The sequence below is a fragment of the Candidatus Galacturonatibacter soehngenii genome (assembly GCF_008830185.1).
GTDB lineage: Bacteria > Bacillota > Clostridia > Lachnospirales > Lachnospiraceae > Lachnotalea > Lachnotalea soehngenii.
The window spans coordinates 57,672-288,357 of the sequence record NZ_WAGX01000005.1; the positions used below are offsets into that span (position 1 = coordinate 57,672).

Annotated in this window: 235 protein-coding genes, 4 tRNA genes, 1 other RNA gene, 1 pseudogene and 3 other annotated features (2 of these 244 only partly in view); of the genes and pseudogenes, 23 read left to right on the forward strand and 218 right to left on the reverse strand. The window is 34.3% G+C overall.

Features of this window, described 5'->3' with window-relative positions; all coding sequences use genetic code 11:
- From F7O84_RS07625 to F7O84_RS19580, 17 genes and pseudogenes are all read right to left on the reverse strand, one after another.
- A protein-coding gene (locus F7O84_RS07625; RefSeq protein WP_151143866.1) for an IS3 family transposase occupies positions 1 to 639 on the reverse strand; the annotation gives its coding sequence in 2 pieces (ribosomal slippage) (positions 1 to 372 and positions 372 to 639; 1,152 coding nt in all); it reaches 512 nt to the left of the window's first position.
- 67 nt (positions 640 to 706) lie between these two features.
- Entirely contained in the window at positions 707 to 1,801 is a 1,095-nt protein-coding gene (locus tag F7O84_RS07630) for a hypothetical protein (RefSeq protein WP_151143868.1), read from the reverse strand.
- Positions 1,801 to 2,637 (reverse strand): hypothetical protein, encoded by an 837-nt coding sequence (locus F7O84_RS07635; RefSeq protein WP_151143870.1) that lies wholly within the window; start codon positions 2,635 to 2,637, stop codon positions 1,801 to 1,803. Before F7O84_RS07635 ends, F7O84_RS07630 begins: the two co-directional genes overlap by 1 nt.
- A 21-nt stretch (positions 2,638 to 2,658) precedes the next feature.
- Positions 2,659 to 5,064 carry an AAA family ATPase gene (locus tag F7O84_RS07640; protein ID WP_151143872.1) on the reverse strand — a complete coding sequence of 802 codons (2,406 nt, stop codon included), beginning with the start codon at positions 5,062 to 5,064 and terminating at the stop codon, positions 2,659 to 2,661.
- 1 nt (position 5,065) lies between these two features.
- A complete protein-coding gene (locus F7O84_RS07645) occupies positions 5,066 to 5,857 on the reverse strand; it encodes an ABC-three component system middle component 1 (RefSeq protein WP_151143874.1) in 792 nt (263 codons plus the stop codon).
- The gene (locus F7O84_RS07650; protein WP_151143876.1) at positions 5,857 to 7,398 is read right to left on the reverse strand and encodes an ABC-three component system protein; all 1,542 of its coding nucleotides are present in this window, start codon (positions 7,396 to 7,398) and stop codon (positions 5,857 to 5,859) included. The genes F7O84_RS07645 and F7O84_RS07650 overlap by 1 nt, the downstream gene beginning before the upstream one ends.
- Positions 7,399 to 7,836 carry a very short patch repair endonuclease gene (locus F7O84_RS07655; protein WP_151143878.1) on the reverse strand — a complete coding sequence of 146 codons (438 nt, stop codon included), beginning with the start codon at positions 7,834 to 7,836 and terminating at the stop codon, positions 7,399 to 7,401.
- 1 nt (position 7,837) lies between these two features.
- Complete coding sequence (locus F7O84_RS07660; protein ID WP_151143880.1) at positions 7,838 to 10,303, reverse strand: DUF2357 domain-containing protein; 2,466 nt, start codon at positions 10,301 to 10,303, stop codon at positions 7,838 to 7,840.
- A 12-nt stretch (positions 10,304 to 10,315) separates the two neighbouring features.
- Positions 10,316 to 12,433, reverse strand: a complete 2,118-nt coding sequence (locus F7O84_RS07665; RefSeq protein WP_151143882.1) for an McrB family protein — start codon at positions 12,431 to 12,433, stop codon at positions 10,316 to 10,318.
- A 4-nt stretch (positions 12,434 to 12,437) separates the two neighbouring features.
- A complete protein-coding gene (locus tag F7O84_RS07670) occupies positions 12,438 to 13,643 on the reverse strand; it encodes a DNA cytosine methyltransferase (RefSeq protein WP_151143884.1) in 1,206 nt (401 codons plus the stop codon).
- Positions 13,644 to 13,696: 53 nt separating this feature from the next.
- Positions 13,697 to 13,897 (reverse strand): helix-turn-helix domain-containing protein, encoded by a 201-nt coding sequence (locus tag F7O84_RS07675; protein WP_118483821.1) that lies wholly within the window; start codon positions 13,895 to 13,897, stop codon positions 13,697 to 13,699.
- Between the two features lie 530 nt (positions 13,898 to 14,427).
- Positions 14,428 to 15,861, reverse strand: a complete 1,434-nt coding sequence (locus F7O84_RS07680) for a relaxase/mobilization nuclease domain-containing protein (protein WP_151143886.1) — start codon at positions 15,859 to 15,861, stop codon at positions 14,428 to 14,430.
- Positions 15,862 to 15,879: 18 nt separating this feature from the next.
- Complete coding sequence (locus tag F7O84_RS07685; RefSeq protein ID WP_004602770.1) at positions 15,880 to 16,209, reverse strand: plasmid mobilization protein; 330 nt, start codon at positions 16,207 to 16,209, stop codon at positions 15,880 to 15,882.
- Positions 16,210 to 16,211: 2 nt separating this feature from the next.
- Positions 16,212 to 16,586, reverse strand: a complete 375-nt coding sequence (locus F7O84_RS07690; RefSeq protein WP_151143888.1) for a DUF4316 domain-containing protein — start codon at positions 16,584 to 16,586, stop codon at positions 16,212 to 16,214.
- The gene (locus F7O84_RS07695; RefSeq protein WP_151143890.1) at positions 16,574 to 18,460 is read right to left on the reverse strand and encodes a DNA topoisomerase 3; all 1,887 of its coding nucleotides are present in this window, start codon (positions 18,458 to 18,460) and stop codon (positions 16,574 to 16,576) included. The genes F7O84_RS07690 and F7O84_RS07695 overlap by 13 nt, the downstream gene beginning before the upstream one ends.
- Complete coding sequence (locus F7O84_RS19575; protein ID WP_420886643.1) at positions 18,457 to 19,437, reverse strand: ImmA/IrrE family metallo-endopeptidase; 981 nt, start codon at positions 19,435 to 19,437, stop codon at positions 18,457 to 18,459. Before F7O84_RS19575 ends, F7O84_RS07695 begins: the two co-directional genes overlap by 4 nt.
- A 45-nt stretch (positions 19,438 to 19,482) precedes the next feature.
- A pseudogene (locus tag F7O84_RS19580) lies at positions 19,483 to 19,590 on the reverse strand (ArdC-like ssDNA-binding domain-containing protein); the annotation flags it as partial.
- 86 nt (positions 19,591 to 19,676) lie between these two features.
- On the opposite strand from F7O84_RS19580, the gene F7O84_RS07705 reads away from it, so the two are divergent.
- Positions 19,677 to 20,827 (forward strand): IS3 family transposase gene (locus tag F7O84_RS07705; protein WP_151143894.1). Its coding sequence is split into 2 segments (ribosomal slippage): positions 19,677 to 19,944 and positions 19,944 to 20,827, totalling 1,152 coding nucleotides; the frame shifts between segments, so codons are not numbered across the junction.
- Between the two features lie 38 nt (positions 20,828 to 20,865).
- Here F7O84_RS07705 and F7O84_RS07710 read toward each other — a convergent pair.
- From F7O84_RS07710 to F7O84_RS07725, 4 genes are all read right to left on the reverse strand, one after another.
- Positions 20,866 to 21,414 carry a DUF5688 family protein gene (locus F7O84_RS07710; protein WP_192451690.1) on the reverse strand — a complete coding sequence of 183 codons (549 nt, stop codon included), beginning with the start codon at positions 21,412 to 21,414 and terminating at the stop codon, positions 20,866 to 20,868.
- A gap of 330 nt (positions 21,415 to 21,744) precedes the next feature.
- Positions 21,745 to 22,494 carry a DNA/RNA nuclease SfsA gene (locus F7O84_RS07715; RefSeq protein ID WP_151143896.1) on the reverse strand — a complete coding sequence of 250 codons (750 nt, stop codon included), beginning with the start codon at positions 22,492 to 22,494 and terminating at the stop codon, positions 21,745 to 21,747.
- A 3-nt stretch (positions 22,495 to 22,497) separates the two neighbouring features.
- A complete protein-coding gene (locus F7O84_RS07720) occupies positions 22,498 to 22,836 on the reverse strand; it encodes a cupin domain-containing protein (protein ID WP_192451691.1) in 339 nt (112 codons plus the stop codon).
- Positions 22,837 to 23,286 carry a flavin reductase gene (locus tag F7O84_RS07725; RefSeq protein WP_151143898.1) on the reverse strand — a complete coding sequence of 150 codons (450 nt, stop codon included), beginning with the start codon at positions 23,284 to 23,286 and terminating at the stop codon, positions 22,837 to 22,839.
- Between the two features lie 133 nt (positions 23,287 to 23,419).
- On the opposite strand from F7O84_RS07725, the gene F7O84_RS07730 reads away from it, so the two are divergent.
- Positions 23,420 to 23,956, forward strand: a complete 537-nt coding sequence (locus F7O84_RS07730; RefSeq protein ID WP_151143900.1) for a TetR/AcrR family transcriptional regulator — start codon at positions 23,420 to 23,422, stop codon at positions 23,954 to 23,956.
- Between the two features lie 202 nt (positions 23,957 to 24,158).
- Here F7O84_RS07730 and F7O84_RS07735 read toward each other — a convergent pair whose 3' ends face one another.
- The 28 genes from F7O84_RS07735 to F7O84_RS07865 all read right to left on the reverse strand — a co-directional run bounded on the left by F7O84_RS07735 (position 24,159) and on the right by F7O84_RS07865 (position 54,397).
- Entirely contained in the window at positions 24,159 to 24,740 is a 582-nt protein-coding gene (locus F7O84_RS07735; RefSeq protein WP_026505260.1) for an MBL fold metallo-hydrolase, read from the reverse strand.
- Positions 24,741 to 24,823: 83 nt separating this feature from the next.
- The gene (locus tag F7O84_RS07740) at positions 24,824 to 25,114 is read right to left on the reverse strand and encodes a hypothetical protein (protein WP_151143902.1); all 291 of its coding nucleotides are present in this window, start codon (positions 25,112 to 25,114) and stop codon (positions 24,824 to 24,826) included.
- Entirely contained in the window at positions 25,111 to 25,383 is a 273-nt protein-coding gene (locus F7O84_RS07745; RefSeq protein ID WP_151143904.1) for a helix-turn-helix domain-containing protein, read from the reverse strand. Before F7O84_RS07745 ends, F7O84_RS07740 begins: the two co-directional genes overlap by 4 nt.
- Positions 25,384 to 25,520: 137 nt before the next feature.
- Complete coding sequence (locus F7O84_RS07750; RefSeq protein ID WP_051233765.1) at positions 25,521 to 25,856, reverse strand: helix-turn-helix transcriptional regulator; 336 nt, start codon at positions 25,854 to 25,856, stop codon at positions 25,521 to 25,523.
- 322 nt (positions 25,857 to 26,178) lie between these two features.
- A complete protein-coding gene (gene ppdK, locus F7O84_RS07755; protein ID WP_151143906.1) occupies positions 26,179 to 28,806 on the reverse strand; it encodes a pyruvate, phosphate dikinase in 2,628 nt (875 codons plus the stop codon).
- A 428-nt stretch (positions 28,807 to 29,234) separates the two neighbouring features.
- A complete protein-coding gene (locus tag F7O84_RS07760; protein WP_151143908.1) occupies positions 29,235 to 30,626 on the reverse strand; it encodes a glycine--tRNA ligase in 1,392 nt (463 codons plus the stop codon).
- Between the two features lie 76 nt (positions 30,627 to 30,702).
- Complete coding sequence (locus F7O84_RS07765; protein ID WP_151143910.1) at positions 30,703 to 31,284, reverse strand: hypothetical protein; 582 nt, start codon at positions 31,282 to 31,284, stop codon at positions 30,703 to 30,705.
- Positions 31,285 to 31,367: 83 nt separating this feature from the next.
- Positions 31,368 to 32,129, reverse strand: a complete 762-nt coding sequence (gene recO / locus F7O84_RS07770; RefSeq protein WP_151143912.1) for a DNA repair protein RecO — start codon at positions 32,127 to 32,129, stop codon at positions 31,368 to 31,370.
- Positions 32,074 to 32,253 carry a hypothetical protein gene (locus tag F7O84_RS18955; protein WP_192451692.1) on the reverse strand — a complete coding sequence of 60 codons (180 nt, stop codon included), beginning with the start codon at positions 32,251 to 32,253 and terminating at the stop codon, positions 32,074 to 32,076. The genes recO and F7O84_RS18955 overlap by 56 nt, the downstream gene beginning before the upstream one ends.
- Positions 32,254 to 32,421: 168 nt before the next feature.
- The gene (gene era, locus F7O84_RS07775; RefSeq protein ID WP_151143914.1) at positions 32,422 to 33,327 is read right to left on the reverse strand and encodes a GTPase Era; all 906 of its coding nucleotides are present in this window, start codon (positions 33,325 to 33,327) and stop codon (positions 32,422 to 32,424) included.
- 71 nt (positions 33,328 to 33,398) lie between these two features.
- The gene (locus F7O84_RS07780) at positions 33,399 to 36,323 is read right to left on the reverse strand and encodes an insulinase family protein (protein WP_151143916.1); all 2,925 of its coding nucleotides are present in this window, start codon (positions 36,321 to 36,323) and stop codon (positions 33,399 to 33,401) included.
- Positions 36,324 to 36,443: 120 nt separating this feature from the next.
- Positions 36,444 to 37,316: an HAD family hydrolase gene (locus F7O84_RS07785; protein ID WP_151143918.1), complete on the reverse strand. Its 873-nt coding sequence runs from the start codon at positions 37,314 to 37,316 to the stop codon at positions 36,444 to 36,446.
- A 139-nt stretch (positions 37,317 to 37,455) separates the two neighbouring features.
- The gene (locus F7O84_RS07790; protein ID WP_151143920.1) at positions 37,456 to 37,833 is read right to left on the reverse strand and encodes a TIGR04086 family membrane protein; all 378 of its coding nucleotides are present in this window, start codon (positions 37,831 to 37,833) and stop codon (positions 37,456 to 37,458) included.
- A gap of 61 nt (positions 37,834 to 37,894) precedes the next feature.
- Positions 37,895 to 39,562, reverse strand: coding sequence for an ATP-binding protein (locus tag F7O84_RS07795; protein WP_151143922.1), 1,668 nt, complete (start codon positions 39,560 to 39,562; stop codon positions 37,895 to 37,897).
- A gap of 11 nt (positions 39,563 to 39,573) precedes the next feature.
- Complete coding sequence (locus F7O84_RS07800) at positions 39,574 to 40,242, reverse strand: winged helix-turn-helix domain-containing protein (protein WP_151143924.1); 669 nt, start codon at positions 40,240 to 40,242, stop codon at positions 39,574 to 39,576.
- 5 nt (positions 40,243 to 40,247) lie between these two features.
- The gene (gene phoU, locus F7O84_RS07805; RefSeq protein ID WP_151143926.1) at positions 40,248 to 40,889 is read right to left on the reverse strand and encodes a phosphate signaling complex protein PhoU; all 642 of its coding nucleotides are present in this window, start codon (positions 40,887 to 40,889) and stop codon (positions 40,248 to 40,250) included.
- On the reverse strand, positions 40,889 to 41,638 hold the full coding sequence (gene pstB / locus F7O84_RS07810) for a phosphate ABC transporter ATP-binding protein PstB (protein WP_151143928.1): 750 nt from the start codon (positions 41,636 to 41,638) through the stop codon (positions 40,889 to 40,891). Before pstB ends, phoU begins: the two co-directional genes overlap by 1 nt.
- A gap of 4 nt (positions 41,639 to 41,642) precedes the next feature.
- Entirely contained in the window at positions 41,643 to 42,506 is an 864-nt protein-coding gene (gene pstA / locus F7O84_RS07815; RefSeq protein ID WP_151143930.1) for a phosphate ABC transporter permease PstA, read from the reverse strand.
- Positions 42,506 to 43,354, reverse strand: a complete 849-nt coding sequence (gene pstC / locus F7O84_RS07820) for a phosphate ABC transporter permease subunit PstC (protein WP_151143932.1) — start codon at positions 43,352 to 43,354, stop codon at positions 42,506 to 42,508. Before pstC ends, pstA begins: the two co-directional genes overlap by 1 nt.
- 101 nt (positions 43,355 to 43,455) lie before the next feature.
- Entirely contained in the window at positions 43,456 to 44,436 is a 981-nt protein-coding gene (locus F7O84_RS07825) for a substrate-binding domain-containing protein (RefSeq protein WP_243140846.1), read from the reverse strand.
- 274 nt (positions 44,437 to 44,710) lie between these two features.
- Positions 44,711 to 46,810 carry a PTS sugar transporter subunit IIABC gene (locus F7O84_RS07830; RefSeq protein WP_151143934.1) on the reverse strand — a complete coding sequence of 700 codons (2,100 nt, stop codon included), beginning with the start codon at positions 46,808 to 46,810 and terminating at the stop codon, positions 44,711 to 44,713.
- A 198-nt stretch (positions 46,811 to 47,008) separates the two neighbouring features.
- Entirely contained in the window at positions 47,009 to 47,848 is an 840-nt protein-coding gene (gene licT, locus F7O84_RS07835) for a BglG family transcription antiterminator LicT (RefSeq protein ID WP_151143936.1), read from the reverse strand.
- Between the two features lie 207 nt (positions 47,849 to 48,055).
- A complete protein-coding gene (locus tag F7O84_RS07840; protein ID WP_151143939.1) occupies positions 48,056 to 49,051 on the reverse strand; it encodes an SPL family radical SAM protein in 996 nt (331 codons plus the stop codon).
- An 89-nt stretch (positions 49,052 to 49,140) separates the two neighbouring features.
- Entirely contained in the window at positions 49,141 to 49,872 is a 732-nt protein-coding gene (locus tag F7O84_RS07845) for a glycerophosphodiester phosphodiesterase (protein WP_151143941.1), read from the reverse strand.
- A gap of 59 nt (positions 49,873 to 49,931) precedes the next feature.
- Positions 49,932 to 51,359 carry an ABC transporter substrate-binding protein gene (locus F7O84_RS07850; protein ID WP_151143943.1) on the reverse strand — a complete coding sequence of 476 codons (1,428 nt, stop codon included), beginning with the start codon at positions 51,357 to 51,359 and terminating at the stop codon, positions 49,932 to 49,934.
- 113 nt (positions 51,360 to 51,472) lie between these two features.
- Complete coding sequence (locus tag F7O84_RS07855) at positions 51,473 to 52,312, reverse strand: carbohydrate ABC transporter permease (protein ID WP_420886644.1); 840 nt, start codon at positions 52,310 to 52,312, stop codon at positions 51,473 to 51,475.
- Between the two features lie 68 nt (positions 52,313 to 52,380).
- On the reverse strand, positions 52,381 to 53,244 hold the full coding sequence (locus F7O84_RS07860) for a carbohydrate ABC transporter permease (RefSeq protein ID WP_151143948.1): 864 nt from the start codon (positions 53,242 to 53,244) through the stop codon (positions 52,381 to 52,383).
- Positions 53,245 to 53,260: 16 nt separating this feature from the next.
- Positions 53,261 to 54,397, reverse strand: coding sequence for an ABC transporter ATP-binding protein (locus tag F7O84_RS07865; protein ID WP_151143950.1), 1,137 nt, complete (start codon positions 54,395 to 54,397; stop codon positions 53,261 to 53,263).
- 248 nt (positions 54,398 to 54,645) lie between these two features.
- On the opposite strand from F7O84_RS07865, the gene F7O84_RS07870 reads away from it, so the two are divergent.
- A complete protein-coding gene (locus F7O84_RS07870; protein WP_151143952.1) occupies positions 54,646 to 55,122 on the forward strand; it encodes a pyridoxamine 5'-phosphate oxidase family protein in 477 nt (158 codons plus the stop codon).
- Positions 55,123 to 55,271: 149 nt separating this feature from the next.
- Here F7O84_RS07870 and F7O84_RS07875 read toward each other — a convergent pair whose 3' ends face one another.
- From F7O84_RS07875 to trpE, 24 genes are all read right to left on the reverse strand, one after another.
- Positions 55,272 to 55,820, reverse strand: a complete 549-nt coding sequence (locus F7O84_RS07875) for a metallophosphoesterase (protein ID WP_151143954.1) — start codon at positions 55,818 to 55,820, stop codon at positions 55,272 to 55,274.
- A 146-nt stretch (positions 55,821 to 55,966) separates the two neighbouring features.
- Positions 55,967 to 57,841, reverse strand: coding sequence for a DUF4914 family protein (locus F7O84_RS07880; RefSeq protein ID WP_151143956.1), 1,875 nt, complete (start codon positions 57,839 to 57,841; stop codon positions 55,967 to 55,969).
- Between the two features lie 334 nt (positions 57,842 to 58,175).
- Positions 58,176 to 59,600, reverse strand: a complete 1,425-nt coding sequence (locus F7O84_RS07885; RefSeq protein WP_151143958.1) for a rhamnulokinase — start codon at positions 59,598 to 59,600, stop codon at positions 58,176 to 58,178.
- 31 nt (positions 59,601 to 59,631) lie between these two features.
- Entirely contained in the window at positions 59,632 to 60,396 is a 765-nt protein-coding gene (locus F7O84_RS07890) for a DeoR/GlpR family DNA-binding transcription regulator (RefSeq protein WP_151143960.1), read from the reverse strand.
- A 230-nt stretch (positions 60,397 to 60,626) separates the two neighbouring features.
- Entirely contained in the window at positions 60,627 to 61,523 is an 897-nt protein-coding gene (locus tag F7O84_RS07895; protein WP_151143961.1) for an alpha/beta hydrolase, read from the reverse strand.
- 105 nt (positions 61,524 to 61,628) lie between these two features.
- Positions 61,629 to 62,177, reverse strand: a complete 549-nt coding sequence (locus F7O84_RS07900; protein WP_151143963.1) for a BMC domain-containing protein — start codon at positions 62,175 to 62,177, stop codon at positions 61,629 to 61,631.
- A 1-nt stretch (position 62,178) separates the two neighbouring features.
- A complete protein-coding gene (locus F7O84_RS07905) occupies positions 62,179 to 63,513 on the reverse strand; it encodes a 4Fe-4S dicluster domain-containing protein (protein ID WP_151143965.1) in 1,335 nt (444 codons plus the stop codon).
- A 43-nt stretch (positions 63,514 to 63,556) separates the two neighbouring features.
- Positions 63,557 to 63,832 (reverse strand): EutN/CcmL family microcompartment protein, encoded by a 276-nt coding sequence (locus tag F7O84_RS07910; RefSeq protein WP_151143967.1) that lies wholly within the window; start codon positions 63,830 to 63,832, stop codon positions 63,557 to 63,559.
- A 73-nt stretch (positions 63,833 to 63,905) separates the two neighbouring features.
- Positions 63,906 to 64,547: a phosphate propanoyltransferase gene (locus F7O84_RS07915; protein WP_151143969.1), complete on the reverse strand. Its 642-nt coding sequence runs from the start codon at positions 64,545 to 64,547 to the stop codon at positions 63,906 to 63,908.
- Between the two features lie 97 nt (positions 64,548 to 64,644).
- Entirely contained in the window at positions 64,645 to 64,923 is a 279-nt protein-coding gene (locus F7O84_RS07920) for a BMC domain-containing protein (RefSeq protein ID WP_151146587.1), read from the reverse strand.
- A 234-nt stretch (positions 64,924 to 65,157) separates the two neighbouring features.
- Complete coding sequence (locus F7O84_RS07925; protein WP_151143971.1) at positions 65,158 to 65,454, reverse strand: BMC domain-containing protein; 297 nt, start codon at positions 65,452 to 65,454, stop codon at positions 65,158 to 65,160.
- A 9-nt stretch (positions 65,455 to 65,463) separates the two neighbouring features.
- Entirely contained in the window at positions 65,464 to 65,742 is a 279-nt protein-coding gene (gene eutM / locus F7O84_RS07930; protein ID WP_151143974.1) for an ethanolamine utilization microcompartment protein EutM, read from the reverse strand.
- A gap of 77 nt (positions 65,743 to 65,819) precedes the next feature.
- Positions 65,820 to 66,125 carry a BMC domain-containing protein gene (locus tag F7O84_RS07935; RefSeq protein ID WP_151143976.1) on the reverse strand — a complete coding sequence of 102 codons (306 nt, stop codon included), beginning with the start codon at positions 66,123 to 66,125 and terminating at the stop codon, positions 65,820 to 65,822.
- Between the two features lie 11 nt (positions 66,126 to 66,136).
- Positions 66,137 to 67,327: a zinc-dependent alcohol dehydrogenase gene (locus F7O84_RS07940; RefSeq protein ID WP_330578789.1), complete on the reverse strand. Its 1,191-nt coding sequence runs from the start codon at positions 67,325 to 67,327 to the stop codon at positions 66,137 to 66,139.
- A gap of 20 nt (positions 67,328 to 67,347) precedes the next feature.
- Positions 67,348 to 68,772: an aldehyde dehydrogenase family protein gene (locus F7O84_RS07945; protein WP_151143980.1), complete on the reverse strand. Its 1,425-nt coding sequence runs from the start codon at positions 68,770 to 68,772 to the stop codon at positions 67,348 to 67,350.
- A gap of 44 nt (positions 68,773 to 68,816) precedes the next feature.
- Positions 68,817 to 69,620 carry a class II aldolase/adducin family protein gene (locus tag F7O84_RS07950; protein WP_151143982.1) on the reverse strand — a complete coding sequence of 268 codons (804 nt, stop codon included), beginning with the start codon at positions 69,618 to 69,620 and terminating at the stop codon, positions 68,817 to 68,819.
- 352 nt (positions 69,621 to 69,972) lie between these two features.
- Positions 69,973 to 70,611: an RpiB/LacA/LacB family sugar-phosphate isomerase gene (locus F7O84_RS07955; RefSeq protein WP_151143984.1), complete on the reverse strand. Its 639-nt coding sequence runs from the start codon at positions 70,609 to 70,611 to the stop codon at positions 69,973 to 69,975.
- 217 nt (positions 70,612 to 70,828) lie between these two features.
- On the reverse strand, positions 70,829 to 72,454 hold the full coding sequence (locus tag F7O84_RS07960; RefSeq protein WP_151143986.1) for an amidohydrolase: 1,626 nt from the start codon (positions 72,452 to 72,454) through the stop codon (positions 70,829 to 70,831).
- Positions 72,455 to 72,651: 197 nt separating this feature from the next.
- Positions 72,652 to 73,437, reverse strand: coding sequence for a tryptophan synthase subunit alpha (gene trpA, locus F7O84_RS07965; RefSeq protein WP_151143988.1), 786 nt, complete (start codon positions 73,435 to 73,437; stop codon positions 72,652 to 72,654).
- 13 nt (positions 73,438 to 73,450) lie between these two features.
- Positions 73,451 to 74,635, reverse strand: coding sequence for a tryptophan synthase subunit beta (gene trpB / locus F7O84_RS07970; RefSeq protein WP_151143990.1), 1,185 nt, complete (start codon positions 74,633 to 74,635; stop codon positions 73,451 to 73,453).
- 2 nt (positions 74,636 to 74,637) lie between these two features.
- Positions 74,638 to 75,261, reverse strand: coding sequence for a phosphoribosylanthranilate isomerase (locus F7O84_RS07975; RefSeq protein WP_151143992.1), 624 nt, complete (start codon positions 75,259 to 75,261; stop codon positions 74,638 to 74,640).
- A 1-nt stretch (position 75,262) separates the two neighbouring features.
- Positions 75,263 to 76,054 (reverse strand): indole-3-glycerol phosphate synthase TrpC, encoded by a 792-nt coding sequence (gene trpC, locus F7O84_RS07980; RefSeq protein WP_151143994.1) that lies wholly within the window; start codon positions 76,052 to 76,054, stop codon positions 75,263 to 75,265.
- A gap of 10 nt (positions 76,055 to 76,064) precedes the next feature.
- Positions 76,065 to 76,634: an anthranilate synthase component II gene (locus F7O84_RS07985; protein ID WP_151143996.1), complete on the reverse strand. Its 570-nt coding sequence runs from the start codon at positions 76,632 to 76,634 to the stop codon at positions 76,065 to 76,067.
- Positions 76,631 to 78,040, reverse strand: coding sequence for an anthranilate synthase component I (trpE, locus tag F7O84_RS07990; RefSeq protein WP_151143998.1), 1,410 nt, complete (start codon positions 78,038 to 78,040; stop codon positions 76,631 to 76,633). The genes F7O84_RS07985 and trpE overlap by 4 nt, the downstream gene beginning before the upstream one ends.
- Before the next feature lie 93 nt (positions 78,041 to 78,133).
- Positions 78,134 to 78,505 (reverse strand) — a binding site (T-box leader).
- A 259-nt stretch (positions 78,506 to 78,764) separates the two neighbouring features.
- Here trpE and F7O84_RS07995 point away from each other — a divergent pair.
- Positions 78,765 to 79,664 (forward strand): AraC family transcriptional regulator, encoded by a 900-nt coding sequence (locus F7O84_RS07995; protein WP_151144000.1) that lies wholly within the window; start codon positions 78,765 to 78,767, stop codon positions 79,662 to 79,664.
- 220 nt (positions 79,665 to 79,884) lie between these two features.
- On the opposite strand, the gene F7O84_RS08000 is transcribed toward F7O84_RS07995, so the two are convergent.
- From F7O84_RS08000 to F7O84_RS19350, 10 genes are all read right to left on the reverse strand, one after another.
- A complete protein-coding gene (locus tag F7O84_RS08000) occupies positions 79,885 to 80,067 on the reverse strand; it encodes a hypothetical protein (RefSeq protein ID WP_151144002.1) in 183 nt (60 codons plus the stop codon).
- Between the two features lie 84 nt (positions 80,068 to 80,151).
- Positions 80,152 to 80,793: a hypothetical protein gene (locus tag F7O84_RS08005; RefSeq protein ID WP_192451693.1), complete on the reverse strand. Its 642-nt coding sequence runs from the start codon at positions 80,791 to 80,793 to the stop codon at positions 80,152 to 80,154.
- A gap of 458 nt (positions 80,794 to 81,251) precedes the next feature.
- The gene (locus F7O84_RS08010; protein WP_151144004.1) at positions 81,252 to 82,022 is read right to left on the reverse strand and encodes a hypothetical protein; all 771 of its coding nucleotides are present in this window, start codon (positions 82,020 to 82,022) and stop codon (positions 81,252 to 81,254) included.
- Between the two features lie 241 nt (positions 82,023 to 82,263).
- Entirely contained in the window at positions 82,264 to 82,821 is a 558-nt protein-coding gene (locus tag F7O84_RS08015; protein WP_151144006.1) for a GNAT family N-acetyltransferase, read from the reverse strand.
- A gap of 182 nt (positions 82,822 to 83,003) precedes the next feature.
- Positions 83,004 to 83,939, reverse strand: a complete 936-nt coding sequence (locus tag F7O84_RS08020) for a hypothetical protein (protein ID WP_151144008.1) — start codon at positions 83,937 to 83,939, stop codon at positions 83,004 to 83,006.
- Positions 83,940 to 84,449: 510 nt separating this feature from the next.
- Positions 84,450 to 85,670 carry a HEPN domain-containing protein gene (locus tag F7O84_RS08025; RefSeq protein ID WP_151144010.1) on the reverse strand — a complete coding sequence of 407 codons (1,221 nt, stop codon included), beginning with the start codon at positions 85,668 to 85,670 and terminating at the stop codon, positions 84,450 to 84,452.
- A gap of 586 nt (positions 85,671 to 86,256) precedes the next feature.
- Complete coding sequence (locus F7O84_RS08030) at positions 86,257 to 87,186, reverse strand: glycoside hydrolase family protein (protein ID WP_192451694.1); 930 nt, start codon at positions 87,184 to 87,186, stop codon at positions 86,257 to 86,259.
- A gap of 37 nt (positions 87,187 to 87,223) precedes the next feature.
- Positions 87,224 to 87,511 (reverse strand): phage holin family protein, encoded by a 288-nt coding sequence (locus F7O84_RS08035; protein WP_151144014.1) that lies wholly within the window; start codon positions 87,509 to 87,511, stop codon positions 87,224 to 87,226.
- Between the two features lie 3 nt (positions 87,512 to 87,514).
- Entirely contained in the window at positions 87,515 to 87,754 is a 240-nt protein-coding gene (locus F7O84_RS08040; protein WP_151144016.1) for a hypothetical protein, read from the reverse strand.
- A 25-nt stretch (positions 87,755 to 87,779) separates the two neighbouring features.
- Positions 87,780 to 87,905: a hypothetical protein gene (locus F7O84_RS19350; protein ID WP_279237992.1), complete on the reverse strand. Its 126-nt coding sequence runs from the start codon at positions 87,903 to 87,905 to the stop codon at positions 87,780 to 87,782.
- 250 nt (positions 87,906 to 88,155) lie between these two features.
- Here F7O84_RS19350 and F7O84_RS08045 point away from each other — a divergent pair, with 250 nt between their 5' ends.
- Complete coding sequence (locus F7O84_RS08045) at positions 88,156 to 89,331, forward strand: IS110 family RNA-guided transposase (RefSeq protein ID WP_151141897.1); 1,176 nt, start codon at positions 88,156 to 88,158, stop codon at positions 89,329 to 89,331.
- 138 nt (positions 89,332 to 89,469) lie between these two features.
- Here F7O84_RS08045 and F7O84_RS08050 read toward each other — a convergent pair whose 3' ends face one another.
- Complete coding sequence (locus tag F7O84_RS08050) at positions 89,470 to 89,853, reverse strand: hypothetical protein (protein ID WP_151144018.1); 384 nt, start codon at positions 89,851 to 89,853, stop codon at positions 89,470 to 89,472.
- A gap of 147 nt (positions 89,854 to 90,000) precedes the next feature.
- On the opposite strand from F7O84_RS08050, the gene F7O84_RS08055 reads away from it, so the two are divergent.
- On the forward strand, positions 90,001 to 91,284 hold the full coding sequence (locus tag F7O84_RS08055) for a LysM peptidoglycan-binding domain-containing protein (RefSeq protein WP_192451695.1): 1,284 nt from the start codon (positions 90,001 to 90,003) through the stop codon (positions 91,282 to 91,284).
- A 158-nt stretch (positions 91,285 to 91,442) separates the two neighbouring features.
- Here F7O84_RS08055 and F7O84_RS08060 read toward each other — a convergent pair whose 3' ends face one another.
- The 38 genes from F7O84_RS08060 to F7O84_RS08230 form a co-directional block, all read right to left on the reverse strand.
- A complete protein-coding gene (locus F7O84_RS08060) occupies positions 91,443 to 92,264 on the reverse strand; it encodes a discoidin/SUN/FTP domain-containing protein (RefSeq protein WP_151144022.1) in 822 nt (273 codons plus the stop codon).
- A 136-nt stretch (positions 92,265 to 92,400) separates the two neighbouring features.
- The gene (locus F7O84_RS08065) at positions 92,401 to 92,970 is read right to left on the reverse strand and encodes a hypothetical protein (protein WP_151144024.1); all 570 of its coding nucleotides are present in this window, start codon (positions 92,968 to 92,970) and stop codon (positions 92,401 to 92,403) included.
- Between the two features lie 15 nt (positions 92,971 to 92,985).
- Positions 92,986 to 93,648, reverse strand: coding sequence for a phage baseplate protein (locus F7O84_RS08070; RefSeq protein WP_151144026.1), 663 nt, complete (start codon positions 93,646 to 93,648; stop codon positions 92,986 to 92,988).
- 10 nt (positions 93,649 to 93,658) lie between these two features.
- Positions 93,659 to 94,402: a hypothetical protein gene (locus tag F7O84_RS08075; RefSeq protein WP_151144028.1), complete on the reverse strand. Its 744-nt coding sequence runs from the start codon at positions 94,400 to 94,402 to the stop codon at positions 93,659 to 93,661.
- Positions 94,403 to 94,404: 2 nt separating this feature from the next.
- On the reverse strand, positions 94,405 to 94,884 hold the full coding sequence (locus F7O84_RS08080) for a hypothetical protein (protein WP_151144030.1): 480 nt from the start codon (positions 94,882 to 94,884) through the stop codon (positions 94,405 to 94,407).
- Positions 94,885 to 97,125: a hypothetical protein gene (locus F7O84_RS08085; RefSeq protein WP_151144032.1), complete on the reverse strand. Its 2,241-nt coding sequence runs from the start codon at positions 97,123 to 97,125 to the stop codon at positions 94,885 to 94,887. It abuts the gene before it with no gap.
- 8 nt (positions 97,126 to 97,133) lie between these two features.
- Positions 97,134 to 97,490, reverse strand: coding sequence for a DUF6711 family protein (locus F7O84_RS08090; RefSeq protein ID WP_151144034.1), 357 nt, complete (start codon positions 97,488 to 97,490; stop codon positions 97,134 to 97,136).
- Positions 97,491 to 97,503: 13 nt separating this feature from the next.
- On the reverse strand, positions 97,504 to 101,445 hold the full coding sequence (locus F7O84_RS08095; RefSeq protein ID WP_151144036.1) for a hypothetical protein: 3,942 nt from the start codon (positions 101,443 to 101,445) through the stop codon (positions 97,504 to 97,506).
- Positions 101,445 to 101,834, reverse strand: coding sequence for a hypothetical protein (locus F7O84_RS08100; protein ID WP_151144038.1), 390 nt, complete (start codon positions 101,832 to 101,834; stop codon positions 101,445 to 101,447). Before F7O84_RS08100 ends, F7O84_RS08095 begins: the two co-directional genes overlap by 1 nt.
- A 20-nt stretch (positions 101,835 to 101,854) precedes the next feature.
- Positions 101,855 to 102,322, reverse strand: a complete 468-nt coding sequence (locus F7O84_RS08105; protein WP_207708046.1) for a DUF6096 family protein — start codon at positions 102,320 to 102,322, stop codon at positions 101,855 to 101,857.
- 26 nt (positions 102,323 to 102,348) lie between these two features.
- Positions 102,349 to 102,762, reverse strand: coding sequence for a phage tail tube protein (locus F7O84_RS08110; protein WP_151144040.1), 414 nt, complete (start codon positions 102,760 to 102,762; stop codon positions 102,349 to 102,351).
- An 18-nt stretch (positions 102,763 to 102,780) separates the two neighbouring features.
- Positions 102,781 to 103,137: a hypothetical protein gene (locus tag F7O84_RS08115; RefSeq protein WP_151144042.1), complete on the reverse strand. Its 357-nt coding sequence runs from the start codon at positions 103,135 to 103,137 to the stop codon at positions 102,781 to 102,783.
- Positions 103,134 to 103,613, reverse strand: a complete 480-nt coding sequence (locus F7O84_RS08120; protein WP_151144044.1) for an HK97-gp10 family putative phage morphogenesis protein — start codon at positions 103,611 to 103,613, stop codon at positions 103,134 to 103,136. Before F7O84_RS08120 ends, F7O84_RS08115 begins: the two co-directional genes overlap by 4 nt.
- Positions 103,610 to 103,975 carry a hypothetical protein gene (locus tag F7O84_RS08125; RefSeq protein WP_151144046.1) on the reverse strand — a complete coding sequence of 122 codons (366 nt, stop codon included), beginning with the start codon at positions 103,973 to 103,975 and terminating at the stop codon, positions 103,610 to 103,612. The genes F7O84_RS08120 and F7O84_RS08125 overlap by 4 nt, the downstream gene beginning before the upstream one ends.
- On the reverse strand, positions 103,959 to 104,288 hold the full coding sequence (locus F7O84_RS08130; protein ID WP_151144048.1) for a phage head-tail connector protein: 330 nt from the start codon (positions 104,286 to 104,288) through the stop codon (positions 103,959 to 103,961). Before F7O84_RS08130 ends, F7O84_RS08125 begins: the two co-directional genes overlap by 17 nt.
- 29 nt (positions 104,289 to 104,317) lie before the next feature.
- Positions 104,318 to 104,536 carry a hypothetical protein gene (locus tag F7O84_RS08135; RefSeq protein ID WP_151144050.1) on the reverse strand — a complete coding sequence of 73 codons (219 nt, stop codon included), beginning with the start codon at positions 104,534 to 104,536 and terminating at the stop codon, positions 104,318 to 104,320.
- A 10-nt stretch (positions 104,537 to 104,546) separates the two neighbouring features.
- On the reverse strand, positions 104,547 to 105,461 hold the full coding sequence (locus F7O84_RS08140; protein ID WP_151144052.1) for a hypothetical protein: 915 nt from the start codon (positions 105,459 to 105,461) through the stop codon (positions 104,547 to 104,549).
- A gap of 18 nt (positions 105,462 to 105,479) precedes the next feature.
- Complete coding sequence (locus F7O84_RS08145) at positions 105,480 to 106,124, reverse strand: DUF4355 domain-containing protein (protein ID WP_151144054.1); 645 nt, start codon at positions 106,122 to 106,124, stop codon at positions 105,480 to 105,482.
- 157 nt (positions 106,125 to 106,281) lie between these two features.
- Positions 106,282 to 106,485, reverse strand: a complete 204-nt coding sequence (locus F7O84_RS08150) for a hypothetical protein (RefSeq protein ID WP_151144056.1) — start codon at positions 106,483 to 106,485, stop codon at positions 106,282 to 106,284.
- Positions 106,486 to 108,240 (reverse strand): minor capsid protein, encoded by a 1,755-nt coding sequence (locus F7O84_RS08155; protein WP_192451696.1) that lies wholly within the window; start codon positions 108,238 to 108,240, stop codon positions 106,486 to 106,488.
- A complete protein-coding gene (locus F7O84_RS08160; RefSeq protein ID WP_151144058.1) occupies positions 108,227 to 109,609 on the reverse strand; it encodes a phage portal protein in 1,383 nt (460 codons plus the stop codon). The genes F7O84_RS08155 and F7O84_RS08160 overlap by 14 nt, the downstream gene beginning before the upstream one ends.
- A gap of 5 nt (positions 109,610 to 109,614) precedes the next feature.
- Positions 109,615 to 111,048, reverse strand: coding sequence for a phage terminase large subunit (terL, locus tag F7O84_RS08165; protein ID WP_151144060.1), 1,434 nt, complete (start codon positions 111,046 to 111,048; stop codon positions 109,615 to 109,617).
- Positions 111,041 to 111,619, reverse strand: coding sequence for a helix-turn-helix transcriptional regulator (locus F7O84_RS08170; RefSeq protein WP_151144062.1), 579 nt, complete (start codon positions 111,617 to 111,619; stop codon positions 111,041 to 111,043). The genes terL and F7O84_RS08170 overlap by 8 nt, the downstream gene beginning before the upstream one ends.
- A 66-nt stretch (positions 111,620 to 111,685) precedes the next feature.
- The gene (locus F7O84_RS18960) at positions 111,686 to 111,862 is read right to left on the reverse strand and encodes a hypothetical protein (protein WP_192451697.1); all 177 of its coding nucleotides are present in this window, start codon (positions 111,860 to 111,862) and stop codon (positions 111,686 to 111,688) included.
- Between the two features lie 5 nt (positions 111,863 to 111,867).
- Entirely contained in the window at positions 111,868 to 112,176 is a 309-nt protein-coding gene (locus tag F7O84_RS08175) for a hypothetical protein (RefSeq protein ID WP_151144064.1), read from the reverse strand.
- Positions 112,177 to 112,351: 175 nt separating this feature from the next.
- Positions 112,352 to 112,807, reverse strand: a complete 456-nt coding sequence (locus tag F7O84_RS08180; RefSeq protein ID WP_151144066.1) for a hypothetical protein — start codon at positions 112,805 to 112,807, stop codon at positions 112,352 to 112,354.
- A gap of 272 nt (positions 112,808 to 113,079) precedes the next feature.
- On the reverse strand, positions 113,080 to 113,739 hold the full coding sequence (locus tag F7O84_RS08185) for a hypothetical protein (protein ID WP_207708047.1): 660 nt from the start codon (positions 113,737 to 113,739) through the stop codon (positions 113,080 to 113,082).
- Positions 113,740 to 113,889 (reverse strand): hypothetical protein, encoded by a 150-nt coding sequence (locus F7O84_RS18965; RefSeq protein WP_192451698.1) that lies wholly within the window; start codon positions 113,887 to 113,889, stop codon positions 113,740 to 113,742. It abuts the gene before it with no gap.
- Positions 113,890 to 113,989: 100 nt separating this feature from the next.
- Positions 113,990 to 114,730 carry a hypothetical protein gene (locus F7O84_RS08190; protein WP_151144070.1) on the reverse strand — a complete coding sequence of 247 codons (741 nt, stop codon included), beginning with the start codon at positions 114,728 to 114,730 and terminating at the stop codon, positions 113,990 to 113,992.
- Complete coding sequence (locus F7O84_RS08195) at positions 114,687 to 115,562, reverse strand: hypothetical protein (RefSeq protein ID WP_151144072.1); 876 nt, start codon at positions 115,560 to 115,562, stop codon at positions 114,687 to 114,689. Before F7O84_RS08195 ends, F7O84_RS08190 begins: the two co-directional genes overlap by 44 nt.
- Before the next feature lie 27 nt (positions 115,563 to 115,589).
- Complete coding sequence (locus tag F7O84_RS08200) at positions 115,590 to 115,913, reverse strand: hypothetical protein (protein WP_151144074.1); 324 nt, start codon at positions 115,911 to 115,913, stop codon at positions 115,590 to 115,592.
- Positions 115,914 to 115,916: 3 nt separating this feature from the next.
- Positions 115,917 to 116,183, reverse strand: a complete 267-nt coding sequence (locus tag F7O84_RS08205; RefSeq protein ID WP_151144076.1) for a hypothetical protein — start codon at positions 116,181 to 116,183, stop codon at positions 115,917 to 115,919.
- A gap of 66 nt (positions 116,184 to 116,249) precedes the next feature.
- Positions 116,250 to 117,089, reverse strand: coding sequence for a hypothetical protein (locus tag F7O84_RS08210; RefSeq protein ID WP_151144078.1), 840 nt, complete (start codon positions 117,087 to 117,089; stop codon positions 116,250 to 116,252).
- A gap of 49 nt (positions 117,090 to 117,138) precedes the next feature.
- Positions 117,139 to 117,291, reverse strand: coding sequence for a hypothetical protein (locus F7O84_RS18970; protein WP_192451699.1), 153 nt, complete (start codon positions 117,289 to 117,291; stop codon positions 117,139 to 117,141).
- Positions 117,278 to 117,475 carry a hypothetical protein gene (locus F7O84_RS08215; RefSeq protein ID WP_151144080.1) on the reverse strand — a complete coding sequence of 66 codons (198 nt, stop codon included), beginning with the start codon at positions 117,473 to 117,475 and terminating at the stop codon, positions 117,278 to 117,280. Before F7O84_RS08215 ends, F7O84_RS18970 begins: the two co-directional genes overlap by 14 nt.
- A complete protein-coding gene (locus F7O84_RS08220) occupies positions 117,468 to 118,028 on the reverse strand; it encodes a hypothetical protein (RefSeq protein ID WP_151144082.1) in 561 nt (186 codons plus the stop codon). The genes F7O84_RS08215 and F7O84_RS08220 overlap by 8 nt, the downstream gene beginning before the upstream one ends.
- A 135-nt stretch (positions 118,029 to 118,163) precedes the next feature.
- Positions 118,164 to 118,361 (reverse strand): MerR family transcriptional regulator, encoded by a 198-nt coding sequence (locus F7O84_RS08225; protein WP_151144084.1) that lies wholly within the window; start codon positions 118,359 to 118,361, stop codon positions 118,164 to 118,166.
- Between the two features lie 29 nt (positions 118,362 to 118,390).
- Positions 118,391 to 119,146, reverse strand: a complete 756-nt coding sequence (locus F7O84_RS08230; protein WP_151144086.1) for a phage antirepressor KilAC domain-containing protein — start codon at positions 119,144 to 119,146, stop codon at positions 118,391 to 118,393.
- Between the two features lie 703 nt (positions 119,147 to 119,849).
- Between F7O84_RS08230 and F7O84_RS08235 the strand changes: the two genes are divergently transcribed.
- Positions 119,850 to 121,127 carry an IS110 family RNA-guided transposase gene (locus tag F7O84_RS08235; protein ID WP_151144088.1) on the forward strand — a complete coding sequence of 426 codons (1,278 nt, stop codon included), beginning with the start codon at positions 119,850 to 119,852 and terminating at the stop codon, positions 121,125 to 121,127.
- Positions 121,128 to 121,212: 85 nt separating this feature from the next.
- On the opposite strand, the gene F7O84_RS08240 is transcribed toward F7O84_RS08235, so the two are convergent.
- Entirely contained in the window at positions 121,213 to 121,419 is a 207-nt protein-coding gene (locus tag F7O84_RS08240; RefSeq protein ID WP_207708048.1) for a helix-turn-helix domain-containing protein, read from the reverse strand.
- A 199-nt stretch (positions 121,420 to 121,618) separates the two neighbouring features.
- On the opposite strand from F7O84_RS08240, the gene F7O84_RS08245 reads away from it, so the two are divergent.
- The 4 genes from F7O84_RS08245 to F7O84_RS08260 all read left to right on the forward strand — a co-directional run bounded on the left by F7O84_RS08245 (position 121,619) and on the right by F7O84_RS08260 (position 125,232).
- A complete protein-coding gene (locus tag F7O84_RS08245; protein WP_192451700.1) occupies positions 121,619 to 122,368 on the forward strand; it encodes a helix-turn-helix domain-containing protein in 750 nt (249 codons plus the stop codon).
- A gap of 774 nt (positions 122,369 to 123,142) precedes the next feature.
- Complete coding sequence (locus tag F7O84_RS08250; RefSeq protein ID WP_151144092.1) at positions 123,143 to 123,772, forward strand: hypothetical protein; 630 nt, start codon at positions 123,143 to 123,145, stop codon at positions 123,770 to 123,772.
- Positions 123,773 to 123,806: 34 nt separating this feature from the next.
- On the forward strand, positions 123,807 to 124,019 hold the full coding sequence (locus F7O84_RS08255; RefSeq protein ID WP_151144094.1) for an LITAF-like zinc ribbon domain-containing protein: 213 nt from the start codon (positions 123,807 to 123,809) through the stop codon (positions 124,017 to 124,019).
- A 148-nt stretch (positions 124,020 to 124,167) separates the two neighbouring features.
- Positions 124,168 to 125,232 (forward strand): site-specific integrase, encoded by a 1,065-nt coding sequence (locus F7O84_RS08260; protein ID WP_151144096.1) that lies wholly within the window; start codon positions 124,168 to 124,170, stop codon positions 125,230 to 125,232.
- A gap of 55 nt (positions 125,233 to 125,287) precedes the next feature.
- On the opposite strand, the gene F7O84_RS08265 is transcribed toward F7O84_RS08260, so the two are convergent.
- The 8 genes from F7O84_RS08265 to F7O84_RS08300 all read right to left on the reverse strand — a co-directional run bounded on the left by F7O84_RS08265 (position 125,288) and on the right by F7O84_RS08300 (position 133,770).
- Positions 125,288 to 126,061: an ABC transporter ATP-binding protein gene (locus tag F7O84_RS08265; protein WP_151144098.1), complete on the reverse strand. Its 774-nt coding sequence runs from the start codon at positions 126,059 to 126,061 to the stop codon at positions 125,288 to 125,290.
- Entirely contained in the window at positions 126,054 to 126,941 is an 888-nt protein-coding gene (locus tag F7O84_RS08270) for an ABC transporter permease (protein WP_151144100.1), read from the reverse strand. The genes F7O84_RS08265 and F7O84_RS08270 overlap by 8 nt, the downstream gene beginning before the upstream one ends.
- A 28-nt stretch (positions 126,942 to 126,969) precedes the next feature.
- Positions 126,970 to 128,040 (reverse strand): ABC transporter substrate-binding protein, encoded by a 1,071-nt coding sequence (locus F7O84_RS08275; protein WP_151144102.1) that lies wholly within the window; start codon positions 128,038 to 128,040, stop codon positions 126,970 to 126,972.
- A 156-nt stretch (positions 128,041 to 128,196) separates the two neighbouring features.
- Positions 128,197 to 128,425, reverse strand: a binding site (T-box leader).
- Positions 128,426 to 128,484: 59 nt separating this feature from the next.
- Positions 128,485 to 128,796 carry an L-rhamnose mutarotase gene (gene rhaM / locus F7O84_RS08280; RefSeq protein ID WP_151144104.1) on the reverse strand — a complete coding sequence of 104 codons (312 nt, stop codon included), beginning with the start codon at positions 128,794 to 128,796 and terminating at the stop codon, positions 128,485 to 128,487.
- Between the two features lie 176 nt (positions 128,797 to 128,972).
- Entirely contained in the window at positions 128,973 to 130,109 is a 1,137-nt protein-coding gene (locus F7O84_RS08285; RefSeq protein WP_151144106.1) for a rhamnose ABC transporter substrate-binding protein, read from the reverse strand.
- A 97-nt stretch (positions 130,110 to 130,206) separates the two neighbouring features.
- Complete coding sequence (locus F7O84_RS08290) at positions 130,207 to 131,238, reverse strand: ABC transporter permease (protein ID WP_151144108.1); 1,032 nt, start codon at positions 131,236 to 131,238, stop codon at positions 130,207 to 130,209.
- A gap of 2 nt (positions 131,239 to 131,240) precedes the next feature.
- Complete coding sequence (locus tag F7O84_RS08295; protein WP_320411222.1) at positions 131,241 to 132,308, reverse strand: ABC transporter permease; 1,068 nt, start codon at positions 132,306 to 132,308, stop codon at positions 131,241 to 131,243.
- The gene (locus F7O84_RS08300; protein ID WP_151144110.1) at positions 132,259 to 133,770 is read right to left on the reverse strand and encodes a sugar ABC transporter ATP-binding protein; all 1,512 of its coding nucleotides are present in this window, start codon (positions 133,768 to 133,770) and stop codon (positions 132,259 to 132,261) included. The genes F7O84_RS08295 and F7O84_RS08300 overlap by 50 nt, the downstream gene beginning before the upstream one ends.
- A 195-nt stretch (positions 133,771 to 133,965) precedes the next feature.
- Here F7O84_RS08300 and F7O84_RS08305 point away from each other — a divergent pair, with 195 nt between their 5' ends.
- Together F7O84_RS08305 and F7O84_RS08310 are read left to right on the forward strand one after the other, a co-directional pair.
- Positions 133,966 to 135,564, forward strand: coding sequence for a response regulator transcription factor (locus tag F7O84_RS08305; RefSeq protein ID WP_151144112.1), 1,599 nt, complete (start codon positions 133,966 to 133,968; stop codon positions 135,562 to 135,564).
- 60 nt (positions 135,565 to 135,624) lie between these two features.
- Positions 135,625 to 137,469, forward strand: coding sequence for a sensor histidine kinase (locus F7O84_RS08310; RefSeq protein ID WP_151144114.1), 1,845 nt, complete (start codon positions 135,625 to 135,627; stop codon positions 137,467 to 137,469).
- A 20-nt stretch (positions 137,470 to 137,489) separates the two neighbouring features.
- On the opposite strand, the gene F7O84_RS08315 is transcribed toward F7O84_RS08310, so the two are convergent.
- Genes F7O84_RS08315 through F7O84_RS08325 form a run of 3 tightly spaced genes read right to left on the reverse strand, consistent with a single transcriptional unit; the run spans position 137,490 to position 139,337 of the window.
- Positions 137,490 to 138,383 carry a DUF445 domain-containing protein gene (locus tag F7O84_RS08315; protein ID WP_151144116.1) on the reverse strand — a complete coding sequence of 298 codons (894 nt, stop codon included), beginning with the start codon at positions 138,381 to 138,383 and terminating at the stop codon, positions 137,490 to 137,492.
- A 60-nt stretch (positions 138,384 to 138,443) separates the two neighbouring features.
- Positions 138,444 to 138,863 carry a DMT family transporter gene (locus F7O84_RS08320; protein WP_151144118.1) on the reverse strand — a complete coding sequence of 140 codons (420 nt, stop codon included), beginning with the start codon at positions 138,861 to 138,863 and terminating at the stop codon, positions 138,444 to 138,446.
- A gap of 51 nt (positions 138,864 to 138,914) precedes the next feature.
- Positions 138,915 to 139,337: a DMT family transporter gene (locus tag F7O84_RS08325; protein ID WP_151144120.1), complete on the reverse strand. Its 423-nt coding sequence runs from the start codon at positions 139,335 to 139,337 to the stop codon at positions 138,915 to 138,917.
- A gap of 117 nt (positions 139,338 to 139,454) precedes the next feature.
- Here F7O84_RS08325 and F7O84_RS08330 point away from each other — a divergent pair, with 117 nt between their 5' ends.
- Positions 139,455 to 140,135, forward strand: a complete 681-nt coding sequence (locus F7O84_RS08330) for a cyclic nucleotide-binding domain-containing protein (protein ID WP_151144122.1) — start codon at positions 139,455 to 139,457, stop codon at positions 140,133 to 140,135.
- A 59-nt stretch (positions 140,136 to 140,194) separates the two neighbouring features.
- On the opposite strand, the gene F7O84_RS08335 is transcribed toward F7O84_RS08330, so the two are convergent.
- The 3 genes from F7O84_RS08335 to F7O84_RS08345 all read right to left on the reverse strand — a co-directional run bounded on the left by F7O84_RS08335 (position 140,195) and on the right by F7O84_RS08345 (position 142,386).
- On the reverse strand, positions 140,195 to 141,958 hold the full coding sequence (locus F7O84_RS08335; protein ID WP_151144124.1) for a bifunctional homocysteine S-methyltransferase/methylenetetrahydrofolate reductase: 1,764 nt from the start codon (positions 141,956 to 141,958) through the stop codon (positions 140,195 to 140,197).
- A gap of 192 nt (positions 141,959 to 142,150) precedes the next feature.
- Positions 142,151 to 142,234, reverse strand: a tRNA-Leu gene (locus F7O84_RS08340).
- Positions 142,235 to 142,301: 67 nt separating this feature from the next.
- Positions 142,302 to 142,386: transfer RNA gene (locus tag F7O84_RS08345), tRNA-Leu, on the reverse strand.
- 214 nt (positions 142,387 to 142,600) lie between these two features.
- On the opposite strand from F7O84_RS08345, the gene F7O84_RS18975 reads away from it, so the two are divergent.
- Entirely contained in the window at positions 142,601 to 143,218 is a 618-nt protein-coding gene (locus F7O84_RS18975; RefSeq protein WP_207708049.1) for a hypothetical protein, read from the forward strand.
- A gap of 523 nt (positions 143,219 to 143,741) precedes the next feature.
- Here F7O84_RS18975 and F7O84_RS08360 read toward each other — a convergent pair.
- Both F7O84_RS08360 and F7O84_RS08365 read right to left on the reverse strand, forming a co-directional pair.
- Positions 143,742 to 144,911 (reverse strand): AI-2E family transporter, encoded by a 1,170-nt coding sequence (locus F7O84_RS08360; protein ID WP_151144128.1) that lies wholly within the window; start codon positions 144,909 to 144,911, stop codon positions 143,742 to 143,744.
- Between the two features lie 61 nt (positions 144,912 to 144,972).
- Positions 144,973 to 145,044 (reverse strand) — tRNA-Asn (locus F7O84_RS08365).
- Positions 145,045 to 145,591: 547 nt separating this feature from the next.
- On the opposite strand from F7O84_RS08365, the gene F7O84_RS08370 reads away from it, so the two are divergent.
- Positions 145,592 to 145,891: a hypothetical protein gene (locus F7O84_RS08370; protein WP_151144130.1), complete on the forward strand. Its 300-nt coding sequence runs from the start codon at positions 145,592 to 145,594 to the stop codon at positions 145,889 to 145,891.
- A gap of 84 nt (positions 145,892 to 145,975) precedes the next feature.
- On the opposite strand, the gene rplT is transcribed toward F7O84_RS08370, so the two are convergent.
- The 14 genes from rplT to F7O84_RS08440 form a co-directional block, all read right to left on the reverse strand.
- Positions 145,976 to 146,332 carry a 50S ribosomal protein L20 gene (gene rplT, locus F7O84_RS08375; RefSeq protein WP_151144132.1) on the reverse strand — a complete coding sequence of 119 codons (357 nt, stop codon included), beginning with the start codon at positions 146,330 to 146,332 and terminating at the stop codon, positions 145,976 to 145,978.
- Positions 146,333 to 146,363: 31 nt separating this feature from the next.
- A complete protein-coding gene (rpmI, locus tag F7O84_RS08380; RefSeq protein ID WP_151144134.1) occupies positions 146,364 to 146,561 on the reverse strand; it encodes a 50S ribosomal protein L35 in 198 nt (65 codons plus the stop codon).
- A gap of 98 nt (positions 146,562 to 146,659) precedes the next feature.
- The gene (gene infC, locus F7O84_RS08385; protein WP_151144136.1) at positions 146,660 to 147,154 is read right to left on the reverse strand and encodes a translation initiation factor IF-3; all 495 of its coding nucleotides are present in this window, start codon (positions 147,152 to 147,154) and stop codon (positions 146,660 to 146,662) included.
- Between the two features lie 394 nt (positions 147,155 to 147,548).
- A complete protein-coding gene (locus tag F7O84_RS08390) occupies positions 147,549 to 148,214 on the reverse strand; it encodes a PilZ domain-containing protein (protein ID WP_151144138.1) in 666 nt (221 codons plus the stop codon).
- A 65-nt stretch (positions 148,215 to 148,279) separates the two neighbouring features.
- Positions 148,280 to 149,419, reverse strand: coding sequence for a DEAD/DEAH box helicase (locus F7O84_RS08395; protein WP_151144140.1), 1,140 nt, complete (start codon positions 149,417 to 149,419; stop codon positions 148,280 to 148,282).
- Between the two features lie 162 nt (positions 149,420 to 149,581).
- On the reverse strand, positions 149,582 to 150,082 hold the full coding sequence (locus F7O84_RS08400; RefSeq protein ID WP_151144142.1) for an SEC-C metal-binding domain-containing protein: 501 nt from the start codon (positions 150,080 to 150,082) through the stop codon (positions 149,582 to 149,584).
- A 409-nt stretch (positions 150,083 to 150,491) separates the two neighbouring features.
- A complete protein-coding gene (locus F7O84_RS08405; RefSeq protein WP_243140847.1) occupies positions 150,492 to 151,034 on the reverse strand; it encodes a D-glycero-alpha-D-manno-heptose-1,7-bisphosphate 7-phosphatase in 543 nt (180 codons plus the stop codon).
- 6 nt (positions 151,035 to 151,040) lie between these two features.
- Positions 151,041 to 151,859 (reverse strand): DUF3658 domain-containing protein, encoded by an 819-nt coding sequence (locus F7O84_RS08410; RefSeq protein WP_151144144.1) that lies wholly within the window; start codon positions 151,857 to 151,859, stop codon positions 151,041 to 151,043.
- 109 nt (positions 151,860 to 151,968) lie between these two features.
- A complete protein-coding gene (locus F7O84_RS08415) occupies positions 151,969 to 152,727 on the reverse strand; it encodes a class I SAM-dependent methyltransferase (protein ID WP_151144146.1) in 759 nt (252 codons plus the stop codon).
- 73 nt (positions 152,728 to 152,800) lie between these two features.
- Entirely contained in the window at positions 152,801 to 153,304 is a 504-nt protein-coding gene (locus F7O84_RS08420; protein ID WP_151144148.1) for a GNAT family N-acetyltransferase, read from the reverse strand.
- 87 nt (positions 153,305 to 153,391) lie between these two features.
- The gene (locus tag F7O84_RS08425; protein WP_151144150.1) at positions 153,392 to 154,132 is read right to left on the reverse strand and encodes an AAC(3) family N-acetyltransferase; all 741 of its coding nucleotides are present in this window, start codon (positions 154,130 to 154,132) and stop codon (positions 153,392 to 153,394) included.
- Positions 154,133 to 154,375: 243 nt separating this feature from the next.
- Positions 154,376 to 154,801 carry an aspartate carbamoyltransferase regulatory subunit gene (locus F7O84_RS08430; protein ID WP_151144152.1) on the reverse strand — a complete coding sequence of 142 codons (426 nt, stop codon included), beginning with the start codon at positions 154,799 to 154,801 and terminating at the stop codon, positions 154,376 to 154,378.
- A 25-nt stretch (positions 154,802 to 154,826) separates the two neighbouring features.
- Positions 154,827 to 155,753 carry an aspartate carbamoyltransferase gene (gene pyrB / locus F7O84_RS08435; protein WP_151144154.1) on the reverse strand — a complete coding sequence of 309 codons (927 nt, stop codon included), beginning with the start codon at positions 155,751 to 155,753 and terminating at the stop codon, positions 154,827 to 154,829.
- 11 nt (positions 155,754 to 155,764) lie between these two features.
- Positions 155,765 to 156,298, reverse strand: coding sequence for a nitroreductase family protein (locus F7O84_RS08440; protein WP_151144156.1), 534 nt, complete (start codon positions 156,296 to 156,298; stop codon positions 155,765 to 155,767).
- A gap of 291 nt (positions 156,299 to 156,589) precedes the next feature.
- Here F7O84_RS08440 and F7O84_RS08445 point away from each other — a divergent pair, with 291 nt between their 5' ends.
- Positions 156,590 to 156,976 (forward strand): putative ABC transporter permease, encoded by a 387-nt coding sequence (locus F7O84_RS08445; RefSeq protein ID WP_151144157.1) that lies wholly within the window; start codon positions 156,590 to 156,592, stop codon positions 156,974 to 156,976.
- A 57-nt stretch (positions 156,977 to 157,033) separates the two neighbouring features.
- Here F7O84_RS08445 and F7O84_RS08450 read toward each other — a convergent pair whose 3' ends face one another.
- The 16 genes from F7O84_RS08450 to F7O84_RS08525 form a co-directional block, all read right to left on the reverse strand.
- Positions 157,034 to 158,104, reverse strand: coding sequence for a C40 family peptidase (locus tag F7O84_RS08450; protein ID WP_151144158.1), 1,071 nt, complete (start codon positions 158,102 to 158,104; stop codon positions 157,034 to 157,036).
- A gap of 147 nt (positions 158,105 to 158,251) precedes the next feature.
- The gene (locus tag F7O84_RS08455) at positions 158,252 to 159,181 is read right to left on the reverse strand and encodes a bifunctional riboflavin kinase/FAD synthetase (protein WP_151144159.1); all 930 of its coding nucleotides are present in this window, start codon (positions 159,179 to 159,181) and stop codon (positions 158,252 to 158,254) included.
- Positions 159,182 to 159,186: 5 nt separating this feature from the next.
- Entirely contained in the window at positions 159,187 to 160,092 is a 906-nt protein-coding gene (truB, locus tag F7O84_RS08460; RefSeq protein ID WP_151144160.1) for a tRNA pseudouridine(55) synthase TruB, read from the reverse strand.
- Between the two features lie 17 nt (positions 160,093 to 160,109).
- Positions 160,110 to 161,066 (reverse strand): DHH family phosphoesterase, encoded by a 957-nt coding sequence (locus F7O84_RS08465; RefSeq protein WP_151144161.1) that lies wholly within the window; start codon positions 161,064 to 161,066, stop codon positions 160,110 to 160,112.
- 18 nt (positions 161,067 to 161,084) lie between these two features.
- Positions 161,085 to 161,435: a 30S ribosome-binding factor RbfA gene (rbfA, locus tag F7O84_RS08470; protein WP_151144162.1), complete on the reverse strand. Its 351-nt coding sequence runs from the start codon at positions 161,433 to 161,435 to the stop codon at positions 161,085 to 161,087.
- A gap of 101 nt (positions 161,436 to 161,536) precedes the next feature.
- A complete protein-coding gene (gene infB, locus F7O84_RS08475; RefSeq protein ID WP_151144163.1) occupies positions 161,537 to 164,137 on the reverse strand; it encodes a translation initiation factor IF-2 in 2,601 nt (866 codons plus the stop codon).
- A gap of 12 nt (positions 164,138 to 164,149) precedes the next feature.
- Positions 164,150 to 164,467, reverse strand: a complete 318-nt coding sequence (locus tag F7O84_RS08480) for a L7Ae/L30e/S12e/Gadd45 family ribosomal protein (RefSeq protein ID WP_151144164.1) — start codon at positions 164,465 to 164,467, stop codon at positions 164,150 to 164,152.
- A gap of 1 nt (position 164,468) precedes the next feature.
- Positions 164,469 to 164,732 carry an RNase P modulator RnpM gene (gene rnpM, locus F7O84_RS08485; protein ID WP_151144165.1) on the reverse strand — a complete coding sequence of 88 codons (264 nt, stop codon included), beginning with the start codon at positions 164,730 to 164,732 and terminating at the stop codon, positions 164,469 to 164,471.
- A 31-nt stretch (positions 164,733 to 164,763) separates the two neighbouring features.
- Entirely contained in the window at positions 164,764 to 165,837 is a 1,074-nt protein-coding gene (nusA, locus tag F7O84_RS08490) for a transcription termination factor NusA (protein WP_151144166.1), read from the reverse strand.
- A 21-nt stretch (positions 165,838 to 165,858) separates the two neighbouring features.
- Positions 165,859 to 166,326, reverse strand: a complete 468-nt coding sequence (gene rimP, locus F7O84_RS08495; protein ID WP_151144167.1) for a ribosome maturation factor RimP — start codon at positions 166,324 to 166,326, stop codon at positions 165,859 to 165,861.
- A gap of 247 nt (positions 166,327 to 166,573) precedes the next feature.
- Positions 166,574 to 166,645, reverse strand: a tRNA-Glu gene (locus F7O84_RS08500).
- Between the two features lie 100 nt (positions 166,646 to 166,745).
- On the reverse strand, positions 166,746 to 168,524 hold the full coding sequence (locus F7O84_RS08505) for a glycoside hydrolase family 13 protein (RefSeq protein WP_151144168.1): 1,779 nt from the start codon (positions 168,522 to 168,524) through the stop codon (positions 166,746 to 166,748).
- Positions 168,524 to 169,363 (reverse strand): sugar ABC transporter permease, encoded by an 840-nt coding sequence (locus F7O84_RS08510; protein WP_151144169.1) that lies wholly within the window; start codon positions 169,361 to 169,363, stop codon positions 168,524 to 168,526. The genes F7O84_RS08505 and F7O84_RS08510 overlap by 1 nt, the downstream gene beginning before the upstream one ends.
- Positions 169,360 to 170,250 (reverse strand): carbohydrate ABC transporter permease, encoded by an 891-nt coding sequence (locus F7O84_RS08515; RefSeq protein ID WP_151144170.1) that lies wholly within the window; start codon positions 170,248 to 170,250, stop codon positions 169,360 to 169,362. The genes F7O84_RS08510 and F7O84_RS08515 overlap by 4 nt, the downstream gene beginning before the upstream one ends.
- A gap of 109 nt (positions 170,251 to 170,359) precedes the next feature.
- Entirely contained in the window at positions 170,360 to 171,601 is a 1,242-nt protein-coding gene (locus F7O84_RS08520) for an extracellular solute-binding protein (RefSeq protein ID WP_151144171.1), read from the reverse strand.
- Between the two features lie 43 nt (positions 171,602 to 171,644).
- Complete coding sequence (locus F7O84_RS08525; RefSeq protein WP_151144172.1) at positions 171,645 to 173,627, reverse strand: alpha-amylase family glycosyl hydrolase; 1,983 nt, start codon at positions 173,625 to 173,627, stop codon at positions 171,645 to 171,647.
- Between the two features lie 185 nt (positions 173,628 to 173,812).
- On the opposite strand from F7O84_RS08525, the gene F7O84_RS08530 reads away from it, so the two are divergent.
- Entirely contained in the window at positions 173,813 to 174,850 is a 1,038-nt protein-coding gene (locus F7O84_RS08530; RefSeq protein WP_151144173.1) for a LacI family DNA-binding transcriptional regulator, read from the forward strand.
- Positions 174,851 to 174,921: 71 nt separating this feature from the next.
- Here the strand turns inward: F7O84_RS08530 and F7O84_RS08535 are convergent, their stop codons facing one another.
- The 23 genes from F7O84_RS08535 to F7O84_RS08640 all read right to left on the reverse strand — a co-directional run bounded on the left by F7O84_RS08535 (position 174,922) and on the right by F7O84_RS08640 (position 197,947).
- Entirely contained in the window at positions 174,922 to 175,275 is a 354-nt protein-coding gene (locus tag F7O84_RS08535) for a hypothetical protein (protein ID WP_151144174.1), read from the reverse strand.
- A 485-nt stretch (positions 175,276 to 175,760) separates the two neighbouring features.
- Positions 175,761 to 176,105: RNase P RNA component class A (rnpB, locus tag F7O84_RS08540), an RNA gene on the reverse strand.
- Positions 176,106 to 176,167: 62 nt separating this feature from the next.
- Complete coding sequence (locus F7O84_RS08545; RefSeq protein WP_151144175.1) at positions 176,168 to 177,088, reverse strand: ketopantoate reductase family protein; 921 nt, start codon at positions 177,086 to 177,088, stop codon at positions 176,168 to 176,170.
- Between the two features lie 18 nt (positions 177,089 to 177,106).
- On the reverse strand, positions 177,107 to 178,774 hold the full coding sequence (locus tag F7O84_RS08550) for a nucleoside kinase (RefSeq protein WP_151144176.1): 1,668 nt from the start codon (positions 178,772 to 178,774) through the stop codon (positions 177,107 to 177,109).
- A gap of 22 nt (positions 178,775 to 178,796) precedes the next feature.
- Complete coding sequence (locus tag F7O84_RS08555) at positions 178,797 to 179,567, reverse strand: Nif3-like dinuclear metal center hexameric protein (protein ID WP_151144177.1); 771 nt, start codon at positions 179,565 to 179,567, stop codon at positions 178,797 to 178,799.
- A complete protein-coding gene (locus tag F7O84_RS08560) occupies positions 179,536 to 180,255 on the reverse strand; it encodes a tRNA (adenine(22)-N(1))-methyltransferase (RefSeq protein WP_151144178.1) in 720 nt (239 codons plus the stop codon). Before F7O84_RS08560 ends, F7O84_RS08555 begins: the two co-directional genes overlap by 32 nt.
- A 12-nt stretch (positions 180,256 to 180,267) precedes the next feature.
- Complete coding sequence (rpoD, locus tag F7O84_RS08565; RefSeq protein ID WP_151144179.1) at positions 180,268 to 181,371, reverse strand: RNA polymerase sigma factor RpoD; 1,104 nt, start codon at positions 181,369 to 181,371, stop codon at positions 180,268 to 180,270.
- A gap of 36 nt (positions 181,372 to 181,407) precedes the next feature.
- A complete protein-coding gene (dnaG, locus tag F7O84_RS08570; protein WP_151144180.1) occupies positions 181,408 to 183,186 on the reverse strand; it encodes a DNA primase in 1,779 nt (592 codons plus the stop codon).
- A gap of 22 nt (positions 183,187 to 183,208) precedes the next feature.
- Positions 183,209 to 184,219 carry a deoxyguanosinetriphosphate triphosphohydrolase gene (locus F7O84_RS08575; protein ID WP_151144181.1) on the reverse strand — a complete coding sequence of 337 codons (1,011 nt, stop codon included), beginning with the start codon at positions 184,217 to 184,219 and terminating at the stop codon, positions 183,209 to 183,211.
- Positions 184,220 to 184,308: 89 nt separating this feature from the next.
- Positions 184,309 to 184,440, reverse strand: coding sequence for a hypothetical protein (locus tag F7O84_RS19355; protein ID WP_279237993.1), 132 nt, complete (start codon positions 184,438 to 184,440; stop codon positions 184,309 to 184,311).
- Positions 184,441 to 184,655: 215 nt separating this feature from the next.
- Positions 184,656 to 186,098 (reverse strand): glycogen synthase GlgA, encoded by a 1,443-nt coding sequence (gene glgA / locus F7O84_RS08580; protein ID WP_151144182.1) that lies wholly within the window; start codon positions 186,096 to 186,098, stop codon positions 184,656 to 184,658.
- A gap of 187 nt (positions 186,099 to 186,285) precedes the next feature.
- Positions 186,286 to 187,098: a sporulation transcription factor Spo0A gene (spo0A, locus tag F7O84_RS08585; protein WP_151144183.1), complete on the reverse strand. Its 813-nt coding sequence runs from the start codon at positions 187,096 to 187,098 to the stop codon at positions 186,286 to 186,288.
- A gap of 278 nt (positions 187,099 to 187,376) precedes the next feature.
- The gene (gene spoIVB, locus F7O84_RS08590) at positions 187,377 to 188,666 is read right to left on the reverse strand and encodes a SpoIVB peptidase (RefSeq protein WP_151144184.1); all 1,290 of its coding nucleotides are present in this window, start codon (positions 188,664 to 188,666) and stop codon (positions 187,377 to 187,379) included.
- A 184-nt stretch (positions 188,667 to 188,850) separates the two neighbouring features.
- Positions 188,851 to 190,536, reverse strand: coding sequence for a DNA repair protein RecN (recN, locus tag F7O84_RS08595; RefSeq protein ID WP_151144185.1), 1,686 nt, complete (start codon positions 190,534 to 190,536; stop codon positions 188,851 to 188,853).
- Positions 190,537 to 190,632: 96 nt separating this feature from the next.
- Positions 190,633 to 191,085 carry an arginine repressor gene (argR, locus tag F7O84_RS08600; RefSeq protein ID WP_151144186.1) on the reverse strand — a complete coding sequence of 151 codons (453 nt, stop codon included), beginning with the start codon at positions 191,083 to 191,085 and terminating at the stop codon, positions 190,633 to 190,635.
- Between the two features lie 14 nt (positions 191,086 to 191,099).
- On the reverse strand, positions 191,100 to 191,966 hold the full coding sequence (locus F7O84_RS08605) for an NAD(+)/NADH kinase (RefSeq protein WP_151144187.1): 867 nt from the start codon (positions 191,964 to 191,966) through the stop codon (positions 191,100 to 191,102).
- Positions 191,967 to 191,977: 11 nt separating this feature from the next.
- Positions 191,978 to 192,781, reverse strand: a complete 804-nt coding sequence (locus F7O84_RS08610; RefSeq protein WP_151144188.1) for a TlyA family RNA methyltransferase — start codon at positions 192,779 to 192,781, stop codon at positions 191,978 to 191,980.
- 35 nt (positions 192,782 to 192,816) lie between these two features.
- A complete protein-coding gene (gene dxs / locus F7O84_RS08615) occupies positions 192,817 to 194,679 on the reverse strand; it encodes a 1-deoxy-D-xylulose-5-phosphate synthase (RefSeq protein WP_151144189.1) in 1,863 nt (620 codons plus the stop codon).
- A 13-nt stretch (positions 194,680 to 194,692) separates the two neighbouring features.
- On the reverse strand, positions 194,693 to 195,580 hold the full coding sequence (locus F7O84_RS08620; protein WP_151144190.1) for a polyprenyl synthetase family protein: 888 nt from the start codon (positions 195,578 to 195,580) through the stop codon (positions 194,693 to 194,695).
- Positions 195,570 to 195,779 (reverse strand): exodeoxyribonuclease VII small subunit, encoded by a 210-nt coding sequence (xseB, locus tag F7O84_RS08625; protein WP_151144191.1) that lies wholly within the window; start codon positions 195,777 to 195,779, stop codon positions 195,570 to 195,572. The genes F7O84_RS08620 and xseB overlap by 11 nt, the downstream gene beginning before the upstream one ends.
- A gap of 19 nt (positions 195,780 to 195,798) precedes the next feature.
- Positions 195,799 to 196,998: an exodeoxyribonuclease VII large subunit gene (gene xseA / locus F7O84_RS08630; RefSeq protein WP_151144192.1), complete on the reverse strand. Its 1,200-nt coding sequence runs from the start codon at positions 196,996 to 196,998 to the stop codon at positions 195,799 to 195,801.
- A 9-nt stretch (positions 196,999 to 197,007) separates the two neighbouring features.
- Positions 197,008 to 197,409, reverse strand: coding sequence for a transcription antitermination factor NusB (gene nusB / locus F7O84_RS08635; RefSeq protein WP_151144193.1), 402 nt, complete (start codon positions 197,407 to 197,409; stop codon positions 197,008 to 197,010).
- Between the two features lie 154 nt (positions 197,410 to 197,563).
- A complete protein-coding gene (locus tag F7O84_RS08640) occupies positions 197,564 to 197,947 on the reverse strand; it encodes an Asp23/Gls24 family envelope stress response protein (protein ID WP_151144194.1) in 384 nt (127 codons plus the stop codon).
- Positions 197,948 to 198,833: 886 nt separating this feature from the next.
- On the opposite strand from F7O84_RS08640, the gene F7O84_RS18980 reads away from it, so the two are divergent.
- The 4 genes from F7O84_RS18980 (at position 198,834) to F7O84_RS08655 (ending at position 203,634) form a co-directional block, all read left to right on the forward strand.
- Complete coding sequence (locus F7O84_RS18980) at positions 198,834 to 198,998, forward strand: hypothetical protein (protein ID WP_192451701.1); 165 nt, start codon at positions 198,834 to 198,836, stop codon at positions 198,996 to 198,998.
- A gap of 144 nt (positions 198,999 to 199,142) precedes the next feature.
- On the forward strand, positions 199,143 to 200,885 hold the full coding sequence (locus F7O84_RS08645; RefSeq protein WP_151144195.1) for an Rqc2 family fibronectin-binding protein: 1,743 nt from the start codon (positions 199,143 to 199,145) through the stop codon (positions 200,883 to 200,885).
- Positions 200,886 to 200,955: 70 nt separating this feature from the next.
- Positions 200,956 to 201,160 (forward strand) — a binding site (T-box leader).
- A 94-nt stretch (positions 201,161 to 201,254) separates the two neighbouring features.
- On the forward strand, positions 201,255 to 203,216 hold the full coding sequence (thrS, locus tag F7O84_RS08650) for a threonine--tRNA ligase (protein ID WP_151144196.1): 1,962 nt from the start codon (positions 201,255 to 201,257) through the stop codon (positions 203,214 to 203,216).
- Positions 203,217 to 203,319: 103 nt separating this feature from the next.
- Positions 203,320 to 203,634, forward strand: a complete 315-nt coding sequence (locus tag F7O84_RS08655) for a DUF1540 domain-containing protein (protein WP_151144197.1) — start codon at positions 203,320 to 203,322, stop codon at positions 203,632 to 203,634.
- An 82-nt stretch (positions 203,635 to 203,716) separates the two neighbouring features.
- Here F7O84_RS08655 and F7O84_RS08660 read toward each other — a convergent pair whose 3' ends face one another.
- From F7O84_RS08660 to holA, 4 genes are all read right to left on the reverse strand, one after another.
- A complete protein-coding gene (locus F7O84_RS08660) occupies positions 203,717 to 204,919 on the reverse strand; it encodes a CapA family protein (RefSeq protein WP_151144198.1) in 1,203 nt (400 codons plus the stop codon).
- Between the two features lie 182 nt (positions 204,920 to 205,101).
- Positions 205,102 to 205,692, reverse strand: coding sequence for a zinc dependent phospholipase C family protein (locus tag F7O84_RS08665; protein ID WP_151144199.1), 591 nt, complete (start codon positions 205,690 to 205,692; stop codon positions 205,102 to 205,104).
- 180 nt (positions 205,693 to 205,872) lie between these two features.
- Entirely contained in the window at positions 205,873 to 206,982 is a 1,110-nt protein-coding gene (gene rpoD / locus F7O84_RS08670; protein WP_151144200.1) for an RNA polymerase sigma factor RpoD, read from the reverse strand.
- Between the two features lie 156 nt (positions 206,983 to 207,138).
- Positions 207,139 to 208,116 (reverse strand): DNA polymerase III subunit delta, encoded by a 978-nt coding sequence (gene holA, locus F7O84_RS08675; RefSeq protein ID WP_151144201.1) that lies wholly within the window; start codon positions 208,114 to 208,116, stop codon positions 207,139 to 207,141.
- Positions 208,117 to 208,933: 817 nt separating this feature from the next.
- Between holA and F7O84_RS18985 the strand changes: the two genes are divergently transcribed.
- The gene (locus tag F7O84_RS18985) at positions 208,934 to 209,083 is read left to right on the forward strand and encodes a hypothetical protein (protein WP_192451702.1); all 150 of its coding nucleotides are present in this window, start codon (positions 208,934 to 208,936) and stop codon (positions 209,081 to 209,083) included.
- A 103-nt stretch (positions 209,084 to 209,186) separates the two neighbouring features.
- Here the strand turns inward: F7O84_RS18985 and F7O84_RS08680 are convergent, their stop codons facing one another.
- The 22 genes from F7O84_RS08680 to F7O84_RS08785 all read right to left on the reverse strand — a co-directional run.
- On the reverse strand, positions 209,187 to 213,653 hold the full coding sequence (locus F7O84_RS08680) for a PolC-type DNA polymerase III (RefSeq protein WP_151144202.1): 4,467 nt from the start codon (positions 213,651 to 213,653) through the stop codon (positions 209,187 to 209,189).
- Between the two features lie 2 nt (positions 213,654 to 213,655).
- Positions 213,656 to 214,711 carry a flavodoxin-dependent (E)-4-hydroxy-3-methylbut-2-enyl-diphosphate synthase gene (gene ispG, locus F7O84_RS08685; protein ID WP_151144203.1) on the reverse strand — a complete coding sequence of 352 codons (1,056 nt, stop codon included), beginning with the start codon at positions 214,709 to 214,711 and terminating at the stop codon, positions 213,656 to 213,658.
- An 80-nt stretch (positions 214,712 to 214,791) separates the two neighbouring features.
- A complete protein-coding gene (gene rseP, locus F7O84_RS08690) occupies positions 214,792 to 215,823 on the reverse strand; it encodes an RIP metalloprotease RseP (protein WP_151144204.1) in 1,032 nt (343 codons plus the stop codon).
- A 1-nt stretch (position 215,824) separates the two neighbouring features.
- On the reverse strand, positions 215,825 to 216,967 hold the full coding sequence (locus F7O84_RS08695; protein ID WP_151144205.1) for a 1-deoxy-D-xylulose-5-phosphate reductoisomerase: 1,143 nt from the start codon (positions 216,965 to 216,967) through the stop codon (positions 215,825 to 215,827).
- A gap of 16 nt (positions 216,968 to 216,983) precedes the next feature.
- Positions 216,984 to 217,787, reverse strand: a complete 804-nt coding sequence (locus F7O84_RS08700; protein WP_151144206.1) for a phosphatidate cytidylyltransferase — start codon at positions 217,785 to 217,787, stop codon at positions 216,984 to 216,986.
- Positions 217,788 to 217,790: 3 nt separating this feature from the next.
- A complete protein-coding gene (locus F7O84_RS08705; RefSeq protein ID WP_151144207.1) occupies positions 217,791 to 218,498 on the reverse strand; it encodes an isoprenyl transferase in 708 nt (235 codons plus the stop codon).
- A 105-nt stretch (positions 218,499 to 218,603) separates the two neighbouring features.
- Entirely contained in the window at positions 218,604 to 219,158 is a 555-nt protein-coding gene (gene frr, locus F7O84_RS08710; protein WP_151144208.1) for a ribosome recycling factor, read from the reverse strand.
- 13 nt (positions 219,159 to 219,171) lie between these two features.
- The gene (gene pyrH / locus F7O84_RS08715) at positions 219,172 to 219,867 is read right to left on the reverse strand and encodes a UMP kinase (protein WP_151144209.1); all 696 of its coding nucleotides are present in this window, start codon (positions 219,865 to 219,867) and stop codon (positions 219,172 to 219,174) included.
- Between the two features lie 105 nt (positions 219,868 to 219,972).
- Positions 219,973 to 220,764, reverse strand: a complete 792-nt coding sequence (locus F7O84_RS08720) for a polymer-forming cytoskeletal protein (RefSeq protein ID WP_151144210.1) — start codon at positions 220,762 to 220,764, stop codon at positions 219,973 to 219,975.
- Between the two features lie 16 nt (positions 220,765 to 220,780).
- A complete protein-coding gene (locus F7O84_RS08725; protein WP_151144211.1) occupies positions 220,781 to 221,743 on the reverse strand; it encodes a polysaccharide deacetylase family protein in 963 nt (320 codons plus the stop codon).
- A 248-nt stretch (positions 221,744 to 221,991) separates the two neighbouring features.
- Positions 221,992 to 222,915, reverse strand: a complete 924-nt coding sequence (gene tsf / locus F7O84_RS08730; protein ID WP_151144212.1) for a translation elongation factor Ts — start codon at positions 222,913 to 222,915, stop codon at positions 221,992 to 221,994.
- A gap of 119 nt (positions 222,916 to 223,034) precedes the next feature.
- Entirely contained in the window at positions 223,035 to 223,769 is a 735-nt protein-coding gene (gene rpsB, locus F7O84_RS08735; RefSeq protein WP_151144213.1) for a 30S ribosomal protein S2, read from the reverse strand.
- Positions 223,770 to 223,929: 160 nt separating this feature from the next.
- Complete coding sequence (locus tag F7O84_RS08740; RefSeq protein WP_207708050.1) at positions 223,930 to 224,502, reverse strand: MltG/YceG/YrrL family protein; 573 nt, start codon at positions 224,500 to 224,502, stop codon at positions 223,930 to 223,932.
- On the reverse strand, positions 224,499 to 225,443 hold the full coding sequence (locus F7O84_RS08745; protein WP_151144214.1) for a DUF6115 domain-containing protein: 945 nt from the start codon (positions 225,441 to 225,443) through the stop codon (positions 224,499 to 224,501). The genes F7O84_RS08740 and F7O84_RS08745 overlap by 4 nt, the downstream gene beginning before the upstream one ends.
- 18 nt (positions 225,444 to 225,461) lie before the next feature.
- Complete coding sequence (locus F7O84_RS08750; RefSeq protein WP_151144215.1) at positions 225,462 to 225,776, reverse strand: hypothetical protein; 315 nt, start codon at positions 225,774 to 225,776, stop codon at positions 225,462 to 225,464.
- 28 nt (positions 225,777 to 225,804) lie between these two features.
- Positions 225,805 to 227,394 (reverse strand): FapA family protein, encoded by a 1,590-nt coding sequence (locus F7O84_RS08755; protein WP_151144216.1) that lies wholly within the window; start codon positions 227,392 to 227,394, stop codon positions 225,805 to 225,807.
- A gap of 21 nt (positions 227,395 to 227,415) precedes the next feature.
- The gene (locus tag F7O84_RS08760; protein ID WP_151144217.1) at positions 227,416 to 228,183 is read right to left on the reverse strand and encodes a FliA/WhiG family RNA polymerase sigma factor; all 768 of its coding nucleotides are present in this window, start codon (positions 228,181 to 228,183) and stop codon (positions 227,416 to 227,418) included.
- Between the two features lie 40 nt (positions 228,184 to 228,223).
- On the reverse strand, positions 228,224 to 228,481 hold the full coding sequence (locus tag F7O84_RS08765) for a hypothetical protein (protein ID WP_151144218.1): 258 nt from the start codon (positions 228,479 to 228,481) through the stop codon (positions 228,224 to 228,226).
- A 96-nt stretch (positions 228,482 to 228,577) separates the two neighbouring features.
- The gene (locus F7O84_RS08770; protein ID WP_151144219.1) at positions 228,578 to 229,063 is read right to left on the reverse strand and encodes a chemotaxis protein CheD; all 486 of its coding nucleotides are present in this window, start codon (positions 229,061 to 229,063) and stop codon (positions 228,578 to 228,580) included.
- Positions 229,064 to 229,082: 19 nt separating this feature from the next.
- Positions 229,083 to 229,697 (reverse strand): chemotaxis protein CheC, encoded by a 615-nt coding sequence (locus F7O84_RS08775; RefSeq protein ID WP_151144220.1) that lies wholly within the window; start codon positions 229,695 to 229,697, stop codon positions 229,083 to 229,085.
- Between the two features lie 12 nt (positions 229,698 to 229,709).
- The gene (locus F7O84_RS08780; RefSeq protein ID WP_151144221.1) at positions 229,710 to 230,165 is read right to left on the reverse strand and encodes a chemotaxis protein CheW; all 456 of its coding nucleotides are present in this window, start codon (positions 230,163 to 230,165) and stop codon (positions 229,710 to 229,712) included.
- A gap of 13 nt (positions 230,166 to 230,178) precedes the next feature.
- Positions 230,179 to 230,686, reverse strand: partial view of a chemotaxis protein CheA gene (locus tag F7O84_RS08785; RefSeq protein WP_151144222.1) — the final stretch only. 1,613 nt of this gene lie beyond the right edge of the window; only the last 508 of its 2,121 coding nucleotides appear in the window; the start codon falls outside the window, past its right edge — the gene reads right to left on this strand; its stop codon occupies positions 230,179 to 230,181.

Here is a 230,686-nt window from a genome sequence, read left to right on the forward strand (position 1 = left end):
ATAGGTTATCAAATTTTTTATAGCAATCGCCCTTTTTGTACTTTGGTTTTTTGGGTACCACAATTGACCTAAGTCCAAGCTCATTCATATATTTATGAACGGTTGGATTACTTAAGCTTATAGATTTTCTATTAAGAAAGATACGCATCATTCGATATCCTGGTCGCCCCGCATACTCATGATAAATCTCTTCAATGGTTGCTTTGATTTCTTCCTTTTTCTTATAATAGTCAGCTTTTCTATGTTTTTTGTAATTATAATAGGCATTTGGCTTTATATTAAATCTCGATAAGAGCCAACGTACACCATAATTTTCATGGTAGAAATCAATGAAATGGTATTGTTCTAATCTAGTTCCTTTGCGAAGAATGCGGCCGCTTTTTTTAAGAAATCATTTTCCTTTTTGGATTCAGCAAGTTCCTTACGAAGTCTTAAATTTTCTGCCATTAAATCTTTCTCATTATTTAACTCTGGATTTGATTCGCATTCTTCACTGTACTCGCGTATCCACTTGCGCAAGCTACCTTCTCCTAAATTGTATTCCTGATTTACGCTTTTCATTTGGCGTCCTTCTTCAAGGACTAATCTCACTACTTTTTTCTTAAACTCTGGGGTATAAGTTTTTTTGATTCCTGCCATTGTAATAGCCTCACTTTCATATGAATTATTTTATCATAAATATCAGTGTTACTGTTACAACTTTAGTTTAGCATCTCAATCCAGCTGTAGATGAAAAAACATTATTGACGGAATTACATAAAAGGTCATCTGTATCTATCGTCTGTGTCACAAAACACTTATAGAGATCTTTGGCAAAATCTACAGCCACATTCGCAGTTGCCATAACAGGGATAGCTTCCAGTGAATTTGCTGCCACTTCTTTTCCAAGCATCTTGCCAAATAATTGAACAGATCCAGCAATTGCACCTCCACGCACTCCACCTTCGACTGTTCCACACAAAATATGTTCTATACTTTGAACAAACTGATCTTCCGGCAGATCCTTTGCGTTCTTTATTACGCCAACAATTTCTTGAACCGTGGTAAGAATAAGTCCTGTAGCTGCACCAGCTTTAACAGCTCTGCCCAAATTTACCTTATTCAACTCATCAAGTTTTTCTTGTCTTTTCGAGTACTCTGGTGTCGACTGAGCTTTCATCTGTTCAGCCAGTTCAGCAGCCTCTTCTGGCGTTATTGAATCAGAAGTGATAGTTTTTCTTCCAATATCAACTTTCACAGTATCATTTACACCCTGCCCTGCTCCGCCGACAAACTGTACATCCTGATACTGCGGATTTTTCATATCCTTAGCATATGCAGAAGCTTTATTATGAATTTTAGATTGGTAATCAGCCGTTCTCATTGGCTTATCCCACGGATGCTCTCTTGTCCAAATAGAAATATCCGTTTCCATATCTATACCAGAAAGGACAGTACCATCCGGCATCTGTCCTTTTGTGTAAATACCGATTTTAGAATCGGATACCCCCTTTGCAAGAGCATTTATTTTCATAGTATTTTTGAAATATTCTTCTGCTGCAAATCCTTTATATTGTTGCGTTGGTGTTTTTACCGGAAGCCCTGTAGACTTAGCTATAGCAGACTGATTCATTGCTGCGGCATAGTTGTCCATAGCCGATTGAAGACTTCTTGTTTGCAATCCAGCCTGTGTTGAGGTACCCTCAGATGAAGCATCACGAATAACCGAGGAAGCAACTTCATCCTCAGCTGAAAAATCGACAAGATCATCAAAACTAATGTCTTCACCTATTCGTTTTGTTCCATCAAACAAATCTCTCATCAAACCACCCTTTTTTCAAACTCAAATGTATCCTCTTTTTCAATTTTATCTAGAAGAATAATTGCATATAAAAACCTTAACAATTTTACGCAATCCATTTTTGTTTTTCTGCGTTGCGTTCTTCCATGCATTGTCCAATGTCTATTGATATATTGAGGCTCCTTTTCATTACCAAAATCAGATGATGCTGCAAATGTCTTCATGGTTGCATCAACGGTTAAATATAATGAAAAAAGTGAATATTCATCTTCACTCAAAACTTCATCGCCATCTAATTTCCCGAGCAAAGGTTCTAATCTTCGCTTAATATTCGTGCCCGGATTGCCTGTAACCACCGATAATTCACCATCAATGACCACAGTAATCCCTATAGCACATAAATCGTAATTTTTAAACGAAAATGAATCTATTGCTTGAGAAAGAATACGTGCATTATTTCCATCTAAACAATTAATACATTCCTGCGAAAGAGAATAAAATAACCTATACTTATCCTTCTCATACATGAGTCGTAGTTCTTTGTCTACATTTGAGGACTTATAAATAGTATCCACAAATTCCAGCGTCATATATTCCCAAATAACATACTGGTGCTTGCCTAGTTTATCTGCTACTAAAAGTGGTTTAAAAGCAGCAGATGCAACCTCCGATATATTGACAAGTTTTGCTCGAATCTCTCGTCCGAAGTCTTGAAGTGGCTTAAATACTTCGTTGTACCATTCTGCACTCTTTTTAACTAATTCTCCTAAGTAATTTCCAATCTCATACAATGGTCTCAAGCTTTCTGCAAGCGAAGAACCTATATTACTTATTTTTCTAGACTCATTATCATCCATTTACAGTTGTCCCCATTCCAATCAAACCCCATACAATTGATCCTTAACATTAAATGATTGTCCAATTCTATTGTACTTAAAGAACTTATACAAAATGTAGTTTTCCTTATCAGTTTCATGAGTTGATAAAATAATCTGTCTATCTTTAAAATCATTTCGCAGAACTTCTATCATGGACGAAATATTAATATCATCCATTGTCTGTACCGGATCATCTATAAGAATAAAACCAAGATCATCTTCTGATTCTTTTACATATTGCTTATTCATAGAAAATAAGAACGCCAAAACAAAGCCCGATAACTGCCCTGAACTAAACGTGTTAAGGATATCGTGCTTCACATCACCATTTGTTACAAAACGCATTTCATCTTTGCTGATGAAAACCCCTAAACCATTCTGATAATCCTGTAGAATTTTTCCCGTATAGATTAGTAACGGCACTCTCAGTCTCTTCAAAATCTGATTCTTATAGGATTCAATTGCATCAGAGTACACCCTCTGTATATTCTTCAAATCTTCTCTAATTGCCTTTAAAGCTTGCCATTTTCTAATATTTTTCTTAATGCGAGCCTTAATTTCATTAGCTTTTTCATTCCTCTTGGAATTTATCGCTGCTTTAATATAACCTTTCTTGTTTTCTACCATTTTTTCATCCTGTAATAGATTTTGCTCCGTCCACTCTATATCAGGATATTCCTCTAATAAAGAATCATAAGCATACAAAGATAAATTATTCGTGAAATCTTCGCTAGAAAAAACTTTCTTTGCTTCTATAAACATCCTTTGTAGTTCATTTTTCTGTTCTGGTTTGCCCATGTCTTCAAAAGCTTTATCCACTGCGACCAATGGAATAAGCATTTCTACATCTTCTATTCTCTTCTTATCTGAAATAAATGCAGACAATCGTCTTACCTCATCTAATAGAACAGTTACACCAGAATCACTAAGAGAACCGATTTCTTTATTCAAAGCATCTTTTGATTCTTTAACGACTTCCTCCAACTGTTTTAATAGCTCATTATATTTCCTTAATTCCTCACCATTTTCTTTTTCTAAAAGAGCATGAGCCGATTCATATGCCTCCTTCAGTTTTATTGATTCTCCATACTGATGTCCACAGTATGGGCATTTATCTGTGTTTTTATCAAATTCCTCATTTGCTTCATACAATGCAATTCTTGCACTTTCCATCTTCTTTATTACAGCCTGTTTAGAGGAAAGCCTTTTACTCATTTCAATTAAATTTGTGCACATACTTTGAACATCTTCAATATCAAAGAGAACACTTTCTGGAAATAACTGCTTTAATTTTCTCATTCCATCTGCACTATAATCACCTGGAACAATCTCTTTACTCCTTAAAAAAGCACTATTATTAAAAATCGTTATGACTCGATTCTTCGACTCAATGATATGCTTAATGCCATCAATATCTATTTTTTTATCCTTCACATAGCCACGGCTTAATAAACAATCGTCTACCCCGTTAACCATTGCAGCTTCAAGTTTTTTGTTCCACAAATGATTCTTATAGTCATCATAGTCATTGACAAAATGTGAAATTCTATCAATATCCTTTACTCCGCGTTCAAGTTCTGATGCATCGACCTCTTCAAGTTTTTCGGAATCCCAAAGTGGAGCACTATCCATATCTCGAAGATTAATAATGTTGAAAAATTTAAATTCGCAACCTGATTCATCAATAGCACCAAATGCCTTAAGCTGATCAATATCTTCATTTATCTTAACATCCAACGATTTGATTTCTTCATTTATTACAACGTTAGGTGATGATGCGGTTTTACCTATTAATTTTTCCTGAAGAAATTTTACCCAATTATCCACATCTCCCAAGTCAAGTAGCGCATTCATTGCATCCTTTCGTTGACTTATAGACTGTTTCAAAAAATGTACGGATTCAGCTTGAGATACATAATAATAAACAGCAAAATTCTCTTTAGAATACTTTAGTACATCAAATTCAGATATACTTTTTCTCCAGTCTGAATATTCTCTAATACATACATCTAGGTTTTCAGTTGAGACACTCTCATTTATAATTCCATACGTTATAGAATCCGAATAGTTAACCTTGTGCATTCCATGATCTATTCTTGCAATTAATGTCAAACACTCACGATTTTCATTTATTAAAGTGCAAACTATATAACCATCAGAATCTGCTTCATTCAGTAATACATTTTTTTGCAAATCAGTATTTCCTTTTTCAATAGCCTCATTGAACCTAGTTATTTTATTTGAAAAAACCAATTCAATCGCGTCAAAGAATGTTGTTTTCCCAAATCCATTCGGCCCAGTGAGAATGATAGGATTCTTTGTATCATCTAAAACAAATTCATAATATTTTGAACCATCAAAGCACTTAAAATTCTTAAGTCTGACGGACTTTACTCTATACTGCATCTTATCCCCTCTTTTCCATTCTCTTTTTCATCTCAGCCTCAATAGCAGCATCATCGTCAGGCAAATTTGAAGCTTTTATGTACTCGTCTATATCCACGCAGTTATCACAAATCAAAGTATGATATTTAAGCAATTCAGCGTCCATTTCCGATTCAATCCGCTTCTCAACCGACATTGGTTTTTGCTGTGCAACAAAATTATATTGTAAAAAAGGTATTTTAGAGAATAATCTTATCACCAATTCGTAAGCATTATCTAAGTTTCGATGTGCGGCAAGTTCATAATATGCATCTTCCTGATTAGCAATCTCACTCAATAAATTCACGATTTTTTTCTCTGGATAATCAGAGATTATTTTTTTTAATTCATCCACCTGCTTGTCAGTATAGGGTAAAACAAACCTTCTAAAATAGTGAGGTGATTCTTCAACCGAATAGATTAAATTCCTATACTTATCCAAATTGTTTAAGGATTCCAATTTGATTGGAAAAATTGCAGATGTGTTTTTGTCGATTTGAGCAGCTATACTTGCATTATCATTCACAAACAACTCCTGAATTTTTCTTTTTACGCCCTTTCCATTTGTACTCTCATCGATATAATCTTTTTCAAGCCTCTTTAACATCGTTAGCATTTCGAAATCTGTTATGCCTTCGTCCGTTGCTTCGATATAATCAATCAGAAAAAAGCTTGTCTTCTCTTCTGATTCGGCAGAATAAAACTCAATACTGTCATCTTGCCACTTTTCACCAAATCCATATGCTCTAAAAATCTGTTGTATCAACTCTCTCATTACAGTAATTCCTCTTTAGCCTGCTCAGCATCAACCAAGCGTATTATTTTGGGTTTATTACAATCAGCCTTTTCATCTTCTATATTGCAAGAAACAATATCTCTTATTTCTTCCAGCTGATTTTTTTCAAGTATATTCACATTTGAACCGTCTATCTTAAATGTCTCATCATTTAGACGACCAGTAATTAAAGTATCGCACTCGTATAGGAACGATTTATCTGGATTTTCTCTCATTCCTTTTTGTATTTTTTCTCTAAGTTTTTCCTTTTTACGACTATCGTCAAGTGATAACCAATAAAATTCTTTATTCAATGAAGCTGTAATTATGTTTTTCTCATTCAATGTTAAGACAGACAACTCCTTTAACAGTTCAACCAATTGTGTTTCGATTGTTTCATCACTTGGAAGATTATTGATGCTATCGGTTGGTTCCTGCAGAAGAAGATTAAAGACCAAGCTATGCTGTTCTTCAATCTCCCTCCCCGACAGTTCTGTAAGTTGTTTCAACAGATTACAGGTTTCAGCATCTGTACACTGTTCACAATTATTTTGATTACAATTATCTTCTCTAAACTTTATAAACACCTCATCTATTTGTTTCAGTACTAGAAAATACTTAAACTCTTTGCTATCGTCATAATTGCGATAATAATCTTTAACTATTAATCTATAAAAATCACTAAATGAGATAATACATTTATCATTCTTATTCTTTTGAATAAAAAAATCCGTCACATTCTGTTCTATAAGGCCTATCCCCTGTTCATACAAGAAACCACAATATTTATCATCCGCAAATGTCCACTCAGGATGCACCATAGCAACTATGTCTTTAATTAGCTGAATGCCCTGCCTTTTTACTTCATTTATATCATCAAATTTTGTTGGCCATTCTTCAATAAAACACCTGTCTTCAACTCCATCCGGGTTAGCATCTAAATAAATCTGCTTCCTATTATCTATTTCATTCACATGTTGCTGAAGTTCGTTTCTTATATTTTCAATAGCATTCTCAACAGAACTTCGATCCTTTTTTCCTCTTGTGTTATATTTAATTATGCTATATTTCGAAGCCTTCGCATTATTAGCTGTAACAGATTCCAATACAATATAATCGTCCGGATTATCTGCCGAATTCAAATCATCTTTTGAAACAACCGCTTTTTGAAATTCGATATTCAAATTCGAAATAACAGAACACGCTTTTTCTAAAAAATCACTTGGTATATGCTTATTTGAATTGACATGAAAATACCCTAGCTCTGCGCCATTTTGAATAATCTCAGCAATAAAAGCAAATTTATCATTATCATCAAGGTTAACTGCCCCTAGCTTCACCTGATGCAATGACTTGTATTGACCATTCTTTAGTAAAGCAAAATCTTCCTCTCCCTCAATCTGAACATCATAGTCATCTAAGGATTCCTGTTTTGTCAAAATATCTTTTATATAAGAAAGAGTGACATACAGTGCTATATTACCCTGATATTTATAACCTTCCCATGAATTTATCGCACTAATCGGTGCTATCAAGCCCATCTATCTCAAGCTCCCTTCAACATTATGACATTTTATTTCTTGTTCTAACCATTCCATGGTCATAATAAAATTCTTTTTTAACTCACACTCCCAGATAACAATTACCTTCCACCCAAGCTCCCTAAGCTTTTCCTGTTTTATCTGGTCGTTTTTGACATTTTTATCAAACTTCTCAAGCCAAAATTCCGTTTTCGTTTTTGGTGTTGTCGCATCTTTACATCCTTCATGCCGATGCCAAAAGCAGCCATGAACAAATATAGCCACATGATACTTTGGCAGGACAATATCCGGCTTACCGGGATATCTTTTATCATTCTTTCTGAAGCGATATCCTTTTGAAAACAGATATTTTCTAACTTCCACCTCAATTTTTGTATCCTTGCCTTTAATCCGGCTCATATTCCAGCTTCTTTTTTCAGGTGTAAGCTTATCGCTCATATTACTTCACCAGCTTTCGAGATTTCACTAATAACCAATCTTCAGTTACAACCTTAGGTGAATGCGGACTGAATGTATCATTTCCATTCACGCCATTCAAATCACTATTATTACAGCTAATCTTTGGCTCAGTGCAGCTTACTACCTCCACCTTAAGAACATAATAAAAATCTGCGGATCTTTCTTTACCATCGTTAGAGCCATTCTCTGTCAGTAGATCATCAAGCTGCTTTTTTGAAACCAATTCACTTGATTTTATGATTCCTTTAAGCGGCTCTATTTCATATCTACCCGTAGCATTTATATCATTCTGATAAAAGCGAATATACTTTGCTTTTCCTATATCTTCATGATGTGAATACACTGATTCGCCCTTGATAGCATAGTAATAAAAAACAAAAGTCCTGCCTTCAGATAAAAGGTCTTCTCTGCTCAGCAACTCATAATAATCAGGTCTCAAATAACCGATAACACACAAATCATTATGGATATTCTTATTGTCCTTTTCCTTACCTGTAGTTCTTTTATCTAACATACTAATCGCAGGTTCACCAAGTACAAGGTTGCTATAAGACAACATACGGTTAAGTCTGCTGTATTTTCTGCTACGTGCTTCAATGATTTCATATATAAAATCCTTCAATGCATTTTCACTGTCCGTCTGAATACTTGGTTTAATTGCAAAAGCACCTACTCCTGGAAGAACCTCCTCAAAGAGTCTGTAATTCTTTGTCTTTGAATCAAAATCTCCAGGATACAGGACGTAACTTCCTACAGTTCTTCTAATTGCATCATTGTATGTATGCATTTTCAGAAGATCTCCTCGCTTGTATGTATTCGTTACGCTATCCTGTTTATCATTTTCAACTTCTTCCTTTATCTGCTCCTCTGTCATTTCATTTTCATCAGGTCCGATAAAAGATCTTAAATCCATTATCCTGTACTTCGCATCAAAATGAATGTAGCTTACCGCACCTTCTCTGACGGCATCTTCAGGTTTAAGATAATCCGAAGGATACACTTCTAGCGTGTAATCCGGTCTAAACGGCCTTGAATATGATCCTGCATACTTTGTATTGGAAAACTCTTCCCTTGAAAAGGTCCTGTTATAATACAGATTCACCCTTGTACCCAAATCAGGAAGAAGAAATGCCTGACAAGAAGTCTGACCTTCGCTTAATGAAATAGTTAGACCATTGTCAGTATTGATGAACGGCTTTTCAGAAGCCTGTACACATTGGCAATTATCGATTGAACTGATAATTTTTCTAAGTTCAAAAAACAACCAATACTCATACAGTAATGCCGTATTTTTAGATTCTCCGCTATAGGCCTCCTGCTCACCCTCCCAATTCAACTGAAGAGCAAGATCAACCATAGCTGCTGCGTAAAAGACTTGTCTATATCCTTCTCTCTTTTCAAGTACCTGATTATTCTGCGGCATAATCGTAAGTTCTCTTACATCATCAAAGAAATGATCTCTCAAAATGTCATCAGTAATTCTTTGAATCTCTAAAGCCTCCCGATAGCACTCCGTATACATATTCTGTCCTGCATTTTTTCCTTTTGCGGCATCAAGACTTGAACAGAGTTCTCTACATATCAGGTTGAATTTTTTCAAAGCAAACTTCACAAAACGGTTTGCAACTGTATCAAGACTGTCATACTTTCTTGTTACAGCAACTTCTTGAGGCATAGACTTTCCATTTACCATCTGCCAGCCTCTACTATGAGAAAAAGGGCTGGAATAAAAGCTTGCACTTGGAGAACCCTGTCCAATTGGCTTAAGGACTTCATCCTTCATAAGCATTCTATCCGGATTACGCTTTATATGTCCGAAAAGAGCCTGTAGGTTATGTGAGTAACAGAATTCCCTCAAGAAAATAAACTGCTCCAAAAGCGTCTTGGCACTATTGGTATCAGATGTTTCAAATCTGTTCGATGTAACACCTGAATACTCCAGCAAGATTTCTGCGCACTCTTCAGCCAGCTTTTTAGTTAACTCAATATAGTCCTCTTCATAATTCATCTTCTGAGGTACTATTTCAAAATCGACTACAGTTTCATCTGAAGAATTTTTTAAATGTGTTCTTCCAAGGTAGTTAATAAATCTAAAGGATAATGCATCTCTATCTCTGGTTACTTTGAGGAACTTATTATTCTTCTCATTTGGGAAACCGAGATTCTTACAAATCTGATCCGAACCAGTTTGAATATCCTCCTTTAATCTGCATGTATAAGTAGCTGTTTCGCGTAGTCGTAATATTTTCTGTCCATCCACTGAAGTTGCAATATCAAGCTTTGAGAGCACAGCTTTAGACGCAGCTTCTTTTTCTTCATAGGCAATCATATCTGTGCCTTCTTCTTCAGTAGCTACGTTAAAATCAATAGTATCCCACTCGCCCTGCGGATAAATTACTATCTCTATTCCATTTTTATCTTTAAATGAAACTGCTGCTATGCCCATAAAAACACCTTCTTACATAAAGCTTGCGTACTGATATTTATCAAGTCTTTTCTTCATCTGCTCTATCTTCTTCAATGATAAAGTCATTTCTTCTGATGAATCCCCAATTCCGTTTTTACATTTTTCTTCAAGAGTATCCAGTAACTCTCCTATCTGTTTTCTATCACCATATATTTTAGGAAGAATCTTCTGAACAATCTGTTCGTCCATTGTTCTTGTAAGATTAAAGTTACCTTTCTGTAACTCATATGCCGCTGCATAATACTGACGGATCTCTTTAACTGTACGATAAGCAAATTCAAAACCACTTTCCTGAAGTTCCTCGTAAATGCTATCAAGAAATTCTCGAACCTGCTCAAGTTTTATCTGTTCAACATTGCAAACTCCATTTCTTATAACAGACGCAAGATCTATAAATCCTTCAGCTACTCCATTTCCTGCACGAGAAACATTATTCACATCTACTGAACCTGTCATCAAGTTCAATACAGCTTCCTTTTCAGGCTTAAATTCTACAACATTAGAGCGATCTAACACCTTTGGACTAAACATATATGTTGTTTCATCAATATTAACTGTTCCTGTTACAAAAAGATTTTTAGGAAGTCGTATCTTTTCAGGAATCGTTATCTCTTCTCCATCTTTCGCTTTTTTGCCAGATACCTTGTAAAGCGGGATTTCTTCATCCGACTCCATTGCACTCAAAAAATCTGAAAAATATCTTTCCACATGTGAAAGATTCATTTCATCAAGTATAAGGAAATATGGCACTGTCGGATTTTTTATTGCCTGGAGAATAAAATCCAGTGTTGGAGTTGAGACATATTTCTCTTCAAGTGGATTATAAAATCCAAGCATTTTAGTATTATCTGTCCAGTCTGCACCAACAGGAACAATTAACCAATTTCTTTTACCATCTATTGTTCTTTCAAGGTACTGTGAAAACTGTTTCGCTATTCTGGTTTTTCCCGTACCACTATTACCAGTCAAAATAACAAACGGTTTAGTCAGAAGTGATGTGATATATCGCTCAGCAAAAACAGAATCAAATACGTCTGGTAAATCTGATATAAGAAATTCTTTCTTCAATACATGAAGATAATAGGTACCACCCTCGTCCTTTATTTCGAGAACATCAGAATAATATTTATTAACCAGCTTTATAAGCGCCTGTACATAATTATTGCCCTGTGCACCCTCAGTTATATCTGTTCCAACCCATTCAGTAGTCAGTTTACATCTGTACTCTTCACCGTTTGCTTTTATAAGATATTCAGTATCAAACACCCTAGTCTTATCACTTGATGATTCTGGGTCAAACATTCCTGACGATGGACGTGCGAACATATACCGTAACCAGTTTCCTTCTGGCAAAAGCCCATCTGTATTTCCTGTATTTATCTTTATACTCTGATCCATAATTTCGATTCGTTCGATAATACTCTCGAACTCATCTAACTTATATATGTAATCAACAATTGCTTTTGCACAATCTTTCACTACAACTGGCAGCTTGATTGCTGAATCAAGCACTTCAGTCTGGCCAGAAATTTCATTTTCAAGCTCATCATAAAGAGCAGGTCTTTTTGCAAGATAATAGACCAGATTACCTAGATATGCAGATGAGGCATTTGGAACATCCATCTTTCCTAAAACACAAGACCCAAAAATATCCTTACATGATCTGATTTTATCGCCGGCATTAACCAGATTTTTACCTGGTCTAAATTCCTGATCTCCGTTAATGAATTTTTTCATATACTCTCTATCATTTTCAGAGTCAAAAAGATTAACATATGCAGATCCGCTATAATCCTGTGCTTTAACACAATTCATTACATCAGTATCAGTTCTCATATGATTATCAAAAAAATCGCAATACTGATATAAAGCCTGCGCATATTTTTTGCACATTACAGCCAGATACAACCATTGATTTGAAAAGAAAACATAGCTTTTATCAGTTTGAACAACTGATGTTGCTCCCCAAATTTTGCTATATGCTTTCTCCTCCTGTGAAAACATCTCATCCAACTTTATTCTTAAGCCTTCACTTATTGTAATTTCTGGAATAAGTCCTGCCTTGATACTTTCAGGTTGAAGCACAGGATCATTTAAATCTGCAAACATCTATTTACACCTCCAATATTTGTTTCACTATTTGTTCTGATACCTTTTCAACAACCGGAACTGCTACACTATTTCCAAACTGCTGATAGGCCTTTGTATTCGAATCCGGAAGCTTAAACTCTTTTGGAAATCCCTGCAGGTTAGCTGCCTCTCTTGGTGTTAGTTTTCTCGGATTCTTACCCGGTTGCTCAATCAGTATTTCACTCCCGTCCTTGTAATACCTTCTCGATATTGTGCTTGTATATTCAGAATCTCCATTGAATAAACAATATCCAAATCCATTTCCTTTTTCTTCATGTTCCAACTTTCTTCTTTGATGTCCCGCCCACAATTTATCCGAAATTGTAAATGTATCAGGAACATTTTTTTCAAGAATAGATGAAACTTTTGTTTTCGTGTTTTCAGTCTCTGGATATAGAAATTCTTTAATATCCAAATCCTTTTTCCAAAGTACTATATAAATTCTAGGACGATTCTGTGGTACCCCATAATCTTTTGCGCACAAAACCATCTTTGCACATTCCTCTTTTAGTTTTGATACCGGACCATTATCAATAAGTTCCTGTGGAACATTACACGTATATCCCATCCCAGTAATTGTTCGCAGAACAGTTTGAATGGTTTTTCCTTTATCATTACTGATAAGTCCTCTAACATTTTCAAGCAATACTGCCTTGGGTTGATGATCACGGAGTATTTCCGCAATATGATAAAACAATGTTCCTCGCGTATCTTCAATTCCCTTTTTTAATCCAGCATTGCTAAACGGCTGACAAGGAAAGCCCGCACATAAAACATCAAAATTATCAGGGATTAATGCTTTAGTTGCAGGTATCGTAATATCACCAAATGGCACTTCACCATAATTTCTAAAATAAGTTTCCTTGGCAGGCTCATCCCACTCACTAGAGAAAACGCACTGGCCACCCAGATTCTGCATAGCAATTCTGAATCCGCCAATTCCTGCAAATAAATCTATAAATGTAAACTTGTTTCTCTTAGGCACTAATACAATTTTATTATCTTTATTGAACAATTCTGCTGAAGGTAAGTCAGAAGCGTCAATTCCATTTTCTTTTAAAATGTCACGATATTTCTTTGCGTTAATCGTATCGCCAAGCTGAATTGCATGACTGATTAATGCATACTTTTCATCAAATTCCTTGTCTGTGAATCGAGTAAATGCGTTGTTGTAAATTGTCTTCTTCATTTAAGATTTGTATAACCTCTCAATCTTTAATTTTGTCGCATTTGGAGACATATTCATTTTTCAAAACTCATAACATCACCAATATCACAATTGAAATAATTGCAAATTCTCTCCAATACATCTAAAGACACTTTTTCTCCCTTCCCCATTTTTGCAATGGTAGTAGAGCTGACTCCGATCTTATCTATCAGATCCTTCTTTTGCATTCCATTATCAATTAATAATTTCCATAGACCGTTATATGATATTTTCACTAAGTACACCTTTCTTCTCCTCAGAGAACAACATTAAACCAATCTTTCACTATTATACCATCATCTCTCCATATTCGCTATAGAAATCTTTATGTTTGTAAAGTTTTTATTTTCCCGGAAAAAGCATTACTTTATTATTTTCCCATATAATGTTGAGATTGATTTTTTTAATTCACTACGGTCTTGTTACATGTCCCTTACATGTCCCTTACATGTCTAAATTATCAGAAATACTGTCCCATTATCCGGACTTCCAGACCTTTTTTATGCTTTTCTCATCTATTTTCCCGCTTCGCGCGGCACCATCTTCGATGGTGTTAGGGCGCGTCTTCGCAAAGTGGCGAGCAGTGCTTTTTTGTACAAAAAGCTATTATCCGCTCGTTGGTGGCACATCCCCAATCCCCTTGAACAAGCTAATCGCTTGGCTACGCAATTCTTACGAATCGCTATTTTCATCCGTTGGAATTTTCTTCAGAAATGAAAAAAGATGGGAACCTGCAAGTCTTAAACCTACAGATCCCCCATTAGAATTATCGAGTGATATTGTGTTTTCTGACTCGTTCCTTCTTCTGCTCTTCATCGCTTTTAAGGAACTGGTCGATATCGTATTTTGCTCTTTGAATCTCCTGCATATCTTTCTTAACCTGACGATATTCACCGTACAGCTTTTTCTTTTCTGCAAGAATCTCGGCATACTCTGCACTTAGATCTTTTACCTTAGGAAGCTTCTTCAGATGAAGCTCATCAAAGGCATTCTTGGCAGCCTTATGAAGCAGGATTTCCTGTCTATGCTCTTCTAAGAACTTCTTGCTGTATCCGCATTTACGATAATCCGCATATACGTCTTTGGTCTTAAAGTAATCAAAGATATGTTTCTTCAAAACCTGAATCTCAGCAAGCCGCTTCTCTTTTTCTTTGATAGAAGCTGATAATTCTGTAAAACGCTCTGTTGCTGTTTTCACATTTTTCTCCAGATCATCGTAGCTTCGAATGTCATGCTGCTTCAGATATAAAACTGCCTTGGCCACCTGCTTTGTATTAAAGTTCTTAGCAAAGCGGACGTAATATTTTCCTTTGCCCTGAGTCAGTTTCTTTTGAATATCGATAAGAAGGTCAAACTCATGATCTTCCTTTTTTCGCTGGTAAGTCTTTGGCTGCTTTTCGGCTTTTTCATTATCATAGAAAGCATGCTCCATCTCACCGGCAAGAATCTTCTTAAGGTCATCTTCTGTATAACCATCACCCAGAGAGCGCAGCCGTATGAAACGCTTCTGCTCTTTTCCCTTTAGAGAAATATGCTTTCCACGCTTAATCTCGTATCCGGCATCTTCCAGTTTATAAAGCAGCTCATTAAAATCTTTTGCGCTGCCTTCCTTAAGAATCTGATCAATCGCATCTCTAATATCATCACGAAAGGATTTCTTCTCTGGATAGGTCGTTCGCTTAACACGCTCACTCGGCTTCTTCTTTTCTATGACAGACAGACCATGCTCCAGGCAGATGATATCTGATAATCTCTGTAAAGCAAGACCAACAAAAAAGAAATCTCTAAACTTATGGGTGCAATCAAGACTCGTAGAATTAAAGATGATGTGATTATGAATATGCGCCTTATCCGTATGAGTCGCTACGATAAAAGCATGATTGCCTTTGGTAAATCGCATGGCGGTTTCATAGCCTACCTGATTCGCTTCCTCCGGTGTGATTTCTCCCGGTTTAAAGGATTGCCTGATCTGATAAGCGATGATATTGCCTTTTGGATGTCTTCCTGTCAGACGCTCATATTCTCTTTTTGAGAGCATGAATTCTTCATCAACACTCTCAGCCTGGCAGGCGTAGGAACTGATAAATTGACCATTTTCGGTCTTCTCTCCATTCTTGGCATAATCTGTTCTGTCGCTAAGAGACTTCGCTACGCTTTTACCTTTATTCTGATGCATCGTGATAAGTCTTGTAGCCGCCATGCGCATTCACCTCCTTCCCTAAATCGTAGACAGGCGCTTTAGTATTTCCTTCATCACTTTCCAAAGTTCTTCCTGATGAAGTCTGATATCATCGATATCTTCTTTGTAGATACTGCCGGTTTCATTTGCTTTCTTTGCATACTGATTCATGTTGGAAGATGTGATGCCAAGAAGCCTTACAGCCTCTTTGACATCACTTAAATCCATCTGGATGAGATAACCATCAATCGCCATTTTGCGAAGATAAGCACTCTCATTTAAGATGCCGATTTCTTTCTCCCTATCACGAATCAGTTTAGCTTCCTCAGGAGTTGCAAAGAAATGAAACTGCTCCGTTCTGTTATTCATAATTACATCTCCCTGCAGGGACAAATCACAGGAGTTTTCTTTTCAGGTTCCGGTATCGGAGCCAGCTTTACTTTTTCCTGCTGCTCTTTTATCTTCTCCATCACAGATGCCTTGGTATCAGCAATGATATCCTCCTGATCTGCCTTCTCATTGATTTCTGCAAAATCCGGCACAGGAGCTGCAGGCACATTATTGATGATTCCATCAAAAGAATTATCATTTTGCTCGACCATATCCTCGATGCCTCGCATATGATTTCTGCTGATGGATGGACCTGCCCCAACATCCTCGATCGGATCAATGGACTCAGGAATCTGTTCCTCTATTGCATTTCCTGTGACTTCATCCCATTTTCTGATTTTCTTCATCTTTGCCATCTGGACGCTCCTTTCTTCGGATACTTTTTATACTGTTTGTACTGACGAGGTGGAAAGAGTTTATCTGCACCCTTTACAGGCTCATAGGTCTCGATCAGATCAACAATCATATCCTTGATTTCCGCCATAAAGTCTTCCGATGCAATATCCTGTTTTTCCACTTCCAGAAGTTTCTGCTCCCACTCAGCTGTCATAGATGCCGACTGAATCTGTTCCGGCATGACAGTAATAAGAGAAGTCCCCTTTTCTGTTGGAACCAGATACTTTGTTTTCTTACTGCCCTGTCTTTCTACAAAACCGATACGAACCAGCTTTTCAATAACACCGGCTCTTGTTGCAGGAGTACCAAGCCCTTTACGTTCAACTTCATCTGGCATATCTTTAGCACCAGCCGATTCCATAGCTGAAAGAAGTGAGTCTTCAGTAAATCGTTTCTTAGGAGTTGTCTTTCCTTCCTTTACCTTAGGATCTCTGGCAGGAAGCTCACGACCCTCTGATAAAAGAGAAGCATCCGCTTCCAGAATTTCCAGAATGCCATGTGAACCACCATCCTCTTTTTTACCAGAGTCTGCTTCCTCATCATCCTGCTTTTTCCCAAGAATCCAGTCTTCCAGTAAATGCCATCCAGGACTTGTGATGCACTTACTCTTTGCCTTAAAAACTTCACCGGCACATTCCACTTCCAGGGCATACTCTGTAATCTCAGCCGGATCTCCAACAGAAGAAAGAAGCCTTGCAGTTACAAGACCAAGAATCTTTTGTTCACCAGATGGAATCTCTGAGTAATCAGCATCCGAAACATTTTCTGTAGGAATAATCGCGTGGTGATCTGATACTTTGCTGCTATTTAGAACCTGCTTTGTAGAGATAGGAACCATCTTCGTATATCCGTATTTATCTTTCATCAGACAGCAAAGACGAGCTGTACTGTCATCCATATCATCTGTCAGATATCTGCTGTCTGTTCTTGGATAAGTAACAAACTTTTTCTCATAAAGACTCTGAGTATAATCAAGAGTCTGCTGAGCGGTAAAGCCATAATATTTATTGGCATCCCTCTGAAGACTTGTAAGATCATATAGAAGTGGTGGCTTCTCCTGCCTGGTGGAAGTCTCCATTTTAGAAATTCTCGCCTTATCAGCTGCATTGATTTTCTCTACAAGTTCTTCTGCTTCCTGCTTAATCTTAAATCGTTCTGAGTTTACAACAACACCAGAAACCATCATCTGAACGGTATAAAAGTTCTCAGGCTTAAATCCCTTGATCTCAGCTTCACGCTCTACAATCATTGCAAGGGTTGGAGTCATGACACGACCAACATTCAAAGTCTGACCATATACTGTTGAGAAAAATCTAGTGGCATTGATTCCAACAAGCCAGTCAGCTCGTTCACGGCAAAGTGCAGCTTCATAAAGATCATCATAATCAGCGCTTGGCTTCAGATTAGCAAAACCATCTTTGATTGCTTTATCTTCCATAGATGAAATCCAAAGTCTTTCAAACGGCTTTTTACATCCTGCCTGCTTATACACAAGACGAAAGATAAGCTCTCCTTCACGCCCTGCATCAGTTGCTTCCACAAGACTGTCTACATCAGAACGCTTCATGAGATCCTTTAATACCTGATACTGCTTTTTCGTGGAAGCTGTTACCTGATATGAAAATGGCGCAGGGAAAATCGGTAAATCTTCCTTGCGCCACTTCTTATATTTCTCATCATAATATTCCGGGTTCGCCAGCTCGATCAGATGCCCTACGCACCAGCTGACAATATAACCATTACCTTCCAGGTAGCCATCTTTTTTCTGATTAGCCCCAATGACTTTCGCCAGAGATTGAGCAACCGAAGGTTTCTCCGCAATCACTAATTTCATATAGCAACTTCCTCCTTCTTCTTTGATACTTTGGCTTTCTTAGGCCTTGCAGTCTTCGCCTTTTCCTTAATCTTTTTGGATACAGATTCTTCTTTTTCTGCATCCTTTACTGCACCTTTCTCAGTTCCTTCAAGTTCAGGCATAAGCTTTGCAATTTCATCTGCTGCCTTTACAACCTGCGGATAAGCAGCCAGCTCAGGAAGGATATCTTTCATCTCCTGCATATTCAATTTGTTGCCAACAACCAGGTCATATTCATTAGCAAGAAGCTGATCGTCTTTAATGACAAAACCGATAGTCTTTACACCATTCATCCTGTCAGACGGAATCGACTTATAGATGTCTACTGCCTGCTGCAAGGTTAGGTTCTCATGGAATTCACCCATGGAATGAAACTCACCACACTCAGCTACATAGAAACTGATAGGTTCCTTCTCAGCTGTAAGCTCCTGTACTTTCGCATCAATCTTTGTAATAAGATCAGCTGCTGCCTCACGAATCGTATTAAGTGATTCCTTTAACTCAGGCATCTCCTTTCCCTGCGACCAGGTTGCAACATATGCAAAGCTGTAATCAGAAGTATCAATGCCATAATGCTGACACACGGTATAGGCAACACTCTCAGCTTCCACCTCTTTGCTGTTTTTAGACTGCTTGTTATCTTTCTGAGCTTCCAAATTATGAAGCTTGGCATGAGCCATTTCATGAATTGCAGTCTTTACTGTCTGAATCTCACTCATGCCGTTATTGATAGCAATGCGATTGTCCTCAACGTGAAAATATCCCTTGGCACCTGACTTGATATCCTCAAATCCGATAGGTACAGGACTTGCTGCCTTGATTGCTTCAAAGAATGTCTGATATCCTTCCACACTTCCGGTAAGCTCATCTACACCGATGGACGGAAGTGGTTCACCTTCTGTCTGGGAGATATCAAAAGTACTCACAGGCTTAAATGCAGTAAGATTGATCTCCACCTTTTCCTTTACAGCTTCGCCATCTTTATCAAGAATGACTTTGCCGGCCTCATCCAGTTTTTCCTGTTCTTTTTCCAACTTAAAAGGAGCCGGCGCAAGGATACGGATTCCCTTCTCACCCTTCTTTACAAAACGCCCCATCTTCTTCCATCCGGTATAGGTGAGATGCTAAACTAAAGTTGTAACAGTAACACTGATATTTATGATAAAATAATTCATATGAAAGTGAGGCTATTACAATGGCAGGAATCAAAAAAACTTATACCCCAGAGTTTAAGAAAAAAGTAGTGAGATTAGTCCTTGAAGAAGGACGCCAAATAAAAAGCGTAAATCAGGAATACAATTTAGGAGAAGGTAGCTTGCGCAAGTGGATACGCGAGTACAGTGAAGAATGCGAATCAAATCCAGAGTTAAATAATGAGAAAGATTTAATGGCAGAAAATTTAAGACTTCGTAAGGAACTTGCTGAATCCAAAAAGGAAAATGATTTCTTAAAAAAAGCGGCCGCATTCTTCGCAAAGGAACTAGATTAGAACAATACCATTTCATTGATTTCTACCATGAAAATTATGGTGTACGTTGGCTCTTATCGAGATTTAATATAAAGCCAAATGCCTATTATAATTACAAAAAACATAGAAAAGCTGACTATTATAAGAAAAAGGAAGAAATCAAAGCAACCATTGAAGAGATTTATCATGAGTATGCGGGGCGACCAGGATATCGAATGATGCGTATCTTTCTTAATAGAAAATCTATAAGCTTAAGTAATCCAACCGTTCATAAATATATGAATGAGCTTGGACTTAGGTCAATTGTGGTACCCAAAAAACCAAAGTACAAAAAGGGCGATTGCTATAAAAAATTTGATAACCTATTGAATCAAAACTTTAAAGTAGATGAACCCAATAAGATTTGGTGTACGGATTTTACGTATATGTGGAGAGAGGATGGAGCGAAAAGATATAATTGTACTATTATTGATTTATATGATCGTTCACCAGTGGCAACTTTAAATAGTAATCGTATTAATGCAGAATTAGCGATTGAAACTCTGACCTATGCACTGAATCATAATACCGTTAAGAAGGGGCTTATCCTTCATAGTGATCAAGGGTCGCAGTTTACATCGAGAGCTTTTACAGAATTTTGTTCTTTGCAAAATATTACTCAAAGTATGAGTAAGGCAGGATGCCCTTACGATAATGCTCCCATGGAAAGCTTTTACGCAACATTTAAAGCAGATTTTGCAAATCACCATAGCTTTGAAACAGATGAGGCATTAAATGAAGCAACTTATGATTATATTTTTGTATATTACAATCATGTGAGACCACATTCATCAAATGGGTATTTAACACCATTTGAAAAGAGATTTAGTTACCGATAAAAATATCAGTATTGGTGTTACAATTTTGCTTGACTATCTCAGATCTCAGATGGTCTGATCTCTGGTGCATTCTCCATGGCATCAGCGCGAAGCTGCTCTTTGGTAATGCCATACTGATCAAGCAACTGATTGGTAACAAGGATTGTTCCATTGCCGGAATCTGTCTGATCAAGCACAAAGCGATAAACAACAGCCATATCCTCCATTCTTTCATGAGGTACGCTCTCAAGAAGTTCCGCATTCTTCTCTGCAGAAACCACTTCCATAGAAAGCTTGCTCTTCATCTGCTCATAATCAGAAAGCGACTCCAGATCTACCTGAGGGGATTCACGGAACCCTTTCTCCACTGCATCAGCAAAATGCTCAGCAATCTCTGGGATTGGTGTTCCATTCTCATAAGCAGCAAACGCCTTTTCAACGCTGATGTTTACTCCAATAGAACTGTCCGTAGGTCTAACTGTGATAGCATCATAGCTTTCATTCATCTTATCTACTCTACGAGCAGTAAGTTCAACATCAGCTCCTCTAACAGCAAGTTCAGCCTTTAACGCATCCTGGAAACCTTCTTTGAAACGTTCATAATCCATATTCAATTTTCTCCTTTTCTTTGACAGTTTTAATAGAAACACCGGCGCGCGCTTTCCGGTTTCGGATAACAAAAAAGCGCCGCACACGGCCTTGAGGGTTTGGTCATGTGGACGCTTAAATCTGCTTCCTATTCTTCTGCAAAAGAAAAACAAGTGAGTGGCTTTTGTTTACCTCTCACTTGTCTATGATAATAATAGCACCGTTAAATCTATAAGAAAAGTGCTAATGTCGGTCGAGACGAGACAAAACGAGTCAAAACGAGACAATGTCGGTCAAGAACTCAACAAACAGGAATTTGCCAGCTGATTTTCATATTCCGTGAAAGAATATTAATATTTCAACAGATCATCCGTTGTGTTTGTTATGCCAATAAGTTTTACCCCTTTAGGGGAAAATTTCAGATCAACATTCCAGCATTCCACACCTTTTCCAATAGCCTCACGCATCACAGATGATACCTCTTCAAAATTTGTGCTGTGTAGATGTGGTTTTATTTCGGTTGGCTCGTATTGATGTACTGTCAGCAGGATTGCCCTCTCGTGATCTTTAAGTGCCCCTGCCAGTTCCTTCACGTGTTTTACCATTCTATCTGTGGAAGAAAACGGCGTTACCTTCTTTGTCTTGACCTTATCGCCATATTTCACGTTGATTGTTGTAAGAGGCGTTTTTACTTCAAGGTAAGTGCTCCCCACAAGGAAATCCAATTTTGAAATACCAAGAAAGACCTCCCGCTTCACTTCATCGTAATCGGATACCATATTATCCAACTGATGCGTACTCAGCAGAAACTCTACGATCCTGTTTGAAAGAATCAGGTTAATTCCCACCCATTTCTTATCCTTCTCATCTGGATTGTCCATCGAAACTGCTTCTACTGTATATTTTAGTTTTCTCTTTGGGTCATCGCTCACGGAAACAAGACAATGAAGACCGGCCACATCTACGTCTCCAATCCTTGTTGTGGCGGGACAATGACATTTTTCTTCCCGGCCATCAATCAACACATCCATGGTAAACTGCGAATTGCGCTTTATGATGACCGCCTCTTTCAGTTCTTTGTCAAATACATATTCCTTCACTATTCACACCTCCGCAGTTTTCGGCACAACAGTAAAGATTATCAGATCTTCGTCACCGTCATTAATAATGCTGTGTGCCTGTCCGTTCCTGCAGTAGTGGCACGTTCCGGGTACAAGCATTTCCTCTTCTCCGTCACAGATTGCTCTGCCATGCCCGCTGATCACATAATTAATATCGGCGCTTCCATTATGTGTATGCATCCCAATGGAACTGCCCGGATGAATGCGGCAGTAGACCATCCTGTTTTCAGCATCCGCATACATCCTTGATGACATAGTGCCGGTTCCATCATTCATGCCCGGACAGGTAATCTCCTGCATAGAATTAAAGTCAAGCAGCATTTACATACCTCCAAGATTGGCAATATGAAGAGCCGGAACATCATTCTCATTTCCAGAAAGCATCTCAAGGCATACCATGTTTGCCGTATCCACACCCTCAATCTTAACTCTCTTTATCACACGGCACTTGATTGCTGTTCTTGCACCGTCAATCAGGATAGCCCCATCGTCCTCTGCGCATGGGATGTTTACAAGTTTATCTACAGTATCCGAATGCTTCTCCATATCTCCCAAAGTAAAGCAGACCATCTGCTGTCCATTTGCAAGATTGGAGAAGCCGACCATATCACCTTCTTCTATAGCATTTCCTGTACTGCTCTGTCCACCGATTGCGCACAGAATATGATCAGGAGAGATCTGTGTGGCCCATGCGACACACATTCCATAACGCTTTCCGTTCTTTTTCATTGCTAATACATTTACATTATGATCGATTGCTTTGATATCCATCTTATTTCCTCCTGTGGTTGACTTTAAGCAACATTTGTTGCATAATCAAGATATCACAAACAAAAAACCATTTCAACACTTCAAGTACTAGGTGCAACAAAGCCAAATAAATTGTTGCTTAACAGGAGGCGCTATGAAACATAAAAATATTACCAACGAAATGATAAGGGATTATGTCGTGGAAGCCCTGCTTATTCTCATGCATACAAAAGATTACAACAGTATCACCATCGGTCAGATCACGGAAAAAGCAGGAGTGAACCGATCCACATATTATCGTAACTTTGACTCCAAGGAGGATATCATCCGCCGCTTCTATGCCAGGCTCCTCGAAAAGAGCCTCGACAGTATGGATGAGAATGTCAAAACATCCATGCAAAGCTATCTAAGAGTCCATTTCAATACTTTTTATGAGAAAAAGGATGAACTGCTTCTCATCCATAAAGCAGGGCTTTCTTATCTTCTCCTTGACGTACTTAACATGATCTTCATAGACAAGCAGCATCTGAAGCATGATTTCATCAAAGAGATTTCCGTATATTATCATACCGGCGGAATCTTTAATTCTTTTATTCTCTGGTTTGAAAAAGGAATGTCGATTTCACCAGATGACTTTGCCAGCATCTGTGCGGAAATCTATCCAAGTGAGAAAAAGCCCATGCTTCTCTAAAATCGATCCATATCATCCTGAGATGCCATTTTTGTTGAAGTTTTTCTGAACTCTCATATATTTCTTACTCATCTTAGATACCTTCTTTGAATAGTGAATAGTTACTGCTCAAAATGAGCACAAAAAAAGCAGCTATCTCGATTGAGATAACTGCTATGTAACGTTCAGTAATCAATTAGGTCGACAAACTTGAATTTGTCATTTAGAATTCTTTTTCATTTGCATGGGCAGAAAGGATTCGTTTTGGATGATAGCTCATAATTTGCTCCCAGTCACTTTTTAGCCTGGGATTATGGTCATAAGCAGCCAGATATTCAACAGGCTCCAGATCGCCAACAATACAATTTCCATCGTCAAGAATAATGGATACACTGTCTTCACTGTGACTTGGTGTGTAAATGATCTCTCCGCTAATTCCAATACTGCACAAGAAGCTTCTGCTCTCTGCACAACTAATCACCTTTGCCACGTTTTCATCTATCGGCTTGTAATTCAATCGCTTGTCTCTGAAAAATATGTCATCGGCGAAATGAACTGAACTGTGCTGAACATCTACAATCAAAAGCGTAACCCCAAGCTTCTGTAACTCACTGACGATTCCGATGTGATCAGGGTGGTAGTGAGTGGCTAACATATAAGAAATATCGCTTATATCAATGCAAGCTGTTTTTATCGCTTTGAAAAACTGAGGTAAGGTTCCTGCATAATCAGTATCGATAAGCAGACCGCCTTTTGCTCCAGCGATATAAAATGTGTTCGTATTTCCATATCGTAGTTTTATCATTACTGCTCATACTCCTTCATAAATCCCGATTTATCAAAATAAGCTCTTTTTCATGCTGCTTCTTATCTTAACACACTATAGCTTTATATTCTTGCTAATAATTCCTTTAAGCAACCAATTCCTTCAGCTCCCCATAGAGTTAATGCTTGAGGAACCACTGCAACAATAATACCTACAATAAGTCCTTGCCATCCAAGTGATGCAGATCCATTAATAAACGAGCAGATGCCTCCAATTACAAAGAAAACTCCCAGAACCCAACATACAAGATTTGCCAGGCCACCAATAAAGTCAATTGCAAGCATTAAAAGTGTAAGTATAGCCTGAACTGGCAACAGAACGATTCTAAGAATAAATCTTATAACTATCATCATAGGTTCCCCCTTTCCTTCTCCATCTTAACTTTATAAGCAATCAATCGAAGAACATAATCTGGAGCCTGTCTACGTCCCAGCTCCCATTCTTGCATTGTTCGATAAGGAATTCCAAGCCAATCAGAAAAGTCTTTACGATTCATACCAGCATGTTCTCTAATAGCTTTAAATTGGTATGCTACAAGTCTACGCTCACGATTAGCATCATTATTATCTATATGCTCCACTTCAATTTCAATGCCTTCAACATTGTAAATTTCTTTCATCATAGGCGCCTCCTTTATGTAGTCATTGCGTATATCTCTATCTATATTATAATGTAGTCAATGCGTATATGTCAATATATAAGAAATACCCGCAAAGCAGGTGTGATCTGCCATGCGGGTACCCATACCATATTGAATTTTTAAAGCAATCCTTCAACCTTACGCTTTATTACCCAATAAACATCTTCAATATCACGATCAGATAATTTCTCAAGTAATTTAAAGAAAGAACTGTACTTAGCTGCAAGTCTCTGCTCTTCACCGGCTTCTGTAAATTCCAGAAACAGTAATTCTCTTACATCAACTTCATAGATACGAGAAAACTGTGCCAATTCATCAGCAGATATACTTCTCTTCCCAGCTTCCATTTCGCTCATGGTCGTCTTCTTCAAGTTCATGAGCTTTGCAGCTTCGTCCTGAGTAAAACCAGCCCTAACACGCGCTTCTTTAAGCTTTTTAGCTGTAAATTCCGACATTTTTAAACCTCCTTCCAAGTTCGGATATTCCGAACTTTTTTCAAAATGGTCCTTTTTCCTTGTTCGGATTTCCCGAACTTTTCTTCAAATTTTAGTCGAATGCAGTCAACAATTTCTTGTGTCTAGCTCTCATTACAGCCTGGTTGAAATTATTCTTAAGTAAAAAAATATAGGGTGTCTTTGCAGACACCCTATACTAGGAATAGCTTTATTTCAAGCTTTTCTGGGTAATGGAAAGTATTTTCTGGATGATAAATCCTCATACTTTGCTTCATGAAATCTTTGGAGATTTCAAAAGTTCCCAAAAAACAGCTTGCATTCTTTACTGACGTGACTCGGCGATAGCTGCCTGCGCTGCTGCCAAACGAGCAATTGGAACTCTAAAAGGTGAGCAAGATACATAGTTAAGCCCTACCTTATGGCAGAATTCAACAGATGATGGATCACCACCATGCTCTCCACAGATTCCAAGTTTGATATCAGCTCTTTGTGCACGACCTTTTTCTGCCGCCATTTTAACAAGCTGTCCTACACCACTTTGGTCAAGTCTTGCAAATGGATCTGATTCGTAGATTTTTGCTTTGTAGTAAGAATCTAAGAATTTACCTGCATCATCACGAGAGAAACCAAAGGTCATCTGTGTTAAGTCATTTGTTCCAAAGGAGAAGAATTCTGCTTCTTCTGCAATTTCATTTGCAAGCAATGCTGCACGAGGAATCTCAATCATAGTACCAATGTGGTATTCAATGTCTGATCCTTTTTCCTTCTTCACTGCTTCAGCAGTCTCAACTACGATATCTTTTACAAATTTTAATTCCTTCTTTTCTCCAACTAATGGAATCATGATTTCAGGAACGATATCATATCCTTTTTCTTCTTTCACTTCGATTGCAGCTTCAATAACTGCTCTTGTCTGCATTCTTGCAATTTCTGGATAAGTAACAGCAAGACGGCATCCTCTATGTCCCATCATAGGGTTAAACTCATGTAATTCATCACATTTTGCTTTCACTTGTTCTGGGGTCAATCCCATATCATCCGCTAACGCTTTGATATCCTCTGGATCCGTTGGTACGAACTCATGTAGAGGTGGATCAAGGTAACGTACTGTCATTGGTTTTCCTTCTAATACTTCATACATCGCTTTAAAGTCAGCTTTCTGGAAAGGAATTAATTCATTCAATGCAGCTTCTCTTGCTTCTACGGTATCACTTAGAATCATCTTTCTGATTTTTGGAATTCGGTCCGCTTCAAAGAACATATGCTCTGTACGGCAAAGTCCAATACCTTCTGCTCCTAATTTTACAGCATTTGCTGTATCAGCTGGAGTATCAGCGTTTGTTCTTACTTTTAATGTTCTGAATTTATCAGCCCATTCCATAATTCTTCCAAAATTACCACCAACAGAAGCCTCAACTGTTTTAATATCTCCTAAGTAAATCTTTCCTGTAGAACCATCAAGTGAGATATAATCTCCCTCTACAATCTTGTGTCCGCCAAGTTCGAATACTTTTGCTTCTTCATTGATTTTAATCTCACCACATCCTGATACACAAGCAGTTCCCATTCCACGAGCAACAACAGCTGCATGGCTTGTCATTCCTCCACGTACCGTTAAGATACCTTGTGCTGCATGCATACCCTCAATGTCTTCTGGTGAAGTCTCAAGACGAACAAGAATAACTCTTTCTCCTCTTTCTCCTGCTTCTTTTGCATCATCTGCTGTAAAGTATACTTTACCAGCTGCTGCACCAGGAGATGCTGGAAGAGCAGAACCAATCACTTCACCTGCTTTTAAAGCAGCTGGATCAAAGGTAGGATGCAATAATTGATCTAGAGATTTCGCATCTAGTCTAAGAATTGCTTCTTCTTCTGTAATCTTTCCTTCATCTACTAAGTCACAAGCGATTTGGATTGCTGCTGGAGCAGTTCTTTTTCCACTACGAGTCTGTAAGAAATATAATTTACCTTCTTGAATGGTAAATTCCATATCTTGCATATCTCTGTAGTGATTCTCTAATTTATTTGCAATTTCCATGAATTCTTTATAGCATTCAGGCATATCTTCTTCTAATCTTGTAATTGGAAGTGGTGTTCTAATACCAGCAACAACGTCTTCACCTTGTGCATTGATTAAGTATTCACCATAGATTCCTTTTGCACCAGTGGATGGATTACGAGTAAATGCAACACCAGTTCCTGATGTATTGCCCATGTTACCAAATACCATGGCCTGAACATTAACTGCCGTTCCCCAATCACCTGGAATATCATTCATTCTTCTGTAAACAATGGCACGTGGGTTGTCCCAAGAACGAAATACTGCTTTTACAGCTTCCATTAATTGAACTTTAGGATCTTGTGGAAACTCTTCGCCCATTTTCTCTTGGTAAATTGCTTTGTATTTTGCAATTACTTCTTTCAAATCATCCGCTGTTAAATCGGTATCAAATTTTGCACCTTTTGCTTCTTTGATTTCGTCTAAGATTCCTTCAAAGAATGTTTTGCTCATTTCCATAACTACATCTGAGAACATTTGGATAAATCTTCTATATGAATCATATGCAAATCTTGGGTTGCCAGTTTTTTGTGCAAATCCTTCCACTGCGACGTCGTTTAAACCAAGGTTAAGTATCGTATCCATCATACCAGGCATTGAAGCTCTTGCGCCTGAGCGAACAGAAACTAACAATGGATCTTGCGTATCTCCAAATTTCTTTCCCTGAATCTTTTCTAATTCTGATAATGCATCAAATATTTGTGTCTGAATTTCATCGGTAATTCTCTTGCCACTATTATAATAATCTGTACAAGCCTCCGTAGTTACAGTAAAGCCTTGAGGAATTGGTAATCCTAAGTTAGTCATTTCTGCTAAGTTAGCACCTTTTCCACCAAGAAGGTTTTTCATGTCTGCCTTTCCTTCTTTGAATAAGTAAACCCATTTTGCCATTTTTAAATCCTCCTAAATGATAATGTACTTTTGTATATTTGTATAAGATTTACATCCTTTGTTTGCCACCAAAGTTAATATGTTAAATCTTATATGAATAACCATTTCTTAGAATTTTTGTTTACAATCAATATTGTACCACACTGAGATTGATAGTCAAGATAATATTTATAAATGTATGGTCGTTTATTTCCTTTTTTATGTCGTTTTTTTTGTTTTGTCATATACTTTGCTGTTAGCGCTTGTGGAAAGATAATGAATTTTTTGTCGTTTTTTGTATTTACTTATACATGATATCCATAAAAATGTAAGCACTTACACTTGGCAAAATACAAATATGACGGAGGCCTTTTACAAGGAAAGCTTGTAAAACTTTCTTATTATATAAAAATGATACAGTGCGTTTTACACTGTATCATTTCAATTCATTAATATTCAAATTTTTTCGCAAAATATGCTTCTAAATCTTCGATTTTGATTCTTTCTTGTTCCATAGAATCACGATCACGAACAGTTACTGCTCCATCAGTTTCTGATTCAAAATCATAAGTAACACAAAATGGTGTTCCGATTTCATCTTGCCTTCTATAGCGTTTTCCAATGTTTCCTCTGTCATCAAATTCACAGTTATATTTTTTGCAAAGTTGTGCAAAAATCTTTTCTGCACCTTCATTTAATTTTTTAGACAATGGTAACACACCAATCTTAACAGGTGCTAGGGCTGGATGGAAATGAAGTACGGTACGTACATCCCCTCCCTCTAACTCCTCTTCGTCATAAGCGGAGCATAAAAATGCTAAAACAACGCGGTCTGCACCTAATGATGGTTCAATTACATAAGGAATGTATCTTTCTTTTTTCTCGTCATCAAAATAAGTCAAATCTTCCTTAGATACATTTTGATGCTGGGTTAAGTCATAGTCTGTACGATCTGCAATTCCCCATAATTCACCCCATCCAAATGGGAATAGGAACTCAATATCGGTAGTCGCCTTACTATAAAAGCTGAGTTCTTCCTTCTCATGATCTCTTGCTTTCATTTCTTCCTCTTTGATACCCAACGTCTTTAGCCAGTTAATACAAAATTCTTTCCAATACTGAAACCATTCTAAATCAGTATTTGGTTCACAGAAAAACTCTAATTCCATCTGTTCAAATTCTCTGGTTCTAAACGTAAAGTTACCTGGAGTAATTTCGTTTCTAAATGATTTACCAATCTGTCCAATTCCAAATGGAATCTTCTTTCTTGAAGTTCTTTGAACATTTTTGAAATTTACAAAAATACCCTGTGCTGTCTCTGGTCTTAAATAAACTGTATTTTTGGCATCCTCCGTAACCCCTTGAAAGGTTTTAAACATTAGATTAAATTGTCTAATATCAGTAAAATTATGTTTTCCACATGATGGGCAGGCGATATTATGGTCATCTATATATTTCTTCATCTCTTCTTGTGACCATGCATCAACAGACCCTTCTGTCTCAATACCATTTTCAGCGTTATAATCTTCAATTATTTTATCTGCACGAAATCTTTCATGACACTCTTTACAATCCATAAGAGGATCGGAAAATCCGCCTAAATGTCCTGATGCAATCCATGTCTGAGGATTCATAAGAATAGCACAGTCTACTCCCACATTATAAGGATTTTCTTGAATGAATTTTTGCCACCAAGCTTTTTTTACATTATTCTTTAGTTCTACACCAAGATTACCATAATCCCAAGTATTTGCAAGACCACCATAAATTTCTGAACCAGGATATATAAATCCTCTTGCTTTTGCTAAAGCTACAATTTTTTCCATTGTCTTCTTTTCCATTCCACTACCTCCAAGTTTTGTTTCACGTAAGTGCTTTCATGCGCCTCACCGCGAATGACATAATGTCTTTTATCCTTTATTCGTATATAATGTACCCTAAACCTTCTGCATCATCATTTAATACAGCCGTTTTAGCATCTATTAGTTTTGTATTACTACTCATATATAATATTTTACTATCTGTCATTATCCTAATATTTTCTTCGAAGATAACAACCTTATATTGGGATAGGCTTTTGATTGTCTCTGAACCAACCGTATTGTTCTCATCAACTGACATAAACATATCGTCAAACTCATACCCTTCGGTCTTTGCTTCACTTATCGTACCTGCAAAAAATTCAACATCATTAAAAATTGCGTAATCACTTGCTTTTGCATAACTTGTGATTAACTTGGCAATATTATCTTTTACTTTATATTTCTCAACCTTAATCGCTTCCGTTCCATTATTATAGGAACTAACGTCTTGCTTAATTATCTCTTCCAGTTCATTTTGATCATAATTGCTCTCATTAAATTCTTCTATAATCGCTTGCATAACAGCGCCGTCTTTTTTTACATAAACCGTATTCGTTTCTGCATCAAACGCCTGAGAGCAACCGGTCATTAGCATCAGTATTAAAAAAACTGCTACAAATGCCTTTCTATTTTTCATAATTCATTCCTCCTAAAGTTAGTCCTATCCATTATAGCATTTTTTTGTGCATTTTCAACCTTAAATCTTCATATTTTGAGCTGTTATGGCTGAACTTTAGCAGATATGATACTATCTAAAATGGGGAGTGATTTAAACTCTTTTTCTATGTACATTTTCATATACTTTTTCAAAATGACTTGTAGTTCATTTAAGACCTGATCCGATACTTTAAATGTAAATAGTTTCTCAATAGGGGAAGTTATAATATACTGCATTGTATATAAGGTAGAATTGCTGATTCGAATTGTAGCATGCTCCGTTACTACACACTCTTTACATATCACACCGCCAAGTTTTGTAGAAAAGTATACTAAATTATCTTCCTTTTGGCAACATTGACATTGAAAAACTTCTGGGTATTCACCATTTACCATCATAACTTTTAACTCAAAAATACATTTTATTAATTCATTATTTATACTTTCTTTGGTTAAGGCTCTTAAGGATTGATACAATAATTTTAACATCATGATTTCATCGTTGTTTTCTCTTGCATAATAGTCTGCAAACTCCATAAAGTAAAATCCATAATAAGCACCTTCAAAATTATTAACCAATTCCAAAAAATAATTGTGAACATTTGCCTTAACCAGTGTATAGGAGCTTCTCCCTGCAAATAATTCAAATTCTCCAAATACAAAGGGATTGGCTGCCGCAATCAGGTGACTGTTTTGTCTTCTTGCACCTTTTGCAAAGGCGGTTATTTTACCTCGTTCCTTCGTTAAAATAACCACCCTTTTATCATAATCACCTACAGGTGTCGCATATAAAATTATTCCTGTCACAACAGTTGACTGCCCCATTTGTGTCTACTCCTACTTTTGTTACACTCACTTCGTTTTTATTCCTGTCTTCAATCTTGTAGGCCAAATAATCAAATACATTTCCTGAATTGGTAAATAAGTTCCAGTATTCTTTTTCGTACATGTTTATCTCCTCCACATCTGATATGCAATCCTAGCTTAAATTTGGTAAGCTTAATGTTAATTTGTTACATATTTAGGATGTGTAATAAACGAAAGGCTATACTAAATAATAAATACCAATTATTTTTTTATTCTTGGCCTTGACATATTTATAAAACCGCTTGGGAGTTTAAAGTTCTTTTTTATTATAACCGTAATTTTTCATAAGAAAATCGCTGTCCCGCCAATCTTTTTTTACTTTTACCCATAGCTGAAGGTTCACTTGCTGCTCAAGCATATGCTCAATGTCTTTTCTAGCCTGAATACCAATTTTTTTTAGCATAGCACCATTTTTTCCAATGACAATACCTTTGTGGGAATCTCTTTCGCATACAATGGTAGCATCAATGTCTACAATATTGCTTTTCTGCCTATTTTTCATTTTATCAATCGAAACTGCAATACCGTGTGGTATTTCTTCATCTAAAATACGCAGTGCCTTCTCACGAATTAGTTCAGCAACAATCTGCCTTTCTGGTTGATCTGTTATTGTATCCTCATCATAAAAATTAGGACCATATGGAAGATATTTAAAGATTACGTCAATTACGGTTTTTGCATTGTCTCCTTTTAACGCTGATACTGGAACAATCTCTGCAAAATCATATATTTTGCGATACGTATCAATAAAAAGAAGAATTTCTTCTTTTTTCACGGTATCGATTTTATTTATAATTAAAATAACTGGAGTTTTTACCCTTTGTAGTTGCTCTGCAATGTGTCTTTCACCTGCACCGATAAATGTAGATGGTTCCACTAACCACAGGATCGCATCTACTTCATTTAATGTATTTTGAGCCACATTCACCATATATTCACCAAGCTTATTCTTGGCTTTATGAATCCCTGGTGTATCTAAAAATACAATTTGTCCCGCTTCATCTGTATAAACTGTTTGAATTTTATTCCTAGTAGTTTGTGGCTTATTTGACGTAATTGCAATCTTTTGACCGATTAACCGATTCATTAAGGTGGATTTTCCAACATTTGGTCTTCCAATTATGGTAACAAATCCTGCTTTGTTGTCTGCGTTCATTCATTTCTCCTTTATCACTTGTAACCATTTCATGTATCAAGGGTCAAAAGGTAGTTTGACCCTTGTTGCATTTAATTACGATATAAATTCTCTAAGTGTTTAAATAAATCTTTTTCTTTTTCTAACTTATTTTCATTTCCAATTACACAGATTGCATTATCTTCTAAGACAGCATCTACAATGTCTCCTAATGCTTGTATATCTTCCACTGTTGCATTTAATATTTGGTTTCTCTCCTTTTGCATCTGCTCATAAGTCAGATTGCTTAAATACGCAGAAAGGGAGCGAATTCCTTTCCCCATTGGAGTCTGTGGAACGTCCATATCACTAATGGTACCAATTATAAATTTGGTCATATCTCTTTCATCTGCCTGAAAGCTTCTTAAATAATTCGCTGTCCCATTATAAATCTCGTTGGTTTTCTTAAGATTAGGATCACGATAAGATACTAAATAGCTATCTCCTGTGATAGCAAAGTTGCTCATACAACCATAAGCTCCGCCTTTAACTCTGACATTATTCCATAAATAATCATAGCTTAATATCACCTTGAGCATTTTAAGTGCTCCTGTATATTCAAAATTCTTACTTCTAAAGTTACCACATCTTGCAACATACTGTACCTTTGAAGAAGACTTAAATCCTTCATTTTTCTTTGAAAGTTCTGGTACAAACTTACCTTCAACGTAATCATTTGTATAAAGGCAACTTTTGAATGATTCAATTTCTCTTTCTAGATATTCAAAGCCCGTATCATTTGCTGTATAGGATATCATTAGATTCTCAGGGCGAAAGATAATATGCATAAGTTCCTTTAATTTATTGATTAAATTCGTCTTTTGATTATCAAAATCACTTTCTATTTTTTCTATAACGCGGAAAAACTCAATGCCACCCATTAAATCACTATAATAAGATACTGGTGAAAAATACGAGCATCCTCTCATCACAGAAACTGAATGACCTGACGAATTAAGCGTCATTTGAAGCCTAGACTTTAACTGTGCTATAATCTCATACAAACGCTTTTCATCCTCTAATTTTGAGTTTAGTAAAATTTCTTTCATCATCTTAAAGGAATAGTCTACCTTTTCGTATAAAGCTTTTGACCTAATATGGAATTTTACTTTGAATTCTCCTTTGCTCTTTAGATCAGGGAAAATATTAATTACATTCGTAATTCCACCTGTATTGATATTGATTTCATTATACAAATCCCCATAACTATAGTTTTTCGTATCAATATAACCAAGAACGGATTTAAGAATCCCCATATATGGAATCAACTCGTTTGATACCTTACCAGCATCAAAAAGAAGTTCTAAATATCCAATTCCATTGGTAAACAAATTGTGATGAACCACTTCGATACCATGAATTGTTTTAATCTCATTATAGATAGGAGAGGCTTCTTTTTTCATATCCTCACGCTTTAACATTGGAATTGCCTCCAACTCTTCTTTTGTAGAAGGCGTTTCTTGATATACTTCTAAGGCTTTTGTATCCTCTATCAGCTTTTGTATCTCTTCTTTTGACAATCCATCTTTATACTTTTTTAGTTTATCCGAAAGGATTTTATCATTTTTAGCGGTCAATCCTCTTTCAGGCTCTACAATCACAATCGATGCATGCTTATTATTGATTAAATAATCTCGAATTAAGTTCTCATAGTATCCTGTTCCAATCTGACTTTTTAAGAATTCAAACGTCTTTAATGCTTCAATATGAATGAAAGGTTTTTTATCATCATAAAGCCAACTATCAAGCATCTGTAGACCATACATAAGTCCTTTTGGATAATTTCCAAAATCAGCTTCACGGTATCTAAATTCATTATAATTAATTCCTGCCTTGAGTGCTTTTCCATCTAGTCCCTTTTTGACAATGTCTGACAAGGTATCTAAAATAATCTGAATAAATTTATCCTTTAATCCTGTGTTGGAATTTTTTGCTACGATAGAAAAGATTGGTTGTAACGTTCCATTATCGTAAGATCCCATAATATCTTTACCTATTTTAGCATCTAATAACGCCTGCTTAAGTGGTGCACCTGGCGCACTTAATAGAGCATATTCTAATATCTGGAACGCAAGATATAATTCCACATCCAAACTCGTTCCAACTACCATATTATAAGCTAAAAATGTATTGTCCTCTAATGGTTCTGATTCCGTTATTGAATATTTTTCTTTTACCTCGACAATCTTTTCGAATGGCTTTTGGCATTTTATTTCTGAATTTATCGATATCGTATCGTATTTACCCAGATATTCTTTATCCAACCATTTTAATTTTTCTGCAATGTCTATATCCCCATATAAATAGATATAGCTATTGGATGGATGATAATAGGTTTTATGAAATTCAATAAACTTATCATATGTTAACTCTGGAATCTTACTTGGTTCCCCACCTGACTCTCTTGCATAGGAAGTATCAGGGAATAATGATTTTAAGACAAGTCGTCCTAGTACTCCTTCTGGCGAAGAAAAGGCTCCCTTCATTTCGTTATATACAACACCATTTATTTTTAATTTTGCATCTTCTGATTCAAGATCATAGTGCCAGCCTTCTTGCTTAAATATTTCTTCCTTTTTATAAATATTAGGATGAAACACTGCGTCCATATATACATGCATAAGGTTTTGGTAATCCTTATCATTGCAACTTGCGATTGGATATATTGTTTTATCTGGATAAGTCATGGCATTTAAAAAGGTATTTAGAGATCCTTTGACAAGCTCAACAAAGGGATCTTTCGCTGGAAATTTTTCAGAACCGCATAAAACCGAGTGCTCTAATATATGAGGTAAGCCTGTATCGTCATTTGGAGGCGTACGAAAACCTACATAAAACACTTTATTCTCATCATCATTTTTTAAAATAGCGATGCGAGCACCACTTTTTTTATGCTTTAAAATATAGCCAAAAGAATTTAAGTCCTTAATTTCTCTTTTTTCTACTACTTGATATTCTTTGATATCATTTATATCCATCTAGTTACCTCCATCTATTTCAATCGTCACTTATCTTTATTTTATCCAATATATTCTAACACATTCATCTTATTTATGCAAAAATAAGTAATAAAACGACGATACTTGTTTTATGTGTAACTATTCATCAAAAACTATCTTTTGAATAAATTTTGCAACACCACTTTCATCATTGGTTAAAGTATGAAACTTGGCCACTTCTTTAATTGGCTCTATTGCATTTTCCATTGCAACAGTATAACCAAACTCTCTTTTTAGCATGGAATAATCGTTTAGGCTATCACCAAAACACATTACTTCTTCCATTTTAATACCGTGTTCTTTTGCATATTGCTCCAATGCAATTCCTTTATCAGCTCTTTTATCCGTTATTTCTATGTTTGTGTGGAAAGAAGCAGATACTGACAGATTAGAATTTAGACTCAGTTTTTCTCGAAGTTCACTGATTTTATTCGTATCTTTATGACTAATAGCAATTTTAAAGACCTGATAACCTCTATCAAAAATTTCACTTACATTTGAAATATAAATAAAACTTTTTCTTAATCTCATGATGTCTTGATAAATCTCTTCTTCCTCAATTGCACTAATATCTCCACTGTTATAAAGTGAAATCCATCCTCTTAAAAAGCTTTCTGCTTCTTCTTTTTTAATCGCGATGCAAGTTCCAGCATTCGTATTAAATTCAACGAAGAATTCTTTTATATCCACATAAGAAATGATATCCATCACATCTTCTTTTTTCATATAACAGGCCTTAATCAGTTTTCCTTCCTTATTATAAACAGATGCACCATTCATGCAAATGGATTCACACTGAATATTTGTATCGTCAAGTACATGGCGTACGCCCTCATAGGTTCTACCTGAGTTTGTTACAAATCGAATACCCATATTTTGTATTTTATCTATCATCTCTTTATTTTCAAGCGATACATGTCTTTTACTATTTAAAAAGGTTCCGTCCAAATCAACAGCAACTAATTTAATCATAATTTTTCTCCTTTATCTCTTGCCTTTTAGCCATCTATACAAGTATACCACAAAAAGTTAAAAAGTGTGAGCATAGCTCACACTTTAGAGTTCAGACAAACATTCTATGAATGCGTAGGCTGTTGACTTTGTCGACACCCTAACTAACCATGCCTCCAAAGGTCCCTCCTGAAACGCACATCACTAATACTGTAAAAAATCCAATTCCATCGCTTCCAACCGAACGATTTACCGCAAAGGATACGAGTGCAAGAAATGCAAAATAGGCTGCACCACATATCGCGCCCCAAATAAATTTATTCTCCTTTTTAAGCTTTCCAAGAATAAATCCACCCACAAAACTTGCCAATATGTAGATAATTGTAATGCCTACCTTTACTTTACCATCGTCCAAGTCTAGTTTGTATACAAATAAGGCTAATAATAATAAGGCTAAGCCAGTTATTATATAGGAGCATAGAAGGCATTTTAAGATGGTAATTACACTGTTACTTGGTTTTGGTGTTGTTTTATCCACTGCTTTACCTCTTTATTTCATTATATAAACAGTATATTATAACACCTTCTATAAAATTACATTAAATCGCCTTGAATGTAATAATAATTTTTGTCCCTCTTAATGGCTCACTATCGATTTTAATATCCGCATTATGATAATATGCCCCATGTTTTACAATGGATAGCCCAAGGCCTGTTCCACCTGTTTCTCTGGAATGACTCTTATCTACACGATAAAATCTTTCGAAAATACGATCCTGGTGCTCCTTTGGAATTCCAATTCCTGTGTCCCATACCGATAATACGACTGTATCATTTTCTTTGATTACACTAACACCCGCTTTTCCATTATCTTCATTATATTTAATTGCATTATCTAATAAGTTATAAATCATCTCATCTAGAATTTGACGCACTCCTTTTACTTTTACATTTTCGCCTATTACACGAAGTTCGACATTCTTTTTCGCTGCTTGTGTCAGCAGTCTTTCTTTGATATCTTCTGCTAATACTAGCAAGTTCACCTCTTCAAAGTCTGGAGTATTTTCATCTTCATCTAGTCGAGATAATTTAATAATATCTCCTACTAAGCTGCTAAGTCTAGTTGCCTCACTGTATATTCTTCCTGAAAATTCTGGAATATCTTCACTTTTAACCAAACCATTTTTAATGATTTCTGCATATCCTGAAATAGACATCAATGGCGTTTTTAGTTCGTGTGAAACATTTGCTGAGAACTCTTTTCTCATCTGTTCTGCTCTATGCTTTTCCGTTACATCCAGCATAAGTACGACACACCCATTTAATATGCCTTCTAAATAAACTGGATTTGCCATAATCTTATAATATTTGTTATCAAGTATGACAATGGCATCACTTGGCGTGCCACTCATTGCTTCTTCAATGGTGCTTTGGAATTCATGATTACGGCTAATCGTTAGAAAATGTTTTTCGATACAGTTTCCTCTTTTTACATTTAATAACTCAACTGCCGCACGGTTCATAGATAATACCGTATTTTTCTTGTTAATAATAATAAGAGCTTCTCTCATATTTTCAGTTATGGCATTAAACTCTTCTTGCTTTTTATTCAAATGCTCTAACTGCTCTTTAATAAGATGGTTTTGGTTATCGATTCGATGCAAAAGTGGTGTTAACTCATCATAAATATCATTTTCAAGAGGTTTCTCTAGGTTTAGATTATTAATAGGAGTAATAATACTCTTGGTTTGCCATCTCGCAAAAATCATTGCAATAATTAAAATGATACATGCTAATACAAGAAGTATAGGCATATTAGTCATAATCATGGTCAACACGCTATCTGTTGTATTGGCAACTCGTATAACCATACCGTTATCCAGACGAAAGGCGTAATAAAATGTCTGCTGTCTTAGCGTTTCTGAAAAACGCATCGAACTGCCTTTTCCCTTCTTTAGTGCTTCTATAATCTCAGGTCTGTCTTTATGATTATCCATTGTATGAATTTCTTCAGAGGAATCGAATAAAACAGTTCCCCCTGAATCAATGAGAGTAATTCGATTCCCCTCATCTTTCATGACCTGATTATCTAAATAATCAATCCCAGTAATGTTGAGCGCAGAGTTTAAATACCTCGCTTCTCTTTCCACTTCTTTTTCCATATTGTTAAAAAGCTGCTGGTACATCACCCCTACAATCAAAACATAAAAAAATATAAGGGAAGCTGCGATTAAAACACCCATGCTTCGAAATATTTTTTGTCTCATTTATGCCTCCATTATGCTTGTATTCTATAACCTACTCCTCTTACTGTCTCAATCGTATTTCCTGCCTCTCCAAGCTTTTGTCTAAGTGTTCGTATGTGAACATCTACCGTTCTAGTCTCTCCATCAAAATCATAGCCCCATATATGTTCTAACAAACGATCTCTCGTTAAAACGATTCCTATATTTTCGATTAAAAATCTTAATAATTCATATTCTTTTAAGGTAAGCAGAACACTTTCATTGTTGACATAAACATTGTGCTGTTCCAAATTAATCTTAATTTCACCTACCTGTAATTCATTTTTAGGCTCTTCGGTTTTTACACGTCTAAGAACCGCTTTCACTCTGGATACAAATTCCATCATCCCAAAAGGCTTCGTAATATAATCATCCGCACCTTCATCAAGTCCAATTACTTTATCATATTCTGCGCCTTTTGCAGTCACCATAATGACTGGTATATGCTTTGTTTGTACTGTCATCTTTAATTTTTTTAGTATCATAATACCATCTTCACCAGGTAGCATCACATCAAGTAAAATCAAAGATGGTATCTTCTTATCCAATTCTTTAAACAACTCTGTTCCGTTTTCTAGCCCTTTTGCTTCAAATCCAGTTGATTCTAGTGTGTACACAATCAACTCTCTAATATTTCGTTCATCTTCAACACAATAAATCATACTTATCAGCTCCCTTTATGCTTGCCTGTTATGGAAAACTCAACCCATTCTGCAATATTCGTTGCATGATCCCCGATTCTTTCAAAATATTTTGCAATCATTAATAAATCAACCGCAAACTCGCCATCACTTTCACTGTTACTGATAAAGGATATCAGCTCTTTTTTAACCTTAATAAAGTATTCATCTACCACATCATCATAATCAATAACATGCTTAGCAAGCTCTAAATCTTTTCTTACATAGGCATCAATGCTATCTGTTACCATTTTCATGGTTGCTTCGCCCATACCTACAATATTTGACAAATCCTCTACTGAAATATTGGCCATGCTTACGATTTCTGCAATATCTGCCGCCTGATCTCCAATTCGTTCCATATCCGTTATCATCTTAAGAGCAGACGAGATTAATCTTAAGTCCCTTGCTACAGGTTGTTGTTGCAGGAGCATTTTTAGGCACAGGCTTTCTATTTCTCTTTCCTTTTGGTCAATTTCTGAATCTTTTTCCATTACCATCTTAGCAAGCTCCATATTATGAGATGTCAATGCCTTTATCGCATCAGATATTCTTTGCTCACACATCGAGCCCATTTCAATTAATTCAATATTAAGCTGCTCAAGCTGTTCTTCGAATTTGTTTCGCATCAACCAAACCTCCCTGTAATATAATCTTCTGTTCTTTTATCCTTTGGCATAGAGAACAGTTTTTCAGTTTCATTATATTCAATTACTTCACCTAATAAAAAGAATGCCGTTTTATCCGATATTCTTGCTGCCTGCTGCATATTGTGTGTAACCATAACAATAGTATAATCTTTTTTCAACTCAACAGCAAGGTCTTCTATTTTAGAGGTGGATATCGGATCAAGGGCTGAAGTTGGTTCATCCATTAGTAAAACTTCAGGCTGAACTGCTAATGCTCTTGCGATACATAGTCTTTGTTGCTGTCCACCAGATAAACCAAGTGCACTCTTTTTTAAACGATCTTTTACTTCCTCCCAAATTGCTGCATCACGAAGAGATTTTTCAATGATATCATCAAGCTTTGCCTTCGATTTTACTCCATGTGTTCTAGGGCCATATGCAATGTTGTCATAAATACTCATTGGAAAGGGGTTGGGTTTTTGAAACACCATACCTACTCTTTTTCGAAGCATGTTAATTTCAATGTCTGTATAAATATTTTTGTTGTCTAATGTTACAAGCCCCGTGATTCTACATCCTTCTACCAAATCATTCATTCGATTCAAGGATTTTAGTAACGTAGATTTTCCACATCCACTTGGTCCAATAAATGCTATAATTTCTTTTTCAGGAATCGTAAGATTTACATTCTTTAGTGCTTTGAAATCTTTATAATATAAATCCAAATTCTCAATTACTATTTTATTCATCTAATTACTCCTTCGCTATTTTTTTAGCAATAAAACCTGATATGCTGTTAATGACTACTACAATAATAAGTAAGATTACTGCTGTGGCATAGGACTGATTCATATACAACCCTTCTTTTGATAAATTATACATATGAACGGATAAGGTACTACCAGATCCCATTAAATCAGGGATTTGTGCAATTGTACCCGCTGTATAAATAAGTGCTGCTGTCTCTCCTACAATTCTTCCAATTGCCAGAATAACTCCTGCCAAAATACCAGGAACTGCTGCTGGTAATACAATTACAAAAACGGTTCGTAATTTTCCTGCACCCAGCCCAAAACTTCCCTCTCGATACACATCAGGAACTGCTTTTAAAGCTTCTTCTGTCGTTCTCATAATAAGTGGTAAAATCATAATAGCAAGTGTAAATGCTCCAGCTAGCATGGAATACCCCCACTTTAATGTGGTAACAAAAAAGAGAAATCCAAATAATCCATATACAATGGAGGGAATACCAGATAATGTCTCAGCTGTAACACGAATTAATCCTACTATTTTATTTCCTCTTTTTGCATACTCAACAAGATACACCGCCGAAAAAATACCGATTGGTGTTGCAATGAGTAACGAAATTGCTGTCATTACTATGGTGTTAATCAAGGAAGGCATTAAGGATGCGTTTTCCGTTGTATATTTCCATTCAAATAGCTTCCAAGTAATATTTGGTATTCCTTTTACTAAGATATATCCAACCAAAAATACCAATGTTAAAAAAGTAACTGTAGTAGCAAACATGACTAAGATAAATAGGATTGCTGAAAATGGATTACTCTTAAATGATTTTAGTTTACTCATAAATGACTGTGTATTGATAGCTTCCATTAATATTTCCTCCTATTTAATAACGATACCGATAAATTAATGATAAGGATAAATACAAACAGTACCACTCCAGTTGCAATTAATGCTTCTCTATGTAAATCTGCAGCATATCCCATCTCAATTACGATATTGGCTGTAAGCGTGCGTACACCTTTAAAGATTCCTTTTGGCAATCTAGCTTGATTACCTGCAACCATGATAACAGCCATTGTTTCACCGATTGCTCTTCCTATCCCTAATACAACCGCTGCAATGATACCTGATTTCGCCGCTGGTAATACTACAAAAAAGATACTTCTTTCATGGGTTGCTCCAAGAGCTAATGACCCTTCATAATATTGACTTGGAACAGCTCTTATTGCAGCTTCTGATACTCCTACTATCGTAGGTAATATCATAATTCCAAGTAAGATGGAAGCAGTCAGCATACTGCTACCATTTCCTCCAAATACCTCTCTTATAAAGGGAACTAAGAGCACCAGTCCAAAAAATCCATATACGATGGATGGAATTCCAGCCATTAACTCTACTGATGATTTTAAGAATGGATAGATTCTCTTAGGGCAATATTTTGCCATGAAAACCGATGTAAGTATTCCAATTGGAACACCAATGATAATAGCACCTGCTGTCAGATAGATGCTTCCTAATATCATAGGTAATATTCCATAAATGTTATTGCTCGGTTTCCACTTTTCTCCAAGCAAAAAATCAAAAACACCAATCTCTTTGATTGCTGGAATACCGTTTACAAATAGGAAAAAGCATATTAATGCCACAGCTAACACTGACATACAAGCCGCAACTAAAAACACGATTTCCATAAGTCTTTCTAAAATTTTGTTCATAGGTCCCTCCATAAGACAAATATTCACAATTAAATCTTGGATCCAATTGTAAAAGAATATTGCGCAAAAGTGATATACGACATCACTTTGCGCATAACTTGCTATTTTATTTCATCCCAAGCTAATGTTTCACCTGTATAAATTGATTTTACTTGGTCACTTGTTAATTCATCAAAACTATTATTTTTATTTACAACCACTGCAATTCCATCCATTGCAATTACCATGTTGGTCAAGCCACTTTCTAGTTCACTGTCTTTTAATTCACGTGAGGCCATTCCAATATCGCAGATTCCATCAATAGTTGAAGTCATTCCAGTTGTCGAATCACTTGTTTGTACTTCAATTTCAGCATTTGTATTGATAGCTAGGTAAGCTTCTTTTAATTTTTCCATTACAGGAGAAACGCTTGATGATCCTGCTATCACAATCTTACCTGCTGGCTTACTTCCTGCATATGCACTATTTTCAGATGCTGAAATGTATCCATTGTCTTCTACTACTGCCTGCCCATTTGCACTCATGATAAAATCAATAAAATCTTTGGCTACTTCACTTACATCACCTTTCGTTGCAATATTAAAAGGTCTAGCGATTTTGTAAGCTTTACTTTTGATATTTTCAACTGTTGGGTTTGCTCCATCAATCTTTAGTGCTTTTACTGTATCATTTAATGAACCAAGTGATATGTAGCCTATGGCATAATCATCACCTGCCACTGTGGTCATCACTACTGATGTACTATTAGAAATAGTCGCTTCTTCGGTTGTCATATCTTCCTTGTTACCATCTGCATCTTTTTCTTCTACTCCAAATAATTCAATGAAGGCTCCTCTCGTTCCTGAACCATCTTCTCTGGATACTACAGTGATATCATTGGAAGTATCAAAATCACTTGTCACCTTATCTTTTGATGTATCCTCAGTCGTAGTAGTTACACTATCCGTTGATTGTACTGAATCTGTTGTTGTGCTAGTACTGGAGGATTCACCCGTACTTGATGAGCCACATCCCGCCAATAAAACCATGGAAAGTGTTGCTGTTGCAGCAAAGCATAATAACTTTTTCATTGTTTTTTTCATAATATAATTCTCCTTCTTTACATTTCACATCTTTTTTACATTTTCTGTTTACAAACTCATTTTATAAAATGATTGTAAAATCCAAAAGCATGCTTATGTTAAAAATCTGTAAAACTGTTTATTTACAATCTACAATGAATATTTTTGATTGTATTACGATTTTTATCATCCTTCTATCATAAAAGAGTTAAGATTATGTAAAATTCATGTTAAGCACAAAAAATAGAGACTACCCAATGTATTTTGGGTAATCTCTATTTGAATGACAATCTTCTTATTTTTCAACAATTATAAAATCAGACTGCGGTTTGATTGCACCACTAGCAACTAATTTAATATCTTTACAATTATCTGAATTCGTTATTATGATAGGGGTTGTTACCTGGTAACCTTCTTCTTTGATTTTTTCAATATCAAATTCTGCTAGTAAATCACCAGTCTTTATTTCATCACCCGCTTTCACCTTAATATCATAATGCTTTCCATTTAATTGAACCGTGTCAATTCCAATATGAATTAAAAGCTCTACTCCACTATTTGATGACAAGCCTATGGCATGCTTCGTGTCAAATACCATATCAACTTTTCCATCAAATGGTGCGTAGACTTTGCCAATTTGTGGCTCTATTGCTCCCCCTTTTCCTAGCATTCCTTCAGAAAATACTCCATCATTGACCTCTGATAGCTCCAATACTTTTCCTTCGATTGGCGCTTTAATTTTGTATTCTTTCTCGATGCTATCTATTTTTTCTTCTTTTTCTATTTTTATTTCACTTTGCGTTCCAGTTAAATAATCCTCTAAATTAGATTTAATCACTGTCACCTTTGGCCCATAAATGATTTGCACGCCATTTCCTTTTAAAATAACTCCAGCGGCACCTGACTCTTTTAAAATACCTTCGTTTACTTTTTTAGCATCATATACCGTTGTTCGTAATCTAGTGGCACAACAATCAACATCGCTGATATTGCTAGTTCCACCCAGACCTTTTACTATCATTTCAGACATTTCATCATTTAAAGTACCTTTATTACTTTCTTTTTTTGCTTTTGCTGCTTCCACATCCGCTCTTTTGTATAGTTTCACTTCATCCGTATTTTCTTCCCTTCCTGGGGTTTTCAAATCATACTTAGAAATTAAGAAGCTAAATAATAAATAGTATACAATAAAATATATGATTCCTATTATAACGATAAAAATCCAGTTGGTTTTTGCATTTCCTTGTAATATACCAAACAAAAACATATCAATTAGACCACCCGAAAATGTCATACCAACACCAACTTTAAATATATGCATTAGCATATAAGCTCCACCTGCAAACAAACAATGAATTCCGTACAAGGCTGGTGCAATAAACAAAAAGGTAAATTCAATTGGTTCTGTAATACCTGTTAACATTGAAGTTAAAGCGGCTGATAATAATAACCCTCCAACTGCTTTCTTCTTGGCTGGTAATGCACTTTTATACATAGCAAGTGCGGCTCCTGGAAGACCAAAAATCATCAGCGGAAACTTTCCAGACATGAATCGGGTTGCCGATACGCTGAATTTTGTAACATTAGAAGAAGCAAGTTCCGCAAAGAATATATTTTGTGCCCCTTCAATTAAAATGCCATCCACAACGGCTGTTCCACCAACTGCTGTTTGCCAAAAAGGTAAATAAAATACATGATGAAGACCAAAAGGTATTAACAATCGTTCCATTAATCCATAGAGAAAAGTTCCTGCATAACCAGATTCCATTACAAACTTACCTACAGCGTAGATACCACTTTGAACCATTGGCCATACAAAAAACATTACAATACCAACTGCCAAATATACCAATGAGGAAATAATAGGAACAAATCTGGTCCCTCCAAAAAAGGATAAGACTTGTGGTAACTCTATTTTGTAGTACTTGTTATGAAGTGCAGCTACCCCTAGCCCAACAATGATACCACCAAATACGCCCATCTGAAGCGATGTAATTCCTAGTACGCTTGTAGTTGAATTGGCAAGCATCGCCTCTGCTCCACCGCTTATCTCAATTAATGTACCAATTGCGGTATGCATGATGATAAAAGCAATTGCACCTGATAATGCAGCAACCTCTTTTTCTTTTTTTGCCATACCAATCGAAACACCCATGGCAAATATCAAAGCAAGGTTATTAAACACTGCTGTTCCCGCACTAGCCATAACCCTTAAAATGTTGTTGATTATCGTACCACTTCCCATTATTTCATCCAAATGGTAGGCCGCTAACGTTGTTTCGTTTGTAAAGGAACTACCAATACCAAGCATCAATCCTGCAACTGGTAAGATTGCAATCGGAAGCATAAAAGATCTTCCAATACGTTGTAAAACTCCAAATAACTTATCTTTCAATTTTGTTTCCTCCTAATTTATATTATCTATGTTAAAGTATCCTCTTTTCAATACTGAAACATCCAACAAAAAAAGACCTAAAATTTGTTATAACGAAAGACATGTTCTTACTTTAAAACATGATTAACAAATTTCTAGGTCTTGCCTGCATTATCAGTCACAATCCTGTTAATATTTTTTATTTTATCCAATTATTTTTTATTTATCAACAGTACTAACTCTTCTTAAATGAATGGTTAAAAACATCATCTCTTCTTCGGTAATTCTTTTATGAAATGTATCTTCTACGTATTTTCCTATCAAAGTAGCACACTGATAATCATTGGGATATCTGCTTTTAACGATATCTTGAAACGTTGCATCATCATCCTTTGAAACTTTATTTGCGAAAAGTCTTTGACCAAAAAACTTTAGATGCGTAATAAATCTCTCATAATGTAGAGTGCTTTCATCTAGCTCTAAGTTGTAATATTTACTTACTATACTAAGAATGGCTTTGATTAATTCTGTGATTTGTACGGTATTGCTCATATTGGTATCTAATTGCGCATTAACAATATGTAATGCGATAAACCCAGCCTCATCTTCTGTTAAGCGTACCTTCAACCTCTCTTCAATCAGATCCAAAGCCTCAAGACCTAGCCCGTATTCCACAGGATAGAATTTCTTAATTTCCCACAATAATGCATTATGATATTCAAGATTCTTTTCCTTTCGTTCAAGGGCAAAGCTGATATGATCCGTTAAAGTAATATAGATATTATCACTTAGCTTCTTATTTAATCGTTGCTTGGTAAGTTCAATGATATCTGTTGATGTCTGAATCTGGTTAAGTGGAATATTTTCCAATAAACGAACAAGCTTATTGGAGACTTTTGCATCTTCCATTTTATATATTTTTTCAATTTTATCACTTGCTACTTCATCCCCTGCTTTTTTACCAAATCCAAGGCCAAGCCCTCGGATTATAACTTCGTTTTCATCTTTATCAATTGAGCAGACAATATTATTATTAATTACTTTCGTAATTAGATACATACCCCATAGTCCTTTCTCATGTAATCTAAAAATGTATCATCATATTAGATTCCTTTGTGTACTTCATTCATTTAATTAAAAAAAGACCCTCCTAAGGATAAACTCTCTCATCCTTAAGTTGGTCTTGCCTGCTTTACCAGTCACAATCCTTCTAAAACAGATTTAGTTTATCAAAGATTTTCTTAACTGTCAACTGGATTTTTTTGTTTAACTAAAATATAAAATTTTGCCTTCGCCAAATCTTTTCTCAATCTCTGCTTTTAAAAACACTTCTCCAACTTGTCGAAATTCTGGTCTATAGCAGTATTTTCCTATTCCTCTTCCTACCATAGCTTCTTGGTTATAAAGGTCAATTGCTTCTGGAAAAGCTTCTGTGTTTATTTTTCGATGCACAAAACTATAAGTCATAAAAATAATCTCAATAAACATCTGTTTTTTCATTTTTATAGACAGTGTATCGTTTAGAATATCCAATAACCTTGTATATTGTTCCTTCCAATTCTCTAACAAGATTACAGGGGCAATTAAAATACCAACTTTATAACCTGCCTCTACCATTTTATTTATCGCTTCCACTCTATTGGTCAAAGATGCAGTCCCAATCTCAATATTAGTAATGATTTCGCTTGGATTTACCGACATTCGAAAAATGATTCTTTGTTGATGATTGAGTGGTAGTAAATCATCCACCATACTAAACTTTGTTGGAAATGTTAAATTGCCCTTACCTTCTCTAATAAATTGTTCGATGACAAAGGGTAAATTGTTTGTAATTGTATTTTCAAGTATTAAGTCACTGTTGCTGCCTATTTCAAAGGTTAACTCTTTTTCACTTTTTCTTGAGAAGCGCACCAATTTATCAAGCATTTCTTCACGATTTGCAAAAATTCTTAAATAGGAGCACTTGTTGTAGTTACAAACCAGATAGCAATACAGACACATAGCGCTACACCCCGAAGAAGTAAATGGGACAAGGTAATCAGAGACTTTATGATTTTCTGAATACTTGTGGGTTTTTCGAATTCCTAGAATTAATAAACGTTTCAGCGCTTCAAATTCACTGTTTTCTTTTGTTCTAAGCTCTTCAATATTATTGTGACTTGTGATTGGCGTCCATTCCAGTTCCTCATATTTTTTATAAAGTTGTTTTCCTAAATCATAATTTAACACTTCTGGTTCATAATAAATTTTACTCGGCTTCATTTTTCACTATTCTTTGTAATAGCAAGACAAAGTATCCTTTCTTTTCATATAACAATAGTGTTTGCAAAGTAATCTAAAATATTCTTTCTTTATGAAACCGCATTTATAATACGAATTGCCTGATCTGGATAGTTGGTTATTATTGCCTCTACTTTTTGTTCTACCAAATACTTCATATATTCCTTTTCATCTGCATACCAAACATGAAGTGCAATCCCAAGTTGTCTGCACTCTTTTACAAATTCCTGATCAATTGCTCTCCAAACTGGAGGATGAAGAGCCCTTACCCCAAGTCCAATGGTATATTCTGGTATACCAATGAAGCCATCTGCAAAAAGCAATCCAACGTTAGCGCTACTATCTATTTCTTTTATCTTTAATATACTAGGATGATAAAAGGAAGAGTAAATAACCCTATCTTCCATCTTCATGCGTTTCACTGTTTCTAATGCTTTCTTTTCAATACCTGGATACTGAAAAATACCAGTCTTTAATTCTACATTCACAGTCAAACCAGAGGGTTCTAGTAATTCTAACACTTCCTCTAAGGTAGGTATTTTAATGCTTTGACTCTCGTTAAATACATCCTTACAAGAAAAAGCTTTCAATTCATCATACGTATAATCTTTTACAAAACCTGTTCCATTGGTTACTCTATCAATTTTTTCGTCATGAATCACGACTAACTTTCCATCCTTTGTCAATTGAATGTCCAATTCTACTCCATTCGCATTTTGTTTGATTGCTAACTCAAACGCATTCATTGTATTTTCTGGAGCATATCCGCTTGCTCCCCTATGAGCCCACACTTGTGTTTTCATACTAACGCCTCCTTATTAAAATAGAGCAAGGTATCTTGCTCCATTTCACTATACACCTTTTACTCGTAATTTAAAAGGTTATATTCTTCAATTGCTCGATTAATATCTGTTGCCATTTTAGCTACTGCCTCTTCCTCGTTATGCAGGCCATTTATCATATTTTCAATTTCAGTTTCAACGATTTGTCTTGCCTCTGGAAAAACACTTAAAAGGGCTCCTGCGCAAGAAGGTGAAGAATCATGTAATTGATCAATTGCAGTCATAAATTGAGGGTATTTTTCAATATTATCTTTAAAAACTTGTTCTTCTTGAGCCTTTGTTGTAATCGGGAAATACCCTGTTTGCGCATTCCAATATGCCTGTGATTGAGGAGAAACTAAGAATTTTATAAACTCCCAAGTAGCCATCTTTTTGGCATCATCTTGATTATTAAGAGCCCATAAAGAACCACCGCCTATGGATACACCGCCTTTATCCGTATCCTTTATCTTAGGAAAATATGCTGTCCCCACTTCAAAGGCTCCATCTACGTCTGTTAAAATCTGCTTTAAGGATGCCGTAGAACCAAGAGTCATAGCTGCCTTTCCTGCACTAAATTCTGTAATGGCATTATCTCCACCCCGCCCTACATTAGGGGCATAACCTTTCTCTGCTAAAGCTTTCCACGCTTTTACTATATTTAGCGCACCTCCATTGAAATCAAATTCTACAGAAGTTGCTGCATCGCTTCTACCGTTATCATTGTTTACATAATTTAATTGCTGTTTGCAAATAAACTGTTCAAAAAACCAACCATATATGCCAAGAGCAATCGCCTCAGAAGCACCACCTTCCTTCATTAGTTGACTTGAAATTGACTCTATTTCAGAAAAGCTCGTTGGAATACTTGTGATTCCTGCCTTATCAAATATTGCCTTGTTGTAATATAGAATTGGTGTGGAGGAATTAAATGGCATAGAGTACAGCTTATTATCAATGGTATAATACGCTGCGATATTTGGTTCAATCTGCGTTATGTCATAGCTATCTGCATCAATTAATTCTTGCATTGGTACTACCCACCCGGAATCAATCATAAAACGTGTTCCTATATCGTAGATTTGTACCAGATCTGCTCCCATATTTCCTATCTGAGCACTTTTTAGTTTGTTAATTGCATCATCATAGCTTCCTTGATATTCAGCCAAAACGGTAATACCATTTGTATTCTCCTCATTGAATTTATCTACTAGAAACTGTATTGCCTCACCATTGACGCCCCCCATAGAATGCCAAAAAGTAATGGTTGCCTCTTTTGTACCTGCGGATGTAGATTGTGATTGATTACTCTCTAGCGTTTTCTCAGCTTCTAAGTTTGTTGAAGTTGTTGCGACTGACTCCTTTACATCCGCTTCTGTCGTTTTGGTGCCTGCTTCACTACTACATCCTGCTAATACTCCTAATAGCATCGTAGTACTTAATAACAATGATCCAATTCTTTTTTTCATCTTATCTCCTCTTTCTTTCCTTATTCATAACAAGTAAAACATCATGCTGTTTCATCTTGTTTGTATGAAAACGGAGTTTACTCCGTTGATACAACAAAAATACATTTTTCTTTCTATCCTTTTACTGCTCCTGAAAACATCCCCCGAACTAGTTGCTTTTGCCCTACTATAAAGATAGTTATGGAAGGTAAGATAATCATAACAACGCCTGCAATCATCATAGTTATGGATTGAGAATCCACGCTATCTAACATACTAATACCAATTTGCACCGTTCGCATCTGATTATTTCCCGTGACCAGTAACGGCCACATGTACATGTTCCATGCATTGATAAAGGTATACACTGCCATTGCTCCAATGGCTGATTTCGTAAGTGGTAAAAGTATTCTTACGATAAACCTGATGTTGCTACAACCATCCAACTTAGCTGCTTCATACAAGGACATGGGAAAGGTCATGTAAAACTGTCGAAATAAAAAGATGCCCATTGCTGAAGTCAAATATGGAATGATTAATACTTTATAAGAATTGAGCCATCCAAAACTACTTACGGTTAAATAATTTGAAATTATGGTTGCTTCACCTGGAACCATCATGGTAGCCATAACCAACATAAAAATCACCTTTTTCCCTTTAAACTCTTGAAAAGAAAAGGTAAAGGCTGCAAATGAACAAGAAATCATTTGTCCAAAAGTAATGCTTAATGCAACCAGAAAGGAATTTAATACAAATCTAGCCAACGGTATTTTTGTAAGTGCCTGTTTGAAATTTTCCAATGTAGGATTCTTCGCAATTAAATTAAACTCAGTAGAGAAAACTTCACCAGAAGGCATGATGGCAAGGCTCATGGCATAAAAGAGTGGAAATAATATAATGAGTGCTACCGTTACATTTAAAAATAATAAACTTATTTGTTTGATTGTTTTTCTCCTCTTTGCTCTTTGATTCATATCAATACGAAGCTTATCGAGTTGTTCTATGGTAATCTTATTTGGTGACAGTCTTTGTATTTCTTCCATCAATAACTCACCCCTCTTTTTTCCAGACGAAACATCAATAATGTAAGCGTCATAATAATAATAAATAATAAAACCGATTGTGCCGCCGCACTTCCGAAGCGAAAATTAAAAAAGGCATCACGATAAATAGAATACACAATTAAATTAGTAGACTCCCCTGGTCCTCCTTGTGTTAATATCTTAACCTGCCCAAACGATTGAAAGGCTTGTATAATATTTACAACCAAGGTATAAAACAAAATGGGACTTAATCCAGGAAGCGTTAATCTCCTAAACTTTTGCCATTCATTTGCTCCATCAACAGAAGCTCGTTCATAAATCGTTTCATCTATATTACTAAGTCCTGCTGAAAAATAAAGAAAATTAATACCGCTGTTTAACCATGCAGTTAATAAAGCGACACATATCAAGGCATACTTTGGATCATTAATCCAATTAACATTAAGCCGTAATAGCTTATTCATGATTCCCACCGAAGGGTTCAGCATTATCTTAAATACAATTGCAGCGGAACTTGAAGCGATTGCCATAGGAAGTGCATAGGCTGTACTAAAGAAGCGAATTCCTGGTAAGCTTTTATTGCAAAGCATGGCAGCCAATAAACCGATTAACATACTTACACAAACTGAAATCAAAACAAATATAATCGTTACCACAATGCTGTTGTAAAAGGACTTTGATTGGAATAGCTCCATATAATTTCCAAGGCCTACAAAGAGTTTCGCCTGTCCCATCTTATTTGTTTTATACAAGCTCAAATAAATGGTTTTAAAAAAAGGAAAAAATAAAAAAATTCCAAATATTAATAGCGATGGTACTAGATAGGTATAAGGTGCAAAAAACTTTACAATTCTATTTTTCATCATGAATCCCCTTTATTCATTTACTACTTCTTGTATTCTTATTCTCATATAAAATATTTTCTTGTGTATTGGCATCAAATAAATGGAGCTTTTCTTGATTGAATCTTATTTGCATTGCTTCATTTAGTATAATTTCATCCTCTGTGTCAACACAAACAAGATAGTTTTTCTCACCAATATCAAAATATACATTTGCTTGTGCTCCAAGAATTTCTCTTCTATTTGGATAAATAGTAAACGTATCAGCATGTTTATACTCTTTATCTGCAATAATCTCTATATCATTTGGTCGGATACCAATGATTACCTTTTCATTGACATAACCTTTTGCATAAAGAGTGTGATTTAGTATGTCATTTAATTTTATTTTCTTATAGTTAAATTCAAGATAAAGTCTTCTATTTTTTGTCGTTACCTCTGCTTCAATAAAGTTCATAGTTGGTGTCCCAATGAAACCTGCTACAAACAAGTTACGAGGATTCTCATAAAGTATTTTGGGACTTGCAATTTGCTGTATCATACCATCCTTCATGACAACTATTTTGGTTCCTAGTGTCATTGCTTCTGTCTGATCGTGCGTTACATATATAATAGTAGTGCTTAATTCTTTATGTAATTTAGCAAGTTCTACTCTCATTTGCCCTCTAAGCTTTGCATCGAGATTTGATAACGGTTCATCCATTAAAAATATGTTTGGCTGCCTTATTATCGCACTTCCTATTGCAACTCTTTGTTTTTGTCCGCCAGATAATGCGTTTGGCTTTCTCCATAGAAGGTCTTCAATTTGTAATAAGCTTGCAGTTTCTCTTACTTTCTTATGGATCTCTTTTTTGGGTACATTTCTTATCTGAAGTGAAAAGGCCAAATTATCATATACTGTCATGTAAGGATAGAGTGCATAGTTTTGAAATACCATAGCTAAATTACGATCTTTACTTTCAATAAAGTTAATCAACTTCCCATCCATCCAAAGCTCACCTTGCGATATTTCTTCCAAGCCTGCAATCATTCTCAAAGTAGTTGACTTACCACAACCAGATGGACCTACAAATATTACAAATTCTTTATCCTTTATTTCGAGATTAAAATCTCTAACTGCAGATATTTCATTGTCATAAATCTTGCTTACATTTTTTAGTAGTAACTTTGACATCTCATTCTCCTAATTCCTTTCCTATATTTACTAAATTTATTCTATCTTAATTAGGAATTTCTATCTATCATAGGAGCGTTAATTGTTCGTTAATAACTTGTTAAGCCGATACTTTTCCTATTTGAATAATCAGTTGACAAATGTATTTCTTTTCTTTAATATGTAGGGTACAGTTTTTTTAAGTTATTTTTGAAAAATATTGTCTGTTATTGTACTGCAGGTAGAGAAAACTTTTAAGGAGGAGCAAGATGTTTCGTACGATGAGAAGATTTAAGCAAGCTGTTTCAGAGGAAGAATGTAAGAAGATATTGACAGAAGAAAAAAGAGGAACCTTTTCTGTTATTGGAGATGATGGATATCCATATTCACTCCCGATTAATTTTTATTACGATGAAAAAGAGAACCGCATTTACTTTCACGGCGCTAAGCAAGGCCATAAGGTCGATGCTATAAATAATTGTGATAAGGTTTGCTTCACCATATGGAATACAGGTTTTAAGAAAGAAGGCTGCTGGGAGTGGAATGTTACCAGTGTCATAGTTTTTGGAAGAGCAAGTCTTATTGAAGACAGAAAAATTACAGAGGACAAATCACGTAAACTGGCGCTAAAATATTACCCAACCAAGGAAGAGGTCGAAAAAGAAATAGCTCTTGCTATTGATAGAGTACAGCTTTTTGCCATTGATATTGAACATATGACTGGTAAATTGGTTAATGAAAAATAAGAGTAATTTAACTAATGTATAGCTAATATGATTTATTGCAAAAATTGAGCCTGCTCATTTTAATACGTGTATATTTTCAGTATAAAAAGGAACCATCAAATGGTTCCTTTACACTGTTCTATTCTTACTTTGACTTCTAAATATTTATTCTAAAAATCAGCTCCTGAAATATTTCGGTTTCTATTATGAAATTCTTTTATGCTATCCCATACTTCTTCAATTGATACTGGTCTTCCATCATGGGCATCCACCCCAACTTCATATCGGCGTATCGGCTCAAATGTCGCCTTCTTTCGATGTAGGTGTCCATGCAAATGGATTCTATCATTGCGATAACCTTCCCACACCTCGATTGGAAAATGAAATAATATAAATTTAGTTTCCTTTATTCTTAATATATAATAAGGTTGACACCATGCATATAGACTTTTATCAAATTCTGAATCCTCAAGGTATTTATCGTGGTTTCCAATTATTAAATATTTCGTACCATTTAAGCGTTTTAATATTTCGTTTGTTTCACTTGCGTTACCGTCAGAGATATCACCCAACAAATATACCTCATCCTCTGGTGTAACGACTTCGTTCCATTGTTTTATTAAGAACTCATTTTTTTCTTGTATGGAATCAAATATGCGATTGCCGACCATGGGAACTTGTTTATTATAGAAATGCAAATCAGATGTAAAATAAATCATATCATACCCTCCATTTAAAAGTTCTTTACAATATAAAATAGACAAAGTACACTTTACTAGTATTACTTTGTCTATTTATAGTTAGAGTTCATGCTTTGATAACGTTCAAGAAACTCGTTTGAATCTCTTTGAAACGTTAAGTAACATTAATATCTCATTGGTATTAAATCAACGTAATCTTGAACTGATGCATTATTATTAAACAATTCAATAATTTGTCTTCCAAGTGGATTAAGTTCTGGCGTATTGTATTTATCCAATTCCTTTTTAAAGAAATCTGATAAAATCTTAGCACCTGCATCATAACCTTCAATTCCAATTTCTTGTTGTCTTTCAGGTTGCAAAAATGCTTTACCAATGTGCTGTCCATCAATCTTAAGTGAATCTAAGCCATAACCTAATAAAGAGCATCTAGATTCTATTAAATGTTCCTGTCTAAACTTAGCACTTCCTCGACGGGCAATGTATTCTCTGGCAATCCATTGTGGAACAAATCCCACTTCATATACACCTACATGCTGATTTGGGATAAGTACGTATCTTGTATTAGGCGAATTAACGATTTGCTCTAATAAAAGGTTTGCTTGTGTAACCATTTTTCCTGTTGCAAATGGCCAGTAGGAACCAACACCTTCACTCTTCATCTCTGAAGAATCTATAATACTTGGATTATTAAATCCGCGTGGTGCTACCAATCTCCATAACCATGCAAGTGCTGGTGGAAGAATATGAACCAAACCTAGAATACCGTAAGATGGATGTTCTTTGGTACACGCTGGTGTACGAACTCCAAAACTTCTGATATCTACTTCTACAGAGTCTGATATTACATTATCCATAAGGCGTCTTGGCAATATAACTCTAGGATTAGGGCATGGCTTACCAGTTGAGTCCATGGTATGTTCCCAAACAAGACATGTAGAGTTTGGTGTCGCTTGCAAATTCAAAAAGATTAGTGGCTCTTCTGGTTGAGTAAATATTTTTTCTAATTGAGGTGCACTACCATATTTCGTAATATTATCTACTCTTAAAAACCAGCCTGCTTCTGCATCTCTTACTACTAATTTTTTACTTTCATTTTGCATTGCAGTATGACACAATGCCATGTCATCTGTCACTGGTAAAAGATCACAAGAATCAGTAAATTCAAGATAATGTTTTTCACCTGTTACAGAGTTTAGACCAAGAACAACTCTTCCATCCATTTCTCGATGCATGTGTTCGATCATTTCACTCTTTCCACCACCTGAAGCACCTTCATGCATAATTACGATTTCATTGTCATAAGGAGTGATTACTTTAACCGTAGAAGCATGCGCTGTTACCCAGCCTTCTTGTTCTCCTATGTCTAATAGCACCGCATAGATACCCTTTTTCGCACTTGGACCTGGATATAAATTATAAGAATATACTTCATGCATCTCAACACGGTTATGTACAACAACCTGTTTTCCTTCAAAATGAGTGTGTCTAAATGGAGGCGCTAAAAAAACAACCGCTTTTGCATCAAATTCCCAATCAATTTCATCAATATTTAAAAAGTCCTGTAAATCTGCAAGACCTGCTGCAAAAAATCCAGCGTTAATCGGAGCAATTACAATTGAATCATAACCATATTCCAAGCCTCCAGATTTAAATGGAAAGAAAATTAATTCTTGCTCTTTTAACCAGGTAAATGTGTCTTGTCGTAATTCCTCAAAGTCTTTTCCATATATATCAGAATACTTTGGCTTATCGGTTGGCTTTTGATCAGCAATTACCATCGAATTTGGATCACGTCTTCTCATGTAATCCTCGTAATAATTTACTACTACGCCGTTCTTACATTTCACTACAGTAGCTTCTTTTACATTTCCTATTCCTGGCACATCATAACAAACATCAAAAGTAGTATTATTGCCATTTCCCATAGCTAATTCAATTAATTCTTCTCTGGTTCTTGGTACAGTTACTCCCTTGGAATTATTCAAGATATCAAGAATATAATTAGGAAGGTTTAATTTTTCAGTTACTGTTCTCATCTTTACCTCACAATCATTTTTGATTAAATGAATGAAACTTGCTTATTCATTTAACATACTTTGCTTCATTACCAACTTTATTTATCAGTTCCATACATATTAATATTTACTTGACTTATTGCTTACGCATACCATTTATTTTAACTGATTTTATTCCAATTGTCAACCCAAATTCTTTCACAGAAAGACAAATTTCTTTCTACCGAAGACACATTGTTATTTATTTAATTATTTTCCTTCCTTTTACATAATTAAATTGTTTCAAGATTTTCATTATGTAAAAGACATGAAATGCTTGAAACACTTCATGTCCTCTAATTTTTTACTCATTCTATTAACTTGGCATATGAACCTTTTGCTCAAAAGATGCCTTAATTATCTTACGTCCTTCTTCGAGCGAAGAAATGGCTCCAACTGCTTTCAACTGCATCACAACATTGCCAAGAACAGAGCCTTCAATTGGACCTGCTACTACTTTCTTTCCTGTAGCATTCGCTGTTAATTCACATAACAACTGGTCTTGAATACCTCCTCCAACCATATTAATACAAGGAATTGACTTTCCTGTTATTACTTCGAGGTTTTTAACTGTAGTCTTATATTCATTGGTAAGTCCATTATAAATGGCCATAGCAATTTCTCCAAGGCCTTCTGGCTTTCCTTGTCCATTTTCTTCACAATAAGCTATTACTTCATTCATCATATTATAAGGAGCTGTAAATCTTTGATCATTTGGATCAATGATAAAATCTTTTCTCTTTGCTTCTCTAGAAGCTTTGATAATATCAGGAAATGATACTTCTGCTTCAAATTCACACCAATTTCTTCTAAGATTTTGCATAATCCAAAGGCCATTAATATTCTTTAATAAGCGAATCTTACCTTCTACGCCACCTTCATTGGTGTAGTTATACTGATAGGATTCCTCTGTTAAAACAGGTTCGTCTATTTCCATTCCAAGCAATGACCATGTTCCACAGCTTAAAAAGGCTGCATTTTCTTCTTCAAATGGGGTTCCAGCAACAGCAGATGCAGTGTCGTGGCTTCCAACAGCTATTACTTTTACACCAGTAAGTCCTGTTTCTTTTACTACTTCATCTATCAACTCGCCAACTATGCTACCAGGTTTTATCATTTCACAGAATAAATCTGTTCTAAGCCCTAACTTCTTAATTAAATCAAGATCCCAGAATCTTTCTTTGGCATCTAGTAGTTGGCCAGTACTTGCATTTGTATATTCGTTATACATCTTACCAGTCAAAAAGTAATTAAATAAGTCAGGCATCATTAAAAATTTATCCGCTTTTTCATAAATATCAGGACGCATCTTTTTATCTGCATAAAACTGAAAAATAGTATTAAAGTTCATAAATTGAATTCCAGTAGAAGCATATACTTCCTTTAAAGGAACAATTTTATCAACTTCTTCAATTACACCAATGGTTCGATCATCTCGATAATTAACAGGATTACCAATCAAATTACCATCTTTATCAATTAAGCCATAGTCAACTCCCCATGTATCGATTGCAAGGCTAGTAATCGGAATCTTTTTGGAGGCAGCTTTTTTTAAACCTGTCTTTAATTCATGGTATAGACGAAATGTATCCCAATAAAAGTTTTTACCGATTCTTACTGGATCATTTGTAAATCTATGTATCTCCTCCAGTTCAATCTTACTTCCATCATACTTACTTAGAATAAGTCTTCCACTTGATGCTCCAAAATCAAAAGCTAAATTGTAAATTGGTGTATTCATATATCTTCTCCTTTATATAAATAATTAAATATTAATTCTCTGTAATGATTTGAATGCTTCTATCTTCAAAATACTGGCTCCATTTATCTGGTAATACTTTATCTGTAACCAAAATATCGTTTTTCTTTAAATCAGGAACCTTAATAAATGAAACATTATCGAACTTACTGTTATCAATAGCAAGAATTGTAGTTTTTGCGCAATTTCTCATGACATTTTTAATTTCTGCTTCATTTTCATTTGATTCTGTAATACCCTTTTCTAAATCTACACCCTTGCATGAAATAATCGCTTTATCAACATTAAAATTCATTAAAGTTCGTTCTGCTGTTTTTCCTACCAGTGAAAGAGAAGCATCACGAAGCATTCCGCCAGTTGAAATCACATTAATTCCCTTATTCCCTGAAAGTTCTATCAAAACTTCTACAGAATTCGTGATTACGGTAAGCTTTTTCATTTGTTTTAAATTCTTTGCAGCCATAAGGGATGTAGAAGAAGAATCTAGCATTATCGTTTCTCCTTCTTCTACTAATTCTGCTACAAGTTTAGCGATAATTTGTTTTTCTTTTTTATTGGTTTTTTCTCTGATTCTAAGCGGAAGGTCTACATTTGTATTATTGTTCAAAACGGCTCCACCATACGTTTTTTTAACAAATCCTTCTTTTTCTAATTTCTCTAAATCTCTACGAATTGTTTCTTCTGTAACATTATATTTTTGACTTAACTCTGCTACCAATACCCTCTGCTCTTTTTGTAAAGTGGCTAATATTTCATTTTTTCTTTCTATCGCGAGCATATTTACACCTCCTGTTCTTTATACTAATGCCTACACATTGTTACGCACGTTGTACTTTCATAATCATCTTATATTGCGATGATTCATTTTTACACTTTTTAGTATTATACCATAATATGTTTGTTTTTTGTAGTATTTTTGTATATTTTTTCTCAAAAACAATACAAAACAACACTATAGTTATTTTAAACAAAATACAAGGAGAAGAATATTTTTTTAACAATAACTATCTATAGTGTTACGTATTTTTTTAACCAGTTTACTGCTAAATCAAACCAAACTTCACACTCTCTATCAATTTGTTCTTTTTTATTTGCAGTAACTTCATTGGCTAATGACAAGCCATGCTCTCCATCTTGAAATACATGCAACTCATAAGGAACATTATGTTTTGCCAATTCTAATGCAAATTTCAACGAATTTTCTGCATACACCAAATTATCCTTAGCCGTATGCCATAAAAAGGTGGGTGGGGTATGTTGTGATACCCAATAAATCGGACTATACTCTTTTACTATATCTTGGCTTAAGTCACTTTTTCCTGTTAAAGCTTTGTTTGCAATTTTCATAAATTCAAGATTTGCTTTTGCTTTTTCATCTAAATCTTCTCGCTCAGCCTTTTTAAGCATTACATTATAATCTAATAAGGCATACCCTAATATCAGCGCATTTGGTTTGATTTGGTCACTTTCTGCCTGATTAGAAAGAGCATTTAGTAAACTTTGATCTTGCCAATGTACTCCCAAGCTGGCCGCCAAATGTGCTCCCGCAGAAAAACCACATACCACTACCTTTTGGGAATCAATCATCCAAAGATCTGACTTTCTTCTTAAATAGCGAATGGTATGTGCCAGCTCCTTTAGCGCTTGTTTTCCCACTCCTACTTTATTTCCCTCCATATCACCAGTCGTATATCGCAGTACAACTGCATGATATCCTAGTGACAAGAACTTTAGAGCAATCGGCTCTGCTTCTCGATCCGATGTGAATAAATAGCCTCCCCCTGGTGCTATTACTACAACTGGTCTTTTTCTTCCTGAAAGCAATTCTTTTGAATCCTCCAGTAAATAAGCCGTAAAGTATGCTCCTGATTCATTTTCCTCTACATAACGTTTCTTAATAATCAAATCAGCCAACTCCCTTCTATTAAGCTTTTGGTTTTTCTATTAAAAAAGGCGATAGAGAAAAATCTTTATCGCTTTTAAAAGTATAACATATTATTCATTTGTTCGCTACATCAATGTTTTTACAAATTCTTTTGAAGGATTTGGTACGATTGCATAATCTAATATCATCCCTTCTTCCTTAATCAAAGCAACAGATGAATTTACTGCCTCTGTTACTGCTGCTACACTGCCTGTAAGAAGTACATAAGATTTGCCACACATTCCTCTACATACACGTATTTCAAAAATATCCACTTGTGCGGTCTTTGCAGCATGGTCTGCCGCAACAATCGCAGAAGCACCTGTAAATGTTTCTATGACTCCAAGCGCTGAAACATGCTCAATTTCCGAAGTACAAGAAAGTGCTTTAAAAATTGAATCATGGGGATTTCCAAGTACGAACTTATCAATCAGACTTTCTGGATAAGCCTTCTCCACAGCATCTACGGATACTCTAATTGCACTTAAATCTCCGCCAAACAATATGATAAATTTACCTGGACAAACTGTCTGAGCTTGAATCAATTCTACATCTGCTGTTTTTACAAGCATATCTGCTGCTTTTATACCAGTAGAAACTGTTTTATATTCTACCATTCCAATTGCCTTGTTCATCTTATTCATCTCCTGAAACTATTATTATAAAGTTATCGTTTACTGTCGTAATTGTTCCAGATATACTTGCATGTAGGCATACACCTAATGCCCCATCCTCTGGCATACCAATTATCTGGCCTTTTAAAACCTTATCTTGGACTTTCACACATGCTTTACATGGTGCACCTAAGCTTTGACGCAATAATAGCTTCACTTCTTTCATACCTGTTTCGCATGTTACTAATGGTGCTGCTACATCGAACTTTGCTAAACCTAGTCTATTAATTAGTCTATGTTCAGGAACCTTACGTTCCTCTCGAAGTCTATTAACTGGCCCATTAGGTTTTTGCATAGGTTTTACACCTTTTGCTCTAAGTCCATTTTTATATTCATCTAATAGTCTTCTTGGTGATAAACCTTGATGACAAGAATACATTTCACAAAGTCCACATGATACGCAATAGAATGTATTCATAAATGGTTCTACGTTATATGTAATTCCATTCGCAATTGCTCTCATAAATTCATGCGGTTTTATTGATGCTCCAAGAAGGTTTCTTGGACAAAGACTCGTACACATAGAACATTGAGAACAAGCCGACATAGCTGCCTTTAAGTTACTTTTTGTGGTACTTTGTCTTTTGGTTACTGGTGGACATGAAGTTGGCAATACCAAAATGGCTTTTGTCGTTTTTGTTACAACATCAAACACAGAGCAAATTTTACCCGTCATAGGACCTCCCATGATTACAATAAAATCCTCTTCCAAAAAGCCTCCTGCCATATCAATTAGTTTTTTCACTGTGATTCCAATTGGAACCAAAGCTGTAATTGGATTCTTGACAAGACCAGCTACTGTTACGAACTTTGTCGTAACATTTTCATCTTTTGTAACTTTTTTATATACATTAAGAACAGTCTCGACGTTTACAACCACACAACCTACTGTAATTGGTATCTTACCCTGTTCTACAATTTTTTTCGTAGTCTCATATATTAAAACAACCTCATCACCTGCCGGGTAGATATCTGGCAAAATATGAAGTCTTAGCTTTTTATAGTTTTCAATACTACTCTTTACTGCTTCAATCGAAGAAAGATAGGATTTTTTTATCGCTATAATTCCTTCGTTTGCTCCCATTGTATCTACAAGCATTTGCATGCCAGAAAGTATCTCATCTACATAATCTGTCATGAGCTGTCTATCAACTTTGATTAATGGCTCACATTCAGCGCAATTTAAAATAATAGTCTCTGCCTGATCAGAAAGTTTGGCATAAGTTGGAAATCCAGCACCGCCTGCTCCAACAACACCACCCTCAAATAACGCTTTTTTTAATTCTAACATTTCCATCTGTTTCACCTAAACCTTGTTCGATTATTCATCCATTCTAATCTTAGTCTATGAGAACTATTTTTTGCGGATCATCAACAATACCTACAATACACGCATCTACAGGCGCATTCATATCATCACAGCCAACTCTTGCTGCACTACCTGTTGCTACCAATACAATATCATTAATACCAGCTCCAACATTATCTACAGCTACAATTCTTCCTGCATTTAAGCCCATTTTTTCCATAGGATCAACAATTAAGAACTTACTACCTACTAAATTATTATTTTTTCTGGTACAAATAACTGTACCTACTACTTTACCTATAATCATAAATGCCTCCCAATAATCAGGAGTCCAAATAACTTTCCTGATAATGAATGAAAGTGACGTAAACGCCACTTTATTACTTAATTAAGATTCCCATTTCTTTTCCAACACCAAGGCCGTTTGCCTCATCTGTGTCAATGTGCATCTCTAATGTAAATGTTTGATCAACTCGAATTTTAACACCTTCGAAAATGCCACCTCTTCCATTGTCAATCTTCACTTTTACAATCTGACCATCCACTACACCAAAGTTATTTGCATCTTCTGGTGACATATGAATGTGTCTCATTGCTATAATACATCCTTCTTCTAGATAAATTGCACCCATAGGTCCAACGATTGCAATTGGGGCAGAGCCTTTCACGTTTCCCGATTCTCTAATTGGAGCTTTGATCCCTAAACGGATTGCATCAGTTTTTGACACTTCTACCTGTGAAGCTTTTCTTTCTGGTCCTAATATTCTAACATTTTCTATTGCTCTAAGCTTTGTACCAACCAAAGTAACACATTCTTGTGCTGCATATTGGCCGCCCATTAGCTCTTTTTTCTTATTTAACTGATATCCTTTACCAAACAAGATATCTATGTGTTCTCTTGTTAAATGTACATGACGCGCAGAAATTCCAATTGGAATTAATTGTTTTGTATCTTCTATCTCGCTTTTACCAAGGGAAGCTATCACAAGCTTCGTTATTTCTTGTACTAATTGTTCTTGCATCCTAAACCTCCATACGGTTCTTATATAGTTTCTGATTGTGCTTGGCATTTCATGCAAAGCACAATCAGAATAATCTTTGACCTACGTCCAAGATACTCTATTTTGCCTGTGGAAGAATTTTTTCTACATCAGCATGTGGTCTTGGAATTACATGAACTGCTATCACTTCTCCTAATTTAGCTGCTGTAGCTGAACCTGCTTCTACTGCTGCTTTTACAGCTCCAACATCTCCGCGAACCATAACGCTTACTAGTCCTGAACCAATTTTTTCAGTTCCTACTAATACAACATTAGCTGCTTTTAGCATAGCATCTGCGGCTTCAATTGATGCTACCAAACCTCTGGTTTCTACCATTCCTAATGCTTGAAGTTCCATTCTTTTTTCCTCCTTAACAACGACTGTTTGTTCTGCTGGCTGTGTTTTTACAGCACTTTTCGTGGTAAGTGAAGCAGGTTGCTGCTTCGCTTTATTAACCGTACTTGGCTTCTTTTTGGATGCCTTTATCTCTTTTGTAAGGTCATTATTTAGCTCTTTTTCTTCGGCCATCGTTTATTACCTCTTTTTGAATAAACTTTGTTAACTGTAACATCTAAACTTTTATGTTTACTGTTAATCTTCAAAGATATGCTTGTATTTTTTCGCACTGATTGCAACAAGTTTCATCGTCTCTTCATGCGGATTCGCAATGACTGCTGATGCTACTATGTTTCCAACTGCACTACGCTTTGCGCTTTCTATTGCTTCGGTCACAGCAGAAACTTCGCCTTGTACGATAATAGTAACTAACCTACCGCCTAATTTCTTTTCCCAAGTAAGAAATTTAACATCCGCCGTTTTTAACATAACATCCAATGCTTCAATTGCATCCGTGCAATTAGGTAATTCAATTAACCCTAATGATTTCATATGCGATTCCTATTTGATTACAGGTAAGATTTTTTCTACGTCTGTATGAGGTCTTGGGATAACGTGAACTGCTACTAATTCTCCAAGTCTTCCTGCAGCCTGTGCACCAACTTCCGTTGCTGCTTTTACAGCACCAACGTCTCCACGAACCATAACCGTTACAAGACCTGAACCAATTTTTTCGGTTCCTACTAATTGTACGTCTGCTGCTTTTACCATTGCATCTGATGCCTCTATTGCTGCTACTAATCCTCTAGTTTCTACCATTCCTAATGCTTCCTGTGTCATAATTCAAATCCTCCTTAAGATTCTTTCCTTCTAATTGTTATTATTCTAACATGTTTTTTGATAATTCGCACTTATTTTTATAAAGCACTTATTTTCAACATTTTTTCTGTGTTTTCATCTGGTGCTGCTATAATATGCTTTGTTACTACGCCTGTAAGATTATTTGCTGCTCTTGCTGCTGCTTCCATTGCTGCTTCCACATCTGAAATACTTCCTCTAATCTTTACACACATAACCAACGGTACTGGCAACGCATCCGCATTCGCTGGCTTATTCTTATCCAATGCTTCGATTGTTACATTGCCTGCTTTACATGCTGCATCTGCTGCTACAAAAGCGGCTACACAACCAAATACTTCTAATAAACCTACTGCTTGTTTCATAGCTCATTCTCCTATTCATTAATGATTGCTATCTTTAAGCCTTCCATCTTTAAGTTAGTAATATGAGCTTCATTAATTTGACTCAATGGGAACTTATGTGTAATCAACTTATGAATTGGAAGTCCAATTGCTTTCGCACCTTTTAAGAAGTCAAAGGTAGTTGCATAATCTCTTAATGTATATACCCATGAACCAACCGTTGTAATTTCTTTGGAACAAATATCAAAATGAGGATTAATGGTTGCATCTCCACCATTGATAAAGAATCCTAATTCACATAGCCCTCCACCATTTCTGATGAATTTATAAATATTAGCATGTGCAATTGGAGATCCTGTACATTGGAATGCAAAGTCTGCTAAATATCCTCCAAACGCTGCCTTTACGCCATCTGTTAACGCTTCAATTCCTTGGAAGTCTTTAAAGTTAACCGTTGCAGAAGCGCCTAATTCTTTTGCAAAATCAAGTCTCTTTTGTTCTCCATCTATTGCTACAATGTTTTGAACTCCCATTGTCTTAAGTATTGCAATACAAATAAGTCCAATTGGTCCACAGCCTTGCACGGCTACTCTGCTGTTAAATCTTAAAATTCCAGTTGATTTTGCTCTTTCTACTGCATGGATTAACACTGCACTAGGCTCAATCAATATTCTAGATTCTAAATCCAAATCGCTTACGTTAAATACAGTTGATCCTCCTCTGATTACTAAGTAATCAGCGAACCATCCATTTAAATGAATGTCATCGTCTGGAAGTAAACCATATACATCCGCACCACCTACGTTTTGTTTGTTTAAGTCAAACATCGTGATGTCTGGATTATCTTTAAAAATCATACAGGTAACTACTTTATCACCAATTGTTAAAGGTTTTCCTGCGCTGTCTTTTTTTACATTCTTACCCATCTTAACGATTTCTCCGGTACCTTCATGTCCAAGTACCAATGGAATCAAGCCAAATGGATCTCTTTTGAATTCGTGAGCATCTGTACCACATACTCCACAGCCTTCTACTTTAACTAAGATATCGTCATCTCCAAGTTCTGGAATTGGAAACTCTTTGATTTCATAATTTTCAAGTGCTGTAAGCATCGCTGCTTTAGAAGTTTTTGGAATTACTCCTGCTTGTTTTGGAGCTACTGTTGCTCCTGGTGTTCCTTGCATTTCAGCAAGTACTTGCTTTACAATTGCTTCTATATTCATTTCCACTTATGCCACTCTCCTTATCTAATGCTTAATGCATCACACATAACGCATCTTCTGCTCTTTGTAAAGTTCTTAGCTGATGTTAACCCTTCACCTGTACGGCTTGCAATGGTGAAAGTAGCATAGCCTTCTCCGCCAAATCCAAGTGCAGAATAGGAAGGACCATTCTTAACAAAAATAGCGGTATCAATTGCTTTTCCAAATTTTGTTAAGTTATTTACATTCGTGGAATGCATATGTGCAGAATGTCTGTTACCTTGTTCTAATTCTACTGCAACTTCGATTCCTTCATCTACGTCTTTTACTTCTACAATTCCAAGAATTGGCATCATCAATTCTTCTTCAATCAATGGATGTTTTTTATCTCCTTTGAAGATAATACAACGAATCTCATCTCCAACCGTTACTCCAATTTTATTTAAAAGAACTTTTGCACTTCGACCAACACATTCTCTATTTAAAATCTTTTTACCATTTTTCTCAACTAAAACTGTAGAAACTAATTTTGCTACTTCTTCGTCATTTGCTCTATAGCAACCTGCCTCTTCCATATAGTACATCAATTCATCTGTAATGGAACTTACTGCTATGACTTCTTTTTCTGCTATACATGGAAGGTTGTTATCAAATGTTGCACCATTTACAATGTCTTCGGCAGCTTTTGGGATATTTGCTGTTTCATCAACCAATACTGGTGGATTTCCTGCTCCTGCCCCCATTGCTCTCTTTCCTGAGGAAAGTACCGTTGTTACAACACCTGGCCCACCAGTTGCAACCAATAACGAAATATCCTTGTGACCAAAAATAGTCTTACTCACATCCATAGTCGGATTCTCAACCGCTACTGCAAGATTTTCTGGTCCTCCAACTTCAACACTTGCTCTGTTTACCATATCGATTGCAAGATTTGATACATTCTTTGCGGATGGATGTGGTGCAAATACGACAGAATTTCCTGCTGCTAACATTCCAATTGAATTGCAGATGACTGTCTCTGTTGGATTGGTTGATGGACACACTGCTCCAATCACACCAAATGGTCCTTGTTCAATCAAGGTCAAACCTCTGTCCCCTGACCAAGCAATGGTAGAAAGATCTTCAGTTCCTGGCGTCTTTTCCGCAACTAATTGATGTTTTAAAATTTTATGTCCTACATTACCCATACCTGTTTCTTCTACACCAAGTTCTGCAAACATCTTTGCATTCTCTAGTGTTTTCTTACGGATATTAGCAATGATTTTTTCTCTAAATTCTAGTGGCATAGGCTGTATTTCTTTTTGCGCCGCCTTTGCCGCCGCTATTGCATCCTCTATGTTTTCAAATATTCCCATCAATTTTTTTGACTGTACTGCTGTTGTTTTGATGGTTGGTTCTTCTGATTTACCCATATTTTGCAAAACATTTCGAACAATATTTTGAATTTCTTGTTCGCTGATAGACAATTTACGCACCTCCTAGCGATTTACTAATATTCCTTGTCCATTTCTTATTTCATTTGAGCTAAAATCTTCTTTGTAACTTCTGCAACGATTTTTTCAACATCTGTTGATGCAGCTTCGGTTGAAGTAGTACTATCGCATGAATGGCATCCGCCTCCACATTGTCCGCCCAAGTTCTGGCAAAGATCTGCTGGGTGTTTACCTGGTAAGCCCATTTGTCTTCTAATTTCATATAATTTTTGAATGGTTTCTTTATCAAATTCTTTTGGCCCGCCAAGTTGTCTTGCTTTGTATAATAATTCAGCATAGAATTCTACTGATTCCATTTTATGATAAGCAGCTAATAGATCTGTGCTCCAAGTTAACGCTCCGTGGCTTTCTAATAAAACTGCATCATAATAAGGTAGGTATTTTTCTAATCTATCTGGAATTTCATTGGTGGAAGGTGTACCGTACTCAGCAATTGGAACACATCCTAATGCGATTACCGCTTCTGGCATAATTGGTTGTGTTAGAGGAATTCCTGCAATTGCAAATGCTGTAGCAAATGTTGGATGTGCATGTACTACAGATCCTACATCTGGTCTTAATTTGTAAACTCTCATATGCATTTTGATTTCAGAAGATGGTCTAAAATTACCATTTGCCTGAAGACAGTTACCTTCTGCATCTACTTTACAGATATACTCAGGAGTCATAAATCCTTTTGATACACCAGTTGGTGTGCAAAGAAATTCATTGTCGTTTAATTTAACAGAAATGTTACCGTCATTTGCAGCAACCATGTTTCTATTGTAAATTCTTTTTCCAATCTCACAAATTTGTTTTTTGATTTCATATTCATTAGCCATTTTAAAAAATTCCTCCTTAAATATGTGTGTTTATGTTGTTTTATTTTGACTTTATTTAATTTTATCACTATTTCATCTAAAAATCAACATATTTTATAACTTTTTTTGTTTCCGATATAAGACTTGTTGTTGCTTTGTTTTTGGCACTTTCTCTGATGTTTTAGTAGTTGGCATTATCTAATGAAAGGCGATGATATTACTCTTTGTGTTTAATAAATTAAAAACAACATAAAACAAACTTAATAATAAGGTTCGCATTTGCATGAACTATTATACAGAAGCATTCAGCGAATTCATGATAAGACAAAAATAGGGCATGTCCTATCATTAGACATGCCCTATTTTTATAATCCTAAGCTAATATCTCTTTTACAAATGCTGCAATTTTTTCATCCTTGCAGTTAGCAAAGAATAATTCCTGGAACTTAGAACCAGCTACTGCACCTTTTACTAAATCTTGATCGATATTTTTTAAGGTAGTTACTAAATCATTTAGTGAAACCTTTCTAACTTCATCTAAGATTTTCTTATTTCTTTGTTCTGGCACAACTCTGTCTCTTGGATAGCCTTGGCCACTTTCACCTTCGAATAATTTTTCAAAGATATATTGAAGGTTTAATTCTGCGCCCCATCCAAATCCCTTTGCAAATGGTAAAGAAATTGCATTACCATCATTGATTTGAGCAAACATATATGCATCAGATGGATCTACAACAAGTCCACAGATTACACCTGGAAATGAATTACAAGCTAGCATTGCACCTTCGCCAGTACCACATCCTGTAATTACATAATCAGCTGCTCCTGAATTTAAAAGAATTGCTGCTAAAATACCATTTTGAACATATGTTAATTGATTTTCATCATCTGCGCTATACATACCATAGTTAAAAACTTCATGACCCATTGGTTCTACAACTTTTTTTAAAGCTGCGCAAATCATTTCATTTTTAGCTGCCTGACTGTTTTCATTAATTAAAGCGATTTTCATTGTTATCTCCTTTTCTTATGCTATTCTTAAGTTACTTCTATAATATAAGAAGAATAAAAAGCACCTCTTATATCATGCTTCGCTCTTTCGCTAACCTATCAGGTAAAAACAAATACTCACTTCGTTCGTGCTTGTTTTTCTTCTGATAGGTTACATTATAGCATCATCAAGAGGTTCTTTCTTGTGTTTTCTTAGATAAAAAATTGCTTTTATTGAACTACAAACAGTCTTTTTCTCTTTTATATACGGTAATTCCTTCTTTATTAGTTTCCAATACTTTAATATCTTTTAAACAAGACTTCTCTTCCTCTAATGGATTTTTATTAAGTATAATAAAATCTGCTTTTTTTCCTGCCTTTATACTTCCCTTTTCTGTTTCTTCAAATATTTGATAGGCTCCATGAATCGTAACTGCCTTTAATGCTTCTTCAATTGAGATTTGTTCTTCTTCTCCTAACACGCGATTTTTCCTTGTTGTTCGATTCACTGCGTTGTGAAGGGAAAATAAAACATTTGGTGAGATTACGGGGGCGTTTTGATGTATGGTAAAAATCAGCCCCTTCTCAATCACTGACTTAAGTGGGCATACTTTTTTTGCTCTTAATGCACCTAGGGCTGTCTCATGATAATAATCACCGCTGTAATAAATATGGTCTAAGAAAAAGGACGGAATCATTTTGAGTTCTTTCATCTTTTCCAATTGATCATCTCGAATAACCTGCGCATGCAACATTACTGCTCTAAGGTCTTTTTTATGTTTTTGATGCTTCACTGCTTTTTCATATGCTTCTATAAATTGGTCAATAGCTGCATCGCCATTGCAGTGTGCGTTTATTTGCCATTCATTTTCAATACAACGTATACACTCTTCTTCTACTTCCTGATCGGTTTTGATTGGAAACCCCCGATAATTATCCGCTTTTTGCTCTGGTACGATGTAGTATGGTTTTGAAAGCCATGCCGTTCTTAAATGGGGCGACCCATCCAATTCTATTTTGTAGCCACCAACTCGATATCGGTTTTGATAGCAAATAGATTCAACTGGATTAGGCTTTGCCTTTTTCAATGTATCTTTTGTAATATAAGAAATAACATCAACAGGAAGTTTATTTAAGTCTGATAGATTTTTTAATAAGACATATTCTAGTGCTCCCGTTCTTGCATCTTGTATTGTCGTGATTCCATTTGATACATATTCATAGATAGCTTTTTGCAATGCACAAATTATTCTTTCAACTGACGGAAAAGGAATTACATCCGTATCATATAGTGCATTTCCAATAATTAAACCAGTTGTATCCTCCTTTACTTTCTCAACGATACCTCCTGTAGGAACTTTAAAGTCTTTTCCCGCATATCCAAATAGTTTTAGTGCAGGTGAATTACACACGGCGCATTGCCCCAAGGCATGAAGAATCATAATAGGAACGGATGTACTAATTTTATTTAAATCATATTTGGTAGGATGCTTCTCATCCTCAAAAATATCATTGTTATATCCCCATCCAATCAGCCACTCATTTTGATTTGGAGGATTCCTTGTATATTCTTGTTTTAAAACCTCTACGATATCTTCTATCGTTTTGCATTTATCCGTTCCAATATCAATCAACAGATAATGAAAAATCATGGAACTAAGGTGGGAATGTGAATCTATAAAACCGGGCATAATTACTTTTTGCTCTACATCTATTAGTATTGTATCTTCTTTTTTTAAAGACATTATCTCCTCATCGCTTCCCACATTTTGTATTTTTCCATCCTCGATATACATTGCCTGTGCAATGGGACATTCTTCTTCCATTGTTATAATTTGAGCATTATAATATATTTTACTTTCCATTTTGTTTGGTTTTTTATTTTACTTCCTCCTTGTTCTTAATCTTATCCTGTCATAACAAGTATTTGTAAAACTACCTAACTTATTCGAAAGCAACTCTTCCATTATTTGTATTACTTTTATTTTTTTGATATGTACTCCTTTTACTCAATGTCCCGTAAAGGGAGTACATATCATTTGCTATTTGGCCTTATCTGCAATTAATTTAGTTCTTCTTTAAAAATACTACAATATTCTTTAATGGAATTCAAATCATAATTTGCTTCTTTCATTATCTTAATAAAATGTGACCCTACAATCGCGCCATCAATGATGTTTTTCATTGGTGCTACATCCTTTGCACTACGAATTCCAAATCCCATCATAACAGGAATCTTTGATTCCTTTTTCACCTCTTCTAAATACGTTATAATATCTTTATGAAATGTAGCTGATTGACCCGTCACTCCCATGGAGGATACACAATATACGAAACCACGAGCATCTCTTAATAATGTAGGTATTCTTTGCTTTGACACAGGAGATACTAACTGTATTAATATCGGAGCTTCTTCTTTACCTAAAAATTCATTAATTTCTCCTTGTTCTTCATAGGGTAAATCTGGAATAATCAATCCATCTACACCTACTTCAATACATTTATCTACAAATTCTGATACTCCATAGTATAAAATGGTATTATAATAAAGCATAAATACAATTGGAATCTGGGAGTCTTTTCTTACTTCCGATACAATTTGAAACACCTTCGTTACATTAGTTCCAAGCTGTATCGCCTCATAAGAGGCTTCTTGAATGACTGGTCCATCTGCAACTGGGTCTGAAAATGGTACTCCAAGTTCAATGATATCGGTACCTGCTTCATCCTGTGCCATTATAATGTCTTTGCACCCTTCCAAAGAAGGTAACCCAGCTGTCATATAAGTAATCAAGGCTTTTTTATTTTGCTTGGCAAGCTCTTTTAATCTTTCTTCGATTCGATTCATCTTAATCCCCCTCCTAATTCAAATATCCTTTTCCACTAAAGTAGTTTGATACCGTATGCACATCCTTATCTCCACGTCCAGATAAGCAAACAATCATCGCCTGTTCTGGTTTCATTGTTGTCGCTTTTTTAAATGCATAAGCAAGTGCATGCGCACTTTCAATAGCAGGAATGATACCTTCTAATTCACACAATTCCTTTAATGCTTCCATCGCCTCTGCATCCGTAATCGACACATACTCTACCCGCTTGCTATCGCGAAGATAGGCATGCTCTGGGCCAACACCAGGATAATCAAGACCTGCTGAAATGGAATGTGCTAGTTCTACATTCCCATCTGCATCTTGTAATAAATAAGATCGCATCCCATGAAGCGTTCCAGGCTTTCCAAGAGCCATAGCGCTTGCATGCTTTCTAGTATCAATCCCAAGACCTGCTGCCTCTACTCCAATTAATTCTACTTCCTTCTCTTCTAAAAACTCTGCAAACATCCCTATGGAATTTGAGCCACCCCCAACACAGGCAATCACCGTATCTGGAAGACGTCCTTCTTTTTCCTTAAATTGAACCTTTGCTTCTTTACTAATAATGCTTTGGAATTCTTTTACCATCTTTGGATAAGGATATGGGCCAACGGCTGAACCAATTACATAGAAAGTATCTTCGGCTGTTTTTGCCCACGTACGAATGGCTTCATTGGTAGCATCTTTTAACGTATTACTTCCTGATTTTACACTTACAACCTTCGCCCCAAGCATTTCCATTCGAAATACATTTAATGCTTGCCTTTGTACATCTTCTTCCCCCATATATACCGTACATTCCATATTAAAAAGTGCTGCTCCTGTTGCAGTTGCCACACCATGTTGACCTGCTCCTGTCTCTGCTATTACTTTTTTCTTTCCCATTCTTTTTGCCAAAAGAATTTGACCAATCACATTATTGATTTTATGTGCACCAGTATGATTTAGGTCTTCTCTTTTTAAATAGATTTTCGTTCCATATTTTTTTGAAAGTCTTTCTGCCAAATAAAGTGGGGTTTCTCTTCCCACATAATCCTTTAAGTAATAGGCTAATTCTTTTTGAAATTCTTCATCGATTTTTGCTGCTTCAAATGCAGCTTCCAATTCATCAAGTGTATTGATTAATGATTCTGGAACATATCTTCCACCAAATTTGCCATAATAGTATTTATCCATATTTACTTTCCTTTCTGTTCTGTTTTCTTTACATTCTCTACAAATTCATTTATTTTAAGTGCATCTTTTCCCTTTGTTCCTTCAACACCAGAACTTACATCAACTACATCTGGTCGAACCTTTTCTATTGCCTCGGCGACATTATCAGCGTGCAAACCACCTGCTAAAATGAATAACTTATCATCTCTTGGAAATTGACTTAGTATAGACCAATCAAAGGTTTTTCCACCACCAGGGATTGCCGCATCAAACACGTAACCATGTATTTTAGGACAGTTATGATACACTTCATACATATTCAAATTGTTTCCATTAAAAGCTCGAAGAATTGGTATTTGTATCTCGTCAAAGGTCTCTTTGGATAACGTGCCATGTATTTGTATATAATCAAATCCTAACGCCTCAATTTCTCTTACTTGTTGTATGGTTGGGGAAACGGTGACTGCAACCTTTTTTATTACCTGTAATGAGAGGCTTTTTAAGATTTCTCTTGCTTCGCTTATGCTTTTATTTCGCTTACTTTTTGGGTAAAACAAAACGATTCCCATGTAATCCACTTGATTGTTAATTAAGTATTTGGATTCTTCTGGTGAGGTAATCCCACATATTTTGATTTTTACAGCCATTTTACCTCCCGTTTTCGTCAAATATTTCTTTCCAGCTTTTTGCAAGTTCTTTTGGGTTTTCTGATTCCATAAAAGCTCTTCCAATCAATAGGGCATTGACGTTACAATTTTTAAGAAATGCAATGTCTTCTTTCGTAGATACGCCACTTTCAGATACAAATACAACTTCCGCATTTACTAAATTAGATAAGCGTTTTGTTGTTTCAAGACTAATAGTAAAATCTTTTAAATTTCTATTGTTTACACCTATAATTTTTGCCTTCATAGAAAGTGCTCTTTGCATCTCCTCTTCATCATGAACCTCTAGTAAGACATCCATTCCTAATCGATAAGCCAAATCATAAAAACGTTTCATCGTCTCATCATCAAGGATTGCCGCAATTAAAAGAATTGCATCTGCACCTATTATCTTTGCTTCATAAATCTGATATTCATCAATGATGAAATCTTTTCGAAGAATCGGTAGATGAGAAATCCCTCTTATTTTCTTTAGATATTCTATATTACCATTAAAATGATCTTCTTCCGTCAAACACGAAATGGCATCCACTGCCTCATTGTATTGATCGATTCGATCGGTTAACTCAATCTTACTTTGTATCACTCCCATACTTGGTGATGCCTTCTTGAATTCTCCAATAATCGAAAGTCCTGGTTTTGACAAGGCATCATAAAAGCTAATACATTGCCTTTCATTTGAAGCACCAAGAAGTCGCATTTCATCTTCGCTAATCTTTTGTTTGCTTTCTATTAATCGTTTTCTTTTGTCTGCTACAATATCATCTAAAATCATTTCCTACCTCCTATATGATTCCATTTACAAAGTTCTCAATTAAGCGCTTCCCATGATCGGTATAGATAGACTCTGGGTGAAATTGCAATCCAACAACTGGATATTCTTTATGTCTCATAGCCATGATTTCCCCATCCTTGGTTGTTGCTAATACCTTGAGGCAATTGGGTAAATTCTCTTTTTGTACTGCTAGCGAATGATATCTTGCTACATGTATGGGTGTATTAACTCCCATAAATACACTAGACATGTCATGATGTATTATTGATTGCTTTCCATGAAATAATTCTTTTGCATAAGTTACAATTCCTCCAAAGGCTTCACCAATGCATTGATGACCAAGACAAATCCCCATAATAGGCTTTTTGTCATAAAAATGTTTGATTAAGTCGATACAAATACCTGCTTCTTTTGGACTTTTTGGCCCTGGTGAAATCAATATCTTATCTGGGTTTAATTGTTCTATTTCTTTTAGTGTAATTTTATCATTACGAACAACCTTGATATCTTCTGTAAAAATCCCTACATATTGATATAAATTAAAGGTAAATGAATCATAGTTATCGATTATAAGTATCATAATTGTTCCTCCTTAACCAAGGTCTTAGCAAGTGCCATTACTTTATTACAACATTCTTCGTATTCACTCTTTGGAACGGAATCTGCAACAATTCCTGCACCAGCTTGTAAATACACTTTGTTTTTCTTTTTTAACATGGTTCGAATGGTAATACAAAAGTCCATATTTCCATTAAAATCAAGATATCCAGTCGCACCTCCATACAGTCCTCTTCGTGCTGTTTCTAGTTCATCTATGATTTCCATCGCACGAATTTTAGGTGCTCCACTTAATGTGCCTGCTGGCAGAAAGGAGGATACTAAGTCAAGTGGATGATATTCTCCTTTTTTCTTTCCTTCAACCAACGATACGATATGCATGACATGAGAATAGTTTTGTACTTCCATGAACTGCGTAACCTTAACACTTCCAAACTCAGCTATTCTGCCCATATCGTTTCTTGCAAGATCCACTAACATTACATGTTCTGCTCTTTCTTTTTCATCCTTTAACAAATCTTGCTTTAGAAACTCATCTTCCTTTGCATCTTTCCCTCTTCTCCTGCTACCTGCAATCGGGCAAGTGTATACTTTTTGATCCACTTGTTTTACTAGCATTTCAGGAGAGCTACCTATAATCTCAAACTCTCCAAAATTAAAATAATATAAATAAGGAGATGGATTTAATACTCTTAATTGTCTATATAAATCAAAACCTGTTTGCTTTGTTTCAATGGTCCATCTTTGAGAGAGCACCGTTTGAAAAATATGTCCTTCTCTGATATAGTGTTTGATTTTCTCTACTTTTTCACTATATTGATCTAGTGTATCGGATTTCTTAATGATTACTCCATCCTGTTCAAACCTATCTTCTCGTATTACCATGTTAGTAACTGCACGTTGGATTAATTCCTCTGCCTTTTTTAATCCTACCGCTTTTCCAGCTTCACTATCCTCTTCAAGTACAATTGCCGTTAATGTTTCGGCTACGTGATCTAATACCATAAAGGATAACGCCAACATAAACTGAATGGTCTCAATACCGATTTCATCTGAATTCTCATCTGGTAGTTCTTCAATGTAGCGAATATAATCATATCCAAGACTTCCAAATAACCCTCCACAAAACGGAATATCTGCTCCATCCGTTCTTACTTCAAAATTAGAATAATATTTTTTAAGTTCTTCAACAGGATTTCCTTCAAGTATTGTTTGTGTTCCATCGTTTTTTTGTATGACTAGATTATTTTTCTTAGAGGTAATGATTTCTTCTGGATCAGCTCCAAGAAATGTATATCTTCCGTTGTTTTTATCATAACTTTCTAATAAAAATCCCTTTTTGTCTTTTGCTAGACCTTCAAATAAACTGATTGCAGTTTCATTCACAATACTTACTGTTTTTTTATAAGCTCTGAATATTCGTTTCATTTTTTCCTCCTCCAATAACAACACTTGTTCGTCCGTATCAAGAACAAAGAGATTTTTGGTAATAAAAAATCCCTGTTACTAATTATATCTAGTAACAGGGACGTATTTTACGTGGTACCACCCTTTTTCTCAAGTTGTTTTTGGTGTGTAACATGACTAGCTTCAAATAATATACTCTTAGTTAAAGTGTATCACTTTCGGTTATTCATATCAAAATAAAAAAAGATATACTCCCAATCGGAAATATACCTGCCACCAATTCATAACTTGACTCATTCACAATACGGAAACTTTCGTTTCGATATTCTTCCCCTATAACGTGAGGTCACGGCTTTAGCTACTCGAATTCTCTTTCACCTTGCATCTAACAAACCCATTCCTTACAGCTTTCCATATCGACTCCCACCAACGTCGACTCTCTGTGATGTACCTTCCGTAAGTACTCTTTTTGATCACTGATTTTATTATATTTTCTCTAAATTACCATATATATTGGTAACTGTCAAGCAAATTATTTATGTTTACACTATTTTATGCAACAGTTACCAACATTATAAATTCATATCAGAATGCACAATTTAAATGTTAATGAATGCATTGGAAGAATTATTATTATTTTGCTATACTGCTATTAAGAATTAACCATCATTTATAAAAAGGGCATTCCCAGTCAAGCCATATCGTTATACATATGCTACAGTAGTTAAGAGAGGAGGTGCTAATTATGCACGCATGGGAACAAATACAATTAACGCTAGATTATATTGAAAATCATTTAACGCAAGACATTAAGATTGAAGAGCTTTCTCAAATTGCTTCATTATCCCAATTTTATTACCAACGTTTGTTTTCTCGCCTTGTTAAAAGACCCGTAAATGAATATATTAAGCTTCGTAGACTTGCAAAAGCTTCTGATGCCTTATTAGTAAGAAACAATCGCATTTTGGATATTGCTTTGGATTTTGGTTTTACCTCACATGAACTTTTTACTCGCAATTTTAAGAATGTGTATGGAATGACTCCAGAAGAGTATCGAACTCACCCAGTTCGGCTTAATAACTTTTGCAAACCGCAGTTGCTTTTAAATTATACTTTGGTTGATGAAAATGTCCCGCTTATCACAGAGGGAATCGTAATTGAAATATCAAGACGTACCCTTACTTCTTCGGAAACTTTTATTGGTCTTACAACAGAAGAACCAATTGAGCAAATTCCAGGAAATGGTGAGCCTGGGATAGATGGATTAAGTAAATTGTGGGATGACTTTCATGATAGAAAATCTTCTATTGATGGCTTAATCGAAAATGGCGATGAATTAGGGGTTGCTTTTGGGGGAACAAAACCTGGATATTATCGTTATTTTGGTGGTGCACAAGCCTCTGGAAATGTATCTTTTAAAGAATTCTCTACATGGGAATTAGAAAAAGGTGAATATATTATATGTTCTTTTGAGGGTGAGAATTTTGAACAGCTCGTAACCGATGCGCTCTATAAGGCGCAAAGATATCTTTTTGAAATGTGGCTTGTGAAGCACAAAATTATTTACAAACCTTTTGCTGTGGAGCGTTATGCAAATCATACCCCCGAAACAACTTGTATGGAGATTTGGGTTATGTTGGAGTAACACGTTTGAAACAAAGCCCCTTTCGTTGATAATTTTTATCTAACAAAAGGGGCTTGTCTTATTTATTAATATGGTGGTCCTTTATAGTATAAATCTGTGTTCTTAAGCTTGCCTACTAGTTCTACATATCGTTGATTAGCATGACTCCATCTTGTCCACGTTCCATCACTATTTTCTTTCCATATATATATTTAGTTAAAACACTATCATAAATATTTTTCTATATAACATCATATGTCCTAGAACTATATAACGTTATATAAAACCAATCTTCATCAGCAACAACATAAATATTAGAGTTACGATACCCCAATATATATAAGTTACCTGAAAGTACAGTAGTAGACGCATATGGATATGCCGTATCAACTGTATCATTTGCCCCATATGGATCTTGACTCACTGACGCCGCAAATACAGTGCTCTGAAACGTCTGTTTAAAGACGTTTTTTACTATTCTTTGATGAATTACTACTTTATTTTGTTTTTAACGAACTGTGTACGAATAGTTTTCTTTATCAATTGTAAGGGTTAATACCAATGAATTATCACTTTCTTCAACTTCTTGCGGACAGCTAATTAAGAATCTAACCCCCAATGTATCTAATGGCTTAATTGACGTTATATTCGCATATGTAAAACCTGTTGATGAATCTTCTGGCACAGGTGATGAATTATATTTATATCCATTATTATAATTTGCCTCAACAGACATTATTTCATCAATATTTAAATTTTGCTTTTGTGTGTTTTTTACATCTGTATCTATATGAATATAGACATTGCCTTCATCTGCTGGATAATGAGTGTAAAAGGAACTTGTATCATCTGGAAGTACATCATAACTAAACTCAATATTTTTGATTGTTATTTCAGCCTTTTCCGTTTGTATAGTATCTCCTATTTGAATTTGTGCCACCTCTTCTGTGCCTACTTCTTCTTTTTCTACCTCCACATCAGTATTACCTTCAATACTTGCTTTCAATTCAGCGTTTTCCTTTTCTAGTTCAGCAATTCTTTGTTCTAATTTTTCTGTATCTGTATTTTGACTTGTTACTGGTTTAGAGCTTGAACATCCTCCTATAATTACTGATGCTAATATTACAAATGCTAAAATGCTTTGCCTCATATTATTTCCCCCTTCTTTGGTATTATTTAATAATAATAAACTAAATAAAACATTCTGTCAATTTTTATGCATGTTCGTGCACCGTAAATCATACCTCTAACTTACTTTCTAAAGTTCAGATAAGACACTAAAAAAGTACCCCAAAGGATACTCTTTTAATTTAATCTATTTTCTTACTCTTACCAAAAGCTTACCTATTTTATTTCCTTTGTCATCAGTTACCGTTACATATGTAGTTGCAATACTGGCTACTGTTAATTTTCCTGTGTCTGAAACTGTGCCCACTGCATTGCTATTGGATGCTCATATTACATAACCATATCTGTTAATCATCAACTGTTAGTCATCTTATATCTCCTACTCTTAGGTCAATGGCTAACTGTAAGTCAGTTTCATCATTTATGACTAAAAGCAACTGTTCATTCCTTAAACTATAATGTTTACATATCCAAAAATGATTAGCTGGTGGTGAATTCTGGGAGTGCTCCGTACAACATAAATATGCTTATTGTACTCTCTGATCCAGATTGGTTTGAGACATAAATTGCTTCTCTGTCTTCTAAAATGGTACATGTTACAGGAGAACCTGCTTGTAGTTTTGCTACATGCATCCTATTTGATCCTATACCATACCCGTTTGCAATAAACGAACCGTAGGACTGACCATTTACTCCATCTATTGTTATAATACAGCTAAATATTCCTGAGAAATTCAAGTATCTAAATGATTTTATACCAATTTGCTGTGATCCAAATTTCCCTTTAAGGGTATTGACATCTGATTTTAAATTATCCAAATTAGTGTTTAATTCATTATAGGCATCACACACCGCCTTCGAACTTGCTCCTACCCCGGCCATTGCAGCTCCCGAAGATGAAGTATAATCATCACTTAGCTTTACATGCCCAAAACTCGTATCACTTCCAATTCCATATGTCATTTCTGTTGACGCATGATTTTTTGATGCTTTGCTTTCATTCAGCTCTTTTCCCATTTTTGCAGATAATGCTGTATCTGAATCGTCAGTGCTAAGATTATCTGCTATCTTAACATTCACTAATTCATCAATCATATCAAAACCTGTACCAATTTTAATATGTCCCAATTTTACATCGGATGCTACTGTATTTATATGATTATCTAATACTGTAGCATTTGAATTGAAAGGTTGTACATTATAAATATCTTGACATAAAGCTGTTATTACTCCATTGTTTGTTGTTTCCATAAAATATTCCTCCTATGCATAAATTATTAGTATCCAATACAAATATCACGTTGCAACTATCAATTTGTAAATAGAGTATAACATTACTTGATATATCATTGTATATCATGCTTTTATAATAAAAGTACAAATTAAGATATCAAAAAAGTACCCCGAAGGATACTCATTTAATTTATTCAATGGATGCCTATGTTACATTGTATCTGTTAGATTGACTGTATTCTTGTACAAATCCACCAATTTAATGCTGTAAATTGTTTAATACATAAAATTTAGAAATATGTTCAACCTCATTTGTTCCCTTTCTTGTATGTTCTTTTATAAATGTAAAACCACATTTTTCAATTACTCTTTTGGATTGATTATTTTCTATTGAATGACTACATTGCAAAAAATCAAACTTTTCTTCCACAAAGCAAAATTGTATCACTCTTTTTACAGCTTCTGACATTATTCCTTTCCCCCAATATTTTTTACTAAGAACATAACCAATTTCTCTACCCTTTAAGTCAGTGTACGGCTCACCCAGATCAATAAAAATTTCATTTAATCCCACCGAACCAACAACCTTATTATTTTCTTTTAATTCTATAGCAAATTCACTCTTACCCTCTATAAATGAGTATAAAATTTCCTTGGACTCTTCTTTTGATGTATGTGGATTCCATCCTGCCATTTGACCAACGCCATCAACTTTTGCATACTCATAAAAATCTTCCAAGTCCTTTAGTTTCCATTCACGAATAAATAATCTATCAGTTTCTAAGCATACATTTCTTAAATCTACGATTACATTCATATTATTTCTAATTTCCTATCCCAAATCCTGATTTGTAATTCCTCTATGTATACATTCTATCACAACACTACTAACATCATTATTAAGTCTTCAATGTTCTCTACTGCATTAATGTTTATTCCGGTTAATGTGCAGATTAAGCCAGTAAAAAAGCACCCCGATGGATGCTCTTTTAATAAAATTTATTTTGAAACTTGATTTTGTGATACATATACGGTATATGGGTATGAACCAACAGTACCACCTTTTTGGCTATAGTATAGATAACCTTCTGTAATATCTACTCCTTCTACCTCACCCGTTAGGTTTAATTTTATCTTGTTTTGCACCTTAACCTCAGCATCACTACTAGGAATTTTGTAAATACTTATACAGTTTTGTTTATACTCTTTTCCATTACTGTCCGTTTGGGTAGTTGTCATACCTATATATAATTTGCCTTTATAATATGCCATTCCTTGACCACTACATTTATCTGCTATCTTAATAAGTTTGCACACTTTATTCCCGTTTAAAGGAAGAGTCTTAGTTGAACTAGCTTTTGACAATTCAATGTTAACCTTGTAGATTACAAATCCACTAGAATCATCATTCTTCTTAGTTCTTATATAAAAAACTCCGTTGTTTTCTTTATCACTAGCAATACTCGTAATATACTGAACATTATTTAATTTGTATTCTTTTTGAACCGTAAGCTGCTTGTTTGGGTTATCTACTTTTACCTGTACAAGAGAAGTACCTGTTGCAACCATTAAGGTTGTTTGACCATTTATATCAATGACCTTCATGTCCCCTGCGTATCCAAGCTTATTTGTATAACTCGGATCTTTTTCGTTTGTAAATTTAAGTAATACTGTTTCCCCTGTCGACATTTTAGTTCTATATATGCTAACAGATTTTTTATCATCACTTCTTTTTGCAGTATAAATATACTTGTTTCCAACTGCCATACCCTCCAATTTTGCACATTTTCCATTTGCTGGATCCAAATCTGCACTTCTTGATAAAACAGTATTCACGCCTATTGATAGTTCTGCCGCATATACATTAAATGGTGCTGCAATTAATAGGCATATGATCAATATGATACTTGTAAAAATACTTGGTCTCTTTTTCATGTTATATTCCCCTTTGTTTTTATTTATAACTAAATTGTAGATGGAATATAATGGAATTATAAGTCTTATTTTTGACAAGCTGATGTGTTAATATATAAGTTTATGCATTAATAAAGGAACATTATTTTGGATTATAAATATAGTAGACAAAAAATATTTACCCATAAGAACACACACCATAACAATAATATTAACCTAAATGTCATGAAGCCATTCGCTAGTAAAAGCTCTTCAAAAACTAAAATTAGAGTCAAACTAATGCCATGATAGAATTTAAATTATTAACCCCCCTTGATAAATCAAGGGGGGATTTTTAATTCCCACATTCAATACTAACCTTAATTTAGTAATCAAATCTATTTTGTAGCGTTTTTATAGGCTTTTTATGTATTAATTATTTATATTATAAGGTAAAAATTTTGTTTGTGTTAATTTTATAGAGCCATTTTAGAGCCACGCATAAACTTAGGCATTTATATTTTGTAGCTAATTATGCGTAAGTATTATTAACTAACCATACCTTTTATGTGTAATATAGTTTCTTAATTCACTAATTGAATTGATTACTTTAAGATCATCTTTAGTTAACAAATTAATTATTATTAATTTTGATATTTCAATAATTTCGTCCATGTTTATTTTAGCTTCATCAGTTTGATTTCCATGAGCTATTTTTGAACGTACATCATATAATTTTTTAAACCTATTTTCAATTTCTATTCTAGCTTCTAAGTTATCTCCTAATATAAATGCCACATATTCTGATATCTGTGCTGAGATACTCTTAGTTATAAATCCCTGCTGATCTTGAAGTATACATTCTATCGCAAAGAAGCATTGTATAAATGCCATATTAACATCTTTTTCATTAATAGACATACCGACCCATTCTAATCCTCTTAATACTCTTTTCTGAATTTCTGTTTTGTTTTCTTTATTTAGTAAATCCCAAATAACACCATTGCCATTCTTATAATCAAAAAAATAACTATCTAATTTGTTGTAACCATATCGAAAAGGATTATTATGATTATACTGTAGAAAATCATTGTTTCCTTTTAAAATAGAAAAATTCATTGACTCATCTTGATAATTAAAAACCCCTAATTTCTTGTAACTTGTTCTGTCTCCCATCATATATCTCAATACATTATCTAATTGTTTAAAATTCTTATCAGCTAATTCTTCAGCCTTAGCGGGTTCCCTCGTAGCCACATGTGTCTCAACATAACAAATACCTCTTTTCTCATTTTCTAAGAATCTATTAATCCAATGTTCTTTCATTGGATTATCTGGAATAAATCCTAATAAATATTCTTTTATATAACTAGCTGAGATAAATTTATATTTACCTTTATCTATAATATTTTCATTATAAAAACTCAATCCATATAGTGGTCTTAGAAAAGTAAAATTAATTATCGGCAGTTTTAAAAAATAATTTTCTAGTTTCAGTATATCAATATCACTATCTTCTATAATTAAATCCAGTATTACATCCTCTGCATAATCAATTGTTACTTCTGGAGTCTTATTTGTAATCCATAGAAATAATTTATTTAAAGAATTTTTATATGACTCATATTTATGATTATCATCTATATAAATTCTATAATTATCCTTGGTCCTTTCAAATATAATATTGTCATCATCTACAAATTCAGTTCTCTTTTTTACTGTTATACTTTCCTTTAAGATATTAAATTCTAATGCCACACTTTCTTTATTCACCATTAGCCTCCTTTTTTAGTAAATTATTTTTAACATATTATAGCACATTTAAATAATAAAAATCGCCAGTACGTAACCAGCGATTTTTATTATCTATTTAGATGAATTTTTGTATATTATATATAATACTAAGGCAATAGCTAATGGACTTACAGTAGTTATAAAACTAGCGAATTTAAATAAATAACTAACTAATAGTAGCACTAACACTACTACTATTACCATATGTATTTTTTTTTGATACATATATTTTCTCCTTTTGTTTTTATTTCCAGCCTCAATAACAAAATGAAATAACCATGATTATTTCACTATTTATACATACCTCCTGCTTATCTCAAGTGTAAATCTTTCGAGAAACATACAAATTCCTGTCTGCTATCAAGTAGCTATAAAAAATAAAAACAATTGGAATAAATCCCAATTTACTCCTTGCTGATTGAATTAAAACGCTTTAATCTCAATCTATAAAAAATTATTCTTCCTTTTACATACCTAAAAATTCAATATTTAAGCTAGATGTAATTTATTATAGATTATATAGAAAAATTTTACAAGTTTTTCCTCATATTTCTACATTTTTCATTTATCTTTGTTTTAAAAATGTACTAAAAAATACAACTCCTGCAATTTTATCTTGATTCAAATTATTATCCCTCTGGCACTGTCCTAGTGCCGTTGCTGAATCTTCTGTAAATTCTTCTCTAAACGCTTGAGGATTATAACCGTACAAATACAAAATAGCTTGTACAATCTTAGCAGACACATCCTTCGTCCCTTCCTTGACTATTAGATATTTCTTAACTGCATCATTTGTCTTAGTCCCATATTCTCCGTCTACTGTTAGATTTGCCCCTAAGCTATTCAAATGAACCTGTAAAACAATAGTTAAGGCTGCTCTGGTCTTATTGCCCCTTAGACCATCTTCTACTAAAAGTTTGTATCCAGTAAGCTTGCACTTCTTAAAATACTCTCCATATTCCTGGTTAAGCCATTTTTGTACAAGTATGATGTTCGCTTTTATTTCCCTTGCGGATAATCCAGCACTGGATGGAGATAAAATTTCTTGGTCTACTACACCTTTTAAGAATAGTGCTTGCTCTGCTTTTCTTCTAACTTTTAGTCCTTCTTCAAAAGAAGTACCTTTGTTAATATATAGAAGCATCTTTTCAGCAATCACACTTCTTGAACGTAGACCATTTGCAGTAAGTTGATTTATACTACCTAGATTATGTGCAAAGCTTACTAGGGCATCAAACTCATTTTGATTCCATGTATATCTTTTATAAAAGCTATTAACATTAGCTTCACTCCTTGCTAAGTCATCTTGTAGTAATTCTAACGCTTGTTCCATTGTAATTGTCATGCCAGCGCAAACATTTTTCTTAAAAAACTTTACATATCCTGTATGGCCATAGCCAATCGTCCATTTTTTTGCTGGGCATAAATAAGCTGCAAGTCTACACCCTTCAAATCGCTTTATCAGTTCTATTCCGACACTACTTGTTTTCCTCATATGCTTTCCTCTTTTCTTTTTAAAAAAGAGAGTGATTTTACTCACCCTCTGTATCTGATTTCCCATCTATATTAATAAGATTTCTTAGCATTTCATATAATCCAGTCGAAGCTAGACCACTTATCATTCCCCCCAAAATCACCGCTGCATTTACATTACCTAAGTTTGTTACTATTGCAATAATAGTGCCCATGCATAACATTGTGATTGGTATATACTTGTTGTTAAACCACGTAAATGCTTGCTTTAAAGCAAACCCAACGCATAAGCAAATTCCTAAAATAATAGTGTCAATGTTCTGTAGTAAAAAAGTTAAATCTTTCATAGTTTACCTCGCTCCTTCTAAATCACTTATTCTGTGATTTATTACTTTGATTTGTTCATTGGTTACTGTTGTTGCTTTTTCAAGTGCGTATGTACGCTCAATAACTGTGTTGTGCTTATCTACTTTCTTTTCCAGTTGTTCGATTCTATAATTCGTTAATTTACTTGATGCTATTACCCCGAAACCACTGCCTACAATAGTTCCTAGCAAGGATACTAGCGCAACTATAATTGTTGAATCCATTTTTCCTCTTTTCTGCCTTGCAGGCCTAATTATTTTCAATAATCTGCTGTTTCTCTGTTTCAGAAATCCATCCAAGTTCTAGGGCTTTAACAAGGACAATTACTCCATTCGCCTTATAAAGTCTCGTCAACGTCTGTTTCATCTGCTTCACCTTCTCGTATTATATAGTAGTAGTGTTTATAGTCCCTCTCCAAGGACTGTATGCTATACTAATGGAGATACTGTGGATTGGTGCTCACCTTCTACCACTTGATGGTTACAGAAAGACTCCAACCACAATCTCTTTGTATATTTGTTAATCAGTTAGATACCGCATGACGGTTTATTTAGAACGAGAATACAATCGCAAGGAGTATCCGTGGTTCCAAACAGTATCAAATACATTTCAAAGGAGAATTGCTATGATATACGCAGGAATTGATATTGCAAAGGATAAGCATGATTGCTTTATCACTAACTCAGATGGTGAAGTGCTCTTTAAAGCATTTACCTTTCCAAACAACCGAGATGGTTTTGATGAACTCTATCAGAAAATCATATCCGTTACAGATGATTTAACCGAAGTAAAAGTAGGACTTGAAGCCACAGGACACTACAGTTATAACATCTTGGGATATCTTCTTGATAAAGGTCTGACCACCTTTGTTATCAACCCGTTACATACCAACCTTTACAGAAAAAGTCTAAGCCTTAGAAAGACGAAAACGGATAAAGTTGATGCCCATACGATTGCTACAATGCTTATGTCTGATGTGAACTTAAAGTCCTACTCAGACACATCTTACCATAATGAAGAATTGAAGTCACTAACTCGCTATCGTTTTGATAAAGTTAAGGAACGTGCCAAGTTAAAAACCTCCATTTCCCGTCTTGTTACAATTCTTTTTCCAGAACTGGAGAAACATGTGCCAACACTCCATATGGCATCTGTTTATGCTTTATTATCTGAGTTTCCAAGTGCATCTGATATTTCATCAGCTCATTTGACTAGGCTGACAAATCTACTTTCTGTTTCTTCTAAAGGTCACTATGGAAAAGATACTGCTAATCTTTTCAGAGAAGCAGCAAGGACATCCATTGGTTCTCATATGCCTGCCAAATCTCTGGAACTAAAGCATACCATCAGACTGATTAAGGAACTAAATTCTGAAATCAATGAAATTGAATCCCAAATCAAATCTATCATGGACAATATCAATTCACCAATTCTAAGCATTCCAGGTATCAACTACCGTATGGGTTCCATGATTATTGCTGAAATCGGTGATTTTTCTTATTTTGATTCTCCTGATAAGATACTCGCTTATGCAGGTTTATCACCATCTACTTATCAATCCGGTCAACTAGATTCTTCCTATGCACGCATGGAAAAACGGGGTTCCAAATATCTACGATACGCTCTATTTAACGCAACTATATTTGTGTGTCATTGGGATCCAACCTTTTCAGCTTACCTTGCCAAAAAACGCTCTGAAGGTAAGCATTATTATGTTGCAATATCACATGCTGCTAAAAAACTCGTCAGAGTAATTTACCGGTTAGAAAAATCCGGACAATCCTACATCAAAGCAGCTTAAGTTTTTAATAAAAATGTCTCCTTATTGAGCACCTGTTAAGATGCTCTATTTGTCATGCAGTTTTCAATGTTCAAATATATGAAATGCATATCCGCAATTCATTCAAAAAAATATCATTTTAGACTTGACTTTTAATAGTTAGTCTTTCTGTTCTGATTCGCTTGTTAGTTCTATTCCTAACGTATTTAATACGAGTGTGTCTATTGTTTCTTGTAGTTCTTTAAGCTTCTGCTTAGTAGTATCAATATCCTTTAATGTAAATGTAGCAATCAACTTGCTTTCCACTGTTTCTTCATCCGCTACGCTCTGTAATTCAGCCTTATCCAAAGTCTTATTGTTATAGATAGACATTTCAATACCTGTTTCACTTAGAAACGTAATCTTGCTTAAGTTATCATCTTTAAACTTGATGTACTGCTCCAGGAAAGCTTCTTGACTTGGGACTTCAACCTTTACAGAATTGGGCGTTGCTCCATTTTGGATTTCAATTAGATCACCATTGTTTAATTGCAATTTTTCCATGTATTTTCCTTTCTGCTTTTTTGCATAAAAATAAGCCTTAACAGGCTCGTTATTGGTTTCTTTCTTTTACTTTACTTCCATCAATTTAGGCATTATTATATACTTTTTTCATATAATATAAAAATAAATTTATTCATGAGGCTTAACATGATAATACACATTGTTAAATCGGGAGATACAATTCAATCAATAGCTCAATTTTACGAAATCTCTACTGATAAACTTATGTACGATAATGAACTTAATAACGTTGATGAATTGGCAATCGGACAATCGCTTGTTATTGTAAAACCAGATATTACTTACACCATTCAAGAGGGTGATACATTATTAAATATAGCTGACAAGTTTGATGTCTCTTTAATTCAATTATTAGCAAATAATCCTTATTTATCGGATAGAGAGTATCTATATCCTGGAGATACTATTGTTATTAAATATACAAAAAAAAGGGTCATAACAACCCATGGTAACACGGTACCCACTATTAATAAAACTACTCTCAGAAAGACTCTACCTTATTTAACTTACATATCTGTACTAAATTATACTGCTAAAAATGATGGATCCATTATTCAGCATTATGATGATACCGAAATCATCCAGATTTCAAAAGCTTACGGTGTTGCTCCTCTCATGTTGTTAACAACATTAACCATTCAAGGAGAAGCAAACATAGCAGCAGACCTTGATATACTTTTAAACAACGAATTTCAAGAAACACAAATACAAAATATATTAAATACTCTAAAGTCTAAAGGTTATTACGGTTTAAACCTTTCTCTACAATATATTAGTACATCAAACATCCAATTTTACGAGCAATATTTTACAAACGTAACGAGTCGGTTGAACGCAGAGGGCTATCAGGTATTTGTAACTATTAATCCTAACATAAAAGAATTAAATAAAGAGATTAACTTTGAAAAAATAAATTATTCCCTTATAAATCAACTAGCACAAAACATAATATTTACTAGTTATGAATGGGCATTTAATGTTAACCCTCCATCTCCTATTACGTCTGTGCACCGAACGAAAGTATTTTTGGATTATATTCTTAATTTCATCCCGTCTGATAAGATTATTATTGGTATTGCAACTTTAGGCTATGATTGGACATTGCCATATGCAGAAGGCATTTCTAATGTCAATCTTATATCATTTGATAATGTTAACAACTTAGCTAGTCTTTATAAATCAACTATTCAATTTGATGATGTGTCTCAAACACCTTTTTTTACTTATACTAGGGATGAATTAGAACTTCATGCTGTTTGGTTTATTAACTCACAAACTATTAATGCCATTCTAGATTTAGTAACAGAGTATAATCTAAAAGGAATAAGTGTATGGAATATAACTGTTTTCAATCCCCAGTTATGGCTTATGGTTAATTCTCAATATGAAATCGAAAAAATTAAATTATAATTTATTACTTTCCGCTCAGTTCATAGTTAATTTTTATTAGGTTCATAGATCTTTAATATATTACGAACTACAAAAAATTATTGTAGTTCGTAATTAGATAAAGTTCAGATTAAACCACCAAAAAAGCACCCCGAAGGATACTTTCTTAATTATACTTTTTAATTATATTCCATTATTTCAAAACTTGAAATTTTGTCAAAAGATAAATACTCGTTTCTACTTACAAATCCACCTGTAGTAGCTTTTGCAAATGTATAATATGCTTTACCACTTCCATTGGAGCGATTATCATACCATAATAAGTAATCTTGTTTAATAGCTGAATCTACGTGATACTCTTTAATTTCACCCGTAACCATTGTAATGTAAATAGTCGCATTGGCACCTTGTGGAACTGTTTCCATCATTTCAAGCTCACCAATTGTAATAGTACGAGATTGTGGATATTTAGCAGATGGATTATCTACAATTGAACTTACATTTATTCTGTACTTAAGATAAGAATTAGTATTTTCTAATGTAAACTCTTTTTTAGAGCTTACATTCCAGTCAGTTATATTTGTCTGAGTGTCTAAAACTACCCACGTGCCTTCTTCTTCATCATACGCTTCAAATGTCCAATCTTTTGGAGATTGCCATATGTATTCAACCCAATTTCTCGGTTGGAGTGTATATTTAGTAATAATTTTATTTTCTGGAAACTCATATTCAAGCCAACCTGTTTTACTATTTAATGCTTGCCAACAACTTGTTTTCACGACACTATGATCAAATGCTAAGTACTCTGGCGTTAAACTCCCATCAGAGTTAACAGAAACACTACTTGCACTTGCTTTACCACTAGGTGATGTATTACTTGTCATTTTAGGTATTAGATTTTCTGTATATTGTATCTCTTCCGCTTTAACAACGGTGTTAGGAAAGTTTAAAACAAATCCTAAAATTAATAGTACACATAATATTTTCTTTAGTTTTTTCATAAATTACTCCCTCTTATTTGTTATTATTTACTCCAGTATAATTGTCAAATTTTGGAAATATAAGTCTTATTTTTGACAAATTATTATGGTAGCATATAAGTTTAGATATATTGTCCTCTTGGTAAAAAAGTATAGATTACTCCCTAATAATAGTACATACATGGTTTGACACAATAGTGACGTAACTCCATGGGGCAAGTGTTAAAACTGCAACACCATTTGAATTTGAATATGTAGCGCTGCCATAACCAAGATTTAATACTTCACTACCCGTGAGTACCATAAGTATCGGAAAACCATTTCTGTCTCCAAACACAAAAATTCGGGGATGACTTACCCTACCGTTCAGCGTTATTCTTAATTTTGTTTTATCATCTGTACCCACACTGTAGACATAGTTGCCAGCAATATTCACACCAGCCAATGGATTTTTTATATTAGTTAAAGAGTCATTTAGCACTTTACCCATATCAGCACCAAGCACCATATCTGGATTTGTCGTTAAAAGATTGTGAGAAATATTTGCTTTGTCAATCTTAGTGTTAAATAATTCTGATAATCCCTTGGCTATCTTAGAAAACAAAGTTCTAATCGTATCACCACTTGCAGGCTCCTCATAAGAAGATGGCTCTGTATATTCTACAACAGTATCTACGTTTGTATCTCCATCGTTTCCTCTCACTCTTCCTAAATTAATTGTTGGCATGTAAAATCCTCCTTCCTACGCTGTTCTTTTCCACATGTAACATGTAATATATGGTTGTAAGTTGTTGTGTGCGTTTCCACTGCCTACAGAACTTGTAGTATAAGTCGAAGCCCCAGTTTCAGATAAAGGCCTTACAACATTATTCCAATGGTCTATCGTTCCACCGACAAAAGCATCCGTAGAATATTTAAAAGTATGCGCATGCGCCGGGGTCTCTGCCTGTGTTAAAGTATGCGTCTTTTCTCCGCCTGTCTTTTCAGTTGAATTAAACTCTGTTTGTGACGTATCGACTGAAACTGGAACTCGTCCGCTTCCCCACACAACCCATGTTCCACCTAAAAAATTCTGTGGCGAATTATTCGTAATACTCATATAAATTGAGCCAACAGGATACACCTTGGACAATAATGTTGCCGTTAGATTATCCCAATTTGCCTGTAAGGTGTTTATATTTGATGTGTTTTCCGATACATCGCTCTGGGTTTCGCCTATTAAATTATTAGCTGCTTCAATATCTGAACCCAACAGCCTGAGTTTCTTAACAAAATTACCGATAATATTAAACAGGGTTCCACCACTCACAGGTTCCGTGTATGTTTCTGGAACTGTAAACTCAATAATACTGCTAGAATCTACATTTCCCCTTACTCTCCCTAAATTAATCTTTTTAATTGCCATAATTACACCTCTATTCTATTGTAAGAATCAAGTCTCCATCTTCATTAATTGATAGTGGTGGAGGGTCGGTTCCTTCTAAGTAGTATAAAAACAAATCACCATCCTCTATCTGCAAAGCATAGCTGTTTGTTTCTAAATCGGTTATAACAGCAACGCCAGGTTCACCTTTTATTGTTAGACGCATCCAATAGTCTGGATTGTTTAACAAAATACCAGAATTAGCCGAAACAGGATTAATGCATAGATACCCTATCTCTATCCCATCTCCAATATCTTGACTAACCAAATTACCAACAGCATAAGGAGCATTCAAGACAAATGGACCATTGCTACTTACAAATCCATTTAATGCAGATATAATCGCATTTATCCTGTCTTCAACTTCTTGCGACCAAGCCGCCGTATTGGCATCATACCATACTGTAAATTGTGATTCTGAATTGGACTGAAAATCCTGCATATACGCTTCTACATTGTCCTCAAAGATGCCTTTTTGTTCAGCAAAGTAATCCTGAAACTCCTGCGCCAAGTCTCCGTCTTCCGTTTCTATGTAGCCCATGATAGTGTTCATGTTGGCGCATATGGTATTGATATCTTTTGCGCCGATAAAGGTACCTACTGTCGAATAAGCTGTACTATCTATTAAACTAATCGTTCCATCAGCATTGTTGACGATTGTGTATCTTCGAAGTTGATTGACCGAAGTATTTAAAATATCATCTTTATAGTCTGTTTTTAACATTTCAAATGCCATAATTAAAAACGCTCCTTTCTACCCAAATAAAAAGCAAGCCTTCGCCTGCTGTTATGTTGAGCTGTTATTGTGTTGTAAATTCTTAGGCACGCACTTTCAATACGGTTAAGGTCTGCAAAACCAATGAAAGGTGAATTGTCATAGTATAGAATTCTTCTTCCAATGCTAAATTCTCTCGTCCATGCGTTATGTGCAATTGCTGTAGTAAACGTATTCTCCATAATTGCTTCAAGTCTTCCTGTTAGCGCATTTATTTCGTCCGCATACGGATAATCATCGTACTCTTTATCTGATTCAGTATCTATGTCTATAATATATTTTGGAAAACTATACTCTGGAACAAGCTGGATAGACATTGTCCTTAGCTCAATTATGTTATTTTTTATCCTGTTATAATCCTCTACATTAAAATAATCACCTGTATATCTTCCGTCTTCATCATAAGATTCCTTCCAGTCTGTTTTCGGCTGTAGCCATGCCATTTAGTTCACCTCTCTCCTTGCTTTGATTGCACCTCTTAAGGCTCCGTTAAAGTCAATTGTATGCTCATAAATCCTTACCTGCATATCATCCACATATTTATTTTCAAGAAATACCAGGTCATTCACATCCAATGACGGATCTCCACGATAATCTAATTCATAATCACGGTCAGATGCATAATACTTCGACATCCATTCTCCTAAATCATTAGCCAATACATTGGTACTGATCAGCGGATTTGTCCATTTCTCTGTTTTACCTGTGGAGTTTAATGCAAACTTATGTGTAGAAGTTGCCACCATGAATTCATAACCGTAAATAACAAGTCTTACGTTAACTGGATTGACAGGTGGACTATTAAATGTTACAACACAATAATAAGAGCCGCTTTCTGTAACACTTGCTGTATAACTTGATATTATGCTATTTCCACTACTATCTGGCTCGACTTCATATACACCACAGGTAAGCCCATGCACTGCATTTCCAAACTCAAACATAAAGCTATTTTGACTTTGTGATATCTGAATGACTTCATTATTTAATTCAATCTGGTTTTTACCATAAGTAAGAATGCTTCTAAGTATCTGAACCTCTTTTACTTTTTCAAGCTGCCTTCCCTTTGGAGTTTTATACAAATCTGGATGATACATGATATGATAATTTGTCTCATCACCAAATTCCACATATTCAAGGTATACTCTATTATGGGGCCTTGCTTTTGTAAACTCAATTTCTAGACTGTTCACATTAATGAAGTCAAGATTAATAATCATATTTTGCTCGGTTTCTGCTATTACATGGGTACCGTTAAGGGTTCCATTATTATACGTACGTATGGTAAATGCTTCTGGATATGCGGTACCAAATCTTAACAGTAAAGAATAAAATGTAAATGCCGCTTCCATTGTAAAACGAATTACAGGGTTCATGCTAAAATTACCGTTTGCATCAGAAAATGACTCACTTACATAACCAGTATTCATATAATTTGCATTTCTTGGAAAGAAGTACTGTGTTCGATTTGTCTTGGAAAAATTCTGTTCAAAGGTTGCATATTCTCTTTTGGATTCATCCGATAAGATTGCCTGTACATTTCCAAATTCTGCAACATTATCGCTGAACACTGAAACATCAGGGATAAAAGAAGATTTTATTATGATCTTTCCTTCTCTGTTTTGATTTAAAACACAACGGCCAGCATTTGCAATATACTGCAAAGCTTCTCTATGAGTACAAATAGGAATCGGGTTATAAACCGTAACTGTTTTTAAATACGGATCAATCCAGTATTCCGAAACTTTTGCATCTATCAACACCTCTTCTGCAAGATTATAAAGCGACATTCCATTTGGATAGTAAACACCTTTATAATAACGATCATCCATATAATTAAATTTATCTACCATCACAAAGTTAGCTTCTGTATCATCTGCATCCCAAGATTTCAACACAATGGATGCAACTTGAAACTCCTCTAGCTCACCATCATCTAATGTGTAAGAATGATAAATTTGCACATCCTGTCCAATCTCCATGAAATTGATAGCACTGTCTTTGTTTTCAATATCAAATTCACCGTCATAATTAGCCACTGTCAAATTAAAATCAATAGTAGGTAACGATTCTGCAACTGGTGAAATATAACTTTTTAACGATGATTTCATAATTTTATCCGTATCAAGAGAAATACCAATACCAAATAAGATTGACTGAATACGAAACCTTGTAGCTCCACCAGACATTTTACTTGCACGAAAAATAAAATAATTCACTCCATGAAACGCATGATCTGTTACAAATTTCTGCTTATCATTATCAGTAAAGGTTACTGTTTCATTATTCGTTTCAATCGTAAAATCTATTGGAAAACTAAAACCAAAATCAATCGTAAGCCCTTTAATTTCTAGACTTAATGTTTTGAATGATATTTTTATATATTTGTCTGAAAGGCTTTTTGTAATAATACCTGCATTATAATAATTTTGAGCTGTCCTGGGAATGAAATACATACTACCATCAACCCTTGAATAATTCTGTTCAAAGGTTGCATATGGCCTTGTTACTTCAACATTCTCTAAGGGGTTCTTAAGGTTTGAGTAATGAGTAAAAGATCCATCCGAAACATAAGCTGTCTTTTGAGCCTCTTGGCTAATTACACCAAGATTGACTCTTAAGTACGATTTATTCCTTATCAGCTTTTTCATAGAAGCTCGATAAGCTTTACTTGTCTGATACATATTATCACCTACATTTCTATGAAATTAACAGAGAATCTTTCATATACTGGTACCCCATCCCATATGGCATAGACTGGAGTTGTTCTGTCACCCACGTAACAAATAATGTTGCCCTTTGCATCCTCTTCTGGAATAAAATAATTTACATTTAAATTCGTCTTTGGTGCAATTGCATTTCGTATTGTCATGTAATCCTCTCGCTTTATTCGATTCCATGTACATTCCAATTTGTGCACGTTCTCTCTAATAATTTGCCCTACCATGAAACCTTTTGAATTTCTATTCATAACTGATAAATCAAAATCACTGGGTGTCATTTTGGAAGGGGTAGGAAGAGCTACCCCATTCACAGTTATTTCGTTCATATTGCAGCCCCTCCTATTCTCTAAAGTTTACACCATTTCTACTGTTAACCTCTGCCACGGCCGTTGCAATTGCTCTCTTATCTAGTTCCACTGTTACATAAATTGGAGCACCAGAAGAATCTCCTGTTGTGGCAAGTTGCATACTTAAGTTAGTACTTACAATTCTACCAATTACATTTCCTATTTTCTCCATCCAACCAGTATTATTTTCAAGTGGTACCACGGCTTCTTTACCAGCTTCACCAATCATTGCTATAGTTGCACTGTTTACAACGCCACCTTTTGCTAATTTTGGTAAATTCACAGGATCAACTGTACTAATATTTACACCTGGTATTTTGTTGATAACTTTAATTGCTGTATTAATAAAATCTATAGCCTTATTTATTGTATCCTGTATAGTCTTTATACAATTGTTAATAACTGATTTAAAAGCGCCCCCTACAGCATCACCAGTCTTGGTTCCAATATCAGTAAATAGTCCTTTTATAGTTCCCCATACGCCTTTATCACCAAAGAAGTCCGTAAGAGCTGTTGTTGAAAATACAGCCTTAATTTTTTTCCATGCATCTCCAAACTTTGAACCAAACCAAGTATCAACTGCATTCTTACCATCAGTAAACCTTCCTTGAATATCGCTCCATCTACTACCAAACCAACTTGTTAAATTACTTTGACTAAAAACACCTTTTATTTTGCCCCAAGCGTCTCCGAACTTGTTATTGAACCATGTTGCAGTATTATCAAAAGCCGCCGTTACGTTTGAGTACCTTTCCTTAAACCAGTTTGATACATTAGATAAACTGAATATACTCTTAATAAACTCCCATGCACTATTAAATTTACCTTTGAACCAAGTATCTACTGTACTAAATATGTTCTTTATATCGCTCCATCTAGCGGTAAACCATGAGCTGATATTGGATATGCTAAAAATACTTTTGATTAAATCCCATGCTGCGCTGAATTTATCCTTAAACCAAGTATGGGCATTTAAAAAAGTATTTGTTATATTTTCCCATATAGATTTGAACCATGCTCCTACTCCATTCCAAGCTGTCTTGATTGCATTCCATGCAGCCGTAAACTTTTCTTGAAACCATGTGTGGACACTTTTAAAGGTATTTGTAATACTATCCCATATGGATTTAAACCAGTTACCGACTGGACTCCATGCCTCTTTGATTGCGTCCCAAGCGACTGAAAATATCTCCTTAAACCAATCACCTACACCTGAAAAGACATTCTTAATTGCTTCCCATATGGACTTAAACCATGAACCAGCTCCATACCATACCGCTTTAATTACTTCCCATGCAAGGCTAAACACTGTAGCAAAGAATGAAACTACAACAGAAAATGCAAGCTTGATAGATTCCCATATTGCAGATGCCAATTCTGCAATGACTTTTCCAAACCCCAAAAAGATGTCCTTCACTCCATCCCATGCAAGTCCCCAATTACCAGAGAATACACCAGTAATAAAATCTATAATTCCACTAAAGACTTGTATTACACCACCAATTGTATCACTGATTTTCGCCATTACATCTAGCATTGTATTACCTATTTTCTCAAATATCGGAAGTAATTTGGGCAATACGCTTGAAATAATCCATTGTAAAAATGGCTGAATCACATTCTGCCAAATCAATGTGATTACATCCGCTATTTTTCCAACCAAATCTAGAAACTTATAAATAGCAGGTTGTACATGATTCTCAACAACTGTTTTGAATTTGCCTGCAAGTTTTTCTAATACTGGTTGCACACTCTCATTATAGAAGTCCAAGAAACTACCAGCAAGTTCAGATATGCCGCCTGCAATCGCATCAATCATTGGCTTAATATGTGCATCATAAACGGCATTTGCTTTATCCATGGTATTTTGCACAACATCCTTTATTGTACCAAAAATACTTGAAATTACTGCTAAGGTACCTTCTAAAGCTTCCTTAATTTTGTCCTTGTTATCGATAAAAGGCTTTGTAATAAGATTTAAAAGGTCACGATTCAACTTACTGGCTATCTCAATGGCTCCCATAGCGGCACTTGAAAATATACTTAACATGTCAGCCGTAATCTGCTTTGCATTATCACCGCGAAATACACTGAAAATATCAGCCGTTGCAACAGCAAAATTCCCCTTAATTTCTGCAATGCTTCCATGGATATCAAACATGGAAATAATAAATTTCTTAATTCGTTCGGAGTCTTGTTTTAAAAACTTATCAATTCCACCTACAATATTGTCAACAATGGTTGCACCAATAGAAACCATTGCCCCTGTTCTTTGTCCTATGCTATATACAAGCTTATCGACAAATGCGTTGGCGGCGCTGACTACGCCTGCGTCTGTAACAATCCCATGCAAACTATCTCCAATGCCCTTGATGTGCTTTTGGATACTATCAAATACAGAGGTATCTCCAAGCCCCTCCCAAAAACCTGACATGAAGATATCTTTTAACTCTTTTAGCTTATTGCCAATCTTGTTAAGGAAGGCATCCAGTTTGCCCTCTGCTGCCGATGTATCAATATCAGGTGATACCAGACCACTATCATCTTCTGATTCATCTTTGTTCAAAGAATGTACTTCATCAAATGAAGCGATGGTACCCTGTGCCTTTTTAACACTCTTTGCGGTACCTTCTGCCGATTTCTTAAGCTTATTCATGTTTTTCACAGCGTTTAAGCTTTGGTTGTAGGTACTTCCAAATATCTTATTAATAAACACTGCTATGTATGCCGTTGCCGTTGCTATCCCTCTCATGAGGGCATTTAAGGCAGGCATTATGGCTTGGTAGATAGGCATGAAAGCAACTTGTAGGTTTGTCTTAATCTGCGCCACCGACCGTGTAAATTGGTCATTGGTAGAAAGGCACCCACTTAGATATTGTTGGAATTTTCTTAGTCCTGCGCTTATTACATTAAATACTAAGGCGGCACCTACAAGGCTTGTGATTCGTTTTCTGACATGGTCAATCTTTTTGCCAATCATACCTAGAGCTGAATTTGCTTTCATACCTGATTTTCCAGCTTTGACACCAGTTTTAGTAAATTCATCGCCGACATTCTTAATTTTATTCTCTGTCTGCTCAGCTTCCCGTCTTAAACGACTTAACTTACTTTTGGCCAATTCAATGTCTTGCGATACCTTATCCGCTCCGCTCGCTGATGCAGGATTCATTGAAATATCATTCATTCTTGACTTGGTAGAACTAGCTTCCTCTTTTAATCGTTCGAGTTTACTTGTAGCCAAGTCAATATCTGTTTGAAGCTTTTGAAAATCAGTAGTGGACTCAGGATTTAGCTTCGCTTCTTCCAATTTCTTTTTGAGTTTATCAACTCTTGCTTCGATTTCCTCATACTTTGGATTAAGCTCATCAATCTGCTTTTTAACATCCTCAATACCTGGAAAAGAAAGTCCTGCCGCTTCAAAATCCTCTGCTTGCGTCAACTTGTCTAACATTTTTTGCATTTCGCTATCAACTTTAGCAAACTCCTCTTCCGCTTTTGCGAGGTCCTTTGATAGCGTATCAATTGTTTTATTGGCAACCTCACCATTTGTTAATGCGTCAAGCTTATTCTTTAGCCCATCAACTGCCGCCTGTTGTTCATTTACCTTTTCCGTTTGCTTTACGAACTGGTTTTCCAATCCTTGCATCTCTTTTTGTGCCAATGCATCTAGTTTAGCATTAAGTCCATCAATAACGGCTGCCTGTTTATCAATTGTTTCTTTTTGACGATTAAGGCGATTTGTGAGGGTTTCTAACTCCTTTACTGCCTTTTTGGTATTGATCTTGTCTAGTGCTTCATTTACTGCCTTCGTACTTTTATCTACCGCCTCATTCACCTTTTTAGTCTTATTCTGTACTTTTTCAAGTTCGTCACGAAACGGCTTTGTGTAGGCTTCTATAATTACCTGTAGCTTTTGCAGTGTGGTACCTTCCATTACCCCTCACCTCTCTCCCTTTTCCGTCTTTCATTATGCTGATAAGCATAATCTTCCATTCTAGCTTTGTTCAGTTCTAGTTGATTCATTTGTGCTCGCCTGTCTGCTTCCTCTTTTTCACTTTTAAAAAGTTCGGGAAAATAATCATACAAAGGAGTAAGACTTGTTCTATTTCCCATGGCCATCCCCAAATGTTCACCTATCTGTTGCGCCAATACCCAATTCAGACTGATTTGCGTTTTAATCTTGGTATCTTCTTCCTTAACTCTTTGCTCTTCTCTGCGATTGTAACTTTGAATTAAATCAATGATTTCCTCTAAACTGGAATTCCAAAATAAAGATGGAGCATATCCACAGTCTAAAAAGCTTGGATACACTCCATAAATCATATCTGAAAGGGTTTCATGCCTTACATCATCTCTAATTCTTTCCTCGTTTCCTCTAGCCCCTTTTCCATATCCGCTGCCAGAGCTTGAGGAAAAAAACCACTTACAGTAAATATTTTTAAGTAAACGTTAATATAAAATGAAAATTGTGAACCGCCTTCATCTACATACTTCTCAAACATATCCAATACATCTTTGAGTTTTATTCCATGATGCCATTCCTTCATAGCCGCATGGGTTATTTCTAGCATAATAGATAATGCTTGAGTACCACTACTATCTTCACCTTTCATAAGCTCTATTAAGTTTATTTTAAACTTCGTTTCAAGTTCTACAATCGTAGATGTCTTTAATTTTAACTTGTAACTCTCGCCATCTACTTCCCAATAAGCAAATGGAGAACGCTTTTTTATCGCATCCTCCATCTTTACTACTACTTCTTTTTGTTCTTCTGGCATAGTTGCCTCGGTATCTTTATCAAAAAATCCCATGTTTTAATTCCTCCTAATTTTATTTTTTACGATGGATCCGTTACTACAATATCACTTTGTAATGCCATTTTGATTGTGAAATCCATAACCCCATTTACACCACCACTTGATAATTTGACAGATACCTGTGCCGCCCAAGAAAACTTTGTTCCATCTGGATATTCTTCTTGGAAAAACAAAATACTTTTATCTACTTCTGCCTTTCTCATAATACGATATGGCGAATCTTCGCTCTTGTTTTCATATCTAAATTTAAACTCTAAATCGCCTGGATCTCCAATACCAAATTCATATTGTTTAACAGTGTCCGATAAACAGGTATTTTCAACTTTCTCTGGTTCGTTTCCCATTTCTGGAACTTCTTTTAGTCCTTCTAAGTTTATATATGTAGTTGCTGCTTCATCGGTTTTATAACCTAGTTTAATACCATTTGCTAACATATTATCATTCCTTTCGTTTTAACTGTGATATACATGTCCTGTATTTACGTCTATTATTCCTGCAAAACGCATTTGCTTATGCTTGTATCCTGTTGCTTCATTAATATCTTGACAATATATCCTCTTCAATCCTAAAGCAGTAATTGCATCATCTATCCGTATAGCAATATCTGACGTACTTTTGTTATTCCAAATATCAATTCTAAATCTAATTTCAGCTTTTTGTTCAGCTCCGTCCGTAAATTCATGGGTTGAATTGTATTCTTCTACATATTGAATAGCTGGGAAAATTGCAAAATCCTTAGGATATCCATCAGATACATTTTCGGAAATATTCTTTATTGCATCGTATATTTGGCTTTTTATATTAATCATGTAATCTCCTTTTCAATATCTTTTTCAATATCTTTTTTAATATCTTCTTTCAGCTCATTTGCAACTCTATTTTCATTATTCTTTAATGAAGGATAAAGAAAGGGCTGTGCCGGTTGACCATTCGTATGCACCCATTGTTGTTTCTCTTCATCAAAGTAGGACCAACCTTTTTGTGAATAGGCAACATTGATATTTGGTGATACTCCTTCGTGTTTGCTTTGGCCAGTTGGACCAGTACCAAGCTCCACATAAGGAGCATAACTTTTATTTGTAAAGACTCTACCTTGTGCGCCATATTCTGTTTTTGTTGTCTCACCCTGAATACTGTTTCTTAGTTCTCCTGTATTAGTCGGACAAAGTAGCTTTGCTTCGGCTTGAATCTTTTTTGTTTGGGTATTTACATGATTTACAATATTTGTCTGTACCACGTCATCCAAATGCATAAATTTCTTATAAAGTTCATCATAACCTTTCATAACTTTTCAAGCTCCATTAACAAATGACCTACTGGTTTGATTGATATAATTTTGTAATCTGGCTCCGCATCCTTTGGAACATAAACACATACACCTGCACTCTCACAGAACTTGACTCCGTTTTTAGTGATATAAGTTAGTACTTTCCCCTTTACCTCTACCGTGTATGGATCATCACATAATACATTTAAGATTGATTTCAGACGTTCCCCATACATTTCTACTTGAAGTTTTCCACTGGCGGGATAGATGCAGGCTTTGAATTCCTTGGGTTCTGAATATCCATCGTATTTTCCACCCTCATTGTCAGTTATGACGGCTTTTTCCTTTATGTAGTAGGTTTTCTTATTCTTTATCCGCATTTGCTACGTTCACCGCCTTTAAGAGCCTATAAGAGACTAACCTTGCTTTGATACTTTCTGGAATCTCTGTACTGTATGAAACCGACACACCACCTTGACTTCTTGAAGCTTCTCCCTCACTGCCAGAACGATTATAATAAATAATAGCCAGCTCCCTTTGTAGTCCTTCCATTTTGGTTAGAAGAGTACTGCGGTTACAAAAGTCTAGGATTTCATCCTTGGCATCATCAAGCATTTGGCTAAGACACTCATCTTGTTCTTTATCATCAAGTGATATCCCAAGTCTTGGCTTTATTTTTTCTAACTGTGACATCTTTTCACCTCACTAAAAAGAGCCCAGATTTACTCTGCGCCCTCTAGTAATTTAAGTAATTCTTCTTTTTTGATATTGGTATCAAATTCAATACCTTTTTCCGTTGCTAAGGCCTTTAGTTCTTGCAATTTCATAGAAGAGAGAGAAGCTGCCGCTACCTCTTTCCAATCATCTGATAGGTATCTGTTTTTGGATGCTTCTGGCACTTCTCTTTCAATATTTTCTTTTTTTATTCTTATTGTATCCATTGTCTACCTCCTATTTCGTATTTAGCCAAATGGATGATTCTTGATTTTTCTTCACCCATAATTCATGGTATCTTCGATAATCCATAGACCATCCACTAAATGCTTGATTTACTTTTGGATCAAAAATTCTAAGATCATCTTGCTTTGATACTGCAATAGGAGTTGTGAGTGGTAAGATAATAAAGTTGATATCACTTGCCGTAGAGCCTTTTACATAGCCACCCATTTCCTGACCCGCTGTTTTGCCATCGTAGATTTGAATAGCAGTATACATTCTGTTATCTGGTACCGGAATCATTGGAACGCCATCAATAGAATTCACCTTCGTATTAAATCCACCTGCCGCAAATGTCTGCGCTGATAATTTGCCCGCCATTGCAAGTTCGACTTCCATTTGTGCATCGTAGGAAATCATAATAACCAGACTTCCGTTATAGCCTTGTTTACGGATGTTTTTGATACCTGTCTTAATCTTCGTTACAATACTTGCATTTGCTGGTGTATATCCATCTTCCACCATACTGCCTTCCTCGATTGCTGTTGTAGCGACCTTAGAAATACGGTAGGCATCAATTTCAGGGATTACATGCTCTCGCTGAAACTGTCCCATGATTCCGGATGCAGTAACAACAAAGTTCGTCTCATCCACATCGTTTTTATCAATACCAAACTTACGACCTCTATCTTGAGTCATGGTGTATGTATTGTATTTCAAGTCAACTACGCCACCAACAAATCCTGCATTTCCTTCTCTTTGGTAGTCGGCTAATCCATCCATTGACATGGTAGGAATCTTAACTTCATTACCTCCGTTGTATTTAACCTGTCCTGCGTTGGCATCCATCCAGCCAGTGCAAGACTCTTGTACTGCAGCCTGATCCAATTCACTTTGTAATATTGTTGCAAACTCTAATGTATTTGGCATATTCTTCTACCCTCTTTCTTAAATTTGTCCTTTAACTGCTTTTGCAATTTGAGCCCTGAATGCATCCATTCCACCTTGGGCTCCCTTTGGTGGAGTACCACCTCTTAATCTTTCATTTACTGCTTTTTCCACTGCTGACTGGAAGGCTTTTTGAACTGCTTCAATGCTCTGATTACAAGTTTCAGCACTTTCATAGTTAAGAATATTAGCAAGGTCTTTTGGCAACCCTTTTTCTGCAAGTGTTTCATAAGCTTGTGCCTTTAACTCTCTTGTATTAATATCCTTTTCTCTCTTTGCTAGCTCCTCTAAGCTTTTTTGTCGTTCATATTCTGCCTTTTGGTCTGCATTCATCTTGGCCAGCTTTTCAGCTTCTGTTTTGGCATCCTCAATCTTTTTAGTTGCCTCTGCTTCCCACTTGCTCTTAGCTTTTTCTAATGCTTTGGCTACTTTCTTATCAAACTCTGATTGGTTCTTTGGATCTTTTAGTAAATCATCAAAGCTTGATGCACCTGTGCCATCATCCGCTCCTGTCTTAACACCATCACCATTTCCCTCTCCTGTGCCTGTGCCGTCGCTATTACCATCATTGGTACCAGCTCCATCACTTTCTGCAAAAAATTGTAAATTCATTGGAAATCTAGGTTTAAATTCTTGTTTATACATTTTCATTCTCCTTTTCTGCCCCACACATTGCATATGCCCCATGTGATTCATTCGATTTATTGTTTAGTTTAGTGTCTTTTCGGACATAAGAAAAAGCCGCATTTAAGCGACTTTTGAATATAAAAATACCACCCAACATTTATCTGCTAGATGGTATTTACATATTTGATATTAATTTATTTGCTTCTTCTTCTGTTATTTCACTATAAGCATCATAATAAGGGCTGTCACTATTAAAATACTTTATCATTACACCGCTTTCAACCCAACCTCTCCCTGGTATAAACCGCTGTTGGCTTCGCCCTTCTGTTCTAACAACGGAACCTCTATTTTCATTATCATTTAATTTGTAAAATTTCATTTATTTCACCCTTCCTATATTATCAGGCATAGTTAATTTATCCGATAACTCAAACATTTGATTGCGTAATGATATAAATTCTTCTGACTCTTCATCCGCAATTAATCGCTGTTTCTCATACAACTCATGTAGTTTTCCATTTTTCAAATCAAAGCTTTCTTGTGTATGGTATTGTAATTCAAATTTTTGACCATTTGGTGATTGTATAATGGTATTAATCCCTTTATAAGGGTTATCTTCATTCAGCCAACTATTTTTCACCTTAATTGTATTATATCCCATAGATGAATACTTATCAATGCTCTTTAATGTTCTATCTGCTAATTTCGTTGTATCTGCTCCAAATGTATATCTAAGAATGTCATTAATCTCATACTCATTATCCCCAGGCTTATAATTTGACCTTATCTTTCTTAAGTAAGAATCTTTTGTTTTAACTCTGTATTCAAGTCCCAACGTGTCCATACCAACCGTTTGGGCAACGTCTGTTACTGTTTTTGTTATTTCAGGTTCATTTTCTAAAACCTTGTTATAATAAGACATTCCCTTTACTTGTGCTTTTAGTATTCCATATTCATTTTCATTAGTATATTTTAGGTTTTGAAATTCCTCAATATCCTTTGGCGCGAGTCTCCCTAATTCTTTTTTGTATCGTTTAAACTGCTTTTTATCCGCTGTAAGGTTTTTCACTTTCTTCTCCATAAGCTGTGCATCAGGATTATCAGCAACATACTTTTTATACCACTGCTCGTATGTCATATTGGCAGGTACCAGCTCATTTTTTCCAGTAATCGGATTCCTTGCACGTCGTTTCATATTTGCCAGTTCTTCATCCGTAATATTACATATTGTTGTTGATCTACACCATGGATGCATAGGTGGACAATTGACATTAGGTTTTCTGTCCTTTACCTCGAAACGTTTGCCGTCTAATCCCTGACATTCCTTAGAAGTCTTTAAATCCAAGGTAGCAACAAAAATATAAGTCTCAATACCATTTTCTTCATAGGAGAGCATTTCCATTTCGTTGGCTATGAAATTTGATTCTGTTCTTACCAACCTTCGTGCAACACTGGAACCCTGCGCGAACTTATTTTGAATGATTTTAGCCGATTCTTTATTGCTTCTACCCGTTAATAAATCTATCAACAGTTCTTCTTTAATATCCTGTGCCAATGCCTGTGTATTATTCCAAATACGATTGGAGTAATTCTCTCCAATCCATTTTGAATTTAATAGCTTATCAATTTTAGTAGGACTTAATGCGCTAAAATTAAAACCATATCCAGTCATTTGCTGAATATCAAACATTGATTTATAAAAGCTTTCCTGTGCCAAGTTTACATAATGACTGATATTGAAGTTCTTTTCCTGTTGATATATATTCTTCATCAACAGACTTATTTCACTTTGTAATTCTTGTAGTCTGTCTATTCTTGCACGGTAAGCATATGACTCTAGTAGTTTAATAAGTTCTTTCTGTTCAACTGTAGTTGCACCAGCTTTTAACTTTTTAATTGCTTCCTCGATGGAAGTTCTATCATCAAGTGAATTCAACAGTTTAATGGCTTCTTTTTCTGTAAGCTTATGCTTTGAGACAAATCTATCAAAAATGGAATCTATCTCATAACTTATGTAGTTTGATGCTTTGTAATAAATTTGAGCTATCTTGCTGGCGGTTTCCTCTGCTGACTCCATGTATTCAAACATGTTCTGTGCTTTTCGCTTCTCCCAATATGCATTACTCTTCTTCATCTACATCACCATCCGGTGGATTGTTTGGTTGATTTCCAAACGCTGCTTGTTGACGTTTTACGGCATCTTCTTTTTCTTTATCTAGCCTTTCTTTTTCCATCTCAATATCTAGTTCTGGATCAAAACGCTGTACTCGTGTTTCCCATGATATGAAATCGGCTGTTTCCTGCGCTATTCTTGCAAGCAATTCATCATCCACTGGAAGAGAACGCTTCATCACAACATCAAGCTGTGTAAGGTCTGTATTCTTTGCTTTTACCGTATTGATATTACTAATAAGCTTTAATCTTTGCCGTAACCCCTTTTTGAAATAACGCTCTTTGGTCTTCCCTAATTGCTCTAATCCTAGTAGCTTATATTTCATCGCTACACCTGAAGCATTACCCACAAAGTTTTCATCAGTCAAGCAAGGAACTTTAGAAAACTCATGAATATCATCTTTGATGGCTTTTTTTAATACTTCAACTTCTGTCTCGTTCATATTCTTTACAAGCCATTTGGCATCTGCTCCCTCTGGAAGCTCTAATATTTTCATTTTCTTTAGTAGCTTTGCCGTGGCCGTCATTTCTTCTTCGGTATCTCCAAAGGTTACATTGCTTACTGCAAGTAATGCATCTACTAGCTGCTCTTTATCATTCACACGGTCAGATTGCAACTTATTATATGCATCTATTAGTGTTATGACTGGTTCAAAGTCCCCCCTCTCCCTTTTGTTGTTCTGATACTCTATGACTTGAATCCCTTGAAAGAAATGTTCTTTCTCTTCTGTTGGCATTCCAAAATCATCCGTTTCGAGCACATCACTGTGATAGGTTATTTCTTGATTTTCCGTATAGATTACAATATCAAATCCCTTGTCGTTGCCATCTATATCAACTACTTTGTTATAAGTACATGCAAACAACGGTTTATGCTGAACCGTATTATCTACAACAAGAAAACTGTTTAAAGGACTAAGGCAAGCAAGTAATGGCTGTGGTTTCTCTTCATCACTCATGTAATTTAATTCCAAACCATGGCCAAATATAGAAATATCCAAAGCAAGCTCATTGTTATGACTATCTTCATCTATAGCTGTGTAATGCTTATTTAATTCTTCTGCTCCGGTACCAGTATATTGAACTGGAACACCAAATACATATCCCACGGCCATATCTGTTATGTAAGCAGCATGATTGCATATTAGCTTATTGTTAGGCAAGGAATCATCGGAAAACTGGCGTGAGTTAATTGCATGTTCTCCATCATAATACTGGTCAAGTTTTTCAAATCTTGTTACTTGCTTTTTATGTATTTCGATGCACCTACGAATTAATTTACCTGGTATGCTTCCGTCTTTATTCAGGAAGTCTCTGTCCATCATAATCATCTTTATCACCTCAATCCTAATCTTGCTTTATTTCCAACAGACAATTTAGGTGTTGTTTCAAACTGCTCTGCAACACCTGTTGTTGCATCAGGACCATCATCATTTTTATTCTTACCTTCTCTTTGATATTTTGTCATTGCTTTATAATATTCTGGCCACTTGTCTCTCCAGTTTACTGGAAAGTAAATATGTTCCATTACCCATGTGCTGTTTGAAAGAATCCTTGCAATCTTATTTTTACTTTGATGAAACCACTTAATCTTGGTCTTATTGCTTTTATATTCTTGCGTTAATATTCTTTCAATGGATCTGGCAAAGCCACGTCCTCCATTATTACTCTCTATATCTGCAATATTAACGCGATTTTCATATAGCCTCTTGGCTGTCTCAGGCTCTGTTATTTCCATCGGTGCATTCGTGTAATAGACATCCAATACATAGGCTTCTTTGTTATAAACACCATAAATAATATTGCAGAGGTAATCGGTACCCTCATCAGCTGTATCACAATAGCTTTTAATTGATGTAAAGAGTAAATTTCCATTATCGTCTTTTGGTAGAGAAGTATATGTCTTAAACCTCGAATACAACTTACCTTTTAAATCAATTGGCTCCTGTTGATAGTTCGCACTTGCTATATCTTCTCCCATGGCCTTTATCTTCTCCATATAGGACTCATAAGACAATACCTCTGGGCAAAGCATTTGTTTATTCTCTTTATCAATGAGTGCTTTCATGCTTATATGGCGTATCTTAATACCTTGTGACTTATAGTAATCAAGTGCCCTTCCTGCTAGATCATCACTTGCCCATCTAGTCATAATAATGATAATCTTGCCGCCTTCTTCCAGTCGTGAAAGCATTGTATTCGTGAACCACTCCCAATGCTTCTCCTTAACGGCTTCGTTATTTGCTTCCTCTGCATTTTTTATCAAATCATCTATAATCATTAAAGAACATCCAAAACCTGTTGCTGTACCTGTTGGTGAGGTGGCCAGATAGTTGTTGTATCCTCCTTCCAAACTCCATAGGTTCATTGCTCCATCACCACGTTTTATTACTATGCCAGGGAACACATCGGAGTAAACAGGCTTATATTTATCTGCCTTTCCCTCCATAATGCTATTACGGACATTCTTTGAGAACATAGTACTTAATGTCTCATTGTAAGAACCCGTCATAATTTTTTGTGTTCTATCTTTTCCTAGAACCCATTCAACCAAATTACCTGCTGTTCGGCTCTTACCATGTCTTGGTGGTTCATTTACTACCATTACCTTTTCATCAGATTCAAGGAACTCTTGAAACTCTCTACATAGATGAACAAGATATTTTCTATCTGGTTTATAAAAGTCAGGTGCTTTTAGATTGCAATAAAAAAAGAACTCACGTCTTGCGAGTTCACATTTAGCACCTAATTGTATTAATTTATTATCCATCCTCTTTACCACCTGCCAATTTCAGCAGCTGCTCTGTTGTCAATTCCTTAAATGGATTATTTATCTCTCCTGATATCTCTACATTTTGTTTGTCTCTCCAATCATTTGGCTTTCTATTCTTTAACCAAAATATTTGGGCTGTAGTATCTGGGGCAACATCTTTTGTTTTTCTTTGGATCAGTACCATTTTCGTTTTTGGAAATTGTTCTCTTACCATCATCAGCTCTGAATCAGTGGCATCTGGATGCTCATATTTATACTTGTTCATAAATTCATCGAGCTTTTCAAAATACTCTCCTTGCTCCATAGCAACACTCATATACTTATCTTCGTTATACGAATAACCTAGAGCCCTTTTAAGCAAAGCATTCTCTACTTGGACATCAACAACTTCTTTGTTTCTTTTAAGGAGTTCAGAAAGTTCATTGTGTTCTCTTAAATATTTGTAAAACGTTGTTTTGCTAATTCCTAAATTCTTTGCTATTTGTTCATCCGTGAGCCCATTTCTTGCCCACGATTCAATCAATCCGAACTTTGGTTTTACTTTTCTATCATATTGTGAATATGCCATCAGGCTCACTTCCTTTCGTTTTGGAGTATGAAAAAGGAACCATCGTTCTGATGATTCCTTAAACTTTTATTTCTTTAGCTTTTTTAATCCCGTATTAATTTCTTCTAACTCATTTTTAACATAATATATATCCCCAGTATTACTCTCTGTTCCGCTAGTATTACTTTCAATTCTTATTAATCTTGAATCAATGCTATCCAAAGATTTAGAAATGTTTTTTAATAAAGCTATTACCTCATCCATATTATTTACTCCTCTTCATCATATGTATCTCGTACTTTACCAAGCGTAACATTTCCATGAACTTTAGCTCCATCACCGTTGTATATTTCAAAATCATACCCTGGATACTGTGCTTTTAACTTTTCTTTTAAAAATTTAACATTCATATTATTTTTAGTTCTGTTTCCAGCTTTATAGTTATTAGCTAAAAACAAATCTCCTCTAACATCCTTACCATCTTTAAAAAATTTAACATCAATTCCTTCTTGTTTATAAATAGTTTTTTCGATAAAACCCACTCTTGGCATATTTTCTCCTCCTAGTACTTTTACCACAATAATACACCTTAATATATGTTTTATCAACAAAATATTGCATAATTTTTACATTTTTTTAAATTAGTCTATACATTTAAAAGCACCCTACATCATCATTGTAGAATGCTTTTATTAACTTATCAGAATCCGGAGGAGCTAGCAAGCTATTAATTGCTAATACCATAATATCACATTAACTTGTTGCATGTGTTGAATCTTCCATTGACTTTAAAAACTTATCTATTTTTCTGGAAATACTACTTTTGTCATAACCTAGCTCTTCACCTATTTTCTCTAGTGACATATTATCAACAAATTTCATCTGTAATATGGATTTTATTTCTAGATCAGTAACTTTTTCTAAAAACAACTCAATATCAAGTTTCATATCCTCATATAGCTGCTCATTACCTTTCAAGTCAATTATTAACTGCTGAATTAACTCTTTACGCTTTTCATCCGATTTAACCTTAGGTCCCGATACTACAAAATGACATTGTGCAAATGGAAATCCAGGCATTGAACCTTTTACTACTCCATGCTCAGATTTTAAAGGATTTTTTTCATAGTACTTCAATTTTCTCCTCATACGCTTTATCTGTGATTCTAAATATGTATATTGAGCTAAATACTCCGCTGTAATTTTCATAATAAATTCACTCCTTCTATTCTTCTCTTATTTCTAGTTTTTTGGTATCACAAGATTCATTTATCATAATTCCCTTTTTCATCCAAATTTCGAACTGTCAGGCATGTTCTTATGGGATGTAGTGAATCACTACCCCCTTACTAAACAACAAAAAAGACCCAAACACGCAAAAAGCGAATAGGATATAGCATTATGCTATGTAATTCTCCTGTTCCTTCGTTTGTGTTTGAGTCTTGTATTTCTTCTCAAAGAGTTTTATTCAATTAGAATTCTTATTTTATAATCAATTGGGATTCACATTTCTTTTTTTCTATTGAACTGATATCTTCCAAATAAATAAATACCTTTTCCCTGTAGTCATCCACATCATACTTCAACACAACTGTTTCTTCTCCCGATTCATTGATTATACTTTTTTCATATCCAGTTAGAATTATATATCTTAATTTACAACTTTCATATTCATATCTATATAAAAATCCTGAATACACAACTGGTTTTGTCTTTAAATAAATTTTTAAGTATGTAAATTCTTCTTCATCATAATCTTTTATTAATTCTAAAGCAACATCTGTAATACATGTTCTTATTTTTAATATTGTACAGACTTTTTCTACAAATTTAGAGTATTTTATTTTATACCAAAAATAAGGCGTAATAAATGAAATACCTATAAGTGTAGCATTATAAATTATGTTTTTATTATTATCATAACCAATAATATAAATTAAAACTAGATTATATAAATAACTAATAGAAAATATTTTAATAAAAAATGCTTTATTATTTTTAATTGAATGAGACTCTAAAAAATTTATAATATATAATGATATCACTCCTGGATAAAAATATACTACATAACTGGCTAGAGTAGAAATAACAATATTTGCTTTTTCTGGTTCAGAAAATAACTTAATTAGTTCATCCATCAATTATTTTTTCGTGCCTCCATTTTTACCTGGCACCGGACTACTTACTGCTCTATGCTCCGTTGCTGCACTATGATTTGTCTTGCCTCCTTGAGACTTAGTTACACTACCTGATTGATTACCAGAATTTTGCTTACTGTACTTATTATCCATAAATTCCCTCCTCTGTAAATTACGATATACCATATTATACCATTAACCAAATATTACTAAAAGAGTTTTCTTACATTTCTACTATTTCCTTCTATTTTATTTAATACAAGTCAATCCCTACGTTTCTTAAAGCTATAGCATCTTGTTCATCAGCTCGATACATATCAACTTTACATCTATCCAAGTCAAATACATTACGATCAATAAGACGTTTCCTTGTTTCTTCATCAAGTCCCATGAAGCGATTTCTTATTTCTTGCCTTTCTTTTTCTATTTGCTCCATTTCCAATCTTCTTTTAACTTCTGGATCCTCAAAATAAAATAAGTCTTGATTGTTATTCTCTTCAATTTGCTTTTCAATGTCTTGAATATAAAACCTTTCATAATGTTCTTTGAATTCTCTTGCAGCTATATTTTGCTTACCTGTTTCAATTAGATTCCAAAGACAATCATACCCAACCACGCTTACTGCATATTGCCCTGCTTTATTAAATTTATGCAATGGAAGTTCTCGTTTTATAAATTCTCTCCACGCAAAAGACCAGTCATAATCAGGTCTTTTCAAATATGCTTGAATTTCTGAAACTGTAGGAAACCATTTTTCATTTTTAATTGCTTCCAAAATTGCTTTCCTTAACTCTTCACCTGTAAAGCCATTTAAGCAATCCCAATAAAGAGCTATCTCTTTCTTGTCATTTAAGGCATTTCTTCCCCTAAATGCAATATTAAGTTGTGTTACCATATCCAAAAATTCCTCAAAGGTAACTGTCAGTGACCTTGATAATTCCGCATCAGGTTTATTCGATGTATTGTTCAAATTCAAAATTTCCGTATTGTCCATTTTTAGCTCTCTCCTTTTCTAACAACTCATTGACAGTTGAATTATAATCATTGCTTTTTTGAGTTGGTGTTTTATTATTACCTTTGCTATTTTCATTCCCCCGTCTTATCCAATTCCGAATTACCAAATTATGATTTTTATATTTAGCCCCTTTCATTTCGATATATTCATCAAGACGTTTCACATATTCAGTAAAAATTTCATTTCCAAAGTCATTTAATAAACTATTCATTTCAGAATCATTAAGAAGGACATGTTCAAATTCTCCGAATTTGTGCTTAGGTTCTTTTTTCTTTTCTGTTTTACTTTTATTATCCCTTTCATCTTTCCGGTCAGGGAAAGATTTATCATTATTAATCTTATCTATATTATTATAGTTATTATTATCATTAATCTTATCTATATTATTATTGTGGTTCATTTTGATACAGGTATCTAGTTCATTTTGACCTAGGTGCTTGGTGCATTTTGACCTAGGTGCTTGGTGCATTTTGATACAGGTGCTTGGTGCATTTTGACCTAGTTCATTTTGCACTATCGCTGTATCATTTTGACCTACATTGATAATATCTAAATTAGCCACATAACACTTTGATTTATAGTGCTTTGTTTTATCTTCATAGATATATTTTAACTCTTCCAGATGTTTAATACTCCGTTTTGTGCTAGAATTATTAACACCTATATAGTCCCCTAGCTTGGAAGATGATATATAAAAATCTTGACCACTTTTATTGTAGCTTATGATAATACTTAATGTTATTTTTTCGCATAATGTCAGTTTTTTATTATGCAATACACTATATGGAATTGCCAAAAAATTTTTACTCACTTTTTCACTTCCTTTTTGTATTATCGACTAGCTTTTCCATGCTTTAAAATCCCTGTTTATATGAAATATTACACCGAAATTTTCATCTGGCATTGAATCAATAATAATAATATTTCTTTTAGCTAAACTCTTTATTGCTTTTTCGCATTCCTGTTGAGTACACTTGATATTTTCTGACATGCACTCAATTGGAATAGATAAAAATACACCTTTGACTTTATGTTCAACATGTAGTATGTACAATAAAACACGACAATTAATTTTACTTAAATTAGCACTATAAATAGCTTGAAGCATGCTTTCATCAATTTTAACATCTGAATCATATTGATTCGAATTCACTATGCTCATTATCTAATACCCGCCTTCTTCATCAAAAAGACAACCATCTGTTATTATAATTACTCCATTAACTCTATTAATTAATCCCACATCAAACAATAAGTTGTAGTCTTTTTCAGAAGCTCTTACCATCCTTCTTACTGCCGTTCCATTTAAAACATATCCTTCATCATCTGCATTTAATACTAATTGACAGAATAACATCTGTGCCCTTACAGGTAGTTCCAAAAAACTATCTGTACTTGTTGCTATTTTCATCATTTCTTTAAAATCATTCATTTCCTACACCTCTTTCTAAAATTATTTCAATGGGGCTAACAGGTGTACCTATTAACCCCATCATGTTTAAATATTCCAATCAATTTTAAGTTGATTCAATAACTTCATTTCCTTTGATGTATCCTTGTCCTGATTAGCATCCGGATGAAATTTTTTAGACAACACTCTATAGAACTGCTTAAGCATTTCCTTATCTTCCATACCGTGGTTACTCTGATTATTATTAAAGTAACTACCTTCACCACTGCCTGTAAAATACTTACTGTAGTTACTATAAAAATCCTCTTGATAACTACGGCTTTTTTCTTCATACTCTTTTCGTGCTTCGAAATTAGCCTTTACTTCTTCCAGCTTTGTTTCATTCATCAGATTGCCAAATACATCATAGATTGAATCATAAATACTCGAATCACATTCATAATTTTTACCAAACTCTATTTTATTTAGAGCATATCGAGTAGTAATATCCTCGTGTTTCTGGTTCACCTTATACTCTTCCGTTTGCATAAATTCATCTCTTATAGATTCTATTAATGGATTAAGCTTTTCTTCCACTATATCGTAGATAAGGCCAGCATCCACTCCTAATTTTTTAGCTACTTTATATATACCAATTTCACAACATTCATAGAGTGAAAGCATACCTGTAGCAAAATCATAATAATTTACAGTACATAATACATATTGCTTTTTCTTAACTTTCCCATCTTCTCTATAGCTTTGATGTATACTAATTTTATATGCCTTTTTAATAGGTCTTTCAAAGCGTTCCTCACTGAATCTATGGCAATAGTGGCTCAAATCCTGTCCATTAAGTGACATTTTTAATAAATAGGCTTCTAGCTTCTTTGGATAGCCATACATATTTGGTTTTTTTAATTTTATTTCCTGGACCACACAATACATTTACTATCTCTCCTATGTAGTTACTACGTACTAAAACATAGTAACATGTTTAATGATATTGCTTTTTCCTTACTTTTGGCTGGTAGATATCACCACAAAAATACAGATATCCACCACAACTACAGTTATGTTTTTCTAAACTATGATAAGTTCCACAGGACAGACATTTTTTAACACTAAAAAGCACGTTAGTTTTTGTCATTTGGATTCACCTGCTTTCTACGCATGCGTTCTATCCGTTTGCCCTGCATCTTACCAAAATTAAATGCTATTATAGCAACACTAAACATTCCATGTGATGAATATGCTTTTATAATTTTGCTGATAATTGCTGTTTCATCATCTGTTGGTGATTCAATAATAAACGCTTTTACAACATCATTCATTTAAGGCACCTGCTTTCTTCAATGCCGCTTTTTTTCTTCTGTCACGCTCAGATCTGACACCTTGAATATACCCAAACATGAATGGATTCCAATCAAAGAAAAATTCACTTTCACATGTATCAACTCTTCTTAATGCTTCTAGCATTGGGGCTGCTTCTCCAAAGGCGGCAACACTTTGCCTTTTAAGTATTTTTTGAAATTTTCGTGCTTCTTCTTCCTCTTGTTTACATTTTCTAATCCAATATACCGAATCTAAAACATTAACCATTTCCAATATATGCTTTTGGCTTTTTAAATTAGAGATGCGCTGTATTACGTCCCCCCTGTGCTCCCTATTCATTTCTAAATAATTTTCTGCAAAGGACTTGATGAATTCATAATTTTTATTATCGTAATTCAAAACAATCATGTCGTCTTCTTGGTCATAAAACATTGAAAGTGCCTCTATACTATCACCATTAAATACTTTTACAATCACTTCTTTTCTTTTATCTGATAAATCATCAATACCGCAGGACATAATTCTTAACTTATCATTTATCATTTGATACATAAATTTCCTCCATTCCTCTTGCATGGAGTATAAGTTTATGATATTATCAACCTATACTCCAACAAATTGACGTTTACGAGTTACTTGCCATTACTAAGGTGCGAACTTAGTTAATGGCTTTTTTATTGCTTTGAATCAATTACCTACAATAGCCTTAAGTTCACTTTCATCACAATAATATCTTTCATTAAAAAACTTCTTTGGGATACGGCCAGCTACCGTTATATACCCCTTGTTACTTAGCTCCTTATTAAGTTTTCTAATAATTTGATATGCCTTACTATCCGATATTCCTAAAATCTTCTTTACATCTTCAACTGTATAAAAACTCATAATTTATCCACTCTCTTTCTTGCTTTAATTCAGGCTGATTTTTTATCTTTCAAAAACTTGTTAATGAAATACTGTTGCCCCTTGCCTGTGACAAGCGTAGTTCTAGTCGGCTCACCATCCGGTCTTAAACCCTCTCTTATTTCGAAAAGTCCCATATTCATTGCTCTTTGCGTTGGCATTCTATGTCTTGAACCACCATAAATTAGATAGTCATTTTTATACATCCAATCAAACAATCTATTTTGACCTATATCGATACCGTTTTGTTTTAATATCTTTGCTAAATCACCAATCAGTATTGAGGTTCTAGAACCTGTCACCGCATCAACAAATCGAATTTTAGGTTCATTTTGCTTTGCCTCCAATAACAGTTGATTGTTATTACTCTTTAGTTCTTCAATTTTTTTATCAGCTATCTTTATTGCCCTTGCCCATAATTGTTCTGGTGAATTCCAAGCATTCTCAACCTCAATTAAATGCTGCCTCACTTTTTTACCATGTTCAGTTCTCTGCAGCATACAAATTTGTTTTGCCATATCAACTGAAAGATCATAATCCTCCACTTCTCTTGAGACATATCTGGTTCCCTCTAATTGAACCCGTACTTTTTTATATGGGGTTGAAAAATCTTTACCTTCTTCAAATCCGTACCCAGCATATCTTTCAAACCACTTACTGAATCTTTCAGTACCAGATATCCCATCTTCACCTGAAACCGAATCATATAAATCTCTTGCTGAAACTGTCGGTATATTTGTTTCGTAGTTGATTGTTAACTCGTTCATAGAATCATCCCTTTCCTTAGTTATCCTTTTAATTTGTTTATCCAGAACTATATCACGCAGTCTTATTTTTCGCAAACCCTTGTAAATACTGGCATTGTGCAGTTTTTCAGTTAGTTAAAAAACTCGACTTTATCTAACTAATTGCAGTTTCATTTTTTTCTTCCCATACAATAGCTAATATTCGCTTTGCTTGTTAGCCACCTTGTATAATTTAGTTAGTTAAATAAGAATTTAACGAACCAAGCTTTTTACGAAGGAACAAAACAAGCTTTAAATTTTGTGAAAAATTTAATTTCCAATTTCAATCAACTCTTTCATAGTTAATCCTCCTCGTATTATAAGTTTATAGACCTCATATGGAGGCTATAAACTTATTTTTATGATATAGGTATTGAATTTTAGATACCTACATAGTTAATAAGTTTCTTTATCATCATGGCCCCAGATGCTATACTTTGTTCATAAGAACTGTAGCTGTGGTTACTGCTTTATTCCTCCTGCAAAACTTCATGTTATTGCCTAGAAAGCATGCAGCCCTAATGCTACGCCAAGACTTATTACACAAATGCTGCATCCTGGTATCTAGCCACCAGCAGGGTATTTCTGCCAGAGAATGCTAATAACGCGAGGTTTAGGGTGGCGTAGTGATCTGGGATAATCCATGATTACATTCTTCATTTTATTTTGAAAGGTGGTGATTCCCGTGAAGAAAATCGATTACCTATCAACGCTGTTTGTTGGGATTGATATTGCATCCCGTTTTAATGTTGTGTCTGCCCTTGATTTCCATCAGGACTATTTCATAAAGATGAAACCAGTTCCTAATTCGCAGGAAGGAGCAGAACTTCTTGAAACAATGATTGTTGATGTTTTAGCTAATAACCATCAGTTCAAGTACGTCATTATCAGTATGGAGTCTACCGGCTTTTTTGGTGTTCATATCGCCAACTATCTTTCTGCCAGTGATAAACTTGCTCCTTTTTCTGTACATGTTTACTGCCTTAATCCAAAGGAAGTAAAAAACTATAAAAAATCTTTTAATGACTTAGGTAAGAATGATGGTATTGATTCTTTTGTTATTGCTGATTATGCACGTGTGGGGCGTATTACCATTAAACCTTGGCGTGGTTCCCAGTATTTAGCTCTTCAGCGTCTTACAAGACATCGTTTACATATCACCGAATGTATTGCCAGAGAGAAAACATACATGTTAAATAACATCTTTCTGAAATTCAGTGAGTATGCTTTATTGAATAAAGACGAGCATCCTTTTTCAAACAAATATAATGCTACTGCCAAAGCTATTCTGACCGAATTTACAACCAATGAAGATCTTGTAAATTCATCTGTCGAAGAACTAGTTGCTTTTGTCAACTCCAAAAGTCGCGGTCGCATTGTTGATCCGGATGAAACTGCTAAGCTTCTTCAAGCTGCTGCTCGTAATTCATATAGGCTAGATAAATGTCTTTATGAACCATTAACCATATCTATTGCTTCTTCTTTTAACTGCATCAGTTCCTTTGAAAAAGAACTGAAAGCGATTGATAAAGCCATACTTCAAACTGTTCAAGGTTTAAACCCTGATGAGTATACCGTTCTGAATTCCATTCCTGGAATCGGTAAAGTCTACTCTGCCGGTATCCTTGCCGAACTCGGCTCTATTAAAGCTTTTCAGAATTCTGATGCACTTGCCAAATACTGTGGTATCGTCTGGAATGATAACCAGTCTGGTGAATTTGAAGCAGAAGATAAAAAGATGAGTAAGGCTGGCAACCGTTACCTGCGCTACTACATCATCGAAGCTACTGGCAGTGTCATAAGAAACTGCCCTGAATACAAAAGCTTCTACAATAAAAAATATGTTGAAACTAGAAACCATCAACATAAAAGAGCACTCGCGTTGACTTCCCGTAAATTTTTACGTATGCTTTTTGGCCTGCTGGACAAAAGCCAACTCTACTCTCCGGATAAGAGTAGGTAATCTATATTAATCGTCTAACTTACGTTTTTTCTTTGAAAAGCCGTAGGTCTATTCAAGTTACCCTTTTCTATCAAAAACAATTCAATTATGTTCTTGACATATTACCAAATTGCTTTATCAAGTCTTCTACTGTTACACCTAAATAATCTGATACCATTTTGACCTTATTTACACCTGGTACTATCCTATTCCATTTATGTATATATCCTCGTGTAAAATGTAAATCTCTTTCCATCTTAGATATTGATACTTTTTTTATTTTACATTGGATTTTAATATTTTCTAAAATCAATACAATCACTCCTTTCTCGACAAATTACGCAATAAATTGCGTTTACCTGTTGACTTAATACGCAATATATTGTATAATTCATTTAAAATTTAGCTTTAAAACATAATAAATATACGTATTATATTGCGCTGTTATATTTCATTATACACATTATTTTGCGTATGTCAATACTATTATTTAAATTTCAAGGAGACAAATGATGGATTTATATGAACGAATTAAGCAGATTGCAAAGCATAGAGGAATTTCAATTAATAAGATGGAAAAGGACTTAGGCTTTGCTAGAAGTTATCTTTCTAAACTTAGGAGTATTACTCCTAGCAGTGAAAATTTGAACAAAATTGCAAAATATTTAGACATAAGCACAGACATTTTGTTAAACCAAAAACCTATTGATTATATTTATTACATAGGTAATCAAAATATAGTAATTGAATCAACCAAAAGAAATTCAAACGAAGACTTATCTTTAATAAGACTTATCGATGAGTTTCCGGAAACCGTGCTTCAAATATTATCTACCTTGTGTAAAAATGAGAGAATAAAAAATGATGCAACAGAAAAATATGTGGCTAATAAGCTAGAAATATCATTAGAAGATTATCTATTATTTGAAAACGATTCTAAAAATATTGGCGAAGATATAATTATCAATATACTCAAATTCTGGAAAATGGATATTTCTCTTATTACAGGTTATACAGCAGGACTTACCTTAACACTTAATCCCATTCTTGAAAATGCAAACAAAACTATTGATGATTTGACTGATAATGATAATTACAGAGAATACTTAAAAACTATAAATGAACTAAGTAAAAATCTTAACATCAAAAATATAATTAATAATAGTGATTTCAAAACCAGGCTCGAAGAGATACTTAAGGACAATTCAACAATTATAAAAAATGAACTACCAGCTGATAAAGATAATGGCGAAACAAAGTGACTTCGCCCAAATGTGGTCGAAAACGATTTTCCCCAAAATAATGCGAAACCTACTTTCCCAAATAATTGGGAATTATATTAGAACGGAAATAAGGTTTAACATGATGTCACTCCCTACATTCTTCCTACAGGAAGAGCTGCCGAAAATTCGGCCCCTTAGGAAAGAGCAAAATTGCACAGTCTGATTCTTCAAAGTGACAATCAAATGGTTGTGAGTGAGAGTTTTTCCAGACTGCCCACGAAATTGTGGTGAGTAAAACTTTTAACAGCCATCAATTTTGTTGAGGTCTACAAAACGATAGAATACAAAGAGGTGTGGCTCTCGCCCACACGTAGTAACGAAATTACCACATTGAACCAACGTGTGCATGAGACGCACACCTTTCGGACGTGCCTGTCACATCGACACGTTGACAATAATATATTTAACCGGGCAGCCGGTAGGGCGAGCATGCCCATCCGTCTCGAGTCTTGCGAGGGGGTGGTGCTCATGTATGTTACATATAGTGATCTATTTGCTTTTGTAATTATGGTAATTGCTATTTTAACCTTTGTTAAAAATGACAAAAAGAAATAGCCGCCCTGTTCTCTGCAAAAGTTAGGACGGCTATTTTTATAACGCTTTGATTTTTCGCCGAGACGGATAAGTTTGAGCTATCTTCCGGCTGTCTTGTTAAGTATATTATATACATAGGTTAACCTATATGTCAAGAAACCATCCTCCTAATTTAGGGGACAGCAACGAAAAAAGAATTAAGAAAGAGGGATAAAGAGTATGAGAAAAAGAGCAATATCGTTGTGTTTATCAGTTATTTTATTATTAATTTTAGTAATGAGTCCAATTTGTAATAGCGCCTCTATTGTAAATGCGGCATCTGATAAAACAAAAATCAAAACAACTATTAACAATTATTTTAAAGCTGCAAAGAAGTACGATGTAAAAAAGATGAATAAATACGTAAAGGATACCAAGAACTATAATCCATCGGAATTAAATGATTATTCTTCGTTGCGTAGCTATTTAAAAATAAGGAACAAGTCACTAAAATACTCTGTTCAAAAAATTAAAGTAGATAAAAATAAAGCAACTGTTACTGTTAAATGTAAATACTTAGATTCATCAACTACGTATGAATATGCATTTGCAAATCTTATCCTATTCGCATTTGCAAATGCAGATAAAAATTATTCAGATAAAACATTATTAAAAAAATTCAATTCCATCTTTAAGAAGTCAATCAAAGATAGTATGAGTGCTTATCAGAAAAAGTATAAAACTAAAACCTTTAAAATTAGTTTGTTAAAAGAAAAAGGAAATTGGAAGATAAATACAGTCACTTATGATCTGGCTAACTCCGTAACAGCAAATTATTACAAAGCTGTAAAATCTATGTCTTTTAATTAATCATATAAACAAAAGAGAAGGGAGAAATAAAACCATGAAATGTCCTAAATGCGGAGGCGAAAATATATCATTCCAAACCGTTTCTGAATCAAAAGGTACTGGTTGCTTTACACTATTACTTTATTTAATATTAGCACTAACAATTTTTGGATTACTTATAGTTATTCCATTAATGTTAAGAAAGAAAAGCAAAACAGTTACATATGGGGTATGTCAAGATTGTGGTAAACGATGGAAAGTTAACTAATTATTAAAAAACCGCCCCTACACCACTAGGAACGGTTCAATAGATGAAACTCATAAACCAATAAAAGGCTATGCAATATCACCATAATCAAAGATATTGTATCACATAGCTTTAATAAAGTACACCATAAACGAAAGGAAGATACAATATGTCAGCAACAAGGGATTTAGACAGAAACACATGGACAAGTCAATTTTATTATACTGACTGGCAAGGTAACAAGAAAAAGAAGAAAAAAAGAGGATTTGCTACAAAAAGAGAAGCTCTCGAGTGGGAAAGGGAATTTCTAAATAAACAAGAAGCTAATCCAGATATGAGCTTAGAAAGCTTGGCAGAATTATATATGGAGGATTTAAGTTCCAGGCTTCGCACATCTACTGTACAGAATAAAAAACGTATTATCGATGGCAAAATATTACCTTACTTTAAAAATAGGCCTATCAATACCATTAAGGCTACTGATATTAGAAAGTGGCAAAATATGTTGATTAGCCAAAATTACTCTGACACATACTTAAGATCAGTGAATGCTCAACTAGTAGCAATTTTTAATTATGCAAGTAAATATTATGATTTTAGAGACAACCCTTGTCGTAAAACAGAGTTGATAGGAAAAGATAGATCAGGAAGAATTGACTTTTGGACAAAGGAAGAATTTGAATGTTTTATTAAAAACTCATCTGGAAAGATTCACACTAAAACAGGACTTGAAGTCCTATATTATACAGGCATGAGAATTGGAGAACTACTTGCCTTAACTCTAAACGATATTGACTTAGAAGCAAAAACAATAAACATCAATAAAACACTGCAGCGCCTTAATGCAGAAGATATTATTACCCCACCAAAGACACCTAAAAGCAATAGAGTTGTTTTGATACCAGATTTTCTATGTGAAGATATAAAAAACTATATTGCCACACTATACGCCCCTGAACCTACAGATAGACTCTTCCCATTTAACCGTCAAACATTTTCATACGAGATAAAAATAACATGCCAAAAGACGGGAATAAAAAAAATAAGGATACACGATCTAAGACATTCTCATGCTTCCTTATTAATTGAATTAGGTTTTACTCCATTACTCATAGCCGAACGATTAGGCCATGAAAAAGTTGAAACCACACTAAATACTTATTCGCATCTATACCCTAACAAGCAGAGCCAGGTAGTAGATGCTCTTCAAAAACTTAAATTAGAGCCAAATTAGAGCCACTTCATATATTTATATCATTCAACCCCTTGATATACAAGGGGTTTGACTTTTAATTCCCACATTCAATACTAATCTGATTAAATCTATCTAAGATATCTTCTACCTTAATATTTGCCTTCTCACTTCTTGCCTTATCCACAATAGCTTCTCCTTGATGCATCATAATAAGACGATTTCCATATTCAACCGCGTATCTTAAATTGTGAGTTACCATAATTGTGGTTAGTTTTTTCTCCGATACGATTTTGTCGGTAAGCTCCATGATGATTTCAGCAGTCTTTGGATCTAATGCTGCTGTATGTTCATCTAGAATCAAAAAACGAATTGGTGTCAAAGTAGACATCAAAAGCGCCATGGCTTGACGTTGTCCTCCAGATAATGAGCCAACTTTAACCTCTAATTTATCTTCTAGCCCTAAGTTTAATTTTTTTAAATTTTCCTTATAAAAATCAATTCTCTTTTTATTTGTACCAGGCATTAAATTAAAAGGTTTTCCTTTGTTATCTGCGATTGACATGTTTTCAAGAATTGTCATATTAGGGCAAGTTCCCATAGAAGGATTTTGGTATACTCTTCCAATAATTTGTTGTCTTTTGTATTCTTTAAGATTAGTAATGTTTTTCTCATCTAAGATAATTTGCCCCTGCTCAATCGGAATGCTTCCACATATAATATTTAACATTGAAGTCTTACCTGAACCATTGCTACCTACGACTGAAACAAATTCTCCATCTTGAATTGTTAAATTAAAGTGATTAAAAAGGCAAGTTTCATTAATTGTACCAGGATTGTAATATTTGCTAATTTGGTTTAATTCAAGCATTTTTATTCACCTTCCTTCTCTTTTCCTGTGTAAAAACAAGGATAACTAAGAATAAGACTGCGGTGACTAACTTTAAGTCATTTGCTCCAAGTCCTATGCCAATTGCCAAAGCAACACACCCTTTATACAAAATACTTCCTATAATAACTGCTGTTGTAGCTTTTACAAAATGAAATGATTGAAAAACATTAATTCCTATGATTACACTTGCAAGTCCAATCACAACCATTCCTGTTCCCATAGTAATATCAAAAAAACCTTGTTTTTGTGCATAGACGCTTCCTGCTAATGCAGCCAAGCCATTTGCAAGACTCAAACCAACTATTTTCACAAAGCCCATGTCTTTTCCTAAAGTCGTCACTAATGTCTTATTATCTCCAACTGCCCTTAATAGGTATCCTGAACGAGTTCTTAAATAAGCATCTAACATTAATTTTAATAACAATATAATTATAATAATAAGTACGAGTCTTATCACCTTTTCACTGCCCTCAGCAAAAAAACTTGTTAGAAAATTTTTTGTGAAAATAGTATCTTTAGAAAAGAATGCTACATTCGCCTTTCCAGCAATCCTTAAGTTCACAGTATACAGAGCAGTCATCATTATAATACCAGCTAATAAATCTCTTACCTTTAATTTAACATGAATGATACCTGTAATCATACCTGCAAAGGCTCCTATCAAGAATGACACCAGTAAGGTTAGATATGGATTCACATCATTTATTATTAATATTGCAGTGATGGCCGCCCCCAAAGGAAAAGTTCCATCTACAGAAAGATCTGGAAAATCCAAAATCTTATAGGTTATATATACTCCAAGTACCATAATTGCATATATAAGTCCTTCTACCAAAATACTGTTTAGAATGTTAAGCATTCTTACACGCTCCCTTTAACTACTTTAATTAATTTTCTTCTATCGTCTTAAATATTTCTACTGCTTTGTCCACTAAATCCTGTGGTATCTCAATCTTTAAAGCCTCTGCTACTTGTGCATTTGCATAAAAACTTCCTTCTTCAATTACTTCGTAAGGCATCTCTGAAGCTTTCGCATCTCCTTTTAAAATCTTAGCTGCCATTGCACCTGTTTGTTTTCCTAATTCATAATAATCTAGTCCTACCGTAGCAAGACAACCAATTTTAACCTGTTCTATTTCGCTCCCAAATACTGGTATGTTATTTTCATTCGCTTTTTCCAAAATAATTGGTAGCGCACTTACAACTGTATTATCAGTCAAATTATTAATACAGTCTACCTTTGAAATCAAATCATCAGCTGCCAAAGGAATATCTGCTGCAGTTGCAATTGCACTATCTATAATTTCAAATCCATATTCAGAAGCCTTTTCTTTATATTCTTCCACGGAAACAGCAGAGTTAACCTCACTTGTAGTATACATAATACCAATCTTTTTGGCACTTGGAAGCAACTCTCGAATCATTTGTAATTGTTGTTCCACTGGTAATTTATCACTTGTACCAGTTACATTACCTTTTGGTGTCTTATCTTCTTGGGCCAACTCCGCCGCAACTGGGTCTGTAATAGCAGTATAGACAACTGGAATATCTTCATCTCGTGCTGCACCAAATGCACTTTGTGCCATCGGTGTTGCAATTGCACAAATAAGATCTACTTTCTTTGATACATAATTGTCTGTAATCTGTGCTGCTGTTCCTGTATCTGCATTGGCATTGTCATATATAAGCGTTAAATTTTTTCCCTCTTCAATCCCAGCTTCTTTTAAGCCTTCTATAAATCCTTCTCGGCAATTATCCAAAGAACCATGTTGTGCAAACTGACCGATCCCAATTGTATAAGAACCTGAATTCTCTTTTTGAGTTTCTTGAACATTTTCTTGACTATTTTTTGTTTGCTCAGTGGAGGATGCATTATTTTTTCCAGCGCATCCGGTTGCCATTGTCATAATTAGAGTCGTTGCTACCAATAATGAAGTTACATTCTTAAACTTTTTCATAATATTCTCCTTTAATTTCAATACTTTTATTATTGTTGGTTTTATAACATACTACCATTCAGTTATGTGAAATAAATTGAGTGAAAAGGAAAGAGTTGTATAATAAGGATATTCTACGAACTTTCTTATTATATAAAAAAACCGCCTCAAGCTAATGCTTGAGACGGATATATCCGCGATACCACTCAAATTGACGTACGTCCTCTTTGTATACATACCAACATATGCTATGCCTTTATAACAGGTGCATCCTCCCGTCAACGCCTACTATTAGTTCGGGTTGCCCTCGAAAGCCCATTCAATTAAAAACTCCATATCGCCTTCCACCTCTGGCGACTCTCTGTCATGTCATTTATAATTTACTATTCTTTCTCAACGGTTTTAATATAATAGCCAAATTATAGCATATATAACTAAGATTTGTCAATCAGGAATTGAAGCTTGTTAATCCAAGTGAAACACCATATCTAAGTCAACAGCAACAGGACTATTATCTGGATTTGTTTCCATAATATCTGCCATATAATCCCACCATTTACGATTGATTGCTGTGTCTGCTCCTTTTTTCCACTTCTCTTCGTCTTCTATTTCAATATATCCAAATAAAGTTAGTGTTTCTTTATCTAAAAATATGGTATAGTTTTTCCCACCATACTCATGAATCATATCCTTCATCTCTGGCCATAACTGATTATGACGATATTCATATTCTTTTTCTTGTCCTTCGTATAATTTCATTTTAAAGCCTTTAATCATTACATTGTCCTCCTTAGACCTAAACGAATTTTGATTTGTTTTAGTATAAACCAAATTATTTTATTTTTCAATACTTCATCCTATAAAAGATTGTGAGTTTGCTTACCATAAGACCTATATATATAAAGCTTCCTACCAATGCAGGAAGCTTTATTAAAGTGATTTGATTATTTATTTTAGTATACGCTCTTCCATTCTTCAATATTGCTTGGATCGAATTTGAATGGAGGTCCAAGAATAATTTCGGTTCCACCGTCTGCTGCTGCAACGATTTCGTAGTCTCCCATGTCGCCAGCGCTAAATTTCTCTCCAGCTGCTCCAGTGATTTCACCCTTTGCTAAAGCAATTGAAGTATAAGCTGATAATCTTCCAATATCAATTGGATTCCACAAATACATATAAGGGCATGCTTTTGCAGCATCATCACCAATGTAATCAGCCATTTCAGATGGAAGTCCAAGGCCTGTTAATTTAATCTTGTCTGCAACACCTTGATCTTGTAGTACTTTAGCTGCCGCCATGATACCTACAGTAGTAGGAGCGCAAATTACTTTTAAGTCAGGATAGTTAGATAATAAAGCTTGTGTCTGGTCAACGGATTTTTGATATTCATCATCACCATAAACGATATCTACTAATTCAAGTCCTGAATACTTGCTATCTTCCATTACTTTTTTCATTGCTTCAATCCATGCATTTTGGTTTGTAGCCTGACTTGTAGCAGAAAGGATTGCAAATTGTCCTGATCCGCCAGTAATATCAGCAATTGCTTCTACTAATGTTTGACCAATGATTTCTGTACCTGCCTGGTTTACATGAACTGCACGGCTTGCAGCATTTGTTGATGAGTCAAAAGAAGAAATTGCGATACCTGCATTTTTTGCTGCTGTTAGTGCTGGCTGTAACGCATCGGTATCATTTGCTGCGATTGCAATTGCATCTACTTGCTGAGCAACTAACTCGTTAATCATAGCAATCTGCGCCTCAGCTGTAGCTGATTCTGGCTCTTTCGTAATACAAGTTCCACCCTGTGCCTCGATTACTTCTTTAAAACCTTGAATTTGCTTTGCATTATAAGGATTTCCTGCACTTTTAACAATGACTGCATAAGATCCAATATCTCCTGATGCAGTAGCATCATCTGTTTTCGTTTCTGTTGTTGTGTCCTTTGAATCTGTTGTAGTAGCTGAATCTGTTGTAGTAGCTGAATCTGTTTTGGTTCCAGTAGAATTTGATGATGAGCTTCCACAGCCCGCTAACATAGCTGAAACCATTGATGCGCAAAGTAATACGCTAAGTAATTTTTTCTTCATTCTTTTTTCCTCCCTAAGAATTTAGTGTTTTGATACCCGATATATACAAACAGCTTCGCTGTAAGTACCAATTACATGATTGACTAAATTGCATTTTTTATGCTGTCTTTTTCTTTAATAAGCCTTTTAAATTTAGATTTGGAAGCATAACTGCACAAATTAAAAGTGTTCCAATAATAACTAACATAACCTGAGATGAAACGTTTACTAATCCTAATCCGTATCTTAAGAATCCTATAATAAAGATTGCTATAATAGCTCCTACAAAGTTACCCTTTCCTCCAGCAGTTGATATACCACCAAGTACTACCATTGATATCGCATCCAACTCATAGCCTGATGCAATATTTGGTCTAGCACTTCCCATACAAGATGCTAAGAAAATTGCAGTCACTGCTGAAAAGGTACCAGTAATGGTAAATACAATGCATCTAATCTTTTGAACTTGAATTCCTGCATATTCGGCTGCAACTCGGTTACTTCCAATCGCATAAAGTCTTCTACCAAACGTGGTTTTATGAAGTACAAATCCAAATATAAAAGCACATATGATAAAAATGATGAAAATATATGGAACAGGTCCTAATTTTCCCCAGTAAAGCTGACTGAACCAATTTACATTAGTAAGTCCCTGTGAAGCCTGATCCTTTAATATAATAGTTGCAATCCCTCGAAACAGTATTTGCGTTCCTAAAGTAACAATCATTGGTGCAAGTTCTGTAAACTTGGTTAGTATAAATCCATTGATAAATCCACACAAAGTTCCTACTAAGAGAGCAATGATAACGCATGCACCCATTGGCAATCCAAGCTTATTATAACTTTCAGCCATAACAACAGCGGATAAAGCAACGATAGATCCTACTGAAATATCAATGTCACCCAGTACAAGGATATAAGCCATTGGCAATGCGATAAACGCTTTTTCAAGGAAGGATAAAGTTGCATTGAATAATCCTGACAAGCTCATATAAATTGGCAATCCTGTTGTTTTATCAAGTGGTGATACATAGAAATTCAATATATTTACTCCGATAAAAATAAGTACTAAAAACCATTCCCATTTGAGGAAAAATTTCTTCCATGAAAATTCCTGCTCTGCAATAATAACTCTTTTTTGTTTTGCCATGATTAGATTTCCCTCCTCTTAAGGTTATTTTTATCCATTGACCTTTGTAAGACCACATTCAATATGACTGCTACAATTATGATTAAGCCTTTAATCGCATCCAACCAAAACTGTGATACTCCAATCAATGGGAGACCATTTCCTAAAACTGCAATGGTAAGTGCACCAAGCAATACTCCTACTACACTACCTCTACCACCTGTTAAGCTAACACCTCCGATAACACACGCTGCAATGATATCCATTTCGATTCCAGATGCCATATCACCTTGCGCAGAAGCGTATAAGGAAACCCATAATGCTCCAGAGAGTCCACAAAGCATACCCATGATTCCATATACCATAACTCTTACCTTATCAATGTTAATACCACTTACTTGTGCTGCCTCAGCATTCGAACCAACTGCGTATATCTTTCTTCCTGTTCTTGTGTATTTTAAGAAATAGAAGAAAATAATATAACAAATAATTGCTACAAAAATCAAGTTATTAATTAATCCAAAGGTTAAATATTTTCCAGTTGCAAAAGACTTAAAGCCTTCCGTTACCTGATATGCTGCTACCCATTGGTTTTTTGCCAATAAATAGGTAAGACCTCTTAGTATGTTCATAAATCCAAGCGTAGCGATAATCGATATAACCTTTCCTCTTGCAATTACAATACCAATGACAATTCCACACAATGTTCCAACAGCAATTGCAATTAGAAAAGCGACTAGTGTAGGCGTTCCTTGATGATCTCTTAGAATGAGTGCCGCAGACATACCTGAAAAAGCTATTGTAGATCCAATTGAAATATCGATTTCTCCAATTACCAGTACACACATCATTCCTAAAGCCAGAATCATATAGATCGCATAATTGACAAACATATTATTTAAATTCTTTGGAGTTACAAATGTAGCATTTCGAAAAGCAATAAATGCACATAATACGAGTAACACCACAGCCAAACTCGCTTCACGAGAGCTGGTTAATTTTTTTATATCAAAACCTTTCTTCTCCATCTCTTCCTTCACCTCACTCCACTGCTTCTGTTGTTTTTTGTGTTTTGGCCATCGCTTTTTCAAGAATTCCTTCCTGCGTTGCTTCGCCTCGCATCAATTCTCCGGTTACTCTACCATCACACATAACAACGATTCTGTCACTCATACCAAGTATTTCTGGCATTTCAGAAGAAATCATGATAATTGCATAGCCTTGTTTCGCAAGCTCACCCATTATTTCATAGATAGCTGCTTTGGCGCCAACGTCAACTCCTTTTGTTGGTTCATCCAAAATAATTACTTTTAGATCTGAAGCCAATAATTTTGCAACTACTACTTTTTGCTGATTTCCACCTGACAAAGAACTTGCTTTGTCAAATAATGTAACTGCTTTGGTATCTACTCGCTCTGCTAACTCTTTCGCTCTTGCTCGTTCCTTCTTTTCATTCGTTAGCAGCTTATTTCCTAAATCACCAATCACTGGTAACGTAATATTTCTTCCGATTCCCCAATCAAGAATCAGTCCCTGAAGCTGTCTATCTTCTGGTAGAAGCCCTATTCCAAGATTCATAGCATCCAGTGGTTTTTTTATATTAACTTGTTTTCCATTCATGTAAATTCTTCCACTGTCATAAGCTTCAATTCCAAAAATGGTTTGCACTACTTCTGTTCTACCTGCACCAACTAATCCTGTTAGTCCAAGTATCTCACCTTTTTTTACTGCAAAAGAAACATCTTTAAAGTAACCCGTTCGACTTAAATTCTCAACTCGCAATACCTCTTCTCCAATTTTTACTTCTGGCTTTGGAAATAAGTCATTGATTTCTCGACCTACCATAGCAGTAATCAAATCATCATTGGTAATTCCATCTACATCATAACTTCCAATGTATTTGGAATCTCGAAATACAGTTACCTTCGTTGCTAAACGATACATATCTTCAAATCTATGAGAAATAAATATAATAGAGGCTCCATCATCTCTCAATTTTTCAGTAATACGATATAACTCTTCGGATTCTCTTTTGGTTAGGGATGCAGTTGGCTCATCCATGATAATAATTCTTGCATTCATTGACAAAGCTTTTGCTATTTCAACCATCTGTTGTTGTGCAACACTAAGGGTTCCCATTTCATCCGTAGATTTAAAATCTGCATTCAGCTGTTTTAACAGTTCATCGGCTTCCTGATTCATTTCTTTCCATTGAATTCTGCCTTTTTTTACTTTTTCATGTCCCATGAAAATATTTTCAGTCACTGATAACTGTGGATAGGATGTCACGTGTTGGTATATAGCTGCAATGCCTGCTGCCTGTGCATCTTTTGGCCCTTTGAAATGTACTAAATTACCATCTAGATACATTTCTCCTTCTTCTGCTTTATGTACTCCAGTAATGACTTTAATGAACGTTGATTTACCTGCACCGTTTTCTCCCATTAATGCATGTATCTCGCCCGGCTTTAATTGAAAATGCACATTATCTAGTGCTTTAACACCAGGAAATATCTTTGTAATTCCTTTAAGCTCTAGAACATACTCAGACATTTTTATTCCTCCTTTAACAGCTTAGATAGCTTTTGTTTAGTTCGTCTTTTCTATATCATATCACATAGATTTTTTTTATTTTATCGTAATATTTTTTGAAACAGGGTAATTTTTTTTGGTGAATTTTGCTTTTCCTTGTAATTTTTTAAGGATTTGGTAAAATAAATATAGCAAATTGCCAAAGGAGATACACGTATGAAGCTTTTAATTGTTGATGATGAAGAACTGACTAGAGGTGGCTTGATTCATAGTATTGATTGGAATGCACTTGGCATTGATACTATATTTGAGGCAGATGATGGCTTACATGGACTTGAAATTGTAAAAAGCCATTCACCTGAGATTATTCTAAGCGATGTACGTATGCCTCGCATGGACGGCGTCGAGATGGCAAAACAGATTCGTGAAATCCAACCTGAAAGTTCTATTATATTCATGAGTGGATATTCTGATAAAGAATATTTAAAAGCGGCCATTAAACTTAAAGCGATCAGTTATGTAGAAAAACCTATTGATCTTGAAGAATTAAAAGAATCCGTCAAAGAAGCAATCCTATATCATAAATCAATTGTTTTTAGTAGACAATCGGCGGATGATAATCGTTATGATAATATGTTTCAATTGACTTTAAAAATGATTTATCCAAATCACGACCCTCAAACGGATTATAAGAGCGAATTATCACAACTGGGATTATCTTTAAAAAATTATTCCTCTTTTGCTACCCTTATAATTAAATTATTGTATCAAACAAATCAACAAACAAGCATGCCTGGTTCAAACAATGATTTATCGATTTCTAAACTAGAAGCCACTCCTATTATGAAGCAACTAACTCCTTTACTAAAAAAAGCTAAAATTGATTTTATCTATGGAATAAAACAAGAGGAATATATCATTGTGCATCTACTAGGTAAGGATAAAATACAAAAGGATATGCTTTGTACGCCCTTGGAGTATTTTTCCAATTCACTAAAACAATCCTTTACGCATTTTATTAGTTTAGGAAAGGCAGTGAGTAATATAGAAAAGTTATATGAATCCTATAATAACGCTATTATTTTAATGCATAGCTCCTTTTTTTACCCGTATAATGCAGTATTGTATAATGATGTTGAAGCTATCACATATCCTTCTTTTTTACCTAGTAAAATTTTATCAGAGTTTTCAGAAGCATTGATGAGTCGAAACTCTGAAAAGGTTACTCAGATTCTAAGTAAATTGAAAACATCATTTGTTAATAACAAGGCTATTTTGGTAAATCAGGTTAAGGACTTATACTATAAATTATTGCTAGAATTAAACGAATCTGCGAATCAGTTTCATATTTCAATTTCAGCAGATAGTACAGAAACGATTCTAGATTACATTTCCAAAAGTGTTACTTTTTTTGACCTACATGAAATTCTGGAACGTAAAACAACAAGTTTTTTTAAGTCTTTCGAAAATGAGAATCGGGATAATTCAACCATATTTTTAATCAAAGAATTTGTAAGTAAAAACTATCAAAACGATAGTTTATCGATTAAAGATATTAGTGAACATGTTTTTTTATCCTCTTCTTATGTTTGCACAATATTTAAAACAGAAACAGGAAAAACGTTAAATCAATATCTCACCGAATACCGTATCGAAAAAGCAAAAAAACTATTAATGGATTCTCGTTATAAGATAACAGATATTTCTTCCAAAGTAGGTTATAATGATGGTAATTATTTTGGGAAAACTTTTAAAAAACAGGTAGGCTTATCTCCATCTGAATTTCGAGAGCAATATTTTGATGGAAAACTTTAAATAGATTTATCTTTACGCTTTGTAAAGGCTAATATTTCATTGGAAAGGAATATATAACAGATGATAAAACGGTTAAAAAAAGGAATCCTATTTTATACACAGGACATGAAATTGCAGTCTAAATTTATCTTTTCTCACTTAATATTAGTCATCGCACCTACTATTTTAATTGTTTTTATATTATTAAATCAACTTTCGGACATACTGCTGTCTAACACAGTGCTTTCCGAGCAAAGCCTCTCTAGACAGACGGCTGATTATATTGAAAATTCCATTGCCCAAGTTAATAATGCTTCGAAATCAATATTAAACTCACAATACTTGTCTGAGATTGTGACAAAGACTTCCTATGAGATACCACTTGAAAAAGGAGAAGAGTTTGAAAAAGATACCACTTCTTTCTTAAGCTCCATTCATTCCTCTATCGACGGTTTTGTCATTACTGATATTAAAGTATATTTAAGTAAAGAATTTGAATCCATTTACAATGATCCGATTTATTCGGATTATCAAATCTTAGAGCCAATGGAAAACGCGAAAGGTTCTTATTGGCATGGTATTTTTTCTAGTACACCTAAAAAATATCTTGTTTGCCCAAGCTTATATCTTTCTCCTAGTGAGTGTAAAAATTACGGAGAACTAGCAATTATTCGAAAGGTTAACTTTTTAGATAACGTAAATACTCCTGCTGCGTATATTGCTGTTTACTTTTCAAAAAGCAATATTGATTTTATTCTAGGCAAGGATTTGTCAATAAGCGACAGTTCCACTTACTTAATCAACGAACGAAACTCAATCGTCTCTACCTCTAATTCCTCTTTATCTGGAAAATATATTTTATCTTATGAAACAGTACAACAAAAGCTGGCTCATATTAACAACTTTACCACAATGACACTAGGTGGAGAAATCGTATACATTGGTTGTAAAGAGATTCCAAATACCGACTGGTACATGATTTCTGTTATCCCAACCAACAATGCCATTGTACAAACCAGAGATATTGTTTATCAACTTGTCGGTACTTACATGATTTTCCTTGGAATTGCCTTTTTTATTGCTTTACTTTTATCCAATTCAATTGTAAAGAGAATCAAATCCGTAATCAATCAGATGAATCAGGTAAGAAAAAGTACACCAAAACGTCTTGCGCTAGACCCGGGGCGTGATGAAATCGGTGATTTAATAGAGACTTACAATTTTATGACCGATGAAATCAATATTTTATTAAAACAGCAAGAAAAAGCTTCCAATGATTTACGAATATCAGAGTTTAAAGCGTTGCAAGCTCAAATTAACCCTCATTTTTTATATAACACACTGGATATGATTAATTGGCTTTCTAAGATGGGAAAAAGTGATGAAGTATCTAATGCCGTTTGGGCTTTGTCAAAATTTTATAAACTAACCTTAAACAAGGGAAATATAACTGTTTCTGTAAAAGAGGAATTAGAACACGTTTCACTTTATGTACAGTTACAAAACATGCGTTATCAAAACAAGATTAAGTTTTTAATTGACGTTCCTGATGAACTCCTAGACTATGAGATACCAAAGCTTGTCTTTCAACCTATCGTAGAAAATAGTATCCAACATGGAATTTTTTCCAAAGAATCAAAAGAAGGAACCATTGTTATCATGGGTTGGTTAGAAGATAACACTATTGTCTTTATCATATCTGATGATGGCGTAGGTATTACATCTGAAAAATTAAAATCCATCCTTATTGGTGGAAACAAAAGTTCAAGTTCTCATGGTAGTAATATTGGTATATCAAATACACATAAACGATTACAACTTTTTTATAATGCAGAGTGCGGTCTTACTTACCGAAGTACTCCTAATATAGAAACAGAAGTAGAAATTCGGATACCTGCTAAGAAGTTTAATAAGCCAAAAGCGTGAGCATAGCCCACGCTTTTTATTTATCGAAAGAATATATTGATAATACCAAGAACAAAACCAATCACTGCTCCTAGATTTACTACAGCAGACAATTCCTTTTTCATAACGGACATAATTAATTCTTCTAACTCTAGAACATCCATTTCATCTATCTTTTTCTCAATGATAGATGAAATATTGATTTTTGCGACAATTTTTCCTAATTCATTTTCTACCAGATTCTCATAACCTTTCATAAAAACAGAAGCAAAATCAAAGTCGTCGGCGATATGAATCACCTCTTTGATTTGTGAATTAGATAATTTATCACATTCTTCACTTACCTTACTATAAATAATAACTGGACCATTTTCTTTTATATACACATTTATTGCATCGATAATAGGCGCTGACATAGATTCAATCAAAGAATCATTTATCATCATTCCAAGAAAAGAACCTCCTATTTTCTCTTTTATTGCTTTGATTCCCTCACCAGCAATTATTGTGCCTATGTCCATTTCATCCATTTTTTCTAGTATTTTATCTGTAATTTTATTTTCTATCTTATCTTGAGTTGCCTCGTATTGCTCCTCATTCACATATTCCAATGCTTTTTCTTTCACCGTTGTTTCATTTTGTTGTTGTTTATCCCAAAAGGCTTTCACATCTTCCAAAACCTTATTTTTCATCTCTTCTGATAGAAGTGCTTCTTCGAGTGCATCTTGGGTTAATAAGTTCTGACCAACCGCATTTCCAATGGCTGTTCCTAACCTCTTTCTTCCTCTAGGAATAATTCCAGGTGTAAAGGGAAGTGTATAGTTTCCTATCTTAATGGGCTTTAAAGGGCGAAAAAGCATTTTAACAGCTATATAATTCGTAAAGTACCCAATTACTCCTCCGATAATTGGACCAGCTAAAACATTTATGTTCATTGTACAAAACCTCCTTGCTTGTCCAAAATATTATATAGCACACTTCGTTTATTTTCAAGTCTAAGCTTTTGTATTAAATATCAATCCAATCAAAACTAATGTGCCCCCTATCACTTTTCCTGCTGAAAGCTGTTCAAATAAAAAATAATCTAGGATTACCCCTGAGAATAACTGACTAACGAATATAATGATTGTTAGTGAAAAGGCTGATATTTTAGGTGTAATAATATTCGAAATAATAATCATTATAACACCTAGCACACCTCCTAAAAACATAGCATAAAAACGCACTCCATTTGTATGTGGCTCAAATAAAAAGGTTGCTCTAAAAAGAAACATGGCAAGCATTGATCCTATAAACCCCACCACATAATTAAAAAATGTACTTTGGTATACACTTAATTCTTTTCCAAGCTTTGCGTTTGTCATTCTACTTACCACAATGGTAACCCCTGATAATATCGCTAATATAATATACATACGTTTCCTTTCTTCCTTTATAATTCTGACTTATTCTCAACTTGATATCAATTAATAAAGAAACATGACTATAATTCCAATTAGTATAAGGGCGATTCCAATAAACTGCTTTTTCTGAATATAGCGCTTTGGTGTTTCAAATAATCCAAAATGCTCAATAACAATTGAAATCACACTTTGACCAAATAATGCTAATGCTAACATTTTTGATACCCCAATCTTTGAGACTGTGACATTCTGAAAAATAGTAGTTAAAATACCAACTGCCCCTCCGCTATACCAATAAATTGGAATAGATTTATCAAATTTCAGACTTAATTTTTTGATTTTTAAAATAATAATAATTACGATTAAACCAATAAAATGAATCAGTGCGACCGAAGGATAAATGCCCATTGTAGTTGACAAATCACTATTCATAACAATCATAATCGATAAAATAATGCCACTAAAAATAGATAAAAATACTGCCATGTAGAATCTCCTTTTCTATTTACTAACTAAAAGTATAAAACTTTTTGTTGCAGGAATGTATGACATATGTCACTATATATTTATTATCAGAATAATTACGAAAGAAAGGATTAAATAATGGAGCGAATTCATGATAGTATACTATTTCAAAAAATATTACGCGAGAATCCAATTGATGAAGTATTAACAGATTATCAAAACTACCCTCTCGAGCTTGTTTTATATAAAAAAGGAGAACATATTTTTAAATATGGAGAGCCCCTTACATATATTTGCTTTTTTATATCGGGTAGAGCTAAAGTGTATTCTTTATTATCCAATGGAAAACATTATTTACACACCTTTTATCATCAATTTGAAATTATTGGAGATGCAGAGTTTGTGAATCAGTTAAAAATTACTACTAATGTACAAGCCTTAAGTGATGTATATTGTCTTTTACTTCCACTCAAACCATGTCATAAAATGCTGTATAATGATCGAAAATTTCTTCGTGCTGCCTGTTGTCACTTAGCAAAAAAGCTAGATACAACTGGGCAATTCAATTCTCATAACTTGCTTTATCCATTGGAAGAACGTTTGGCTTCTTATATTATTAATACCTCTGAGAATCTTGTTTTTGACGAGAATCTTACTGCTTTATCTGAACTTCTTGGTACTAGCTATAGACATTTGCTTCGCACTTTAAAGAATTTTTGTGATAAGGAATATCTAAAGAAAGAAAATGGAGTATATAAAATAATAGCACCTAAGAAATTAGAAGCCTTAGGTGCCGATATTTATATGAGTTATTATTAAAAACGTAAAATCGTATGTACTCTTGCATACTAAACTTATGATACCACATTTCAATCGTATTAAGATTGGAATGTGTGAATCCCTTGAATTATTTTTTCAATAATATCCACTCGATTAAATGGTGTGATAATATAATATCCATCTACATATGGACTGATTTTTTCTGCAATTTCCGTAGAAATCTTGACGGCTAACTTACTAGCTTCCTCTCGTTCCTTTCCTTCGTACTGATTGATAATATCTTGAGATACGTTGATTCCTGAAATTTCATTATTCATAAAACAGGCATTTCTGTGACTTACAATTGGAATAATTCCTCCTAAAATTTTTGCCTGTAATGTTTCTTTCGCTTTTTTTAGATTTTCAAAAGCTTCCTCAGTCAAGACAGGTTGTGTAAAAAGCATCGTAACACCATTATCAATCTTCTTTTGTGCATGCTTTAGCTGCGCATCAAAATTCCTAGCATTCACATTTAATGCGGCACAAATGCCAAAAGGAGAAGAAAACACTTCTTCATTTAACTCACTAATATGTTTTGCCAAAATAGCTGAATTAAAGCTAAACATTGTTTTTATTTCATCACGAAGGGGAGAAGGTACAGGATCTCCTGTCACTACAAGAACATTTTCAACTCCTTCTATGTTTAATCCTAAAAGCAATGCTTTCGTTGCATTGATATTTCTATCTCGACATGTCATATGTGGAATTGGGGTAATATCCAACTCCCTTTTTAATTTGCATGCCAAAAGGCTACTATCTACTCTGGCTCTTGCTAGTGGACAGTCCGCTATCGTAATCGCATCCACTCCACTATATTTTAATCTTTTTGCTCCCTCCATAAAATTTGAAATTTCCGCCTTTGACGGTGGGTCCAACTCGACTGCAATTATCTTTTTGCCTGCGTTTATTTTATGAAGCAACAAGTTTTCCTTTTGATTTGACTCCCTTTTCGTGACTTCAGCTTTTTTATATTCAATTCGTTTGGCTGTTTTTACGCCCTTTACATATTCTACTGTTTTGCGAATGTATTCGGGTGTCGTTCCACAACAACCTCCGACGATATTTACTCCAACGTTTATTGTCTTATATAATGTTTCTGCAAAATAATCTGAGCTATTTTCAAATATTGTTCTATTATCTCTAACGGTTGGAAATCCTGCATTTGGCATAATAGAAATGTTCTTTTGAAATGGCTCTAATTGTTTAATATATTCATACAAATGATGAGCACCTGATATACAGTTAAAACCCACTGCATCTATTTCCTTGATCTCATTGATTCGCTTAAAAATATTCTTTCCTGATAGTCCCACTCTCGTAAACCCATCTGGTGTCACTGCAAATTGGACTATTATAAAGCTATCTTCTTTCTTTCGCTTAATATATCTTGATAACTCAGCTAAATCTTCGTCACTTCCCAATGTCTCAAATAGAAAATTGGTTATATTATTTTCTAAAAAAACATCTATTATTTCCTTATACTCTTGAATCGGTGAGCCACCTACATAGGGAATCGGGCCCATATCAGCAAATACAGCAATGTCTCTCTCTTTTGCTGCTTCAAGCGCAATACGTGAACCTGCTGCGACGATTTTTTTTACGATTTCTATATCAGTTTCTAAGCTGACCGTATTGGCCGCAAAGGTATTTGTCTTAATTGCCATACAGCCTGCCTCAATATATTCTTTATGGATTTGCAGAACTCTATTTGGATGTTCTATATTGGCATATTCACATTTCCCTGTGTATCTCTCACCATAATAAGTTCCCATTGCACCATCAAATATGAGTGGCTTTTTTTCTAAATATTCACTAACGTTCATTTTTCACCTCTAATAATTTATCCCTTTTTGCATAAACTTTCATTTGTTTAATCTATTATACAAAAAAAGAAAGTATTTTACTATACTTTCTTAAGATAAAAGAGTCCTGGTTCGCAGATATTCACATTCAACTTAAATTCTTAAAATGATACGGCTAAAAATACAATTTGTACTTTTAGCCAATCATTTTGATGCACAAGATGGGACTTGAACCCACACGATATTGCTACCACAGGCACCTGAAGCCTGCGCGTCTGCCAATTCCGCCACTTGTGCATATCATACATTATATTTTTAGAAAAGAAAAGCCTTGTAAATAAATTCACAAGACCTACATCTCTAATGCAGTTGACGGGACTTGAACCCGTACCCAGTTATCCCAGACTAGATCCTTAGTCTAGCGCGTATGCCAATTCCGCCACAACTGCTTAGTTAAAACCATTACTACCGATTTGAACGCTACAACATTAAATATTATATATAAGATACATAAATTTGTCAATCCTATTTTTTCTTTTGTTATTGTACTATTTTCTTTTGTTACTCTCACCTTTCCTTGATATTTATCTTAAGAGCTCTGCACATTATCCCCCCTATGTTCATACAATAAGCTGTATATCTATATTTGAAAGGGATGTATATATGGCTACAGATGATTCTGATTACTTAGATTGCAAAGAATTAGAAATATTAAATAATAAAAAGGCAAAAGGTAAATCCATCACACAAACACAAAGACGTCCTGGTGGTCCTGGTGGCCCTGGTAGGCCTGGTGGTCCTGGCGGTCCTGGTAGGCCTGGTGGTCCTGGTGGACCTGGTGGATTCCCTGGCGGGCCTGATGGATTCCCTGGTGATTTTCCTGGTGGCTTTCCTGGTGACTTTCCTAGCGGTCCTGGCGGCCCTGGTGGCCCTGGTAGACCTGGTGGATTCCCTGGCGGGCCTGGTCCAGGAGTCTCACCACCTAACACACCACCTCCTTCAAATGTTCCGCAGTTACCACGTGGAGTTGTCATGCCGCTTCCTGAAACTGCACAATTCAATCAGCAATTTGGTAACATAAATCGATCCAATAATTTGCAAAGAGAGATTCGTCGTTGTCTAAATCGATTTACTTTCATTTGGTTATGGAATGGAAGGTCTTTTTGGTTTTATCCTATCTTTATGAACCGCTGGTCAGTAGATGGCTTCGTATGGCGACGCAATCGTTGGGTGTTTGAAAGAGTTAATATTAACAGTATCTTTTTCTTTCGATGTTTCTAATGTAATTTAAGAAAAGGCTCTTATCTGTATGAGAATAATCCCATCGATAAGAGCCTTTTAATCGGTTGCCATTTTCAGGTTATCACACACTTAAAAATGACACTGTTCAATCTGTTGATATCTTAGAATCACATATTTCCTTAAATAAAGTGAATGAAGATGTCAATTTAACACTTAATCTAAAGTTAAAAAATTATAATTTTCACCCAACTAGATTTAGAATTAAAGTTTACTTACCAAAGACTCTTTCGTTTTACACAGGAATCACAAGTTATGATTTCTCTGACTCTTACTTATTAGTCCTTTAGATGATTCCTTATCGATAAACGAATCCTTTGAGATACCTGTTAGTGATGATGCATATGACTCTATAACTTCTAGTAATTGGTCCAATGAGAGTGTACGTTACGAACTTTATGACAAAAATATATCCTCACTCTATATCGATTATGCTTATTAAACCACATAATTTTATTCTTATAAAGTAAATATCCCTCAAAATTTTAATTTTGAGGGATATTTACTATTTATTGTAGTCTACATTTTTATTGTACCAGTCACTTACTAATATTTTAATCGATGCAGTAAGGGGCACTGCTATTAGCATTCCAATCAAACCTCCCACATTTCCACCAATTAATATTGCCAACATAGTAAAAACAGGATGTAATCCAACACTATCTCCTACAATCTTTGGCGCAATCAGGTTGTTATCAATCTGCTGTACGATTATCATCGCTATAATTGCCCATAATATCATAATTGGCTGTCCGCTCAATAAGCCCATAATAGCCGCTAATACTGTTCCAACCAAAGGCCCAACATATGGAATCATATTACATATTCCTGAAATAATTCCAATTACGATTGCATAATCAATACCTATAATTGCCAGTGCAATTGCTGATAGGATACCAACAATGCAGGCATCCAGTAGCTGACCTCTAATATAATTAGAGAATGTATTATTAATTACTGCTGCACATCCATTAATTGTTTTCCCTGTCTTACCTTTTCTAAATATAAAATAAAATATTTTTTTCCAAAGCTCCTTAAAATACTCATAATCTTTGAGCAGATAAATACTTAATATAATAGAAATAAAAAATGATAAAATATTACTTCCAAAAGCTACCACAGAGCCAGCTAAATTAGAAATACTAGTAGTGATATAATCCTGAACAAATGTAACTACATTCGCTACAATGTTATTAAAATTCTCTGGTAATTGAATATTAAGGCTATTTAATTTACTTTCAATTGCAGCTGCCGAAAACTGATTCTGATTCAGATAATCCGTTATATATATTATAATATTCGATATCGTCGTATTCTTTGAAATCTGTCCTCCTATCATAATGTAGATTCCACAGATCATTGCAATTACTAATCCTATGATAGTTAAATAGACAATGGTAATACTAAAACTTCTTCGAGAATCTTGTTTTTTTAATATCTTTTTTCTCTCAAGAAATTTTTCTATTTTATTGGTTGCTGGCTGAAACAAGTACGCTATGACTAAAGCTATAATTAGTGGTTTCAAAAGTGTCATTATTACACCTGCAACCTTTGCTACCTTACCAATAATAAAACCAATATTACCCATAATGGAAATTGCAATATAAATCGCAATTGCAGTTAATGTTGCATAAACCGCATATTTAAAGAGCTTATCTTCTTTATCAAATTTCATTTTATCCTCCTAAGTTGAAAAAATCCCAAACGAATGTTTGAGATTTATTTTTTTCTAAAAACTCCCTGAGTAGGGCTCGAACCTACAACACCACGGTTAACAGCCGTGTGCTCTACCATTGAGCTATCAAGGATTATATTGTCTGCTTCGCAGCCGCTTGTTTTTCTTCTGATTTAATATACTTTCGAACTTCGTTCTTCGTATATTAGCTCTAGTGCTTCGCACTATCACTAACCTATCAGATAAAAACAAATGTCTGCTTCGCAGCCGCTTGTTTTTCTTCTGATTTAATATACTTTCGAACTTCGTTCTTCGTATATTAGCTCTAGTGCTTCGCACTATCACTAACCTATCAGGTAAAAACAAATGTCTGCTTTGCAGCCGCTTGTTTTTCTTCTGATTTAATATACTTTCGAACTTCGTTCTTCGTATATTAGCTCTAGTGCTTCGCACTATCACTAACCTATCAGATAAAAACAAATGTCTGCTTCGCAGCCGCTTGTTTTTCTTCTGATAGGTTACATTATAATTGATTTGAGCTTGTGTTGTCAATGTATTCTTAGAAAGCATTTACAATATTTCCACTTATTTCTTATTTTTAGTTTAAATATATTGACACAAGTGCCAATTAGTGACAAAATAAATAGAAGACTTTGAAAGAAAGGAGTTGTTGCACATTTATGGATACTATTAAAGAACTTCAAAAAGCCTTTATGCAGAATAAAGAAGAAGATTGGATTGACAAAGAACGCAAATTAATGAATGATATTGTAAATTATACCTGTTCCCAAAATGGGACAAGTGCGATTCAAGGTTATGAGTCAAGCGCTGTTTTGGCTTTTCTTGAAAAACCTGCTGAAGAAGTAAAAGAAATTCTCAAAATAGAAACTATGGATGCGAAAGAATTACAAACTCTTATGTATGCTTTGGCACCTAAAGTAAAGAAATTTGGCAATTTCATGACTACAAAGAGCTTTTAATTATAGATAAAATATATGAATTCATTTGCAATATTAATAAGAAAACCCTTGTAAACTATTTCAGTTTCAAGGGTTATTTTCATATTAGGCTATCTTTGATTTTGCAAGTTCTGCTAATGTTGCAAATCCTTCTGCATCATTAATTGCCATATCAGATAACATTTTTCTATTCATTTCAACTCCAGCTAATTTTAAACCATACATAAATTTGCTGTAACTTAATCCGTTAATTCTAGCTGCTGCATTGATACGAGCAATCCATAACTGTCTAAACTGTCTCTTTCTTTGCTTTCTACCAGCATATGAGCTAGTTAATGCTCTCATAACTGATTGTTTTGCTACTCTATACTGTTTTGATCTAGCTCCTCTATATCCTTTAGCTAGCTTTAATACTCTATTATGCTTTTTCTTAGCGTTCATTCCGCCTTTAATTCTTGCCATTTGTCGATTTCCTCCTTTACTCTATTTTATCCTATAAATAAGGTAAGATTTTTTTCATATTTTTAACGTTAGTAGCATCTGTCATAGTAGCTTTTCTAAGATTTCTCTTTCTCTTTGCAGATTTCTTTGTCAGGATGTGACTCTTATATGCCTTCATTCTTTTTAATTTTCCTGTACCTGTTTTTTTGAAACGTTTAGCAGCTGCTTTACTAGTTTTTATTTTTGGCATGATATTTCCTCCTTAATAATTGTCATAAATTAAAAATCTATATTATTGTCACATAGTGACGATAATTCCTAAATGATACACAGACAGTCAAGATGAAATTAACGTTTTTCAGTCAAAAACATCATCATACTTCGTCCTTCGAGCTTAGCAGCTTTCTCAACAACTGCTATATCAGATAACTGCCCCGCAAAATCATCCAAAATATGTTTACTTGCATTAATATGAGCCATCTCTCTTCCTCTAAAACGTAAAGTAACTTTCACCTTATCACCTTTTTCAATGAATTTTCTGGCTGCATTTACTTTTGTTTTTAAATCATTGGCATCAATATTAGGTGATAGACGTACTTCTTTAATGTCTATGGTTTTTTGTTTTTTCTTAGCCTCTTTTTCTTTTCTGGCTAACTCATATCTGTATTTACCATAGTCAATTATTTTACATACTGGTGGTTTTGCTGTAGGAGCAATTTTTACCAAATCAAGCTCAGCTTCTCTTGCTAGTTTCATTGCATCCTTGGCTGACATAACTCCTAATTGTTCTCCGTTTTCCCCGATCAAACGAATTTCCTTATCTCTGATCTGTTCGTTAATCATTAATTCGCTAATAACTGTGCACCTCCATGAATTCGCAACAACTTTACTGCCATTGCATTTGCGTTAATATAAATGTAGCATTTACTATAAATAGCTGTTGTATTGCAACAAGCTAATTATTATAATGTTGATAGCAAGCTTATCAAAAGAAAAAGCCTGTTTAAACAAAAAAAGGAATAGCCATACAGCTATCCACTTAATCTAAGACCATTAATATACAACATTAATTTTCAAATATTAACCATTAGTCACTTAAACGTGCTAAGGTGAGAGTGGATACTCTGCTTTCTTTTATTCATGACAAGTGAAACATTTTGCTGCTTCATCTTGCTTTACAACATTAGTAACTTTATCATATATCTTCTAATAAGTCAATACTTATTCTTCAAAACATTTATTCTTTTAATTCAATTATGTTTTTACTATTCAGAGATTTTATTGATATCAGTTCTCTTTGCTTTTTGGCTATATAGTATTCTACCATACGATTTACCGCACCAAACTTACAGCCATATAAAAATCGATTATTATTCCACTCTTGCTTTCTAACTATTTCACCAACAAAATTAAAAGTTGTGCCATTATCACTATCAATAAAAACCAAGTGTACTTCTTCGTTAAAATTCTCAATATCCTTCTCTGTAGTAAATGAAAAACCACTTGCGCTAAGGTCATGTACCACTACATTAATTGTACCTTTATTCGCCCCGACTCTTGCAGTTCCTGTATATCCCATTTCAAGGCGAAATCTTCCTCTACGATTGATTTGCAAACCACTTTTGGGAGAAGTAATCATATGATATACTTCATTTTTGTATTTCACACCTTTTATAACGCACTCTCTCCAAATGACTGGCTGCCCACCTTCTATATCAGCAGTTACGCTGATTCTAAGTTTTCCAGTATTAAAGTCAAGCATTTTACCATCCTGTTTAATTGGTTCAATAAAAATACCATCAAAGGCACTGAATTTCGTCACTGCTTCGTATTGCAATTTATTTTCTTTAAACGATACTTCAATTTGTATTTTTGTATTTTCCCTTAAATCAATTAACTTCATAACTGCTCGTTCCCTTCCCCATTTATCCTTCGTAACACTTTAACCTATCCATTCGAGAATCTTTGTTACTTACTTTCACTAATTTTTCCTTTCGCAATACTGTATGGATGAATTTTAATACCAAATTTCTTTTCATATTTTTTTATAAGTGAAACTTCTTTTTGCGTAACAATCAATACACTTAATCCTTCTTTACCATTTCTTCCGCATCTACCTGCTCGGTGTAAATAATCATTTTCATTTTCAGAAATACTGATATTAAAAATTGTATCTACATCTTCAAAATGTAATCCTCTTGCTGCAATGTCAGTTGCAATTAAAAGCTGTAATTTATTGGACTTGAAAGCATCAATTACTTTTTTTCTGTCTTTTTTTACATTGGAACCGTGTATACAATCTGCATTATAATGATGATACTTTAATTTCTCTGTTAGTTCTTCAATATCGGATACTTTATTGATAAATACCATAGCCTTCTTAGGTTTAATACTATTGGCAAGTTTTCGAAGCATTTCAAGTTTGTCTCTTCTATCCACAGTAAAATAAATATGTTTTATATTTTTTGGAATAGCTGTCTTATTGCTTTTAGAAAGTGAGATAATAAGTGGGTCCTTTAATATCTCCTTCCCTGTGTCTATCGCAATCTTTGACATACTTGCAGAAAACATAAGGATTTTTGTGTCCCTCATACAGCATTTTACAACTGCCTTTACACCTTCTAAATTATTCTTATCTAACATTTTATCCGCTTCATCAATGACGATTGTTTTTACAGTATGAGCGGTTATTTTTTTCTTTTTTATTAGTTCTAAAATTCTTCCTGTCGTACCTATCACAATCTGTGGTTTTTCTTTTAGCTTTTCTATTTGCCTGTTGATATTTACATCACCAACAATCGTAGCAGCTTCGATTGCTAACCCCGAATTTTTTGACAAAGATTGTACCTGCCTGTTGACTTGCAAAGCAAGTTCATGTGTAGGAACTAAGACTATTGCTTGTAATCCCTTTTCTACGGGGATTAGTGTTTTATAGATAGGAAGTAGATATGCTAATGTCTTTCCTGAGCCTGTCTCAGATTGTACGATAAGGTCTCTCTTTTCGTCAGCCTCAAACACTTTTTGCTGCACTTCATTTGCCTTCACTATTTTTTCTTTCTTTAAGGCTTCTATTACAACCTTATCTAATCCAAATTCCTTAAAATCCATTCTGTCCTCCGTTATTAAATAAAAAATATTTTTGAAAAAGGACTTGCCTCTTTCACAATACACCATTGATTTCATTAGCTTAAGAAAATGAAATCACAAGGTTTAGCTGAATAACTATTTCAACTTAGTGATTAAGTAGACAAGTCCTTTTCATAAATGATACTATTTGCCACAACATTTTTTATATTTCTTACCGCTTCCACATGGACAAGGATCATTTCTTCCAACTTTTTGACCTTTAACAACGGTTCCTGAAGCTTTTTGTGCTTTGTACAATTCTTTTCTTTTTTCAGGTGTTAAAAGCTCGTCCCATTCTGGTAGATTGTATAACCATTCTGCTTTAGCTTCTACCATGTTATAGTATAGTTTCTCAGAATCAAAATCGAGACTTACCACTGTATCCTCTGTCATCTCTTCAATTGGATTCTCAGTTTTTAAACTTTCATTGATTCCATCTAAAAAACCAACCATTGTCATGATGTCTGTATTGTATTTTGCAGCTAATTCTTTTACTGTTCCTTCTACTACTTCTGAAGGATTTGCTAAAATTTGTTTGTAAATACCTTGCTCTATTTTAAAATAAGCGCCCCATAGCTGATCACTTTCTTGTTGACTCATATCCTGTGAATATGCTGTTTCTCTCCAAGTTTGTAATAATCCCATTTTTTTACCATCCTTTATTCCTTAGTGTTTTAAGATAGCTATAGTATATTATATTTTATAGATTTTTTCAAACTTTTTTACTAGATTTATTATTGTAATAAAAAAAATAATTTTTTTGATTAAATGATGTATAAGTTTTCATATTTGACCAATACTATAATTAATCTTATTGATAACACAAAAAGATATCAAAAGATTATTGCGTATGCTCTTGGTGATTACCAAATCCCCCTTTGTTAATCACCACACCAAAGAAAAAGAAATACTTATCCTCCCCTTTTGTATCCCCCTTGCGGCAAAGGCGTCGCGAGGGGGATATTTGTTTTAATTGAACTACAAAATAGTAACGGACATGCATGTGCAGCTGATATATTCCTAACAATTTATTTTCAACGTTCTCCTTAACAGCCTATTTAATATTAATTTCCTTTAAATCTAGTAAGTCTGTTAGTTTCTGTAATGACTCAATTTCTATATATTCAAACTGGTCTGACTTTATATTAATTCCATAAGTTTTTATCCCCACTCTATTTCCAAGTTCAATATCACAGAATGAGTCTCCAACAAGTAATGACTCATCTAAATCAATATTAGGATATTTAAGCGTTGCCTGTTCAAAAAGTCCTGGCTTTGGTTTATAACATTTGCACCCCTCCTCTTTTGTATGTGGACAAAAGAAAATATCCTTCAAAACTATGTCATTATCTAATAATATATTTACAAGTCGTCTTGTAAATTCGTAATACTGTTCTAAGCTAATAATACCTTGATTAATAATATATTGGTTTGTCAATATAATAATTTCATAATTCGATTCACGTAATCTTTTCAGTGTATGAATTGCTCCATTTAGAAAAACAGGAGTTTTTACCTCCCCCCATTTTTCATCTGGATAATCCTCTATAATCGTTCCGTCTCTATCTAAAAATACTACTTTTATTTTGTCTCTCATACCTGTTTATACCCTTTTAAGTACCTGACAATACTTGTTTTCATGATAGTTTACAACCTCCAGCTCTCCTCGTTCTATCATATTAATTATTCTTTTTGCATACCACCAATCACCAACGCCCAAAGGGTATTTCCCTAAAATATTTCCTATCAATTGTACCATTTCAAACTCTTTATCTGGTATTTCTTTTCTAATAATATGGTCATAGAAATCTTCTAGAACTCCGATTAATTTTCCATTTACATATGCTCGTAGAGCACTATTGTCCACTTTTAGTTCATTCCATAATAATGCATACTCACTAATTACACTTGCTGTTAATTCTTCTTCGAAAGGAAGGTATTTATAATATTCTTCTGGTTCTACTTCTCCCCAATTTGTCAGAAATAAAATTTTATTGTCAGAGCCATGTTTATAATCTGGCAGCTTGATTGCAGATAATTTGCAATGATAGTCTTTTAACAAGCTACAAGTATAGTAGTATCCACATATAGAATATGGGGCATTGCTATACCATAAACGGATTTTTTCTCCTTGTGATGCATATTTTTTTAATCGTTCTATTTCATTTAAGTATATTGGCCAAGTTTCCTCTAAGGCTTTGGCTATACTTTTGTCAACTCTTCCATTTGCAGTATAAAGCTCCATAATCAAGTTTTTTCGATATTCACTTTCTACCGCTTCATTGATATTACCAATGTCTAGCAGAAAAGGGATACAAACTACTTCTGACTTTTTTATACCGTTTACTTGCCCATTCTCTGCATAACCCTGTGCTATCTTCATTGCTCCGCCTTCACTTTCCCCAAACATTACTTCTACCATAGAACCTCCTTAATATACTTTTTAATATACTTAACATTAATCTGCATATATAACTGTCTTCTAGTATGAATCTTATATAAATTGAAGCCTTTACCTATAAATTTTAAGTTTACACTTTCATTAAAAAAACAAGTCCATGTAGCCCATAACCCAGTATATTTTTATTTTCGCAAGTTTTTAAATGTAATTTCATATATTTATCAAAATTTTCTTTACTTGCATCATTAAAGCTGTCGTTATGCATATAAACGTTACCATCTGATGTTAAGTGATGAAGAATTTTAAGTTTATAATCAGATGACATTGTTTCTATGTCTTCTGGTAGCAAATAAACAAAAGAATCTCCTGAATTTCTATTCTCATAGTACCCTAATATTTCTTCTATATTTTCTAATCTTTTATCTAGTTGCATAAATAAAACTGCCAATAAATTGATATAGCTTATCACAAGAATTCCTTCTTTTTTTAAAATTCTTAGGCATTCCTTTATAGCACAATTGCGTCCTTCTTCGTTTAAATGATAAAAAGCACCCATGCAAAGAACAACATCAAAGTATTGATTATCATACTTATCAACATTACAAATATCTCCAATAAATATATCTTGTAATAAATTATTTTGTTGCTTTTTATGTATCATGTCAACATTGTGCGGCACTATATCACTTGCCACTACACTATGACCTCTTTTGGCTAATTCAAACGCATAGTTTCCTGTTCCCGCACAACCATCAAAAATTCTGCAACGTTGTGGTAATACGGTATTAAAATAGTGCATAGTTGTCAACCACTCTATATTATGGCTATAATCTCTAAACAACCTCCCATCCTCATCATAATTACTATAGTAGTCTATTATTTCCTTCATATTTTATTTAACCCTCCCTTTTAAAGCAATATTCTCTAAGAATATTATTCATACAGAACAATAAACAACTCATCTATGTATAATAATGTAGTTTTATTTGCACTTCTGACTTATCTTCACTATCTTCATCAATATGAATTATATTACCGCCCATTGAAAGATAAAAATTGAGTGCATTTGTATTATATTTATTGACCGATATGAAGAATTCATCACTTCCATTGCTTTTAATAATTTCTTTGCCTATGGTAAAAAACGTACGTCCGATTCCTTTTTTTTGATACTCTTTTCGAACATAAAGAAGTCCAATCTCCTGCTTAAAATTGCGAAAAGGCCTATATGGCTCTCCACAACTCATATAACCAATAATTTGTTCATAATCAAAAGCAATATATAAAGTAATATTGGGGTTATTAACTATTTCTTCGAATTTCAAAGTATTCCTTAAGATATCATAATTATTTATTTTATCATCAGAATAAATTCCTCTATATGTAGTGTTCCATATTTCTTTCTTTAAAACAGCCAGCCTATAGCAATCCTCAATGTCTGCCAATCTATATGTTATTTGTTCCATATATATTTTCCCACTCCTTTAGAAACAACTTTTATCTGTAAGGTTATCAAAATAGTTAATTTATGTTCCCCCTTATGTTTATTTACTTTATCTATAAATGCCATAAAGTTTATATGGATCATCAATTAACTTTTCTTTATACAAGCCAACTACTTCTGGTAGATCCATAAGCATACACTTGGCATCACCTATCATCCCCTCTTTGATATAACCCTTTTCATAGGCTAACTGCTGTATCGTGTACCACGCTTTCACGGGAACATTGCCATCTTCCACAAACCATTCATTCGGGTTGTATATTTCATCTAATTTGGGTGACTTTATTCTATCAATTATCTGCTTTGGAAGATGCTTTTCTACGTGATGCATTGCTGTAAGTGAATAGATGTCAACACCTATCAATAAGGCCTTTCCATTATTTTCTATTAAATATCGAAACATTCCTTTTACTTCATTTGCATGTTTTCCCCAGGCGGCTGCAGCAAAAGTTCCAGTCCCCACTAATGTATCTGGCATCAATCGAAAGGTATCAGCTATAATTCCCATTGCACTTTTAGGTTCATCCGATGTTAGGACTTTTATTTTTCTAATCAACCCATTTTTCTTATCCTTTTCATCAAGTGGTAAATCAGAACTCAAACGTAGAGCAGGCATAAAAATACTTCCATCTTTGCCTACCACCTTTTTCAAAGCTTTAATTATAGTCACTGCCCCACCTTTGACATATCCCATACTACTTAATGAACTATGCACTTCAAGATTTATTTTTTCAGTAACCCCAAGTTGATATAATCCTTCTACAATATCATCTTCGTATAATACCTTCATTTATTTTTCTCCCCTACTTCTTATGTTTCTATATTTTTTTCTATACTTTTCCAAAATCTTATACTTATTATAGCATAATACTAAATTCAATTTTTTTACATTTTCATGAACATAATAATAATATCTATAAATACATAAAAGAGTGCCTATTTGCAGACACCAAAGAAAATTCTTACACATAAAAATCCCCCACACATAGAGTGTGAAGGACTATTTGTTAATGCTATTTAGTTATGCTGCTATTTATCGTTCATACTTTTCTTCGCAATATTTACAACGATACACTTCTTTTTCTTTATCCGTTAATAGAAACACTTGTTCCAATTCCTGTTCGATTGATGTGATACAACGAGGATTCTTACATCTGATTACATTGACCACTTGCTTTGGAAGTGTTAACTCCTTTTTATCTACTACTTGTGCATCCTTAATAATATTGACAGTAATGTTATGATCTATAAAGCCTAGAATATCCAAGTCAAGCATATCAATACTACATTCCACTTTTAGTATATCTTTTTTTCCCATTTTGTTACTTCTTGCATTTTTTATAATAGCAACACAGCAGTCTAGCTTATCAAGCTGAAGATTGTGATAGATTTCCATACTTTTTCCTGCTTGAATATGATCAAGAACAAAGCCTTCATTGATACTACCTACATTTAACATATGATTCTCCTTATTTACAAAATAGTTAATGTTCGCTCACTTGTATTTCCAATAGTATTAATATGAGTGCCATTCTTGCATAAACACCATACTGAACCTGTTTAAAATAAGCAGCTCTAGGATCATTATCGACTTCCACTGATATTTCATTTACCCTAGGCAAAGGATGTAATACTAGCATATCCTCTTTTGCATATGACATCTTCTTCATATCCAATATGTATCTATCCTTTAGCCTTACATAATCTTCTTCGTTGAAGAACCTCTCTCGTTGCACTCTGGTCATATAGAGCAAGTCCAACTCTGGCATAACCTCTTCCAATCGTTCTACTTCCTTAAAAGTTACATTATTTTGAATCAATACATCTTCTCTAATATAATCTGGAATTTTTAGCTCTTCTGGGGATATCAAAACAAAGGTTATGTTTTCATATCGCACCAATGCATTGATGAGAGAATGAACCGTTCGTCCGAATTTCAAATCACCACATAGTCCTATTGTTAAATTCGAGAGTCTGCCTTTTAGTGATCGTATGGTTAGCAAATCCGTTATCGTTTGTGTTGGATGCTGATGTCCGCCATCGCCAGCGTTAATAACAGGAATAGAGGATTTTGTCGATGCTACTAATGGCGCTCCTTCTTTGGGATGCCTCATTGCACATATATCTGCATAACATGAAATCATTTTTATCGTATCTGATACACTTTCCCCTTTTGAAGCAGAGCTAGATGACGCTGATGAAAACCCTAACACATTCCCACCTAGATTCATCATGGCCGCCTCAAAACTAAGTCTGGTTCTTGTACTTGGTTCATAAAATAATGTCGCTAATTTCTTTCCATCACAAGCATGGCTATATTTATTAGGATTTTTTTCTATGTCATTTGCAAGGTCAAGTAGCTGGTCAAGCTCCTCGACAGTAAAATCTAATGGACTCATTAAATGTCTCATGTAGGTTCCTCCTATTTATACTCTACCAACTCTTCTACCGATTTTCTTTTTGGTGCATTTGGGTGTTCTTTTTCATAACCAATTGCTATTAATGCTCCTACTTCTCTATCTTCTGGAAGTTCTAATACTTTTGCTATTTCTTCATGGTCAAAGATTCCTAGTATAACAGAAGAAACATTAAGTTCATGTGCAGCCAAACAAAAAGTTTGACTTGCTATACCAACGTCAAACATCTGCCACTCATTTTTTCTTTTCGTTGTAAAAGAACCATCTCTTTCAAATCCACAACGGTTTTTAATAAAGGTAACAACAACTAATGTCTTTGTACCTGCTATAATTTTTCTATTATGGTCATTTGCATGTTCCATAACCTTTTCTTTTAAATTTTCATCTTCAATTACAACATAACGGGAAATTTGAGTATTCTTCCAAGAAGGGGAAAAAGAAGCAGCTTCAATGATTTGATTAAGAATAGTATGGCTAACCTTTTGCTCAGTAAATTCGCGAACACTTCTTCGGGATTTAATACATTCGATTGTATTCATCATGTTTCCTCCATTCATATATAAGTTTAAATGTGTTTTCATAGTTCTCAAAACTTCTTGTATTATTCTATACGAAAACTTCTACAAATTCAACTGTTCTAAGTAAGAAAGCACCTATTATTTAATCTAATACATAAGAACACTTTTTACTTATAAACAGTGCCAAAATAATCCTTATCTTTACCAATATACTCCTGTTTGTTTTCTTACAATTAGTATAGATTAACCGATTATAGGAAAAAATAATAATGACCACATTGGTCACTTATCAAGATACAAGGAGCAATAACATTGAAAAAAAATTTTGTAATCTGTGGAATATTCGGCTGGTGTATTGAGATATTATGGACAGCCTTTGAAAAATTTAGAAGACGTGATATGAAGTTGATAGGAAATACCTCTATTTGGATGTTCCCCATCTATGGAATGGCTTCTTTATTTGTACCAATCTATCGCTTTATCAAAAACGCTAATATAGTTGTGAGAGGCTTTGTATATATGTTATCCATTTTTACTGCTGAATATATAACTGGGTATATTTTAAAAAAACGTAATATGTGTCCTTGGGATTATAGTAAGGCAAAATATAATATTAATGGGCTTATTCGCCTTGATTATGCACCGTTATGGTTTTTGGTCGGCCTTGTTTTTGAAAAATTAGTAAATACTAAAAATTAATGCTTTCAGACTACAAAAAACACTTGGAAGTATCCTTCCAAGTGTTCATATTTCTAATTAATTGCTTAAGAATCTTCTTGCACGAATTGGTGTTCTATAATACATATTAGAAATCTTAATACCAGTTCTTGCTGAACTAGCATGAATTACTTGTCCTCCACCAATATACATAGCAACATGATTAACTGATCCACCATTTCCATAGAAGATTAAATCTCCTGGTAATACATTTCCTAATTCTACAGCTGAGCCCATTTGGGACTGAGAAGCAGACGAATGTGGTAAGGATACGCCATATTTTGACATAATGGATAGTGTGAATCCAGAACAATCCGCACCATTTGTCAAGCTGGTTCCTCCCCATACATAAGGATTTCCTAGGAATTGTTTTGCATATTCAACGATAGATACTCGAACATCTGAAACACCTTCACCATATTTAAGCTCAGTAATTGATACAGCTTTTGGTAACTGATAAGAGATATCTACATATTCTTTTGAAATATATCCTTCATCTGAATCTACTGTAACTTTTACCCATTCTCCATTATCTTCTAATACTTCTAATTCTTCTTCAATTGGAATAAGCGTTAGAACCTTTGATTCTGTACTTGGCTCCATACGCACCTTTAAAGTAGTGGTATTTACAGTTGCCATTACAGTCTTAACTTCCTCTGCTTTTGCATTCGCATCTTCACCCGTTAAAAGATACTCTGCTTTTACATATCCAGTAACCTTACCTGATTTGATTTTATACCATTCACCATCTTCGGAAACTTCTGTTACTTCACTACCAGCATTCTTTGGAAGCTTACCAACTATTTCTTCCTCTTCTCCTGCTTCTTCTCTAATATTTAAGTATGTATCTACATTTGCAACACCTAAATTTGTATATCCACTTACAACAGATGCTACTACTTTTTCTTCTTTTGTTAGAGCAGCAATTCCAGCTGCCGCTGATTCATCATCTTGTACACTTATATAATATTTATCTAAAGCTGCTGTAATACCAGCAGTTGATGTATTGCTAAAACCATTGACATTTGCACTTGCTTCCAAATTGTATCCTGATGCTAATACTGCACTTAATACACACACGCCTGCTGCCTTAATCACTGTTTTCTTCATTAGAAACCTCCGATATACTCTTTTTGGTTTTCAAATCATAAATCCAATCACGGGTTACGAGTTTTTCTTATATTTAACATATTATAAATAAAAACTGATTAGTTGTTACATAATTGTTAAATATATTACAGGCATATTATAGCAATATTATAAAGGATTGTCAATAAAGTATTTTTTTACAAGCAAAATATCTTTTTCCATTGCTTCTTTTAACTCTTCTATGGAACTAAATTTTAATTCAGGCCTTTCAAAGCGATATAAATCAATTTCTATTGTTTTGCCATATAAATCTTCATTATAATCAAAAATATATGTTTCAACTCCACGAATCATATCGGTGCTTACTGTCGGTTTACACCCAATACTGGTGATTCCATTATATATTTTGTTATCAATGATTGTTTTTGAAGCGTATACTCCAAACGGCGGTAAAAGCTTTTCATTCATTGGGATCAGATTGGTTGTAGGCATTCCAAGTGTTCTTCCTAACTTTTTACCATGAATCACTTTTCCTATAATTGGATATGGATAGCCTAACATCTTATTTACTTCTTCCATCTTTCCTTCTTCAATAGAATTTCTGATTCTCGTACTGCTTATTTCTTCCTCTTGATACGCAACCTTTTCTACCACCTCTACTACAAAATCATATTTCCTAGAGTATTCTTGTAGTAGCTTATAATCTCCTTTTGCTTTATATCCAAATCTGTAGTCTGTTCCTACCGCGATATAGCCAACACGAAGACTCTTTACAAGTATCTCCTCTATAAAAGTTTCCGCACTCATATGTGCAAATTCCGCACTAAATTCACACTCCAAAACAAAATCCAAAGGATACTGACTTAATATTTTTCTTCTTTCTTCTTTCGTCAAAATCATATTCTGTTCTGAATCACGCAAAAAAGCCCCAACCGATTTGTCAAAAGTAAATAATACGGATTGGAAGCCTTGTTCTTTTTTTTCTACTACTTTATGGATTAATTTTTGGTGTCCTACGTGCACTCCGTCAAATTTACCGAGAGTAATTGCCGTTTTTGATTCTAAATTAATCTCATCAACTCTACTTATATACTTCATAATAGCTACTCTCCCAAAAACATTTTTACTGGGCTAAACTGTTCTCTTTTCGTATCATACTTATAGATACCGATAAAAGCTTTTGTTTCATCGTAAACACGCACTTTATTATAATCTTGGTTAAAAACCTCTGTGTTTTTTACGCACTCTCTGCTAAATTGATTCCCGTTATATATTAATTTGTTATATCTTTCATCTACCACGATAGCAGGATATGCTCGAAAAACATACTCAATTGGTACAATTCTCTCTGACAATTGATTTGCCACTTTTAAATCTGCTATTTCATCTATTTTTAGGCTATCTTCTATTGCAAGCCCATTTGCTTTCATTCGCTTTAATTCTTCCATGCATCCAAGACAACCTAACTTCTCTCCTATATCATTGCATAAGGTTCTGATATAAGTTCCCTTAGAACAAGATACTTCTATCTTTACTCTTGGAAGATTAATCTCTTTTATCTCTATCTTATATATTTGCACGAGTCTAGCTTCTCGCTCAATCGTTTTTCCCTCTCTTGCTAATTCATATAACTTTTTCCCGTTTACTTTCAAAGCAGAGTACATAGGAGGAATCTGATAATAATCACCGATGAAACTATTAATAGCTTCTCTTACTTCCAATTCACTACATTGAACTTCTCGACTTTCAATTAATTTTCCTGATGTATCCTGCGTATCCGTAGCTTGTCCGAGTAATAAAGTTGCAAGATAAGTTTTGTCCTTATCCTCAAGCATATCGCATAATTTCGTACCTTTTCCAAGACAAATAGGAAGAACACCTTCCGCATCCGGATCCAGTGTTCCAGTATGTCCTATTTTCTTTTGCTTTAATATTCCACGAAGCTTAGCAACAACATCATGTGAGGTATATCCTTTTTCTTTATAAACATTCAAAATTCCATTGTACATTGCCTTACCTCAAGTCTCTAGTTTTCTTTTAGCTGCTTCTCAATATGTAATGACAAATTATTTACAACATCATGAATGGTACCAACCATTGTGCAGCCGGCTGCCTTTTTATGTCCGCCTCCACCAAAATAACTAGCAATCTTACTAACATCTACCAAATCAGAAGAACGAAGACTGACTTTGTATTCGTGATTTCCTGTTTCATACAAAAAGATAGCACATTCGCATCCTTTTGTTACCCTTAACTGGCTAACAATACCTTCTAGGTCTTTTGATGTAACCCCATAAAACACCATATCAGATTTTCGCAAAGCGCTAATAATTACTTTACCATCTAAAAGTAAGATGCTTTCAAGAAGCGCTCTTCCCAATATCTGGTTTTGTACATATGTCTTCTGATAGAATGTCTCTTCGATAATGCGTGAGAAATCAATTCCTTTTCCCATGAGTTTTCCTGCAATGTTCATGGTTCGTTCTGAGGTATTAGAATACTGAAATACCCCTGTATCATGTACAATACCTGTATATAGGGCTTCTGCAACTTCTTTACTTATTTTATCTTCTTCAAGAAGAGTATACACAATTTCACAAGTAGAACTTGCGTCGGATATAATATGATTTATATCTGCATAACCTACGTTACTGATATGATGATCAATGCAAATCGTATGCTTTGCACGCTCAAAATATTTCACGGCGCTTCCAAGTCTTTCTTTATCACCACAATCAAGTGATATAAACAAATCATATTCTTGATCTTTTTGATAGAGGCTGTCAATTTTGTGAGAATTTTTAAGAAAGGAAAAAACCTCAGAAATTTCTTCTAGATACAAATCCACCTCAATATCTTGAAAGCATTCTTTTATATAATTATATAATCCTAAGCAAGAGCCTGCACAATCGCCGTCCGGTCTTACATGTCCAGCGATTGCAACAGTTTTAATTCCTTGTAGATGTTTTTCTATCTTATTCATCACAATCAACTCTTTCTATTATTTGTTTACATCATCAATTAGTTTGGACATATTAATTCCATATTCAATCGATTGATCTAAAATAAATTTTATTTCAGGAGTGTTTCTTAAATTAATTGTCTTCGCTAATTTTGTCCTGATATAGCCTTCTGCACTTTTTAGACCTGCAATGGTATTTTTTTGTGATTCTTCATCACCTAATACACTAATATAAGCCTTACAGCTTTTTAAATCAGGAGCAACTTCGACTGCTACCACCGAAGTCATCGGATTGATTCTTGGATCTTTTATCTCTCCGCGAATAATATTACTTAACTCTCGTAACACCTCTCCATTAATTCTGGTATTCTTTATGCTGTTCTTTCTCATTATAATCTCTCACTTTCACTGCCACGTTTTCTAGGACGTAGTACTTTCCTAGAACCTTAGAACTTCGTTCTTTCGTTAGCTTATTAAAGTTTGCTAAATGACTATCTTGGAACTTCTACCATAGTATATGCTTCTACTATGTCTCCTTCTTTGAGATCATTGTACTTTTCTAATACAAGACCACATTCATATCCTGATTTTACTTCTTTTACGTCATCTTTAAATCTTTTTAGAGAAGCTAGCTGTCCTTCATGAATTAGAACACCTTCACGATTTACTCTCACGCTACATCCTCTTTTAAAGATTCCATCTAACACATAAGAACCTGCAATTGTTCCAATACCTGAAGCTTTAAATGTCTGTCTAACTTCAGCATGACCAATTACCTTTTCTTCAAATACAGGATCTAACATACCCTTCATTGCTGATTCAACATCCTCAATCGCATCATAAATTACACGATACAATCTCAAATCAACTTTTTCGCGGTCAGCAATTGATTTTGCTGTTACATCAGGTCTTACATTAAACCCAATAATGATAGCATTTGATGCAGATGCTAAAATAACATCAGATTCATTGATTGCACCAACACCACCATGTATGATTTTAACAACTACTTCTTCATTTGATAGCTTTAATAAACTCTGTTTGATTGCTTCTACAGAACCTTGCACGTCTGCTTTAACAATAATTCCAAGTTCCTTTACGCTACCCGCTTGAATTTGGCTAAACAAATCATCTAGTGATAATTTTGCTTTTGTATCATCTAATAAACGTTCTCTTCCTTCTGAAATAAAGGTTTCAGCAAAACTTCTAGCTTCTTTTTCACTATCGGTAGCAACTAATATCTCACCAGCGTTTGGTACATCGTTTAATCCTAAAATCTCAACTGGTGTCGAAGGAGTTGCTTCTTTTACACGTCTACCCTTATCGTCCATCATAGCTCTTACTTTACCATGACATGAACCTACTGCAATGGAATCACCAACATGCAAAGTTCCTTTTTGTACTAAGATTGTTGCAACGGAACCTTTACCTTTATCTAATTTAGCCTCAATGACAACACCTCTTGCATTTCTTTTTGGATTTGCCTTGAGTTCGAGAATATCTGCTGTCAATAGAATCATTTCTAATAATTCATCAATACCTTCTTTGGTATGAGCAGAAACCGGTACAAAGATTGTACTTCCACCCCAATCCTCTGAAATCAAATCATGCTCTGCTAATTCTTTTTTTACTTTATCTAAATTAGCACTAGGTTTATCAATTTTATTAATCGCAACAATAATTTCGATACCCGCAGCTCTTGCATGGTTAATCGCTTCTATCGTTTGAGGCATAACACCATCATCTGCTGCTACAACAAGGATTGCTATATCTGTAGAATTTGCTCCGCGCATTCTCATAGCAGTAAAAGCTTCATGTCCAGGAGTATCTAAGAAGGTTATTTTTTGCCCTTCTGATGCATTTACAACATAAGCACCTATATGCTGTGTAATTCCGCCTGCTTCTTTCTCAATAACTTTTGTCTGTCTAATTGCATCTAAAAGTGAAGTTTTACCATGATCAACATGACCCATAACACATACTACTGGTGGTCTTGACTTTAATGTGCTTTCATCATCCTCTTCTTCTTTTAAAAGTTCGGCTATTACATCTACCTTTACTTCTGGTTCTGCAATATAATTATATTCCAATGCAATGTCTTGAGCTGTGTCAAAGTCTACCTCTTGGTTAATGGTAACAACTGTTCCCTGTAAAAACAATTTTTTTACCAATGCAGACGGCTGTTGTTTCATCTTTTCTGCCAGTGCTTTAATTGTAATTACTTCTGGTAAAATAATTGTCTTGATTTCATCCTCTTTTTCAACAGCTGCCACTACTGGTTTTTCTTGTTGATTATTGTTTTTGAATTTAGAATTCGTATTGTTTCTATTATTTTGACTCGATTTATTTCTCGAGTTATTATTCTGCCCATTTCCTTGTACATTATTTCTGTTATTTTGAGCATTATTTCTATTATTCTGTCCCTGTTCTCTTGACTGTGTATTATTTCTGTTGGCTTGACCTTGCTCTCTAGTTTGCGTATTGTTTCTGTTGTTTTGGCCCTGCTGAGTGTTATTTCTGTTGGCTTGACCTTGCTCCCTAGTCTGCGTATTGTTTCTGTTGTTTTGCCCTTGTTCTCTTGTCTGCGTATTGTTTCTGTTATTTTGTCCTTGTTCTCTTGTCTGTGTATTATTTCTGTTATTTGAATTTTGTACTCTATTGTTATTGTTACTGTTATGTCTTTGTCCTTGATTTCCTTCAGCATTCTGCTGGTTTGAAGCTGGTGTATTATGAGCTGTTCTTGTGTTTTGAGTATTCACAGCTTGAGTACTTACCTTGTTATCATTATTTTGATTTCTGTTTCTATTGCTATTTTTGTTTGCATTTCCCTTGTTATTGTAATTTGCTCTGCTATTTTGAGGATTGTATACCTGTGTAATGTTAGAAGATTTCTTTTCTTCTTTTACAACCTCTTTGCTTACTGTAGAATTTTCTTCCTTCTTTGGCTTTGAGAATTCTGCTTCAACGATAGCAACGGCCTCATCACTTAAGGTACTCATATGGTTTTTTACTTCAATATTTTTATTCTTCAATAAATTAATTATCTCTTTACTCTCTCTATTTAATTTTTTTGCTAGTTCATGTACTCTCATACTTACTACCTCCTAATTACTTTGTTTTGTTTCCAGTTGCTTCACCATAGCCTTCGCGAATCCTTCGTCAAGCACAGCTAAAGAAGCTCTTACTTCTTTTCCAATGGCATGACCTAAAGAGTCCTTAGCACCAAAAAAGTATAAAGGCACTTTATAGTAAGTACACATATTTCTAAACATTTTTTTGGTATTATCGGATGCATCCTCTGCAACAATCACTAACGATGCTCCGTTTGATTTAACCGCCTTTTCGGTTGAAAACTCTCCACTAGCTATTTTTCCTGCCTTTGTCGCTAAGCCAATTAGAGAAAATATCTTGTTTTGCGTCAAGTCAATTCAACTCCTTTTCAAGGCTGTCATATATTTCTTGTGGTATCGTACATTTTAACGAACGCTCTAAGCCCTTGTTTTTCTTCGCTTTTAAAAGACAATCCTTAGAGAAACAGATATATGCACCACGGCCATTCTTCTTTCCCGTCACATCTATCACAATTTCATCTTCTGTAGTCTTTAAAATTCTTACCAATTCTTTTTTACTTTTCATTTCATTACACCCAATACATTTACGCATTGGAATCTTTTTTAATGTACTCACTTTATCACATCCTAGATGTTTATTCTTTATTTTAGTCTTCCATCATTTCTATATCTTCACCGGCTTCTTTTGCCTGTGTCTCACTCTTAATATCTATTTTAAAACCTGTTAACCTTGCCGCAAGTCTTGCGTTTTGTCCCTCTTTACCAATTGCTAATGATAATTGATAATCTGGTACTACTACATTTGCAGTCTTTGCATCTGCATCTGCAACTACAGATACTACCTTAGCTGGACTTAACGCATTTTCAATTAATACTGCAGGATTCTCACTCCAGTTAATAATATCTATTTTTTCTCCTCTAAGTTCATTCACAATTGCATTTACTCTTGCACCATTTAAACCAACACAAGCTCCTACTGGATCAACATCAGGGTTGTTAGACCAAACAGCAATCTTAGTTCTAGAACCTGCTTCTCTTGAGATACTTTTTATCTCTACTGTTCCATCCTTTACTTCTGTTACTTCTGCTTCAAACAATCTTTTTACAAGCTCTGGATGCGTTCTGGATACTAATATCTTTGGTCCTTTTGTTGTATCTTTTACTTCTAGAATGTATAGTTTAATTCTTTCTGTTGCTTTGAATACTTCACCCTTGACTTGTTCATTTTCGTTGAGCATAGCATCCACCTTACCCAGATTAATACTAACATTCTTTCCAACATATCTTTGAACAATACCAGTTACTACATCTTTTTCCTTTGCATAGTATTGATTGAATAATACTTTTCTTTCTTCTTCTCTGATTTTTTGAAGTATTACATTTTTCGCATTTTGAGTTGCAATTCGCCCAAATTCCTTTGACTCAATTTCAACATTCACAATATCTCCAAGCTCATATTTACTATCAATTAATTTTGCGTTTGCAAGACTAATCTCTGTCACACTATCTAATACTTCTTCTACGACAATTTTTTCAGCATAAACCGAAAAGTTGCAATTGTCTCTGTTAATATATACTTTAACGTTATCCGCTTTTCCAAAGTGATTTTTACAAGCTGTAATCAAAGAATTTTCAATCGCATCAATGAGTGTATCTTTGCTAATGTCCTTTTCCTTTTCAAGTATATTCAACGCTTCTAGTAATTCGTTACTGTTGTTCATTTTATTATCCTCCTGCTCTTTCTAGAAATCAAATGCCAGTCTGATTAATGCAATATCAGCTCTTGCTATGTTCATCTCTGTATTATCTTCAAACGCTAAGGTTACACTATATTTATCATAAGCTTTTAATATTCCTACAAATTCTTTTTGTTTATCAATAGCTTTGTAGGTTCTTACTTCTACTTCATCACCTAAACTTCTCTCAAAATCTCGTTCCTTCTTCAGTGGTCTTCCAAGTCCTGGCGAGCTTACTTCTAATATATAAGCACTATCAATGAAGTCTTCCTTGTCAAGAATCTCTCCCAATGCACGACTTACAATCTCACAATCATCAACAGTGATTCCACCTTCTTTGTCAATGTAAGCTCTTAAATACCAGTTAGAGCCTTCTTTTACATATTCTACATCTACAAGCTCATAATGATTCGCTTCTATGATAGGGAGTAGTAAGTCCTCTGTTCTTTTTTCATATTCATCTCTTTTTGACATGACACATCGCCTTTCTATAACCATTAAATAAGAGTGGACTTACGCCCACTCTTTCTTCTGTCATCTATATCAGTTCTTATTATAGCACCCTATTTGATTAAATACAAGGGGTTTTGGGTTTTTTTCACAAAACAGTTTATCCCTGTAAATTTATCGCTGGTCCTATCAATTAAAAAAACGCTTAAACATATACATATGTATACACTTAAGCATTCTCTCGGGTTGGGCTATTCTTTCAAATAGTCAACAGCTCGTAGGGGAATCGAACCCCTGTTTCTGCCGTGAGAGGGCAGCGTCTTAACCGCTTGACCAACGAGCCATATACAGTGCCTCTAAATGGCACTTGTATATAATATAATAATTTTTTTAAAAAAGCAAGTATTATTTTCTAAAATTCTATATTTTTTTCGACGAAGACTCTAATGGCTTTTATGAGCCTCAAAAAGAATCTTATAACCAAATGGTTCTAGCACATCTTTGCTTTTAGAGGACACAAGCAGTTCATCATCAAGATATTTTTGACACTCTAATGTTTTATCAGAAAGGTTAAACATAACACGCAGCTTACCGTTTTCATTTTTCCTTTCAAATGCAAATATATCCTGACTCATCTCCTCCCACAGCACTTGATATGAACTAGTTACATCCGTGTATTCTTTTCTAATTTCAATAAGTCGCTTAACAAATACACATAACTGAGGGTTCTGCCCCCATACCATAGGATTACGATATTCATTTTCATTTACTCCACATATTCCTTGTTCATCTCCATAGAACAAACTTGGTACTCCTTCAAAAAGCATGAGAAGGATACACGCTAATCTCCACTTTCTTTCATCTCCTTTGCACAAAGACATAAATCTTGGTACATCATGACTATCTAAAAGATTTAATTGACCTCGCACAATATTGGTAGGATAGCGAAGTCTCATTTGTTCTAATTGCTTCGCTAGTCGGAATGCATCTTTTTGCTCTCCAATCAAATAATCACGACAAATTCTTCGAAATTCATAATTCATGGTAGAATCAAAGGCATCCCCTTTTAACCATGTCTGTGCATCTTCCCATACCTCTCCTATCAGAATGGCTTCTTTGTTTTGTAACTTAACGGCTCGTCTAAACGCCCGCCAAAACTCTCTGTCTATTTCATTTGCAACATCCAATCTCCATCCATCTATCTGGTAATGCTCCAACCAATGCACTCCCACTGCTGCAAAGTATTTTTGAACCTCTAGATTAGATGTATTTAACTTTGGCATTTTACGTTCATACGCAAAGCAGGCATATTTTGGTTTACCAACCTCTGATTCTGGTCGAGTCAATGGGAGATTTAACTCATAGAACCAATCGTAGTATTGCGATTCCTTTCCATTTTGTAATACATCTTCAAATGCAAAAAACTGCCAACTGCAATGATTAAAGACTCCATCTATAATAATTTTCATATCTTTCTTGTGAATTTCATCTACAAGCTGTTTAAACTCTTCATCCGTACCAAGGCAAGGGTCAATATGATAATAATCAAGCGTATCGTATTTGTGATATTCACCTGCCGTAAAGATAGGATTTAGATAAATACAGTTAAATCCAAGTTCCTGAATATAATCAAGATTTTGTGTAATTCCATGAATGGTTCCGCCTAATCTTGCTTTGCTTACTTTTCCACTATCTAGTATCACTTCTTTTTTCTCATTTGGAGCTTCGTATCTTCCACATGCAAAGCTATCAGGAAATATATTGTAAACCACTGCTGTTTTAAACCAGTTTGGCACATCTTGGATTTCACTTTTTAATATGTAAGGATATTGGTAATACTCACTTCTTCCTTCAAGAATTGCTCCATCTAGTTCATAATCTGCCATTTCTTTTGTAAAGCGATCCGAATAAAAGAAAGTCCACTCCTTTTTGTTCTCTAATTTAAAATAATAACAAACGCGACTAAACGGTGTTATAAAAGTAACCTCATAATAATCAAAATATTCATCGGTTGCTGCCTTCTTCATTGGTATTTCTTCAAACACTACAGGTGTACTTTCACATGCACGATCCCCGTAATATAACATACATGATTCTATATTATCTTTTTTGGTTCGTATTCTTATTGTTAATTTATTTTCCGCATCGGCAAATGCATATTGTGATAACGGAATATGTAATATTGCTTCACGATTTATGTTTTCTTCCATGTATTTTTTCATTATCCTTTGACTCCTCCTGCTGTCAGACCTGATACCATATACTTTTGTATGCAAAAAAAGAGTATCAGAATCGGAATAGATGTTAATATAGATGCTGCTGAAAATATAGGCCAGTTTCTGCTATAGTCATTTGATTGAAGCTGATACAAACCTCCAGCAAGTGAATAGCTGTCTGCCTTCATTAAAAATGTAGTTGCAAACAAATACTCGTTCCAAACAAAAATCAATACCATGACTGCTGTTACGATAATCGCTGGTCTTGCAAGTGGTAATATAATCTTTCGTATCACTTGGCTAGGGCTTGCGCCGTCAATAGCTGCCGATTCCTCTATTTCAACTGGAATGGTATCAAAATATCCCTTCATATTCCAAATCCCAAAAATACACATACTGCCAGCGTATATTAAAATTAATCCAATATAACTATTGATTAAATGTATATTTTTAAATAATCGAAAGATTGCAAACATACTTAAAATTTGAGGAAATGCATTTAACACAAGCAATAACTTTAAGATTTGTTCTCTTCCACGAAATCGAAAACGTGAAAATGCATAAGCTGCACTTACCGAAGTTCCCATTGCAATTCCCATTGTTCCAACACTCAAAATGGTAGAATTCTTTAACCATATAAGGAATGGTTCTTCTAAAAGAATTGCTTTATAATTTTGTAAAGTAACCTGCTTTACCCAAAGCGTATTTTGAAAGGTGCTATTACCGCTACTAATTGAGAGAAAAAACGCATACCCAATTGGAATTAATACAAGCAGACATAATAAAATAAAAAATAAATTCAATACCATAAGTAAAATTCCACATCTTACTTTTTTTAATTTCATATGTTTTCCCCCTTTATGCCACGATTAATAAATAATGAGAAGAAAATAATAAAGCCAAATATTACAATCGAAACGGCTGATGAAAGTCCGTAATTGTTGGATACAAACGCATTTTGATAGGCATATGTAATAACCGTGTTAAGAGTGGCACCAGTAAGAGAGCCTTTTTGCATTGTCAACAAATATATAATGTCAAATTGTTTAAATGTGGTAAAAGTAGTCATTATAATTGCAGGGGCTATTATTGGCCAAATGCAAGGAATTGTAATATATATATTTCGCGCCCACCATCCTGCACCATCTAACTTAGCGCTCTCATAGTAACTATGATCAACACTTTGTAGTGCTCCGTCCATCATCATAATAAGAAAGGGTAACGCCATCCACAAATTTAAAACCATACAAGAAAAAAAGGCTGGGATATTTTCTGATAAGAATTCTACTTTTGGTAAACCAATTGCCGTGATAAATTTATTTAAAAGACCGTATTCCGTATTATACATGCCAACTCTCCATAAAAGAATTGATATATAAGCAGGCATGGCCCAGGGAAACATCAGTAAGGTCTTATATAATCTGCCCAACTTTAGTCCTTTTATATTTAACCCCAAGGCTATAAAAAAAGAAATTACAATTTGTAACACCATGTTTAAAACGGTCCAAATAATCGTAGTCACAATTGCAGATAAAAAACCAGAATCTATTTTTGTTAGTGCACGAATATAATTATTCATGCCAATGAAACGATAATCATCCCAATGATACAAATTCATATTCGTAAATGAAATATATAAAGTAAATGCTATTGGAAATATTATAATCATCGTAATTAATACCATAGAAGGTAGGCTAAATCTCCATGGAAGAGTTCCATTTTTCTTTTTCATTTTCTGTCAACTCCTATTGTCTTTAAACAAATAAGCCATTATCGAAGAAAAAGAAGTTTTATTTTCTTTTTCTTCGTTTCAAGCTCAACTCATTTCTATTGTATATCTATTATTTCATATCTTGGATTGCAGTTTCTGCTTGCTTTTGATATTCACTAGCCGCTTCTTTGGTATCTTGACCAGATTTATTAACAGCTGCAAGAAGAGATTCTATAGGCCCCCACATAACACTCATTTCTGGTACATTTGGCATTGGTTTAGCAGTATCTGCCGTTCTTCTCATAGCAACTATCATTTCATCTTTTGCTACTTCTGTATAATCGTAAGAGATTTGATTGGCTGGCGCACATCCTGAATTAAGAGCAAGTTCAATTCCTATTTGTGGATTTGCAATTTCTTTTAATACTTTTCCCAATGCTTCCTTCTTATTTTCTACTGCATATTTCATAATTCCAATTGCTTGCACACCAGAATAAGGCGACAATGCATTTTGATTTGGTAATGTAAAATCAGATAACGATTTAATTCCATAATTGATTTTTGCTTCTTTTATACCTGCAATCAACCATGGACCTCCAATAATCGCTGCCGCTTTCCCCTCATTAAAGAGTGTATTGACTGTATTATAGTCACCATCCGCCTCTAATGCTGCAAACTTTTTATTATATTCAATTGCCTCTAATGTCTTTTCATCATTTAATCCAGGTACTGACTGTTCATTTATGATATATCCGCCAAAGCCATTAATAAACGGTGCTACATTATATGCAGTTGAGTGCTGATTTACCAGAGCATATTGTCCAGAGGCTGTATCTGTGTGACTTTCCATATAGGAAAACAACTCTTCTGTTGTGGAAGGAACTTCTCCTTCCCATAAGTCTTTATTATATAAAAACAATAATGTCTCAAAATATACCGGAAGAAGGTACTGGGTATTTTTGTAATTCCCAGCTTGTATTGTCATTGGAAGCATATCAGAATAATCACTTTCCTCTATTACATCGGTTAAAGGTGCTAATATTCCCATTTCAACAAACGTCCCTAGAGAGTCATGGGCATATAAGTACATATCTGGTCCATTCGCCTCGTCGTTACCATATAATTTCATTTGATCCGTTAATCCACTCTTTTTTTCAAACTTAACAAGAATACCATCGCTTTCTAATGCTTCATTCACACCATTTTCTATAACCTGCATAATGGAATCATCTCCATCATGCCAGATAGTAACCACCGATTGCTTACTAGCACTTCCTCCTTTCGTCGCAAGGCTTTCCTCAGAGTTTCCACATCCAATGATACCCATTGCGGTCATGGTAATACAAAGTAGCAATGCAATTTTTTTCTTCATATCCTATCCTCCATATGTTTGTTGTTTCACGTAGATTTTTTATTTACCAATCCAGACTCACTTCACCAAAATCTGACAATGGCACTGTGTACTTATGGTTACTTCCACCTTGCCATACCACATTTCCTGATTTATCCTTTTTAATTGCCTTGAATTCAATTTCTTTTCCTACTGGCAAATAAGCTGTAAGCTCCCAATCTGGATACTTTGGACAAGTGGCTGGTCCGATTGCTTCATCGGCATTCCAATTACCAAGTTCTGCACAGTTTCCAACAATATAGATATCTTGTCCCCAGTTGGTAGTTGCATTTTTGATATGAAAGGTTACTGGAACGCTCTCCATTGCCTCCTCATCAACCGCATAAATTTTTGCATTATTACCTGATAAGGTTATTGTAACTTTTTTATCAGCAGATACTGTTATTTTATCATTTGGATTCATCACGTTTACTAACGTGGTTCCTGGGGCAATTGTACTTTCAGCACGAATAGACATAGTTACTGTATCTGTTCCTGCCGAATTGTGAAATGCACAAATTAATTCCTGACCTTCCATTTCTCCTTCATCCACTCTTCTTGAAAAAGCGTAAGTATGCATAGAAGTCCACATTTCTCTTTGCGTGCCAAAGCTAAGAGCTTCATATTCCTGTCTTAGTTCATTTAATGTTGCAATAAGCTGATAGGTATCCGTTGATGTATCAAAGTAATCCTTTATTACATTTCCTTCTTGATCCTTTGTAACCATCGACCAGCGGTTCCAAGTATCTGCAATACCATTTATCGTAGCACCATTTGCATTTCCACGATTTTGTTCAGTACCTTGGAAAACAACTGGGATGCCTCTTGCCGCAAAAATAAATGTTAATGCATTATGCAACTTATCAATGTCTCCTCCCGCTTCCGTAAGAAAACGATTTCTATCATGATTGTCAATAAAGGTCACCATCTCATTTAGATTTGCTCCATAAAGATAGTCTTGATCAAATATGGATTGTATCGAAATCTCTGATGTATTATTAAAGTTTTTACCATAAGCAAAGTCATTTACAATTGCCTGAAACAATGGAAAATCAAGCATTCCAGTCTCTCCATTCTCACCAACCCAGTCCTTAATAAATTCAACATCCATATCAAAATTCTCACCAAAAGTTGGTACGCCAAGGTATTCTTGCAATTCATGAATATCAGATGGTTTCATACATTTTGCAGCATCCACTCTGGCCGCATCTGCCCCCGTATAAGTAAACCAATCTTTAATTGCGTCAAATATCGCCTGCTTTGCTTCTGGATTATCAAAATCTATGTCATCTAATCCTCCCAAATCGTGTTCTTCTAACATCCTTGTACTTTCTTCTGTGTGTGGATGCTCTAAATCAAAGTTAATATCTCCTTTGTTGTGGTACCATAAAATATTATTAAAAGGTGATGCAGGTTGTACCTGTGACCCTTCCTTTAACCCTGCATCCGAAATATAGTGTGCCTTATCACCGACTCCTTGAAGATAATCTCCTATGTGGTTTGGAACAATATCCAAAATAACCTTGATACCATTGTCATGGCAAACATCCACTAGCTCTTTTAGTTTTTCTTTACTCTTAGTTGGATCATTTGCTCCAAAATATCGGCTGGCACGGTTTGGATCATAAACATTGTAGCCATGATATGCGGTCGGCCATTGTTTTCCATTTGGATCAGGTACGCCCCATAATTGCGGGTCAGATACGGGAGAAATCCAAATTGCAGTATATCCCATACCTTTTATGTAAGAAATCTTGTCAATAATTCCTTGCCAATCTCCTCCATGCATATAGCGAAAATCTTCTTCTACATTTTCTGCAAATCGAAATGCTTCTCCTGTTGCATTATTGGATGAGTCTCCATCATAAAAACGATCCACCATAATCTGATAGATTGCCTCACCTTGAAGACTACTAGATGCTTGTACATTAATTGGTGTCAACATTGATAGCAATAGTAAAATACAAAGAAAAAAATTCCCCCATCTTTTTATTAACTTTTTCAACATATAATCCCTCTCCTCCTTAATCCCAATTATAATAATTTTACTATTTTCATTAAAATACCGGTATTTATATGTAAATTATACCAACATCCTTTTTTATCACAAGGCTTTTCTATACATATTGCTTGATTTTTTTAGGTAATCGTTATACTATTACCTAAAATGAGTTGAACAAAAAGGAGTATTTTATGGCTGTTACTATAAAAGATGTTGCTAGAGAAGCTGGGGTTTCCGTTGCAACGGTCTCAAAAATATTAAACAATAAGCCCTATATTTCTGAAAAAACAAGGCAGCATGTGAAAGAAGTTATGAAACAACTTGACTATCACCCCAATGCACAAGCCAGTAATTTTAAATATAAGCGTTCCAACAATATCATATTTCTGGCAATCACACAGTTACATACGGCTTTTCATAATCCACATATGTTTGAAATCTTGTGCGGTGCAGAGAGTGTCACCAAAAAAAAGAAATATAATCTTTCATTTGTTGGGGTATCTTCTACAGAGGAGGCTTATACTAGCGTATTAGAAATCGTAGGGCGCAATACTGCAGATGGAATATTGGTGCATGGTTCTGCAACCTCAAGACATCTCGTTGATTTTCTTGTAAAAAGTAATTTCCCTCATATCATTATCGGAAGACCTCCTTTTGCAAGTGCTTCTTGTTGGATTGATATCAATAATCGTATGTCTGGTCAAATGGCGATGGAATATTTAGAGACATGCGGCTATTCTAAAATTGCTTTCCTTGGTGGACCAAAAAGTGATGAGATATCAAGACATCGTTTACAGGGCTTCCTTTCCTATATGAATATAAATGGCTTGACTACACAAGAAGATTTTATTAAATATGGGGAATACACAAAAGAGAGTGGGTTTACTATGATGGAAGAATTGTTATCATACGGTACACTTCCAGATGCTGTTATTTGTGAAAATAATTTAATTGCAATGGGTGCTGTAAAAGCAATTGAAAATAAAAATTTATCAATCCCTAAAGACATAGGAATGATTACCTTTGATGATTATCCTTTATCGCAACTTATTGATCCACCACTTACCGTTATAGACATTGATGTCTATGAAATGGGGAATCAAGCAGCTACTATATTACTTCGAAAAATTAATAATAAAAATCTATCGGTACAATCCTTTGTTACACTCCCAAACTTAATTGTACGTTCCTCTACAAGAAATCCAAGAACAAAAAAAGATGCCCTCTAATAATGGGCATCCCAAATCTATTTGCATTTTAAAAGGGACACCCATAATCTGGGCATCCCTTAATCATCTTATTAGTTTGCTGGTTTTTCAGCATTTGTATCTGTTGCATCTTTGCTATCATCTGCTGCTTCGCCAGTTGCATCAGTAGCATCTTTTGTATCATCTGTACCTTCTGCATCATCTGTCTTAGCATCATCTGTCTTAGCATCATCTGTTTTAACATCTTCGGTTTTAACATCTTCTGTCTTTGTATCGTTAGTTAATGCATCTTCTGATTTATTTTCAGTTGTAGCATCAGTTGTTGGCTCAGCTGTTGTTGCTGGAGCTGATGTAGTACCAGCGTCCTTACTTCCACATGCTGTTGCAGCAAATGCTAATGTTGCCACTGTCATTACAAGTGCTAATTTCTTCATTGATTTTTTCATAATAATAATCCTCCTTAAATATCTTCTTTTATTATAGATTATGGTTTGCTTTAGTTAACCTTATCAGGCTACGAGAAAAATTTACCACAGAGAACTTTAAGAGTCAAACAAATTTTATGACTCAATTTTTAAACAAAAATACACACTTTTTTTATACTTTTACTCTTGTCAACGAAAATAAACACAATAGTTTCAATATATTTTTACCTCTAATTGTGAACATTCTATGATCTCTATTGTTAATAATGCTTTATTTTTAATGTATTTACTATTATTTTTTTGTGTATTATTTTTACAGCTTTTGTTTTTACTTTGTTACTTATGCACTATAAAAATTAATTTTTTTATATATTCTTAAACTTTTATGTCAACATTCTTAATATGAATTCAAAATACTGTTAGAAATATTTAAAACAAGAGTAAGAGTTAATGCAAAAAAGCAAAAGAATAAAAAACATCCTTTTGCTTTATGAAAAACATATTATATCGTGAGCAGAACTATAAGCCGGGTCATGTCTTGGATAATCATCTATCTAGGTTCTACGTCGCCATAGAACTCAAGCAACCTACCTAAAGCCAGCGGGCCACTGTATGCTTATGTTCGGTCTTGCTTCGGATGGGGTTTACATATGCCTGTCTTGTTACCAAGACAGCGGTAGTCTCTTACACTGCCCTTCCAACCTTACCGGTATTACCGGCGGTATATTTCTGTTGCACTAGCCTTGGAGTCACCTCCACCAGACGTTATCTGGCATCCTGCCCTGTGAAGCCCGGACTTTCCTCACCTGCGGTCTTTCGACACTTGCAGCCGCGATCATCCATTCTACTTACGAAAAATTATTCTAACACAATCGTTTATTTAATGCAATCATTTTAAATAACATTTATAGATTTAATCTAAATATATCTTTTCTTTTGCTTTTAGAGACAGATATAACACATTGTTAATCGGAGTATCAATCTTTAATTTTTTACCGTACTCCAACACAGTACCTGCAAAATAGTCAATTTCCGTCCTTCTCTTCGCCTCCACATCTTGTAACATAGAGGTCTTTCCATCTGGTGTAAAATTAACAATTACCTCTTCAATTTGCTCTATATCTTCCATTGTAAGGTTAACGTTTGATGCTTTTGCGATTTCTAGCACCTCTAACATAGCCCCCCGAAACAAATCCAATAATTCTTTTACTTGACCAAAATACTTAAACTTAGCACCTGTAATGGCAGAAGCCTGATTTACCCCTACATTAAGCATCCACTTTCTCCAAAGCATACGCTTCATATCAGGATACACCTTCGCATTTATTCCAGCTTCCTTTAAATACTGCTCTACCTCTATTACTTCTTGCGAAGGAATCGTGTTATCTTCATATCCAAATTGAATGACTCCGTCATCTGTATTCACAATACCATCTGTTGTTCGTATGGCATCAATTCCCATAGATAATCCAAGCAACGTTTTAGAGTTTGAAAATGTACTTTCTAGTCGTTCACTTGCCGTTATTCCGTTTAACAAAGGCAATAAGATTGTATCTTTCGATACCAGTTTTTTCACATCTTTCATCGCCTGTTCTAAATCATAGTTCTTAACTGCAAATATAATTAAGTCCATTTTCTTATTTTTTAAATCAGACGAGATGACTTGTGGAAAGAAAACCTGTTCATTTACTTTTATTCCATTTTGTAATATTCTTTCTTTACGACTTCCATTCGCAACAACATAAAATTTATTTCCATATTTGGCATGTAGATATTTGGCATATACACCGCCTACTGCTCCTGTTCCAATCAATGCCACTTCTTCTATAGCCATTTACATCATTCCTTTCTTTTACACATGGAAGCAACTACCCCCTACAAATTCACGAAGAATCGAATTATTTGGAATTTCTTCACTTCCAATAGCCAGAAAATAGTCTAAAAATTTTAGAAGTCTTTTCGCTTCCAAATACTCTGGCTCATCTTTATTAATACCAAACAACAATGGTTCTGCATATAACTTAAGTACTGCTAATTCATAGATTAGTGCTGAATTAAACATGACATCTGCTTCTTCTTGATAAGGGAAAATATACTTTTCTTCTCCTCTTCTTACGGAATACCACATATCAATGGTTTGTTTCGCAGATATTCCTCTAGTTCTTGCGTCTCGTACCATTCTTCTAATTAAACGACCATCGGTACTTGGTATTCTATTATGTTCATCAATATTTAACTGAGTTAACGCACTAATGTATATTTTAAACTTATTTTCTTTTGGAAGGGAGTGAGATAACATATCGTTTAGACAATGGATTCCCTCAATTACTAACACATCATTATTTCCTAACTGTTTGAACCTTCCTCTATATTCTCTTTTTCCAGTTTTAAAATTGTAAAATGGAATTTCGATTGTTTCACCTTTCAAAAGCAAAGCCATATCTTTATTAAACAACTCGACATCAATTGCCTGTAAAGATTCAAAATCATATTTACCAAATTCATCTTTTTTAACATCTTCACGATTGATAAAATAATCATCCATTGCAATTGGATGAGGATTTAACCCATTTGCTTGAAGCTGTATGGATAAGCGATGAGAAAAAGTTGTTTTTCCTGACGAAGAAGGACCTGCTATCATGATGAATTTAATTCCAGGTCTATTAACAATACTCTGTGCTATTTCCGCAATTTTTTTCTCTTGTAACGCTTCCTGTACTAAAATCAACTCATTTGCTTTAGATGATACAATCTTATCATTTAACGCCCCAACTGTACCAATTTCCAACATATCTCCCCACTTAGTGGATTCTCTTTGCACTTCAAATAATTTTTCCTGTGGCTCAAACGAGGGTACATTTATTGGATCTTTGCTTGTTGGAAGCTGCAAAACTAAGCCCTCTTTGTAAAAATACAAATCAAAGTATTTAATCATCCCAATGTTTTGAACCATAAAACCGTAGAAATAATCTTCAAAACTTCCCAAACTATAAATATTTACTTTGGAAGGTCTTCGGTAATGAAACAATCTTTCTTTGTCTGTCATACCATATTTATTAAAAAGTTTTATTGCATCATCCGTGTGTATGGCTCTTTTCATAATTGGTAATTTCAGCGCTACCAGTTCACGCATTTTATCTTTTACGTTTGAAACAAATGTTTCATCTAACGAAACATTTCCTTCTACTGTAAAATAGTACCCCTTACTGACGGAATAATGGATTTTAACATCTTTTATATTTTCTTTTCCGCCCACATCGTAAACTGCCTTTAACAACAACAACACTGCACTTCTGCGATACGCCATATTCCCGACCGCATCCTTCGTTGTGATAAACGATATCGTACAAGGCTCTTTTAATCTTTTATGAAGTTCTCGCAAACGATTGTCTGCCATTACAAGTACAATATCATACTCCTTTGTAGATTGATATTCTTCTGCAATCACGCTATAGGTTGTGCCATATGGATATTCCCTTTCTTCTCCATCAATGGTAACCTTTATCATTTCATTTTCCATCGTATCGACCTCCTATCTTAATCTACATAAATTGAAAAGGATTCTTTGTTTTCTCTGTATATACTTTTATTCCTACAAACCTGTCTTCTATGAATTGTTTCATATATTCTACAAAAATATGCTCAATACCATAGTGACCCGCATCAATGATTACTAGCCCTTGTGCAACTCCATCGATTCCATCATGATGATCGATATCACCAGTTATCATAACATCTACCTGTGAACGTACTGCATTTTTTATATAACTTTTTCCTGAACCTGGCATAATTGCAACTTTTTGTAACTTTTTATTCGTGTTTCCAAATACCTTTACATGCTCTAAAGAAAAGACTTTCTTCACATACTCACATAGCTCTTGTAATTCCATTTCACTTGGCAATAATCCAATCTTTCCAATTCCATGTACTTCATCTGTCTTTTCTAATACTTCTTTTTGACTCAATCTTAGATAATCTGCTGCCAAGTCTGCCATCACTGCAACATCAAAATTCGTATGCATGGAGTAGTAGTTTACTTCATTTTGAATCAATTGAATCAACCTTCTACCTACAAACTCCTTCTCTGTTATTGTTTTTAAAGATTTAAATATTAAAGGATGATGCGTAAGCAATAGATCCACTTCTTTTTCTATTGCATCAGTCACTACATCATCCGTAGCATCAAGTGCTATATATACACGATTTATCTCTTTGTCTTTTAGTCCAATTAATAGTCCACAATTATCCCACTCCTCGGCCAAAGAAAGTGGTGCCAGCTCTTCAAACGCTTTTATTAACGCATGACTCATCATAGTATGTGAAAGCCTCCTTTATATACTCTAATTCTAACTTTACTTCTTTGCATCTTTCACCATCTTTTTGTTTTGGATGTGCTATAAGCTTATTTAAAATATTTGAATATGTAATAAACTCTTTTTCCAAAAATAGCTTTAGTACTGTATTTTTACTTTCTAACAACCCTTTTCCATACTTATAGAATATGGTCTTATTATAAGGTAACACTTCACCTTTGATTGCCTTCATCATTGGATAAAATTTGTCATCTTCTACAATCATATTTTCTTCTACAATACGATATCCACATTCAACTAAAAATTTTCTTACTAACTCTATCTCGGACTGTGGTTGCAAAATCAATTCTTTAAAACTTTTAACTTGTTTTTCGCCCTCTTTGATAATCTTTCTTACCAGTCCACCGCCCATACCTGCTATTACAAGCGTATCGCCTTCATTTATATTTAAGGCCGTCAAACCATCTGACAGCCTTGTTGTTATGTAGCTTTCTAAATTATGTTCTTTAATATGTTCTTTCGCCCTTTCAATCGGCCCTTGATTAATGTCCATAGCAATAGCAGATGGTACTTGTCCACTTTCTACCAAGAAAATAGGAAGATAACCATGGTCTGTTCCTACATCTACAAGACGATTCCCTTTACTTACCATAGCTGCTATAGCAGATAGTCTATCAGATAGTTGCATGTTGCCTCCACTTTATTCCAAATAATCTTTTAGCTTACGGCTTCTACTTGGATGCCTAAGCTTTCTTAGCGCTTTCGCTTCAATTTGTCTAATTCGTTCTCTTGTTACATTAAATTCTTTCCCTACTTCTTCCAAAGTCCTAGCTCGTCCATCATCTAAACCAAAACGTAGTCTAAGCACCTTTTGTTCTCTATCTGTCAGCGTTTCTAAAACCTCCATAAGTTGTTCTTTCAAAAGAGTAAACGCTGCAGCATCGGAGGGAACTGGTATGTTATCATCTTGAATAAAATCTCCAAGATGGCTATCTTCTTCTTCTCCAATCGGAGTCTCTAAAGATACTGGTTCTTGAGATATCTTTAATATTTCTCTTACTCTTTCCACTGGAATTCCCATTTCTTTTGAGATTTCCTCTGGTGAAGGTTCTCTTCCCATATCCTGAAGGAGTTGTCTTGACACACGGATTAATTTATTAATTGTTTCAACCATATGAACTGGAATACGAATGGTTCTTGCCTGATCTGCAATTGCTCTTGTAATTGCTTGTCTAATCCACCAAGTAGCATAAGTACTAAACTTATAACCTTTTGTATAATCAAACTTTTCTACAGCTTTAATAAGTCCAAGATTACCCTCTTGAATTAAATCTAAAAAAAGCATTCCTCTTCCTACATACCTTTTTGCAATACTAACAACTAGTCTTAGATTGGCTTCCGCTAGTCTTTTCTTTGCTTCTTCATCTCCAACTTCCATTCTTTTGGCGAGTTCAATTTCTTCCTCTCCACTAAGCAATGGCACTTTTCCAATTTCTTTTAGATACATTCGTACTGGATCATCAATGCTAATACCGTCTGGAACAGATAAGTCCAACGTATCCAATTCAACCTCTTCTTCATCTTCTAACAAAAGAGGTTCTTCTTCTTCCTCATCACTAATTTGAAGTACATCTACATTATTCTTCTCCAGTACATCAAGTACATTCTCAAATTGTTCTGTCGATAATTCAACATCCTGAAAAAAGTCATTGATTTCTTTATATTCTAAAACATTTTTCTTTTTCTTGGAAATTTCAAGAAGCTCTTTTATCATATCGCCTAAATTAATTACATTTTCCTGCATGTCATTCACCCTTCCATAATCTTTTATATTTTAGCCCTAATCTAAGGAAATATGCAAAGTTCTAAGTCTTTCTATCATTTTTTTACCCTCTGTTAATCTTTGCATCTCGGCAACAATGTCACCTGAACTTAGATTGGAGCTTTTATAAATCAAGCTATTTTCTTTTACCCTTACTATTGTTTCATGTAAAGCCTTTTCCTTATCCCCCTTTGTTTCTACAGCTTTTGGCTTTGTATTAAACAAACCAGCTACCTGTTTATGCTCTTCTTCATCTGTAAAATGGTTAATAATCTTTGCTGGATTTACTTCTCCTTTTTTAAGCTGTTCAAATAGGATACAGGCTACCGTATAATACAAATCTTCTGTAAAATCATCTGGCGTGATATAATCTTTTATTTTATCATACAGGCCTTCTTCTTCAATTAAATACGTAATTAATATTCTTTGCGATTCCTTCATTCCTCCATCTTTTGATTGAATAGAGTTCTTAACAGGCTTAGCCTTCTCTCTAGGAGAAATCCCTCCTAACCTTATTCCGACACGATTAACAAGTTGTCTGAAATTGTCATATCCAACATGATATGTTTCGGCTACTGCTTGAATATAATTATCTCTTGTCAAATCTTCTGGAAACTCCAATATTTTTTTAGCAACTTCTCCAAAGAATTTGGTTTTACTTTCTGGATCTTTCATATCGTATTCTTGTTCCATTATCTCAAGTTCAAACATAAAACTATTGATTGCATGTTCAATACGTTCTTCAAAAGCTTCCTTACCTAGATTTTTAATAAATTCATCGGGATCTTTATATGGTTGCATGTTAATAATTTTAACGGTTATCCCAACATCCTTTAAGATAGGAATCGCTCGTACTGCCGCGTTTCTTCCAGCACCATCACTGTCATAGGTAATATAGACTTGATCCGTATAACGTTTTATTAGATTTGCATGTCCTTGCGTAAATGCTGTTCCAAGAGATGCTACTGCGTTGGTAAAGCCTGCTTGATGGAGTGCAATCACATCCATATAACCTTCGCACAATAGTAAATGGTTTTTTCTTGATGTTCTGGCAAAGTTTAGACCATATAAATTTCTACTTTTGTCGAAAACTTTTGTTTCAGGTGAGTTCAAATATTTGGGACTTCCATCTCCCATTACTCTACCGCCAAAACCAATTACCCTGTTGTTGACATCCATAATTGGGAAAATAACTCGATTCCAAAACTTATCATATACACCTTTTTTTTCATCTATATTAAACAAGCCCGTCTGCTTTAAGATTTCATCTGAATATCCTTTATTTTTAAAATATTGATATAAATTGTTGCTGTATTTACTCGAGTAACCAAGACCAAACCGCTTCATCGTTTCATCTGTTAAGTCTCTGTTCTTTAGATAATCATAGGCAATTTTCCCACTATCATTTTTTAATTGCATATAAAAGTATTGTGCTGCTAATTTATTAATCTCTAATATTTTTGATTTTAGGTCTGCTTGTTCTTTTGCTTCTTTAGAAAACTCTACTTCTGGTAGTTCTACTCCTACTCTATCTGCCAGATATTTAATGGCTTCTTGAAAGGTATAATTTTCATATTCCATAATAAAAGTGAATACATTTCCACCTGCACCACAACCAAAACAATAATACATCTGCTTTCCTGGCGACACAGAAAATGACGGGGATTTTTCATTATGAAATGGACAAAGACCAAAGTAAGAGCTTCCCTTCCTCTTTAGCTTTATATAGGAAGACAATACATCCACTACATCGTTTTTCACTCTAATTTCTTCCACTAAATCTTCTGGGTAAAACATAATCAATGCCTCCGATAACTTCTTAATATATTTTCCAAGAATTAGGCATAAAATACTGAGCAAATTTAGACATGGCAAACTGATCGGTCATTCCTGCAATATAATCACAGACAACACGCTCTATATCCTCATTGCCTAGCTCAATCATATCTATGTATTCTTTCGACATATCCTCAATATGCTTCATATAATGCTCAAATAATTGTACAAGCATACTCTTTGCTTTTATCTCTTCCCCTTTTGCTTTTGGATTCTTATAAACATTTTTAAACATAAATGCGCGAAGCCCCTTCATTGCATGCTCTACTTCATCAGACATAATAATATCGGGTTTGTTGGCGCTATTTATGACAATATCATGAATAATTGTATTTAATCTTTCTCTCGATGAGAAACCAAGAATTTTTCTGTATTCGAATGGCAAATCATCCTCTGTTAAAATTTTACCTCGGATTGCATCATCAATATCATGATTGATGTACGCAATCTTATCGGATAATCTTACGATCTTTCCTTCCAACGTAGATGGACTGCCTGCTGTTGGGTGATTTAAGATACCATCTCTAACTTCTTTTGTTAGATTGAGACCCTGACCTCCCTTTTCAAGCTTCTCAACGATTCGTAGACTTTGTTCATAATGTTTAAAACCATGACTACATACAGAGTTTAGTGCACTTTCTCCTGCATGTCCAAATGGGGTGTGCCCAAGATCATGACCAAGTGCTATCGCTTCTACTAAATCTTCATTCAAGCGAAGAGCCTTAGCAATTGTTCGCCCTGTTTGAGAAACTTCTAACGTATGTGTAAGTCTGGTTCGATAATGATCTCCCTCCGGTGATAAAAAAACCTGAGTCTTTTGTTTTAATCGCCGAAATGATTTGCAATGTAAGATTCTATCTCTGTCTCTTTGATAAACTGGTCGAATATCACATTGCGCTTCCTCAATATCACGCCCCTTTGAATTCTTACTAAGAGATGCGTATTCACTTAAATATTCGGCTTCCCATTGTTCTAAACTTTCCCTAATCGTCATGGTACTCACCTTTCTTTCATTAAAACCAATTCTATCCCTAATATATATATTCTACAAAGATTTGCAAAATCCTTCTTTGTTTGAAAAAATTAATTTTCATTATTTTTCGTTGTTGTTTGATTTAAATTTACTTCTTTCTTATTTTCCTTTAGTTTTTTTATATGTTCTGCTGCTTTTTTCTTTAAATCAACTGGCTTGCCATCCATATTGATATAATCCATAGCCCTCAGCCCTTTCTTAGCATTATCACTATTTACCTGATTCGAATATATGTTTTGTAAAGATATGTTTTTTATTATAAAATAGAAGATTGATTCCGTCAACTGCTCATACTCTAATAAAGTCTACTTGCAAACATTACGCATATCGCATTGCGAAAAAAATAAACAAGAAATCATTTTGTGATTTCTTGTTTATTTTACACTTATATGAAATTCTATCCTATCATATCATCATAAAGAGATTCATATTCTTTTGCAGAAGATTTCCATGAGAAATCCTTAGCCATTCCTCTATCTATAATTTTGTTCCAATCTCGTTTTTTATTATAGTAAATATGCATGGCGTATCGTATGGTATCAAGCATTTCATGCGCGTTATAATTAGCGAAACTAAAACCTGTCCCTGTATTTTCATATTCGTTATACGCTTCTACTGTATCTTTTAGCCCTCCTGTTTCTCGAACAATTGGAACCGTTCCATATCGAAGACTCATAAGCTGACTTAGTCCGCAAGGTTCAAATAAAGATGGCATCAAAAACGCATCACATGAAGCATATATTTTATGCGACATTTCTTCTGAATAAAATATATTGGCAGATACTTTATCAAAATATTTCCAGTCAAAGTGGCGAAACATATTTTCATATTTTTCATCACCAGTACCAAGAACCACTAATTGTATGTCAAGTGAACACAATTCATCCATTACATATGCTATTAAGTCAAATCCTTTTTGATCCGTTAGACGAGATACAATCCCAATCATAAACTTCTTAGAATTTACCTCTAATCCCAATTCTTCTTGCAAAGCTAATTTATTTTTTATTTTTTGCTTCCTAAAATTTTTAATACTATATTTCTTTTTTATATAGTTGTCTGTCTCAGGATTATAGTCCACATAATCAATGCCATTTATGATTCCTCTTAGACAATTCGAACGAGCATTGATTAATCCGTCTAATCTTTCTCCATAAAATTTTGTTTTAATTTCGCTTGCATATGTATTACTTACTGTTGTAATAATATCCGCATATACCAATCCACCCTTTAAAAGATTGGCATCGCCATATGCCTCTAATTTATCGGGTGTAAAATAATACATAGATAGTCCTGTGATATCTCTTGTCTTGTTTAAATCCCAGATACCTTGGAATTTTAAATTATGTATGGTCATAATTGTTTTTATTCCATAAAAAAAAGGGTCTTTATAAAATCGATCTTTTAGGTAAACGGGAACAAGTCCAGTTTGCCAATCATGACAATGAATAATATCTGGTCTAAACTCAAGCAAAGGCAAGCAAGAAAGTGCAGCCTTTGAAAAAAAGGCAAACTTTTCTACATCTGTAAACATTTCTCCATAAGGCTTATCACCACCTAAATAATATTCATTATCAATAAAATAAATTTTAACCCCATCATATTCTGTTTCTAATATTCCAACATATTGAGTTCTCCACGCAAGATCCATATAAAAACTTGTTTTAAACGTTAAGCTTTCTTTGTACTTGTCTGCCATGCACAAATATTTTGGTATTATTACTCTAACATCGTATTTTGTTTTATCAAAATATTTTGGTAAAGAGCCTACAACATCTGCTAATCCACCGGTCTTTATAAAAGGAACTGCTTCTGAAGCAACAAACAAAACATTTTTCATAAAATACCCTCCAACCTTTGCTTTCTTACGTACAATCATACTCCGATTTATCCAGTATTATTACTTACTGTAAATCGGAGTCTTTATGTTTCTTCGCTTGATTTCCTTCCAATATGCTAATTATAACTCATATCAAGATGGTTGGAAAGTACTTGTTCTTTATTAAATGCAAGGTGATTATATACTTTTAATTACCAAAATTATCATTTGCCTTATATTCTAATCTAATTTTATCTGCTATGAGTGCAACAAACTCTGAATTGGTTGGTTTTCCTTTTCCTGTATTAATGGTATAACCAAACAAAGCATCAATTGTATCCATTTTCCCTCTACTCCATGCTACTTCAATTGCATGGCGTATTGCTCTTTCCACACGACTTGGAGTCGTTTGATGCATTTTAGCAATCGTTGGATACAATATTTTAGTTATAGAATTAAGCATTTCCATGTCATTTACTGACATAATGATGGCATCTCTTAAATACTGATATCCCTTAATATGTGCTGGTACACCAATTTCATGTATGATATTGGTTACATCCGACTCAAGATTTCTAGTCACATATTCTTTTTTATTTTCATAAGCATTTACTTTTCTAACTTCTTGTACATGTCTTATGGTACTTCTTTTGATATTTTTAATGCGGTTTAAGACCATCGTATTATCAAACGGTTTCATAATATAATAATTGGCCCCTAAGTTAAATGCATCCTCTGTTATACCTTCCTGTCCAACAGCCGTTATCACAATAAAAGCTGGATGTTTTTTCATCGAAGTATCCTTGTTTACTTTGTCCATTAAGCTCAAACCATCCATTTTTGGCATAATGATATCCAATAATACCACATCAGGTTCTTTTTCTTTAATGATATTATAAGCTTCTTCTCCATTTCTAGCTTTACCAACTACTTCTAACTCCTCGTCATTACTTATAATCTCATCGAGCAAATCCACAACTCTTGAATTATCATCAGCAATAGCAACATTTAACTTACCCATTAAAACTCCTCCTTAGATATTTCTTTCCCTTATTATTGTTTTTTCGAAAAATTACTTGGCGCCGTTCTTCATTTTTTTGTAAAAAAACTAATTGTATTATATAAATATTACTATTGTTTCGCAACTTTTATTTGTCGCACTTTTCGACACTTCATTTCCAAGTAAATCTCTTGTATATTACAGCACTTTCCACTCCACCTACTTTTTTAGCAAAATTTGTCCAAAATATATCTATTATACCGTAATTTTACCTTTTTAACCCTTTTCTGGCAAATATTTTATTCGACATTTTTCGACTGTAACATATTTTCAATAAAAATTCCAAATCCCTTTGTCGAATCCTGAATAAATACATGTGTAACTGCACCGATAATCTTATTGTTTTGTAAAATGGGACTTCCACTCATACCTTGTACAATTCCACCAGTTACATTTAACAGTCTTTCATCCGTTACTTTTAAAACAATGCCTTTGTTCACATTGTTTTCACCAGTATTAACCTCAATGATCTCAACGTCATAATCTTTAATTTCTCCCTCTACATTACATCGTATATGAGCTGGACCTACTTTAACATCTTGTTTTAACCCTACTTCCATCATACTACGATCTTTATCATATTGTGATAGTATTTTTTCTGAAATGCCGAATATTCCTTCTGTCGTATTACGGTTAATCTCCCCTAAAATATTTTTTTTATCATAATCGATTGTACCTGTTAATTCCCCAGGTACTCCTTTTTCTCCCTTTATAATAGAAACAATATTTGTGTGATAAAGACTACCAGACTTTAGCTCCATTAATGTACTTGTGTCAACATCATTGATTCCATGACCAAGTGCCCCAAATTCTGCATCTTTATCAATAAAGGTAAGGGTTCCAATTCCTTGTGTATTATCTCGTACCCATACACCTAACTTATATTCATCTGGGGTAGTTTGTACCGGCTCAATTTTAACATCAATTAATTCGCCGCTTCTTCTAATATTAAGTACTATACTATTCGCTCCATCTTGATTGATTAGTGAAATCAATTCGTTTTTATTATTGATTTTAGTCCCATTTACACCTACAATATAATCTCCTGATTTGACAAGCTTGTAAGAAGGTTCATAGTTCATGCCATCCATTGCATTTACAACACTGGTGCCAATGACTAATACACCATCCGTTTGAATGTAAATTCCAATCGGCATTCCGCAGGGAATGACATATTCTTTATCCACAACATCAATTTTGACATTTTTCAAATTAATCAGACCGAATAACTTACATGCCATTACAAAGCTTCCGCCATTGCCTGATTTAAGTGTGAAGGGTTTATGCATATCAATCTTAATCTGATTGGATGGTATGTTGGATTCCCCTATTTCAGATACTTCAACTGCACTTTTTATGAATCCATTTACAGGTAATCCAAAGTCAAACTGCTGTTCTCCATTTGCAATAATATTTATCTCATCTGGCAAAGCCTTTTTAATAGAATGAAATAATAAGCCAGTTAAACATATAAAGAATAAAAGCATAACCACGATAAATATTTTGTCTATATATCTGTTATTCTTCATGATACCCTCCGTTAAAATATAAAATTTGAAGTACCAGTAAAGCCATGCAGATAGGTTTCAAAGGAATGCAATTATATTGCAAAATACTACTTAATTTACCTTGCATGACACTCTGTCACAATAAAAAAAGAATATACATAATATATATCCTTTTTTAGTATCTGTTCATATGGGATTTTTAACACTAGGCATTTTTTGTACGTGTTGCCAATTCTTTCATTTCTTTTGCACTTTGAATCACAGTATCTGTAATTTTTGCACCTCCAAGAATTCTTGCTAATTCTAAAACGATTTCATTTTCATTTAATTTTCTAATTGAAGTAATGGTTTTATTTTCTACAACATTTTTTTCGATTACAAAATGACTATCCGCCATTGCTGCTATTTGCGGTAAATGCGTGATGCAAAGTACCTGTTGTGTTTTAGCAATTGCAGTCATTTTTTCAGAAACCATTTGTGCTGTCCTTCCACTAATTCCCACATCGATTTCGTCAAAGATAAGTGAACCTGTTTCCTCTTTATTGGATAAAACAGTTTTAATTGCTAACATAATTCTCGATAACTCACCACCTGAGGCAACTTTTCCAAGCGGTTTGATCGCTTCTCCTGGATTCGTTGATATCATAAATTCAATTTCATCATAACCATTTTGTGAAAAATGATTTAATTTGTGAAACTTTATCTCAAAATCTACATTTAAAAAATTTAAATCTACAAGATTTGATTTAATCTTATCTGATAATTCCTTTGCAAATTTTTGTCGAATCTGAGATAATGCATGAGACTGCGTTTGCAACTTTTCTTCTGCATTTTTTAGTTGATTTTTTAGTCTTATTATATAGTCTTCATACTCATTCAACTGGTTTAAACGAAGCTGTTGCTTTTCCTCATAATCAAATATTTCTTTGAGTGTTTTGCCATACTTCGACTTTAAATGATTGATTAAGTTGAGACGATTATCTGCTTCCATAAATTCCTCATCAGAAAATTCCATTTCAAGTAAATAATCAGAAACTTCTCTATTAAAATCATTTAACAAGGAATCGATATCTCTTAATTGTGCACATAAATCATCTAATTTTTTGTCGTAATCCACAATGGCAGTCAATTCTCTTAACGCGCGCCCAATACTCTCACCTGCTGATGAAGTTTCTTCATAGCCTGTCTTGCTATAGACTCCTGCTAGATTTTCGACTATCTTTTTGGCATTTGACATCTTTTTATGTAATTCTTCTAATTCTTCGTCTTCACCTAATTTCAGGGAGGCCTCTTCTATTTCATTTTGTTCAAATTCAATGAAAGCTATTTCTCTTTTTCTTTGCTCTTCGTCAATTTCTGATTCTTTTAATTGCTTTTTTATTTGATCAAATTCTTGATAAGCGTCATAAACTTTTTGTTTTACTTCACTTATTTCTGATTTTGCATATTCATCTAAAATAACTAAATGATTCTTGTTATATAATAAAGATTGGTGCTCGTGTTGTCCATGGATATCGATTAGAATTTCTGCTACTGCTTTCACAAGATTATTTGGGACGGTTTCTCCATTGATTTTACTGATGCTTTTCCCGTTCATTAACTTTCTTGTAATAATAACTTGTCCTTCTTCCTGCAAATCAATACCCAACTCTTTTATCTTATCTGCTTGTTTCTTTGTATCCAATGTAAATACAAGTTCTACAAGTGCAAACTGTGCATCCTCTCTTATAATGTCCTTTGATGCTTTTGCACCTAAAGCAAGATTGATCGAGCCAATTATAATCGATTTACCTGCACCAGTCTCACCAGAAAGAATATTTAGCCCTTCCGTAAAGTCAACTTCACATTCATCGATTAACGCTAAATTTTTAACATGTAAATTAAGCAACATATGATCCACTCCCTATTAAGTTATGTCTCTCCACACACTTTTCAAGCAGGTTAACAACGTGTGAGCTTTGCTCACAATATCAAAAACAAAGCCAACTTATTTTCCAACAATTTTTCTCATTCTATCCATCAAAGATAACGTTTCCTCATCACTTCTGGTAGCACAAAAGATAGTATCGTCTCCTGCAATACAGCCTAATACTTCTTTAAACTGCATTGCATCCAAAGCTGCCGCTACAGCCATTGCCATTCCTGAAACAGTTCTTATTACTAAGATATTGGAGGCTTTTGTCATACTCAAAAAACCATCCTGCAAGACGCGAATGTATTTTTCACTCATCCAACCTTCTTGACTTTGCAAAACCACATATTTTTGTCTGTTTCCATCTGTTGAAACCTTTGTCAACTTAAGCTCACGTATATCCCTAGAAACAGTTGCTTGTGTAACATTAAAACCCGCCTCATTTAATTTTTCCGCTAAATCTTCTTGGGTTTCAATGTCGTATTTACTAATTAACTCTACTATTTTCGTATGGCGTTCAATTTTCATTTATTTAATCACTCCTATCTGGAATCTCCCATTTTATTTCTAAGCGCTTCTAAAAAACTTACATTACTTAGTTTTATAATTTGTGTATGTTTTGTTGATTTTGTTATTTCAATATAATCACTTGTTTCCATTTTAATACTGGTATCTCCATCAAAAGTAGCAACCACATTTTCTACATATAATTTTCTGCCTGGCCCAATCTTCACAACTACCTTATCATTTGCCGATAATACAATACTTTTCGAATTTAGAGTGTGTGAACAAATAGGCGTTACGGTTAAGATTTCTGCCTTTGGATCTACAATGGGTCCACCCGCTGACATATTATAGCCTGTAGAACCAGTAGGAGTAGAAATAATAATTCCATCTGCGCTATAAGATACGAGATATTCATCATTTACATAAATTTCATACTCTACAATTCTAAGCCTTCCATCTCTATTAATCACAATGTCATTTAAGGCTCTGTTTTTGAATGCAGACTTTCCATTCTTAAACATTTCACCTTTTAACATTAACCTTTTTTCCAGTACATATTCATCGTTCATTAATTTATCCAAAGCAGGATAGATATTATTTCTCTCGATTTCTGCTAGGTAACCAAGCGTTCCTAAATTAATTCCCACTAGTGGAATTTTTTTAACCGCAATATCTCTTGCCGCTTGAATTAAAGTTCCATCTCCTCCTAAGACCATAACACAATCCACGTCATTTGGTATTAAACTTGCATCTGTAAACATATAGTCTTTTTGGTGATCTTTTAAACACTCTTCTTGAATGATACATTCTTTTTTGTTTGACTGTAAATAGTCGCGAATGGATTTTGTCAGGGCAAGCCCTTCATCTTTTTGATGATTTGTTATTATGTAAAATTTGTTCAAAGCAGTACCTCCTATAGAGTTTCATGTGCCCTATCAACGACTTCATACACATCTACAGCGTTCGTTTCATATGGTTCTTCGTTCGTGTGATTTTGAATATATAATAAATATTCTATATTTCCTTCTGGTCCTTTTATTGGTGAAAATTCTAAATCAAGAACTTCAAAACCGATATTTCGAGCATAATCAATTACTTTTTCTATCACCTCAATATGAACACTTTTTTCTCTGACAACGCCTTTTTTCCCAACCTTTTCTCTGCCTGCCTCGAATTGAGGTTTAATCAAACAGACAATCTGGCCATCACTCGAAAGCAGATTCTTTACAGGTAATAGAACTTTTGTTAAAGAAATAAATGAAACATCTATGGAAGAAAATTGAATCAAATCGTTTATATCATCCTTTGTAACATAACGTATATTTGTTTTTTCCATACAAACAACACGTTCGTCTTGTCTTAACTTCCAATCAAGTTGCCCATGTCCTACATCCACTGCGTATACTTTAGTTGCACCATTTTGCAACATACAGTCTGTAAATCCTCCAGTGGAAGAGCCCACATCCATACATATTTTATCTGTTACACTTACGCCAAAGTTAAGTATTGCTTTTTCTAACTTTAGTCCACCACGGCTCACATATTTTAACGTTTGTCCTTTTACCAGAATCTCTGCCTTTTCATCAAAGGTTTGTCCTGCTTTATCTTCTCTTTCTCCGTTTACAAATACGTTTCCAGACATAATAATAGCCTTTGCTTTTTCTCTTGAGGGCGCGAATCCTCTGTTAACCAATAAAATATCTAAACGTTCTTTCATTCTATCACCTTTATTAACGCCTTCCTAACAATCAATCATTTGATATAAGCTGAAATTATTTTCTTTAGGATGGAATCCTTATCAATACCCACTTCTTTTTTTAATATATCCACATTTCCATGTTCTACATATTCATCAGGAATACCAATGGTTAATACATTTGTCTGTATTCCGCATTCAGATAAGAACAAAAGCACCTTTTCTCCAAAACCACCATTCTTTACATTTTCTTCTAATGTAACAATTAACTTATGTTCTTTTGTTAATTCTAGAATGGCTTCCTCATCTATTGGTTTTAAAAATCTGGCATTTATTAAACTACAATTATATCCAATCTCTTTTAGCTCTTTTCGAACTTCATTTGCAGTTTTTACCATACTTCCAGCTGCCACCAATGCAATATCTGATTCATCGAAAATCACTTCGCTTTTTCCATAGATAATCGGAGCGCGATACTCTTTTAATCCATCATATGCCTCTCCTCTTGGATAGCGAATTGCAATTGGTGCGTGAAAATCAACTGCATATTTAAGCATATCAGACAATTCCCATTTATTTTTGGGTGCTAAAACATTCATGTTCGGTATGCTTGTTAGAAAAGAAATATCAAAGAGTCCTTGATGTGTCTCACCATCACTTCCTACCAGTCCAGCACGATCAATAGCAAAGATTACGTGTAGATTTTGAATACAAACATCATGTAAAATCTGGTCATAAGCCCTTTGCAAAAATGAGGAGTACACAGCAAAAATTGGTTTTAAACCTTCCGCAGCAAGACCTGCTGCAAAAGTTACAGCATGCTCCTCTGCGATGCCTACATCAAAAAAGCGATCTGGAAACATATTTTTAAAACGTTTTAACCCTGTACCATCTGGCATAGCGGCGGTTATTGCTACCACTTTATCATCGCGGTCTCCTAATTTTCTCATTACCGTTGAAAAGATATCTGAGTAAGTGGCCTTGGCCCTTTTTGTTGTAGGAAGTCCTGATTCGATCATAAATGGCTCCGCTCCATGAAATCTAGCTGGATGTCGTTCCGCAGGTGCATAGCCTTTTCCCTTACTCGTCTTAACATGAACGATTACTGCCTGATTCAGCTTTTTAGCCTCATTAAACGTCTTTACCATTTTATCCACATTATGACCATCAACTGGTCCAAGATAAGTGATACCCATATTCTCAAACAGCATACCTGGTATCATAAGCTGCTTGATACCATTTTTTGTTTTTCGTATTTGCCCTACTACCTTTTCACCATAAATTGGTATTTTAGACAACGTGTCTGCTACTCCAGTTTTCAAATCTGTATAAGCATCAGCGGTTCGAATATTACTTAAATATTGAGACATTGCCCCTACATTTTCTGAGATAGACATATTATTATCATTTAATACAATAATAAAATTCCTATTAAGACGAGCGGCATTGTTTAATGCCTCATAAGCCATCCCGCCTGTTAAAGCTCCATCACCAATAACCGCTACCACATAATTATCTTTTTTTAAAATCTGACTTGCTGATACAAGCCCAAGCGCAGCAGATATGGAGGTGGAACTATGTCCTGTATCAAAACTATCGCAAGGACTTTCATTTCTTTTTGGAAATCCACTTAACCCACCATATTTTCTAAGTTCATCAAATCCAGCTTTTCTACCCGTTAATATTTTATGGGTATAGGATTGATGTCCCACATCCCAAACAATCTTATCATTTGGTAATTGAAAGGACAAATGAAGGGCCATCGTAAGTTCCACCACCCCCAAATTTGAGGCTAGGTGACCACCAGTAACACTTATTTTATTGATTAAAAATTCTCTTATTTCTTCTGCTAGCAACTCTAATTCGATAGGCGTTAGCTTCTTGATATCATTTTCATGATTCATTTTTTCTAATATCATATGACATTATCCTCTACTTCTCTCTGGTTATCAGCATTTCAATTAGATCCTTTAAAAAATCATTTTTCAACTGTAAACGTTCTAAAAGAGCGAGAGCTAATTGGGAAACCTCTTTTACATCTTTTTTCGCTTTATCTAAACCTTTAAGTGTAACATACGTAATTTTGTGATTCTTCTCATCACTGTTAATTGGTTTACCCAGAACTTCTGCTGTACTTGTGATGTCTAAAATATCATCTTGAATCTGAAACGCAAGTCCTACTTTAGCACCAATTTGCTCAACAATACTTACCTGTTCTTCATCTGCTCCTGCTAATACAGCACCAATCATCATTGATGCTTCGATTAAGGCTCCTGTTTTTAGTCTGTAAATAAAGTCTAGGGTATCTTTATCCAGTGGCTTTCCATCGTTTTCTATATCAACACTTTGGCCACCAATCATTCCATACACACCAGATTTGTTGGCTAGTATTTTAAGTGCTCGCCCAATTCTTTTATACTCTAAATCCATATCAAATGCCATGGTTGCACATTCAAAGGCTAGATTTAATAATCCATCTCCTGCAAGGATTCCCATGGCTTCTCCATAGACTGCATGAGTTGTCTTTTTACCTCTACGATATTCATCGTTATCCATGGCTGGCAAGTCATCGTGTACAAGTGAATACGTATGAATCATCTCAATTGCAACCATAAAAGGCTTAACTATTTCGTCCTTACCACCAAATAATTTATAGGTTTCTTCCATAAGCATAGGACGTAAACGTTTTCCGCCTGCTAACATACTGTAATTCATTGCTTGAATTACAGTTTTTGCAAACCCTTCTTCTTTTGGAAGAAACTCTTTCAAAGTTTGTTCAATTGTGTCTACTCTTTGTTCTAATTCATTTTTAAAATTCATTTATCTCACCATTATCATCAATTTGCAACATTTGTTTTTCCACAGTATCTATTTTCTCATTGCAATGTTTTAATAGTTCCATGCCTTTGTGATATAATTTAAAGGAATTTTCCAAGGTTATATCTCTATCTTCTAGTTGTTCTAAAATCGTATCTAAATTATCAAAAGCCTCTTCAATTGAAAGATTTTTTTTCGCCATAGCAATCTCTCCTTTTTACTTATCTTTCCCTAGTCTCATTTACATCAGCTAATATAACACCATTGGCCACATGTATGGTTAGACTATCGCCTTTTGCAACCTTATTGATATCATTTACAGTATTCCCACTATCATCTGCTACATAAGCATATCCTTGATTTAATTTATGTATTGGTGACAAACCATTCATTTTTTCTATATATATTTCTAATTGATATCGTTTTGATTTTATCATATTTTTCATAATCATTTTAAGCTTAGTTTCAATATCCATAGTAAGCTGACGTTTTTCTCGAATTTGATTGGTTGGGCTTAACATACTAAGCCTTAACTTCATCTTCTCTGCTTTATTTCGATAATCAAGCACAATACGTTTCATAAATGATTCTAACGTTTTTTTATAGCCATATAGATATTCAACATAAGCATCATATTCAAATACTGCTAATTCTGCTGCTGCGGAAGGAGTTGGTGCTCGTAAATCAGCAACATAATCTGCTATCGTTACATCGGTTTCATGTCCAACCGCTGAAATGATGGGTGTATTGCAGTCAAAAATGGCTCTTGCAACGATTTCTTCATTAAAAGCCCATAAATCTTCAATCGATCCACCACCACGTCCAACTATTATCACGTCAACACCTGCTTTATCTAAAACTTGAATTCCTTTTACAATGCTGGCTGCTGCCTGCTCTCCTTGTACAAGTGCAGGGTATAGGATAAGTTGTGTATATGGATTCCTACGTTTGGAAATGTTCATAATATCTCGAATTGCAGCTCCCGTAGGGGCTGTGACGATCCCAACTTTTTTTGCAAAACGTGGAATACGTTGTTTGTATTCTTTTGCAAACATTCCCATCTCTGCTAATTCTTTTTTTAATTTCTCATATTTTTGATAGAGAAGCCCTGCTCCATCTAAAATAATTTCTTTGGCATATAATTGATATTTGCCATCTCTTTCATAGACATTTACACTACCAAGTGCAATTACAGTCTGTCCTTCTTTCATTTGAAAAGCAAGACCTTTTCTTTGGCCGGCAAACATAACACAGGCAAGCGTCCCTGTATCATCCTTTAAAGTAAAATAGATATGGCCGGTGGAATGATACTTACAATTGGATACTTCACCCTTAATATATATCTTATTAAGAGCAAAATCCTGTGTAAACATATTTTTAATATATGAATTAACCTGACCTACACTATATACATTCGCCATAAAAATCTCCTAAGCAAGCTTTGCTAAAATACCATTTACAAAAGCTGGTGATTCATCTTGTCCAAATTTCTTTGCCAATTCCACTGCTTCATTTATTGCCACATTAACTGGAACATCTTCATCATATTTCATTTCGTATTGTGCAAGTCGGATAATCGTTAAGTCTACTTTTCCCATTCTGTTTGTCTTCCAGCCTTCTGCAATATTATTAATGGAAGCATCGATTTCTTCTAACTTTGAAACTATTTCCATGTATTTATTCTCAATGTAGATCTTGTCCTTTACATCTATGATAGTCATTTCAATATCATCAAAGAACATTTTCATTTGTTCTTGCATTTCATCTCCATCATGAAATTCTATTCTAAATAAAAGCTCAAATATGTGTTCTCTTAATTCTCTTCTTTTCACCTTTACACCGTGCCTTTCTGTTTGAACAAGATATTGTCTTTACAATACTTGTCACAAATAAAACTCTAAAAGAGGATGTCTGCCTAAGACATCCTCTATCATTATAATCTGTAAATGAAACATAATCCATTTCATTTTACATGAATAAAAAGATTTATCTTGTTTTTTCCATATTAACTCCAGCTATTCTAATGTTAACCTCCATTACATTTAGTCCGGTCATATTCTCAATAGCTGTCTTAACTCTTTCTTGTACTGTTTCAGATGTCTTTGGAATACTATATCCATAATCAAGATTAAGAGCTAATTCTACACTTACATTATTATCTAAAACTTCAACTCTAACGCCCTTTGATAAATTCCTCATACCTAATTTACTAATTAACTCATTGGTAATATTTCCTGCCATTGAAGCCACACCTTCTACTTCCGTTGCCGCTAATCCAGCAATAATTGCTACTACCTCATCTGCAATTTGTACTTCACCAATATTATTATCTGCTTGTATTGTATGAGTATTTCTACTATTATATTCCATTTTACAGCCTCCTAAATATTTATAATGTGAGCAATCTAAAAATGTTTTTACACTCTTAAATGCAAACCACTTAAGTTCTCAAAAATATAACCATTCACTTCTTTAACAAATGCCTGCTTCGCAGTCGCTTGTTTTCCTTCTGATAAGTTACACTATAAGAACTTCGTTCTTTACGTGTAACTACTCTAAAGCTTCGCTTTTTCGTTAACTTATCAGGTAAAACAAATGCCTGCTTCGCAGTCGCTTGTTTTCCTTCTGATAAGTTACATTATAAACAATTTTGTATGGTTTTGCAAACTAAAACTAATTTCAATTTTGTTTTTTTAAATTTTATTAATCAATGTCAATAAGTTTGACTTATAATTATTTGTTAATTAAAAAATTTTTCTAAAAATTCTATATTTTTCTTGAAATAGTAATTATTTGGTAATATAATACAAATTGTGATATATATAAATTATATTAATATTTTAAGAAAGAGAGGTAATAATTATGATGAATGTAACTAGAAACAATGTAACTTTAAAACAAAACAGCGTGAGCATGAAGTGCAAAATTACCTCGATAATGCATATATAGTTAATAATCTATTTTAATTAACGTCTATTATGCCGTGGTGTTTGCCACGGCTTTTTCATATGATAAGAACGTTCTTCAAACTTCCCTACTATCCCCCATAGGAATCGCGTCTTTGTATTATGATAAAGATATGATATCTTAAGCACGTGGCTTATATCCTCGAAATCATTCTTTGCCTCAATCAGCATACAAATCATACATGTATTGGCGAAGTAATTTATTATCGAACAATTTAACGAAATCCTTTTGCTGTATTTTAGGAGAATAGCTAAATTTATCGCAAGCTTATCTCTTAAGGGAGGTAATTATGAATTTATACCAAAACAGTATTGACACAATGCAATCTAAAAATTTCCATGATGAATTATCACATTTGCCTAAATGGGCCGTTGACGAACAATTTTATAATTGCGATAATGGAAAAGAGGAAAAAGGAAAGAAAAACAAAAAGAAATTACATGAAATGAAGTGACTTTATATTATTTAGTCGAAGTTATTGTCAACTTGTAATAATCATATTATACTAAATACGTTGCAGTATGGCTTTTTGCTTTACTGCAACAACATAAATAAAGCATCAATAGCTTTAAAAGTTTACAATAGAGGAGATCGAAATATGGCATTTGATGGAATAGCAATCGCTAATCTTGTTTATGAATTAAAAGAAAAACTACCAAACGCTAGAATATATAAAATAGCCCAGCCTGAGTCAGACGAACTAATTTTAACACTTAAAAGCAGTTTAGGTCAGCATAGATTACTGATTTCAGCCAGTGCCAGCTTACCGCTTATTTATTTGACAGAGAATAATAAGCCAAGTCCTATGACAGCACCAAATTTTTGCATGTTGCTTCGAAAGCATTTAAGTAATGGAAGAATTACATCTATTACACAACCAGGACTCGAACGTATTATTAATTTTGAGATTGAGCATCTCAATGAATTGGGCGATTTATGCAAAAAGTATCTTATCGTTGAAATCATGGGAAAACACAGTAATATAATTTTTTGTGACGATAACAACAACATTATTGATAGTATCAAACATGTTTCAGCGCATATGAGTTCTGTACGAGAAGTATTGCCTGGAAGAGATTACTTTATCCCTCAAACGCAGGATAAGTTTAATCCGCTCGAAACATCTTGGGAAAGTTTCAAGCCAGCAATAGGCAGTAAACCTGTATCCTTGGCAAAGGCACTCTATACTTCTTATACAGGAATTAGTCCTGCTGCCGCTGAGGAGATTTGCTATCGAGCTTCTCTTGATTCTTCCACTCCTGCCAATGTATTAGGGGAAAATGAGTTGCTACATCTGTATCATATCTTTTCAAATCTAATTGAAGATATTAAAAACAACCGTTTTCAGCCTACTATTGTCTATAAAGATGAGGAACCAATTGAGTTTTCAAGTATCGAATTAACTCACTTTGAAGGAATGCAATTACGTTCTTATAGTAGTATCAGTCAGGTATTAGAAACTTTTTATGCAACTAAGAATACGTTAACAAGAATACGTCAAAAATCATATGATCTTCGTCATGTGGTACAACTGGCATTAGAGCGAAGCATCAAAAAATATGATTTACAATTAAAACAATTAAAAGATACTCAAAAACGAGATAAATATAAAGTATATGGTGAGTTACTTAATACTTATGGCTACAACCTAGAAGAAGGGGCAAAAGAATTAGAGGCTCTTAATTATTATACAAATGAAATGATTAAAATTCCTCTTGATGAAACACTAAGTGCGAAGGAGAATGCCAAAAAGTATTTTGATAAATATAATAAATTAAAGCGTACATTTGAAGCGTTAAGCTCTTTAACGCAAGAAACCAAAGACGAGATTAACCATCTAGAATCCATTAGTACTGCCCTTGATATAGCCCTTACCGAAGATGATTTAGTCCAATTAAAAGAAGAGCTTATGGATTACGGTTATATGAAAAGAAAAGGTTCTAATAAAAAACAGCAGAAAATAAAAAGCAAACCTTTTCATTATCTTTCAAGTGATGGTTACCATATTTATGTTGGCAAAAATAACTTCCAAAACGAAGAACTTACTTTTAAATTTGCTACAGGAAATGATTGGTGGTTCCATGCAAAGGGTATTCCTGGTTCTCATGTAATCCTAAAGGCAAATGGTGAGGAAATTCCAGATAAAACATTTGAAGAAGCTGGACGACTTGCTGCATATTATTCTAAGGGTAGAGGCACTGATAAAATCGAAATTGATTATGTAGAAAAAAAACATATAAAAAAACCTAGTGGCGCAAAGCCTGGTTTTGTCGTATACTATACTAACTATTCATTGTTGATTGATTCAAATATAACTGGTATTGAACAAATCAGCGATTAGGTTATCACATTTTACAAAAAATGTAATTGACAAACAAATTAAGAATGCTATAATTAATTCAATAAAATATTTAAACATGTTGATGAGACGAGTAAAATGTCTAGGATTACAGAGAGAGATGCAATTTGCTGGAAGCATCTTATGACAAAACATTTGAAGACTACCTCTGAATGGCTCTAATACAGTCCGGTGATTCCGTTATCATCATTAAAGTGGTATTGAATGAATTGTTCAATACAATTAGGGTGGAACCGCGAGTATAACTCGTCCCTTCTGTTATATAATACAGAAGAGACGAGTTTTTTTTCACACTTTATTTATACTAGAGGTATCTTATTATATTTGTTCTATTATGAAAGGAGTTTTATTATGAAAATAACATTGAAAGACGGATCGTTTAAAGAATATCCAAACCCAATATCCGTAATTGACATTGCTGCTGATATAAGCGAAGGACTTGCAAGAATGGCTTGTGCTGGTGAGATTGATGGTAAAGTAGTGGACTTAAGAACAATTGTTGAATCTGATTGTGAACTAAGTATCCTTACTTTCAATGACGAAGCTGGTAAAGCTGCATATCGTCACACCACTTCTCATGTGTTAGCAGAAGCAGTTAAAAACCTTTATCCAGATGCAAAACTTGCAATTGGACCTTCTATCGAAAGTGGATTTTATTATGATTTTGAATGCCAACCTTTTTCCAGAGAGGATTTGGATGCCATTGAAAAAGAAATGAAAGCAATTATAAAAAAAGGTGCAACGTTAGAGAAGTTCACTCTACCACGTGAGGAAGCAATTGCACTTATGAAGGAAAGAAATGAACCATACAAGGTGGAGTTGATTGAAGATTTACCTGCTGGTGAAACAATATCTTTTTATAAGCAAGGAGATTTTGTTGACCTTTGCGCTGGACCACATTTAATTAGCACAAAAGCAATTAAGGCCTTTAAACTTATTTCTGCTTCTGGTGCCTACTGGAGAGGAAATGAAAAGAATAAAATGTTAACAAGAATCTATGGAACTTCCTTCGCCAAGAAAGCTGATTTGGATGAATATTTAGTTCACTTAGAAGATATCAAAAAACGTGACCACAACAAACTTGGAAGAGAAATGGAAATCTTTACTACGGTTGATGTCATTGGACAAGGACTTCCGCTTTTACTACCAAAAGGTACAAAAATGGTGCAAACACTTCAAAGATGGATTGAAGATGAGGAAGAAAAGCGTGGCTACTTAAGAACGAAAACGCCACTTATGGCTAAAAGTGATTTGTATAAAATTTCAGGACATTGGGATCATTATAAAGAAGGTATGTTTGTTCTTGGTGATGAGGAAAAGGACAAAGAAGTATTTGCTCTTCGACCAATGACATGTCCATTCCAATACTACGTGTATAAGAATAGTCAAAAATCGTATCGTGACCTTCCACTTCGTTATGGTGAAACTTCTACTTTGTTTCGTAATGAAGATTCGGGAGAAATGCATGGATTGACTCGTGTTCGACAATTTACGATTTCAGAGGGCCATTTAATTGTAAGACCTGATCAAATGGATGAAGAATTTAAAGGCTGTCTGGATTTGGCTCGATATTGCTTCCAAACTCTTGGTTTAGAAAATGATGTGACCTATCGTTTATCCAAATGGGACCCAAATAATCGTGACAAGTATATTGGAGATGCTTCCGTTTGGGAAGAAACACAACAAAGAATTAGAACGATATTAACAGAATTAGGAATTGACTTCATTGAAGCGGAAGGAGAAGCTGCTTTCTATGGACCAAAGGTTGATATTCAGGCTAAGAACGTATATGGCAAAGAAGATACTATGATTACGATTCAATGGGATGCCCTCATCGCAGAACAATTTGACATGTATTACATTGATCAAAATGGTGAAAAAGTTCGTCCTTATATCATCCATAGAACTTCTCTTGGTTGTTATGAAAGAACGCTTGCTTGGCTAATTGAAAAATACGCTGGTTTGTTCCCAACTTGGCTATGTCCAGAGCAAGTTAGAATTTTACCAATATCTGAGAAATATCATGACTATGCGCATAAAGTAGAAAAAGAATTAAAAGAAAATGGAATACTTTGTACCGTAGACGAACGTGCTGAAAAAATTGGTTATAAAATAAGAGAAACAAGACTCAACCGTGTTCCTTATATGCTTGTTGTAGGACAAAAAGAAGAAGAAGAACAAAAAGTATCTGTTCGTAGCCGTTTTGCAGGTGATGAAGGTCAAAAGTCAATTGATGAATTTATCAGTGCTATTTGTAAAGAAATACGTACAAAGGAAATCAGAGAAATAACAGTAACCGAAGAAAGTAAATAAATGTTAATCTCAGTCAGTGTGACTACATCGACATGAATAGAAAATAAATAATCTACACATAATACCTCCGTATATATTATTTTAATATTAAGGAGGTATTATTATGCCATTATTGGATTGTAATGTTGTTGATTGCTATTATAACGATAGTAAACTATGCAGCAGACATAACATTGTAGTTGGTGGTGAAGAAGCCTGTTCATCTGACAGTACTTGTTGTGACAGTTTCCAGCAAAAAAGTATGGATTCGTATACAAGTAATGCTGGAGAAGCAACTAGACCTACAAGCGTTACTTGTGAGGCAGTAAAATGTGTTTATAATGAAGAAAATTTATGTATGGCTAATCAAATCGGCATTAGTGGACATAATGCTCATCAAGCAGAACAGACTGAATGTGCAACCTTTAAACCTCGATAATCTTTTTTGGTAGGTCATTTCTTTCCTTACGATAGAATGAGCAAACATAGTTATATCATATGTTTGCTCATTTTATTGAGAATTATTCCTTTGGCTTTACATTTCCTTCTTGATCCACCACTGCATTTGTTGATATCTCTGTCAGATATTGATATATTTCCTCTTGATTAGATGCCTTATTCAATACATAGGAAGAATCGGTTGCACATGCTTCTAGGCTAAGCGCTATATTTTTTTCACTGTCTATCTCCATTTTTAAATAAGCAGTTTTGGGAATCTGACTACCAAATATAAAATTACCTAAACTATAAAAGATTGGTTTTTCATTGTAGTATTCAATTCCTTGGAGTACATGTGGGTGAGCACCTATTACGATATCTGCTCCTGCATCGATATATTTTTTAGCAAGCTCCCTTTGATAATCTTGTGGGTATTCATCTCTTTCTATTCCCCAATGTACATAGATAATTACAACATCACAAGTTTCTTTTGCACTTTTAATCTCTGCTATTAAATTTGTAGGATCATAAGTTGTAAAGACTCCTGGTGAAGATCCTGCTGCCCAATTTGGTACTGGAATAACTCTTGAGGCTGCCAGGATTCCAATATTCATTCCATTTAATTCAAACTCTCTTCGTTGTTTTGCTTCCTCATGATTATTACCTGCTCCAACGTATTGAATTTGCGCATTCTCAAGTGTCTCAAACGTATCAACTAATGCGTCCTGTCCATAATCTAACACATGATTATTTGCTAATGCTACAATATCAATTCCCAAATCTTTCAATACATTTACCCTTTTGGGGTCAATGCGAAATGTAAACTGTTTATCTTCAGCTGCTGTTCCTCTGTTACTAAATGGAAATTCTTCATTTACCATAGTTAAGTCTGCCTGATTCATTTCTTCAACAATATCAGGAGCAAGAATCCCTTGAATTCCTTTGGTATCATATTGAGTCAATAAATAACCTGTTAGCAAAACATCACCTGTAAAAACTAATTTTGTTTTTACCTCAGGTTCTTCCTCAATAGGTGTTTCTACCTCTTCTTCAGCCTTTAAATCCTCTTCTTGTGTATCCTTCACTTCATTAGCTGTCTCATCTACTATGGGAGTGTCCGTATCTATTGATACCGCTTCCTCGGTTATTTGATTGGTAGCTGGTTTTTCACGCTCTTGCTTTATCAACTCCCAAATGTTATTTCTATATTTGATACAACCAATGATAAGTACAATAAATAATAGCCCTATACTAAATTCTAATATATGTATCAGTATCTTTTTCATTGAAGTAAGTTCCTTTCTGACCTATTTCGACTATTCCTCTCTCTATTATACTTTGATATCTGCGTTATGTAAATACATCCAACTTCCTATGTACATACGTCATTACATAAATATACGCTGCCCTTAGATTAATATTCCTTGGACAGCGTATATACTTTGAATGTTTTATTTTTATATTTTTTCTAAGCTGCAAATGAAAAGCGTTTCATATTTATTGCTTTCTCAAACAAGTAAACCAATGTATTTACTACTTGAAGAGTTATATTCACTATAAACTCACAGTCTTCTAGTACACATCTTTTACACTTAATGTATTCTTTGTGAGTCTTTTCAATAAATTGAAACAATGCCTCTAAAGATTCCAGACGAATAAATTTAGAAATCTTTTTCGTTGCTTCCCCGCTTTTGATATATTCTTTTAATTGAAACTTTAAATGCTTTTCATAAACACAATGATCTTTTAATGTGCCAACATAAGTAATATTGTGTGGGAAGGTAAAGTAATCGGCAATATAATGAATTACCTGGCCCAGATTTCTCCAATAAGCCCTTTTGTTATTCATATTACTGTCATTTGCGATTGTTAATTTTGTCATATCGTCCTTAAGCTTTTGAAATGTAGTGCCAAATTCATGTTTCGTAGTCAGAAAGGTTGGCTTACAATCCGGAAGAATACTTCCTAAATAAAATGCTTTTTTATGCTTCACCAAATCTTGTTGATGAAGATTATCTACAATATAACCTGCTAATGATATATGGGATTTTTTTCTCACTATATTCTCCTTTTTCTTTAGAAAAACAGATGTTTTACTATCATTTCTATCAAGCAATTGAATGATTTACGATAAATTATAGTATTTCATAACAATCCCATTTTATTCTTTTCAATATTAAATAGCAAGAACATTTGTGTTAATTTTTTATGAACTGTAAATAAAGTTAACTCACAAACTTTATTCTAAAAATTCCTTTAATTTACGACTTCTGTTTGGATGTCTTAGCTTGCGAAGTGCTTTTGCTTCAATCTGTCTGATTCTTTCTCTTGTAACATTGAATTCTTTTCCAACCTCTTCTAATGTTCTTGGAGTACCGTCCTCTAAACCAAATCGAAGTTTAATTACTTCTCTTTCTCTATCATTTAAAGTAGATAAGGCTTCTGAAAGTTCTTGCTTTAACATGGTAAATGCAGCGGAATCAGATGGGGATAGCGCATTATCATCTTCAATAAAGTCACCCAAGTGGCTGTCTTCTTCTTCACCAATTGGTGTTTCTAGGGATACAGGATCTCTTGATATCTTAAGTACCTCTTCCACCTTTGCAACGGGGATATCCATTCTAGCTGCGATTTCTTCACTGGTCGGTTCTCTTCCCAACTCTTGCATTAACACACGTGATGTTCTTAAGGTCTTATTGATTGTCTCAACCATATGAACAGGAACACGAATCGTCTTAGCAAAATCTGCAATTCCTCTAGTGATTGCCTGACGAATCCACCAAGTCGCATAAGTACTAAACTTATATCCTTTTTGATAATCAAATTTATCAACTGCTTTCATTAATCCAATATTACCTTCTTGAATCAAATCAAGGAATGACAGGCCTCTTCCTACATATTTCTTAGCTATACTTACCACTAATCTTAGGTTGGACTCAATCAGCTTTTTCTTAGCGTCCTCATCACCTTCACTCATCTTTTTAGCAAGACTAATTTCATCTTCTACCGATAATAACGATATATTTCCGATTTCTTTCAGATACATTCGAACTGGATCTTCTGTACTAACTCCATCTAATACATCTACTTCATCTATTATTTCAACTTCTTCTTCCTCGTCCGACAAAATAAAAGGATCTTCTTCCTCTTCTTCCGTAACTCTTGTGGTCATGACATCTACATTCTGTCTTTCAAAGTATTCGAGTACCCAGTCAAGCTTCTCTGGAGTTAATTCCATTCCCTCAAACGCATCATTTATTTCTTCTAATCCTAATGTATTGTTATTTACCTTTGCAGTTTTTAACAACTTTTCCATAATTTTTGTAAACTTTACTACTGCTTCATCCATTTATTTCACCCTTTTATTTCATATAATTTCGACTCTTTTTGACAAACGACAACATTATAGCATACTTTTAAAGTGTTGAACACTTATTATTTTAAATATTTTATTTTGTTTTATTTTTACCAAAAATAATGATAAATGCTATGTTTCGTCTTGTAACTAACCGCTAAAATTTATAATTAACAATTCTAAGCTCATGACATCATTTATCCTACCCGTTTTGACAGACTCCTCTGTTTCTGCACACGAATTTAGGGCTGATTTCAGCCATTCAACAGAAAAACTCGTTGACTGTGATACATATTTATTTACTACAAATCCGGGCAAACCTATTTTTTTTGCTATATCGCTAGAACTAAAACCTAAACGTTTCAAATCCTTTATCTGTAACAATAAATTAAATTGTCTTGTTATCAGAAAAAGAATTCTCATTGGTGGCTCCTTAAGTGCTAATAAATCATAATATAAATCAAGTGCCTGTTTTTGCTTTTTCTCTGCAACCGCACTTACCATATCAAATATGTTATTTGATATTCTTGTTGTACATATTGTATTGATATCACTTTCCGAAATGCTTTCTCTCTCCCCTACATAGCAGATTAATTTTTCAAGCTCTTTATGGATATTTTCCATATCCGTTCCTGTTTTAGCTAAAAATAACTGCATCGCATTCTGTGTAATCTTTTTGTTTTCCTTCTTAAGTAACCCCAATATCCATTTTGTCAGGCTATTTTCATCCTGATAATTTAACTCCACCGTTCTTCCTTTGTCTTTTACCTTTTTAAAAAGTCTTCCTCGCTTATCCACCTCATTTTCAACAAATATGAAGCATGTAGTTTCTGAGCAACTATCCAAATAATCTGCCAGCTCATCACACTTTTCTTTAAAAAATCCGCTATTTTCAATAATAATGACTCTTCGTTCAGCAAAAAAGGGCATTGTCTCTGCCAAATCTATTATTTCATTCGGATTAATACCTTTGCCTTCATAATAGCTATGATTCATGGTATCATCGACAGAAACCAATGAGGATTTTAGCTTATTTTTATATAATCTCTTTAAATATGATTCTTCACCATAAAGTAAATACATATTCTTAAAAATATTATTTTTCAAATCTTCATTTAAATTTCTCATCGAATACCTCCATTGGTATTTATTATATATGTATATAATAACCTACTCTTCTACATTTTAATTCAGTTTTTGACTTTTTGTCAACTATACCGCTAGTAAATTACTTCCAAATTAAAATTTATTCTTGATTTTAAATCTACCAACTTTTTTCTATTATTGACCCAGATTCTTTGTTGTATAAATTGCTTGACTATTCAATCATAATACAGATACTTTTTATCAATTATGAATATTATAGTTCATTCTCTTTTGCAAATCATACATAAAACAACGCTACTTTTTCTAAAAACTAACGTTTTGTTTGTGTAATCTGATATTGTAAAAACCTTCAATCCTCACTATTTACAAGGGTTTTGGTAACAAAAACGTTTCATAACCTTTACTGTGCATTCATACTTCGTTCATAATTTCTCCATATTCGTTCTATATAATTTTAATCATAGTAATAAAACTTTTTCATATTCAACCGCCAACTATGTTGGCAAAATTCTCCCTTTTATTATAGTAATAAACAATAGCAAGCCGCTGGATACCCACCAGCGGTTATTGTTTTGCATTTTTTAAATCTTTAAAATACTTTAGTAAAATCTTTAATCTTTCTAAAAACTTAACTAATTCAAGTTAGAAACCTATTAATTATGTTGAAAAATATTCTTATTCATATATTTATGTAACATTTTGCTATATAACAACTTTTATTTGCTATATTGTTAATTTTTTTACTATAATTTTTAATTTTTTATTTACTTTTTCCTCATTTTATTTTATAATTTTAATAAGTTTCAAATAATTCAGCATAATACTGGAGGGGAATTATATGAATGAAAGCGAACAAATTGAGAGATTAGAATCTGAAATACGGGATCTTGAATATGAATGTGAAATGTGGCGTAAAACCTCTAATCAGTTAAATGAAACATTGAATAAACTAATTACAACATTTATATTTAACACTGATAAAGCCTGATTGTTGCAATCGGCTTTATTTTTATATAATAGGAAAGTTCTTCGAACTTCCCTATTATACTCATCCCTCCAAAAGCTCCCACGCAACGTCGTTGCACCTACTTTTACATGTCAAAGAGCGATAATTGGTTTGATTCAGGCAAATCTCCCAAAAGTCCCAAATCATCCATTAAATCAATAACTGTTTTACTTACTTTGGTTCTCTGACGAAAATCATCCTTTGATAAAAACTTACCATCTTTTGCTGCTTCTACCACTGCATCGGCTGCCTTATCTCCCAATCCATCAATTGTACTTAGTGACGGCATCAATTTGCCATTCACTACTTCAAATCGATGTGCTTTGGCACTATAAATATTAATAGGCTCAAATTCAAATCCTCTCGCATACATTTCTTGTACAATTCTCATATCTTTTAACGTATCTTGTTCCTTCTTAGAAAGGGTATCTGCTCTCTTTTTATAATCATTCAGATAATACTCTAATTTGTCCTTACCTTGGCACATAAGTTCATAAGTAAATCCAGATGCACGAATACTAAAATAAGCTGCATAATAGGCAAGAGGATAAAACACTTTAAAATACGCAATCCTCCAAGCCATCATAACGTAAGCTGCCGCATGTGCTTTTGGAAACATGTATTTTATCTTCCTACAAGACCATATATACCATTCTGGAACTCCCTTTTCAAGCATTGCATCGACCCATTCATCCTTTAAGCCTTTTCCCTTACGTACACTTTCCATGATGGTAAATGAAAGTTCACTTTCTACTCCTTGATTAATCAAATAAGTCATAATATCATCACGTGTACATATGGCTGTTGAAATGGTAGCCTTTTTTTCTTGAATAAGGGTCTGGGCATTACCAAGCCACACATCTGTACCATGTGACAATCCTGAAATTCTTACTAAATCAGAAAAAGATTTTGGTTTGGTATCAATTAACATTTGAATTACGAAATCTGTACCAAATTCAGGAATTCCAAGGGCTCCAAGTGGACATCCACCAATATCATCAGGCGTAATATTCAACGCCTTTGTACTACTAAACAAAGACATAACTTCTTTATTATCCAGAGGAATCTCTTTTGCATCAATTCCTGTAATATCTTCTAACATTCGAATCATCGTAGGATCGTCGTGTCCAAGTATATCAAGCTTTAGCAAGTTATGGTCAATGGAATGGTAATCAAAATGTGTTGTAATGGTATCTGTTGTCATATCATTTGCAGGTCTTTGAACTGGCGTAAAGGAATAGATTTCTTCGCCATGGGGTAAAACGATAATACCTCCTGGATGTTGACCAGTTGTTCTTCTTACTCCTACGCAGCCTCCAACAATTCTACTAATTTCACAGTTCCTCTTTCTTACACCGCGCTCTTCATAATAATTTTTTACATATCCAAACGCTGTTTTATCCGCCAGCGTACCTATTGTACCAGCTCTAAATGTTTGACCTTTCCCAAATATAACCTCTGTATAGCGGTGAGCATTACTTTGATAATCACCAGAAAAGTTCAAATCGATATCTGGCTCCTTATTTCCTTTAAATCCCAAAAATGTTTCAAACGGAATATCAAATCCTTCCTTCTTTAGAAGCTCACCACACTTAGGACAAGGCTTATCTGGCATATCACATCCTGCCCCACCAACGTACTTCTTAACTTCCTCTGAATCAAAATCACTGTAATGACATTTCGCACAATAGTAATGTGGCCTTAATGGATTTACTTCTGTAATTCCAGACATTGTTGCAACAAAAGAAGAACCAACAGAACCTCTTGACCCCACTAAATAGCCATCATCATTTGACTTCCACACTAGCTTTTGTGCGATAATATACATTACCGCAAACCCATTTGATATGATTGAGTTTAGTTCTCTCTCTAGCCTTTCTGTTACTACTTCTGGTAAAACCTTTCCATATATTTCATGCGCCTTATCATAACAAATATCTCTTAAGGTCTGATCGGAATTTTCGATAACGGGAGCGCATTTATCAGGTCTTACTGGTGATATTCTCTCTATCATATCTGCGATTTTATTCGTATTGGTAATAACAACCTCTTCTGCTTTTTTACTTCCCAAATACTCGAATTCCTTAAGCATCTCCTCTGTGGTTCTTAGATAGAGTGGTGCCTGGTCGTCTGCATCCTTAAAGCCTTTCCCTGCCATTATAATTCTTCGATACACTTCATCCTCAGGATCCAAAAAATGTACGTCACAGGTAGCTACAACTGGCTTTTTAAACTGTTCGCCTAATTCTACAATCTTACGATTGATATTTTTCAAATCATCTTCAGAATTTACTTGGGAATTTTTTTCATCTTTTAACATGAATGAATTATTGCCAATCGGCTGAATCTCCAAATAATCGTAGAAATTTACGAGTCTTGCAATCTCTTCCTCTGATTCTCCTCGAAGTACTGCTTTGTATAATTCTCCTGCTTCACACGCAGATCCTATGATAAGGCCTTCTCTATACTTAATAAACTCACTCTTAGGAATTCGAGGTCTTCTACTATAATAATTGATATGTGAATACGATATTAATTTATATAAGTTAACTCTACCTACATCGTTTTTAGCCAAAATAATTGCATGATGTGTAGGAAGCTTTTTAATTGTCTGAACAGACATTCCACCAGCTTGATTAACGCTATGTAAATCGTAGATTTCTCTTTCTTTTAACATCTCTATGAATTTAACAAATATTTCTGCTGTACAACCTGCATCATCCACAGCTCTATGATGGTTATCTAGCGATATGCCAAGTGATTTGGCTACAACATCTAGCTTGTATTTGCTTAGACTAGGTAATAAAAATCTAGCCATAGCAACCGTATCAATAACAGTGTAATCGCATATGAGCTTTTGCCTGTCACAGTTGGCCTTTATAAAACTCATATCAAACCCTGCATTATGAGCGACCATAACTGCCCCATTACAAAATTCTATAAATTTTGGTAACACTTCATCAATCAGTGGCTCGTTGATTACCATGTTATCTGTAATTCCTGTCAATTTCTCGATTTCAAAAGGAATCGGAACTTGTGGATTTACAAAGGAACTAAAACGTTCTATAATCTCACCATTTTTTACCTTGACAGCTCCAATTTCTATAATACGATTCTTAATTGGACTAAAACCAGTTGTCTCAATATCAAATACAACAAAGGTATCATTTAAAGTTTGTCCCTTTACATTTTGCACGATTTCTTTTAAATCATCTACTAAATAAGCCTCTACTCCATATATCACTTTAAAATCGTCGTTCTTATCAATTGCATGGTTCGCATCTGTAAAGGCCTGAACAACGCCATGGTCTGTTATGGCAATTGCTTTATGTCCCCATTTTTTTGCTCGTTTGATGATGTCCTTTACATCTGCAACTCCATCCATATCACTCATTTTAGTATGACAATGAAGCTCCACTCTTTTTTCCGGGTTTGTATCCATTCTTGAAGTTGTAAAATCAGGTATTTTTTTCATTCCTGCAACAGAAGCAATTGTTAATTCACTATCAAAGCGGTCCACAGTTGTGATACCCTTAACCTTTATAAATACACCTGTTTTTAATTCTTTGAGTAATTCATCTCTTTGCTCATTTTTTAGAAACATTTTTACTGTTATGGTATCTGTAAAATCTGTAATGTTAAACATAACAATTGTTTTTTCATTACGAATTTCTCTGGTATCTAAAAATATAACCTTACCTCGAATGACTACTTCTCCCATTTCACCGGCTATACTTTCGATTGTAATTTCACCTTCTTCAAAATCTCTACCATAAATAACATCAGGGTTATCACTTTTCTTAAATTGTCCGTAGCCACCTTTTTGATAAGACTTCTTCTCAAATGAAGGTTTTGTTTCTTTTTGCTTTTGTATTGGTTTTTCTATTTTTGTTTCTTTTTCAGCCACTGCAGAATCAGCATTTGTTGATTGTTCTTCTATATTTTGGCTGTACTCTTCATCGTCACGTTTTATGGAGCATTGACTTACAATAAAAGCAATTTCTTGTTCTATTTTCTTTTCACTCATAGCTCTTGCTTTACTAGACTTTGGCTCTTCATACTCTACGTCTATTTTTATTTTAAATCCGCAACGTTCGTTAAAGATTTTGTCAAGAATTCGAACCAATTCATCTGCTTTACTTTTGGCTATAACAGAATCCTCTAGCGTAATAATTAGAACTTCTTCATTTACAAATTTGTACTTTGCCATATGAAATAAATTATATTCAAGCATACTATACTCTTTCAATTCATCCAAAATACTGTCACGATATACCACCATAAGCTTAGAGGGTGTATACTGTTCGGATAAATGAAAAGACTCTAATATTTTTATGGAGATTTCATTTTTTGGAAATAACTGGTTTCTAATTTCTCTCTCTATTCCAAATATATCCTTTTTTTCTATGAGACGACTACTCTTTATATACACTCGAATAAAATCTCTTTTTGTATTTGAACTGATTTTAGTAATTTCAACCTCTTCCATAAGGCTTTGAAGATCATGGTTTAATTTCAGGGTAGAAAATGCTTCAAAAAATAGCTTGCCCATTCTTATTCACTCCAATTAAGTAATTCATTTCTTAAAGTGTTTAGTAATTCTTCTTCTGGTACCTTTTTCACAATTTCACCATGCTTTATTAATAATCCTTCGCCCATACCACCAGCAATTCCAATATCTGCTTCTCGTGCTTCTCCTGGTCCGTTTACAACGCAACCCATTACGGCAACCTTAATATCAAGTGGAATATCAGCAACCATATTCTCTACTTCATTTGCAAGTTGTATTAAATTAATTTTAGTACGTCCACACGTCGGGCAAGATACTACTTCGATTCCACCTTTTCTAAGCCCCAAAGTTTTTAATATTAACTTTGCTGACTTGATTTCTTCTAATGGGTCTCCTGTTAAGGATACTCGAATGGTGTCACCAATTCCTTGATTTAAAATAATGCCAAGTCCAACTGCGGATTTGATATTCCCTGATAAGACTGTTCCTGATTCTGTTATTCCTACATGAAGAGGGTAGTTCGTTTTCTTTGCAATAAGTTCATGCGTCTTTACACACATTAAGACATCAGAAGACTTAATGCTGATTACAAGGTTATCATAACCAAGGTCCTCAATTATTTTCACTTTATTTAAGGCGCTTTCAACAATTCCTTCTGCTGTAACACCATTGTATTTTTGAATCAGCTCCTTTTCTAAAGAACCACTATTTACACCTACACGAATCGGTATATTTCTTTCCTTCGCCTTTAAAACTACCGCTTCTACTCTATCTATGCTTCCAATATTTCCTGGATTAATACGTATTTTATCTGCACCATTCTCAATTGCTGCAATTGCCAAACGATAATCAAAATGAATATCGGCAACTAGGGGAATTGTGATTTTCTTTTTAATTTCTTTGAGTGCCAAAGCAGCTTTCATATCTGGAACAGCACAACGTATAATATCACATCCTGCCTTTGTCAAAGCGTTTATCTGATTAACAGTTGCCTCTACGTCATCTGTTCTTGTATTCGTCATAGATTGAATTAAGATTGGATTTCCTCCTCCTATGACTTTATTTCCTATTTGAATTACTTTTGTATTTTCTCTATACATTTTTTTACCTCCAATACAGTCGCTTCTTACTTTGTATGAAACGGACTAGTCTAGAAAAAGTTCGCATAGCGAACTTTTCTTTAGAATAATCGTCTTATATCATTAAACATTACAAGGATCATTAATGCCATAAGAAGCATTAAACCAACAAAATGTACCATTCCTTCTTTTTCTTGATTAATTGGCTTTCCTCTAATTGCTTCAATAATTAAAAATACCAATCGTCCACCATCCAAAGCAGGAAGTGGCAAAAGATTCATAACTCCAAGATTTGCACTTAATATTATGGATATGTTTAGCATACTAAGCCATACATAAAAGGCTCCTTCTCTTTTGCTTTCTTCGTAGGTATCACCTATCATATTAACCATTCCTACAGGACCTTGTACGTCATCCTTCGTAACTTTTCCTTCAAAAATCATACCAATGCTTTTTATTGTTAGCTTAATCCAGTATTTCACCTCATATGCACTATATTGAATCGTGGTAATTGCATTTCCCTTTACTTTCTTTCCAGCTCCCCTAAATCCAAACAGGTAATTACCTGTCTCTTCATCTAATTGAGGTACCAAAGTAACATTATATTCTTTGCCCTCACGTTCAAATACGATATCTGCTGCCTTTCCTTGATTTAATTGAACATAAATAGATACTTCACGATATAAATTTATTTTTTCATTATTAATTTTTATGATTTTATCACCAGCTTGCATCCCTGCTTCTTGTGCAGGATATCCCTCCATTACTTCACTTACGATTGGTAGATCATATCCAATCTTTCCCACAATAAATAAAGCAAGTATAAAGGCTAATATAAAGTTAAAGATTGGACCTGCTGCAATTACAGATATTCTTGCCCACACAGGCTTCTTACCAAATGCTCGTTCATCATCGATTGCTTCATCCTCTCCAAGCATCATGCAAGAACCACCAAAAGGTAAAAGTTTTAATGAATATCTCGTCTCACCTTTTACAAAGCTTACTATTCTTGGCCCCATACCAACGGAAAATTCAGTTACATAAATTCCATTTTTCTTTGCCAGGAGAAAATGCCCCATCTCATGAATCACAATAATTAAGCTAAAAATTAATAATGCTATGATTATTTTCAAACTAACACCTGCTTTCAATTAATTCATATACTGACTGTTCAATTTCAATTATTTGATCGACTGTTGGATTCTTTATAATTTTGTGTTCACTCATACACATTTCAATAGTGTCTGCTATATCTAGATATCTCATTTTTTCTTGTAAAAATTTACTTACTGCCATTTCATTAGCAGCATTAAAAACGGTAGGCATAGAATCACCAATGTTTCCTGCCTGGTAAGCAAGCTTTAGCCCTTTAAATGTTTCCATATCTGGGTCTTCAAATGTTATTCCACCCAATTTTGCGAAATCTAATCTTTCATTTTGCATACTCTTTCTTTCTGGATAAAATAGAGCATATTGAATTGGGAGCTTCATATCTGGTAATCCTAATTGTGCCATAATGCTTCCATCAATAAACTCAACCATAGAATGAATGATACTTTGAGGCTGCACAACTACCTGTATTTGATCCATTGTCGTATCAAAAAGCCATTTGGCTTCTATTACTTCCAAACCTTTGTTTACAAGTGTCGAAGAATCGATTGTAATTTTTCTTCCCATTGCCCAATTTGGATGCTTTAGTGCATCTTGTAACTTAACCTTTGCAAGCTCATTTATCTTCTTTCCTCTAAATGGACCACCTGAAGCCGTCAATAATATTTTATGAATCTCTTTTGGATTTTCACCATTTAAAGATTGAAAAATCGCACTATGTTCACTATCTACAGGCAATATATTTACCTTATTTTCTTTGGATAACGGCATAATGATATGACCTGCTGTCACTAATGTTTCTTTATTCGCCAACGCGATGTGCTTACCTGCCTTTATTGCAGCAACGGTTGGACGAATCCCTATCATTCCAACAACAGCCGTAACTACAATATCTATTTCTTCTAATGTAGAGATGAATATCAATCCATCCATCCCACTTACTACTTTTGTATTTGTATCTTTTATGAAATCCTTTAGTTCTAGTGCCTTCTTTTCATCCCAAACCGCAACGTATTGTGGTTTGAATTCTCTGATTTGCTTTTCTAATAATTCGATATTGGATCCAGCAGCAAGTGCAGTGATATGTAAATCTGCATTTTCTCTTACAACATCTAAAGTCTGTGTTCCAATTGAACCAGTCGAACCTAAAATCGACAATTTCTTCATGTCTTCCTCCATCTTATTATAAGATAACCGTTGCCAATAGATAAATCACAGGAGCTGTGAAAATAACACTGTCAAATCGATCTAGTATACCACCGTGTCCGGGAATTAATGTACCATAGTCTTTAATATCATGATTTCTCTTGATTGCAGATGCCGCTAAATCCCCTATCTGAGAAATAATAGCTCCTAATGCACAAATAAGAGCAAACCATACAATGATGATGTTTTCTCCGCTTTGTAAATACTGGCTGATAACCCCTGCATAAATTGCGCCAATCAAAGCTGCACCAACGATTCCACCTATTCCACCTTCGATTGACTTTTTAGGGCTTAATTTAGGTGCCATTTTGTGTTTCCCTATCAACATACCAACGCAGTAAGCACAAGTATCACATCCCCATGAGCAAATAAATATAAGCCAAACAATATATGCGCCATCCTCTAATAATCTTGTTTGATATATATAGGATAACATAATTGAGACATAGAATAAACCAAAAAATATTATCATGATTTCATCTGCTTTGAATTTTGGAAACAATATTACATATTCTATCATAACTAAAACCAAAAATATCATAATAAAATACATAAAATACTGTTTGTATTGGTATCTTAACATAAAATAATAAACTATAGTAAAAACATAACCAGTCATTCCTAATAATTTTCTCTCAAGATGCGCAATTTTATACAATTCTGATAGCCCAATCAAAGATATCAATAATGTTGTTGCAAATAATATATCGCCCCCACTTATAATTGTAGCTAATGCAATTATTATTAAAACTATGCCGCTTAGTAACCTAGTCTTAAACATAAGTTATTCTCCCTTCACGCCTCCAAAACGCCTATCTCTATTATTATATTGCTCGATTGCTTTCACTAATTCATCTTTTGTAAAATCTGGCCATAATACATCTGTAACATAAAACTCTGCATACGCAAGCTGCCATAAAAGAAAATTTGATAACCTTAATTCTCCGCTTGTACGAATTAACAAATCAGGATCTGGAATATCCTTTGTATCCAAATAGGAATCCAATATCTTTTCATCTATATCATCTATGTTAAGTTTATTTTCATCTTTATCAATTATTATCTTTTTCACTGCTCTAACAATCTCATTACGGGAACCATAGTTAATCGCAACCTGAAAATTTAAACCAGTATTATTTTTAGATGACTCTTCTAAATTAGCTATACTTTTTTGTAAGTCTACATCTAATTTTGATTTATCACCAATTACTTTTACCTTCATATTGTTCTTTGTAGCTGTTCTTGTACATGTTTTCATATAATTTCTAAGTAAAGTCATAAGAGCATCTACCTCATTTTGAGGCCGATTCCAATTTTCAGTAGAAAACGCATATACGGTTAGATATTTTACTCCAAGCTTATAAGCGTCCTCACATATTCTTTCTACCGTTTTTGCACCTTGTGTGTGCCCATAATTTCTTGGCATGCCCTTTTTGGCTGCCCATCTGCCATTGCCATCTAAAATAATAGCAATATGTTGTGGAATATTCATAAAGAACTCCTTTCCATTATCTTATGCAGCAAAGCTAAAAAAGGAAGGTCCTTGATCTGGTCAGTGCAACCGACAAGAGACCTTCCATTCAATTTTTAGCTTAGATTATACCGTAAGTATTTCTTTTGATTTTGCTTCGATTGCTTTATCAATTTCATTAATATACTTATCCGTTAATTTTTGAGTTTCATCCTCTAATTGTTTGATTTCATCTTCTGATATATCGTTTGATTTACTCATTTTCTTAAATGCATCATTTGCATCTCTTCTAATATTTCGAATGGCTACTTTTGCTGATTCACCTTTCTTCTTTACATCTTTTACTAATTCTTTTCTTCTATCTTCTGTAAGTTCTGGAAATACTAATCGAATTGTTTTTCCATCATTTGTTGGATTAAGCCCCAAATCAGATACTAAAATTGCTTTTTCGATTTCCTTTAGCATGCTAGCTTCCCATGGTTGAATCTGAATCATTCTAGCTTCAGGAACATTAACATTTGCAACTTGTTGAATTGGTGTAGGTGAGCCATAATAATCTACTCTTAATTTATCTAAAATATGTGGATTTGCACGTCCTGCTCGTACCGCTGAATATTCACCTAATAGGTTCTCCAGTGATTTTTCCATCTTATCACTATATTGTTTTAATCTTTCATCCATTTTTAATTCCTCCTTATACAGTTACTTTCGTTCCGTTAAAATTACCTTTTACAGTATTCACTATACTATTTTCTTCTCCCAATGCAAATACTAGCATTGGAATTTTATTTTCCATGCACATAATAGAAGCTGTCATATCAACTACAGCTAACTTTTTATCAATTACTTCCTGAATGGAAATTTCATTGTATTTAACGGCATTCGGATTCGACTTAGGGTCACTATCATAAACTCCGTCTACTGCTTTGGCAAGTAAAATGTAATCTGCTTCAATTTCAACAGCTCTTAAAACTGTAGCCGTATCGGTAGAAAAATAAGGATGACCTATTCCTCCTGCAAAAAAAACCACCATATTTTTTTCAAAATATTTCATAGCTCTATCCTTTGTAAATAGCTTGCTAAACGCGCCACATTCAAAAGGTGTTAAAATTTGAGTCATCATACCTGTTGCTCTAAATATTTCAGAAACATAGATGCAATTCATTACAGTGGCAAGCATGCCAATTTGGTCTGCTTTTGTACGGTCGATATTTTCGCTGGTTCTTCCTCTCCAGAAATTGCCACCACCAATCACAATACCTACCTGAATTCCTTCGTCTATTAAACTTTTTACTTGCTTTGCAACTTTTATAACGGTTGCTTCATCAAAACCAGTTTTTTTATCTCCTGCTAATGCTTCTCCACTTAGTTTTAATAAAACTCTTTTCATATTGCACCTCTAATTATTATTATTTATGTAACTGTATTATTTTGTCACAATTACATGTGCTGTTACACACACAAAGACTTAAAAAATTATCTATTCTATTATTACTTATTTATTATCTTCAAAAAATGCCTTAACATTAACATCGGAATAGCATTGTGAACAGAAACCTTCGATAACGGCACCATTATTAATCTGAACTGATTTGGATTTAATATCGCCCATAACAACTGCAGATGAATCAATGATAACTGGTCCTTTTACATCAATATCTCCATTTACTGCTCCTGCAATTACAGCAGATGTAGCTGTTACATTACCAATAACAATAGAACCAACTCCTATTTTAACCGTTCCTTCACTTACCACTTCACCTTCGATTCTTGCTGCATCAGCAAAAATCTCATTTGCACTTGAACTGCCTGTTACCTTACCTGTAATTGTAAGTTTACCGCTACAAGTCACATTACCTGTTACTGTACCAACAATTTCAAGAGAACCATTTGATTCTATATCACCTTTAATCGTGGTTCCTTTTGTAATTACTGCTGAATCATCACTTGTAACACTGTCTGTTTTTTCTTCTTCAACAACTAACTCCTCTACAACAGGAATATTTACTTCTGATACTTCATCTTCTACTATTTCTTCCACAATTTCTTTTTGTACTTCGTCTTCAAGTTCTTCTTCAAGTACTTCTTCTATTGTTTCATCTACTGTAGCACTTTCAACTGACTTTAATAAATTATCAAATTCATCTAAATCTATACTATCCTCGGAATCTTCCAATATTTCCTCGTCATTTTCCAATTCATTATCTGTACTTAATAATTCTTCCTCTGGTAATAACTCATTTACAGCTGTTGATAAATCTTCTTTAAATTCTTTAAAAAAACTCATTGTATAATCCTCCATTCTAATTGTTTACTGTTTCCGCCTCAATATGCTGGACATGCGGAACATTTTGATCCAGCGCTTTCATCTGTATACCTAAATTTTGAAGACTTTCAATAATTATACTTAAAGCCTCCACTGATGTGTTCTTCTGTAATGCATCATGCATTAAAATTACAGAAGTTTCATTTTCTTCCACATTATTTAATACGTTATTTACTAATGTTTCGACACTAATATTTTGACTTGTTGCATCTCCACTTGCAACATTCCAATCAAAATAAGTAATGTTTTCATTGTTTAAATATTTAATAAATTCCGTCATTTCAATGTTGCTTACTAAATTATTGCTTCCACCAGGAAATCTATATAAAGTTGGGATTACACCAGTAGATTCATACAATAAATCTCTAAGTTTTTTTTCATCCTTTGCAAATGATTCAACAGAATTATATATCTCACTGTATTGATGGGAATATGAGTGCATTCCAAGTGTATGTCCTTCATCTACAATTCGTTTATAGAGTGCCTTTGCTTCGTCTGTTTCTTTGCCAACCACAAAAAAGGTAGCTTTCACATCATAGTTTTTTAAAATATCAAGTATTTGAGAAGTGTTTTCACTCGGTCCATCATCAAAGGTTAGATACGCTATCGTAGCTTTTTCTTCCTCCTCAACCTTTACCTGCATAGCGTCATACGACTGATTCTCCATTTGCATTTCCTTTGGAAGTTCAGTTGCATATACACCGTCAGCAAGATTTGCAGACTTATTAATTTCACCAATTTCCTCATTTTTCAATAGAACTTTACTCAATTCATCCACTTGTTCTTGTAAGGAAATGATTCGAACCATTAAGAAAAAACTTAATATAGTCGGAAATAATATCGAAAATACAATACTACCGATAATGATTTTTTTTAAACGACTGACCCTAGTCTTTCTCTGTTTGTTTTTTTCTTCAATTGATATCATTAAATCACTCATTTGAATTCCCCCAGACCTATTACCGTATTAATACTATTTTACCACATTTTAAAAAAAGGGGATAAAAATTTTATAAATTCGACAAATATTTTTTATAAAATTTGACCCCTTTTTACATATTATGGCAGGAATCATGTAATATCTGTCAAAGAATTCAACTAATTAAGTAATCATTTTGATACAACTTAACTATTTACATCGAAAAAACGGCTTTACGAAAACCTTCGCAAAGTCGCCTTTCATGCTTGTTACTGACCCATCTGTTTTGCTACTTCTTCAGCAAAGTTTTCTTCTTTCTTTTCAATTCCCTCGCCAGTTTCAAAACGTATGAAACGTTTTACACTTAATTTAGCACCAGTTTCTTTTGCTACCTGTGCAATATACTTAGCAACGGTTAAATCTCCATCTTTTACATATGTCTGGTCTAGTAAACATACTTCTTTTAATTCCTTATTCAAACGACCAATAATCATTTTCTCAATGATATCATCATTTTTATCAGGATTTTCGTTTTTAGCCTGTGCTTTTAGAATTTCTTTTTCATGCTCCATATATTCAGCAGATACTTCGTCTTTTGAAACATACTTTGGAGCAAGAGCAGCAACCTGCATAGCTACATTTCCTAAAGCAGCTTTAATCTCTTCATTAATAATATCTGTTTCTGCTTCAATTAATACACCGATTCTACCGCCACCATGAATATAAGAAACAACACATCCATTCTCAGCAGTAATTTTTTCAAATCTTCTAATATTTAAGTTTTCACCAATAATTGCAATTTTCTCTGTTAATGCTTCTTTTACTGTTTTTGCTGCATCTGCGTTCCAAGCTTCTGATAATAAGCCTTCTACATCTGTAGCATTTGTGCTTAATACTTGATTTGCAACATCTGCTACAAATGTTTGGAAATCATCATTCTTTGCAACAAAGTCAGTCTCACTATTTACTTCAACAATTGCCGCTACTTTGTCTTCTTTAATAACTGCTTTTACTAAGCCTTCTGCTGCTACTCTACCAGATTTTTTCTCAGCTTTTGCTTGTCCATTTTTTCTAAGATATTCAACTGCTGCTTCCATATCTCCGTTTGTTTCATTCAGTGCTTTTTTACAATCCATCATACCAGCACCTGTTACTTCTCTTAATTCTTTTACCATTGCTGCTGTAATTGCCATTTATATATACCTCCGATTTTATTATTATTTAGAAAATGCTCCAACCTGCTAAAACAGGTTGAAGCATTGTATACTTAAATTCAATTGCCAAAGACTATTCCTCAGCTAGATTGATAAACTTAAGCTTCAACTGCTGCTTCTTCCTCTGCAACAACTTCTTCTGTAACCTGGCTACCCTGGTTAGCTTCGATAACAGCATCTGCCATTTTTGAAACGATAAGTTTTACCGCTCTGATAGCATCATCATTACCTGGAATAACGTAATCTAATTCTTCTGGATCACAGTTAGTATCTGCAATACCGATTAATGGAATACCTAATGTATGTGCTTCCTGAATACAAATTCTTTCTTTCTTAGGATCAACTACAAAAATTGCATCAGGCACTCTCTTCATATCTTTGATTCCACCAAGATTTTTTTCAAGCTTTTCTAATTCTTTCTTTAATGCGATTACTTCTTTTTTAGGAAGAACTTCAAATGTTCCATCTTCCTGCATAGTTGTAATTTCTCTAAGTCTTTCAATTCTCTTTTGAACTGTTTTGAAGTTGGTAAGCATTCCACCTAACCATCTCTCATTTACATAGTACATACCGCAACGCTCAGCTTCTGATTTAATTGCATCTTGCGCTTGTTTTTTTGTTCCAACAAAAAGAATTGTACCACCATCTGCAACAACATCTGCAATTGCTTTGTAAGCTTCATCTACTTTACCAACTGATTTTTGTAAGTCAATAATGTAGATACCATTTCTTTCTGTGTAGATGTACTCTGCCATCTTAGGGTTCCATCTTCTTGTCTGATGACCAAAGTGAACACCTGCTTCAAGTAATTGTTTCATTGATATTACGCTCATTTAACTACCTCCATGGTTGTTTCTTCCGTACACTTCATATTTTTAAGCAACCTTTCGGCACCAACTTAAAAATCTGCATACGTGTTTTTTTACCGTCTTGTATTATAGCATATAGCCTCACTATAAGCAAGTCTTTTTTATATTCTATATTTGTTGTTATTTATTCACTTTTTGTTAATTTCCCCATGATTGTATCATAACTTTCTCCAGACTTCACTTCATATTCACCAATTTGTAAATTATTTACGTTGCCAGTATCAATTACGTATTGGTTAAACTCAGATGCATCTGGAATAATTCCCTTTTCTTCTAACAATTTTGAAATAGCCTCTGAACTCATTCCTGGAGTTATGTTAAATGTAACCGTTATACTCTCACTTGCAGATCCTTCTATAAAAGTTTCGGTTGATGTTGCATTATCTGAATTTTCCTTTTCATGATCTGTTGCAGAATCTTCTTTATTCTCTTCCACGGTTGGAGGTTCCGATTCTTTTACGGCTTCTTTTTCATTAGAGATTTGTTTTTGTATATCTTTTAAATCATTTTTGGCATCTGTCAAATCGGAATTTACTGCGTTATATTCTTCTTGAGTAACCATTCCTAATTCCTTTGCCCTTTGGATTATTTGTTCGGTTGTAATACTTTTATCTCCAACCCCATTAGCAATACTGCTGATGAAAGCTGTTGTAATGATACCAATACCAAGCCCACGTAAATAGTATTTTAGTTTCATTGCTTTCCTCCCACAAACAGATCAATTACCAATTGTACTTCACCTACACCTAAACCAAGTGTTCTAGCAATATCAAATGCACTTTGCCCCTTCTTACTCATTTCTATTATTTTGTTATTATAGTTTGATGCATCCTTTTTTTCATCTTCCGATATATGACTATCTTTTGAAATATTTTCTAATATTTCCTCTATGTCATTTTCATTATTTTCATTTTCATTATTGACAAAGCTATTATCCATAAGGTTATTATTTTTTATTTCTATACCACTTGCTTGCGTCAATATTACTTCATGACTTTTCTCATTTATTTGAGTTGCCTCTTGCTTACTTAATTTATCTTCTACTAGATTCCTATCTGTTGAAAATTGCAATGCCATTTGCTCAATTTTATGCAATTGCTCTTCAAGTACTTCAATAGCATGAGTGCTTTTTTCCATTCTATCCAAAGTAACATTTTGTTTATCTGAATATTGATTGAGAAATAATATTTGCGAATCCATTTTCTCTATCAACTCCAAAGCTTCTGCCAGCTTTTTATTGATACCTTTGTTCGCCTTGGTTATTAAATCCGCCGTTTCTTTTATTTCAGCCTTTTTATCATTGAGCATACCATATAAAAACAATACTTCATTATGACTTTTGTGTATTGATTCCATAACAGTCGTTGAATATTCATCAATTGCCATTATCTTTTCATTAGATAACTTTTCCATAGAACGTTTCACTTCATCTGTAGAATTATCAATATTGTCTACTATGATTTGTGTTAATTCCTCATCCATGTCCTTTATTTGGGACTGTAGTAGCTTTTTCACTTCATTTTCATCAATTGCAACTTTTAATTGTTCCTTTGTGGCTGTAATCTTCTCTGAAATAAAAAAACTGCCACCAAATAAAATAAGACCTATTATAACTAAAAGAATCTCAAATGCTGTCATCATTTTCTCCTTATTGCACTATATACTAACATCAAAGCTATGGCCTTGTTCTTTTAACTTCTTTTTCTCTTGTTCTTGGTTATTATTCTTTTTTTTCTTTTGATTTGAATAAAAAGAACCATTTCCTTTTTCTTTTGCATCATATTGTTTCTGATAATAATTGCTATCATCAGCATTTTTCACTTTTTTCTGGGAATGATCTATTTCTTTTTGTGAATGCATAGAAAGATTACTCTGATTAACAACGTGTTTATTATCCTCATTCTGCTTTAAAGTTGCAACGTCTTGCACCCTCGTTATAGTTCCATTTAGTTCAATTGGTCTTATTGCCATAATCCTAGTCTCCTTATAAGAAATAAACTTAAAGTGGTAACACTTTTACTTCACCTTGTTCCTTCACAAACTGACAATAATCTCTTTCTTCTCTTACATGCATCACACAATCAGAAATAGTTATCTTTACATCCGAATATATTTTACCAGTTACTTTAACTCTTGCATTATTTCCTAGTTTAAGGCTCACTTGAATTCCTTCTATTTCTTTTTGTGCTTCTTTGATTTTTTGTTCTATCTCTTTGTATTCTTCCGATAATTGTTTCACATATTTTAATTGATCTTGTGTTAGTTTTTGCCCCTGACTAAGCTTCTTCATGCAATTGCTAATTACAGGCTCAATCAAGCTTAATTTTTTTTGCATCTCTTCAACTTCTTGTAATAAAGTCTGTTGCCTTTCTCTCATAGAAGGATCAATTCCTACTTCAATTCTAGTGGCAGACCCCATTGGTGAACCGATTGATACCGCAGTTAATCCTGTCTGGGAAGTTACTACACCTCCCGTAACAAATCCTTTTTTACCTTGTACAATAACTTCACCCTTAGCCGAAACATAACTATGAAGTATTGATTCTGTTTGTACAAATCCTTCTGCCTCAACGTGCGCACTTTCAATAAACTTAGTAATAATATTACTTCCTGCTTTTAAAAGTCCTTTTCCCATTCCTTGAATACCACGTTTTAAGACAATTTGCCCACCTGCAATTAAGGTAGCTCCCTCTACAACACCATAAACATCAATATTTCCTCTTGCTACTATTTCAAATCCACTTCTTACATTTCCTTTCACTACAACATTTCCTTCAAAGTCAATGTTACCTGTGGAAGTATCTACATCTTGTACTTCATATATATTAGACACAAAGACTTTACCTTCTACTACGGATGCATGTCCATCGACATCAGAGATAATTGTACATTTATCCTCTGATATAGAAATATTTTTACTATATTTTAATTTTAGTTTGCTATAATTTGGCTGTTTAATTAATTCTCCGTATACATTTAGACCAGGCTTGCCTAGGTCTTCTGGTTCTAAAGTAGCAAGTACTTGTCCTTTGCGTATATGTCCTATGTTATCTAAATGATGAAAATCTACCGTACCATCTGGATTTAGCTTGGGTTTTATATTTAAGTTTGTATTAAAATGATAGGTGATTTTTGCATCATGTCCTAGCGTCACTGGTATTCCCTTTGCTATTATATAATCAAAGCAGTAAACTTTTGATTTTAAAATCTCATCAATAATATCTTTGTCCACTCCTACTTTTATTCCCTTTGTGGCAAGAGTACTTACAATTTCATTATATGTGATATTAGTTCCTCCATCAGATGGTGGATAAAAGCGAGCAGATACACTCATCTTATTCTCAGCAACTTTTATTATCATTTGTTCCGATACAGGATTTAGTATTTCATCATTTAATTTTACTTCCTTAATCTCCTCTAATGCCGTTATCTGGGCATTCAACATTTGTATATCGTATTCATAAAGTTTTACTAAGTTTAAATATTCATTAATATCATTGATATTAATGGTTTCGCCTCCCTCATTTGGCGGAAACAACCTTAAATAAGTACCATCTGTTTTACCTAATAACTGGAAATAACCATTCATATTTTTTCCCCCTCGGATAGCTTAAATATCCGTCAAAATTTCAAAATATTTTCCTAGTTTCACCTTCATCTTTTGTATCGCCTTGCTATGTAATTGAGAGATTCTTGATTCTGACACTTCCAGTACTTTACTTATTTCCTTTAATGTCAACTCCTCATAATAGTACAATAAAATCACTTTTTTTTCTTTTTCAGTTAAACCTTCTAAAGATTGCTTAAGCATTTGTTTTATTTCATCATTTTCTACTTTTTTTTCAGGCAACTCAAATATGGATTTTTCTTTACTATCGAACGAAGTCTCACTACCCTGTTCTAAAAATTCATCTAAAGAAATAATATTTGTTACTTTTGTTTTATTTCTCCAGTCCTCTAATTCGCTTTCTTCAATACCAATCGCTTTCGCAATTTCATCATCTGATGCCTCACGACCTGTTTGCAGTTCAATTTCTCTTATTGCCGTCTCAATTTTTTTTTGCTTTTGTCTTATTGTTCGAGGAATCCAATCCATTTTTCTAATCTGATCTAAAATTGCACCTCTGATACGAAGACTTGCGTAAGTCTCAAATTTTACCATCTTTGTACTATCAAATTTATCAATTGCATCTATTAAACCAAACACCCCATAACCAACTAAATCATCATACTCCACGCAATGACCTAGATACATACTCAATCTGCCGGCTACTATTTTAACGAGGGGAGCATATTCGATTATTATTTTTTCTCGAATCTCAAGTGTTTTTTCTTTTGTATAACTCTCCCAAAGCTTTAACTTCCCTGCTTCGTCCATTTATAAGCCTCCAGTCAATGTTTTCTTTTTCGTTAGCGTACTATTCCTGCAAATTTTCTTCCTCTTCACTTGTAGCTACTTCCTCGCCATCTTCTGATTCACTTTCCTCTTCTTTTGGAAAACAAACCTTTATAATAATAGCTCGTGCAATATGCCCTATAATATAAAACATCACTAACACAACAAAAAGAATCGTCAATGCATCTATATTATCATAATGTTTGAGAAACGAAATAATACAGGTGATTAACCCCGCCATTAGCATAACAATGATTGGCAATAATCTTAATTTCTTCATCTTACCACCTTTCGTAAACAACGGAAAAATAGAATCATCATTTAACATGACGTTCTATCTTTCAATCTCCATATACCTTTTATCGAATCATTCTGCTTATATAATCTTTCGCTCTTTACCAACTGACTTAATGATAAAATCGCCTGTTTCTGTATAAAATTCCACTGTTCGTCCGTAATTTAAACCAGTATCCTCTGCCAAAAGACGAACTCCAAGTTCTTTTAATTTCAGCTTTGACGCCTCAACGTTTCTTGCACCGATACGAACCATATCTGACTGACCACTAAAAGCAAACATCTGTGCTCCCCCAGCTATTTTGGCTACTAATCTATTCCTAGTAGCCCCTGCTTTAACCATCAAATCAATCAGATCCATGATTCCCGTATCAGCAAACTTGGCTCGATTAGAATTATTTCTTATCTGTGTACTGTCTGGCAACATTACGTGTGCCAGACCACCAACTTTGCTGATTGGATCATAAATGGCGATTCCTACGCAAGACCCCAATCCCAATGTGGTAATTGCATTTGGAAACGGGCATACTTTTAAATCAGCCATTCCTACTTTAATCATTTCATCCATATGTATGTTACCACCTGTATTATAATCCTAATGAAGCAAGAATTTTATCATATGACGCTAATTCAGGAATCAATATAAAATAACCATTAATTAAAACTTCATCCCCAAACTGTGTTTCAATGAGTAATGCTTTGTCTCCAATTTTTCCAAATTCAATTGCTGGAACACTTAGTATAGCTGCTGCCATATCTATGCTCATATAAGGAATTGATGCTGCTATTGTTAACCTTGTTAACGTCGATAAAGAGGAAAGATATGCACCCGTAATGATATTTCCGATTTCTTGCAATGCTGACAAATCCATTTCATCAAAATCTCTATCGTCGTGAACTGGTCTTCCCATTAATTGGTTAACCAAACATGTAGCCGCTTTTTTTTCTACCATAAACATCATGCTACCTTCAATATCGCCTTCTAGCATTAAATAAATAGCAACTACTAATTCCTCCTCATCACAAATGGAAGATGCTAATTTGTCAAATCCAACCAAATCAACTTTTGGGACTTTCATATCTAACTTCATATTAAGTAACTGGGACAACGCAGTTGTTGCATTGCCTGCCCCTATGTTACCTAATTCCTTTAATACATCATAGTGGAGTGAATCTATTTCATCCAAATTAATTTTAGACATTGCTCTACCGCCTTATACCAATTCTTTTTCAGTAATGACACTGTTGATATCCAATAAAGAAATTAATTCTCCAGCATGTTTTCCAATACCATTTATATAGGATGTTCTATCCTCTTTTGAGTCATATGCCATTTTTTCGATATCCGTATTTTCAAGCGTTACTACTTCTTTTACTTCATCTACAATGATACCAATTAATGCTTGATCCATTTTTAATATTATGATACGACTACTATTGGTAAATTTATCATCCTCTAATTGCATTTTCAATCGAATGCTCATAACTGGAACAATAACTCCTCTTAAGTTAATAACACCTTTAAAATAATGCTGTGCTTTTGGCACTCGGATTATTTTTTGCATGCGTACAATATTGTCAACATAGCTTATGTCAATACCATATTGTTCATTGCCTATCTTTACTACTATATACTGAACCTGGTTATATTCTACTTTATTTTCTTCCATAGCCAGCACCTCCTTATACTAATGTATTTACATCAAGAATTAACGCTATTTCTCCATCGCCAAGGATAGTTGCTCCACTAATCACCTTATCAATGTTAATATATTTTCCTAATGATTTAATAACAATTTCTTGTTGCCCCATCAAGTTATCTACTACTAATCCTGCCAGTTTCTCGCCTTTTTTAACAATTACAACGGTTAAATTTTCAGGCTGTTCTTCATCTTTAACGATTCCTAGTACTTTGTCTAGTCGAATAAGTGGAATTACTGTCTCTCGGATATGTATTACTTCCTTTGCCTCCACATATTTAATATCATGAACGGAAATATCCTCAATTGTTTGAATGCTTCCTAACGCTATCGCATACTTTTCATCTCCAAGTTCAACCATAAGGGCTTGAATAATCGCTAACGTTAGTGGAAGACGGATTGTCCATACACTTCCTTCTCCAAGTTTACTCTTTACCTCTACGTCTCCACCAAGGGCTTCAATCTTAGATTTTACTACATCTAGACCTACA

Bases quoted from the DNA above. Each gene is read 5' to 3' on its own strand.
- F7O84_RS07630 (WP_151143868.1), bottom strand. From the start codon at position 1,801: ATGAGAGATTTGTTTGATGGAACAAAACGAATAGGTGAAGACATTAGT.
- F7O84_RS07635 (WP_151143870.1), bottom strand. From the start codon at position 2,637: ATGGATGATAATGAGTCTAGAAAAATAAGTAATATAGGTTCTTCGCTT.
- F7O84_RS07640 (WP_151143872.1), bottom strand. From the start codon at position 5,064: ATGCAGTATAGAGTAAAGTCCGTCAGACTTAAGAATTTTAAGTGCTTT.
- F7O84_RS07645 (WP_151143874.1), bottom strand. From the start codon at position 5,857: ATGAGAGAGTTGATACAACAGATTTTTAGAGCATATGGATTTGGTGAA.
- F7O84_RS07650 (WP_151143876.1), bottom strand. From the start codon at position 7,398: ATGGGCTTGATAGCACCGATTAGTGCGATAAATTCATGGGAAGGTTAT.
- F7O84_RS07655 (WP_151143878.1), bottom strand. From the start codon at position 7,836: ATGAGCGATAAGCTTACACCTGAAAAAAGAAGCTGGAATATGAGCCGG.
- F7O84_RS07660 (WP_151143880.1), bottom strand. From the start codon at position 10,303: ATGGGCATAGCAGCAGTTTCATTTAAAGATAAAAATGGAATAGAGATA.
- F7O84_RS07665 (WP_151143882.1), bottom strand. From the start codon at position 12,433: ATGTTTGCAGATTTAAATGATCCTGTGCTTCAACCTGAAAGTATCAAG.
- F7O84_RS07670 (WP_151143884.1), bottom strand. From the start codon at position 13,643: ATGAAGAAGACAATTTACAACAACGCATTTACTCGATTCACAGACAAG.
- F7O84_RS07680 (WP_151143886.1), bottom strand. From the start codon at position 15,861: ATGGCGGCTACAAGACTTATCACGATGCATCAGAATAAAGGTAAAAGC.
- F7O84_RS07685 (WP_004602770.1), bottom strand. From the start codon at position 16,209: ATGAATAACAGAACGGAGCAGTTTCATTTCTTTGCAACTCCTGAGGAA.
- F7O84_RS07690 (WP_151143888.1), bottom strand. From the start codon at position 16,586: ATGGCAAAGATGAAGAAAATCAGAAAATGGGATGAAGTCACAGGAAAT.
- F7O84_RS07695 (WP_151143890.1), bottom strand. From the start codon at position 18,460: ATGAAATTAGTGATTGCGGAGAAACCTTCGGTTGCTCAATCTCTGGCG.
- F7O84_RS07710 (WP_192451690.1), bottom strand. From the start codon at position 21,414: ATGGATTATGAACGTTTCAAAGAAGGTTTCCAGGATGCGTTAAAGGCT.
- F7O84_RS07720 (WP_192451691.1), bottom strand. From the start codon at position 22,836: ATGCTGCTTGACTTTAATTCTATGCAGGAGATTACCTGTCCGGGCATG.
- F7O84_RS07725 (WP_151143898.1), bottom strand. From the start codon at position 23,286: ATGGATATCAAAGCAATCGATCATAATGTAAATGTATTAGCAATGAAA.
- F7O84_RS07730 (WP_151143900.1), top strand. From the start codon at position 23,420: ATGAAACATAAAAATATTACCAACGAAATGATAAGGGATTATGTCGTG.
- F7O84_RS07735 (WP_026505260.1), bottom strand. From the start codon at position 24,740: ATGATAAAACTACGATATGGAAATACGAACACATTTTATATCGCTGGA.
- F7O84_RS07740 (WP_151143902.1), bottom strand. From the start codon at position 25,114: ATGATGATAGTTATAAGATTTATTCTTAGAATCGTTCTGTTGCCAGTT.
- F7O84_RS07745 (WP_151143904.1), bottom strand. From the start codon at position 25,383: ATGATGAAAGAAATTTACAATGTTGAAGGCATTGAAATTGAAGTGGAG.
- F7O84_RS07750 (WP_051233765.1), bottom strand. From the start codon at position 25,856: ATGTCGGAATTTACAGCTAAAAAGCTTAAAGAAGCGCGTGTTAGGGCT.
- ppdK (WP_151143906.1), bottom strand. From the start codon at position 28,806: ATGGCAAAATGGGTTTACTTATTCAAAGAAGGAAAGGCAGACATGAAA.
- F7O84_RS07760 (WP_151143908.1), bottom strand. From the start codon at position 30,626: ATGGAAAAGAAGACAATGGAAAAAATTGTAGCTTTAGCAAAAGCAAGA.
- F7O84_RS07765 (WP_151143910.1), bottom strand. From the start codon at position 31,284: ATGAAAAATAGAAAGGCATTTGTAGCAGTTTTTTTAATACTGATGCTA.
- recO (WP_151143912.1), bottom strand. From the start codon at position 32,129: ATGGGGCAGTCAACTGTTGTGACAGGAATAATTTTATATGCGACACCT.
- F7O84_RS18955 (WP_192451692.1), bottom strand. From the start codon at position 32,253: ATGTACGAAAAAGAATACTGGAACTTATTTACCAATTCAGGAAATGTA.
- era (WP_151143914.1), bottom strand. From the start codon at position 33,327: ATGAACGCAGACAACAAAGCAGGATTTGTTACCATAATTGGAAGACCA.
- F7O84_RS07780 (WP_151143916.1), bottom strand. From the start codon at position 36,323: ATGGATATAAATGATATCAAAGAATATCAAGTAGTAGAAAAAAGAGAA.
- F7O84_RS07785 (WP_151143918.1), bottom strand. From the start codon at position 37,316: ATGATTAAATTAGTTGCTGTTGATTTGGACGGAACCTTTTTAAATAGT.
- F7O84_RS07795 (WP_151143922.1), bottom strand. From the start codon at position 39,562: ATGAGACAAAAAATATTTCGAAGCATGGGTGTTTTAATCGCAGCTTCC.
- F7O84_RS07800 (WP_151143924.1), bottom strand. From the start codon at position 40,242: ATGATTTATTGTGTTGAAGATGAACGAAATATTAGAGAGTTGATTGTG.
- phoU (WP_151143926.1), bottom strand. From the start codon at position 40,889: ATGCGAAACAAATTCGAAGAACAGCTTGAGCAGCTTAATATTGAATTA.
- pstB (WP_151143928.1), bottom strand. From the start codon at position 41,638: ATGAATAAAATAGTAATTGAGAATTTGGATTTATATTATAAAGATTTC.
- pstA (WP_151143930.1), bottom strand. From the start codon at position 42,506: ATGGAAGCTATCAATACACAGTCATTTATGAGTAAACTAAAATCATTT.
- pstC (WP_151143932.1), bottom strand. From the start codon at position 43,354: ATGAACAAAATTTTAGAAAGACTTATGGAAATCGTGTTTTTAGTTGCG.
- F7O84_RS07825 (WP_243140846.1), bottom strand. From the start codon at position 44,436: ATGAAAAAAACAATGAAAAAGTTATTATGCTTTGCTGCAACAGCAACA.
- licT (WP_151143936.1), bottom strand. From the start codon at position 47,848: ATGTATCTAATTACGAAAGTAATTAATAATAATATTGTCTGCTCAATT.
- F7O84_RS07840 (WP_151143939.1), bottom strand. From the start codon at position 49,051: ATGAAGCCGAGTAAAATTTATTATGAACCAGAAGTGTTAAATTATGAT.
- F7O84_RS07845 (WP_151143941.1), bottom strand. From the start codon at position 49,872: ATGAAAACACAAGTGTGGGCTCATAGGGGAGCAAGCGGATATGCTCCA.
- F7O84_RS07850 (WP_151143943.1), bottom strand. From the start codon at position 51,359: ATGAAAAAAAGAATTGGATCATTGTTATTAAGTACTACGATGCTATTA.
- F7O84_RS07855 (WP_420886644.1), bottom strand. From the start codon at position 52,312: ATGAATCAAAGAGCAAAGAGGAGAAAAACAATCAAACAAATAAGTTTA.
- F7O84_RS07860 (WP_151143948.1), bottom strand. From the start codon at position 53,244: ATGAAAAATAGAATTGTAAAGTTTTTTGCACCTTATACCTATCTAGTA.
- F7O84_RS07865 (WP_151143950.1), bottom strand. From the start codon at position 54,397: ATGTCAAAGTTACTACTAAAAAATGTAAGCAAGATTTATGACAATGAA.
- F7O84_RS07870 (WP_151143952.1), top strand. From the start codon at position 54,646: ATGTTTCGTACGATGAGAAGATTTAAGCAAGCTGTTTCAGAGGAAGAA.
- F7O84_RS07875 (WP_151143954.1), bottom strand. From the start codon at position 55,820: ATGATTTATTTTACATCTGATTTGCATTTCTATAATAAACAAGTTCCC.
- F7O84_RS07880 (WP_151143956.1), bottom strand. From the start codon at position 57,841: ATGAGAACAGTAACTGAAAAATTAAACCTTCCTAATTATATTCTTGAT.
- F7O84_RS07885 (WP_151143958.1), bottom strand. From the start codon at position 59,600: ATGAATACACCAATTTACAATTTAGCTTTTGATTTTGGAGCATCAAGT.
- F7O84_RS07890 (WP_151143960.1), bottom strand. From the start codon at position 60,396: ATGCTCGCGATAGAAAGAAAAAATGAAATATTAGCCACTTTACAAAAA.
- F7O84_RS07900 (WP_151143963.1), bottom strand. From the start codon at position 62,177: ATGAACAAGGCAATTGGAATGGTAGAATATAAAACAGTTTCTACTGGT.
- F7O84_RS07905 (WP_151143965.1), bottom strand. From the start codon at position 63,513: ATGGAAATGTTAGAATTAAAAAAAGCGTTATTTGAGGGTGGTGTTGTT.
- F7O84_RS07910 (WP_151143967.1), bottom strand. From the start codon at position 63,832: ATGATTATAGGTAAAGTAGTAGGTACAGTTATTTGTACCAGAAAAAAT.
- F7O84_RS07915 (WP_151143969.1), bottom strand. From the start codon at position 64,547: ATGCAAGAACAATTAGTACAAGAAATAACGAAGCTTGTGATAGCTTCC.
- F7O84_RS07920 (WP_151146587.1), bottom strand. From the start codon at position 64,923: ATGGAACTTCAAGCATTAGGAATGGTAGAAACCAGAGGTTTGGTAGCA.
- F7O84_RS07925 (WP_151143971.1), bottom strand. From the start codon at position 65,454: ATGAAATCATTAGGGTTAATTGAATTACCTAATTGCACGGATGCAATT.
- eutM (WP_151143974.1), bottom strand. From the start codon at position 65,742: ATGACACAGGAAGCATTAGGAATGGTAGAAACTAGAGGATTAGTAGCA.
- F7O84_RS07935 (WP_151143976.1), bottom strand. From the start codon at position 66,125: ATGAAACAAGCAGTAGGTTTATTAGAAGTATTTGGTTGTGTAGCCGCT.
- F7O84_RS07940 (WP_330578789.1), bottom strand. From the start codon at position 67,327: ATGAATATAGAAGCAATTGTAAAGCAAGTACTTGCTGAAATGCAAGGA.
- F7O84_RS07950 (WP_151143982.1), bottom strand. From the start codon at position 69,620: ATGGCTAATGAATATGAAATCAAAAAACAAATTTGTGAGATTGGAAAA.
- F7O84_RS07955 (WP_151143984.1), bottom strand. From the start codon at position 70,611: ATGAAAATCGCTTTAATTAATGAAAACAGTCAGGCAGCTAAAAATGAA.
- F7O84_RS07960 (WP_151143986.1), bottom strand. From the start codon at position 72,454: ATGGAAAGTAAAATATATTATAATGCTCAAATTATAACAATGGAAGAA.
- trpA (WP_151143988.1), bottom strand. From the start codon at position 73,437: ATGAATCGAATCGAAGAAAGATTAAAAGAGCTTGCCAAGCAAAATAAA.
- trpB (WP_151143990.1), bottom strand. From the start codon at position 74,635: ATGGATAAATACTATTATGGCAAATTTGGTGGAAGATATGTTCCAGAA.
- F7O84_RS07975 (WP_151143992.1), bottom strand. From the start codon at position 75,261: ATGGCTGTAAAAATCAAAATATGTGGGATTACCTCACCAGAAGAATCC.
- trpC (WP_151143994.1), bottom strand. From the start codon at position 76,054: ATGATTTTAGATGATATTGTAGCAGACAAAAGAAAACGATTAATAGAA.
- F7O84_RS07985 (WP_151143996.1), bottom strand. From the start codon at position 76,634: ATGATACTTATAATCGATAACTATGATTCATTTACCTTTAATTTATAT.
- trpE (WP_151143998.1), bottom strand. From the start codon at position 78,040: ATGAAACGAATATTCAGAGCTTATAAAAAAACAGTAAGTATTGTGAAT.
- F7O84_RS07995 (WP_151144000.1), top strand. From the start codon at position 78,765: ATGCACGCATGGGAACAAATACAATTAACGCTAGATTATATTGAAAAT.
- F7O84_RS08005 (WP_192451693.1), bottom strand. From the start codon at position 80,793: ATGAGGCAAAGCATTTTAGCATTTGTAATATTAGCATCAGTAATTATA.
- F7O84_RS08010 (WP_151144004.1), bottom strand. From the start codon at position 82,022: ATGGAAACAACAAACAATGGAGTAATAACAGCTTTATGTCAAGATATT.
- F7O84_RS08015 (WP_151144006.1), bottom strand. From the start codon at position 82,821: ATGAATGTAATCGTAGATTTAAGAAATGTATGCTTAGAAACTGATAGA.
- F7O84_RS08020 (WP_151144008.1), bottom strand. From the start codon at position 83,939: ATGAAAAAGAGACCAAGTATTTTTACAAGTATCATATTGATCATATGC.
- F7O84_RS08030 (WP_192451694.1), bottom strand. From the start codon at position 87,186: ATGAGGAAAACAAGTAGTGTCGGAATAGAACTGATAAAGCGATTTGAA.
- F7O84_RS08035 (WP_151144014.1), bottom strand. From the start codon at position 87,511: ATGAAAGATTTAACTTTTTTACTACAGAACATTGACACTATTATTTTA.
- F7O84_RS08040 (WP_151144016.1), bottom strand. From the start codon at position 87,754: ATGGATTCAACAATTATAGTTGCGCTAGTATCCTTGCTAGGAACTATT.
- F7O84_RS08045 (WP_151141897.1), top strand. From the start codon at position 88,156: ATGATATACGCAGGAATTGATATTGCAAAGGATAAGCATGATTGCTTT.
- F7O84_RS08050 (WP_151144018.1), bottom strand. From the start codon at position 89,853: ATGGAAAAATTGCAATTAAACAATGGTGATCTAATTGAAATCCAAAAT.
- F7O84_RS08055 (WP_192451695.1), top strand. From the start codon at position 90,001: ATGATAATACACATTGTTAAATCGGGAGATACAATTCAATCAATAGCT.
- F7O84_RS08060 (WP_151144022.1), bottom strand. From the start codon at position 92,264: ATGAAAAAACTAAAGAAAATATTATGTGTACTATTAATTTTAGGATTT.
- F7O84_RS08065 (WP_151144024.1), bottom strand. From the start codon at position 92,970: ATGCCAACAATTAATTTAGGAAGAGTGAGAGGAAACGATGGAGATACA.
- F7O84_RS08070 (WP_151144026.1), bottom strand. From the start codon at position 93,648: ATGGCAATTAAAAAGATTAATTTAGGGAGAGTAAGGGGAAATGTAGAT.
- F7O84_RS08075 (WP_151144028.1), bottom strand. From the start codon at position 94,402: ATGGCATTTGAAATGTTAAAAACAGACTATAAAGATGATATTTTAAAT.
- F7O84_RS08080 (WP_151144030.1), bottom strand. From the start codon at position 94,884: ATGGCATGGCTACAGCCGAAAACAGACTGGAAGGAATCTTATGATGAA.
- F7O84_RS08085 (WP_151144032.1), bottom strand. From the start codon at position 97,125: ATGTATCAGACAAGTAAAGCTTATCGAGCTTCTATGAAAAAGCTGATA.
- F7O84_RS08090 (WP_151144034.1), bottom strand. From the start codon at position 97,490: ATGAACGAAATAACTGTGAATGGGGTAGCTCTTCCTACCCCTTCCAAA.
- F7O84_RS08095 (WP_151144036.1), bottom strand. From the start codon at position 101,445: ATGGAAGGTACCACACTGCAAAAGCTACAGGTAATTATAGAAGCCTAC.
- F7O84_RS08100 (WP_151144038.1), bottom strand. From the start codon at position 101,834: ATGATTTATGGAGTGTATCCAAGCTTTTTAGACTGTGGATATGCTCCA.
- F7O84_RS08105 (WP_207708046.1), bottom strand. From the start codon at position 102,322: ATGGGATTTTTTGATAAAGATACCGAGGCAACTATGCCAGAAGAACAA.
- F7O84_RS08110 (WP_151144040.1), bottom strand. From the start codon at position 102,762: ATGTTAGCAAATGGTATTAAACTAGGTTATAAAACCGATGAAGCAGCA.
- F7O84_RS08115 (WP_151144042.1), bottom strand. From the start codon at position 103,137: ATGATTAATATAAAAAGCCAAATATACGATGCAATAAAGAATATTTCC.
- F7O84_RS08120 (WP_151144044.1), bottom strand. From the start codon at position 103,613: ATGAAAGGTTATGATGAACTTTATAAGAAATTTATGCATTTGGATGAC.
- F7O84_RS08125 (WP_151144046.1), bottom strand. From the start codon at position 103,975: ATGCGGATAAAGAATAAGAAAACCTACTACATAAAGGAAAAAGCCGTC.
- F7O84_RS08130 (WP_151144048.1), bottom strand. From the start codon at position 104,288: ATGTCACAGTTAGAAAAAATAAAGCCAAGACTTGGGATATCACTTGAT.
- F7O84_RS08135 (WP_151144050.1), bottom strand. From the start codon at position 104,536: ATGGATACAATAAGAATAAAAAAAGAAAATATTGAAAGAGAAGTGCCA.
- F7O84_RS08140 (WP_151144052.1), bottom strand. From the start codon at position 105,461: ATGCCAAATACATTAGAGTTTGCAACAATATTACAAAGTGAATTGGAT.
- F7O84_RS08145 (WP_151144054.1), bottom strand. From the start codon at position 106,124: ATGTATAAACAAGAATTTAAACCTAGATTTCCAATGAATTTACAATTT.
- F7O84_RS08150 (WP_151144056.1), bottom strand. From the start codon at position 106,485: ATGAAATTTTACAAATTAAATGATAATGAAAATAGAGGTTCCGTTGTT.
- F7O84_RS08155 (WP_192451696.1), bottom strand. From the start codon at position 108,240: ATGAAGAAGAGTAATGCATATTGGGAGAAGCGAAAAGCACAGAACATG.
- F7O84_RS08160 (WP_151144058.1), bottom strand. From the start codon at position 109,609: ATGATTATGATGGACAGAGACTTCCTGAATAAAGACGGAAGCATACCA.
- terL (WP_151144060.1), bottom strand. From the start codon at position 111,048: ATGGATAATAAATTAATACAATTAGGTGCTAAATGTGAACTCGCAAGA.
- F7O84_RS08170 (WP_151144062.1), bottom strand. From the start codon at position 111,619: ATGGCATATTCACAATATGATAGAAAAGTAAAACCAAAGTTCGGATTG.
- F7O84_RS18960 (WP_192451697.1), bottom strand. From the start codon at position 111,862: ATGGATGAGGTAATAGCTTTATTAAAAAACATTTCTAAATCTTTGGAT.
- F7O84_RS08180 (WP_151144066.1), bottom strand. From the start codon at position 112,807: ATGAAAATTACAGCGGAGTATTTAGCTCAATATACATATTTAGAATCA.
- F7O84_RS18965 (WP_192451698.1), bottom strand. From the start codon at position 113,889: ATGGATAATAAGTACAGTAAGCAAAATTCTGGTAATCAATCAGGTAGT.
- F7O84_RS08190 (WP_151144070.1), bottom strand. From the start codon at position 114,730: ATGGACAATACGGAAATTTTGAATTTGAACAATACATCGAATAAACCT.
- F7O84_RS08200 (WP_151144074.1), bottom strand. From the start codon at position 115,913: ATGAGCATAGTGAATTCGAATCAATATGATTCAGATGTTAAAATTGAT.
- F7O84_RS08205 (WP_151144076.1), bottom strand. From the start codon at position 116,183: ATGAATGATTTTAAAGAAATGATGAAAATAGCAACAAGTACAGATAGT.
- F7O84_RS08210 (WP_151144078.1), bottom strand. From the start codon at position 117,089: ATGTATTGTGTGGTCCAGGAAATAAAATTAAAAAAACCAAATATGTAT.
- F7O84_RS18970 (WP_192451699.1), bottom strand. From the start codon at position 117,291: ATGACAAAAACTAACGTGCTTTTTAGTGTTAAAAAATGTCTGTCCTGT.
- F7O84_RS08215 (WP_151144080.1), bottom strand. From the start codon at position 117,475: ATGAATGATGTTGTAAAAGCGTTTATTATTGAATCACCAACAGATGAT.
- F7O84_RS08220 (WP_151144082.1), bottom strand. From the start codon at position 118,028: ATGTATCAAATGATAAATGATAAGTTAAGAATTATGTCCTGCGGTATT.
- F7O84_RS08225 (WP_151144084.1), bottom strand. From the start codon at position 118,361: ATGAGTTTTTATACAGTTGAAGATGTAAAGAAGATTTTAGGAATATCG.
- F7O84_RS08230 (WP_151144086.1), bottom strand. From the start codon at position 119,146: ATGAACGAGTTAACAATCAACTACGAAACAAATATACCGACAGTTTCA.
- F7O84_RS08245 (WP_192451700.1), top strand. From the start codon at position 121,619: ATGGATTTATATGAACGAATTAAGCAGATTGCAAAGCATAGAGGAATT.
- F7O84_RS08250 (WP_151144092.1), top strand. From the start codon at position 123,143: ATGAGAAAAAGAGCAATATCGTTGTGTTTATCAGTTATTTTATTATTA.
- F7O84_RS08255 (WP_151144094.1), top strand. From the start codon at position 123,807: ATGAAATGTCCTAAATGCGGAGGCGAAAATATATCATTCCAAACCGTT.
- F7O84_RS08260 (WP_151144096.1), top strand. From the start codon at position 124,168: ATGTCAGCAACAAGGGATTTAGACAGAAACACATGGACAAGTCAATTT.
- F7O84_RS08265 (WP_151144098.1), bottom strand. From the start codon at position 126,061: ATGCTTGAATTAAACCAAATTAGCAAATATTACAATCCTGGTACAATT.
- F7O84_RS08270 (WP_151144100.1), bottom strand. From the start codon at position 126,941: ATGCTTAACATTCTAAACAGTATTTTGGTAGAAGGACTTATATATGCA.
- F7O84_RS08275 (WP_151144102.1), bottom strand. From the start codon at position 128,040: ATGAAAAAGTTTAAGAATGTAACTTCATTATTGGTAGCAACGACTCTA.
- rhaM (WP_151144104.1), bottom strand. From the start codon at position 128,796: ATGATTAAAGGCTTTAAAATGAAATTATACGAAGGACAAGAAAAAGAA.
- F7O84_RS08285 (WP_151144106.1), bottom strand. From the start codon at position 130,109: ATGAAGAAAAAATTACTTAGCGTATTACTTTGCGCATCAATGGTTTCA.
- F7O84_RS08290 (WP_151144108.1), bottom strand. From the start codon at position 131,238: ATGGCAAAACAAAAAAGAGTTATTATTGCAGAGCAGGAATTTTCATGG.
- F7O84_RS08300 (WP_151144110.1), bottom strand. From the start codon at position 133,770: ATGTCTGAGTATGTTCTAGAGCTTAAAGGAATTACAAAGATATTTCCT.
- F7O84_RS08305 (WP_151144112.1), top strand. From the start codon at position 133,966: ATGAAGCTTTTAATTGTTGATGATGAAGAACTGACTAGAGGTGGCTTG.
- F7O84_RS08310 (WP_151144114.1), top strand. From the start codon at position 135,625: ATGATAAAACGGTTAAAAAAAGGAATCCTATTTTATACACAGGACATG.
- F7O84_RS08315 (WP_151144116.1), bottom strand. From the start codon at position 138,383: ATGAACATAAATGTTTTAGCTGGTCCAATTATCGGAGGAGTAATTGGG.
- F7O84_RS08320 (WP_151144118.1), bottom strand. From the start codon at position 138,863: ATGTATATTATATTAGCGATATTATCAGGGGTTACCATTGTGGTAAGT.
- F7O84_RS08325 (WP_151144120.1), bottom strand. From the start codon at position 139,337: ATGGCAGTATTTTTATCTATTTTTAGTGGCATTATTTTATCGATTATG.
- F7O84_RS08330 (WP_151144122.1), top strand. From the start codon at position 139,455: ATGGAGCGAATTCATGATAGTATACTATTTCAAAAAATATTACGCGAG.
- F7O84_RS08335 (WP_151144124.1), bottom strand. From the start codon at position 141,958: ATGAACGTTAGTGAATATTTAGAAAAAAAGCCACTCATATTTGATGGT.
- F7O84_RS18975 (WP_207708049.1), top strand. From the start codon at position 142,601: ATGGCTACAGATGATTCTGATTACTTAGATTGCAAAGAATTAGAAATA.
- F7O84_RS08360 (WP_151144128.1), bottom strand. From the start codon at position 144,911: ATGAAATTTGATAAAGAAGATAAGCTCTTTAAATATGCGGTTTATGCA.
- F7O84_RS08370 (WP_151144130.1), top strand. From the start codon at position 145,592: ATGGATACTATTAAAGAACTTCAAAAAGCCTTTATGCAGAATAAAGAA.
- rplT (WP_151144132.1), bottom strand. From the start codon at position 146,332: ATGGCAAGAATTAAAGGCGGAATGAACGCTAAGAAAAAGCATAATAGA.
- rpmI (WP_151144134.1), bottom strand. From the start codon at position 146,561: ATGCCAAAAATAAAAACTAGTAAAGCAGCTGCTAAACGTTTCAAAAAA.
- infC (WP_151144136.1), bottom strand. From the start codon at position 147,154: ATGATTAACGAACAGATCAGAGATAAGGAAATTCGTTTGATCGGGGAA.
- F7O84_RS08390 (WP_151144138.1), bottom strand. From the start codon at position 148,214: ATGAAGTTAATTGATTTAAGGGAAAATACAAAAATACAAATTGAAGTA.
- F7O84_RS08395 (WP_151144140.1), bottom strand. From the start codon at position 149,419: ATGGATTTTAAGGAATTTGGATTAGATAAGGTTGTAATAGAAGCCTTA.
- F7O84_RS08400 (WP_151144142.1), bottom strand. From the start codon at position 150,082: ATGGGATTATTACAAACTTGGAGAGAAACAGCATATTCACAGGATATG.
- F7O84_RS08405 (WP_243140847.1), bottom strand. From the start codon at position 151,034: ATGAGAGACAAAATAAAAGTAGTATTTTTAGATAGAGACGGAACGATT.
- F7O84_RS08410 (WP_151144144.1), bottom strand. From the start codon at position 151,859: ATGGTAGAAGTAATGTTTGGGGAAAGTGAAGGCGGAGCAATGAAGATA.
- F7O84_RS08415 (WP_151144146.1), bottom strand. From the start codon at position 152,727: ATGAAGGAAATAATAGACTACTATAGTAATTATGATGAGGATGGGAGG.
- F7O84_RS08420 (WP_151144148.1), bottom strand. From the start codon at position 153,304: ATGGAACAAATAACATATAGATTGGCAGACATTGAGGATTGCTATAGG.
- F7O84_RS08425 (WP_151144150.1), bottom strand. From the start codon at position 154,132: ATGAAGGTATTATACGAAGATGATATTGTAGAAGGATTATATCAACTT.
- F7O84_RS08430 (WP_151144152.1), bottom strand. From the start codon at position 154,801: ATGTTAAATGTAGGTAGTATCAATGAAGGCTTTGTTCTTGATCATATT.
- pyrB (WP_151144154.1), bottom strand. From the start codon at position 155,753: ATGAGACATTTAATGAGTCCATTAGATTTTACTGTCGAGGAGCTTGAC.
- F7O84_RS08440 (WP_151144156.1), bottom strand. From the start codon at position 156,298: ATGAATACAATCGAATGTATTAAATCCCGAAGAAGTGTTCGCGAATTT.
- F7O84_RS08450 (WP_151144158.1), bottom strand. From the start codon at position 158,104: ATGAAGAAAACAGTGATTAAGGCAGCAGGCGTGTGTGTATTAAGTGCA.
- F7O84_RS08455 (WP_151144159.1), bottom strand. From the start codon at position 159,181: ATGAAGTATATAAGTAGAGTTGATGAGATTAATTTAGAATCAAAAACG.
- truB (WP_151144160.1), bottom strand. From the start codon at position 160,092: ATGTACAATGGAATTTTGAATGTTTATAAAGAAAAAGGATATACCTCA.
- F7O84_RS08465 (WP_151144161.1), bottom strand. From the start codon at position 161,066: ATGAATAAGATAGAAAAACATCTACAAGGAATTAAAACTGTTGCAATC.
- rbfA (WP_151144162.1), bottom strand. From the start codon at position 161,435: ATGAGAAAGAACAGCATAAAGAATACCAGAATTAATGGAGAGGTGTTA.
- infB (WP_151144163.1), bottom strand. From the start codon at position 164,137: ATGAGAGTACATGAACTAGCAAAAAAATTAAATAGAGAGAGTAAAGAG.
- nusA (WP_151144166.1), bottom strand. From the start codon at position 165,837: ATGAACAACAGTAACGAATTACTAGAAGCGTTGAATATACTTGAAAAG.
- rimP (WP_151144167.1), bottom strand. From the start codon at position 166,326: ATGTCAAAAAGAGATGAATATGAAAAAAGAACAGAGGACTTACTACTC.
- F7O84_RS08505 (WP_151144168.1), bottom strand. From the start codon at position 168,524: ATGAAAAAATACATGGAAGAAAACATAAATCGTGAAGCAATATTACAT.
- F7O84_RS08510 (WP_151144169.1), bottom strand. From the start codon at position 169,363: ATGAAATTAAAAAAAGTAAGATGTGGAATTTTACTTATGGTATTGAAT.
- F7O84_RS08515 (WP_151144170.1), bottom strand. From the start codon at position 170,250: ATGAAAAAGAAAAATGGAACTCTTCCATGGAGATTTAGCCTACCTTCT.
- F7O84_RS08520 (WP_151144171.1), bottom strand. From the start codon at position 171,601: ATGAAGAAAAAAATTGCATTGCTACTTTGTATTACCATGACCGCAATG.
- F7O84_RS08525 (WP_151144172.1), bottom strand. From the start codon at position 173,627: ATGTTGAAAAAGTTAATAAAAAGATGGGGGAATTTTTTTCTTTGTATT.
- F7O84_RS08530 (WP_151144173.1), top strand. From the start codon at position 173,813: ATGGCTGTTACTATAAAAGATGTTGCTAGAGAAGCTGGGGTTTCCGTT.
- F7O84_RS08535 (WP_151144174.1), bottom strand. From the start codon at position 175,275: ATGAAAAAATCAATGAAGAAATTAGCACTTGTAATGACAGTGGCAACA.
- F7O84_RS08545 (WP_151144175.1), bottom strand. From the start codon at position 177,088: ATGGCTATAGAAGAAGTGGCATTGATTGGAACAGGAGCAGTAGGCGGT.
- F7O84_RS08550 (WP_151144176.1), bottom strand. From the start codon at position 178,774: ATGGAAAATGAAATGATAAAGGTTACCATTGATGGAGAAGAAAGGGAA.
- F7O84_RS08555 (WP_151144177.1), bottom strand. From the start codon at position 179,567: ATGATGAGTCATGCGTTAATAAAAGCGTTTGAAGAGCTGGCACCACTT.
- F7O84_RS08560 (WP_151144178.1), bottom strand. From the start codon at position 180,255: ATGCAACTATCTGATAGACTATCTGCTATAGCAGCTATGGTAAGTAAA.
- rpoD (WP_151144179.1), bottom strand. From the start codon at position 181,371: ATGCAGGAAAATGTAATTAATTTAGGCGATATGATAAAAGAGCTTCTT.
- dnaG (WP_151144180.1), bottom strand. From the start codon at position 183,186: ATGTTTTACCCAGAAGATTTAGTGGAAGAAATTAGAGTGAAAAACGAT.
- F7O84_RS08575 (WP_151144181.1), bottom strand. From the start codon at position 184,219: ATGACGATTAGGGAAAGTTTAGAACAATGGGAAGCCGAATATTTAAGT.
- F7O84_RS19355 (WP_279237993.1), bottom strand. From the start codon at position 184,440: ATGGATTATATCAATATGGATGGCAAGCCAGTTGATTTAAAGAAAAAA.
- glgA (WP_151144182.1), bottom strand. From the start codon at position 186,098: ATGAAAAATGTTTTGTTTGTTGCTTCAGAAGCAGTTCCTTTTATAAAG.
- spo0A (WP_151144183.1), bottom strand. From the start codon at position 187,098: ATGGGTAAGTTAAATGTTGCTATTGCTGATGATAATTCAAGAGTTGTG.
- spoIVB (WP_151144184.1), bottom strand. From the start codon at position 188,666: ATGAAGAATAACAGATATATAGACAAAATATTTATCGTGGTTATGCTT.
- recN (WP_151144185.1), bottom strand. From the start codon at position 190,536: ATGTTGCTTAATTTACATGTTAAAAATTTAGCGTTAATCGATGAATGT.
- argR (WP_151144186.1), bottom strand. From the start codon at position 191,085: ATGAAAATTGAACGCCATACGAAAATAGTAGAGTTAATTAGTAAATAC.
- F7O84_RS08610 (WP_151144188.1), bottom strand. From the start codon at position 192,781: ATGAAAGAACGTTTAGATATTTTATTGGTTAACAGAGGATTCGCGCCC.
- dxs (WP_151144189.1), bottom strand. From the start codon at position 194,679: ATGATATTAGAAAAAATGAATCATGAAAATGATATCAAGAAGCTAACG.
- F7O84_RS08620 (WP_151144190.1), bottom strand. From the start codon at position 195,580: ATGAATTTTAAAAATGAATTAGAACAAAGAGTAGACACAATTGAACAA.
- xseB (WP_151144191.1), bottom strand. From the start codon at position 195,779: ATGGCGAAAAAAAATCTTTCAATTGAAGAGGCTTTTGATAATTTAGAT.
- xseA (WP_151144192.1), bottom strand. From the start codon at position 196,998: ATGGCGAATGTATATAGTGTAGGTCAGGTTAATTCATATATTAAAAAT.
- F7O84_RS08640 (WP_151144194.1), bottom strand. From the start codon at position 197,947: ATGGAATATAATAGTAGAAATACTCATACAATACAAGCAGATAATAAT.
- F7O84_RS18980 (WP_192451701.1), top strand. From the start codon at position 198,834: ATGAATTTATACCAAAACAGTATTGACACAATGCAATCTAAAAATTTC.
- F7O84_RS08645 (WP_151144195.1), top strand. From the start codon at position 199,143: ATGGCATTTGATGGAATAGCAATCGCTAATCTTGTTTATGAATTAAAA.
- thrS (WP_151144196.1), top strand. From the start codon at position 201,255: ATGAAAATAACATTGAAAGACGGATCGTTTAAAGAATATCCAAACCCA.
- F7O84_RS08655 (WP_151144197.1), top strand. From the start codon at position 203,320: ATGCCATTATTGGATTGTAATGTTGTTGATTGCTATTATAACGATAGT.
- F7O84_RS08660 (WP_151144198.1), bottom strand. From the start codon at position 204,919: ATGAAAAAGATACTGATACATATATTAGAATTTAGTATAGGGCTATTA.
- rpoD (WP_151144200.1), bottom strand. From the start codon at position 206,982: ATGGATGAAGCAGTAGTAAAGTTTACAAAAATTATGGAAAAGTTGTTA.
- holA (WP_151144201.1), bottom strand. From the start codon at position 208,116: ATGAGAAATTTAAATGAAGATTTGAAAAATAATATTTTTAAGAATATG.
- F7O84_RS18985 (WP_192451702.1), top strand. From the start codon at position 208,934: ATGAATGAAAGCGAACAAATTGAGAGATTAGAATCTGAAATACGGGAT.
- F7O84_RS08680 (WP_151144202.1), bottom strand. From the start codon at position 213,653: ATGGGCAAGCTATTTTTTGAAGCATTTTCTACCCTGAAATTAAACCAT.
- ispG (WP_151144203.1), bottom strand. From the start codon at position 214,711: ATGTATAGAGAAAATACAAAAGTAATTCAAATAGGAAATAAAGTCATA.
- F7O84_RS08695 (WP_151144205.1), bottom strand. From the start codon at position 216,967: ATGAAGAAATTGTCGATTTTAGGTTCGACTGGTTCAATTGGAACACAG.
- F7O84_RS08700 (WP_151144206.1), bottom strand. From the start codon at position 217,787: ATGTTTAAGACTAGGTTACTAAGCGGCATAGTTTTAATAATAATTGCA.
- F7O84_RS08705 (WP_151144207.1), bottom strand. From the start codon at position 218,498: ATGAATATTCCACAACATATTGCTATTATTTTAGATGGCAATGGCAGA.
- frr (WP_151144208.1), bottom strand. From the start codon at position 219,158: ATGGATGAAAGATTAAAACAATATAGTGATAAGATGGAAAAATCACTG.
- pyrH (WP_151144209.1), bottom strand. From the start codon at position 219,867: ATGAAAAGAGTTTTATTAAAACTAAGTGGAGAAGCATTAGCAGGAGAT.
- F7O84_RS08720 (WP_151144210.1), bottom strand. From the start codon at position 220,764: ATGAGTTTTTTTAAAGAATTTAAAGAAGATTTATCAACAGCTGTAAAT.
- F7O84_RS08725 (WP_151144211.1), bottom strand. From the start codon at position 221,743: ATGAGTGATTTAATGATATCAATTGAAGAAAAAAACAAACAGAGAAAG.
- tsf (WP_151144212.1), bottom strand. From the start codon at position 222,915: ATGGCAATTACAGCAGCAATGGTAAAAGAATTAAGAGAAGTAACAGGT.
- rpsB (WP_151144213.1), bottom strand. From the start codon at position 223,769: ATGAGCGTAATATCAATGAAACAATTACTTGAAGCAGGTGTTCACTTT.
- F7O84_RS08740 (WP_207708050.1), bottom strand. From the start codon at position 224,502: ATGAAACTAAAATACTATTTACGTGGGCTTGGTATTGGTATCATTACA.
- F7O84_RS08745 (WP_151144214.1), bottom strand. From the start codon at position 225,443: ATGACAGCATTTGAGATTCTTTTAGTTATAATAGGTCTTATTTTATTT.
- F7O84_RS08750 (WP_151144215.1), bottom strand. From the start codon at position 225,776: ATGGCAATAAGACCAATTGAACTAAATGGAACTATAACGAGGGTGCAA.
- F7O84_RS08755 (WP_151144216.1), bottom strand. From the start codon at position 227,394: ATGAATGGTTATTTCCAGTTATTAGGTAAAACAGATGGTACTTATTTA.
- F7O84_RS08760 (WP_151144217.1), bottom strand. From the start codon at position 228,183: ATGGACGAAGCAGGGAAGTTAAAGCTTTGGGAGAGTTATACAAAAGAA.
- F7O84_RS08765 (WP_151144218.1), bottom strand. From the start codon at position 228,481: ATGAAGAAATTAAGATTATTGCCAATCATTGTTATGCTAATGGCGGGG.
- F7O84_RS08770 (WP_151144219.1), bottom strand. From the start codon at position 229,063: ATGGATGAAATGATTAAAGTAGGAATGGCTGATTTAAAAGTATGCCCG.
- F7O84_RS08775 (WP_151144220.1), bottom strand. From the start codon at position 229,697: ATGTCTAAAATTAATTTGGATGAAATAGATTCACTCCACTATGATGTA.
- F7O84_RS08780 (WP_151144221.1), bottom strand. From the start codon at position 230,165: ATGGAAGAAAATAAAGTAGAATATAACCAGGTTCAGTATATAGTAGTA.